Source organism: Halorhabdus sp. CBA1104, from assembly GCF_009690625.1.
Lineage (GTDB): Archaea > Halobacteriota > Halobacteria > Halobacteriales > Haloarculaceae > Halorhabdus.
Window position 1 is genome coordinate 1685186 of record NZ_CP033878.1, and the last position, 223415, is coordinate 1908600.

The window sequence follows — 223415 nt, forward strand, 5'->3', positions numbered from 1 at the left end:
TGTGGCGCTCGGCGAAACGTGGCGCAAGCGCCGCGTATGCTCACCTATTACTCATCCTTCTCCAGCATCGCGGTGTACAGCCCGTCGTCGCCCTCCCACGTCTCCGTTCGTGTCCAGCCGGTCGCTTCGAGAACGTGGTCCATCTCCGTCGGCGAGACGAGCAGATAGTCGAACCACGGCGTCGCATAGGTCTTGTAGCGCGTTCGCATCCGAAGCGCTCCGGGTAGGCGGCCCCGCTCCCGGTTGAAGGCATGATACTCGCGATGGTGTGGCTCGTCAGTGTCGTGTGGATCACGACTCTGGGCCAAAATGCGGCCACGGTCGGTCGTGACCGTCGCCAGGGCCCCAAGCACGTCCGGCGCGGTCTCGGCAGTGCCGACCAGTCCGAAATTGGTCCCGAGCATGAGCACAGTCTCGAACGTGTCGGCGGCGAACGCATCCTCAACCTCAGCGACGTCACACTGCTCGACACATTCGAGGCCACGGGCACGACTCACTTCGACTGCGCCCGGCGAGACGTCGATCCCCGTCACGTCGTGGCCCTGGCGCTGTGCGTACAGGGCGTGTCGCCCGGCCCCACAGCCAACGTCGAGAACCGACCCCTGGAGATGACCGAGTGCAGTCTGTTCGTCTGCTCCCCACTCGTCGTATTCCGAGAAGTAGGTGGCCGGGCCGGACGACGGCGCGACGAATCCATCGTCGCGTTCGATGATCTCGAAACCCTCCTCGCCCCCTCGTCGTAGTCACGAATCGCCTGTCCGTAGGCGTCTTCCGCAGCGTCCATTGTACCGGCCACAACGGGCCTGGACAAAAATCCGCCGGGTCCGGGCGACGCTACGCGTCCTCGATACCGGAAAGGCCCGCGTCCGTAATCTGAAAGCGTGCGGTGTCACCCGTCGCTTTGGCGTGGTGTTTCTCCAGGGTTGCCCGGCGCTTGCCGCCCCGAAACCGATCGAGTCGGAGGACCACCGACGACCAGTGGTTGAGTGTGTGGCCACCGAGGGCACGAATTTGATCGCTCTCGGGGTCGGAAAACACTTGATTGGTAAACGCGACCGCGAGATCGTGTTTGCGGGCCAGGCTGAGCAAGTGCGTGATCTGGCGGGCAACCGCCCGCAACGCTTCGCCGTCTTCCTGTTCGGTCCGTTCCAGGCGATAAAAGCCCGTCGCGCTATCGAGGACGATCAGGTCGACTTGCTCGCCGAACTCCTCGGCGTCACGGACGGCCTCCTGCTGTTCCTCGAAGGTGTGGGCGTCGGTGAGGATGATCCGGGAGGCAAGCTCCTCGACGTCGCCGCGGGCGTCGGCCAGTTGCTGCATGCGATCGATCGAGACACCCTCCGTGTCGAGATAGAGTGCTGACTCTCCGGCTACGGCCGTCTCGACGGCCGCCCCGAGTGCGAGGTTCGTCTTCCCCGCCGCAGGCGGGCCGTAGATCTGGGTGACGGCACCGCGTTCGAGGCCGCCGCCAAGCAGGTCGTCGACGGCCCTACAGCCAGTTGAGATCGGGTCGCTCACTGCCCGGACGTACTGGCGGCCCGTGCAAAAACCCCGCGGATCGCCCCCTGTCCGGTCGAGTGTCCCTGAACAAGAGCTGACTGCGTGCTACCGAAAGGGACGAATCAGCGGGCCCGGTCACTGCCGGAAACGTATCGTTCGAGATCCTCACGGACAGTTTCCGCGTCATCGAGATCGGACCAGGCACAGTATATTGGCGGCCGCCACCAACCACGTCGTCGGATGACGAGCGTCGTTTCGGTCTTCTCGACGCTTACGATCCGACCCCAACGCTCCAGCCGACGGATCACAGACCTCGTCCGCTCCAGTCCAGACGGTCTAACCCGGTAGGTCCAAGGCTGCCCGAAGTTCAGCAGGGCCGAACCGGACACATAACCGATGCCGCCGAGGACTGCAACGGCGGTGCCACCGGGGGCTGAATCAAGGAACGTGACGAGCCCGAGGGTCATCAACGCCAGGCCAGTCCCCCAAGCACCGATCTGCCACCGCCGCGGCCACCCAGCCGCCCACTCAGATTCAATCGGCTCGTCGACAACGACTGCGTCGACATATCGTGCCCGGGACATCGCCGCCAGCAAGAGCCCGAACAAGCCACCGACAACAGCGACGACGAACGCGGCCAGGAATGTCGTCTCGAATGGGAAGCCAACCACTCCGCCGACGGCGATGTAACCGCCCGCTGTGATGCCAGCCACCGCGACGAAGGCCCACTGGCGTAGCGATCGCCCAACCCATTCGGGTACTCCCGCCAGCCGACAGACGATGAAGGCAGACCCGATCGTGGTCACGGTGACGAGAGTAAGAAACGCGACGTACAGTGCCGCCGCGTCGTCGAGCCCTGCGTATCCCACCAGAGCGAGAGCCCCCGGAGTCACTAGCCCAGCCACGTACAGTCCACTCGCGAGGGCGTACGTCGTGTCGACGCGTTCCGCGACTGCAACACCGGACGCGGCCGTCGGGTCCGACCGACGTGAGTCTGATCGGCCGAACTGATCCATACGGGGCAGTAAACAGCCGAAAGACTAACATTTTTCGTACGGGGGTCGTGAGGAGTCGAATAGGTCGACGGAGAACTCACCAGGGGGCTGTCTGGGCCTGCCACAGCTGACCACCTGACGGTGTAACTAATGCTATCATGTCACACGGTACTCGTTGTCACATTTCAGATATACTTATTTTCAGCCACCCGATCGGCAGTACATGGCGGACCCGTTCGGGCAGGCACTCCTGGCTCATCACCGCGACGAGCGAGAACAGCCGCTGTTCTAGTGGACGGCGAGGCGGGCCAGGCACACCCGATCGGGGAACTGTACTTCGGTGACCCCGACCGGGAATGGCTCACGGCGACGTTCGAACCGCCGGTACTCGACGTGGGGGCAGGTGCCGGCCGGGACACGCTCGTCCTGCAGGAAACGGGCGAAACAGTCGCTATCGAGGTCAGCGAGTCGCTCGTGACGCTCCTGGGGGAACGCGGAGTCGAAGATGCCCGACAGGTGGACATGTTCGAACTCCGCGATACGTTCGAGCGCGATCGGTTCCGGTCGGTCCTCGTGGTCGGCACGCAAGTGGGACTGGCCAGCTCGATGGCCGGCGTCCGGGAGCTCCTCGCGGACCTCGCATACGTGACGGCTGACGAGGCGACGGCGGTGCTCGACAGTTACGATCCCACTGCCGAGACGACAGCCGAATTACTCGGGTCTCAAAGAGGTTGGTGTGCCTGAAGCGCCGCGTCGTGGAAGGGGATCACTCGAGTCCGAGACTCAGCGCCAGCGCATCGTCGATCTCGCTCATCGTGTCTCTGTCTAACTGCCCAAGCACCGAGTGAATCCGCTTTTCGATCGAAACGACGCGGATCTGGTCAAGTCGGATCGAGGAATCCTTCTCGAACGGCGAGTCCGTTGCCTCGACAAGCACTTCGAAGGGGTAGCCCCGATAGGTTCCCGTTGCCGGCGCGACGATTGTGGTACTCGAATTCGCGTTCCCGACATCGTTCTGGACGACGACGGCGGGCCGCGTTTTCGTCATCTCGTGACCCTCGGCGGGATCGAGTCGAACGACGACAACATCGCCTCGTCGAACCTCGGGCGCGTCGCTCATTCGTCGATTTCTCGCCAGGCCTCTGTCGACGCTTCGTCCCACTGCTCGGCAAGGTCGTCGGCGGCGTCCGACGCCTCGCGGTACGCGGCCGCCAGTTCGTCCTCGTCAGGGCCGTCGGATTCGACATCGACGACGGCGACGGTGACCCGCTTGTTCGCGTACTCGGTTCCGAGATAGATCCGGCCCCGGTCGTCCGTCTCGTTGGTCTGGAGTTCGTCGGCGTCAACGTTCATATTACCCACTATAACCCACGGTCGTATGAAGGTTGCTGTATCACGCCGGGATACGACAGGTATCGAGCCTCCCAAGTACACCCGTCCCGATGGGCAACCGTGATCGTCGTCGCCACCGCGGACTTCGAACTGTACCACGGCGTGGTCACGGAACTGCGCGACCGCGGCGTGACGTTCACGACGATCGAGCCCGACGAGCCACTGCCCGACCGAACGGAGGCAGTCGTCGTCGGCCCCGAGGAGGCCGTCGATCCGCCAGCCGACATCGCGGTAGTCGAGGCCGCCCCCGCCGAGCCGAGGCGGGCCGTCGAGGACCTACTTGCGATCATGCGGGGGGACGCCGGCCGGGTGATCGTCGGGATCGATCCCGGCGAGAAGCCCGGGATCGCCGTCCTCGCGGGTGATGTGGTGATCGGCGCGTTTCAGGTCCCGGCCGATCAGGTGGGTGCAGTAGTTCGACGGGAAATCGAGGGAGCGACCGACCCACTGGTTCGGATCGGCGACGGCGCGCGTCTGGTCGGCTCCCGCGTGGTCGACGACCTCGAAGACGTCCCAGTCGAAGTAGTCGACGAAACGGGGACAACGCCGTATCTCGGGACGGGAGCGCGAGGGATGGGTGACGTACTCGCGGCCGTCAACATCGCTCGCATCGAGGGCGAACGCGTCGATTCGATCGACATCGAACCGACCGCTGGGGAACTCCAGCGGATCACGGATCGGTCCCGAGAGGCCGGTGACGATAATCGAGCGATCGACGAGCAACTGGCCCGCCGGGTCGCAAGCGGGGAGTTGGATATCGAAGAGGCCCTGGCCGAACACCGCGAGCGGACCGAGTGACGCGCGGCGACCATCGTCGGACGGATCGTGCACGCCAGTCGATACCGAAACCCGTTTGCCGGCTCTGTCTGGACAGTCACCTATGAGCGAATCCCCCGCTATCGAGACCGACTCCCTCCGGAAAGAGTACGGCGAGGCAATCGCCGTCCGGAGTCTGGATCTGACCGTCCCACAGGGTGCCGTCTATGGCTTTCTGGGCCCCAACGGTGCCGGCAAGACCTCGACGATCCAGATACTGACGACGCTCCAGGAACCGACATCCGGCACGGCGACCGTCGCGGGCGAGTCGATCGGCCGCCGCGAGCGCGTCACGCCACACATCGGGTATCTGCCCGAGGAACCGCCGGTCTACCCGGAACTGACCGGGCGCGAAAATCTGGAGTACGTCGCCGGATTGCGCGGCATCGAGGCCGACGAGCGTATCGAGTCATTGCTCGACCGATTTGGACTCACTGATGGGGCCGACCGTGCCGTCTCGGGCTACTCGAAAGGGATGAAACAGAAGCTGGGGCTGATCGGCGCACTGCTCCACGAGCCAGATGTCCTGTTCCTGGACGAACCGACCGCCGGCCTGGATCCACGCGCAGCGCGGGCGGTCAAAGACACGATCGCCGACGTCTCCGATCGCGGCGTGACAGTGTTTCTCTCGACACACATCCTGCCCGTCGTCGAGGAACTTGGCGATCAAGTCGGCGTGCTACAGGACGGCCGTCTCGTCGCCGAGGGCCCACCGGACGAGTTGGGCGAGATGACCGGCGAAGGCGCTGATCTGGAGGACGTATTCCTGAACGTGACTCGCTCGCGATCGAGCGTCGCCGCGCCAGCCGACCAATGACCCGCGAGCCCAGACAGCAGGCGGCCGCGGCGATACTGGTCGCCCGGACGGAGGTGAGACGGACCTGGCGGCGACTGCGGACCAGCGAGTCCAACAAGCTGGTCGCCGGCGTGGCCGTGGGACTGTTCTACAGTCTCATCGGCGGTGTTATGGGGTTCTTCCTGGGTTCGCTCGTGGCCGAGGACGGGCTGGCGACGATGACCCAGCCGCGTCTCGGCGCGCTGGCAGTGCTGGTGTTCGGGACCTTTCTCGCCGCCCAACGAACCGTCAAGCGAAGCGGCTCGCTCGACGCCCCAGGGGCAGTGCTGACCGCGACCTCGCCGGCGGCGGTCGCGGTGGGTGTGATGGGCGCGGAAGCCGTCCGCGGGCTCCTGTTTCTCGGCCTGCCCGCCGCGGTGACCATCCTCGCGTTCGGTCTCGGCACGGGCGCCCCAGTAGCGGCGGTGGTCCTGGCCGCAGTCGCACTCTGTGTCCTCGCGCTGGTGGTAGCCGTCGGGTTCGCCGTCGGGATGGCGTTCAGATACGTCTCGATGCGATCGACGTTCGTCACGCGCAACCGCGGCAAGCTGGGCGTCGTCGGGACGTTCCTGGCGTTCGGGGGCTACATGTTCTTCCTGGAGGGCCACGCCCTCTCTCGGGCGATCGTCGACCCACTGCTCGCGCTGCCGCCCGCCTGGCTCGGCGATCTCGCCCTCGCCGGGACGCCGAACGTCGCCCCGCAGTCGATCCACCTGCTGGGTGCCCTCGGCGTCCTCGGGTTCGGTGTGCCGGTCGTCGCCGGTGGGGGAGCGAGGCTGGCGCGGCGAGTCTGGTTCGGCGAGCGTGTCCGGCCCGCGGAGCGAGCGGACACGACGGTGGCGGGAACGGACCTCCTGGGCTGGCTTCCCGAGACACGCCTATCGAGGGCTACGCGAGCCGTCGCCCGAAAATCCGTCCTGCGCGCCCGGCGGTCGCCGTTTATCGTCCAGTACGGACTGCTGCCGTACTTCGCGCTGGCGATGCTCGGCGTGCAGTTCGCCATTCAGGACGGGACGATCCCGCCGTGGCTCCCCCACGGGGCCGCGGCCGCCGGTGTCGTCACGACGGGGACGGCCTTCGCGCTGAATCCGATCGGCGGCGAAGAAGGACTGCTCCCGATTACGCTGACGGCCGGCGTCGACGCGCGGTCGTTTCTCGCCGGGCTCGTCGTCGCCGGCTGGCTGGTCGGGCTTCCGGCAACCATCGGCGGGACGGTCGTCCTCGGCGCACTGCTGGGGACGCCCCCGCTGACGATCCTTGCCCTGGCGATCGTCGGTAGCGGGATGGCCCTGGGCGCGCCGGGAATCGCCCTGGCCGCCGGCATCGTCTTCCCGTCGGTCGAAACGCAGTCGATCCCCGGCGCATCGGAGACGGTCGAGCCGAGTACGTTCGCTGTCGTCCTGTTCGTGATCGTGCTCGGCGTGGCATCGTTACCAGCCCTGATCGGAGTGGGAGGCGGCGCAGGGACGATGGCGCTCTCCGGGGCCGCCCTCCTCAGTGTCGTCTTGACCTGGCTGTTCGGGTGGCTCGGATTTCGATACGCGGGGAGGCAGTTCGATGGATACGTCCCAGCGGCCGAACTGCTCTGAGGCAGTCACTCCCGGAGGGAACGCTCGGCTCGATCGATAATCTCCCTGACCGGCCGGCCAGTCTCCTGGGCGACGGACAAGGCATCCTCGTATTCGGCACTCGCGTCGAGCCACGTTCCCTCGCGGTCGCTGGCGACTTTGACGTCGATGGCGTAGGTGTCGCCAGCGATTTCGATTTCGACCGTGCGTGTCTCGCGATCGGCGACCCAGCGGTGGCCGGCACCGTGCTCGCGCACGCCGAGTGTTCCGGTCTCTTCGGCGAGTTTTCGCGCCACCCGGTCGGCGTCCGCGGGCTTTGTGATCACTTTGATGAGGTGGCCCGGCCGGGCTTTCTTCATCGTCGCCGGCAAGATCGAGACATCCCGAGCACCGACCGCTGTGAGCGTCTCCTGGAGGCTGCCCAGTACTTCCGGCGTCGCGTCGTCGACGTTCGTCTCCAAGACGGTGATCGCCTCGCGACGGAGGTCTCCATCCGTCTCGCCAACGACAGCCCGGAGTGCATTAGCCCGATCGCCGGTATCGTGATCGCCCGCGCCGTATCCGGATGTCGTCACGTCCATCGTGGGCAACGACTCGGCGCCCTCGGCGATCTCGGCGAGAATGGCCGCCCCGGTCGGCGTCAGGAGTTCCCGCTCGAGTGGCCCGCCCTGGATCGCATAGTCGGCGTCGGCGGCGATCTGGACGACGGCTGGCGCGGGAACGCTCGCGGTACCGTGGGCCATCTCGACCTCGCCGCTACCGGTCGAGAGCGGCGTGGTGACGGTCCGATCGAGAGCGAGGTCATCGAGCAACAGCACCGCCCCAACCACATCGGCGATGGCGTCGTCGGCCCCGACTTCGTGGAAGTGCGTCGCGTCGAGATCGGTCCCGTGAACGGCTGCCTCTGCCTCGCCCAGGCGCTCGAAGATAGCGAGCGCCCGGTTCTGGACAGTATCGGGGAGCTCCATCGCCTCAACGATCGCCACGACTTCCGGATAGGTCCGCGTCGGGCCGTGCCCTTCCGCACTGTCGCCAGCGTGATCGTGGGCGTGAGCATCGTCGGACTCGTGTGGCTGGTCGTCCTGGCTGTGAGAGTGCTCGTCTCCAGACCCGGAAGGGTGGCTGTCGGCGTCGGCCACGTACCGGACATCGACCGTCGTCGCGTCGATCCCGCCGGTCGTCGTCCGGTCGATGGTGTATTCGACATCCAGGGCTTCCTCGACCGGTGTGAGGACGGCGGGATCGGCCCCGGCATCGAGCAACGCGGCCAGGAGCATGTCGCCGCTTGCCCCCATCGAGCCGTCGAACGCGAGTGTGTACATACCCCGAAGACGGCCGTCGGCGAAGAAAAGTCCGCGGGTGTCGGGACTCACGAACCCAACCCCCCGGTAGCAAAAAACATATCTCCCGGGATGCCCGAGTGTGACACACTCCACGCCTATGAACGAAGTTCAACTTGAGGTCGCGAAGGCCTACCCGAACGACTCGGGCCGGGGAATCGCGCGCCTCGACCCCGATACCCTGCTTCACCTCAAGCTCTCTCCCGGCGACATCATCGAGATCGAGGGTGCAGAGCAGACCGCCGCGAAGGTCTGGCGGGCCGACCGGCAGGACTGGAACACCGACACCGTCCGCATCGACGGGTTCACGCGCCAAAACGCCGACGTGGGGATCGGCGAGCGCGTCGAGATCCGCAAAGCTGAAGCCGAGAAGGCCGACTCGCTCGTGTTGGCCCCGCCCGAGGAGGCAAGCGTCCAGTTTGGCTCCGATGCAGCTGGCATGGTCAAACGCCAGATCCTGAAGCGGCCCGTCGTCGAGCGCGATATCGTTCCCGTGATGTCCTCGACGAACCACCCCTTCATGCGCTCGCCAGGGCAGGCGATCCCGCTGATCGCCGTCGAGACCGAACCCGAGGGCGTCGTCCTCATCACCGAGGACACCGACGTCGAGTTGCGCGAGGAACCCATCTCGGGCTACGAGAAGACCGGCGGGGGCATCACCTACGAGGACATCGGCGGCCTGGAAAACGAGATCCAGCGCGTCCGCGAGATGGTCGAGTTGCCGATGAAACACCCCCAGATCTTCAAGAAGCTGGGGATCGAACCGCCCTCGGGCGTTCTCCTGCATGGGCCGCCCGGGACGGGCAAGACGCTGCTGGCGAAAGCCGTCGCCAACGAGACCTCCGCGAACTTCTTCTCTATTGCCGGCCCGGAGATCATCTCGAAGTACTACGGCGAGTCCGAACAGCAGTTGCGTGAGATCTTCGAGGACGCCACCGAGGATGCCCCCTCGATCATCTTCATCGACGAACTCGACTCGATCGCACCCAAACGCGAAGACGTCACCGGCGAGGTCGAGCGCCGGGTTGTCGCCCAACTGCTGACGATGATGGACGGCCTGGAATCACGGGGCCAGGTCGTCGTCATCGCCGCGACCAACCGCGTCGATTCGGTCGACCCCGCGTTGCGTCGGCCAGGTCGATTCGACCGCGAAATCGAGATCGGCGTCCCCGACGAGACCGGCCGCGAGGAGATCCTTCAGATCCACACCCGCGGGATGCCCCTGAGCGACGACGTGAACCTGGGCCGGATGGCCGAGGACACCCACGGCTTCGTCGGTGCGGACATCGAGTCCCTGACGAAAGAAGCGGCGATGAAGGCCCTGCGGCGGTACCTCCCCGAGATCGACTTAGACGAAGAGGACATCCCGCCGAGTCTCATCGACCGGATGATCATCAAGCGCGACGACTTCAAAGGTGCGCTCAACGAGGTCTCACCCTCGGCGATGCGGGAAGTCCTCGTCGAGTTGCCGAAGGTCTCCTGGGACCACGTTGGCGGCCTGGAGACGGCCAAAAACGAGGTCCAAGAGTCCGTCGAGTGGCCCATGTCAAGTCCGGAGAAGTTCACGCGCATGGGCGTCTCCCCACCCAGCGGCGTCCTGCTGTACGGGCCACCCGGACGGGCAAGACCCTGATGGCCAAGGCCGTCGCCAACGAGACTGACGCCAACTTCATCAGCGTTCGGGGCCCCCAATTGCTCAGCAAGTGGGTCGGCGAGAGCGAGAAAGCCATCCGCCAGACGTTCCGGAAGGCAAAGCAGGTCGCCCCGACGGTCGTGTTCTTCGACGAACTCGACTCTCTGGCCCCTGGTCGTGGCGGGCAGGGCTCGGGTTCGAACGTCTCCGAACGCGTCGTCAACCAGTTGCTGACCGAGATGGACGGTCTCGAAGACATGGAAGAAGTCATGGTCATTGGCGCGACCAACCGTCCGGACATGATCGACCCCGCCCTCATTCGCTCGGGCCGGTTCGATCGGCTGGTGTACATCGGCGAGCCAGACGTCGAGGGTCGCGAGGAAATCCTCAAGATCCACACTGACGACTCGCCGCTCTCACCGGACGTCTCCCTGCGCGAACTCGCCGAGATCACCGAGGGATACGTCGGCAGCGACCTCGAATCGATCGGCCGCGAGGCCGCGATCCACGCCCTCCGAGAGAACGAAGACGCCGAGGAGATCGGCATGAGTCACTTCCGGGCTGCCCTCGAAGACGTCCGCCCGACCGTCGACGACGACATTCGAGAGTACTTCCAGCAGATGGAAGAAGAGTTCAAAGGCGGCGGTCCCGAGCCCGAGCGTCGCCGTGGCACCGACCGGATCGGCTTCCAGTAGACCCGACCGTTTTCGAGTGCAGATAGGATCGCTTCGTTCGTCTCCTACCCCAGAAGGCGCGACGAAGGCCGCCCTCGTCGAGTGACACTCCGCTCGAGTGGAAACGCGGCGCTCACCACGTGCACAAAAGCATGGCCCACGCGGGTAAAGCGAGTGGGGGCTCGGGAGAGGTCACTCTCCCAGTGATCAAAAGGCTCGACCCCACTCTGTGCGGTCGAGTCCGAGGCGAGAGCCTTACAGCTCGCCGAGCTTCCGGAGTAGCTGGCCGCGGTACTCTTCGTCGCTCTCGACGCCTTTGCGTTCGAGGACGTTGCGCTGGAGTTTATCGAGGGCGACGTTAAAGCCCGTCTTGGCGCCGTAGCCTTCGCCGGTGCCGGCAACCTGGCCTTTGTTCGTCCGGAGGCGAATCTGACAGCTGATCAGCGGGGTACCCCGGAGTTTCTCCTTGTGCTCTTGGAAGCGAACGTGGGCGTGCTGGACCTGCATCGCCTGGTATTTGTCGGCGACCTCTTCGATACCGACGCGGATGTCTTGCCGGGAGATCGTATCAAGCAGCTTGATGTTCGTGATCTGGACGTCCATGTGCTCTTGCTCGGTGAAGGTCAGCGCGCGGAGGACGTCGGTCTTGGTGACGATCCCAGCGACCAGGGAGTCGTCGCGCTCGGGCGTGACCACGAGGCCAGCGTAGTCGTTTTCGAGCATGCGCCGAACAGCCGATTCGACGCTCTCATCGACGGTCGTGGTCGCGACGGGACTGGACATGACATCGTAGATCGGGAGATCGAGAATGCGGTCGACGTCGCCGGCACGCTCGCCGGTCGTCGCCTTATCCATATCTCGGACGACCACGTCGACGATGTCGTGGCGAGTCACCATGCCCGTCAAGCTGCCGTCATCGTCGTCAAGAACCGGGAGCCTAGAGATACCGTGTTCCCGCAGATGGTTGATCGCCTGGCCGATCTGCGTGTCCTCGGTGGCCGTGACCACATCAGTCGTGTAGATGTCCTCGACGGTGAGTGCGTCGAGGTTGTCGAGGACGGCCCGGAGGATATCGTCATCAGTGATGACGCCCCAGAGCTTGTTCGCCTCGAAAACGGGCGCGATCTTGGTCCCGCTCTCGACGAGGACACGAGCCGTCTCTCTGACGTCGGCCGTTCGCTCGACTTTCGGTGCGTGTTGCATCAGCGCCGTCGCCTTCGCACGGTCCTCGACGTGAGATTGGACCAGTTGCTTCTGCGTGATGACGCCGGCGTAGCCCTCGTCATCGAGAACGATTACCCCCTTGGGGTTCTTGCGTTCGAAGATCGATCGGATCTTACCCAGTCGTTCGTCCGCGTCAACCTCGATGTAATCGCGGGTAGCGATATCAGCAATATCCATCGTCACGTTTGCACTTGGATGGCAAGGATTATCAAACTTGGTTCGACTGCGGAGGCTCACACCAGTCGAGCGACTGGCGTATCTCCGAAACAACGACCGGCAAGACGGCGTGGTTGCTAGAGGCCAGCTTACAGACGACGGAGAACTCGAAGGAGGGCAGCGGTCGCCGCCGGAAGGGCGCCGGAAACAGCGGGGCTGAATCGCTCGCCGAACTCGGTCGTCGCTGGCTGGATGCCGAAAAGACGGACCGACGCGGGCGCGTCCCCGATCCTGTCGGCGATATCGAGAAACGCTTCCGGGTCGGCGTCATGCGTCGCGCCGTTTTCACCGAGCGTCGTGGTCTCGTCAGGATCGAAGACGATATACTCGCCGGGATCACCACCGAAGCGGACGGCGTCGACGATCACGACAGCCTCGTAGTCCGTGAGGACGTGCACCAGTTCGAATCCGGCGTCACCGAGATCGAGCAGGTCCGTCGACGGGAGGTCCTGCGCGGCCAATCTGTCGATCAACGCGGGACCGACGCCGTCGTCACGACGGTAGGGGTTGCCCAGTCCGACGACCGCGCGCTCACTCGCCATCGCTCCCGACGAATTCGACATCCAGATAGTGGGTCGAACAGGAGATACAAGGGTCGTAGGCCCGGACCAGCATTTCTAGGGTGTGCTCGATCTGGGTGTCAGGCTGGTCGATGATCGCCGGGACCAGTTCCTCCATGTCCTGCTGGATGTTGGCGTGATTCTGGTTGGTGGGGATCACGCAGTTGCCCTCGACGGCTGTGCCCTCCTCGTCGAGGGTGTAGTCATGGAAGAGGATGCCACGCGGCGCTTCGATCGCACCGACACCTTGCCCCGCCGTCACGTCGACGTCGGGTTTGTGGTAATCGGATTGCTCGTCGAGCCCGGATTCGAGTAACGAGTCGATCAACTCGATCGAATGCTCGATGAGATGGGCTGTCTCGACGAGCTGGGCCACGTTGTTCAGATAAGGGTTGTGACAGACTGACTCGAGACCGAACGCCTCGGCGATGTCTTTGGCCTTCGGAGAGAGCTGGTCGTAGTTGTTGTTGAACCGAGCCAGCGCCCCGACCATGTACGACTCACGATTGTGCTTGGTGAACTTCGCCGTCGACTGTTCGACGACGTGTTCGTTGACGATATCCCTGTATTCGGCGAGGTCGAGTTCGCCCGTGTCCGAAGAATACGGCACGCCATCGTAAAGGGCGTACTCGTCGGAATCAGCCAGCGAGATGTATTCCGTCTCGCGAGTGAAATCGGGGAATTCGTCCGCGAGCGACAGGACGAGATCTACGACCGTCTCGACGTCGCTCCAGGACCCTTCCAACGAGGTCCGGCGGTCCTGGAGTTCAGCCTCGCTGGGAATCTGCGAGAAGCCGCCGGGGATCGTTCGCTGGGCGTGCGTCGACCGCCCGGCGACGGTCTCGATCAACTCGTTGCCGAGTTTGTGCAGCCGGACGACCGTCTTGACTTCCTCCTCGTGGGTCTGGGCCATCGGCACGACGGATTTCTGGCCGACGAGGTCAGGCAAGGCGAGATAGCCCAGGTGTAGGACGTGGCTCTGGAGCGTCTCCCCGGCCAGTGCGAGTTTCCGGAGCATGACGTCTTGCTCGGACAGTTCCACGTCCATAGCGTCCTCGACGGCTTTCAGTCCGGCCATCGTGTGCGTGACCGAACAGATGCCACAGATCCGGGAGACGATATGGTGAATCTCGTCCCAGCTCCGGCCAACGACCATCGACTCGAAAAACCGAGGCGATTCGACCACTTGCCATTCGCACTCTTCGAGCTGGCCGTCAACAGCGTTGACGACGAGTTCACCGTGCCCTTCGACGCGCGTGAGGAGGTCACCCTCGATGTTGATGTTTTCACTCATTGTTCTATCCCCTGCGCTTTGGCCTGGGGCCCGTGTTCACGCTGCCAGCTCCAGTAGAGCGTGAACTCGTTGACCAGTTCGTCGGTGGTCACTCCGTACTCCTGAAGCACCTCGCTGTAGGCGTTTTCGGCTGGATTGTCGACCATCCCTCGACAGCCCCAACAGCGGGTGCCCTGGGAGACGCAGGTCGCATCGCAGCCGCCGCCACGCGTGATCGGGCCGAGACAGATTTCACCCCGGTCGAACGCGCAAGTGTTCTCCGCGAGTTTGCAGTCGACGCAGACGGGGTGGTTCGCCAACGACGGATCGCCACCCTGCAGGATGGCGGTGAGCGTCTGGATGAACTCCTCGCTGTCGATTGGACAGCCAGGGATCTCGTATTCGACGTCGACGAACGCCTTGGCGGGCTGGGCTTGCTCGAAGGAGTCGAACAATTCGGCGTCCGGGTCGTCGAACATCGCCGCGTCCGCGCCGTAGGCCCGCTCTTTGACCGTCTGGAAGTCCTGTTCGTTCCGAATCGAGTTGATGCCGCCAAACGCCGAACAGGATCCGATCGAAATGACGATGTTGGCGTTCGAGCGCACTGCTTCGAGCCGTTCGACGTCGTGGGGTGTCGTGATCGAGCCCTCGACGAACGCGATGTCGTAGTCCTCGCTGTGTTCGGACATCGCCTCCCGGAAGCTGACCACCTCGACGACCTCGACGAGGTCGAGCAGGCGCTCCTCGAGGTTGACAATTTCGAGTTGATCGCCCTCGCACCCGGCGAAGTCGAAAAAGGCGGCCGTTGGTTTCTCACTCATACTTCAGCCTCCTCTTTGTCGCGAACCTCTGGATAGTGGAATACCGGGCCGTCCGTACAGACGTACAGTTCGTTGATCTGGCAGTGCCCACAGAGACCGCGACCACAGTGCATGTTGCGTTCCAGCGAGAGGTAGATGTGCTCGTCCGGGACGCCCATGTCATCCAGTTCCTGGAGCACGAACTGGTACATCACCGGCGGGCCACAAACCAGCACGTTCGTCGTCTCGACGTCGATGTCGACCTCCGGGATGATCGTCGTGATAACTCCCGTCTGACCGTCCCACTCTTGGTCCTCTGGACACTGATCGACTGTCTCCAGGTACTCCATCTCGTCACCGTCGGCCCATTCCTCGATTTCGTCCGGGTATAGCTGCTCTGCTGGCTCTTTGCAGCCATAAACTGTCGTCAGTTCCCCAAACCGCTCGCGTTCGTCAAGCGTGTAGTTGATGATCGACCGCAGTGGTGCCAGACCGATGCCGCCGGCAATGAACAGGATGTCCTCCCTTTCGAGCACCGCGGGATCGAAGCCAGTCCCGTAAGGGCCACGAACGCCAACCGTGTCGCCTGGTTCCAAGTTGTGTATCGCCTTCGTCACGTTGCCGACAGACCGGACAGTTAGCTCGAACGGCCCTGGTTTCGTCGGCGAGGACGTGATAGAGAACGGCGCTTCGCCGACACCCGGAACCAGTAGCTGGACGAACTGCCCTGGCTGATGGCCGAGTTCTTCGCCGTCCGGGAGCTGAATCTCGTAGAGTTTGTCGTCGCCGGTGAAGGACTTGGCCCTGGTGATGAGCCCATTGACCGGCTCATATTCGTTTTCGCCGATGTCGAATTTGCCCGTCGTACTACTGTGCATGGGCCTGTTCCTCCTGATGAAGTTTATTATAGACGTCACATGGATCGGCAACGTCGGCGACACACCCCGAGGTGCAGCGCCCACAGCCGATACAGGCGATGTCGCCGTATCGTTCGTAAATGTACCACCCTTTCCGCATGAACCGATGGCGGTGGCGCTGGGCGACCTCCTCCCGGAAATTCTCGTCTCCAGCGACCGACGCGAAGTCTTCAAGCAGGCAGCCGTCCCACCGTCGAGTCTCGCGACCGCTGTTTTCGCCGAGATCGCGGCTCATATCCACGCTGAAGCAGTAACACGTCGGACAGACCATGTTGCAGGTGCCACAGGACAAACAGTTCTCGGAGTAGTCCTCCCAAAAGTCCATGTTATCGTAGTTTTCTTCTAAAATCGTCGGTAACAATGCCGGCGAAAATTCGAGTTCCTTCTCGAAGAGGTCGGGGACCACTTCGTCTTCGATTCGTTCTACTTCTTGGATCTCCGCGGCGGAGGCCTTTCTGACGTCTGCCGAATTGAGGAACTCTTTGCCTTCTAGCGTCCCGATGTTGACGGCGAATCGATCCCCCAGGTCGGTCAGCATGAGATCGTACCCCGTGTCGGTCGTGGCCGTCCCCATGCTGGCGGCGAAAGCCGTCTCGCTTGCGTCCTGCATGTTCACCCCGATGAGCAGGGAATTCTCCCGTTTTTGCCGGTATGGCTCGTCACGGAGTGTGTCGATGAAGATTTTGTCGAGTTGTTCGATTGCGAAAAGATCGTACGGATGAATGCCGACGATGACTTTGCCCTCCGGCTCGGCCTTGGCACGCATCTCGAAATTTTCCTCGGTCTCGCGATATTCGAGAATCGTCTCACGCTGTGGCATGAGGTACTTTTTGGGGAGAGCATCGTCACGTCGTACTCGAAATCGAGATCCGCCGCCGATCGAAGCTCGTCGAAAATATATTTGTTCCCGTCGTCCTGTACGCCGACCACCTCTCGCTGCCCAGCCGAAATTGTTTCGTCTATTAACGTTTCAAAGTCCGATCGGTCGATGATTTTCATGGCCTCGTCTCCGTTCGACCGGTGTATTCGGTCTCTCGGTCAAACAGAGGTCGACTGGGGGCCTAAGAATGCCAGTGTATTCCCAGTTTATGAGAATCGTTAATTATAATTTTCGATAGGAGTCATTCGGGACAACGGCCTGGAGCCCGAACGAAGGACTTTAGCGTTCCCTCGGCGGATTTTCGGGAAATGGGAACGATTCGGATCGTCAGCGGCACGGGCACCGGCCCGACGCCGACGGCCGCCTACGACGCCGCCTTGGCCGAAGCCGGCGTCCACAATTACAATCTGATTACGCTCTCGTCAGTGATTCCGGCGAACGCGACCATCGAGGCCGGAGTCGACGTGCCGAATCTCGGCCCGCCCGGCCAAGGACTACCCGTCGTCGAGGCCGAGGCAACGACCGACAGCGACGAGGAGGTCGCAGCGGCGATCGGCTGGACGCGTGAACCCGAGGGTCCAGGCATCTTCTATGAAGTCTCGGGGGCCGACGAGGAGACCGTCCGAAACGACGTCCACGCGGGCCTCGAAGCCGGTCGCGGCCTCCGAGAGTGGTCGTTTGGCGAGGAGAATCTCGTCATCGAAACGACAGACGCGACCGAGGAAGAATACGCGACTGCGATTGTCCTCGCCGTGTACGGGCAGAGCCACGCGCTCGTCTGAGCGACTCACTGCCGGCAGTGCGTGACAGCCAACAGAGAGGATTGGCCGCAGCCGGCGGGTTTATACGTTCCAGTGGCCTACGATCACCAACAGTTCATGTATGGAAATACGTCGTTCTCGGGCACGTCCGGGACTGTAGTCGAGCTGTCGCCGGAAGACCGGCGCGCGATCCGAAGTGACCTCTCGCGCGTCGCCGCCAAGACCCGCGACCTCTTGCCCGGCGAGTACGCCGTCGGCGCGGAGCTGACGACCAGTTCCGAGGGGCCAGAAGCGATGGTCGCCGTCCAGCCGCCGGTCGGCTCGCCCGTCAGTGCTGGCTATCGGCCCGAATCCGAGACGGATCTACGGATCGACGACGAAGAGTGTTCGGAGCTCGCCCGCGGGCTCGCGGCCAGTGCCGCCCTGCAGGTCAAACAGGCGATGGGCGACGCGAGCGCAGCACCCGCACAATAAGAACTTCTGCGAACAACGGTTTCGTTACTTGCCCCAGAAGGGGACCTTGTTCCGCCGCTTGTCCAGATACATCGACAGCGCCTCGCGCTTGCCGCCCCTTAATCCAGCCGAGGAAGATCTCCTCGCCGCTCACGATGCATGATCTCCCCCACGAATCGCCGAAGCATGGCCACGAGTTCGTCCTCGCTCTCGTAGGTCGCAACTCGTAGATCCCACCGGACCGACGCCGACCGGATCATCGCACTCGTCACGTCGTCCTCGTGAACGAAGATCACTCGCTCGCCGTGCGTTTCGGCGACGTTCTCAAGGACGCTCCCAGCTTCTTCGCCGACACCGAAATTGTGGCCAAGGAACGGAACCACGAACACCGTCGCATTGCTACGCCGGGTATATTCGATACTCTGTGTCACCGCATCCACGTCCTCGGTATCGATGTCTGCGTCGATGGCGAGAAACGCATTCACGCCCGGATCCGCCCGGAGTTTCCCTTGCACGCGTCGGAGAAGTGCCTGGGCTTCGTCGATGTCGTCCTTGTTACGAAAGAGGCGGCGCAAAGGACCAGGAAGGTCGTCGATGTCAATGTCCCGCCGTTCTTCCTCGCTGAGGACGTAATTGAGGTTGAACTACTTGTACGGCCCCATCAGGTAGAAGAGAAAGCGATCGTACGTTACGTCCCCGAGTCGATCGGTGAGCAGTTCGCGCGTGATCTTTGCAGTCATGACTGCCTTTGTTCGCGGGCAAATATTTAAAGAACAGTATTTTTGAGAGATGCTGGCTCGACAACGACTAAGCGTCTCCCGGTCGTAGTACGAGTTACAATGGCAACGGATCAGACGCGGACGGCCGGCAGTGATGTCCCGGACGATCCGGGGGACCTGCTGCCCGAGGACAGCGTCCTCACGCTCGAGGAGTACCTCGACATGCACGCCACCGTCGGCCACCGCACGCGCTACGAGATCCTCTATCGGCTCGTTCACGGCGGCGAGATGAGCCCAAAAGAACTCGAATCGGCGCTCGATGTCGACGACAGTACGCTCCATTACCACCTCAACGAACTCCTCGACGTCGGCCTCGTCGAGAAACGACAGCGTACCGAACGAGGCCAGGACGGACTGTACACGTACTACCGGGCGACCGTCTTCGGCGAGGTAACGCTCACTGACGGCGTTGAGTCGTTAATCCGCGGCGAAGGGGAGTTCGACGCGATGTACGACAGTTCGAGCCGCTAATCGTTCCGGTCGTCCGGAAACGCCGGTCGAAACACCTACTTCCCCCAGAACGGATCCTTGTTCCGTCGCTTGTCCAGATACATCGACAGCGCTTCACGCTCGTCGGCGGTGATCTCCTCGGTCAGCTCCTGTTCTAAGATCTTGGCGTGTTTTTCGGGCAGTTCGATCCAGAGTTCGTCACCCTCCTCGATGTCCCGGCCGACCGTCGGGCCGTCGATCGAGACGGCGACGCGCTCGCCCGCTCGGGACTGATCGACGTCCTCGCCCTCGTCCTGGATGCCCTTCAACTGGCCGACGCGCTCCGGTTCAGCGCCGTCGAAGCGAACGACGTTGCTGTTGCGGACGACGGTCCCCGAAAGCACTTCGACGCCGACGACCGCGGGGTCAGATTGGCGGAACGTATGGTCATCGAGGATGTGAAACCGCGCCGGCCGGGTGATGTTGTCCAAGATCTGCTCCTGTTGGGACTCCTCGATGGCTGCGACGTGATCCTGGTAGTCCTCTACCAGCTGGTAGATGACGTCGTGCTGGAAAATCTGGACATCCTCTTGTTCGGCCAGCGTCCGGGCGTCCTCTAAGATGTCGGTCCCAAAGGCCAGTATCGCCCGGTTGATCGGCTCGCCGGCCGTCTCGGCGACGCGAACGTCACGGGGCGCGACATCGCCGACGTCCGCGCGCATGATCGGAATTTCCTCCTCTTCGAGCGTCCCGGAGATGGCTTCTAGACTGCCGAGCGTATCGGCCTTGACGACGACGCCTTCCTCCTCGGTCGACACTTCGATCTCCGCGAGTTCGGCCTCGACCTCGGCGATAACTTCCTCGACGGGCCGATCACGCACGACACGGATCGGGGCGCCAGCCATCGCGTCGTCCAGATCGGGCGCGGCGATTTTCACCCCGGCGGCTGCCGCGACCGAATCGACCTTCTCGAACTCTTTTTCGGTGCGAATTTCGGCCAGTGGGCGTGGCTGGAGGAGCGCCCGGACGTCGGTAACGATCGGTTCCTCCAGCCCGCCGACGACGATCTGATCGTCGGCGCTGACGGTGCCGTCGTAGATGACGGCATCGACAGTCGTCCCGAACCCGCGTTCGTCGGTCACTTCGAGCACGGTGCCGGCACCCGACCCCGCGACATCGATGGCCATCTCTTCTTTGAGATAGCGCTGGGAGAGGCCCATCAATACGGTCAGCAGGTCCGGGACGCCTTCGCCAGTCAGTGCCGACAGCGGAACGACGCCGATGTTGTTCTGGAAGTTCTGGACCCGCCAGTAGAAGTCCGCAGAGAAGCCCTCGTCGCTCAACTGGCCGATAAGTTCGTACAGGCGCTCGTCTAGGTCGGACTGGACGCGATCGGCCTGGTGCTCTTTGGTCACTTGAATCGGCTGCTCGTCGTTGGGATTCCAGCCCGGGATCGTGTCGACCTTGTTGGCGGCGACGACGAACGGCGTCTGGGTCCGTTTGAGAATATCCAGGGCCTCTTCGGTCTGTGGCTGGAAGCCGTCGGTCACGTCGACGACGACGATTGCGATATCGGCGAGTGCGCCACCACGAGACCGGAGCGTCGAAAAGGAGTGATGGCCCGGCGTATCGATGAAAAGAAGGCCGGGGAGGTCGAAATCGGCTGGATCGACGAGATCACCGGCCATCTTGCCGATTACGTCGAGTGGGACAGCGGTCGAACCGATGTGCTGGGTGATCGCGCCAGCTTCACCTTCGGTGACGGCCGAGCCACGAATCGTGTCCAGCAGCGTCGTCTTGCCGTGGTCGACGTGGCCCAACACGGCGACGATGGGGGTTCGAAGCGATTGGACGTCTTCAGCAGGGGTCGTCTCGGCGTCGGGATCTGAGTCGGACATGAGTACCACCAGAAACGGATCGTTAGTACCTGGGAGCCGTGCGCGGTAGTTAAGTGCATCGTCCTGTTGCGGGCGTCAGACGGCCCCGTGGCGTTTATGTAACAGGACCGGGTACACGGCGGTATGGCAGAAATACTCGCCGAGAACCTCTCCGGGAAGGCCGTCATGGGGTCCGACGGAGCGGAACTTGGCATGCTGTACAACATCACGATGGACATCGAGTCGGGACGGCTCGTCGATCTCGTCATCGAGCCCGACGAGAGTCTCGGCGACACGAGCTTCGATATGGACGACGCGGGCCGGTTACACGTCCCCGTCGGTCGCGTACAGGCCGTCAAAGACCGTATGATTATCCAGCGTTAAATGAACGTTCTCGACGCGTCTGCCTTTATCAACGAGTATCACACCGACGAGCGAGTCGCGACGATCCCGCTCGTCCGCGAGGAACTCGAAGACGAGAGCGCCTATCGCTTCGACGCCCTCGAAGGATCAGGGATGCACTTACACATCCCCGACGAGGAGACTGTCGAGCAGATCCAACGGGCTGCCGACGAGACCGGCGACCTCGAAGAGCTATCCAGGACGGACACCAGGCTCGTCGCAGCTGCGTTCGAACTCGACGGGCAACTGGTCACCGACGACTACGCGATGCAAAACGTCGCCGAGAAGTTGGAGATCGGTGTCGAGGTGATCGCCCGGGACGGCATCGAGGAACAACGCGAGTGGCACTTCCAGTGTCAGGGCTGTGGCCGGGAGTTCGACGAGCAACACGAGCGCTGTCCGATCTGTGGCAGCCCCCTCTCACGGAAGAACCCCTCAAGCGCCTAGACGCTCGTCTCGTCGCTCTCGGCCGGCCGCGAGCCGTCTGGCTCTTCTCCGACCGCGACCGCCTCGAGGCCGAGACCGAGTAACTGCCGGAGGACGGCCTCCTCAGTCAACTCGTTTTCTCGGGCCAACGCTTCGACTTCACGCGCCCGCGCGTCGTCCAACACAACTGAGAACCGAGTCGGCATACGTCGTGGTAGTCGTTAGCACAGTATAAATCCTCGTCAGACTTCCGTCGGACGACGGAGAGTCGGCACACGACCAGGCGAGTCAGTGACAGAGGCTGGGTGACGACCACGGTCCAGACGAGAGCTACCACTCGGCATCACGGGAGAGAGACGAGTCCAGTCGTCGAAATATCGCTCGTGTAGACGAGGTATTGGCCCAGAAACTGGAACGCGTTGAACGCCCCGTGAACGAGAATCGGGACCACGAGATTGTGGGTCCGCCGGTAACTTTCCCCCAACACGAGGGCTAAGACGAACAGAATCGGCAGTGTCGTCACCAGCGGCGCGAGCCCGCTGGTGAGATACGCCGGAACGTGGACCAACGCGAAAATGGCGCTGGCGATGAGCACAGCGTGCAGCCGGGTAAAACGGGGATACAGTGACTTCTGGACGATATTCCGGTAAAAGATCTCTTCGGCTGGCGCGATCACCAGAAACGAAAGTGGGACGAGCATCAAGAAAATCTCGGGACTGTTGTTCTCACTGACAGTCTGGATGACGCTGTGGTCGGCCGTCGAGATATCGAGCGATTGAATGACGAGATTAATGACCATCAGCCCGCCCAGGAGAACGAAGAATCCGAGCAGGCTGTACCCGAGATCGCGCGGGCTCGGGAGCGAAACGTCAAGGAACGACAGATCGAGGTCGTGACGCCACAGATAGATCCCGGCCAGCACGACAAATCCGATACCACTCCCGATCGTTATCGCGGCGTACTCGTGTGTAGGCGTCACTGGGTCGATCACGAGCAACAGCGGTGAGGCAAACAGGAGTGCCAGCAGCTGGCTGCCAAACAGCCCGATCAGGGCCCAGAATCCGGCTCGAAGGACAAGCGACAGACGCTGCCGATCGGTCTCGTCGATCGCGACCATGAACGCATTGAGGGCCGGCAGCGTCAAAGGGGCTGCGTTCCCTGCGGTAGCGGCCGGGACTCGAACGGGTGTCCGGAATCGGGGCGTTTATTCGATGACGCTCGGTACGAACACTCGTGACGGACGACGATGCCTACAGTGGCGTGGTGGGAGCAATTCCCTACGCCTTTCGCTCGACTGACTCACGGCTCTGTCGATGGTACATCGTCGTCGGCGGTCTCGTCGGGGGCCTCATTACGCTCGTCTTTACCCTCGCCGTCCTCTCGCTGGTCGGCGGAACCGTCAGGACAGCCGGGGGCATGCTCACGAGTTCGCGTGCCTTCTACGTCCTCGTCGGGCTGTGTCTCGTCGGTCCCTTGCTTGCCCCGATGCTCCTGGTCGCCCGCAGCCATCGACACGGCAACGACGACACCCACTACGATCGCGCACTGGCGGGGACGGGCTTTCTGTTCGTCTGCTCGATTTATTTTGGGCTGGTCGCGTCGATGCCGCCGACGTTCCAGTTGAACGGCGAGACAGTTTCGCGCCCGCCCGCCGAAGGGCTCTTCGGCCCGATCGTCGAGTTCTTCTACGCCATTCCCGAGCCAGCCTGGCCGGTCGTTCCGGCCACCGCGGCGGCGATCATGATTGTCGTCCACCGGTTGTATCGGTGAAGGTCCACGATCCAGACCGGCGACTGCCGCCAGAACCGACGACGAAAAGGGCGTTGGACCCCTTGTTGGAGATATGAGCGAGAAGACGGGGACATTCGTAGTCACGAACGTCGACGAGGCCTCGGCAGTGGTAACCGACGTCGAAGACGCCCAGGTGCACACCCTCGCCGAGCACCCGGACTTGGAGCGAGACGAGATTCTCGAGGCGACGATTCGTCCCGAACCGCCGATGGACGTGACCTGGGAGCTGGTAGCGATTCACGATCGCCGGACCATTCCCGTCGAACACAATCCAGAAACGCCCACCAAACAGGCCCGGGAGCTCGCCACAGAGCAGTCCGTCGGTGACGTGACGCGGCGCGAACGGGCGGGCACGGGAGAGTTGCACGTGTTGACAGTCCCGCCCGAGCAAACGGCACAAGCGGTTACCGACGTCCGCGAAGACGACGCGACCCGCCGACAAGCCGCCAGACTGGGCGTCGATCGCGTCGAGATCCGTGCCGACGACGGTGTCCTCAGCGTACGATATCTTCCTGACTAACACCCAACAAGCGCCAGCCGCGCCCACGGTGAGATTGTGTTGCCGGCGTCTTCAGTCACTGCCAGTGCCGACAACGCTCTCCCAGTCGTGATCGAAGTGGGCACCTTCACGCTCGCGGGCGCTGGCTTCGACGGCGATGAACTCGGCGTTCTCACGGGCTTGCGGGATCGTGTGGCCGCCACAGTAGCTGAGTCCCGACCGGATGCCGGCCGCAAAGCGGTCGGCAACGTCCTCTAGAGGGCCGCTGTAGGGCGTCAGGCCTTCGACACCCTCGTCGGCGTCGGGGCCGTCGGTCTCCTTGTCGGTGCGGTCCTCGGCGGCGGCGGTCGTCGCCATCCCGCGTGAGCGTTTGTACTGCTCGCCGTCGACGTCGATTACCTCGCCGGGCGACTGGTCGGTCCCGGCGAACAGACTTCCCATCATCACGGTATCGGCACCGGCCATCAGTGCCTTGACGGCGTCACCCGAAGATCGAATGCCACCATCGGCGATGACGGGCATATCGAGGGCGGCAGCGGCGTCGGCACAGCGGTCGACGGCCGTGAGTTGCGGGACGCCGGCACCGGCGACTTTTCTGGTCGTACAGTGACTACCCGGCCCGACGCCGACTTTGACGGTGTCGGCACCGATGGCGTGGAGGTCCTCGACTGCTTGGGGAGTGGCCACGTTGCCGACGATCAGATTGTCGGGATCGTACTCGGCGACGAGCGTCTCGACGGCGTCGAGACACCGTTCCAGGTGGGCGTGGGCCACGTCGAGGACAATGGCATCAGCGCCGGCTTCGAGTGCCCGTTCGGTGCGTTCGAGATACCCCTCGGCGATCCCGACGGCCGCGCCGACGCGTTCACCGGCCTCGACGACCGCGCGAATCTCGGCTGCCTGTTCGTCGATCGCCAGGAAGCGATGGATCGTCCCGAACCCGCCCGCTCGGGAGATCGCAATCGCCGTCTCGCGTTCGGTGACGGAGTCCATCGGTGCCGAAAGCAGTGGTCGCTCGAGTTCGATACGCGGAGTCAACGGCGTCGAGAGGTCCACGTCGTCCCGGCTATCGACAGGGGAACGCTGTGGAACGAGCAAGACGTCCCCGTAGGAACGTCCAGTCGTGAGATCGTTCATTCCGAGCTATCGTTGGGACGATGCCACATAACGTCGTCGTTACGGGAGTGGTGGCGTCGCCGGGACGCTTTAGGAAGGCTTATTCAGGGCCGTACCACACCCACGGCCATGGTCGAGTTCGAGGTCCCGGAAATCGATTACACCCGGTACTCAAACCGGCAGCTTATGGCCGTGCCGCTGGCCGTATTGGCCGTCGCATTGGCCGTGCTGGCCGGCGCGTGGGTACTTACGGGGTCGCCGGTCGCACTCGGTATCGACTTTACCGGTGGATCCCAGATGACAGTACAGTCGACGATGTCGACAGCGGAACTGCAAAGTACGTTTTCGCCCGAACCGGTCTCCGTCCAGACAGTCCAATCGCAGGCCGACAGATATGTGCTGACGTTCGATCAATCGAATATCAATGAGCTGCGCGAGCAGGCTCAAACAGCCGGCATCTCCGTTCGAGGCAGCGGGTCGACACCTGCCTCGTTCGGCGCAGATAGCATGCGTATCGGGCTGGTAGGGATCGGAGTTGCGTTCTTGGGAATGAGCATCCTGGCGTTCGCCCTCTTTCGAACGTTCGTGCCGAGCATCGCGATCGTCATTTCGGCGTTCTCGGACCTGATGATCCCGCTTGCCGTGCTCAGTCTCCTGGGCGTGAAGCTCTCTCTCGGGACGATCGCGGGGCTCCTCATGCTGATCGGGTATAGCGTCGACTCGGATATCCTGTTGAACAACCACATCCTCAGGAGACGGGGTGAATTCTACGAGAGCACCTACCAGGCGATGCAAACGGGTGTGACGATGACGTTGACGTCGCTGGTGGCCATGCTCGTCATGGCAATCATGGCGACGTACTTCAACATTCAGATCATGGCACAGATCGGGTTCGTGCTCGTCATCGGTCTGGCCGCTGACTTGATGAATACGTACATGCTCAATCTGAGTCTCCTTCGCTGGTACAAGTTCCGCGGGGTGAACAAATGAATATCCGCGACAACTGGCGGATCGTCCTCCTGGCCGTCTTCGTTATCGGAAGTGGCGTTGCCCTGTTCGGGCCGGTTGCCGGTGGCGCGAGCGACGGCGGGGGACTGACTAACCTCCAGTACGGGATCCAACTCGACGGCGGGACGAGCCTGCAGGCGCCAGCAGTCGGAACGACAGCAGAAGGGGTAAACGTGAGTGTGGAAGACGAAACCACGCTTGCACAGAACGTTTCGGCTGCGGTGTCGGCCGATGCGATCGACGTCCGTGTCTCAGCGAGGTCACAAACGGTCGAAGTGTTCACGCGGAACGTCACCCAGGATCAGCTTCGAGACGCCCTCCTCGCCGAGGGCTATCAGCCCGAGACCGTCCGGGATGGCGTCACAGAGCAGACCCGCAAAGATATGGTGCGGGTCATCCAGGACAAGGTGCGAGAGTCCGCACTCAGTGGCGGGAGCGTCTCGACGATCAACGGCATCGAGGGGACGTTCATCTCGATTACGGCACCGGACCGAGACCAAGAAGAACTGGAAAGCCTCCTCGATGAACGTGGTGTCGTGCGCATCTATGCTGTGCATCCGGACAGTAACGGAACGTTCGTCCAGGATCAAGTACTCGAACAAGACGACTTCAAGAGCATTGGATTTGCACGGAAAGACCAGAGCGAAGCAGTCGTGCCCGTGACGATCCGGAATTCGGTCGCCGAGCGGTTCCAACAGGAGATGGTCGAGCACGGATTCGGACAGGCCCGCCGGTGTGGCGTCAATCGGGATACAGTGTCGAACATCTCGGAGGTAGACGACTACTGTCTGGTGACGACGTTGAACGATGAGGTCGTGTTCTCTGGCGGCGTCGAGCGAAATCTCGCCACCTCCTTTGCCAACGGTGAGTTCGCCAACGATCCGAACTTCCGGATGACCACCGGCCAAAATATGACCCAGGCGGAGGACCTCGAGATTAGCCTCCGGGCCGGGCGGCTACCCGCACCGCTCGACTTCGAGAACGCCAGGAGTCAGAGCCTCGAACCATCGATGGGCGAGGAGTTCCGTACCGACTCGCTGATTATCGGAATCATGGCTGTGCTGTCTGTGAGTGGCATGATCTACTTCCGGTACCGTGACCTGCGGGTCGCTTTGCCGATGATCGTCACGGCACTCTCGGAGGTGTTCGTCCTGCTCGGGTTCGTCGCGCTCGTCCAGTATCCGCTGAACCTCTCACACATCGCCGGCTTCATCGCCGTCGTCGGGACGGGGGCCGACGACCTGATCATCATCGCCGACGAGATCCTCCAGCGAGAGGAGATCACGACCGATCGGGCCTTCCAGAACAGATTCCGGAAGGCATTCTGGGTGATCGGGGCCGCGGCAGCGACGACGATCATCGCCATGAGTCCGCTGACGGTCCTCTCGCTCGGTGATCTGAGTGGGTTCGCCATCATCACGATCGTCGGCGTGCTGATCGGTGTGTTCATCACGCGGCCGGCTTACGGTGACATCCTCCGGAGCCTCATCTTAGACGAATAGCTCACCACGCTTGGGGGCAGTCGCGTCCGTATGCTTTTCCCCGCGGCTTGTGAACGACTGGCCAATGGTCGAAGACAGCGACCACTTCTACTGTGAGACCTGTGATCGTGAGGTCGCCCAGTCCGACGTGATTCGAACCAAGACGATGGGTGGCCTGGACCCCGACAACTGGCAGACGTTTTGCTGTCCCGAGTGTGGCAACCGCTTACAGACAGTGTTTGTCGGCGGCGAATGAGTCAGCGCCCCCTCAAAAGTCGTCGAGGGCAGCCTGATCGTCACCCGCCGCGTCACCCGGCTGGTCGGATCCACGCTGGAAGTCGTCGAGAGCAGCCTGATCAGCCTGAACCAGGACATCCTGACAGGTCTGCCAGCACTCGCGGGCACAGTCGGGTAAGTGGCCGTTCGTGTCGACGTACGATTCCAGAAACGCCCGTGTCGTTTCGTCGCCCGGATAGCCACTCCCGACAGCGCCGTATTCGTCTGCCAGGTCCGCGACGTGGGCGTCGCGTTCGACTTTGGCGACGATACTAGCTGCGCCGACGATCGGATAGCGCTCGTCAGCCCCGTGTTCGGCCCGGAGATCGGGTTCGGTATCGAGCCGATCGGCCACGCGGCGCTCGAACCGGACGGCGTTCGTGTCACCAGCGTCGAGGTGGGTTTCGAGGTCGTCGCTGGCGACTGGCGAGAGTGCCTCGGCGTGAGCAGCGACGGTGAGTGTGTTCATATCCGTTGCGGGGTCGTCGATCCGCTCGACGGTGATCTCGCTGACGGCGACCGCCTCGGCCCGCTCACGGATCGTCGCCGCGAGCGTCTCGCGTCGCTCCGCCGAGAGTGCCTTCGAATCGTCGACGTCCTCGGGAAGGGCGGCCGGATCGGCGACGACGCAGGCCGCGAACATCGACCCGAGGACCGGGCCTTTCCCGGCTTCGTCGACACCTGCCCGGAGACCCGCCTCGGCGTCTTCGGGTGTGTCGGTCCCGGTCATTCCGTTTCGGCGTCTCGCAGGAACCGGTCTTCGATGAACGGTTCGTCCTCGCCTTCGACGGTGAGGACGTCAAGCGCCGTGACTTCGGCGTCGACGCCAAGGAGACCGGCGAGACTCGGCTCGGTTCGCCCTTCGTCACCGGAGACGAGTTCCTTGACGTAGAGGCCGCCTTCGCCGTGGATCTCGATCGTGGCGTGGGTATCGTCGTCGAGTTCCCCGTCGATATCGTAGACGTCACGCGTCCGCACGATGTCGCCGCGACGATGAGCGACGCGGTTGGGCGTGCGTTGCTCGATCGTCGCCCCGTCGAGGTCGGCGAGGGCATTCTGGAGGGCCACCGGATCGACCGACGCGGCGAACTCGACGTCCATCCGGTAGGTCTTGCTCGCGTCCAGTTCTTTGACGCGTTCGACCATCCCGTGGGTGACCGCTTCCAGCCCCTCGACCTCGACTTTGCCGTCGGCGAAGTCGTTGATCTCGGTCTGGAGTGACTCGACGTCGACCGCCCGGGTTCGTGGCTCTTTGACTTCGATCACGAACGGGCGACCCGCCCCGAGCATGAGGGCGTCGACGTCCTCGCGGCCGGCGCCGTGGAAGACCGCCTCACGCCCGTCCATCGCGTCGGCAACGACCGGCGCGGTCAGCTCCTCGACGCTCTCGTCGTAGCGATAGCCCGTTCCGTCACAGCCATCGCAGGGCTCACCGTCGACTGTGCCCGTGGCGTTGCAGTCGTTGCAGGGCCACTCAGTCTGGGGAATATCGCGTTCGAGCTTTCGGTAGCGACCGTAGACGAACGCGGAGTTGACTTGCACGTCGACGCTGTCGGCATCGAGATCGACGAGCAGTTGGACGTCGGGACGCTCGAAGCCCACCTCGGCGTCGACGCGAGCGCCGACGCGCTTGCCGACCTCGCGGTTGACTTCCCGCTTGAGCGGTTCGCCAGCGTCGTCCTCGAGGCCGGCGTCATCGCGAAGCAGCGAGGCGTTCTCCTCGAGGAGTGGCGGAACGCGGGTCCCGACCTGGTAGGTGTCGAACTCGTACGGTTCGAGGGCGTCGACGATTCGGTCGGCCCACTCGTCGAAGCCCGCACAGACTCCTTCACAGACCCAGCAGTCTTCGGGCGGCTCGAAGGGGTCGTCCGCGGCGAGGGCGAGTGCCGTCCGCAGGCCCCGGCCTCGCTCGGCGTTGGTGAGACCGAAGCTCCGGTCGGCGACCGGCCGCCCCAGACAGGCATCACACAGCGGCCCCGTCGCCAGCGCGTCGCGAGCGTAGGAAAGTACGTCCATACGCCACCTGTAGCGAGGGGGCCGTAATTTCCTTTCGAGTCCGGTGGCCAAACGTGGCGCCTGTGTCGAGAAGAGCGACCGGCCGGTCACTCCACAACGGAGCGAATCGCTTTTGACCCGGAACGGACTGGCGACCGTAGACACAGATCCGTGAGTGACAGCGACGACGTCCCCGAAGGGGAACGCCAAGCCTTTTTCAGATCGGCCACGGCGCAGTCGTGACCTCGAGCGGTGTCTCCGTCCAGCGCGCTCTGGCAACGGCGACGGAGTTCGACCGCGCTTGAGGTGGCGCGGCCCCGTCAGACGCGGACCCACGGACAAGCGTTTGGCGGGTCCGGTCGCGCATGGTGACGATCGCGTCCACGAAAGATGCTGTCGGTGAGAACATATATGCCAGTCACCCGCCAACGTTCGGCCACGTAGGCGGTCATGAGCGACGACGAACGGAAGCTGCTGGATACGGCCGGAGACTACCGGTACGCGGTCCGAGACGGAACGGAAGTCTCTGCGTCCGACTGGCAGTCCTGTCGGTTAGTGGTGACCAACAAGCGACTGGTACTGGCCGCCAATGGGTCGAATCAGACGCTCCCGCACGGGCGCGTGACGATTCCCGACGACCCCGAGGAGTTCGTCAGCGACGTGGGCGAGACCATCCCGCTGCGGATGGGGTCGAACGTGATTGTGGCTTCTGCGGCGGACGATCCGGCGTTCATCCAGACGTACTGTCGGGCGAACGTCGGTGGCGAAGTGGTACTCGTCAGGCACCCGGCAGTCGTGGGTGGCGTCGTTCAGGAGGAGAGCGACTGGTCGAAAGCCCGATTCGTGATCGACGACGAGCGCTTCAGCCTACAGTTTCCCGATGGCGAAACGGTCGCGTGTGGGCTCGACGATATCGGGACAGTCGAGACAGAATCCCGGACGGTCATGGGCGAACAACGCGACGTCGTAGAAGTCGAACACACCGATAGCGATGACCGGAGCGTCGAAACTCACCTCTCGGGGACCGCTCGACACACCTCCGTCCTCCGGACGTTGTTCGATCACCTCGTCGAAGATCGCGACGGCGAGTACGAACTCACCGACACCGAAAGTCAAGTCCTGATGGCGCTGTACTCGGGCGTTTCGCCGTTCGAGATGGCTGACTTCGTGGGGATCAGCGTCGATGAAGTCGAGGAGATCTACCAGAAACTCCTGGAGGTTGGGGCCGTCGACGAGGTCCGGACGCGGACGGAAGTGTCGTTGAACGCCCAGGGCCGGAACATGGCGAGTGAAGCCATGAACGAGCAGTGATGGACCGTTCTACGCAGCACGCGATTCTTGGCTTCATAGCCGAACCGTCTCGGCACTAGATCCGAGTCATTTCGGAGAATGCCAATAAGAATGGAATGCCACAGCTGAATATTGGTAAGTCAAGTATTCACCCATCAGTAACCGTGAGATCACCTGCTGTTATCAGAACTGATTCCAGAGCGGAACGGTTAGGCTTCACAGTCGCCTAATAGTCTATATGTATCGTCACCGGGGGTTTGGATACCTGATTGTAATCGTCTCAGTGATCGCGGTTACGCTGTTGCTCCTCGTGAACCCCATTGGATCCGCGGCAGGTCAGCAACCGGTGACGACAGTCGAAGATGCGGACAATGCAACCGGGAGTAACGTCGCTTCCGAGCGTGTTTCGGTAATCGTCGAGTTCAAAAATACATCGGCACGAGAACAGGCGACGATTCCGGGAGAAGTCTCCGTAACGGGTGGGCAAAACATCACGTTCATGCCAGTGTTGTTTATGCAAGGACCGAGATCCGCTTTTGAAGCCCTCGAAGACCGGGCTAGCGTCATCGCAGTCAAAAGGGATTCCAGGGTCGCTGTTGAGCCCCCTCAGGCCACGGATCCGAGTGTGTCGACAAGTGAACAGGTATCGGCGGCAAACCAGGTTGTTCCATGGGGGGCCGACCGGATTTCCGCGCAGGACGGAAGAGAGGCCGTTTCTGAGACAGCCATCGGAGACGTCGACGTCGCAGTACTCGATACTGGAATCGATTATACGCACAGTGACCTAGAAACAGTTCGGTGGGGTGCAAACTTCTCGAACGGTGTCACGAGGTTCGGTCGCTCGACAGCACTGGACAATCAGGGACATGGAACCGCCGTGGCTGGCGTCGTCGCTGCAGCCGACGACGAGGACGACGTCGTCGGTGTTGCACCCGGAGTGGATCTGTACGCGATTAAAGTGATGAACCGATCCGGCGAAGGACGCCTCAGTTGGGTTATCAACGGCATCGATGCGGCCCTGAAAGGTGCAGACGGCGAACTCGGCACCAACGACGACGCGGAGGTACTGTCGTTGAGTCTCGGTTCGGCCACGGGTGCGAGTTCTTTACAGGACGCAATCAATGCAGCGAGCGACCACGCCGTTGTCGTCGCCGCGGCAGGGAATGGCGGAGACGGAGACGTGTCGACTGATGAGGTCACATACCCGGCCAGATACGACGGTGCGATAGCTGTCGCGGCCACCGATCGATCGGACGAGACGCCGGCGTTCAGTGCCGAGGGGGCGGCTGTCGAACTGGCAGCGCCTGGCGTCGACGTCACGACAACGTGGCTGGGTGGCGGGACGATCACCGCCTCAGGAACCTCTCTCGCGACGCCACACGTCGCAGGGACAGCGGCGATCGTGATTGCACAGGACCTCGAAGACGGTGATCGGGATCGATCGCCCAACGACGTTCGGACGGGGTTACAGGAGACAGCGATAGATATCGAGGGGGACGGGATCGACAAACGGAGTGGATACGGCCTGGTGAACGTGACTGCGGCCCTGGGGATCAAGCCCGCCGAACCGGCCACGTTCTCGATTGAGTCTCTCTCGCCAGGACCCGTCTCTATCGTCCACGGCGAGTCGGTCACCGTTTCGGCTACGATCACGAATACAGGTGGACAAGCCGGCACGGAGACGGTTGCGCTCCGACTCAACGGTTCGGTGATCGCTGAGCGATCGGTGACCCTAGATACCAACGAGTCCGAGACGATCACCATTGGAAATGTCTTTGCGGATTTGAGTCCAAATGACTACGAGTACAGTCTCTCTACCGGGAGTGAAAGCGTAACTGCATTGCTGACCGTCCAGAATCCCGCCCAGTTTGTCGTCAGGGAACTCTCGCCGGGCAACGTTTCGATTTCGTCAGGGGACACGGTGACGATCAATGGAAGTGTCAAAAACACTGGCGACGTGGCAGGAGCGCAAGTAGTCTCGGTCTGGTTCGACGACGAGGTGTTGACAGAGCGTAACCTATCATTGTCTGCTGGTGAAACCCAGGCGATACCGATCACTGACACCGAAGTGAGTGATTTCGATCCAGGATCGTACTCCTACGGGGTGAAGACTGAAAACGACAGTCGTTGGGCGACGCTTCGAATACGCCCGCACGACATCGCTGTCGTGACTCCGATCCGAGTCGTCCCGGGACGCAATGCAACAGTGAGCTACACGATATCAAACGACGATGCCGAAGTCGCCCAGAACGTCTCGCTCGCGGTCGAAGCGCAGTCTGCCGGCGTAACCGTGCGTCCGACGAATCAGTCCCTGCCGGATGGACTGCCAGCCGGCGCTGTCTGGACAACGAACGTCACGCTGGCAGTGGATCGTGACGTCCATCGAGGGGAGGTACGCGTTACTGGTGTCGCAACGCTCGATGGCGAGAGCGTGCGTGTGAACAAAACAGTCCCAGTGTCACGGACCGACGTGACGCTACATGCTCCGGATCGACTCACGACGACGCCCGGATCATCGGTAAACATTAGCTATACACTGGCAAACACGGGCCTTACCCAGCCGTCTGCGGGTGCGATCTCTCTCCCGTCGGTGACCGATCCGCTTTCGGTAAACGGATCCGACGCCGCGTTCCTTGGCCTCGGATCGCCGGTGCCAGCGCCCGGAGAATCGGTCGAGCACACCTTCCGACTTGACGTTCCAGCGTCGACACCATCCGGGACGTATGCGATCACCGGACAGGGGAATCTTGGTTCCGATGTTGCCGAGCAGACGAACACGACCATCGTCGTTCGCGACGGGATCGACCGGTTCGATCAGTACGAACCATCCGGTGAGATCGGTCTCCAGGACGTCCTGGCCACGATCAACGCGTACAACAACGGTGACCAGATCGGTGACGACGAAGTGAGTATCAGGGATGTCCTGGACGTGATTAGTGCGTATAATGACAGGAGTGACTAGTTGGTCGTATAAGCCGAAATCAAGTCGAGGACCTCTCGAATACTAACCTGTTCCCCGCCAATCGGTTCACCTTCATTGTATGCACTTATCGCATCAAGAACCTCTCCGACCTCGATATTCCCGTCGTTATCCGTGTCAAACCGAGCGATATCGGCAGGTAGTTCGGGTTCAGGCCCAGCAGGTTTCTGAATATCATCGTCGTTGATGGTTGTAGAAACTTGCCCAGACCCTTCTGGATCGTCAGCAGTGAATTCAACTTCCGATGTCTCCTCAGGATACGCAATGTGTCCGATTATGACACCATCAACAACAGTGGTTTCTCCGTTCCGAGCCACTGCCTTCGCTTTAGTTGGTACTGTCTGCTCGGTGATCGTAGACCCATCAGCATCTTTGACTTGGACTGCCACTCCGCTATCAGCACCCGTTGTTCTCACCTTCGCGTTAGTCTCTTGAAGTATCGAGAATTCAAACCCATCACTTTTGATTTGACCGACGGCAGAGAACGTCGAAGCGTCCGGGTGTTTATTGACCGGGTTATGTGGCGGCGTAGGCTTAAAAGGACCGTCATCTTCCATCAACAAACGGGTTGTCACTGCATCGGCCCAAGGATCAGGTTCATATGACATATACGAAGGAGTATTCCGTTCAATAAAGCTGGAGGAAAAATCTAATTCTGTGTTGAACTTTGTCGATACGATATCCCCTTGCATGTGCATAGGACCCTGTCCATCTCCCTCATCCTTGGCTAGTTGTCCATCAAATGGCTCGCCCAGGAAGTGATGCCCAGCTTCATGAATGACAGTATCTTCACGGGCATCAATCGTTGCCATTGCCGCAATTCTCGGCTGAAGCATCCCCGTTCCCAGAGGGGAGTTTATGTGTAGACCCGTTGTATCTGGCTTGTCGCGTACCACGGCAAAGTAATCATCCGGGACTACCGCAATGGTGACGTCAAACCCGTTAATATCTGGATTGTCGTTTTCGTTCACAAACCCATCAGTCACACTTCCGATCTGATCCGTGTCAAGCCCAGTGACAAAGCTCTGATCAATCGAAAGTTGGGCTGCGGTCATATCCGCCGAAATTGCAGCGATCTCCGCACTTGCGCTTCCCGGAACGTATTCCGGGGGACCAGGGATCGCACCTGCTTGGAGGCCCTCTGCATGGGGCTTTCGATACCAATTAACTTGTGATGTCGGTGCGACACGTTGTGCATATCGCACCCATTCTTTGACTTTTTGCTGATACTGCTCTTCAGCAACTGTCCCATAATCCCGCTCGTTGTTCTTATCGTGAACTACTGTAAATCCGATATCTAACGTCGGCATGTCAGTAACACTGAAATCTGCCGACGAGAGTGACACAGATTTCCTCTCGATAGCCGAATCTTTCGGGTTGACACTCAATTCAACTGACGACAAAGAAGTCGTCGCATCAAAGGTAGGGTAGGGGCTTTCAAACCGATCCACGATCACATCATCAGGGCCATCAGCGAACGACAGTGGGCGACGAGCGAACTCATCAAGAAGTGACGAGCCTGAAACGACCTCATTGAGAACTTCCCCATGGAGTTCTGTAGTGTGTGTTTGAGGACTTCCAGTCGAATCCTCCGTGACTGTTACTTCAACATTGCTTTCGAAAGTCAGTTCCTGATTCGATTCGAGGTCAAAAACGACTGCAGTCTTACGACCCTCTACTAAATCAGGGTCTGTGGCTTCGATATCATTCGGTGCATCCCCTATCTCCGAATCGTCCGCTGTTTCCGAGTTGCCAATACGCGTGTTCTCTACGGTCTGCACTAATCTCGGGTTAGTGATCTGTACTTCCCCTCCAGCCTCACTCTCTTCAATAGTCACTGTTTCAGTGACAGAAACTTGCCCTACTTTCACGGTGATTTCATCTGTTCCGGAATCACTGGTCTGTGTGTTCCATGTGAGCGAAACGTCCGTCGATTCACCGGCACCGAGGTGAATAGATGCAGCAGGAGTGATCTGATTACCATCGAAATCGTAGAGTGAAACGACATCGGTCTTCGTCTCGTTCGAAATGTTGGTCACTGTTGCCTCAACTTCGAGTGTCTCACCGGCGTTGATCGGATCGTTCACTGACGTGATCGAGAGATCGTAGTTACCCTGCGTGACAGTGAACTCCTCAGTCACGGCGACGTCTCGTGCCCCACACATTTTCTCGACAGTCAATCGAGCTTCGTAGGTTCCGGCCGACGTATACGTGTGCGTCGCTTGCTCGCCGGTCGCATCAGTCACGCCGTTGTTATCGAAGTCCCACATGTAGGCGACTAAACTGCCACCGTTGGGGGTACTCGGTGACCCATCGAACGAGACGGGCTGTCCGACGACCGCGCTCGTCGGAGGGCTATCGAACCGTGCCGTCGGAAGCGGCGCACACGGGGCCTCGTACGTTCCAGTGTCAGAGCCGCTATCGCCGTTATAGTTCGCTGTGACCGTGACGTCCCGGATGGTTCCGTCAGTCGCGGTGTTCGTCGTCTCGTAAGTAATCTCGTACTCGTCGGCGATGCTCTGACTGATACGATCGTAAATCGTCGCAAGATCCGAGCTGTCCGGTGCGAAATGATAGGTGCCGCCAGTGTCGTTCGCAAGCGTCTGTAGATCAGATTCGTCAGCGTCTGAACCGAGTCCGATCGTATACACTGGGACGTTGCTCTCCTGGGCAGCGGTGATTGCCTCGTTCAACGTCGTTGATTTTGTGTTTTTGCCATCTGTGAGAACGACGACAGCCGATCGTCCGACACGTGGAGCAGCTTGTTCGACACCCCTCTTCGTGGCCCCCCAGAGATTCGTCCCTCCGCCGGCACTGATCGTGTCGATAGCACCAGTCAACTCCGATTCGTCCTTCGACCAACGTTCTTTGAACTCAATCGTGTCGTGAAAGGCAATGATCTGCCCTTCGTCCTCAACCTGGAATTGTTGGACGAAGTCTTTTGCAGCGGCACGGGCATCGCTGATTTTCGTCCCAGCCATACTGCCACTGCGATCGATGACGATCGAGACGCTAACGTCCGAAGTGTTGCTACTTTCAGGCGCAACAAGCGACTCAATCGACTGCGTAGTACCGTCCTCTGCGACCGAAAAGGCACTTGACGAGAGGCCCGTGACCGGATTGTTGTTCGAATCAGTAACGCTCGCGTATACCTTCACCGTGGGGAACTTTGGGTCCGTTCTGGCGACGATCTGTCGTACGTCGACGTTCAGATTGCCGTTGGCGGCGATAGCCTCCGAAACGAGCGTCGTGGATCCGAACGCCCCCGCCCCGGCGAGTTGCAACACGCGACGGCGATCGAGCGACATCGTCGACAAATCGAGTTCGTCGTTGCCAGACTCTTTGTCCGACATGGGCACACACGACACAACGAACCCCTTTAGTCGTTGCGGGTGACACAATATTACCAGCCAAGACGAGAACAACTGAGCCAGTCCGGGTGCACGCGCGAAGGATCCCCAGCCTCTGAACCCACTGTCTGACGCACGCGACGAGATGCACCGGATAGGAAAGAAGGGGGTGGTAGAGGGGGTAATAAATGCTTTGTGGCAGCCGTCAGATCGAAAAGGCTTCAAACGGGTGAATCTGGGGGGCAGGGAAACTGAGAATCCATTTGGAGGGGGTTGCCAAACCCGGGGTGAACCAGAAAGCATTTACCACATTCGGTAGATTGGTTCGAACGTGAACCGTCAGTACCCAGTCGCCTCACTCACACTCCTCACGAGCGAGTGGGATGGACTGAGGGACCTGACGGTCCAAAATATGGATCAGCGTACTACACTTCAATTAGGCAACGGGTCGTATCGGGCGACGAACGACGACCACGCAACAATCAATAACACATGACAGGAAATTCAACACCAACTGAGAAGGCAAGGGCACTATTCCTTGCCGCTCTCATGGTGCTGTCCGTCTTTGCCGCGACCGCAGCGTTTGCGGGCTCGGCAGCGGCGGCAGTAAACACTGGTCAAGCCGACACCATTGATCTTGACAGTGATACGGTCACTGAAGGGACCAATGCCAGTGGTACCGTGAACGTATCGGACAACTCAACAGACGTGCAAGTCTGGATTGACGTCGACGACAATGGTCAGTATGATTCTACGGAACCGAACGTTACTGTCGATAATAGTACGTTCGAAACTGAAACTGACCCAATTGACGTAGCCTTCGACGGCCTGAATACAACAGGGCTGGAGACAGGTACCTACAACGTCTCGGTCAACCAGACTGACACGATCTCAACCGGAACGCTGGCCACAGCGAACGAGAGCCTCGATGTCGAACAGGTTCTCGTCACTGACCTGAGCGCGCCGCGCGTGGCTCCGAACGCCTCTGACATCACTATCGAGGCGACCATTGAGAACGTCGGGGCGTCCGCTCAGGAAGTCAACGTCACGCTGGGTGCCGCTAACAACAGCGGCAACGTGGAAGCTGGCTCTCCTGAAGTCGAGATCGCCTACGACAACCAGACTGAACTCGCCAGTGGTGACAGTTTCACTGTCGAGTTCACGCCGAACAGCTACTACAACTACACTGCGAATAACATCAACCAGTCGGAAGACGTCTATCACGGCGTCTACGTCCTGAACAACGACACTGCGAATACCTTCCAGGATGGAGCAGAAGCTCCGTTCTTCATTGGCGGGAGTGACATTCGTGGTGCCGTTGAGGCCGAGGTCACTAACGACAATGGTAATCCGATTGAGGATGCCAACGTCAGCCTGTACATCAACAGTGTTGACCCGACTAATCTGGTCGACAGAGGAGTCGCATCCGGAGGTAACGATGGCAACTTCATCCGGTTCACTGATCTCGCGATCGGTAACGATCAGAACACCGGTGTCCAGTACATTGTCCGAGCGAATCAGGAAACGTTCCAGGCGGACAACCGTGGCGCACTGCTCCACGAGAACAACGTCGAGGAAACGGTTTCCCCGACCCTCATCTCCAACCTGGACGCCCAGGGTATAGAGATCGTCCGTGCTGATGACCTCACCGACAAGAGCAACGCGACGTTGCTCGCGGACGGGAACTCGGACAACACGGCCGAGTTCGCCGTGATCACGCAGAACCAAATCAACGAAAGTATCTCCGGTTCGTTGGACGTGAACCTCGCGTTCAACGATGCGGTGAACTCGTCTGGTGACTTCATCAACAACGATGCGATAGACCGCTCGACGACGGTCACCATCAGCGGTAGTAACACGGCATCGATCGACGAATCGGTCGGTGACGTGAACGCTGGTGAAGTGAGCTACACGACCTTCGAAGTCACCGCGGACAACGCGACCGCCGAACGGTTGCAGAGTCTCGGTGACGATCCGATCGGCACGTACCTCTTCGACGCGGAAGCGACGAACGAGAGTACCACCCTCACGGACACGGCATCCGTCGACTACGTCCTTGAAGGCAACGACGTCCTGACTGGGGATGTCCGGACGCCTGAGGACCTCGACATGGAAGACGTGACCCTGTGGGCAGCGTACGAAGGCCAATCCAACCAGAGCCTTGAGTTCATCCAGGACACCTTCGTCAACGCTGAAGGCGATGCCTTCCTGGTTAAAACGAGCGCAGAAGGTGGCTACATGATTGACGGGATCGCGCTGAACGAGACCGTCAATACCGATATCCGCCTCTACGCGGTTGCCTCCGAAGAGGCCTACAATAACCTCAACATGACCGATCAGAACGTCGGTCAGTTCGTTGCTTTCGAGGCAACCGTCAACACCTCAGAGTGGCAGGACGTCTCTGATGGCACGCTCAAACAGGCTGAACAGAACGTCAACATCTTCGAAGAGGATGTCGACTTCGAATACCGGATGGATATCGAAGTCGAAGACGCTGAGGGTGCTCTTGTCAAGAGCACCGATGTTGCACAGGACGAATCCCGCGAAGTCACTGTTACGGTCGAGAAGCGACCGATCGACCGTCAGGGCGAGTGGAGTAGCGATACGGTCGAAGACGGCAAAGAAGTGACCGTCAGTCTTACCGACGACACGCAGGGTAGTCTCGCGGAGACGACTCTGACGGTGGAAGACGGTCAGGCAACCACAACGTTCACCGCTGCGTCCGCGGCGGACGGAACGACGAATGTCTCGGCCGAAACCGAGAACGATCTCGGTGAGATCAACGCGACATCCGGATCGGACGAAGCCGAGATCAACGTCTTCGGTCCGGCTGCGATCACCGGTGACGTGGTGAACGAAGACAGCCAGAACCTGCCAGGCGCAACAGTCACACTGTTCGCAGGTGACGACACCGATCTATCGGATCCGTTGACCTCCGTAACGGCTGGGGACGAAGGTTCCTACACCATTTCCGAGGTCGATGGTCAGCGTCTCCAGAGTGGTGAAGACTACATCGTTGAGGCGGAGTTCAACGGTGAAACGGAGACGCGAACGTTCACCGACTTGTCGGCTGGTACGAACGACGGCGACATCGCGATCATCGGTGTCACGCCGCAGGTTGCCGAGTTCGACATCACGAACGTCGATCCCGCTGCCAACGTCAGTGTCGCACCTGGTGACACGGTCTCTGTCGACGTGACTGTCGAGAACGTCGGTGACGAGCTCGGCACGAAAGACGTCGAGTTCGTCTTCGACGGGAGTGTCGTTGCCAGTGAATCGGTCGAACTCAGCGGCGACCAGAACACGACGGTCACGTTCGATGTCACCGCCCCTGACACGGAAGGTGACTACTCGTGGAATGTCCAGACTGAAGACGCTACGTCCGACACCTGGACACTGACCGTCGAAGAGAGTGGAAACAACAACGGAACGTCCGATCTGGCCCGCTTCGATGCGGACGGCAGCGGTCAGATCGAGATCGGTGAAGCGCTTGACGCCCTCACGGCGTACAACGAAGGCGGCACGATCGACGGCGACGCAGTGTCCATTGAGGACGTGCTCGCGGTCATCACCGCCTACAACGAAGACAGCCAAGTCTAAGGAGGAAAAACAAAATGACACAGCTACCATCGAAGCTCACGGCAGTCGGCCTGACACTGCTGATGGTGCTTTCGGTCCTCGCAGTGCCCGTCGCGGCACAGCCGTCAGCCACCCTCACAGCGTCAGATGCGCCGGACTCCGTGAGTCCCGGACAGACGTTTGACGTAACGTATACATTGACTAACAACGGTGACGAAGCAGCCAGTAGTGGCGCTATCGAAGTCTCGCTTCCCGACGGAGTCTCCGTCGAGAACGTGGAAGGAGCCGGATCGGGATCGCCCACCCGGTTCTTCCTGAGTCCGCCTGCTGCAGGCGAATCGGTTGACGTAACCTACACGTTCGCCGTCGCGAGCGACGCGAGCGGCGACCTTAGCATCGACGCGGAAGCCACGCTCGGCGACAGCTCCAGCACCGCCACGACCGACGTCACTGTCCAAGCGGACGACGGTGGCGACGGTGACGACGGTGACGAATCCACGGGGGTCGACGCCGACGCTGAATTCACGAAAGAGCAGCTGAACAACAACCCCGTCGTCTTCCAGGGACAGGTCGTTGCAGTGTCCGGATTCAACGGGCTCGATGAGGTTCAGCTCCGCTCGGGCAGCCCCGACGATGGCTCTTTCGAGGAGTACCTCACTCCGAACGATAATGGCATTGTCACCGTCGATACGTCCGAATACGGTGACAGCCTCTTCATCCGCGCACAGGGAACGAACTACGGTCCCTTCGAGGTTGGCACGCAGAACGTCGACTTCGAGTTCGCAGAGGACACGGTGAACCAGGGCGCCTCGACGACGCTCGACTTCACTGACGACAACCGCGGCGCTGCCGTCGCAGTTGACGTGAGTGCAGACGGGCTCGACGAGGACGATCTCCTGTCGATCTTCCCCAGCGCGACCGAAGGCGCTGAGGCGGACGACGGAACGGTCCGAGTCGCTGACTTCACCGAAGAGGAGAGCCGCGATGCGAACTTCGACGGCATCGACACCGGTGACTACGAATTCGCGATCTCGGTCGTTGACACGACCGCAGAAGACACGGCTTCGATCACGGTCGAATCGTCGAGTGTCGGTCAGGCTCAGTTCACCCAGACCGTCTTCGAGGAAGAGCGTGGTGACGTCGCTGACATGGTCGTCGAGTTCACCGGTGACGGTGAAACGGCGAACATCACGCTCGGTAGCGAAGAAGCTGGCTACATGGCGAACCTCGAAGTAGCAGACGGTAACGACGACGATCAGGTCACGGTTGAGTGGAACACCTACACCGCTAACGGAGCCGGTGAATTCTCTGTTGCAGAAGGTGATGACTCCCTGACCGTCAACTCCATCGAGACAGATATCGGTGGTGGCCCTGACGACGTCATCGAAACGGGCAACTACGACCTTGAGGCAGACGGTCCTGACGCAGACACGGATGTCGAGACTGTCTCCACGGTGTCGGTCCAACCGCGCTCGACCGACGGAGCAAGCCTCTGGACTGCGCCCCGAGATACTGACTTCGAAGAGGTCGACGACATCACGAGTGCGATTGACGAGGGTACGCTGACGCAGGACTCCTCGATCGCCGCACAGGACAAACTCGTCGTCCAACTCGAGGCAAGCGGCCTCGAAGGCGGTCTCGCTGAGTACGACTCGTTCGTTGACTTCGTCAGCAGTTCGGATGCCGTCTCGATGGCAGTCGAACAGACGAACCCCGTCATGAACTCCCAGCCGAAGACGATCCCGCTCGACGACAACGGCGTGTCGACGATCACCAACGCCGATGACAACGAGTACTTCATCGTCTTCGATCTGTCGACCGCTGGGCCCAACGGAACGCCGAGTGACTTCGACACGCGTGACGAGTACGAAACGAAGTTCACAGTCAACGAGAACGAAGACGGACTGGCCGAAAGCGATCAGACCGTCAGCGCCGCGTGGGACTACGATGCCCGCACGGCCACCGTTGACACGGGCGAAAATGATATGGTGCAGGTATCAGCTGCCTCCGACCAGGTAGTCTCCGGGACCACCACGGTCGCAGCTGGTTCCGAGATCAGCCTTCGCGTGCGGAGTACGTCAGACGCTGAGTCCTTCCTCTTCCCAGCAACGACAACTGTCGAAGCTGGTGAGAACGGACAGAACGTCTGGTCACACAGCTTCGACTTCAGTGAGAAGAAAACGGACACGTCCTTTACGATCAATGTCCGCGACTCTCAGTCCACGCAGCTGACTGACGGAAAAGTCGATGGCAAAATCGTCGCAGCACCGACTGCGTCGGTCACCTTCGACGACCAAGAGACGACCAGCGGTGAAATCGTCGTCCTGTCGTCCGCTGAGCTCAGCCGCGGAGGCTTCGTCGCCATCCACAACGCTGACGGCGACATCGTCGGCACGACTGGATACCTCAACGCCGGCGAAGAGCACACCAACGTGCGCGTGCTCCTCAACGAGCCGATGTCGGAGGGTGCTGAACTCACCGCCATGCCGCACATGGATGAGGACAACAACGCGCAGTTCGATGCGAGCACCGACGGCCCGTACATGGCCGATGGCTCGCCCGTGACGGACTCCGCGCAGGTCGCGCTCCCGACAGAGACCGCGACGGAAACGGCAACCGAGACGGCAACCGAGACGGCAACCGAGACGGCAACCGAGACGGCAACCGAGACGGCAACCGAGACGGAGACCGCAACCATGACGGAAACCGAAACGGAAACCGAGACGACCACCACTAGCGGGCCTGGCTTCACGGCTGTGCTCGCTGTGCTGGCGCTGATCGGCGCTGCACTGCTCGCGGTCCGCCGCGACCAGTAACGCACCTGATCGGCACTAACGACGACTAACCGCCGAAAGCGGTTCCGATTTGCCGCGCGGTTTTTCATTTTTTGACCCACACGAGCGACGGCACCCGGCAGCGTGTCGGGACGGTCGCCCGCGAAGTGGCCGTAAGTCCTAATCCACTGGCCAGCATAGCGCCGCGTACGAACCCGGGCATGAGTGAAGGCGAACGGAAATTGATGGACGACCGGGGCCAGTTTCTGGAAGCAGTCCAGAATGGGCGTGACGTCCAGGACGCCGACTGGACGCAATGTCGGATCGTGATTACGACGGCCCGGATCGTCCTCGTCACCGACGAGAAGCGGACGATTCCACTGGACGCGATCAGCGATGTCGGTGGCCGATACGACGTCAACCAGAACGCAGCCGGCGTCGCCAGTTACGTGACCGTGCGAATCGAAAACGACGACGTCCTCCTCCTGCGCGCCCCGGAACAAGACGAGTTCGAGACCGATCTCTATCGCGCCTTCATCGACAACACGATCCTGTACGTCCAGCACCCGGCAGTCAAAGGCGGCGTCGTACAGGGGACCGAATGGCAGCGGGCGAAGGTGAAACTCACCGACGGAGCGATCCAACTGGCGATAGAAGATGGCCAGTACGTCACGATCGGCCGGGACGATATCGGCGACGTCGAGAGCGACGACCAGCAGGTCAATGGGACAGAACGGCGCGTGTTCGAGGTCGAGCATACCGACGAAGACGGCACGAGTGTCGAGACCCACCTCACGGGCGAGGCCAAGCAGGTCACGATTCTTCAAGAGGTACTCCAAGAGGGTGCAGAACGCAACCAGGCGAATCTCGACCTTTCTCCGGTCGAACAGCAAGTTATCATGGCGCTGCACTCGGGTGTCTCCCCGTTCGATCTGCCGGATTTCGTCGAGACGGATGTCGAAGAGGTCGAAGAGATCTTCGACCGGTTGATCGAACTCGACGTCATCGAGACGGTTCGGGAACGGACGGAAGTCGAGATGACCTCGCGAGGGCGCCAGGTTGCAAGCGAAGAGATGGGCAATCAGTAGGAGTGAGGTGTCCGTACCCAGAACGTTCAAACGGGAGCCACGCTTGCCACCGGCATGAGCAGGCAGACGGCAGTCGTCCTCGCGGCCGGCGAAGGGACCCGACTGCGCCCGCTGACGCGCAACCGGCCAAAACCAATGTTACCGGCGGGAAACCGCCCGATCCTCGAACACGTTCTGGATGGGCTCGTCGAGACGGGGGTCGAAGAGATCGTCCTCGTCGTCGGGTACAAACGCGACCGGGTCCAAAATCACTTCGGCCCCAGCTATCGCGGTCGGCCGATTACCTACGTTCGACAGGACAAACAACTCGGGAGCGGGCACGCGCTCTTAGAAGCGAAAGCGGCTGTCGGAGGGTCGTTCCTCGTCGTCAACGGCGATACGCTGATCGATCCGTCGATCGTCCAAGCTGTCAGTACTGCCTTCGAGACCAGTCAGGCACTCGGGACACTGGCCGTCTTGGACGGTCCGAATCCCCACGAGTACGGTGCCGTCGAAGTCGACGGAGAAATAGTCACTGATATTGTCGAAAAGCCCGACGCCGACGACTATCGACTGATCAACGCAGGCGTCTATGCGTTCGAACAGGATATTTTCGACATCATCGAATCGACGCCCCGGACCCACGGTGAACTGGGCCTGACCGAGCCCCTCAGTCACGTACTCGAGGACGAACGAATAGAGGCAGTCGAAACGGACGGGAGTTGGGTCGACGCCACGTATCCGTGGGATCTCCTCGAGTTGACAGGGGAAGTGTTGAGAAGAGGTATCTCCGCTCTCCCCGAGCAAAGACGGGGTGTCTGGATCGCAGACAGCGCCCGCGTCCACGAAACGGCGACTGTCCGGCCACCGGCGGTGATTGGCCCGGACAGCGAAGTCGGGCCAGGCGCAGTGCTCGGGCCGACAGTGGCACTCGGCCGGAACGTTACCGTGGAAGCGAACGCGACAGTCGGTCGGTCCGTCCTCGATGACGATACGCGCGTCGGCCCCGGTAGCACGCTACTCGACACCGTCACCGGCCAGAACGTGCAAGTGGGGGCTGGCAGCGTCGTCCCTGGCGGTCCCGGATCGGTCGAGGTCGGCGACGAAATCTTCCGTGATCGGCCGCTCGGTGCGCTGCTTGCCGACCGTGTACAGGCCGACGGCGGGGTGACAGTCGATCCCGGCACGCTGGTCGGGCCGAATGCCTATCTGGCAACCGGCGTCACCGTCAGCGGTCGCGTGCCCGCAAACGCGGAGGTGCGTCGGTAATGTGTGGGATCATCGGGTGCGTGGGCCACGGCGCCGACACGACCGACGTGTTGCTCGAAGGACTCTCGACCCTGGAGTACCGTGGATACGACTCGGCAGGCGTCGCCGTCGCCAACGGCAGTGTCGATGTCGTCAAACAGGCAGGGACGATCGACGAGCTCGTTGCGACCGTGCAAGGAAACACGCCGGACGGAGCGGTCGGGATCGGCCATACGCGCTGGAGTACCCACGGTCCGCCGACCGACGAGAACGCCCATCCCCACGTCGACTGTACTGGCGACGTCGCCGTTGTCCACAATGGAATCATCGAGAACTACCAGGCACTGCGGGAGCAACTCGAGGCCGAGGGCCACACCTTCGAGAGCGACACTGACACCGAAGTTGTGCCCCATCTGATCGAGACGGAACTCGCGGGCGGGGACGCACCCGAGGCGGCCGTCAGGCGGGCCGTCGATCACCTGGAGGGGAGCTTCGCTGTAGCGGCCGTGATCAGTGGGTGTGACGCGATCTTTGCCGCCAGACACGACTCGCCGCTCGTACTGGGACTCGACGAGACTGCGGGGGGCGACCACCATTATTACCTGGCCAGTGACGTCCCGGCGTTCCGAGAACACACTGATCGGGTGGTGTACCTGAACGACGGCGAGTTCACTCGTCTCGAACCCGACGGGTGGACCGTGACGACCCTGGCCGGCGAGCCCGTCGAGAAGGCCGTCGATACCGTCGAGTGGGATCCCGAGGAGACGGGCAAAGCCGGCTACGACCACTTCATGCAAAAGGAGATCAACGAGCAACCCAGGGCGTTGCGACAGTGTCTTTCGGAACGAGTCGACGAACTCGACGGTACGGTCGATATCGGTGATCTGGCGTATCTCAACCCACATGGCGTCCACCTCGTCGCCGCGGGAACGAGCTACCACGCGGCGCTGTACGGCGCGCAGTTGTTCCGGGCCGCAGGCGTTCCGGCCCAGGCGTACCTGGCTCACGAATATGCGACCGGGACGCCACCGATCGGTGACGAACTGGTGATCGGGGTGACCCAGAGTGGGGAGACAGCCGATACGCTGTCGGCACTGCGTGGGGCACGCGCCCGCGGTGCGCGGACACTCGCAGTGACGAACGTCGTCGGGTCGACCGCCGCCCGGGAGTGTGACGATGCCTTCTACATCAAAGCCGGCCCGGAGATCGGCGTCGCCGCGACCAAGACCTTCGCCTCCCAGCTCGTGGCGCTGAACACACTGTCGATCGGCATGGCCCCAAGCAAGGACGATCGAGAGGCGATCGCGGCGTTGCGGGACGTCCCCGCTGACGTCCAGCAAGTCCTCGATGAGTCCAACGTAGCGGCCGTCGCCGAACAGTATCTCGACAGCGAGGCCTATTTCTTCATCGGGCGTGGCCACCAGTATCCGGTCGCCCTGGAAGGGGCACTGAAGATGAAAGAGATCACGTACAAACACGCCGAAGGGTTTGCGGCCGGGGAGTTGAAACACGGCCCCCTGGCGCTCGTAACGAGTGAGACACCCGTCTTCGCCGTGGTGACCGGTGAGGACGAACGCGCCCAAAAGACGATCGGGAACGTCAAAGAGGTCGAAGCGCGGGGCGCGCCCGTCGTCGCAGTAACCGACGGGGTGAGCGACGTCTCCCGGTACGCCGATCACGTCCTCTCGATTCCCGAAAGCTCGCCCCAGACCGCGGCCGTGGTAGCGAACGTCCAGCTCCAGCTTGCGGCCTACCACACCGCCGCGAAACTGGGCCGGCCGATCGACAAACCGCGGAACCTGGCCAAGAGCGTAACTGTGGAGTAGCTGCCCACGACAGCGGCTTCAACGAGGTTCATTGTGTGGGGGCAGTGCTCCGCACGCCCATTCCGTGTCGCCCCGAAGCCCGGACGGAGCCCCCGAACGGGAAGACTTATGCAGATAGTTACTCACGCCATGAGTAACATATGACGATACTCGTCACCGGCGGCGACGGCTACCTCGGGTGGCCGACCGCCCTGCGGATCACGACTCGAAGCGACGACCGCGTACTCATCGTGGACAACTTCGCGCGCCGCGAATGGGTCGAAGAGGTCGGCGCTGTCAGTGGCGTCCCGATCGCGTCCATCGACGAGCGCATCGAGGCCGCCGAAGCTGTCCACGGCGTGCAGAATCTCTCCTTTGTCGAGGGCGATCTCACCGAGAAATCCTTCGTCGAGGAACTGCTCGCCGTCCACGAACCCGATGCGATCGTGCACACGGCGGCCCAGCCCTCCGCACCCTACTCCCAGATCAACGGCGAGCGGGCCAACTACACCCAACACAACAACATGCAGGCGACGCGAAACCTGCTGTGGGGCCTGGAGGAAGCCGATCTAACTGACACCCACTTCATCGAAACGACGACCACCGGCGTCTACGGCGCTCCCGAGTTCCCGATCCCCGAGGGCGGAGCGACGATGGAAAATCAGGGCGAGGAAGACGAGGTGCCCTTCCCGGCGATGGCGGGCAGCTGGTACCACCTCACGAAGTCACACGACGCAGCAAACATGCGCCTGGCCCACTCCCAGTTCGACATCCCCATCTCGGACGTCCGAACGGCGATTACCTACGGGACCGAGACTGAGGAGACCGCCGCCGACCCGCGGCTTGCCACGCGCTTTGACTTCGATTACTACTTCGGCGTCGTCGCCCACCGCTTTGCCGCCCAGGCGATCGCGGGCTATCCGATGACCGTCTACGGCAAAGGCGAGCAACGAAAGCCCTTCATCGCCCTGGAAGACGCCGTCGAGGGCCTGGCACGACTCGCGCTCGCCGATCCCGACGAGCGACCCGACGATCACGTCGTCTACAACCAGGTGACGCGGGCGATCTCGATCGTCGAAGTAGCCGAGACGATCGCCGAGGTAGCCGGCGAGTACGAGCTGGACGTCGCCGTCGAGCACTTCGAGAACCCGCGTGACGAGGACGAGACCCACAAGATGGAGATCGAGAACGACCGCTACGCCGACCTGATCGACGGTCAGGGCACGACCTTCGAAGAGGGCGTCCGGTCGATCCTCGGGACGCTCCTCGAGTACGACGACCGGATTGGGGCCCACGAAGATCGGTTCCTCCCGGGCGTGTTGACCGACGATGAGTGAGCCCCGGGACGTCCTCGTGACCGGCGGGCTGGGATACGTCGGGAGTGCGCTACTCCCGCTGCTCGCCGACGCCGAGGACGTCGGCCAGATTGTGGTGCTTGACTCCCTTGCAAGCGGGTCGCCACGCCACTTACTCGAAGCCCACGTCGACGGCGACCTGTCGTTCCGGCGTGGTGACGTCCGGGAGTACGGCGACGTCGAGAGCGCGATGCGTGGCGTCGATCGCGTGATTCACCTCGCGGCGATCACCGGCGCGGCGAGCACCCACGACCGCCGCGAGGAGACGATGGCAGTCAACTTCGAGGGGACGGAAAACGTCGTCACTGCGGCCCGGAAACTCGGCGTCGAGAACCTCGTCTTTGCCTCCTCGTGTAACAACTACGGCCGCGCCGCCAGCACCGACATCGACGAACGGACCGACCCGGACCCGCTGAATCCCTACGCCGAAGCGAAAGTCGCCGCCGAGAAACTCGTTGCCGAGTTCGCCAACGAAAACGGCGCGAGCGCGACAGCCCTGCGAATGAGTACCAACTACGGGTACGCCCCCGGGGTGCGCTTCAATCTCGTGGTCAACCACTTCGTCTTCCGGGCGCTGACCGGGCGGCCGCTGACAGTCTACGGCGACGGGAGCAACTGGCGACCGTTCATCCACGTCAGAGACGCCGCCCGCGCGTTCGGCCACGCCGCCCGCCACCCCGAGGCCTGGCCACAGACCGTCTACAACGTCGGCAGTGAAGACGGCAACTACCGCATCAGCGAGATCGCCGAGATCGTCAGCGAGGAGGTCGCACCCGTCGACGTAACCTACCTCGAAGACGAACACCCCGGTCCCTCCTATCACGTGAACTTCGACCGCCTGGCCGAGACTGGCTTCGAGCCCGAATGGACGCTCCGGGAGGGCGTCCGGGATCTCGCCGCCGTCCTTCGCGACCGACAGGAGATCAACCCATGACTGAAGCGAGCGATTTCGACCCTGAAGAACCGCTTTCGATCGCCGTGACGGGCGCGGCCGGCTTCATTGGCTCGCGCGTCGTCGATCGATTACAGGCCGCCCATCCCGACTGGGAACTCACGGCGATCGATAACTTCTATCTCGGCACCGTCCGGGAGATCGGGGACGTGACCGTCCAGCACGTCGACGTCCGCGATCGACGGCGACTGGAAGACACTCTCTCGGGGAGCGACATCGTGATGCACCTGGCAGCGATCAGTGGCGTCGACGACTGCGGGGAGCAGGCCGACCTGGCCTACGAGACCAACGTCTACGGGACCGAGAACGTCGCCTGGTTCTGCCGGAAACACGGGGCAGCGCTGATCTTCCCGTTCAGTATGGCCGTCCTCGGTACCCCCGAGTCGTTCCCGATCACCGCCGACCATCCCCGCGACCCGATGAACTGGTATGGCCGCTCGAAGCTCCTCAACGAGCGCGCGATCGAGACCTACGCCGAGGGGGCGTTCCCGGCCCATCTCTTCTTGAAATCGAACCTCTATGGCAGCCACGCGGTTGGCCAGCAGGTCGTCTCGAAGGGAACCGTGATCAACTTCTTCCTCGATCGGGCGCTCGCCGACGAGACGCTGACGGTCTACGAACCGGGAACCCAGGCGCGCAACTACATCCACGTCAAGGACATCGCGCGAGCCTACGTTCGGAGTGCCGAGCGACTGGCCGACCAGTTGGCGGCAGGCGAGACCGGCGTCGAAACCTACGAACTCGCCAGCGAGGAGGACCCGAGCGTCCGGACGGTCGCAGAACGGGTGCAGGCGATCGCCCGGGAGTACGGCTTCGATCCCGCTGTCGAACTCGTCGAGAATCCGCGAGCCGGCGAGGAAACCCTCGTAGAGGAGTTCGGCGTCGATACGTCGGCTGCCCGCAACATGCTAGGCTGGGAAGTTCGACACTCGATCGATGAGACAGTTCGAGACGCTGTGGAACGCGAAGCCGAGTGAGGGTTTTCGATAGGATACAGTCCGTCATCACTCCGAAATCCCCTGCTGGCCGTTTGTACACTCACGTGACGGGCGTACTGTCGTGGCCCCAGATCAACTCGAAGTATCGACCCAGACCGGCGACGAACGAACCGTTCTCGGTGACGGCCGCCTGGCGCATCGACAGCGGAACGTCTTTTTCCTCGACGAGGACGATCGCCGTCCCGGTCTCGTAGTCCATGCTCGGATCGACGAGCGTCCCGCGCCAGGGAAGGGCCTCGTTGCTGAATCGTACCTCGACGGCCGGGTACTCACTCTGGAGTCGGTCGATGACAGCAGCTTGAATGTCTCGGTTGGTCTCAGAGAGGGAGGCCGGATCGAGCAAGAGCACGCGTATCGAGACGTCACGCGCGTAGGCGTCGGCGAAGGCCGGTTCGATCGCCTCGAAGTACTCAAAGCCCTTGGTGAGGACACAGATTTCGTCCTCGGCATCGGCATAAAGTTGGCGCGTTTCGGTTTCGCTTGGCTGGCCGACGTCGACGACGTGAAAGAGGTCCTCCGTGGGCGTGACGTCCCCGCTGGCTCGTTCGTAGAGTGGGCCGAATTCCTCGAGGAAGGGGGCACGGAGGGACTGAACGTCCTCCCGGAACGTCTCGAAGGATTGCCGGCGATTCTCGATGGCCCGCTCGACGATCGTTTCGGGGTGTTTGGCCTCGAACTCCTTGGGACGGCCGGGGATCTCCGTGACGTACCCGGCGTCTGCGAGAGTGGACAGTACCTCGTAGATCCGGGCCCGCGGGATCCCCGTTGCCTCCGCGAGATTCGGGGCCGTCGTCCGCCCGACCGTGAGCAGCTGTCGCAAGGCCGTGGCCTCGTACTCCCGGAGGTCGAGGCGATCGAACAGCTGTTGGGCGCTGTCGTCGGTCATTGGCGGAGCGTTTGCCCGGACGGCAATTAAGGGTACGCTCGCGCGGTGGTGTGCAGGTCCAGGACGGCAGGTATGTCCGGATAGGGATTCGTGTCGAGGAAAGGTTATTCTGAAAGCCCCCGCTTGACCGTCGGGGCCTCGCTGTGCACGCTCCCAACGCTCGCGTGCTCAAGTCGTCCGGAGCAGACGACCGCCCCCAGCGTGATGGCGGCGTTGAATTGCGAGCACCACGAGACCGTAGGCTGTCAGACTGAGCCAGAGATAGTCGAACGCGTGGTGGTCGGCAAAGCCGAGCATGGTTCGGAACGCGTGTGCAGGCGTGATAGCGAGGAGGAGGACAGCCGCGATGCCGATCCGGCGATCCGCGGTGAGTCGAACACTCAGCAGATAGACGAGAAACGCAGACCCGACGCCAACGAGTGGCGGATACCAGGCGAGAATTCGACCGGCGACGTCGGGTGCCCCGCCGACCAGCGCACTCGCCCACCACAGCACGACGACTGTCAGTGTGTCCCGTGTGTATCCCCTCGTCGGCAGTTCCGAAAACGCCCCGAAATCGAACGCACTGCTCGTACGGAGCAGTTCCTCAACCCAGTACAGGTACCCGTAGGGGTCGTTGCCAGCGAGGACGACGTCGCCGTTGCGGAATACACTCCCGTATGCAAGACCAATTCGGGCGAAAGCCACCACGAGGAGTGCGCCACAGAGAACTGCCGCCGTTCGACGGTCTACGGATGGGACTTGAAAGGGAAACGACCAGCCTCCGAGCTGGCTTTCGTCAGTACTTTCGGGGGGTTCCGTCCCATCGAGTACCGCCAGTACCGCATCCCGATCGGCAAGCCGGTAGCCGTTATCGCCTTCCGTGACAATACCCCTGGAAACGATCTCACCGAAATCCCCAGAATCAAGGGACGTATCGTCAAACGACCACGGCTCCTTCTCGTCAAGTTCCACTAACTCGCGGAACGAATCCGCGAGATAGGGTTTCTCTTCGAGAAGGGAGTCGGTCGCCTCCCGGACGTCAGCCATATCCGACCCACCAGCGAGAAGTGTATTAAACGTTCGGAGCCAGTCGGGCGAGTCACAAGGGTTACCCGTCCCACTCGCGTTTCGACTCGTGATGTGGCCCTGGGGACACCTGGCTGCTGGATACCTGCTATACACGGCGTTCGAACGCGTGCTGACCGACCATCCGCCCGGTGACCTCGCGACGATCTGGCTGGTCGTCGGAACGCAACTGCCGGATCTGATTGATAAACCACTGGCCTGGACGCTCCAGGTGCTACCGAGTGGCCGATCGTTCGGTCACTCACTCCTCATCCTCGTCCCGTTGCTGCTCGTCGCGGCCTATCGCTCGAGCGGCCGCTATCGGACGGCGATCGTCGCACTCGGAACTGGACACGTCACCCATCTATTAGGAGATGTAGTCTATCCGCTGACAGTCGGTCAGATACACCACGTTGGCTTTCTCGGTTGGCCGCTGATACCGCCCATCGACTATCCTACAACCCAGAGCTTTCTCGCCCACTTGATGGGTATCGACCTGACGCCGTGGTTTACCGGCCAATTGGCGCTGGTCGTCGTCGCAATCGTCGTCTGGACCGTCGATGGCAATCCTGGATTGCGTGTCTTCGACGGCAGATAATAGCTCGTTGCCCGCAACCGCTACGCCAACAGCTACGCCAGATAGCCGATATCTTCCAAGCGTTCCTCGACGTCCTCGTCCAGGCCCTCACGCCCGTCACCGCCCGCCGAACCACGTTCGGGAAGCGGTTCACGCGTCCGTACTTCCCGAGTCGCCGTGTCACTGTCCGCCCCGAACGCCGAGAGAACGGGCTGGCCGTCCATATCAGCCGGCACGGCCTGGTCCAGCCAGTGCAACACGGTCGGCGCGATATCGGAAATCCGGATCGTCCCCAGATCATTCGTAGCAACGTCCTCGCCGTGGAACAGGACCATGCCGGCGGGGACGTTCTCGGCCCGCCAGTCGTCGGGTTCGGTCACCACGCTGTCCCCGCCGATGGCCCCGCTCGTGTGGACGCCCGGCCGCTGGTCGAACACCAGATCCGGCGCGAGATCGACGTACGGCCCGGTATAGATCTCTTCGGGCCGATAAATCTCTCTGGCGATCGGCTCGCCCGTCGTGCTCGTCGCGTCGGCGAGGTCAGCCTGGAGATCCTGCAGGATCGACTCGCGTTCGGCCTCGTCGTCGGCATTGACGTAGACCAATCCCTGCCCGCTGCCGATCGCCGTCGTCTCCTCCCAATCGACTGCAGATAACTTGGCCTCGCGCTGGACGCCCTCGTCGCTGGGGAAGCGCTCGATAATCCGCCGGGGCACCAGCGGCCGAATGTATTGTTCGAGGCCCAACGAGCGGACGATCCCGGCGATTCGCTCCTGGGTGAAGCCCAGGTCGTGCAGCCGGGAGGCCAGACTCGCGGTCGTCGAGAGGTAGCCCTGCTCTTCGAGCCACCGGTTGACGTAAAACACCGTGTCGATCTCCGTACAACCGTGATCGGACATCAACACGAGGTTGTACTCACCCTCGAGGAAGTGGCGCAGTTCCTCGTCGACGATCTCCCAGGCCTCGCGTGTTTCGGGTCCGTCCCAGAAGTAGTGCTGGAGGACGTTCAGGTGAAAGAGCGTGACGTGCAGAAAGTCCAGCTCGTCTTCCTCCAGTAACGTTCGGGCCGTTCGCAGGCGGGTCCGAAGCAGGTCGTGGACCATCTCGACCTCGCGGTCGGCGTCCTCGTTTGACGTCAGCACGTTCGCCGGGTGGACACGGTAGTCGAAGCGATCTTCCAGTTCGGCCTGCAACTCGGGCGGTTCGGTGTAGTCGTCTTCACCCGAACGCGGCCCGCCGGCGACCATCGGGCCGTCGATCGCCCGCGGGGGATAGGACATCGGGAGGTTGACGACGCCCGTCCGGTGGCCGGTATCGTTGAGATAGTCCCACAGTTCCGGACTCGTAAAGTCAGTCGAGTCGGGCAGGTGCATCGAGCGGGCCTCGGTGTCGATGCGTTCCCACCAGTAGACACCGAGTTTGCCCGGGTTCTTCCCCGAGGCGTAGCACTTCCAGTTCGGGCAGGTGACCGGCGGGAGGTGGCTGCGGGAGACCCCCGAGGCCCCCTCCTCGCGGAGACGTTCGATGGTCGGCAAGTGGCCCGCCTCGATCCAGGGCTCTAACAGCGGCCAGTTGGCCCCGTCGAGGCCGACGACGACGGTCGGTTTCATCTAGGTTGTACTGAGCCAATGGCCACTAAAGGTATTCTGTTCCCGGTTTGAGGTGGTCGCCCCCTGGAGAGGGCTGCCCGCTGTGACTCCGTTCCAATTACCCCGAACCCAACCCACAACCGGATCGATCCCCTAAGAAAGGTAGATGAACAGCGGGACACAGGTGAAAAGACGATGACTGACGACGATACAGGCCACCGGCTCGTGGCCGCCATCTACGATCCGCTGACCGCGCCCTTCGACGAGCGGCTGCTCGGTGACCACCGCGAGTACCTCGCGCGTGGGCTGGACGGCTCAGTCCTGGATCTCGGGGCCGGGACCGGCGCGATGTTCCCCTATTTCGCGGCCGCCGCAACCGACGAATCGAGTCTCGACTGCCACGCGATCGAACCAGATACACACATGCGACAGCGGGCCGAGTCGCGGGCCAAGGACCTCGATCTGGCGATCGATATCCGACCGGATCCCGCGGGATCGCTGCCCGACGACGACGATTCGATTAGCACCGTCGTCGCCTCGCTCGTGCTCTGTACGATCCCCGACGTGCAAGCGGCACTCGATGAGGTCGCCCGCGTCCTCAAGCCGGGTGGCGAGTTGCGGCTCCTCGAACACGTCGCCGCCGACGGCTGGACCGGACACCTCCAGACTGCCGTCAATCCGGTCTGGAAGCGCGCGGCGGCCGGCTGCCACCTAAACCGGGACACCGAGGCCACGTTGCGTGGCCACGACCGTTTCGACGTCCGGGAACTGACGACCCTGGAGATGGGAGTGCCGCCCGTACAGCCGTTCATTCGCGGGACGCTGGAAGTGCGTACGTAACTGTTCTGGGCGCGAACCGAGTCACTGTCGTCTCAGTGGAACCAAGTCGACGCGCTAAAACACACTCGCGTCCGAGAACCGTCTATGCGCCAGTTCGTCGTACTCGGCCACGAGGCCCCGACGACGCCCGAATTCTCGCTCGAGGACTTGCCGGGCTCGGCGGGCCGCCTCGACGTGCTCTGTCGGTGTCTGAACGCCGCCTTCTTTCGATCGCACGACATTCGCGAAGACGTTCGCGTTCGCCTGGTGTTGGGCGATGAATTCACGCTCCGGTTGGAGGGGCGCGAGCTACAGGGCCTCAACCCCGACGAGCGCAGCACGGCCGCCCGGATCCGGAATGCGTTAGAGCGCCGGGAGGCGGCGATCGGCCACCAGGCAGTCGAGACGTCGCCCGGGATCTATCTTTCGCGACGCGGTGTCGAGGCCGCCCTGCGTGACGCTGCCGCGGAGGGACAACTCCTGCAACTCCACGAGGACGGGACGCCGATAATCGACGGGGGCGTTCCGGCCGATCCGGTGTTCGTACTCTCGGATCACCAGGACTTCACCGACGCCGAACAGGGCCTACTCGAAGAGTTGAACGCGAGGCGAATTCGGCTGGGGCCGACCGCGGTCCACGCCGATCACGCGATCACTGTCGCCCAGAACTATCTCGACACGGACGGATTCGAAACCTTCTGACCGATCGACGGCCGTTACTCGATCCGGAGATCGCCACCGTCGTCGCTGGCGTTTTCGTCCCACTCCAGTTCGAATTCGACGCTGAGTTCACCGTGGCCATCAGCCGGCCCCTCGCGTTCGGCCTTGACTTCGAACGTCGGCCGTGCCGGCGGGTCCATGGTGACCGACTGGTCGCCGGCCGACAGCGAAATCGGGTCGCCACCGTCGAGATTGTCGGCGACAGTCCGGAGATACGAGGCAATTTCGTCACGGGACAGCGAACGTTCCGTCTCGAAGAGTACTTCTTCTGGCATAGGTGAACAGAGGCGCGAGAAGGGGATAAGTGTTTCAGCACTAACAATCCGCGCGCCGACAAATTCGCCCGACTGGACGTGTCTCGCAAGAGTTAAAGGCAAACGCCGGCAAGAGTTCGACTGCGGGCCGGTGGGGTAGCTTGGTATCCTTCGGCCTTCGGGTGGCCGTAACCGCGATTCGAATTCGCGCCGGCCCACTTTTCACCCCACGTCGCGACCGTGAGCGACAGCGAACGGGCCGTCGTGAGTGCGAAATGGAAGAGCAAGCGGATTCGCGCCGGGCAAGTGCTCTCGTAGCCCAAGACGACACCAAGAAACAATCAGGACCGACTCGACCGGCCAGACGAACAGGCCATAGCTGTTTCACCTGCTCTGGGACGAGCGAAGTCCCGGAGAGCGGCGCCTATGTCGCGGTTCGCGGCGACGACCAGACCCACGGGGGCATGGAATGGTCGTCAATCTCGACACAGAGTCACCCGAAGCGTCAATCAAGGAAGCGAGACGGGCTTGGACCGAATCTACATCCAGACTAACTGCGCGTGACGCGTGCCGTCGATATCCAGCACGTTGGCTTCGTCGACAAAGCCCTGCTCGAGGGCAATCGAGACGGCTGTCTCGCCGACGAGGTTGGCCGTGTCACACTTCGCGAGACTCGCGGCGACGCGCTCGGCGTCGGCGACGTCGCCGCCGTAGAAGTCCTCGGTGACCGAAAGAGAGAGATCGCCCTCGGTGAACGTCTCGCCGAGAATATCGGCGTCACAGACGGCGACGAGCAGTCCGTCTTCAGTCTCGCGTTCGGAGACCAACAGACCGTCACTCGCGTTCTCACTCATGCTACTCGCGCAGCTCCTGCTGGCGTTGATCGATCATCTCTTCTTCGGTTTCCTGGCGCAACTCGTCGGCCTCCTCGACGAGTTCTTCGGCGCGTTCGTCCTCACCGACCTGTTCGTGGGCACGGGCCTTCTGTTCCAGCAGGTCCGCGCTCCGGAAGCCGAGTCTGACGGCATTGTCGAAGGCATCGATGGCGTCCTCGGCGAGCCCGCGTTCAAGCAGGAAAAAGCCGCGATTGTACCAGGCTTGGGCGAAGCGGGGGTCGATCTCGACGGCCCGTTCGGCGTGTTCTAAGGCCTGCTCGGACTGGCCGGATTCCCAGAGTGCGTAGGCGAGGTTCGTCTCCGCGGTCGCGGCGTGTTCGGACTCGGCGTCGATGTTCAACGCTTCCCGGTAGGCACCGATCGACGCGTCGTACTCCTCGAGTTCGGCGTGGGCGACACCCTTGTTCACCCAGGCCTCCTGGGTGATCGCGTCGTCGTCGGCAAAGCGAGCGGCCCGTTCGAGTGCCTCGGTGGCCTCCTCGAAGCGCTGGATGCGCGTGTACTCTAGGCCCACGTCGAGTAAACTCTCGGCGTCGACTTCCTCGTCAGGGATCGCATGTTCGTCCAGTAGATCCCCGACTACCCGCGAGTCGACGGGATCGACCGCATCCGGATCGACGGCGAGTTCAGGCGGTTCCAGATCGAAGCCCTCGTAGGGCTCTGAGAAGCCCTGGCCCTCGGAGAAACGATGGTCTTCGGAGTCGTCAGTCATGAAACGGTCTACGCGAGTCGAATGGTTAAGGGCTACGTCCGCGCAGCGGCCGAATCATTTTGTACACCGGGCCGTAGTATAAACTATGACGAACGACCGTGTGGCGGACCTGGTCGACGATGCTGTGGATGTGGAGGGAATCCGCCGATATCTGCGGAATTCGGACGTTCTCTTTGCGGTCCTGTTCGGCTCGCTCGTAAGCGACACGGCTCACGAATCTTCCGATGTCGACGTAGCACTCCAGTTTCCGGACGAGATGACGTCAAAAGAACGCTTTCGGCATCGAAATCGACTCGACGCCGAACTACAGACGTATGCCGAGCGATTCGTCGACGTGAGTGATATCGAAGCGCTACCAGTACCCGTTGCACGTGCGGCACTCCGGGATGGAATTCGACTCGTCGGTGATGAACAGGAGATTAACGCGTACCGCAAGCGGGTCGAATCCGAGTACGAGACGTCTGCTGAGCGACGAGAGCAGGAACGTCGAGAATTCATCGATCGTCTGGCGAAAGGAGAGTTATAGATGGTCGACGAGGAAGTAGTCGTGACCAAGTTGGAACAGGTCAACGAATTTGCGCACGACCTCGAAGAGATGCGTGGGCTGTCGAAGGACCAGTACGTCTCGGATATCGTGATTCAGCGGGCGGTCGAGCGGACGTTCATGAATCTGATTCAGTCGTGCATCGACCTTGCCCAGCATATTCGTGCCGCCGAGGATCTGACGGCGGCGCGGACATCGAAAGAAGAGATCGAAGCTCTCGGCAAAGAAGGCATCATCTCCGCCGAGACGCAAGAACGACTCGAAGAAGCCGTCGGGTTCCGAAATGTACTCGCCCATCGGTATGGGGACGTAGATCACGAAACAGTGTACGAGGTACTTCATGAAGACCTGCACTGGTTCGAACAGTTTCAACAGGAAGTTGCCCAGTGGTTTCGCAAGCAGGAATCGTAACAGTTCGGGCATGATGATTGACACAAACAAATCTGGTGTAACGCTGAAAAAGACAGCACTAGAGAAGGACGTATGAGCAAGCGACTGTTCGTCAGCGTCGACCTCGACGGCCTCGGCGAGGCGGTCGCCCCAGTCCAAGAACACTTCGAGGCTGTGTCGGGCCTGAACGTCGTCGACCCACACCAGGCCCACGTCACACTGAAATTCCTCGGCGACACTGATCCCGACCAAGTGCCCGAACTCACCGACGAACTCGCGGCCGCGGTCGATGAAAGCGGCGTCGAGCCATTCGAGACCGAGCTCGGCGGCCTGGGCGCGTTCCCGAGCACGGATTACATCAGGGTCGTCTGGCTGGGTGTCCGCGAAGGGGGCGAGCAACTCACCCGACTGCACGAGGCAATCGAGGAACGTACAGTTGCGATGGGGTTCGATCCCGAAGAGCACGACTTCACCCCACACGTCACGCTGGCCCGCGTCAACCGCCTCGGGGTCAAGTGGTTCGAGACGCCGGAGGCGTCTCGTCATCACGAGAGAGCGAAGCTCTCTCGAACGACCCCGAGGCTTGTCAGTGGACTCCCACTCTATCCGCGTAATGCGGAAGGCGTGAAAGTGCCGTTCGCGTTCAGCGTCCCTGACTTGAGGGCCAGTTGACTGATGGCCCGTCCAGCCCCAGACTTGAGCCAGTGCTGGAGGAGACGCCACCCGATATTCCGAGCGGCGTTATAGTCGGCGTGGAGTTCCTTTCCACACTTCAGACACTCGAACTCGTCACCATCACGATTATCCTCGTGCGTGAACCCGCATTCGCCGTGACTGCACCGCTGACTCGTATAAGCAGGCGCAACATCGTCAACATCGATGCCGTATTCTTCGGCTTTGTATTCGACGTGGCGTTGAAGTTCACGGAATGCCCACTGCTGGAACTTCGAGGCGTTCGAGATACGCTCGCGGATATGCGTCAGGTTCTCGAACGCAATCGCTGTGCAGTCGTTCTCGACGGCTTCCTGCACAATGGCTTTCGAGACGCGGTGGAGGTAGTCTGCACTCCACCGAGCGAACCGTGAGCCGACGCTCTTGATTGTGAGATGCGCGGAACGAGTGCCCGTCTGTTGGAGATTACCACGCCGACGTTCATACTCGTCGCGCTTGTGGTTGAGATAGTCTACATTGCCAAAGAACGCTCCTGTACTGGTGACGGCGAGGTGACCGTCCACGTTCAAATCGACGCCGAGAACCACTCCGTTCTCGGTCGCTTCGTCGCCAGAATCAACGGTTTCGACTTCTTTCTCGACTGCGACGTGGAGGTAGTACGTGCCGTCACGCTTGTGGAGTGTTGCTTCCTTGCGCTCCCAGTCATCTGTCCAATATTCCGCGAACGGCGTGCCCTCGTCGTCTTCGGGCGTGACGAACTCGGCGGTCACGCGGTCGCGCACGGTGGCGAGGGTAACGTGGTCGTCGTTGTACGTGATGGTTCGCCCGTTGTACACGACGACACTCCCTCGAAACTCGGGCTTGCTTGCCTTTTTGCCGTCGTCGAGGATTCGGTCTTTGCAGTTGCCGAGTGCGTCGGCGGCGAGGTTGCGGGCGGATTGGACGAGACTGGCTTGCAGACTGGTCTGCTCCCGAACCTCCGTGTAGGTTTGGTTGTGGAGCGTGTTCTTTGTGTCCTCGATTTCTGTGGGGTCGTCGTTCCATCCAGCGTCAGCGACGTGTTGGGCCGCTTGACGGAATTGCTCGAACGTCTCATCGAGGACGCTGTGAGCGTCCTCGGGAACGTCGAGCTTTAGCTGGATGTTGCGGACGACCTCCATACTTCATTAGTATGCTTAGAGATACTTGAAAGTATTTTTTCAGTCGTTGGGGAGTCGGACTTGCCATCGCGTGTGGTTTGTGTCGTCGAGTGTCGGCTTCTGCTCGCGGGCCGCAGGCCCGCTCGCACGGCCCGCGGAACGGAGTTCCGCGCTGTCCTCCCCGACCTCAAGGGTCGGGGTATCCGCCTCGCAATCTCTATGAACCACGCCGGCGGGAAGGAACTCGTCCAGAACGTGCTCCAGGAGAAGGATCCGACGGTCGGTACCCTCCAAGTCCAAGACATCCGGGTGACCGAGAGTGTTCTGACCGACGACGGTCCAGCGTATGCGACCATCGAATCATTTGAACTCTGATATGAACTCGGGGCGCTAAGTGGTACGCACCGCCGATTTAGGCTGGGTAAAGTACTTAGCCTGGCCAAAATTGGTATGGAAAGTGATAATTATTAAGTGGTCCACGGCCCAACGAACAGCCGATGGCACTGCTGGCTAATCTCACGCTGGTTTTCGTCGCGGGATTGATCACCGCGTTAGCAACGGGGTTGGGTGCGATCCCGTTTTTCCTGGTTGATGACATCAGCGATCGGTGGTACGTCGGATTGTGGGGGCTGGCCTCGGGAATCATGCTCGCGGCGTCGCTGTTCGGGCTGATCATGGAAGGGCTATCCGCGGGAGGGACACTGATCGAAGTGGCCGTCGGCATGCTGGCGGGTGTCCTCCTCGTCATCGTCGCACATCGAGTGCTCGACGATACCGATTTCGACCCCAAAGAGTACGCAGAAGCCGATTTCAAGAAGCTCGTGCTCATCCTGGGCATTCTGACGGTCCACAGTTTCCCGGAGGGTGTCGCCGTCGGTGTCTCCTTCGCCGAACTCGGTCTCGACGGGGCCCAGGGACCGCTTCTGTTCGGCGCGACGGTCCCGATTCTGGCGATCTTCATGACGATCGCGATCTCGATCCACAACATCCCCGAAGGCGTGGCCATTTCGATCCCGTTGCGCTCGATGGGGATCTCCGAGTGGCGCATGGTCTGGTGGGCCGTCTTCTCCAGTTTACCACAGCCCATCGGGGCTGTCCTCGCGTTCGCGTTCGTCCGCCTCGCACAGGACTTCTTACCGTATGGCTTTGGCTTTGCGGCCGGCGCGATGATCTATCTGGTGGCGACGGAGTTCATCCCGGAAGCCTTAGAGACCGGCGCGTCGCTGCCCGGCGGTGGCTATCGCGAACTGGTCGAAGGGCTGGCCGCCGGCATCGCGTTGATGGTGCCGCTGGCGGTGGTGTGATCGTCACCGCAGCGACACGTCGAGATCTGCCGTGAGATAGTCGACACTGCGCCCGATAACGCGTTCCCTGAAATCCGTGGTCACCGTTCCCTGGGGGTTCGCCACCGCGTCGTGTTTGACCGTCGCGAGGACCCAGGGCGAGCAATAGGACGTGCGCTCAGGATGGTTCCCTGTACGCCAGTCGTCGTCGGTAATTTCGATGTTTTCGGGCAGGTCACTCAAGGTGAGGCCCGCACAGAGATATTCCTCGCCACCGTACGGGATCCCCTCGGCTGTGAGAACGAGCCACGGGCGAGGGTTCTCCCCAGCATTGTACGGATCCGGTGCCCAAAAGACGTCCCCTGCATCGAACGGATCGTTATTCATCCGACTCCTCGCGTGGATCGACCGCGTACGCCTGCCACTCGTCGTACGATGGCGTCTCTCCATCACGTTCCCGGTCGGCGAGACTCGCTCCCGCGTGATCGGTTGCCGCCTCGACACTCCGGTCGTGATCGCTGACCCGCCAGTACGTCCCACGGTGGTCGACCCGACCACGCTCGCGCAATCGAACGAGCGTCGGCCCGATCGACCCCGTCTTCACGTCGGTCGCCGCCGCGATATCGCTTTGCGTGAACGCTTTCTCGGGGTTCTCCCGGAGAAAGTCCAATATTGTGGCCGCGTTGGTTCCCGGCCGTGGCCCCCCTGTCTCGTCGTCGGAGAGGTCCTGAAATCGATCCTTACTGATCGGCATGCTCGATTCTTTGTATCGGATTGTATTGAATGTATTGTCCCACCTATCCATTCGAAGGAGAGACAATGATCGGTAACGCCCGATAACCAGCCCTGCAGAATTCACAGGGAGATAGCAGACGACCATTGCCACAACAGGAGAAGTCAACGACGGAGACGAACGGTCCCGTGACTCCGGCCAAAAGAACAATCATTTAAACTGCCACGGCGAAGACGCGGACACCATGGGCAAAAAATCCAAGGGCAAAAAGCAGCGTCTGGCGAAGCTCGAACGCCAGAACAGCCGTGTCCCGGCGTGGGTCATCATGAAGACCGACCAGGACGTACAGCGCAATCCGAAGCGACGCCACTGGCGACGTAGTGACACAGACGAATGAGTGCCGAAGACTTCGAGGAGCGGGTCGTCACAGTCCCGCTTCGCGACGTGCAAGCCGTTCCGGAGGGCGACCGTGCCGGAAAGGCGATGGCGCTCATCCGTGAGCACCTCGCCCAGCACTTCTCCGTCACAGAGGACGCAATCCGGCTCGATCCCTCGGTCAACGAGGCCGTCTGGGACCAGGGGCGGGCAAACCCCCCGAGCAAGATCCGGATTCGCGCCGCCCGCTTCGAGGAAGCGGGCGAGAACATCGTCGAAGCCGAACCCGCAGAGTAACTTTGCTCCGCGCGGCCTTCGCCGGTTCGACGTACGTCGGCGTCTACGCCTCGGCTACTGACGAGTATCTCTTGATCCGCCCCGATGCCGACGACGAACTGACAACTGCCTTCGGCGAGGAGCTTACCGTCCCAGTTGTCGAGACAACGATCGGCGGGGCAGGCACGGTCGGCGCACTCGCGACCGGCAACGAAAACGGCCTGCTGGTGACCAGTCGGATCACCGACCGCGAACGCGATCGACTCACGGAGACGATCGACGCCCCGGTCGTCGAGCTCCCGGGTCGGATCAACGCCGCCGGCAACGTCGTGTTAGCCAACGACAACGGGGCAGTCGTGCATCCAGATCTGCCACGAGACGCCATCCAGGCCGTCAAAGACGCCTTGGACGTGCCGGTCGAACGCGACGACCTCGGGGGCGTCCAGACGATCGGGACGGCCGCGGTTGCGACGAATCGCGGCGTGCTCGCCCACCCGCAGGCGACAGACGGAGAACTCGACCGACTGGAGGAGGTCCTCGACGTCCCGGCCGATGTCGGGACGATCAACTACGGCGGGCCGCTAGTCGGGTCCGGCCTGGTCGCTAACGCGAACGGGTACGTCGTCGGCCAGGATACCACCGGCCCGGAGTTGGGCCGGATCGAGAGCGCGCTGGACTATATCGACTGATCGGGCATCTTTTCGTGGCTGTGACCTTCATGCAATCGGAGGGGTGTATGCGTACGCCGAGCATAGCGAGGCGTTTCACGGATTCGCAGCGACGCTGCGAATCCGCCTTTTTCGCCCACGTTTTTGCGGAGTGGGTTCCCGCAGCGCGCTCGGAGAGCGCGCGAGGAAACCCACTTCGGAAAAAGGTGGATGGGAAGATACTTCCCCGTCGGCCACCGCAATTTGGCACATGAGTGAGTTTACAGTCAACGGGCAGTTCGAGGCCCGCGACGGCTGGCAGACGTTCGAAAAGGAGATCGAAGCGGAGAACGAAAACGTCGCCGAGGAACGGATTTACGCCGAGTTTGGCTCCCAGCACGGGCTAAAGCGTGCCCAGATCGAGATCGAGGGGGTCGACGCATGAGCCTCGGTGGTGGCGGCGGCGGCGGCGGCGGTCAGCAGCAACTGCAGGAACTGGCACAGGCGATCGAAGCCATCGAAGACGAGAAAGAAGCCCTACAGACCGAAATCGAGGACCTCCGAACGGAGCAGACCGAAATCGACGAGGCAATCGAAGCGATCGATACTCTCGAAAGCGGCTCGACCGTTCAGGTGCCGCTGGGTGGGGACGCCTACGTCCGCGCCGAGATTCAGGATATCGACGAGATCATCGTCGGTTTCGGCGCAGACTACGCAGCCGAGCAGGGCCAAGACGACGCCGTCGACGTCCTCGAGAACAAGAAAGACACTATCGACGAGCGCATCGAGGAAGTCAACGAAGAGATCGCGGAACTCGACGCCGAGAGTGACGAACTCGAAGAGCGCGCCCAGCAGATGCAACAGCAGCAGATGCAACAGCAGATGCAGGCGATGCAACAGCAGGAAGAAGGCGACGAGTAGGGCCCAATGTTCGACGGACTTCGCGAAAAACTCGGTCGATTCAGTGACGACGTCGAAGAGGATGTCGAAGAAGAAGACACCGAGGAAGAACCGAACACTGAGTCAGCGACCGGTCCTGCGGAATCGGCTACGGCCGCACCCGAAGCCGAGTCACAAGCTGAGACGGGAGCAGCGCCCGACACCGAAGGCGAGGCAGCGCCCGACCCAGCAAACGGGCAAGCAGACGGCGACACGCCAGCGGACGGGCAAGAGGACCGCGGGATCGCCGAGCGGGCGAAGCTGTTTGCCACCGGGAAGACCGTCATCGACGAGGACGACCTACAGAATCATCTCGACGAACTCGAAATCGCGCTTCTGAGCAGCGACGTCGAGATGAGTGTTGCCGGAGAGATCCTCAGCGGTGTCGAGACGAATCTAGTCGGGGAGACCCGAAAACGCCTCCAGAGCACGGGCAACCTGGCCCAGGACGCTCTTCGAGAGGCGTTGTACGACGTCATCAGCGTCGGCCAGTTCGATTTTACCCAGCGGCTCGCCGACGCCGAGAAGCCGGTCGTGATCGTCTTTACGGGCGTCAACGGCGTCGGCAAGACGACGACGATCGCGAAACTCGCCCGCTATCTGGAAGAACAGGGGTACACGTCGGTACTGGCTAACGGTGACACCTATCGGGCCGGCGCGAACGAACAACTCGGGGAACATGCCGAGAACCTGGACGTCCCCTACATCTCCCACGAACAGGGTGGCGATCCGGCTGCGGTCATCTACGACGCTGTCGAGTACGCCGAGGCCAACGACGTCGATGTCGTGCTGGGCGATACGGCGGGTCGACTCCACACGAGCGAGGGGCTAATGGACCAGCTCTCGAAGATCAATCGCGTCATCGACCCGGATATGACCCTGTTCGTCGACGAAGCTGTCGCCGGCCAAGACGCCGTTACCCGCGCGAGTGAGTTCGACGACGCCGCCGAGATCGACGGGACGATCCTCACCAAGGCCGATACTGACCCACAGGGCGGGGCGGCAATTTCGATCGCGCATGTGACGGGCAAGCCGATCCTCTTTCTGGGCACCGGCCAGGGCTACGAACATCTCGACCCGTTCGACCCCGAGGAAGTCGTCGACCAGTTGACGCTGGGCGAGTGACCGGTAGGGACCGATTTTCCAGCCAAGTGTAGGAATCGACCGGCTACTGCGTGTAGGTCCGGACCGATTCGATCCCTGCCTCGCCGAACCTGAAGAGATCCACGAAGGCCGCGATCTCTGCCCCGTCTTCGTCGAGCAGCCGTCCGCAAGCAGCGAGATCGTCCTCGCCATCACGATAGATCGCCTCGATGGGGTGGGTGGTCCGGTCGTCGGGCCGCTCCTCGCGCATGAACTGGACGAATCGCTCGCGTCCATCGAGCGTCAGATCGGGGCGTCGGTGGACGAACGCGGGCGCGAGCAAGGCTTGGAGGCGGTCGTAATCGTGCTCGTCGAGTGCCCGATAATAGGCCCGCACGTCCGCGACAGGGTCCTCAGTCATAGGCCCACTCACGGCGCCAGGACGGAAGGAAGCCACGGCTCGGGGTGCGTTGTCCCGAACACACTCGGAAGTGGCTCACGGTCCATCTTCTGGGCTGCTCGTCCCGTCGGCCGGTTGGTCTGTCCCGGAATCAGAAGTCTCGGTCTCGCCGTCGGCGGCCTGTAACTCCTCGGCGATTTCCTCGATCTCTGCCTCCGAGATGTCGGCCTCAGCCGTACCTGGCTGGGTCCCCGTCGAGTCGTGGCTCCGCTCGTTTGCCCGGTCTGCTGGACGCGATTCATCCGCGGACGAACCCGGCTGATCGTTCCGATCGACCGACTCGCCCACTGCTGGCTCGTCGACCGCTGGGACGTCTTCGAGTGTCTCCGTGTCGCGAGCGTCGGTGGCAGATTCGGTGTCATCGGTCCCACTCGTTTCATCGCCGGTCGGCGCGTCAGCGTCCGCGAGCGCGTCGGCGATCTGGTCGTCCTCGGCGCCGTCGGGTTCGTCGATGTCGACACCCACACCAGCGTACTCCCGGAGTCGACGGGCGGCGTCGGTATCCGGCCCGTCATCGGGTTGTTGGGCGTCTTCCTCACCGAGATCGGCAGGCGTCTCGGCCACGTCGAGATCGACACCGCCAGCCACACTGTCGTCGCCGCGAATGGCATCCATCACCGATTCATCAGCCTGTCCAATCGCGCTATCGGGGATCTCGACGCCGCCTTCAGTGACAGTGATCTCGTCTGGATCCAGCGGTTCCGCAAGGTCCCGGGCGGTTTCCAGGGGGGACTCGGCGTCCTGCCGATAGGCCTGGCCTTCTTCTCCGTCACCGCTGGAAAAAGCATCGGCAGCCTCCGCGAGCCAATCTGCAGCCTGCCAGAGGGCGGTCGCTTTCATTCGAGCACGCTCGAAGTGTTCGTCCAGTTGGGCCGCATCGACGAACCGCCCCGACGTGGCGAACTGCTCGGCGGCGGTCGTAAACTCCTCGCGAGTGCGCTCGAAGTCACTCCGGGCGACCATCCAGTCGTGATCCTCGAAGGCGCTCATCGCATTCGTGAACGCCCGGCGTCCCTCGACGTAGTGGGCGTGCCCGACGCGATACCGCGAGACGGCCGCCCCATCGCCACCGATGTCTGCGACGGTACGCTGGATGGCCTGGTCGTCCGGCCGTTCGAAGGGATCCCGCGTCGACCACGCGTATCTGATCACGCCGTCCAGATCGACGACGAAGACGGCCCGTTCGGGGCGTCGCTGGCCGTACTCGTCCTCGAAGACGACTTCGTAGGCCGCAGCGACCTCGCGACGCGTATCGGCACACAGTGGGATAGCCAGATCGTATTCGGCAGCGAACGCTCGGTGACTGTAGACCGTATCGGGGCCGACAGCGACGACGGCGACATCGGGCTGCATTGCAAAGAGATCCAGTGCTGCCAGATCGCTATCGTCCTGACAAGCCGGGTTGAAGTCGCCGGGATAGAACGCCAACACCACGATCTGCTCGCCGACGTACTCCCCAAGCGAGAGTTGCCGGACGTCGTCGTCCTCGACCGCCGGCAACTCGAAGGTCAGGGCATCAGCCCCCTCCCGAAGCATGCGAGAGTGGTTGTTCGTCAGCCCTCAAAAGCGTGCCTCTCCGGTCGACTTTTATCGCAGCGTGAAAAAGCCCACCGCGTGGAACTGCACGTCCGGTACGAAGGCGACGACGATCCCGAGAAGTGCACAGCCCGGAAACTCGCCAAGTTCGACCTGGCGACGTTACACGACTCCGTGCGGGCGACGCCACCGGGGATCGTGCTCAACCCTTTCGCCGAGCAGGCGCTATCGCCGGCCGATGCCGACCGCGAGCGACTCATCGCCCTCGATTGCTCCTGGGAGACCGCAGAGCGCGAAGCCTTCGATCTGGACGGAGTTCAACGATCGTTACCCTTTCTGGTGGCCGCAAACCCAGTCAACTACGGCACGCCGTTCCAGTTGACGACAGTCGAGGCACTTGCGGGGGGCCTCGCGATTGTCGGCGAGCGCGAACAGGCCAAAAAACTGCTCTCGAAGTTCCGCTGGGGACATACGTTCCTGGAACTCAACGAGGAGCCGCTGTCCCGCTACGCCGACTGTGCTGACTCGACCGCGGTCGTGGCCGTCCAAGAGGAGTATCTGGCCGATGAAAACTGACGGGGAGTGGTGCAATCTCAGACACCACGAGTGAACCCAACTCGATCGCCGCTGTCAGTCCCGTCCGAGTGGGTCCGTCGAAATCGTGTTCCCGACCGGTAACAAGCCCAGCACTATCGACAGGGTTCGTGTCGCCCCGCCAAAAGACTGCCGCGGGCTCGGCCTAGGCAAAGCACTGTAAAGGCCACCCGCGCCCCCGGAGACCGTCCGTCGGTTCGCCTGCGTCCCGATCAGGTCGGTGTGAATCCGCTCTCTGGTACGTCGACGTCGAGCGGGCTCTGTGGCGGTGATTCGGGAACGTCGGGGTCGTTGTAGACCGCCGGCGCGACGTCGTTGGGGCCAGTAGGGTAAAACAGCGCAGCCAGCGTTTGAATCTGTGTCCGGCCGACGCCAAGTTCGAACTGCCCGCCGCCGTACATCGAGATATCGTGGTCCGTACAGTAGGAGATGACACCACAGAGAGCTTCGATCGTTCCGATCCGTGACGGTTTGACGTTGATCCAAGCCGGGTCGACGGGCAGCGTCGAGAGTGAGCTGGCGTCCGTGATCGGGACGTCCCAGGAGAGGCGATCAGCGTGTGCCCGAAGCCGCGATGCAGTGCCCTCACTGAACGCGGGGTCTTCGATGATCGCCTCGGGAAACGCCGCGAGGAGCTGTTCGTACAGCCGTGGGTTGGCCGGCTGGTGGACGTCCGCGTGGGCGTACTGGCCTTTCAAGTCGAGAATCTCGACGGCCTCAGTTTCGGCAAGATCGTCGATCAGCGCCGCCGTCCAGTCGGCTGTCGGATCGAGTTTGAGTGCGACATCGGGAGAGACCTCACGAAGGCGATCGACGCGATCGATCGTCGGTGGTTCACCCAGTCGCGTACTCACGACGAACTGGACCGGATCGGGGTCGCGCTCGAAGACGTCCGCGAGCGAGCGATCGGCCTGGCGCAAAGCGAGATCCAAGGCAGCACTTTCGAAGGCCCAGCGTCGGTATCGGCGGGACGGGGGACGCTGGGGGCCACTGGGAAAGAGGTTCATCTCACTCAGTGTCTCGGAAAAGGAGTCGATCGTGTACTCGCCAGCGAGTGCCGGCAGGGCACTCGCCGCCAACGCGTGGTGGTCCTCGGCGTCGTAGGTGACGTCTTCGCCACGACCGACGAGCCCCTCACCGCGGAGTGTGACCGTCGTCGTCACCCGCTCGAATCCACTCGACGTGTGCCGCTCGTGTTGAGACAGCTCGTAGCCGTCGATAGTCACCGGGAGGTCCGCGACGCGCTCGTAGTCCATGCGACGGTGTGTGGGCGGGAGCGCAATCAATGGACCGGCCGGGACGCACCGACTCGGAAACGCTTAAACGCGCCCGCCGGTTAGCCCGGTGCACGATGGCACGATTCGAAAAAGCAGAGGGACGCACCCTCGAGAAACAGATCTGCATGCGCTGTAACGCCCGCAACCCAAAGCGCGCCGAGAAGTGTCGCAAGTGTGGCTACGCGAATCTCCGGCCCAAGGCCAAAGAACCCCGTAGCGCCTGAAGACGCGATCGGCGAGAACTCCGAGCACACTGGGTTTGGGAAGGCTTTTCTCTCACGCTCGCCGCCGTTCGGACATGGCTATCGGCGACGTGACCGACGTGACTACTGGCAGTTGCAGTGATCTCTACTACGTCGACACCGGTATGTACGAGGTGCCAAACTACGGCTCGGTGTACATCGTCGACGCCGAGCGCCCGGCGATCGTCGAGACGGGGATCGGGACCCACCACGGCCGGATTCTCGACGCGATCGATGCCGTTGGTCTCGCTCCGGAGGAAATCGAAGTACTCGCGGTCACCCACGTCCACCTGGATCACGCGGGGGGAGCCGGGTTTCTCGCCGAAGCGTGTCCGTCGGCGACGATTGTTGCCCACGAACTCGGCGCGCCACACCTGGTCGATCCCAGTCGGCTCTGGGAAGGCACCAAGCAGGCGGTCGGTGACCAGATCACGCATTACGTCGAACCCGACCCCGTACCCGAGGAACGCGTCCACGGGATCGGAGACGGCGACGAGATCGACCTCGGTGATCACGCCCTGATCGCACACCACGCGCCGGGCCACGCCCCCCATCAGGTCGTCTTCGAGGACCCCAGCAACGACGCGGTCTTCACCGGCGACGCGGCGGGACTGTACGTCCCCGAGCGCGATCGGGCAGAACCAACCTCGCCGCCGCCCGATTTCGACCTCGAGCAGGCCCTACAGGACGTCGAGATGCTACAGGAGTTAGCGCCGGAGACACTCCTGTACTCCCACTTTGGGCCGGCTCGACGGACCCACCAGCTCGATGGGTACGCGCGCCGGTTGGGCGAGTGGGTGCAAAGCGTCACAACGGCCCGGGAGAAACTCGGGGACGACGAGAGTGTGATCGAACACTTCGCGAGCGAGACCGAGGCGACGGAGATCTGGGGCGCCGAGAAGGGGCGTGGCGAGACGGCGATGAACGTCCGGGGCGTCCTCCAGTATCTCGACGAGACGGCGTGATCGGGCGTCGCATCCGTCCGTTTTATGGTTGCGGCCGGCGGATACAGAGGGGAATGGAGGAGTCGAAATGAGTGCCGGAGTCGACATCGTGGTGTTGCTGGTCGCGGCCATCTTCGCACTCGGCGTCGGTGCCCAGTTGTTGGCGGCCAGGCTTCGCCTCCCAAGTATTATCTTCTACATCGTGGCCGGGTTGCTCATCGGGCCAGTCTGGGAACTGATACCCGATCAGCTGTTCGGCTTGGCGTTGCCGGGGCGGCCGTTCTCGCTGTCGACCTTTGGCCCTGATCCGCTGGCGGCGATCGTCGAGCTCGCGGTCGCGATCATCGTCTTCGAAGGGGCCTACCACCTCCGGATCGAGCGGCTCCGGGAAGCCCCGGCAGCGACGTTACGACTGGTCACCGCCGGGGCAGCAATCGCCCTCGTCGGGACAGCCATCGCCGCGAAACTCGCCTTCCCGATCGCCTGGCCGTTGGCCTTTCTGATCGGCGCGCTACTGGTCGCAACCGGGCCGACGGTGATCAGCCCGATCCTCGAGGTCGTGCCCGTCCGGGATCGGGTCGCTGCGGTCCTCGAGACCGAAGGGATCGTCAACGACGTGACGGCCGCGATCACGGCAGTCGTCGTCTTCGAGGTGATCCTGCTGGGCGGGGCAAGCACCGAAGAGTTCATCACGGCGTTTGCGACCCGGCTCGGCGAGGGACTGCTGGTCGGGATCATCGTGGCCGCAGTCGTGTTCTACCTGCTACGGTACGTCGATCTCTCGCCGGGAGACGCCCCCCGGAACGCGCGCTTGCTCGTGCTCGCTGGGGCGATCTTCGCGTTCGCAGGTGCGAACTATCTCGCCAGCGAGGCGGGCGTCGCCGCCGCCGCGACGGCGGGCATTCTGCTGGGCAACACCGACCATCCCTACGAGGAAGAGATTACGGCATTCAAAGGCGACGTGACGCTACTCGTTCTCTCGTTCGTGTTCATCGTCCTCGCTGGGATTCTCGAGGTTGACACGCTCGTGGAAGTTGGAGTCCCCGGATTGCTCGTCGTCGTCGCGGTCGCCGGCGTCATCCGACCGGCACTGGTCTTTTTCTCGACGGTCGGCGGCCGGTTCACCCTGGAGGAACGGGCGTTCATGAGCTTCGTCGGTCCACGGGGGATCATTCCTGCCTCGGTTGCGACGCTGTTTGCCTTGCAGTTGCAGTCACCCAGCGTCGGGATGGCGACCGAAGCGGACATCCTCATCGGGACCGTCTTTCTAGTTATTCTCGTCACGGCTGCAGTCGAAGGCGGCCTGGCGCGTTTCGTCGCACAATACCTGGACGTGATACCGATGCGAGTGATCATCGTCGGGGGCGGCCGCGTCGGCCGGGCCCTCGCGGAACGACTGGAGGATCGGGGAGAAAACGTCGTCATCGTCGAAGGTGACGAGTCACAGATCGAGACCGTCCGCAACGCCGGTTACACCGTCGTTTCGGGTGACGGGACGGATATGGACGTCCTGCGGGACGCCGGCGCGGAGAACGCGAAGACGATCATCGCCGCCACCAGCGACGACGATGTCAACCTGCTGGTTTCCCAGCTTGCAGACGCCCACTTCGACGTCGAAGACGTGATTGCTCGGGTGAACGATCCCGAAAACGTTCGGCCCTTCGAAGATCTGGGCGTCCAGACGATCTCGTCGTCGATGGCGACGGCCTGGGCGATCGACAACCAGATCGAACGCCCGGCGATCGCCAACTGGATGACAGATACGAATCGGTTCGGCGACGTACAGGAGGTGACGGTCACGAACGAGGAGATACTCGGTCGCCCCCTCCGAGAGGTTGGGCCGGAACTCCCCGAGTCCTGTCTGGTCGCGCTCGTTAGTCGCGACGGCGAGACCATCGTTCCGGACGCCGACTATACGATCGAGTCCGGTGACAAGGTGACGCTCCTCGGGAAAGACGACGCCGTCCGCGAGGGGATGGACTTTTGTCGAGAGCAGTGAGTCGATTTCGGCCAACACTTATGAGCCCACACCTGGAGTGTGCTTCCCGATGAGTACTGGTGGAGTGCTCGCCGATATCGCGATCATCGCTCTCGCTTCCGGAGTGATCTGGCTCGGGAGCGGCTGGCTCGAACAAGCCAGCGACCGCTTGGCCGCCTACTACGGCCTCCCACAGGTTGTCCAGGGGGCTATCGTCGTCGCCGTCGGGTCGAGCATGCCCGAACTCGCAACCGTCGTGATCGCCGGGCTGAGCGGCTCGCTGGCCATCGGGGTCGGCGGGATCGTCGGCTCGGCGATCTTCAACGTTCTCGTCATCCCCGGGCTCGCGGGGTTGTTGACCGACGACCCGATCGAGTCCAACCGGACGCTCGTCTACAAGGAGGCCCAGTTCTACATGCTCGCCGTCTCGGCGCTGTTGATCACGTTTGCGTTGGGCGTCATCTACTACCCCGCCGGCGACGGCTTGGAAGGGACGATCACCCGGCCCCTCGCATTGCTTCCCTTGGCGCTGTACGGACTGTACGTCTTCATCCAGTATCAGGACACGGCCGATCACGTACCGGGTGAAGACGGTCCCGTGAACGTCGATCCGAAACGACAGTGGGGCTGGCTCGGGGCTGGCTTGCTCGCTATCGTCGGGGCGGTACACTTCCTCGTCGAGGCTGTCTCTTCGTTGGGCGTCACCTTCGGCGTGCCGGAGTTCCTGCTTGGCGTGACGATCGTCGCTGGCGCGACCAGCCTGCCGGACTCGCTGGTCAGCGTTCGGGCGGCCCGCGCCAATCGGCCGGTCGCGTCGCTGGCGAACGTCCTCGGCTCGAACACCTTCGATCTGCTGGTGGCGATTCCCGTCGGGGTGCTCCTCGTCGGCGAGGAGACGATCGACTTCGCGATGGCCGTTCCGATGTTCGGCGTGCTCACCGTGGCGACGATCGCGCTCTTTACGGTCCTCCGGACGGACCTCTCGCTGTCGGATCGGGAAGCGATCGGACTGCTGGGGATCTACGTGCTGTTCGTCGGCTGGGTGATCCTCGAAACTCTCGACGTCGGCATCGATCTACTGCCAAACACCTAAAATAGTCCGTCGTCGCTTCTCAAACGGCAGATTCGTCGGCTTCGACAGCCGGTTCGTCGATGTAGCGATCCTTCCAGGTGCCCCGGAGGAACCACGCGACGCCGATGACCGCGCCGAGGATATTGCCGAGGGCCATGCCGACCCAGACGCCGGTCGCACCCCACTCGAAGACGAACACGAGCGCGTAGACGCTTCCGACACGACCGATCCACAGTGTCAAAATGGAGATGACCATTGCCGTCCGAGTGTTACCCGCGCCACGGAACGCGCCGAGGATGACTTGACTGACGCCGATAAACGCGAACTCGACCGACCGAATCTGGACGTACTCGACGCCGTTTGCGATCGTCGCGGCCGCGTCCGGAACGTCACCCATGAACACGGCGATGATGGGTTCAGTGAACAGCACAGCGATCACGGCGACGACTGTCATCACCGCCGCGCCAGTCCCGGCGGCCAGCCAGGTCGCCCGCGAGGCCCGATCGGCCCGGTCGGCCCCGAGGTTCTGGCCGACCATCGTATCGATGGCTCGGCCCAGTCCCATCGCCGGCAGGAAAACCAACGAGATAAGTCGGTTGCCAAGCCCGTAGGCGGCGACGATCGGCGGCGAAAACGTGACGATCATCGCCGTCAGCGTGATCATCGCCAGGGCGCTGGTCGATTGTTCGACCATACTCGGGGTCCCCAGGCGAACAATGTCCTCGATGACGCCAAAGTCGGGCCGGAGATGCTCGAACGTGACCGCGGGGCCGATCCCCGTGCCAAACAGCAGCCAGAGGCCAATTGCGGTCCCAACGCCACGCGAGAGGATCGTCGCCAGTGCTGCCCCCTCGATACCGAGGCCCGTAAAGCCGGTTGCAGCCTGTAAGGTGGCTTCCAAGCCGCCGAGACCGAGCCACGTGAACAGCGGGTTGTTCGCGAATCCGAAGATGAAAAACGGATCCAAAAAGACGTTGAGGCCGACCGAGACGGCCATGACGAACATCGGGGTGCGCGTATCACCGTAGCCACGCATGAGCGCCGAGAAGACGAAAAAGCCGAACATCAGCGGGATGCCCATGAAGATGACTTCCATGTAGTCGGCCGCAAGCGGGATGACCGAGGCAGCCGTCTGGGCGTCGCTGGGGAGGATTTCGAGTGCCGGGCGGGTGTAGAAGAAGCCGACAACCCCGATGACGACCGATAGCAAGCTGACGAAGCTGACGGTCTGGCCGGTCACGAGGCCGGCCGACCGGTCGCCTTTCGCGCCGGTGTGCTGGGCGACGAGGATAGCGCCGGCGGTCGTGAACCCGCCCGCGACGGCGATCAGTAGGAAAATCAGCGGAAAGGCGAGGCTAATCGCACCGACGGCATCCGATGAGAGTCGCCCAAGCCAGAGTGTATCGGCGATGTTGTACGTTACCTGTAGGAGCTGGATAACGACGATCGGCCAGGCGAGAGAGACCAACGGGCGGACGAGTCCCCCCTCGGTGATCGAATCCGAAGAGCTCCCGTGGTCGTCCGGATCGTCGGCGTCGTCGGCAGGCGACTCTGCCGCCGGTGTCTCGGGTGGCGGACCGTCCGATTGCGAAGCGTCCGGCGGTGGGTCGCCATCGGCTGTCTCGGGCGCCGATGGGTCACCGTCGGCTGGAGGGTCAGTCACGCCCTAATCGAGGAGAGTTTGCGGGATTAACGTTGTGTTAGTGCCTCGATACTGGTGTCTTCGACACCGGCGTTTGACGACGCGACCCCCGATGTTAAAGTGTCTGACGACCCGTCGTTAACCGATGGCTGCTGAGCAGGTCGGCACGAACGTTCCACGCGGGGAGTTCGACTTCGATCGTCACTCCACGAGCGATCAGCACTTCGAGAACGCCCTCCGGAAGGCACGGGACCGCGACCGGTTGACCGTCGCGGACGCGATCGAATTACTCACGACTGGCTCTGAACACAACGGTATCGACCCCGAACGCAAAGAAGCCGTCCTAGAAGCGGCCGATCGCCGCAGAGCCGAGATAGTCGGCGAGGAGGTGACCGTCGTCGCGAACCTCAACAACAACGTCACGACCGCCTGTGATACGGGTTGTCTGTTCTGTAACTTCAAGGACAGCGCCGAGCAGTTCCGGGCCGACCGGCCGGACGATCATCCGGGATTTACGAAGACACCCGCCGAGTCCCGGGAGATCGTCGCCAAAGCCCTCGAACGCGGGATCTACGAGGTAACGTCCGTCTCTGGACTGCACCCTGCCTTCGGGCTAGACGACGAACACCGCACGATCCTCGAAGGGAGCGACGAGGAGGGGGTAAACTACCGATCGCCAGGTACCTACAGTACCGATCCGGGCACGTACGTCGAGCAGATCGAGGCCATGTCCGTCGGCGGCGTCCACGTCCACTCGATGACGCCCGAGGAGGCCGCACACGCAAAGCGGGGGACCGACTGGGACTACCAGCAGGTCTACCGTCGCCTGCAGGAAGCTGGCCTCGACAGCGTGCCCGGGACAGCCGCCGAGATCCTCGTCGACGAGGTTCGGGACGTGATCTGTCCGGCGAAAATCGACAGTAGCGAGTGGCTCGCAGCGATGGAGGCCGCCGCCGACGTGGGCCTAGACACCACTGCGACGATCATGTACGGCCACGTCGAGAACGAAGCCCACCGGGCGATTCACCTCGAGCGCGTCCGTGATCTCCAGGATCGGACCGGCGCGATCACGGAGTTCGTGCCGCTCTCGTTTGTCCATCCAAACACACCGCTTGCCGAGAATGGGATGGTCGAGAGCGGTGCCACCCGGGCCGAAGACGAGCTCATGATCGCCGTCTCGCGGCTGTTCCTGGACAATATCGAACACATCCAGTCGTCCTGGGTCAAGTACGGCGACGAGTTCGGCCTGAAGCTGCTCTCTTGTGGCGCCGACGACTTCATGGGGACGATCCTCTCCGAGGAGATCACCACTCGGGCGGGCGGGGAGTTTGGCCAGTTTCGATCGTTTGGGGATTACGCGGAGCTGGTCCGGTCGGTCGGCCGGATTCCGGTCGAACGATCGACGGACTACCGGCAGCGCGAACCGATCCGGGGCGAGCCTCCGGGACCGCGACTCGGCCCACAGGCCGACGGGACGCCGCTGATCGAGTGAGCGAGGGGGGACAAGACAGGCGTCAAGCGCGACGCTTACCCGGGAAGCTCGCTCGAACACTGCTTGCAGTAGGCGAACGATCGGTCGTTCCCCACGCCACACTCGGGACAGCGAACTTCGTCGTGGCCGATGGTTTCGTCACGAGCCGGCTCGCTGTCGGCCGGGTGTTCGGGCGGAATCTGATAGCCCAGTTCTTCGAGGTTCGACTGTTCGGGTCCTCGGGTGGGATCCATCTTGATCGGCCCCATGCCACCCCCGACAGGCCCGCCGCGTTTCCTGGTGAGCAAGCCACCGAGGCCGAGGAGGAACACACTCACCACGAGAGCGAGCAGATCACCAGTCCTCAGCGTCGCCAGTGACTGCCCGGGCGCACCAACGATGCGCATCACGACGACGAGAAACAGGATCATGCCGGCAAAATAGCTCACAAGCGCAGCCCCCTGCCAGATCAATTGCTTCCGGAGTGACTCGCGCATACGTGCGCTAGGGCCGCCGAACGTATCAAATCACGTCCCAGTCGATCCGTTTCGGCCGTCGTGCTCGCTTAGAACCGCCCGGAACCGCTCGCCAACGTCGTCCTCTGCGCGGATCGCTTCCAATACGGGTTCTCCAAGCCACGCCTCGTCGACGTAGCGTTCGTAGACCGGCAGTCGCTCACGCAGGGGGACGCCAGCCGAATCGGCAATGGCACGCAATTCCGCCAGTGCCGGCCACGCATATTCGGGGTTGACGTGATCGTCGGTAACCGGCGAGACGCCACCCAGGTCATCGACCCCACAGTCGAGTAACTCCCGCGTCCGGGCGAGATTGGGCGGGACCTGGACGCTGATTTCTTCGGGCAATGCCGCCCGGGCCATCGCGACCGTCCGACGCATGGTCGCCAGGTCGGGTCGGCCACCGTCCCAGCGCTCGTTCGGCGAGACGGGCTGGACGATCACCTCCTGAATGTGACCGTATCGCTCGTGGAGTTGTGCGATCGCGAGCAAGCTCTCGGCCCGATCCGTCCAGTCCTCGCCGATGCCGACGAGGATCCCCGTCGTGAAAGGGATCCCGAGTTCGCCGGCCGTCCGGATCGTCGTGAGTCGCTGACCCGGTTCTTTCCGGCGCGACCCAGCGTGGGCGCGGACATCGGCGGTCGTCTCCAGCATCACGCCCATGCTTGCGTTGACGTCGGCGACCTGGCTCATTTGCTCGCGGGTCTGATCGCCGGGATTGGCGTGAGGCAGGAGACCCTCTTCGAGCGCAATCTCGCAGGCCTCCCGGAGATAGGAGTGAATGGAGTCGTGGCCGTACGACTGGAGTTGCTCGTAAATCGCCTCGTAGCGATCGTCCGGGTCGTCACCGAAGGTAAACAGGGCTTCCGTACACCCGGCACCGGCACCCTCCCGGCAGATCTCTCGCACTTCCTCGGGAGAGAGCAGCGACGCCTCCCCTGGCGGATCGTAGTACGTGCAGTAGGTGCAGGTGTACCGGCACGCGGTCGTCAGCGGGACGAAGACGTTCCGGGCGAAGCTCAGCGCCGGCGCGGCCGAGACGTCCGCCGGACCGACCGAAAGCAGTCGCTCCCGCTCGTCGGGGTCGATTTCGACGTCGACATCGTCGGCCTCGGCGCTGGGGATCACGATTCTATACAGTGGCTCGGCACAGCCCGGACAAAAGCATTCTGCCAGCGGGGTATATTCACCGCTCGACGCCGACGCGACCGCTCTCGACGGCGAGTTCGAAGCCTGCCTCACGAAGCCACGCGACCGCCTCGCCCTGGCCGTGTAACAGGACCTCCGCGAGGTCGGCCGGCTCGTCCACGTCGGTCGCCAGCCTGTAGGAGTCGACCTCCGTCACGTCCGCGCCCACGTCGGCGGCGATCGCCCGATGATCACGGATCGAGGCGTCGTGGTAGTCGACGCGGAAGTCAGGATGCCGAGCGACGATGGCGTTGGTCCCCCCGCCGCGACCGGGCGCGAGGACGACACCACTGTCCGCAGCGAACAGCCGTTCGATCGCCGCAGGTGTTACGAGTGCCAAGTCAGCGACGATCACGGCGGCTGGTTCGTCTATTTCGCGAAGTCGGGCATTGACAGCGGCCGAGAGCGGGCGGTCGTCGACCGTGACGGGCGCGTCGCTGTCGATCGAATCGGTCGCGATCAGCTCCGGCTGGCCGCCAGCCGCCCGGACAGCACGCACGACGTCACGGCACATACTTCGAGCGAACGACGATCGCTCGGCCGGCGAAAGGATAGACGTGAGTCTGGTCTTGGGATCGCTCGCGTCGAACGGAACGAAAACGCGCATGCGGAATCCGCCAGGTTAGCGGAGTTTGTCGTAGCTCTCCTGCTGGGAGCGCCAGTAGTAGATGCCGCCACCGACCAGTACCAGAACGACCAAACCACCGGCACCGTAGAGGATCAACTGGGTCGTCTGGGCGGACTGTTCAGCCGATTCGGCGGCGTCGATCGCACTCTGTGAGAGGTTCTCCGCGTTCGGGAAGTTTTCGTTTTCGTAAGCAGAGATTGCGCTGTCCAGGTCGCTCCGGGCGTCGTCGCTGCTGGAATCGTTGACGGCCTGGTCGGCCTCGTCGATCAACTGGCGGGCCGATTGACTGTCCGGCGTGTAGTGATGGACAGAGATCGTCCGAATCTCGTTGACGTTGTTGCCCTGGACGCGATCGAACTGGGCAGCAGTGAACGACTGAGGCGGATCGTACGAATACGCCTCGACGGGCGGGACGTCACCAGTGATCGTCACGTTGACGTGCTTGAGGTTCTCCTCGCCGCTGATTGCCACCTCGAAGTCGGTGGCCCCGTCGAATTGGGTGGTGTTCTCCTCGCCGCTGGGTGTGACTTTCGTCACCGTCCAGCCGGTCACGTTTGTGAGTGCAGTTGTCCCGTTGAGCCGCCACTGATCGGACGTCTCATAGACGTTCGTGATCGTGGCCGAGACCGTAATTTCCTCGCCGACCTGTGCCTCATCTGGTGTGTCCGTCTGGACGGACGCGGCAGTCACTGCGCCGACCGCAGCGAACGTGAGCACCAGCACCGCCAACAGGGCAACGCCCTTAGAAGAGCGGATCCAACTCATCTTCCTCGTCTTCGACCAACGCCTCTAAGTTCTCTTCGCTTTCGTCTCGAATATCGTCGATGTTGTCCTGGGCTTCGATGGCGACTTGCTGGAGTTCCTTGACGCGAGGGACGTTGTGGACGCCCGACAGGAGGATGACCGACGCGACGTAACTGGAGTCGGTGACGGGGTAATCGCCACCGCGAACTTCCATGCTTCCGGTCTGTTCTTCGAGCCACTTGCGACCGCGTTCGATGCCTTTGCGGTTGAGTTCCCGGGGCGGACCGGAAAGAACAAGCAGCGCACGCTCGGCACCGTCGATCTCACACGGTAAGGTCAGCCGACCGAGTGCGGCTTTCCGAACCAACGAGGTGATCCGGTTGGTCGTATTTGCCGTGTCCATGCTGTCTCTGGACTCGTCGCCACGGAACCGCGAGAGTAAGCCACTCCCCGAATCGTCGAGATCGACTTCCTCGGCAGCGTACCCGACCGTCGAGACGCCACCACCGCCAAGCGTATTGATGATCTCACTGGAGTCGACGACGCTTTCTGCAACCTCGCCGGACTGTTCGACCTCGCCGGCGCCAAAGAGGATGCCAAAGCGCTTGACGATCTCGTCGTTGATCTCGGCATAGCCGGCTTCCATGGATTCGCCGGTCTTGCGCCAGGCGTCGTTGTCGAACACCAGCATGTTGTCGACTTCTCTGACGAACGTCTGGAACGAGCGAGCGGCGTTCAGCGTGTAGATACCACCCTCGTCGCTCCCGGGCAGAATCCCCAGTCCGTAGACCGGTTCGGTGTAGATACGCTTGAGGTGTTTCGCCAGAACGGGCGAGCCCCCCGAGCCGGTCCCACCGCCCAGACCGGCAATGATGAGGAACGCGTCGACCTCGTGGACCGGAATGTTATCGATGGCCCCCTGAACCTCGTCGATATCCTCCTCGGCGATCTCCGCGCCGAGTTCGTTGTCTGCCCCGACGCCATGGCCCTTGACGCGGGCCTGGCCGATCAGGACGCGATTCTCTTCCGGAACGCGGTCGAGTCCGAGCAAGTCGGCTTTCGCGGTGTTGACCGCGACCGCCGAGCGGACGATCCCGCTGCCGGTTCGTTCGTCGTACTCCAGGAATTTGTCGACGATTTTCCCGCCGGCCTGCCCGAAGCCGATCATGGCGAGTTTCATAAGTGATTCTCTTGTCGTGAAGACAGTCGGATTACGGGTATAAGCTTTTTGCCAGCGTGCGTGCGCGTCTCTCCCGCGATACAGCAAACGTGTGCGTGCCTGCTGGGAGAACTGCACAACCGACGAATCCTACCAACAGACGTAACTATCAGGATGGTAGCAGTCGGCCAAAGGCGAGAGATCCCGACCAGCCCGCCTAAGTTCACCAGTCCGTCAGACGGGCACGCGCTATCCGTCGCTGCCGAGGGCGGCTCGCAGATCGGGAACAGTTGCGTGTTCGGCGACCCGATATCCGACCAGTCCCACGAGGAGGAAAGTCCCCCACATGCCCGGTTGGAGGAACGCGCCGACATCGTAGAGCGTCGCCGCGCCCGGAAAGTTCCCTTCGGGCTTGGTGAGGAGTTCGAGGGCGTAGCGATGCAGGTGCAAGAGCAACACCGAGAGCACCGGGACCCAGGCATGTCCATCGGGGCGGTCGAGTTCGTGGGCGAGGAGGATCACGGCCGGCAGTACCATGACGATGAGATCGTGGCTGTCTGCCTTGGGTGCAAACAGCGGGATGACGGCGATCCCGAGCGCGAACGTCAGCCGGCGCGCGGCGACCGACTCCTCGGCCCGTGTCGCAAGCGTCAATCCGATCACGCCGAGAATGCCCAGGATCTTCAGGTACAGCCCGAACCCGCCGAAAACGTGCATCGGGCGATAGGCCGCAGCAGTGTCCCAGAGATACAGCGCTCTGCTCTCGCCCCAGCCTTTCCCCCAGGTGAGGACATCGATGTACGTCAGATTCGTCTCGAGGCCGAAGATGCCGAGAGAAGCAACGAGTAAGACGATCCCTGCCCCGATCGCGCCGGCCAAGCGCTTGCGATCACGGAGCAGGTGCGCTCCGGAGGTCGCATAGAACAGTTTGAAGCTACTCCCGATCGTCGTCGCCGCGCCGCTGGCATAGCGAAACAGCGACCGAGTGCGCTCGCTGACTTCGCTATCGCTGTACGGCGACGCCATGCTCTCGGCTCGTTCCTGAAAGTAAAAAGCAAAGCAGAGGAAGGCGGCCAGAAAGGTCGCCGTCTGGGCCCACCGGAAGTTCCGAATCGCAGGCTGGAAGCTGAAGATCGCTACCAACAGTCCCAGTCGCTCCCAGAGACGCAACTGGTACCCCAGGGTCCGAGCAACTGCGTCGAGACCGAGCCACAGCAGGACGATCGACGTGAACCCAAACAGCATCGCCCCGACGTCGAAGCCGGTCGTCTCGAAGGGGTAAAACACCAGCACCGACACCGGCGGATACAGATACTCCCCGAAGTAGCCCCCGTCGGGTTGTTCGACGTACATCTGCCCGTTCTCGAGCCAGCCGTTCAGTGCGCCCGTGTAGGCACTGAAGTCGTTGAAAGTGTAGGTCAGGCCGATCCCGCCCTGTCGCAAGTGGTGTTCGACGAGAAGCCAGCACAGCAGCGTGACAATCGTCGCGACCGAAACCAGGACGAAAACCGGCCGCTCGCGCCGATAGGACCACAGCTGACGAGGAATCGACGGCATAATCTCGGGTGCGTGCATCTGACAGATAGCTCTGACGGATTGGGCTCGGGTCTATCGTTGCGGTTCAGATTCGCCGAGAAAGAGCCGCTATCGAGCTATTGTCGGCTCAGGTACGCTCCAAGCGTCAGCATGTCGTCGGGATCGACACCGAAGTCAGTGACGGCGTTGTCGGCAGTCGTGTTGTCAAAGCGCAGTGACCGATACTGGTCTTTGCCCATCGGGAACCCGGGAATCGCCCCGCCGATCGAGAGCCCGACCCCGGCCAGGACCATCGGGACCGGGACGACGGCGACGCTGCCCCGGACCAGTTTGGCGATCTGCTTCAGCGTCAACTGTTCGGGGCCACCCAGTTCGTACGTCTCGCCCGCCCGCGCTTCCTCGGCCACACAATCGGCGAGGATCGGCGCGAGGTCGTTGACCCAGATCGGCTGGAAGCGGGTCTTCCCGCCGCCCGGCAGCGGCGCGAGAAGCGGCGGCGTGAGTTTCTTCGTAAACGAGACGAACTCACCGCCCTCGCCGAAGACCACGGACGGACGGACGATCACGGTCGCCATCTCGGAGTCCCGAACGACTGCCTCGGCGCGCCCTTTCGCCCGAATGTAGTGGGTCGATCCCTCGGGATCAGCCCCCAGGGCACTCATCTGGACGAGACGCTCGACGCCGGCAGCCTCGGCGGCCGCGACGACGTTCTCGGTGCCGCCGAGGTGGATCCGCTCGTGGGCCTCGTTGCCGCCACTCGGGATGAACAGCGGTGAGAGGGCCACCAGGTTGACCACCACGTCCACGCCCTCGAAGGCCCCCTCGAGGGTGTCGGGATCGGTCACGTCCCCGGAGACGGTGTTAGCGCGGGCGGGCAACACGTCGTCGTCCGGCGCCCGCGAGAGCACGGTGATCTCGTGACCACGTTCGTCCAGTTCGGTACAGAGATACCGTCCGATGAAGCCATCGCCGCCGGTGACGAGCACGTGCATGTATGTGTCATGGTATCGAACAACCCTAAAGGTACGGTGCCCGGCAATCGCTGGGAGAAATCACCAGTCGACGGGGGCGCGAGGGCGAGTTGGTGACGAGACAGGGTGTTTACGTGGCCCCACTGCGTGGATCCCGTATGCTCATTACGCTCGAAGGAATCGATGGGAGCGGGAAAACCTCCGCCCAGGAGTTCCTTCAGGAGCGTCGCGCCGACGTCGACGCGACGCTGACGTTCACCCGGGAGCCGACCGAAACGTGGTACGGCGAGGCCGTCCAGCGCTCGATCCGCGACGACGACGCCGATCCGATGGCGGAACTGTTTCTGTACACCGCCGACCACGCGGCCCACCTCGCGAAGACGGTCCGGCCAGCGCTCGATCGTGGCGAAGTCGTCATTTCCGATCGCTACTCGGACTCACGGTACGCCTATCAGGGTGCGACGCTTGCCGACCGGCTGGACGAGCCGCTGGCATTCGTCCGGGAGATCCACCAGCCCTGGACGCGGCCGCCGGACGCGACGATCTATCTCGATGTGGACGCCCAGACAGGGGCCAAACGTAGCGGAGCCACCAACAAATTCGAACGCACTGAGCAGTTGCGGGCCGTCCGAGAGAATTACGAGCGGTTGATCGCCGACGAGCCCGAGCGCTTCGTCCGGATCGACGCGACGCGCTCGCCCGAGGCAGTGTGTGAAAGCGTCAAGGAAACCGTCGAATCACTACTCGAAACGCAGTAGCCGGCGTTTGAGAGTATCGCAGTCACTCCCAGGGATGGCCCTCGTCCTCTGGCCAGAGTGGATACCAGTAGGCTTCGTCGTCTTCGAGGTCGAGTTCGCCATCGAGCACGCTCTGGAGTTTGAACTCCGCGGTCGCGTCGCGTTCGCGCTCGCCCGGTTCGGGCGCGAACGGGTAATACGCCCCACGCCGGAACGAATAGATCCAGTAGACGTACCGGCCACTCTCGTCCCAGGCGGTCGCCTCCTCGGGATCGGCAAAGGCAAAGACGGCCGCCAGCAGCCGCGACCCGTAGCCGTTCTCGACGAGCGTGTCCGCCGCAAAGTGGACACTCGTAAGGAGATCTTCGACGTCCGTGTCTTCGAGAACGACCCAGGTGTAGCCGTGGGCGTCTTCGACGAACTCGGCGCTCGTGCCGGTCTCGACCTCGCCGGCAGCCAAGATCTGTCGGACCTCCGCGATAGCGTCCCGGAAATCCGTGCTGTCGACCTCGGAGAAACACAGCGCCGCCTCGCCCGCTGACTCATAGCCCAGGTCGGCCGCCATCGTCACGGAGGCGGTACTCATCCCGAAGAGATCCTCGGGATCGGCCGCGCTGGTCGCGTCCGCCTCGGCTTTCAGCCCGAGGGCAGACTTGATACCGTCGAACAGTCCCATAGCGTTTGTTTCTACGGTACGTACTTAGGAGCCGCGGGATCACCGACTCAGATTGCCGGGCGATCGTCTGCGGATCTCAGTGTAGTGGGCCAGTCGCCTGTGCTGTGTCACGCCCGGCGAGGTAGGCGAGTGAAACGCTACAGTCCCGTGCCTTGGCCACGCAGGCAAAAGTGGCTCAGTCCGAGTTCTCGAAGGAAGACGACCCCGTTTCGGGGTGGGTCAATCCGAGGCCGTCGCGAACACGGTGCCACGAGGGTAACAGCGACCGGTGTTTCACCAGCAAGAATCCGACGAAGATCGCCAGGAACCCGACGACTGTCTGGGAGTCGATCACCTCGCCAAAGACCAGCCAGCTCAGCGCGGTCGCGACGACTGGCTCTAAGTAGACGATGAGATTGCTCTCGGTCGGGCCGATCCGATCGAGCAGGCTGAAATACAGCGAGAACGCGATGATGCCCGGCCCGACGACGAGGAACGCGAGCGAGGCGACCGAAAGCGGCGTCCAGACGATCGTCGTGGCCGATTCTCCGGTCGCGTAACTGGTCACCCCGAGCAGGCCCGCTCCCAGAAGCATTGCCCAGCCCTGCAAAGCGACTGCCGAAAGATCCGTTCGGAGGGGGCGCGTCGCGACCGAGCCAAAGGCGAAACTGACCGTCGCGAGCATGACCAGCCCCACGCCCAGAAGGTCCGCACTCGCGACTGTGCCCACGCCGATATCGGAGATGACGACGACGCCCGCGAGCCCGACGAGCAGTCCCACAACCTGCAGCGCGGTGAGATCACTGTCCGGGAGCAACGCGCTGGCAAACACAGCCGTCAACGCCGGCGAGAGGCTGACGACGATGGCTGCGACCGCACTCGACCCCGAGAGGTGATCCATCCCGAGGTAGAGAAACGCGTGGTGGCCGGCGATCATGAACGCCCCGGCGACCAGAATACTCCCGACGTCGGCCAACGACTGTGGATGCCACCGCTGTACCAACAGTGCCGCAAAGCCGACCACGACGACGCCAACCAGCGCGTATCGCAGCCCGGCAAACAGCAGCGGCGGGAAATACGACAGGCCGACGTCGATCGCGAGGAACGAACTCCCCCAGAGGACGCCGACCACCAGCGAGAGTACGAGAGACTTCGATCGCATTACGCAGTATTTCCGGATGTAGCTATAAGAATCTAACGTATCCTCGAAATAGATTCAACTAGCTGGGCGAGGATGAATGGCAATTTCATGTGGGTCGGATCCCGAACAGGGGCCGGCAGACAGTTCGAGCAAGCGGAGCGGAGCTTACTTACCGATCACCGCCGACCGTGCCAGGCATGGACGAACGCGACGTACGGATCCTCAAGGCGATCGCCGACCTCGGGACCGACAGTCCGGAGCGACTCCACGAGGAGACGGACATTCCAGTCTCGACGATCCACTACCGACTGAACAATCTCCGTGAGGACGGCGTGATCGAGAACGACCTCAACGATATCGACCTGGATGCGGTCGGACTGGGAGTGACAGTCATCGTCGAAGTGCTCGCCGAGTACAGTGGGACCTACGACGCCGTCGCCGAGAAGTTCCGCGCGATCGAGGGCGTCACACAGGTCTACCTGACGATGGGCGAGACGGACTTCATCGTGATCGCCCATCTGACGGACTCGGATATGGTCGAACGACTCATCAGCGACTTCGAAGCCTTAGAAGAGGTCGAACGAACGAACTCGACGTTCGTCATCTCGACGCTACAGGATAGCCAGCGGGCCTTGGAAGCCTACGATCTCGAGACGCTGCTTGCCGAACTCGTCGAGGACTAGATGAAGACAGCGCCGGCCCGTGCCCGCCGTTCAAAACGACGTTTCCATCTCGCGTTCGAGTTCCTGCAGGCGGTCGATTCGGTTTTCCGTGGTCGGGTGAGTCCGGAAGAGCCGGCCGATCATCCCTTTCGAGATGGGAATGATGAAAAACGCGTTCATTTCAGACTCGCTCCGGAGGTCTTCCTGTGGAACCCGGTCCATGCGGTTGTCGATTTTCGCCAGTGCCGAGGCCAGCGCCGACGGTTTGCCGGAGATGATCGCGCCGCCACGGTCTGCGGCGTACTCCCGGTAGCGGCTGAGAGCACGGATCAGGACGTACGAGACGATCCAGACCACGATCGAGACGAGGATGGCAACGAAGACCCCGCCACCGCCACCACGTCGGTTCCGCCCGCCGGCGAACAGCCAGCCCCAGCGGACGATCAAGAACGCGATCGTCGAGAGAAACGAGGCGATCGTCATGACGACCACATCCCGGTTTTTGATGTGGGCGAGTTCGTGAGCGAGCACGCCCTCTAGCTCCTCTTGATCGAGGGTCTGCATGATCCCCGTCGTCACACAGACGGTGGCATTGTTCTTCGAGCGGCCCGTCGCGAAGGCATTCGGGACCGACGAGTCGGCCACGGCGATATCGGGTTTGGGCAAGTCAGCCTGCTGAGAGAGGCGGGAGACGCTTCGGTGGAGATCGGGATACTCACTCTCGTCGACGGTGGTTGCGCCCATACTCCGGAGGGCGAGTTTGTCGCTGAAGAACAGTTGACCAAGCGAGAACAGTCCCATCACGACGACGATCCCGAGGAGGCCAACACCGGCACTCGCCAGGACGCCGACGAAGATGATGTACAGGACGAACAGCAGGAACATGGTGACGAACATGCGCCCGCGCAAGCCCCAGTCCGGTTGCCACTGCATACACATCCGATAGGTCAGCAGGGATCTAAACTCCTCCGGGTTGGGCAAAGCCGTCCACGACGGGACACTGGAAACGGCTAGCTCTCCGGTGGCGGCTGTCTCGATCGGGTTCTGAGGCTGTGGGACGGCCGAGGAGACAGTGACTCGGTACTCGCGGCAGGTCCGCTGTGACCGATCAGACGCGGCCACCGACAGCACAGCCAGTGTCGATCGAAGATAAAGAAGCCCCCAATATTGGGGTACGATGAAGGAACACTCATTAGGGCGAAGCTAGATGGCCATGTATGTCCGAGCGTTACGACGCGGTGATCGCCGGTGCCGGGCCGGCCGGTGCCCAATGTGCCCGCGACCTTGCGAGGCGGGGCTACGACGTGGTCGTTCTCGAGACGGAGGCCGAAGCCGACTTTCCCAGACAGAGCAACAAGTCCACGGGCGGAACCTTCCCGTCGATGCTGTCCTCGTTCGGGATTCCGGACGACGTCGTCATGCAGTTTACCGATAGCGTGGTGATCGAATCGCCCAGCGAATACCTCCGGCAAACACAGACCGGGGCTGTGCTTGATTTCGCTGCGTTCAAACAGTTCCTCGTCGCCGACAGCCGCGAGAACGGAGCGAACTATCGGTTCGACGCCCGCGTTTCCGGACCAGTCATGGAGAACGGAGAAGTCGCTGGCGTCCGATACAACGGGTCCAAAGAGGTCCATGCCGACGTCGTGATCGACGCGACGGGACCGGCCGCACCGATCGCGTCGGAACTCGGTGTGTCGGACCTCGAACGGGAACGACACGCAATCGGTATCGAATACGAGATGGCAGGCGTCGATCTCGATCCCGACGGCTATGCCGACCTGAACGACGCGATGATGCTCCGGCTCGATCACGAGTACGCGCCGGGTGGCTACGCCTGGATCTTCCACACCGGACAAGACACGGCGAAAGTTGGCCTGTGTTACATCAACAACGACAGCTATCAGCGCTACGCCCAAACCGATCGCACGATCGACGGCTACCTCCAACACTGGCTCGACACCGATCCACGATTCGCCGACGCGACGCAGATCGAAGGTCACCAACACCGTGGGTCAGCACACATCCAACACCCTGGCCAGATGAGTACGGACAACTTCATCGCGATCGGCGACACCGTTCCCTCGATCGATCCACTGTGGGGCGAAGGCATCCACAACGCGATGAAATCCGGACGGGCGGCAGCAGTCACTGTCGACCAATCACTCACACCGGCCCAACCGGACACGTCCGCCGAGGCAATGGCCTTCTACGAGACACTCTGGCACCGGGAAGTCGCCCCACGGATGGACGCGCGCCTGCGGTTGACTGAAATGCTCTATCTCGCCCCGAACGACCGGTACGACCGGCTCCTCTCGGATCTAAACGGGCTGGACGACGAGACGCTGGCTCGCGCAAACAACGGCAGCTGGCGAGCGATCGCGAAGTTGATCCACGTCCAGGACGTGCCGTTGCTCGCCCAGTTTGCCAAAGAACAACTCGCCTGAGGGCGATCGAGTCGGCGGGAGTTCACCAGACAGTCGATGGGGCGACTCAGCGTCGATCGTCGTGGCTGTTTGCCGACCACGCAGAACAGGGCTCGATATCGTCCATGTATCGGTCATCGTGGGCACAAAACGGCTGGATCTCCTCGTCGACGCGAACGTAATGAAAGTGCTCGCAGTTGCCACAGTAGCGATCGGGCTGGCCGCGGGTTGCCGCGCTCTCGACAACCGTGTCCTCGGTATCGGCCGGGCCAGCCGTCGCGGAGCCGCCATCGCTGGCCGCGCGGTTCGAGTCCTCGTGTTCCCGGTCAGCCGGTCCCACTGGCCCGGTCTGGGTCGGCACCTCGCCGTCGGGATCGGTCCCGAACAGCCCGACCCCACCCGTCGCCGTGGCGGCCCCGTCGGTCTCCCGGACGAGTTCGATCTGTCCTTCCTGGGTGATTCGCATTTCAGCTGTCCCGCCGGGTGATTTGCGGGTCTTGAACGTCGCCACGGCGACGAACAGACACCAGCCGGTCGTGACCGCGCCGACGAAATAGACAGAAAGCGTCGTCAGTGTGAGCAATGGATCGGCGGCCGGCGCACCGGGCCACTGAGTCGGATAAGCATGCGTGAACAGAGCAACCCCGAACACACAGAGACTGGCACCGATAGCGGCTGCGGCACGTGTCACGCGACTGGACGGGAGGACAGTGAAGATACCCACGAACGTCGCTGGCAGGCCGAACCCGGCGAGAATGCCAGCGAGTTCGCGGGCTCCGTACGTCCCCAGATCGAACCACGAGCCCACGCCCGCCGTTGCCAACACGACACCGGCCGCTGTCAAGGCCACACCGAGCCCGAAGAGGCCACCGCCCACGAGGATACGACGACGATCGGCAACCGCCCCCACCCGGTGCCGATAGACGGCCGTCAAACTGGTCATGCGGCCTCCTACCACGGGGATCCACTAAACTCTGCGTCAGACGTCCGGCATGCGATATGACACACGACGGGCCTGCAGCATCGCTGACCGTGCCAGGATCGGTTGGCTCCACTCACGCAGAGTGGGGAGAGGCCCGCCAGGGACGACCCTGGAGTGTCGCGGCCGAAAACACTAATCGCCGTGGCGGCCAACCGCGGCACATGGCCGAAGACAACGACGAAGACAGCGAGGGTCCCGCAGTGGCGCTGGGAGAGGGGAAATCAGTCTCCGGTGTTCCCCTGGCGCGTGTGTCCTCGCGTCTGTCCTACGGGATCGAGAAGAGCACGGTCCGACGACGCGCGGGCGAGACAGAGATCCGGACGCCAGACGGCCCGCAACCGCTCGGGACTGTACTGGACGAACTCGACGAGACGTACTTCGATCGCCGCCAGTCTTTCGAGACGGCCGTCCGGGAGGTCGTCGGCACCGGCCCAGTGCCGACCGAGTGAATCTGGCCTGCTGCCGGCTGTCTCGTCGTCAAGCGTCCGTCTGCGAGACGGGCGTCGCTTCGGGGACAGCGTGCATCGCCGCATCGAGTCCCGAAGCAACGTCGTCGACGATCACTTCGAGACCGTCACTGTCGGTGAGTGAGAACAGCGTCGCCGGATCGACAACGTTGATGCCGACGCCCGCCTCGTCTTCGTAGACGACGACGTTGCAGGGCAACAGTGCCCCGAGTTCGTACTCGGCGTCCAGAGCGTCGGACGCGAGAGCCGGATTACACGCACCGAGGATCCGATATCGGTCGAAGTCCTCGTCGAGTTTCGTCTCGAAGGCCGCCTGGATGTCGATGTCGGCTAGGACACCGAACCCTTCCTCGGCGAGTGCATCTGTCACCGTCTCGATCGTCTCCGCGAAGGCTGCGTCAACTCGGTACTGATTCACATATGTCGCCATACGATACACGAGGAGGCCAAGACACGTAAGTACTCGCGTGCCCCCAACATCGCTCGTAAGTGGTTTTCATAGACGAGACGACAGCAGTTGCCGGCGAAGCCGCCACGCTGGACCGAACTCACGGACAACGACCCAGAGGGCCACTATCGCGACGAGCGTAATCGGGAGACTTTCGAGCGCGGTATCGACGACACGTGTCGGCTCGAACGAGACAAGCATATCGGAGACAGAAACGGTACGCACCGCAGTGTTTCGACGAGCCAGTGCTCCACAGAGACACGGAAACTTTTCTCCCGGCCGGCCGTGTGGGACAGTATGGCACTTCCGATCGACCCGACCGAAATCGATCCCGCGGACATCGGTCAAGAACGCGCAACACTGGAAATGGCCCACGAGGAAGCGATCGAGCACGTCCGGACGGCGTTCACCGACGCCGGATTCGGCGTCGCGACGGAGTTCTCCCCCTCGGAATTGCTGAACGAGAAAATCGACGCCGACAGAGACCCCTATCACGTCCTCGGAGCCTGCAACCCGACCATCGCAGATCGAACGCTGGACGCCACCGAGGGTCGTATCGGGGGTCTCTTCCCGTGTAACGTCGTGATCCACGAGATCGAGCCGGGCGTCCAGGAAGTCTATCACGTCTCGATCATGCGAATCGCACGGTTGGTCGGGCTAGCCCCCGACGACGAACAGATGGCCGAGATCATCGACGAGACCGGCGAATTCGTCGAGGAAGCCTACGGGAACCTCGAACAGTGACGCCAACAGTCACCTGAGCACCCACAGCAATCCACAGAAGAGTTAGGAGACGCGAGGGGAGACCATCACGGCGAAGACATAGACGATGAGAAAGCCCAAACAATAGCCAAGCAGGTGACCGTAGAGATCGAAAATGGCGGCGTTACCGGCGGACGTTCGGTAAAACGCTAGAAACGGGAAGACGAACAAGACGCCCAATCCGATCACGGCAAGTTCGAAGTTGCCGTCGCCCCAACCATCGACGACGCTGCTCCAGGTCGGAACCCCCATCTCAGCCAGGAGTGAGCCGACGTAGAGCAATCCACTGCCAGCCGACACGAGTGCGATTTCCCTCATCCAAGCCCAGGTTGGGATCGAGAGCACCGTGATCAGCGCGATCGTAAAGAACAGCAACGCTGGTGCATCTCGCTCCTGGAGCGTGCACGAGAGATGCGTACTCGTGTGGCTGACGACCATGAAACACAGCAATCCGACGAGCGCAGAGTTGAGGCCCGAAAAGCCAAACAGGATGCGCTCACGTGGGAAGACGAACTGCAAACCGGCCAACGCGAGCGGAAAGGCGACCAAAAACGTCACGAAGGCCCAGCGATACAACTGTCGCCGTCCTCCCGAGACACTCAGCACGTAACCGGTCGGCACAGCGAGAGCGTACAAGAGTAGATTGCCGAGCAAATGCTCGTAACTCAGGTGAACAAACGGTGCCGTGTACGCCGTCAGCAGTGTCGGATCCGAGACGGCGAACAACAGTTGCTCGCGGTAGTTCAGTGGGAGCGTAAAGACGGCGACGAGTGCGACCGGGACCAGTCCCAGCAACGCGAAATCGATAGCGTGAGGGACGGACAGCGACCCCGCAGACGGCGGCCAACTACCGGGTAATCGCTGTCGGTTCTCCGCCATACGATGTGTTGGCTCGTCGGACGCTTGATGTTTACTCTCCGGTTTCAACAGCTGATAGACAACGCACTCGTCTCGAACAACCAACAGGGACCGGGACCAGCCGCTGTGTGAGAGTGTAAGTCGAGTCACGGCGGCGTGTGGTCACCCAGATCCACCACCCGCGGCTGGAGTTGGCCGTCCGATCTCCGTGGACTCACTGCTGAAGTCCGCCAAATGTTACCACAAGCGTTTGAGTCGAACCCACAACGGAACATCTCGATCAGTCCGGCGGTTGCGACGTTTTCGAACACCTAACAATCCGAAGACAACGGTCAACACACCAAAGATCAACGTAGCGTTGATCGCCCAAAGCGCCAAGAGGGGGTGTACATTGTGCAGAGCAACGAGCAGGGACGGCGGGAGGACGACGACGTACCGGCGTTCGGCAACAGACACGATCCGCTCTTCGCCCGGAGGCGGCGCGGCGACCGACAGCGTCGTCGAATCTCGCTCACCGCCCGGGATATCCAGCCATGGGTCCTGAAGTGCATCCTCTGCGGTAGCGTCGAAGACGACGAGCATCGTCACCATCGCGTCTTCGTTCGTGACAGTCATCTCGATGGTTGCCTGCTCGCCCGCGATAGCCTGGTTGCCGTTCACATCGTCGCCGATCGGAATATGATGTGTCGTATTCGGAAAGATCATCGCTGCGTTGGCCGGGATCAACACGATGGCGAGAAAGAACAGTGCGGCAAACCGCGGATCGAACGCATCGATGGCACCCGAATGGGACCGTTCACGAGTCGAACGCGTTCCCAGACCGCTGAGCAGGCTCACGACGAACAAAAGAAGGCCGGAAGCCAGGAGTACCGAGCCGGCCTGCTGGGATTCATCGACGTTTTCGATGCCGAGGACAGTGGTCACGGCAGCCAAGATATTGGTGATGACGACGCGACCACCGAGAATGAGAGTCCCCAGAACGGGAATCGTGACGACGTGCCCGCCCGGTTGCCACGCGACGGCGACGACCTGATCGTCCGTCACCGGCGGTTCACCGCCATCCTGATCGGTGAAGGGGTTGGCATCACCGCGTGTGATATAGCCATCGGCAGTTACGTCGACCACGCGGTGGGTCGTCAATCCGCCGCCCTGGATCTCCTGGGCCTCGAAGACGACGACGTCGCCTTCTTGGATCTCACCCGCGACGAGTTCCGGAATCGCAACGAACCCATCCCCTTCGTCGATCGTCGGCGACATACTGCCGGAAGTCACGAAGCTCAGCAATATCGGCTGCCCGATGAGTGCACCCACGAGAAAGAGCACCACCAAGACAAAGAGCAAAAAGCTCAGTGCCCTGACTACGTGGGTCCGGAGCATGCGTCGTCTCGAGTATACACGACGAGTACTAAAGCAGTGTTGTTCAGCCCGTCGTCACCAATTACCTCGTGATCAACCGAGGCGTGGGTTGTCAGCTGTCGGGCGCTCGATCGACGTATTCGCCTTCGATATCGGGCAGACGTCGATTGCCAAGCACGGCCCCGAGCCCGATCGAGCCGATCAGTATGGTCAGGAACAGCGCCCTCCCTTCGAGCCCTAGCGTCGAAAGCCCGACCATCGCCGCGAGTGTGACGACGGCGACGGTCAACCAGAGCAGTCCCAGGCGGAAGAAGACGTACCTGGCCCGTGACTGGCGGCTTTCCGGCGACGTTTCCAGCAGCGGGCGGACATCGCGAGCCCGCGTCTGGACGAGATAATCGACGGTAACGGTAAGGACGGCCGCGAGCAGCAGCCAGCCGTACCAGGGGAAGAAGAACGTCCCGAAGTCGATCGGGAAGCCACCCGGGAACAACGTCGCCGAGCCAGCCGGAGCAGGACCCACTTCGGTGTCCTCGATGCTACCGTCTGCATCACCATCAGCCGTCTCAGTCTCTCCACCACTGTCACCAGTTCCACCCTCTCCACCACTGTCACCAGTTCCACCCTCTCCATCACTGTCACCAGTTCCACTCTCTCCACCACTGTCACCAGTTCCACTCTCTCCACCACTGTCACCAGTTCCACTCTCTCCACCACTGTCACCAGTTCCACCCTCTCCACCACCGTCGCCATCGCCTCCACCACCGATTCCGCTCTCCTGTTCGTCTTCTTGGGCAGAGTCGGGGAGCGTCATTCGATAGGTCACGGTCTCCGTGAGCGAGTCGAATGCGCCAGAGTCAACGGTAGCAACGACACCGAGGGTCGCAGATTCGCCGGGTTCGAGAGTTAGTGCCGACGTGGGATCGTCGACCTGCTGGCGGGTCGTCGTATCCGTTCTGACGAGTTCCAGCCGGTCGCTATCGTGCTCGATCCACACCTCGGCAGCCTGATCGCTGTCAGGGGTACCCTCGTAGCCGATGACGAACACGTCGTCGTAAGTAGTCCTCGCTCCCGAAAACCCGGTCAGTGAGACAAAAAGGTCACCGTCAGCGTCGAAGCGAGTATACTGCTCACCGTTGGGGGTGTCAGCAGGGGCAAGGAGAACGCCAGTGTCCGCATCCGGTTCGAGTTCGTCAGCCTGGCCCGAAAACGGCACCGCACCCGTGGCTATGATCGTCCCGGTGGCGATCAAGACGAGCGCGAGGGTGAGTGAACGGTTCATCTCCGAAAGTGGGTCTGGACTGCACCAGTCGCATCGAATCAACTTCGAGTGGACGGCGAGGCGTCGTCAGGCGCCGGTGTAATCACTCTGACGGGCCGCAAACACGATCGAATTGATCGAGTCGATGGCGGCCCCAGTGTCGGCTTGCAGGTCGACGACTACCGTCAGATTGCGGCTACTTCCGGAAGCAAGATCGACAGCGTTGTCTCCCGTAGTGGAGCCGTCGACGATCGAGGCGCCGTCGTGTTGAATATCCAGAACACTCCCGATGAGGCCGTTCGAATCGTCACTCTCGTCGGGGTTGACAGACAGCCCCACGTCCTTCTCGCCGCTATTTGTTACCTTGAGAGCATCGGTAAACGTGGTTGTCGCCTTCTCGTTGAGGTCCGTTTGCTGAATTTTGATCAACGAGTTGCCGTTCGGACTTTCAGTCGTAATGATGTTGTTGCCAGTTCCCGGGTTGTTTGGCTCAAAACTCAACAATGCATCCGAATCCGCTGAGGTGTTCAGTTCGACCGTCCGCGTCGCTTCCACGGAGGAGAACGCGCCGGAACCGAACGCGCCGCCAACAGCAGCGGCAGCCGTGCCAAGTCCAAGGAGGACAGACCGTCTGTTTAGTTTCATGTTACGCTCCGTATCCGTACGTGCACGCCGCCGTACTTACTAATGACCCTCTTGAGAGCGATAATGCTGGTCGTTAGCTGCTCAAGCCCACCCTGAAGACGGCTAAGGCACCGGTATAGTAAGTACCCCGGACCCTATCAATCTGCCAAGGCACTGACGACGTGCTTGATAACTCATGGGTATGAATCGTCGGAACGTACTGACGGCAATGGGTGGATTGGCAATCGGCGGCGGCGCACTGTTCGGTTCGGGTGCGTTCACCTCCGTGGAAGCAACTCGAGCGGTGGAAGTGAACATCTTCGGCAGCGGTGACGATGGACCGACTGGGGTCGTCGAGAATCCGGACGCCAGTGAAGAGACCGATATTGCAGAGACGATCACGAACAACGGCGTCGACGTACTCGTCGATCCCTCGTCGGATTCGATTTCCCTCCGTGCGCCAGACGACACGGAGTACACAGACGGAACCTCATTGTTCCCGACCGAGGACGACACCTACACGTCCGTTGATAGTAGCTACGTGAGCCTCGTCGCTAACGACGTGACGATCGTCTTCGGCGCGAACGGGGGTCTCCCACCGAACTCCACGCTCGGATACAGCGAGTTCTTCGCGTTCGTGCCAAACAGTACGAGCACGAGTTTCGACGTCACGTTCAGTGGACCGGGAGAGCTCCTCACCAAAGTCGGGAATGGGGATGTCAGCAGCGGTTCGTCCGTTGCAGTCAACGCAGCCGGAACCAAAGATGCGACAGTCAAAACCGGGACGACGGATGCAGACACCGAAGACCTCAATATTTCGATTGAAGAAAGCTAAGGCAGGACGTCGGCACTACACGACGGACAGCCAGCTTTTTTGCGGGCGTGACTGACGCGAGACGGTCTGGCGAGGCCAGCGAAAATCACAGCGATAGCAACGCAACGTTGGGACCGCGTGTCGAGAGCCAGCCGCCCACGGAAGGGCCGTGGAGCGAAATAGTGTTGACCCGCTCATTCAGCAATGCCTAGAATGGCAGTTGGACCTAGAAGGACGGTCTCCGCTATGGGATAAAACAACACGTTTCAACAAAGGATACAAACTGTTTTAGTTTTACAAGCCGAAGTGAAACCCGATGGTTGCAAGTGCGACCGATGGAACCCAGCAAACAGACAGTGCCTTATCGCGTGACGAGGCATTCGATCTGTTGAGTAATCATCGCCGTCGGTACGCGCTGCACGCAGTCAAGCAAACCGAAGAGTCGGTCGAACTAGCCGAGATCGCAGAGAAGGTCGCGGCCTGGGAGAACGACAAAGACCGGAAAGACGTGACCTCGACAGAGCGCCATCGTGTCTACACGTCGTTACAACAGACCCACTTGCCGACGATGGACCGAGCGGGTGTCATCGACTTCGACAACGGGACCGTGACGCTCACGGCCCAGGCTGAAGCTCTCGACATCTACATGGACGTCGTCCCGGAAGATTCGATCCCCTGGGGGCAGTATTATCTGGGGCTTGCGGCGCTATCGAGTGGGCTAGTCGCTGGGGCCTGGGCGGGCGTCTTCCCGTCGAGCATCCCCGATCTCGCGTGGGCCATCCTCGTGATCGTCCTGCTTGCCGGTTCCGCGCTGTATCACGTCTGGCAGAGCCGACAGTTCCGCGTGGGTGTCGGTGAGCAACCACCGGAGATCGATCGATGAGCAAAAAGTGGACGCGCCGGGGAGCGCTCGCGTTAATCGGCAGCGGCGCAAGCATGCTAATCTGGGGGACTAGCGGATTCACGATGGTCGAAAGCGAGCGAGACAGTACCCTCGGTACTGCTGCTGATTCGGAGGCGCTGTTGGGTATTGCTGGCCCCGAAACAGTGACGGGAGTTCCAGGCCAAACCGTGACACTACGAACGCTGACCAACAACTTCGACCAACCGCTGACGGACATTCAGGTCAGTCCTCGTTCGGAATCACCGTTCGAAACGATGCAGACACCGAACACGCTGCAGTCGGGTGAGAACGGCGATGTGACAACGACGCTCTCCTGTGACTCAGGGGGAGATAGTACTGTCACACTCGATATCACTGCGACGGGCAACGACCAGGGAGTCGAGTTGAGCCGGTCGGTTTCAGTCCAGTGTCGCGACCCCAGGGTGTCGTGGTGGCACTTCGAGGACATAAGTGGCACTTCTGTCCCAGATTCGTGGGCTGGCAGCAACGATGGCGAGCGAGACGATGTTGGGAGATTGTATCCGGCTTACGAACCAGACCTAGTGACATCACAGCAGGGCCGCGGCGAAGTGCTCAATTTCGATGGTGACGACGTCGTCACCGTTCCCGACAACGATACGCTCGACCTGACTGACGACTTCTCGCTCTCTGCCTGGGTATATCCCCGAAGCCAAGATGGTCTCACGCGACTGTTCAGCAAGTGGAACTCGCGTGGGGACGATAGCTATCAATTGGGCTTCGGTGGCGGTTGGCAAAGCTCTGGCAACAGGGAGCTGCTCATCGAGACCACCGACGAGTACAAACTCACAGGTGTCTCGCTGACGGAGAACCAGTGGGCACACGTCGTGTGGACCCACGGATCAGAAGATAAGGTGTACGCCAACGGAACACAGAAAGGACCGACGTTTTCCCTTCCTGATGCGGAAGCATCCACGCAGCCGCTTCGAATCGGCAACGGTCTCAACTCTAGGCGGAACGCTGTCTACGGGTTCGACGGGGTAATGGACGAACCCAAGGTGTACGACGCCGCGCTCACTGTCGACCAGGTGAGCAATCTCTACGATTCGAGCACGGCGAGCGAAGGCGGTGGTGGCGGCGATATCACTGGCTGAGCCCACGATCACGCCCAAGCAAGCGGCGTACTGCCGCTCCAGTAGGGCCAACCGAGCCCGGCACTACGCACACCTAGTTTCGCCGATCGAAAGGGGAAGCGGAGCGAGAGGTACCAGAGCAAGTGGAGAAACTGAGCGAATCAGCGATCAGGAAACACTTTCAGTCCGGATACAAATGACCTGATATATGACGGGAGAGCGTGCAACGACATGAGAGGACCGGATATCCCGCTCTCCGTGCGTTCGTTTCTCGATAGCTGGCTGTCGGTGATATTGCTGGGACTGGTCGTGTTATCGCTCGTCGGTGGCTACATCACCTACGACGCATACGTCGATGGTGGACAGACAGTAATCGAAGAAAAACCAGTCGGAACCTGGACGGTCGACAGTAACTTCGAACACAGTGCGACGGTCCAGCGTGAGACGACCGTCTTCGAGGCGGGTGAACGACTCGACAACCGGCCACTGTACTTTACGACCGCGATGTCGGAACTCGATGTGACGTATGCGATCACACACGACAACACAGCGGGCAAGTCGGCTGAAGCAGCAGTCGAACTGCGGTTGGTTAGCAGATCGGTCGAAGAGGCCGACGATGAGACAGTCGTCCACTGGGAATCGAGCGAGAAATTGGCGACCGTGACCGGGGTCGAGATAGCCAACGGCAACACCAAGACTGAGACGGTAAGTATAGATATTCCGACTATTCGATCCCGCATCGAGACCATCGAAGAAGATCTCGAAGCCTCACCCGGCGAGACCGAGGTACTGGTCGTCGCCGATGCCGAGATCGAGTCTTCGGTAGGGGGCGAGCAGTTCACCGAGTCCCGGACAGACCGTCTCGAAGTGACGCCTGGCGAGAGTGTATATCGAGTAACGACGACAGCCCAGGACCAGCGAGTCTACGAGGCAACCGAACAGATCCAGCGAACGACCGATCCACCGGCCGTGGCGCGGTTTGGGGGCCCACTCGTGGTACTCGTCGGGCTCGTCGGGATGCTTGTACTCGTGGCCGTCCATCGGGCAGGCAAAGTCAGGCTTACCGAGCGCGAACGGACGCGACACACGTTCGAAACGGACCGAAGAGACTTCGACGAGTGGATATCGAACGTCAGCATTCCGGATCCCGGAGAGCGGACGGTCACCACCGCAGAGACGCTCGCCGATCTAGTCGACATTGCCATCGACAGCGACAGGCGAGTACTCGAAGACGGCGAGCAGTATGCAGTCCTCGTCGGCGATATGATGTACACCTATAGGGCACCGAAGCCAGCCGATCCACTGACAAGCGAAAGACAGCGGGGGACAGTCCCGGCAGCCGATCACAACCTAGAGGACACTGACCCGACAGCGACCGCCGAGACCAGTGACACAACGCAGCCGTCCGAGCAAAGCGGAACGTCTTCGGAGAGCGACCGAGAGACGTGACCCTGATCGGGCTGCCAGAACACCGAGCATCCACCTCACTCGGCCGTTTCGGCGGCCCCCGATCCGACGTCTCGACGGAACTTTACGCCGTCCGGTCGATCGTCTCGACAGTGTGAGCGTCCTCAAAAATCGCTCAATTGGGCCTGCAGGCCGGCGACCATCTCCGACTTCCGGCGGAGCGCACCCAGCGAGACGGGAAGTTGCTCGGCGACGCCCGTCACCGCCTCGCGGAACGTCTCGGCGACGCCGTACCGACCCGCAATGTCTTCTGGCAATCCCCCGGGATCGTCGAAGGCGTTGCGGACACCCTCCCGGACTTGCCAGACGCCAACGGGGGCCCAGTAGTCGTCGGTGACTTCACGGAGAACGAGACACTTTGCCTGTCGACCCAGGCCAGTCAAGTGTTCAAGGACGCCCAGCCGCGAAGCATAATACGCGCCGGCCGTCTCCGCGACGTAGCCCGTCCGGCCCTCGTAGCCCTCGTGGGCGCTGGCGAGGTAGTGGGCCTCGCCGACTGGATTCCAGACGCTTTCGGGGGCTTTCATCTCGACGAGTTCGAACTCCCACTGCCCGGGCGAGAGGACGATCCAGTAGTTGTTGCCCATGTACTCGTTGTACCAGACCTGCGTCTCGTCGATCGTCGGCGCATTTCGGATCTGGCCCCGAAGGTACTGCCCGACGGTATCGTCGACGGCGGTGATCGACCACCGCGTCGGGACCAGCCGGCGATTGGCCCCTGGCCCAGCGCTCCCGCCGAGAGGATCGTGTTCACGTCGTAGACATCGAACCCCTTGCGATAGAGGTAGGTCATCGCGCCCTCGGCCCGCCAGTCGTCGTCCGAGAGGGTCTTTTTCACCGGCCGCGGGACGTGGGGGTTCTCGGCGAGGTCGGCCGACTCGGCCCGAGCGCGGGGACCGGTGGGCGTAGAGATATCGTCGACACTCAGGTCGATCTCGGGCGTCGAGTCCAGTCCGAGTTCGACGTCGACGGGCCGGTCGGCGATGGCGACCTCACGCTGGGTGCCGACGAACCCGTCCCAAACGTCCTCGACGTCCACCTTGGCCGAGCGCTGTGAGTTGAGCAGCCCCGTCCGGCGCTGGAGGACGTCCTCGATGCCCAGCCCCTTGGCGTACCAGTTCCCGCTCGTGGCAAAGTCGGTCGGGTCGTGGTCGTCGGTAACGGGCGAGAGGACGCCGGAGTTGACCTGCGGATAGCCCGACCGGCCGACGAAGATTTCCGGGGCCGTCGAGCCAAACAAGGCGTCACCCGACAGCGTCTCCTCCAGCTGGCGCTCGACGTCTTCGAGGTGGTCGGTGATCGCGTAGGACTTCTCCTTGGCGAGGCGACGCTTCTGGGCCGCCTCGTCACGTTCGAATCCCTCGATGTAGTCGTCGAGGCGCATCTGTCTGTGGTAGGGCCACGAGCAGTAAGAATCTACGGGACTACGACGCCGAACCCACACCAACGTCTAACGGATTGGCAGTCGAAAGCCATGGTTGTCGATGCCCGTCTCCGTCCATCGCCCGGCGTTCACTGCACGGATGACGTCGCTACCGGCTCCTACAGCCGGTCGGTGATCGCGTCGGCCTCGTAGGCCAAGGAGAGTTCCCGCGAACGGCCGCGGCCGTCGACGGACGTGTAGGTAGCCTCGATCAGTCCGAGCTGGTCGAGTTTGTTGATGAGCTCCGAGTAGCGCGTATACCCCAGATCGGTCTCGGCCTGGAAGGTCTCGTAGATGTCCCCCGCGAGGTCACCATCGTGCTCGGCCAACACTGCCAGCAGCGCGCGTTCGCTCTCGGAGAGACCCTTGATGTATCGGGAGAGGTGGACGTGTTTGGACTGCTCGTAGGCGTCTTCGACGTCCTCGCGTTGGACTGCCGTGCTTGCGCGCATCTCGGCGTTCAGTCCAGCCCGGCGCAACAGGTCGATCCCGACCCGGAGATCCCCACCCTGCTGGGCGGTCAGTTCGGCGACGCGATCGAGCGTCGGCGCGTCGATCACCCCGTCGTGGAACCCGCGTGTGACGCGCTCGTCGAGGATATCGGCGATCTCGGGCTCGTCGTACTTCGGGAAATACACTTCCTCGGGGCGGAAGACACTCTGGACGCGCCCGTCCAGAGACTCGATGACGTCCAAATCGAGGTCCGAAGAAACGACGACGACGCCGATCTTGGCTCCCGAATGGGCCTCGTGGGCGCGCAGCAACGAGTAGAGTGTATCGGAGGCTTCGCCCTCGTAAAAGAGGTAGTTCACGTCGTCCAGGGCGACCGTCAGTACCTCCCCGTCCTCGACGAGTTTCTCGGTGATCTGGCCGAACAGTTTCTTGAAGGAGACGCCGCTGGTCGGCGGTTCGTACTCGAAGACTTCCTCGAACAGCCGCGAGAACACGGCGTATCGCGTCGAATCGACCTGGCAGTTGACGCGGGCGACCCGGACGTCCGTCTCGGCGCGCAACTCGCCGTAGAGTTTCTGGATCGCGGTCGTCTTGCCGGTCCCCGGCGGCCCGCGCGCGATCACGTTCAGCGGTCGCGAGCCCCGCACCGCCGGCCGGAGGGCGTACTTCAGGCTCTCCATCTGGCTCGAACGGTGGCGAAACGTCTCCGGAACGTGGTCGATCTCGAAGACGTGTTCGTCCCGGAAGACGGACTCGTCCCAGGAGAGCATCCCCTCCTCGGGGTCGTCTGTCATCACTTTCAGGACGCTCGGGACGCTACTTAACTCTTGGCTGGAAAAGCCGATCACGGTGCGAAAAGAGCGAACAGGCCGCCTCAGAGGTCGTACAGCGCGCCGTACTTCTCGGTCACGTAGTCGATGAAGTGATCGGCATTGTAGGATTCACCCGTCGCTTCCTCGACCAGCTCCCCGGTCCGGTAGCGTTTCCCGTGGCTGTGGATGTGCTCGGTCATCCACTCGTAGAGTGGGTCGAACTCGCCGTCGCGGACGTCCGTCTCGATCGAGCCGATCTCGTCGTCGGCAGCGTCGTACAGCTGGGCGGCCAGGACGCTGCCAAGCGTGTACGTCGGGAAGTAGCCGAAGGTGCCGTTCGTCCAGTGGATGTCCTGCAGACAACCGTCGGCGTCGGTCTCGGGACGGACGCCCAAGTAGGCCTCCATCTTGTCGTTCCAGACCTGTGGGACCTCGCTGACGTCCAGATCACCGGCGATGAGGTCGCGCTCGATCTCGAAGCGGACGAGGATGTGCATGTGGTAGGTGAGTTCGTCCGCTTCGACCCGGATGAGGTTGTCGTCGTAGACGCGGTTTGCCGCCCCGTAGGCGTCTTCGGGACTGGCTTCGACGCCGAGGTGCTCTTTGACGGTCGGCAAAATGTACTCCCAGAACGGCGCCGAGCGGGCAACGTGATTCTCCCAGAGGCGCGACTGGGATTCGTGGACCGTCAGGTCGCGGGCTTCACCCAGTGGCGTGCCGTACTCGTCGTCAGGCAGGCCGAGGGCGTAGCTCGCGTGGCCGAACTCGTGGATGGTCGAGGACAGCGAATCGAGCGGTTTCTCGGGGTCGAAGCGGGTCGTGATCCGGGCGTCGAACTGCGTGCCCGACGTGAATGGGTGGGCAGAGGTGTCCAGCCGGCCGCGATCCCAGTCGAACCCGACGACCTCCAGGACGTCCCGGACCAGCGCCTCTTGGGCCTCGACGTCGTAGGTACCGTCGAACGGCCGGGGCTGAGTCACGTCACTGTTCGCGATGTCGTCGATCAGGGGGACGAGTTCGTCCCGGAGCCGTTCGAGGACGCGTTCGGCGGTATCGAGCCCGAGGTACGGCTCGAACTCCTCGAAGAGCACTTCGTAGGGGTCCCGGTCGGGGTCGATCGCGTGGGCGTACTCTCGGCGGAGGTCGACGAGTTTCTCCAGCATGGGTGCGTAACTCTCGAAATCATCCTCTTCGCGGGCCTGCTCCCAGACGGGCAGGGCCTCACTGGTCGCTTCCGAGATGCGCTCGACCAGATCGCGGGGGACCTTCCGGGCACGCTCGTGTTCGCGGCGCACCTCCCGGACGACGGCCTGCTGGTCGGGATCGAGCGAGGCGGCTTCGAGATCCGCAAGGTAGCCCGCCAGTTCGTCGTCGGTCAGCAGGTCGTGCTGGAGCGTCGAGAGCGCCGACTGCTGTTTCGTGCGGGCCGGCGTGCCACCCGCAGGCATCATCACTTGCTGATCCCAGCGGAGGAGGCCACCGGCGTCCTGTACGTAGGAGAGCTGTCGGACGTACTCCAGAAAGTCCTCGTAGGTGTCGGCTGAACCAGACATACCCACAGGTCGGGCAGGCGTTCCCAAAGATCCGGCGGTTTTCAGGCCACTCGGTCGGCAAAAGCGGCCGGAAGGTCTCGATAGAGTCGGTAACAGCGATCGACCACCGACAACGAGACACTCTCGCCGGCCGTGTGGGCCTCACCCGGCTCGGCTGCGCCGGCGATTACACACTCAGTCCCGGCCCGATCGGCGAGCCAGCCGGCGTCGGTCGCGTGCGGTTTGACGACGTGTTCGGGCTCGCCGTCCTGTATATCCGCGGCCACTGTCAGCACAGCGTCGGCGAACGCTCGGTCCCCGCAGGCCATCGGCGGCAGATCCTGCTCGACGGTCCAGGAGACGCCATCGATCGTCTCGACGCGCTCGATCGGCGCGCGATCGGCAGGTACCGTGCGTTCGTCGACAGTGAGTTCACAGCGTTCGGGAATGACATTCCAGGCCGACCCACCGTCGATCTCCGTGACGGCGAGGCTTCCCTCGACAGCGTGGCCCTGGACGGCCGTCGACGGGAACGGAAGGTCCCGGAGTACGTCTACGGCATCGCTTGCCCGATAAATCGCGTTCTCGCCCGCCTCGACCTCACTGGCGTGGGCCGCCTCGCCCTCGGCGACGATCGTGCTCCCGCGACGCCCCTTGTGGGCAATCGCGACGTCGGTGACGCCCGCCCTGGAGTAGCCAGTCGAGCCCTCACCGACGACGGCGTACTCGGGAGTGAATCCAGTATCGATGGCCGCCCGGCAGCCCTCACCGCCCTGTTCTTCGCCAGCGAAGGAAGCGACGACGAGTTCGACGCCGTCAGGAACCGGAACGTCCCGGAAGGCACAGCACATCGCGGCCAGCGACCCTTTCATGTCGGCACTGCCCCGACCGCAGAGGCGACCGTCGCGTTCCGCGATGACGTACTCGCCGTCCGTGATCTGGTCCTCGTCCGGCGGGACGACGTCGTGGTGGCCGACGAAGGCGAGTGTCGTCCCCTCGCCACGGCGGGCGATCACGTTCCCGGCGTCGTCGTGCTGGACCGTGGCATCGGTCCGATCTTCGAGCCACTCGGCGAGCCACTTGCCAGCGGCGTCCTCGTCGGTGTCCGGACCGCGGTGGCTCGGGATCGCGATAAGTTCGCGCGTTAGCTCACGAGGATTCATACCACGAGGGAGGGGGCCGGCCGTAACAGCCCTTTGGGTCACCGCTCGTCGCGGTCGCGTAAGCGATCGGCAGCGTCCGCGACAGTCAGGGGCGGGTCGTCGAGGCCGGCCCGCTGGAAGGCCTCGACGAGTTGCGGGGGTGAGACACCTACTTCCCGGAGGAGGTCGCCATCGGTGAGCACGTCCCGGACGGGACCGTCCCGGACGATCGTGCCGGCACGATCCAGCAGGACGACCCGATCGGCGATCCGGGGCACCAGGTCGGCGTCTGGAGTCGAGACGACGATCGTGGTCCCCGCCTCGTTGCGGGCGTCGAGTGCGTCGAGGATCGTCTCCCGGTGGCCGGCGTCTACGTCCGCCACAGGCTCATCGAGCAAGAGCAGGTCGGGATCGACGGCCAGTGCGGCCGCCAGGGCAGCCCGGCGTTGCTCGCCACCACTCAGTCGAAAAGGTGGCTTGTCCAGCAACCCATCGAGGGCGAACGCAGCCGCGAGGTCGTCGACCCGCCCCTCAGCCTCCGACCGGTCGATACCGAGCTGGGCGGGACCGTATTCTAGATCCTCCCGAACGGTCGCGTTGAACAGGTAGTCCGCAGGTGCTTGCGGGCAATGAGCGATCCGGTCCCGGAGTTCGTCGGCCGCTTTGTCCGTCTCGAAGTAGGACACCTCGCCACCGGCTGGCTCACGCAAGCCGGCAAGCAGCGACAACAGGGTAGACTTGCCCGCGCCGTTGGGGCCGAGGATCGCCACCCGTTGGCCCGCCTCGATCGTCAGGTCGATCCCGTCGAGGGCGGCCGTCCCGTCGGGATAGGCGAACGCGAGGCCACGGGCCGCGAGGGCGTTCACGGCAGCAACACCCCCGCGGCGACCGTCGCGAAGACGACGAACGCGAAGGCGGCGTCGGCGAGGCCGATACCGTGGCGGGTAGCGTAGGTCCGCCCGGCCGTGCCACCACGTGAGCGAGCCGCGCGACCGACCCGCTCACCGCGATCGAGTGCCCGCAGAAGGAAAGTCCCCAGCAACGACCCGGCTTCCCGCCAGGACGCCCGGAGACTCGCGGGACGGATTCGCCGGCTCCGACGAGCGAGCACCAGCCGCGAGAGTTCCTCGAAAACGACCAGTAGATACCGGTAGGTGATCGCGAGCAACGCGACGGCCGGTCGCGGGACGCGAACCGTTCGGAGAGCACCCAGCACCGAGGCAAACCGCGTGGTCGACAGCAACAGTCCGAGCAGTGAGACACTTGCCCCGACCCGGAGGGAAAACGTCGCCGCGTATGTGACGCCCGGAACAGTGAGAGGGCCGGAGAGCGTTTCGCCCGGAAGCAAGACAGCCTGTGGCGCGACGATCACCAGCGAGACGGCCATCGGCACGGCCGTCCGGAGCCCGTGGGTGAGCAACGGCACGCGGGAGAGGGCAGCCAGCGCGATCGTCAGCCCGAGCATAGCCGCTGGTGGCCCCGGGGCGTCGAACGTGACAGTGACAGCGATCAGCCCACCGATCCCAAAAAGCGTGAGGACGGGATGGACGGCCTGAAGCCAGCCCGACCGGGTAGCGACGCGTTCCGCACGCAGGAGGCCCCGCGCTCGATCGGTTAGCGTGCCGGCCGATCGCCCGACTGGATCAACGGGGGTCACTGTCTGGGGTCAGTGGTCGCCCGGCGAGCCACCCGATGACCAAGACGAGGGCCGCCCCGAGGAATCCCGAGACGAGCGTGCCGACGTATGGATCGACACCAGCGAGGCCATAGTCCGGCAACAGACCCGGTAGCGTCGTCACGGCATGAGCGGTCGCGTCCGTCGTCTCCGCGGCGTGTTCTAATGGCTCGGTGTAGTTCACTTGCGTTGCGCCCCAGGCGAACGCCGGCGAGAGGACGACCAGTCCGCCGACGACGGCAGTCCCGCGACGGAGCAGCCGGCGCCGGTCGATCGTCGGTACCCGGTCGGCCAGCAGATCGGGACGGGTCTCGGCGACGAACTCGTAGGCAAGCAGCGTGATCGCCCCTTCGGCGACACCCAGGAGGACGTGCCAGCCCCCCACGATCGCCAGGACGGTCGTCAACTCGTAGGCGAAGGCTTCGGATGCGCCGACCATGACCGCGACGGCGAGCGCGGCAGCCGAGATACCCGCCCAGCCGGCGGCAAAGACCGCGCCGCGTTCGTGGTACGGAGCCAGGAGGTGATAGACACCGTAGCCGACGTACACTTCGACGACGGCCATCGCGAGGACGTTCCCGCCCAGCACGATCAGGCCACCGTCGCCAAAGACCAGCGCCTGGATCGCCACGACGGCCGTCATCGCCAGGACCGCCAAATGGGGACCAAGCAGAATTGCGGCGAAAGCCCCACCGACGAAGTGAACACTCGTCCCGCCGGGAATGGGGAGATTCAACATCTGTGCGGCGAATATTGCAGCTGCAGTGACGCCGAGCAACGGCGCACGTGGCCCGTCGAGTGCACGCCCAGACCGATGGACCGCCATCGCGAGGACAGCGATCGACGCCAGTCCGGCGAGGGCAGCGATCCACAGATCCAGGTAGCCATCGAGGATATGCATCGATAGCGGGACGTAAGCCATGCGAGGTAATAATACGTTTCGAAGATTGAATAATACTGAGAAGGGGAGGGATTTACAAGGCTGATATGGCCGGCGACCCAATCAAGGGTATGACCGAGGATTTAGACCGGGTGAGCCTGACGCTGCCCCCAGCGATGACCGACCAGCTCGACGGGATCGTCGAGGAGTGGGACTACGCGAGTCGATCGGAAGCCATCCGGGACGCCCTTCGGGACTTCTTTACGAGCTACGCGTGGGAGGGTGGCAACGAGACGCGCCACTACGGGACGATCGTCATCGCCCACGAACACGACCACGAAAGCGACGTGGCCGGTCGCCTCCAGACGATCCAACACGAATACGCCGACGTCGTCACTTCAGTCCAACACATCCACCTCTCGGAAGACCGGTGTATGGAGACCCTGGTCGTCGGTGGGACCGCCGGACAAATCGACGAACTCGCCAATCGACTGCGAGCACTGGAAGGCGTCAAACAGGTCAAAGTCGTCGTTGTCGGCGGGGTCGAGACCGACAGCCACGGCCACGAACACAGCCACGATCACGACCACGGACACACGCACGCCACCGAAAAGTAGCGACGCGGGCTAACACCGGCACAGTCACGAATTTGCGTCTCTGTTCCGGGAGCCACCGAGTTGAGACGACCGAGAGGGACGTGACGAGAATCGATTGCTGTCTGTTCGTTTCCACGGAGCCAAGAGCAACGAAGGCCTGGGAGGAGACACGGCGGGAGATCGTCACGACCAGTTGGTATATCGGAGCCGAGCTCGTTCGAACGAATAAAAAATATACTGAATGGATACAACCGATACGGTAATATATTCGGAATATTTTTCCGTATCTCCGGAGAAGACTGGACTAGACACCGAGACCGCCGGCCCAGTCCGGCGTGGACAGTCGGAACAGAGAGTCGATCTAGCCATGCTACCAACCGAAGCTACCCATCTGGTCGTGCCGATCGCGAGTCTCGACGACGCAGAACGAACGTGTCCCAAGCTTGCGTCCCCTCTGGACGCTGTCGAGGGAGTGATGGGCGTGGACCCGATCGAGCAGACGGACGGAGACGTCGATCCAGCATCGTCCCCAGCACTCGAGGCCGACGCAATCGAGGAACCCACCGCGGTGGCCGAGGGCCGCGAGGTCCCGGCCAGCGGATTCACACCGCGACCGGGGGGCCACCTCGACCACCCGGGCAGGGACGACGCCTCGTCGCGTCTGCTTACGGAAAGTCACCCCCCAGTCGTGAGACACTCTCAGGGAGGTGAGAACGCATGAAATGCGAACGGTGTGGGGAAGATACTCGAACAGAGCGATACGCCGTCGATGGCTTCACCGGCCACCTCTGTCCGGAGTGTGTCGAAGAGTGGGAACAGATCCAAGCGGACCAGAAGATGGCCTAACGGGGGTGACACCATGGAATTTACTACCCACCAGCAGGCGATCGTCGATCGTATTCACGCAGACGCCCGTGGGACGATCTACCGTATCGAGCCCGCCACCACCGGCGTCTTCGTGGAAAAACAGCCACAAGACTCCGGGCGTCGCGCGCTCTTTGAGGTCACACTCGAACCGACAGTCGACGGCTCGAAAGCACTCCACTGGGAGTTTATCGGACCTGTCGAAGACGCTCGGTCGGACGGATAACGCGGGGCTGGCTGGGCCAGGTGGCGATTCGATAGTGCCGTGAGCAGACACCTGCGAGACGTACTGGCTACTCAGGCGGACTCGCCATCGGAGTTGCGTTCGCGTCCGGATGCCATCCCGGACTGCATGAACGCCGCCAAAATGCGACCGATGCTCGACTCGGCCGTCCACAGCGCCTCCTCTGTGACGCTATCCCCACCGGTCGCGACGGCGAGTAAGATCGTCGCCTCGTCGACCATCAGTGCTCGCCCGGCGAAATCAGCCGGGTTGTCCTCACCCATGACGATCACCTCTAGCGGATCGGCCGCGAACCGATCCTGCAGGGCCGCTGTAGCAGTCACAAGCGTGACCGCGACGCCAGCACTAGCGCGTGCACGCAACGCATCGACAATCTCGGTCGACAGCGAGTCAGCCTCAGGAGCGACGAAGACGGCCACTTCAGTGGCCGAGGCGAGGAGGTCGGCGATGCGTTCGTCGATCGGCTGGCGACCGCGCAACGTGGAGACGCCCTGGCTCCCCTGCTGGTTGGCTGCTTCGTCCCGGATGGCATCCAAATTCTCGAAGGCTCGGTCGCGTTCACGTTCCAGTTCCGCCGTCAGTTGCTCGCGGGCGGCCCCGAGACTGACCGGCCGGTACTCCTTTGGTGTCGTCTCGGTCACCTCGACCAGCCCGCGTTCGACGAGGTCGTCCGCCGCACCGTAGACCTGCGACCGCGGGACCTCTGAGACGTCACTGATCGTCTCGGCAGTCCCAGTACCCAATTGCTGGAGCGCGACGAACACCCGCGCCCCGTAGTTCGAAAGCCCGAGTCGCTCCAAGGCGGCGATTGCATCCTGGGCACTCATAGAGAGAACGACTGTCTGCAGGTTTGGACGGGCCGGCACATCAATCGCGTGGTCCCGGACCGGAATGAATTTTGTAGATATCTACAATATTTATTTCGGCGGGGATGCTACGGGGGGGCAATGAACACAGTCGAACGGTACGCGGCGTTCGTAACGACCCATAGCAAGCTCGTGATTGCGCTCATGCTCGTGGCGACGCTGGTCGTCGGGGCGGGGGCGGGGAGCGTCGATTCGGGACTCACGATCGCGAGTTTCGAGAGCGATTCGCCCGAGGCACAGGCGCTCGATCGTATCGACGCGAACTTCACGACCGAGGGTGAGAACACGAGCGTCGTCCAGATCGTCGTTCGCGGCGAGAACGTCCTCTCGAAATCCTCGCTGCTGGAAACGCTACGCCTCCAGCAGGCCATCAGGGACGATCCAGCCATCGAGGGGACGCTCACGGAGCGCCAGCCGGTCGTGGGGCTCGCGAACGTCGTCGCGACGACGGCAATGGCCGAAACCGAGTCCGGCGAAGCGACTGGCCCACCAGACAGCGCGCAGGGAATGGCCCCGCTGGACGCCCAGATCGAGCACCTCGACTCGCTGTCACCAGCGCGCGTCGAGGCGATCGTCGCGGCTGTCCTCGATCCAGACCGAGAGGTTGCGGGGCCGACCGATCCCTACTCGTTGCTCTCGACGGACTACGAGGCCGGCGCGACGACGGCTACGGGCCGGGTCCTGTTCGTCTTCCAGGACACTGGCGGCGCGGGCGGCGACGACCTCCCGACCGAACTGGTCGAGGCCCAGTTCGCCATCGAGGACCTGGCCGAGGAGACGGTTCAGTCCGGCGAGCAGTTCGTCTTCGGAGCAGGGATCGTCAACGAGCGCTCGGCCCAGGCCACGGGCGAGAGTTTCGCGCTGATCTCGCCGATCGCCCTGCTGTTGCTCGTGACGATTCTGGGGCTGGCCTACCGTGACGTACTGGACGTCCTGCTGGGACTGGTCGGCGTTGTCCTCGTACTGGTCTGGATGGCTGGCTTCATGGGCTGGGTCGGGATCGGCGTCACGCAGATCCTGATCGCCGTTCCCTTCCTGCTGATTGGCCTCTCGATCGACTACGCGTTGCACGTCGTCATGCGCTATCGGGAGGCCCAACTCGACGAGACCGACTGGACGCCCCGCTCGGCCATGCGGCGTGGACTCGCGGGCGTCGTGGTCGCGATCGGTGCGGCGACAGTCACCACCGCCGTCGGATTCGCCTCGAACGTCGTCAGTCCCATCACGTCGATCCAGGAGTTCGGCCTGGTCAGTGCGGCCGGGATCGGCTCGGCGTTCCTGGTCTTTGGCGTCCTCCTGCCGCCGCTGAAAGTCGAACTCGACAGTCTCCTCCAGCGGATCGGCTTCTCGCGGGCGAAACGCCCGCTGGGCCGAAGTGGGATCGCCGGCCGCGTCCTGGGCGTCGGGGCCGAGTTGGCCCAGCGAGCGCCCGTGGCCGTCGTCGTCGTGGCCGTCCTGTTGAGCGCCGGCGGCGGCGTCGCGGCGACGGACATCGACACCTCGATCGACCAGGTGGACTTCCTGCCGACCGATTCCCCCGACTGGATGGACTCACTGCCAGAGGGGCTCCAGCCCGGCGACTACGACATCCGGGAAAACGCCATCTACCTCAACGAGAAATTCGTCCAGTCCAGGGACCAATCGCGGGCGTCGTTCCTGATCGAGGGGCCCGTCACTGAGCCAGACACGCTCGATGGGCTGTGGGCCGGCGAGCGCGCACTCGCGAATACGTCGACGGCCGTCACCCTGGCCGACGGGCAACTCCGCGTGACCGGGCCTGTCGAGACGATCGATCGCGTGGCCCAGCAAAACGAGACGGTCGCGGGCCTGGTCGCCGCGAACGATCCCGACGACGACGGCCTTCCGGAGGAGAATCTGACGGCGATCTACGATGCCGTCTCCGAGGCTGCCCCCGAGGAAGCGAGTGCGGTCTTCGCCCGGAGCGACGGCACGTACACGGCCCTGCGTGTCTCGGTCGGCCTCGTCGGCGGGGCCGACACCGGCACCGTGACGAGCGAGATGCGCGAGGTCGCGACGACGATGGAGGGAGACTCGAACCGCCGAGTGACGGCCACCGGCCGGCCGATCGTCCAGGAACTCGTCCAGCGGGGCCTGCTCACTACGCTCGTGTGGGGCTTCCTGCTGACGTTCGTAGTTATCGCCGCCTTCCTGACGGTGATCTTCTGGCGGCGCTACGAGACGGCCTCGCTGGGGGCCGTCGTCATCGCGCCGGTGGTACTCGCCCAGGCCTGGATCTTCGGGACGATGTACCTGGCCGGGATCTCCTTCAACACCGAGACGGCGATCGTCGCCTCGATCGGGATCGGGATCGGCGTCGACTACGCCATCCACATCGGCGATCGATTCCTCGACGAACGCCACCAGCAGGGTGACCCGATCGCCGCGCTCAGGCGGACAGTCCGGGGAACCGGCGGTGCACTACTGGGCAGTGCGATCTCGACAGCCGGCGGGTTCGCCGTGCTCATGCTCGCCTTAGTCCCCTCGTTGCAGCGCTTTGGGTTCGTCACCGCGACGGCGATCGTCTATGCGTTCCTCGCGAGCGTGATCGTCCTGCCGAGTCTGCTGGTGCTGTGGAGTCGCTACGTCGATAGGTCGGTCAGTGTGGATCCGTCAGCCGAGTAAGCAACCGGGACAGTCCCCTACCGCCGGTAGTGATCTACGGTCCGAAACGCGACGTACAGGACGGCGTTGAGTACCCCCGTCAGCCAGAAGATCGCGCCGACGTTCAGCCCGAAGACGCCGGGGTCGCTGGCCGCGACGACGTCGTCGAACAGCCAGCCGACCGCGACCGCGATGATACCCCAGACGAGCAAGATCGAGGCGATCCGTGCGCCCTCCTCGATGTAGTCAGTGATCGGTTTCGCGTCCGTCGATTCCGGAGTGAGCGACATACCCGCCCGTCTGCCGTCTGTAGGATAAGTCTTCCCCCGCCGGTCACAGTCGCTTGCCCAGTCGCCGCCCAGCGTCCAGGCCGGTCTCCAGGGCCGCGTGGGTTCGGCCCGTTCCCGCGAGCCAGTCGCCCGCGAGTCCGAGGTCGTGAGGAAGGGCGTACTCGACCAGTGCCGGATTGACGCGATCACCCGGCAACGCGCGGGTAAATCGGTCGTGGTCCCACCAGTCGGGGCCGGCCAACCGGTCCTCGGCCAGCAGTGTCGCCGCGTGATCGGCCGCCGCCTCGGCCGCCTGTTCGGGCGTCGCCTCCGGCCGGCCCGCGCTCCAGGCAGGACTCAACTGCACAATCAGGATTTCCTCGCCGTCCGGAACGTGGCCGGGCTTGCACGAGTCCCGGGAGAGCCAGCCGACCGCGTGGTCTTTGTCAGTGTTGACCAGCGCGTAGTAGGGCACGTCGAGCGCGAAGGGGTAGTGCAACGCGACCGAATCGATCGTCCGGTAGGACTGCCGTTCCCGGGCTGCGATCAGTTGCTCGCGCAGGTCGGCCTCCCAGTCGGCGTCCTCGAAAAGCGCCTCGCAAGTCGGTGGTGTCACCACGAGCGCGTCGAAAGGCCGTTGCTCGCCCCCGGCAGTCACCCGCCAGCCATCGTCAGTGCGCGAAAGATGGGCGACCGGTGTCTGCTCGTGGACGGTGGCGCCGCTCGCGTCGAGATACGCCGCGACGATTTCGTCGATGCCGTTACGGCCACTCAGTTTCCGGCCTTGATTCGGTCGCCCTTCTTCGATCGTGCCCTCGGCGTCGAAGATCCAGACGTCGTCGGTGGTCACGGCCAGGTCGTCACCGACGACCGACTGGAGTTGGGCCTCGACCTGCTCGTCCGGCGGATCGACGTAGTTAGCCCCGTAATCGTAGACACACCCATCCCGGGTGCCAGAGACCATTCGCCCGCCGATGGCGTCGGCTTCGAAGACCGTCACGGCAGCCCGCTCTCGGAGGGCGTAGGCTGCCCCGGCCCCAGCGATACCTGCGCCGACGACACAGACGTTCGGCGTCACGTCCCGGCCTACGACCGGCAGCGAGTAAAGGAACGGGGTGACAGCTCAGGCGTCGCCGGGTGCCGGATCGAGGGCGACGAACTCGTAACCCTGCTGGGCGAGCAATTGGTGGGCGCGATCGGTCGCCGACGGCGCGACGAGGATGCCGCGCAACTCCCGGTCTGCGTGCAGCTCACGGGCGAGAGCCTGGACGTACCGGTCGAGTTGTCCAACGGCGTCCGGGCCGACCCGGCGGCGTTTGAGTTCGACGACGACGGCCCGGCCCGCCTCGTCTTCACCGTAGATGTCGACCGCGCCGGCGGGCGTCGATCGCTCGGTCGAGCGCGGTTCGAAGCCCTGCTCGATCAGGGCCGAGTTCGCGAGGACTCGCTCACGGAGGTCTTGCTCGGTACCCGAAAGCGAGAGGTCCTCGGGATCGGTCACGTCGACGCGTGCGACGTGTTCGATAGCCCCGAAAGTGACGCGAAGCTCCTCGTCGGGGCCGGTGCGGTGGCTCTCGATGCGGACCTCGCCGTCGATCGTGGCGACCTCGTGGGTCGAGCCTGGCGGTTGCCAGTTGACTGGCTGGTGGCCCTCGTCGGTGTGGACCAGCGCCGTGCCATCGGGTTTGAGGACGACCAACCGGTCGCCTGGCCCCAGTGTACTACTCGCCCGGCCGTCGTATTCGACGCGACAGCGGCCGACGACCGTCACGAGGGCACCACGATCGATCCCGCGCTCGACGCACTCGCGAGCCTGCTCGGGCGATGGATCGACGAGAGGGCCATTCCGGGCCGTCACGGGGCGCGTCTGGTCACCGTCACCTGTGTCGGACACGCGACGCAGTTACCGGCCACCGCACAAAAGCGACGCGAGTTCACCGTCTTGAGCGCTGGACGCCTGCCGGGGCGGCGACGATCACCCGCCGATCCCCGGCACGTCGGCGAAGTGCCCCGAGCAGTCGTGATCGGGCCTCGCCCGGCGGCAGTGTTCCGGTGGCAATCTCATCCACGAGAGAGCCCTTCGCAGCCCGAACCCAGGATCGCAGTGCCTGAGCGTCCCGCGCGGTTCGGCGTTCGACGACGGCCCCGTCGCCACGCGGCTCGGGCGTCGGATCCCCCGTCCACGGTTCGACCGCGAGCCAGCAGGCGAGAAAAGCGGTCCAGTCGCCGTCTGGCCCCTGATAGTACAGGCCGTCGTACCGGGCGAAGTCCAGCCGTTCGACTGCTGCGGACAGCGACGGAGCACGGTCGTCACCGTCGAAAGCGCGCAGTCGGCCATCGGGACACACGCGGTCGTCGTGCCAGACAGTCGCTTCGAGTCGAACGCCAGCAGTCACCGTTCGCACGACCAGGGCGCGATCAGTCACTGCTGGTCCCTCCGGGCAGGGCCGTCCAAGCCTGGGTGTCGCGAGATCATAGCCACGCTGGCCGCGGTCGAACACTTCAACCGTCGGCCCCAGCGTCGAATCAATCCCTTGAAGTCAGTGGCAAGCCTCGACAGACCCGTATGAGTGACTGCCCGGAGTGTGGGGCGGAAGTATCCCTACACGACAACGTCGAAGTCGGAGAGATCGTCGACTGTGCAACCTGTGGCGCGGAACTGGAAGTCGTCGCCGTCGACCCGGCGACGCTCGAACCTGCCCCGGAACTGGAAGAAGACTGGGGCGAGTAACGCCGCTGATTTTCCGGCCAACGGCGATTAGTCGTCGCCGTTCCAGACGAGCGTGACGGTCACGTCCTCACTTTCGACGGTCTCGTAGGTCAGGCCACGATCGTCGAGTTTCGGGTAGAGGTGTTGGGGCGTGCGGTCGTTGTACTGAACCAGAACCTCCTCGTCGGCCAGGTCGGCACTGGCCTCCAGGGTTTTCCGGAGTGGCTTTGGCGGCCCGAGCGTCCGAACGTCGAGTTCGACCACCGCATGTGTCTCCGGCGCGTCACTCGCTTCGAGGAGGGCGTCCAGATCGATGTCGGCGGGAGCGTCGCTCATGCTGACCCCTCCTGCAGTGCGTCAGGACCAGGCACCTCGCCGGTCGCTTCGAGCTGGTCTTCGAGGCGCTGTAAGTCGGCGTTCAGCGACTCGCTCTCGTTGTGCATCTGGGCGACGCGGACGCGAACGAGGTCGTAGTCGTGTCGGTCGGTGAGGCCGTTCCAGGCCCGGAAGGCCCCGATCGCCAGGGAGTTGCCGGCCGGACAAAACTCCGTGGTGGGGGTAAACTCCGCCAACAGTACGCCCGACTCGTCGGTCGATTCGGCGTAGCGAAACCCGGCCTCGGGATGGCGCGTATCCAGGTTCAACTTCGCCAGGTTGTAGCCGAAGGTCACATCGTAGACGCCACGCTCCTCGAAGACCTCCCAGGTTTCCTCGTGGAAGGCAACGTGCTCCTCGTCCGTGAGAACGTCGTGCCCGTCCAGGAACGAGCCTGGCGCGGGCAGGTGGTCCGGAACGAACGCATCCTCGTCGTCGAACGTGTCGCCGGTAGAGCCGAGTCGCTTCATACCCAGTTATCGTAGGCTGGGTCCCCCGACCCTTGTGCCGAACATATTCGAAACAGTCGTGTGGGCCGGGAGATAGATCCGTCACTCGGCGACGTCAGCGTCCGAGCCAAGCGACAACGAGGGCCACAAGAGACTCACGAGCGAGTGCGTGCTGTGACGGTGGACCGTCAGCGTCAGATTCACCGCGAGGACAGCCACGCCGGCCCCAAACAGGAGCGTCGCCGCCTGCAGGGCGATCGTCGGCGCGTCGACGGCGGCCACAGCCACCTGGCCGATAGTCCCGGCGAGCAAGAGAACGAAGTCCGCCCGGGCGAGGCGCGGGTCGTACATCTCCTCGACCATCGGGACCGGTTCGTAGCCGATCTTGTCGCTGTAGGTCCGCACCCAGATCAGAAACGGGACGATGTGATACAGCGTGCCGAAGACGACGAACCCGAGGACGCCGAGCAACAGGAGTGGCTCACTGGCAGCCGAACCCAATACCGTTAGTCGGTCGGTCGGATCGGCCAACCAGGTCGGCAATGTCAGGGCCGCCCAGCCGAGCAACGCAACGGCGACGACGGCGTATCGCAGGAGGACCGGCGAGAGTTCCGTCTGTGCCCGGAGGAGTTTCCGGGCGAGGAACACGCCGACGAGGGCGAGCGACCCCACGACGAGGACGACACCCACCTGAGCGAGCACTGTCTCGCCCAGCAGACGACCCACCGACAGCAGCCCCACGCCGACCGGGTAGGCCAGGAGTTCGACCCGCTTGATCGCGCGATCAACCCTGTCGTCGTCGGCCTGGGTAAACATTTCAGCCAGTTGGTAGAGCGCCCCGACCACCGTCAGCAATACCGCTCCGAAGACGGCGATGGTCGCGTGCGCACTGGCGACGCCCACCCGAGTGATCGCGAGATCGCCGAACAACACCATCGTGTAATCGAGCGAGAGCAGGTACCCCAACAGCGTCAACACGAGGAAAGCGCCCAGCGCGATCACGAAGTGAATCTCGGTCACGTCGAAGGGGCGCGCTCGGGCGAGTGTCCGGGCGACGTTGTAGACGAACACCCAGAAGCCGGCCACCAGCAGCGTCCCGGCGACGTGCAACATCGCCAGTTCGACCGTCAGGAAGGCAGCGACGAACCCGAGCAGGCCGGCGACGACCAGCCAGACCTGGAGGACGCTCAATCGCCGGGAGTAAAGCGAGACGCCAGACCAGACGGGGACGAACTGGGTCATCGCCCCCATGATCGTCACGCCGACGAACCCGGCCAGAAACAGGTGGCGCAACGCCAACTCGGAGAGTCCAACCGGCTCGGTGACGGTCGCACTCGCCAGCAACTGCCCGACCAGCAACAGGGCAACGGCAAGGAGCACGTGTTGCAACGGTACTGCTACCGGTGGGCCTCGATCTGTGTCGACGTCGTCCGTGATCGCTCGCATACCCGTCGTTCGCTCTCCCGCTCCCTGCCACCGTTGCCGAATATGTTCGGTTTAGTTCCCGTCCGACGAGTGGACAGAGGGGGCGCCACCACCGCGATCGAGTCAGTTATGCGGCGTCCGATTCGGCCGGCGCGTCGATCTCGACACTGGGTTCGTCGGGCGCGGACTCGGCATCGCGCTCCAAGACGATCCCGGTCAGACCGGCGGCGATCATGCCGACGCCGGCGGCCCGGACGGCCCGAAGGTACCAGTCCCGGGGTTCGAGATCGCCGGGGTTTTCGAACCCACTCAGCCACGTTCGAATCGAGAGGTTCAGCAACTGTTTCGGTAGCAAGGCGCTGAGCAACCCGTGCAGTGCGATCCAGGCGTATCCAAGGCGGCGTAGTTTGGGGCGCATCACAACCATGTTCGATCCGGACAAACCTGAATCTATGGGTCAGGCGAGCGCGGATCAGCGATGGGAACGGTCCAGACCGGCAGCGACCGATCTAGCCACCCCGATCGTCACATCGAATCCAGCAAGTCGAGGACGGGGGGGCGGCCCCGACTGCCAGGTACCGATGTGGCACTGCTCGCCAGGCCAGGCGATGATCGATCGGTGACGAGGCACGACCCCCGAGAGAGCTTGAGTGGGCGACGCACGGCTGCTGAACGCTGTCAAAATGGTATGCAAGTAGCGTCCAGAAAAGCGGCAACATTTGTAACCTCCTTCGACGCGTCTGTGAGTTCGGCCCCGTAATCTTCGAAACCATCACGATCGATAGGCCTAATTTGGCAGGTCGAGTCCTGGCTGCAAGTCTATGTAATGGCCCCAAGCATCGGGGGTTGTTGTCTTAGGTACACTCCCGTCCATCGCAGGACAAACCTGGACGCCCGCTGCCACCCCCGATTCGTAAATATCCTATACGTATCTAATAGACCCATATTCCCCATCATACAACCATTTTATCATGTATTTTGTAAAAATTCGTGGTGTCAGAGAGGGCGGCAACACATGGACGTGCGGTGGAAGTTATGAGTGGCGTAGTGCAAGAAGAGGATATCCATGGGGACGATCGAATTTCGCTCGCCGGATCGGCTCGACGCCGACGCGGCCGTCGTCGACGTTCGCGAGGCGTCAGCCTACGAAACACTCGGGCACATTCCGGGTGCGGTCAACATCCCGACCGACCGCTTCCGGGATCCGACCGGTCTCGCGACGGGGATGTTACCCGAAGCCGACGCCCTGGCCGAGTGGCTCGGCGAGGCTGGCATCGCACCCGACGACGACGTGATCGCCTACGACGACGACCGCGGCGTCTACGCCGCGCGATTCCTGATCACACTTGCTGCCTACGGCCACGACGGCGATCTCTCCCTGCTTGACGGCGACTACAGCACCTGGGAACGCGATCGCCAGGTCACGACCGACGAACCGAATGTCGATTCGGTCACCTACGAGATCGACGCCCTGGGAGATGTCGTCGCCGAGCGGGCGGCCGTCGAAGCCGCCGTCGAGAGCGAGGCGGCCGTCGTCGACACCCGCACCGAACCGGAGTACGAACAGGCCCACGTTCCCGGCGCGATCCAACTCGACTGGGAACGGTTCGTCGACAGCGAGACTGGCCGGCGCCGATCCGACGCGGAGATCAACGCCATCCTCGAAGAACAGGATCTGACGCCCGATCGTTCGATCGTCCTCTACTGTAACACCGCCCGGCGCCTCAGCTACGTCTACGCCGTGCTGAGTGATCTGGGCTACGAGGACGTCCGCTTCTACGAGGGGAGCTTAGAAGACTGGCTCCGCACACGAACCGACGACTGGGATCCCGCCACAATCAAGCGCCGCGTCCGCGAACACGCCAGTGAGGGACCGGCTGCGGTCAAAGCCGCTCTGGGCGAAGACGCCGCGGCGAAGCTCAAACTCGTCGGCCTCTACGAGCAAAAGCAGGGCGGGTACTTCATGTTCCGGACGAAGATCCCAGGCGGGGCCCTCGACAGCGAGGCCGCACGCGCACTGGGGACCGTCGCCGAAGAGTACGCGACACTGCCCGCTGACCGTGACCCGGAGCGGTCGCCATTTGGCGATAGCTACCTCGACGTGACGACCCGCCAGGACATCCAGTTCCACTGGATTCGGATGGAAGACGTCCCCGAGATCTGGGATCTGCTGGACCCGGCCGGCGTCTCGACGTTCCAGACCGGGGGCAACTCCGTCCGGAACGTCGTCTCCTGTCCGGCCGCCGGGGTCGCCGCCGACGAAGTACTCGACACCCGGCCGGTCGCCGAGGCGATCACCGAGGCGTTCCTGGCCGATCACCGCTATGCGAACCTGCCCCGCAAGCTGAAGGTCAGCGTCAACGGCTGTCGCGGGGCCTGTGCCCAACCGGAGATCAACGATCTGGGTTTCACGCCAGCCCGGAAAGGCGATCGCCTGGGGTTCAACGTCGCGGCCGGCGGCGGCCTCTCGGACAGTCCACGGATCGGAAGTGACCTCGACGTCTTCGTCGAACCAGATCAGGTCGTCGAGGTGGTCCGGGCGACGGCAGACCTCTTTGTCGAACACGGCAGCTACCTCGATACGGCCGTCAACCGCCTGCGCTTTCTGGTCGAGGAGTGGGGGGCCGAGCAGTTCCGAGCCGAGCTCCAGCGCTTTGCCCCCGTCGAGTTCGAGTCAGCGGGTGAGAATCTGGTCGAGCACCACCACCCGGACCACGTTGGGGTGCACGACCAGGCCGACGGGGCCAACTACGTCGGCCTCTCGATCCCGGTCGGCCGGATCGACGGTGAAGACTTCCAGGCGATCGCGGACCTGACCGAAACCTACGGGAGCGGCGAAGTCCGGCTGACGACCCAGCAGAACCTGCTGGTCCCGGACGTGGCTGATGAGGAGTTGGCCGACCTGCACGCGGAGCCACTCCTTGCGGAATACTCGCCCGACCCCGGACCGTTCACGCGCGGTGTCGTCACCTGCACGGGCCGGGAGTTTTGCAATTACGCCCTCGTCGAGACGAAAGCGCGGGCAAAGCGCTGGGCCGCCGAACTCGACGAGCGCGTCGACACCGACCAAGATCGGATCGGGTTGCGCTTCAGTGGGTGTACGGCCTCGTGTGCCCAACCTCAGATCGACGACATCGGCCTGCGAGGGGACACCCGCCAGACCGAACAGGGCGTCCAGAGCGCGGCCGACGTCGCGCTGGGCGGGAAGCTCGATGTCGAGCCCGAATTCGCCACCTGGATCGCACCCCGAGTCCCGATCGAGGAGATCCCCGGCGCGATCGAGCGCATCGTCGAGACGTTCGAGCGCGAAGGGGCCGACGACGAGCGCTTTCAGGAGTTCTGCCGGCGCGTCCCCGACGAGAGACTCGCGGAGGTGCTGCGACCGGCCGAGATCGATCCAGCTCCGGCGGTCCAATCAGGAGGGTCAGACTGATGGCTAATCGACACCCCCACACGCCCGCGGTCGGCGACGATCCGCGGGAACCGACGACCGACGTACAGCCCCCCGGCAACAAAGTGCGGTTTCGCCACCTCGACGAGAGCGTCATCGAGGCCGACCGCTGTGTCCAGTGTGGCGCTTGTGTCGCCGCCTGTCCCTCGAACTCCATCGGGATCGCCGACTCGGATCGGCGGCCGACGCTGGTGAAAATGTGTACCGGCTGTTCGCGCTGCTGGGACACCTGTCCCCGAGCCGGGCTACGCTACGAACGCCTGCCAGTGCTGGATGGGGCTGCTCCTGAAGATGTCGCCGACGGACTCGGCACGGTCGCGTCAGCCTACGCCGCCAGCGCAGCCGAGGGGGTCGACGGTGCCCAGCACGGCGGCGCAGTAACGGCGCTGCTCGCGGCCCTACTCGATGGGCCCGACGGGATCGACGGTGCCGTAGTGGCGACGGAATCCGATGGCGATGGGCTGGCAAAGCCGGTGCTGGCGACCAGCCCGGCCGAAGTCCGAGAATACGCCGGGACGCTGTTCACCCAGCCGCTCCAACTCGATGGCCTGGCGGACTTGCTCGATGAGGCAGAACTGCCGGCCGACCCCGATCTGGCGCTGGTCGGGACGCCCTGCGTGATCGAAGGCGTCAGTGCCCTCGAACGGAGCCCGTACCGCGAGGCACGCTTCGACGAGGCCCGCCCACTCGAGGCGATCGATCTGACGATCGCCCTGACCTGTACGCAAGCGTTCGACGACGAGGGCCTCGAACACGTCCTGGCCACCGAGTACGACCTCGCTGTCGATGACGTGGCCCGGTTCGATCTCGTCGGCCAGGGCATCCACATCGAAACGACCGACGGAGGCCACGAACGCGCCTCGCTCGCTGACTTCGCCGGCGCAGTGCTGGAGGGCTGTCTAGAGTGTGCCGACGCCACGGGCCAGACGGCCGATCTCACGGTCGGCACCGTCGGCAGCCCACAGGGTGAGTCGACACTGCTGGTCCGGACGGAACGCGGAACGGACGCCTTCGAGCGCGCGAGAGACGCACTTGAGGCCCGAGCGCTCGACGATCGCGGCCCGATCGAACAGCTCGCCGACTGGAACGCCGGACGCGCTCGCGAAGCGATGGCCCGCTCGTTCGATCCGGAAGGCGACGTCTGGATTAGCCACGCAACCCACCGTGACGCTTACGACGAGACAGACCGGGCACCGGTCGCGTTCAATCCCGCCCGCGTCCACCAGTACGAGGAGTGGTGCTGAATGACCGACTCACAGATGGACACGACAACCGACGACGAGACAGAGGACGCCACACAGCCCGACGACCACCTCGACGACGTCGAGGACGGATGTGGCTGTGCCGAAGTGTGGGAACACCTCTCCGAACAGCGAGAAGACGATTGAATTTCGCCGATCGGTCACACTTCGGGTCAGTCTAACTCGTCTTCGATAACCGACCGCAGGTCCGCGATGGTATCGGCGTCGAAACGCAGTTTCTCGTCACCGACAGACACCGAAAGCGTCCCGGAAGAATCTGCCTCGCCGAGTGCGACGACCGGCGCGATACCCTCGAAGGCAGCACGAACCACGTCTGGGGCCGTCGTCTCGATCACGGCACGACCGGCCTGTTCGTAGAAGAGTGCGCCCACGGGATCGGCCGTCTCGATGGTGACGTCCGCGCCAGCGTCCGTCTGAACCATCTCCGCGAGTGTGACTGCCAGGCCACCGTGACTTACGTCGTGGACGGCGAGCGTCCCGTCGGCGTCGGCCACCTCGGCGAGGGCCTGGACGAACGCAGCGGGATCGTCGGGCAAGGCGGGGAACCGGTCCGTCCCGCCTTCGCTCGCGAGTAGTTGTGAGCCGCCGAGTCGCGGCTCGTCCTCACCGGCAAGCGCCAGATCACCGACCAGAAGGAGCTGTCCCTCGCCGGACAGGGCGAGTGGCGGCGCGTCGTAGCTATCTTTGGTCCCGACCATCGCCAGCGTCGGCGTCGGCGGAATCGGCCCCGTCGCCGAATCGTTGTACAGCGAGACGTTGCCCCCGATCACCGGGACCGACAGGTCGGCACAGACGTCCGCGAGGCCGTCGACGATGCCTGCAAACTCGCCGTAGACCTCGGGCTTCTCGGGGTTGCCGGCGTTGAGACAGTCGACCGCCGCCAGCGGGGTCGCCCCCTTCGCGGCGATGTTGGTCGCGTTCTCCAGGCCGGCGGCCCGCGCTCCCTCGTAGGGGGCCACTTCGGTCCAGTTCGGGTCGGCCCCGGCCGAGATCGCCAAGCCGACACCCGTCTCGTGGCGCTCACCGCTCGACCGTTCGGCGGCCCCCTGGTCGGCGCGCGCCTCGCGAATCGAGAGCAAGGCGGCGTCGTCGCCCGGCCGCATCGCGGTCCGGACCTGGACCTCGTGGTCGTACTGGCGGTAGATCCAGCGCTTGCTGGCAGTGTTGGGATGACCGACGACGGTCTCGAACGCCGAGTCGAGATCGACGGCGGGTCGATCCGTCTCGGGGTGGGTCGGCTCCGTGCGTTCGAGGTCAGCCAGCGGGGCCCCCTCGCCGACGAACTCGGCGGGGACGTCGACGACGACCTCGCCGTCCTTCAGACAGACGTACTGCCCATCGTCGGTCACGTCACCGATGACCGCCGACCCCAGATCGTAGCGGTCGGCGATCGCCTGGACGCGATCGACGTTCTCGGGACGGACCTCGTAGACGATGCGCTCCTGGGACTCAGAGAGGAGCAGTTCCATCGCGGTGAGGCCGGGTTCGCGCTGGTGGATGGCATCGAGGTCGATCTCGGCCCCGTAGCCACCTTTGGCGACGAGTTCGCTAGAGGCCCCACCCAGCCCGGCGGCCCCCAGATCTCGGGCGGACTCGACGAGATCTGCTTCGATCAACTGCTCGTTGGCCTCGATGAGCAACTTTTCGCGATACGGATTGCCGACCTGGACGGCCCCGCGGTCCTCGGTTTCGGCGTCCTCGGCGATGTCCTCGCTGGCGAAGGAGGCCCCGCCGAGGCCGTCCCGGCCGGTCGAGGACCCGACCAAGACGAGCTTGTTGCCCGCCGTTTGGGCCTTGGCAGTGGTGAGTCGATCGGCTTCCAGCAGCCCGATACAGGCGACGTTGACCAGCGGGTTCTCCTCGTAATCCTCGTGGAAGGTGGTCGACCCGGCGACCGTCGGCACGCCGATGGAGTTGCCGTAGTCCGAAATGCCCTCGACGACGCCCTCCAGGAGATAGCGCGGGTACTCCCGATCGAAGTCACCGAAGTACAGCGAGTCGGTCAGCGCGATCGGGTAAGCCCCCATCGAGAGGATGTCCCGAACGATCCCGCCGACGCCGGTCGCCGCCCCGTCGTAGGGATCGACGTAGGAGGGGTGGTTGTGGCTCTCGATCCCCATCGCCAGATACGTGTCTTGGGCCTCGGGCAGAGCAACGACGCCGGCATCGTCACCTGGGGGCACGACGACGTGGTCGCCATCGCTCTGGAAGGCCGAGAGGAGTGGACGCGAGGAGCGATACGAGCAGTGTTCACTCCAGAGGTTCTCGAACAGTGCGGCCTCCGGGTGGGTCGGCTCGCGTCCGAGTTCCTCGACGACGACTTCGCGGTCTGGATCCGATAGGGCCATTGGCGGTCTCTCGCCCCGCAGCCCGTTTATCGCTTACTATGCGTCTGCGTGCCGAGCACTGTCGGTCGAATCACTGTGGCACTCACCGAGAGCGAGGACAGACTACCCGACGGTCCGTCGCCGGAATACGGCGGGCTACTCGACGACGATGGCACCCTTCATCCCCTGGACCCGGTGTGGGATGCAGACGTAGAGATAGGTGCCGGGCTCCTCGAAGGTATACTCGTAGGTCTTGTCGCTGCTCGTGACAGCTGTCCCACTGTCCAGCGGTTCGCGGTCGTCCTTCGAGACCACGTTGTGAGAGCCACCCTTGCCGTTCCACTCCCAGACGACCGTCGTGCCCTGGCTGATCGCGACGACTGGCGGCCCGAACGCCCAGAAGCTGCCGTTGCCCTGTGCGCCGACGGTCACGGACACCTCGTCGGCGTCTCTCGCGTCGATGCCGGTCCCGTCGTAGTTGCTCGTATCCGAGAGATACTCCTCGGCCGCGTCGGGGACGTCGGTATAGTCGGGATACTGGGTCGAGGAATCGTCGCTGGACTCGTCACTCGAACAGCCGGCCAGTGATCCGATCGCGAGTCCGGTCGCCACCGTGCTCATGAACTGCCGTCTACGTGCCATACGTACGCTTGGGGACTACACCCCTAAAACGACAGCGAGATACGCGCCCGCTGACAACGGGGCCGATCATATTCGTGTCGCAACGAATGGGGGTAGCCCGTGTACGCCAAACGGAGAGTCGGCAACCGGGCCGGTCAAGGCGTGAACCCGTCGCGGGCGTTGCCGACGTACAGCGAGTAGATGACGACGACAAATCCGAAGGCGGTAAAGGCACTCTCGACACCGATACTGACGTCAAAGCCAAGCGACCCGAACTGATAGAGCACCCCGCCCAGGAGAGAGCCACACGCGACGAAGGTGAGTCCGACGACGAGCGTGCACAACGCGGAGGATCCGGTTCGACGGTACGCCCGGTAGGCGAGAGACGCGAGGATGCCCGTACATCCCAGCACGATCATTTTGGCGGCGGTGACGACGACGACGCTTCCTTGCATTTTCGTCCCGTATCACGAACATGTGACCGCACGGGAGATATAAGCCGTAGGGCGTTTCCACGCGGTGGGAATAACCGGCAATATAGGCCGGTAATCGCCCCCGCGAGATGCGATCCTCCCGCGAACGATTCTCGACAAACAGGGCCGACGGAAACGATCAACTGAGGTCCGATGACGGAAGGTGCGGGTGAACACCCCTGGTGGGCGCGGAGCGGACGTCAATCCGACGTGTACAGCGAGTAGACGATGATCGCGAAGCCGGCCGCAGTCAGGGCCGACTCCAGTAAGAGCGTCTGATCGATGGGCAAATCGAGGATGAGATCGCTGATCCCGGCGGCAATCGCCCCGACTGTGACCACCCCGAAGCCGAGGGCAAGCGCCCCGAGAGACTGGGCGTCGGTTCGACGGTACGCCCGGTAGGCGAGGAAGGTTATCAGGCCACCCAAAAGCAGGGTGAGCGTCTTCAGTGCCACGACGGTCAATGAGATATGTGGACTCATGTTTCTTTGCGCACCTCCGACCACAGGTTCTCTAGACGTTCGTCGGCCGTCCGGGCCCGGCGAGCGATCTGGACCTCGGTTTCGCGGTCTTCGGAGAGGCCGATGATGACTTCCTCGAAAGCGACTTCGTACGTACTGGCGTGCTGGCCGTCCGGCCGGATCTCGACTCCCTCGGTCAACAGCGACGCCTCAGTCAAGAGATCGAGCTTCCGGTAAGTCGTCGAGAGCGGGATATCACTGGCTTCGGAGATCTCGGAGGCAGTCATGGGCTCGTCCAGTTCCTCGATTATCCGCCGACACTCCGGGTCGTCGAGCGCATCGAGCACGTCCTGCAAATCTGGCGCGTCGTCGGCGGCGAACGGATCGCGGACCATTTCATTCCGACCCTCCCCGTCTACTCGGGAGATCGGGGACGCTGGTTCCGCGCGTTCGTCGAGACGGGAGCATACACAGGACTGGGCGCTTCGGGTGAATTTGTGTTTCGGTTTTCCGCGTCGGTCGCCGGTACCCGAACAGTCGAACGTGTTCGGCACGCGATTGAACGGACTGTAGTCGCGATGTTTAGGTATGCCTAATTCAGACGGCATCCTGGCGACGACGCGACGGCGATTGCTGGGCGCACTGGGAGCCGGCGGGACCGCCTCGCTTGCGGGTTGTGTCGCAGCACCCGACGCTGGTGACGTGGCCGAGGAAACGACCACGACCAAGCCGGCTCGCGAGACCGACGTCGACAGCGTGGCCGCTGATCCGACCGACATCCCCGACCCGATCGATCGTGACGAGCCGACCACCCACGAGATCACGCTCGAAGCCGAAGAAGTGACGGCCGAGATCGAGCCCGGTGTGACGTTCGACTACATGACCTTCGGCGGGCAGATCCCGGGGCCGATGGTTCGGGTCCGGCGGGGTGATACCGTCGAGTTCACGATGGAGAACCTGCCCGACAACGCCATGCCCCACAACGTCGACTTTCACGCCATCTACGGCACGGGCGGTGGCTCGGTCGCGACGACCGCCTCGCCGGGCGCGGAAAACAAGATGCGCTTTCGGGCGGAGTACCCGGGCGCGTACATCTACCACTGTGCCGTCCCGAACCTCGATTATCACATCAGCGCGGGCATGTTCGGCATGATCCTCGTCGAACCCGAGGACGGACTGCCCGAGGTAGATCACGAATTCTACGTCGGCCAACACGAAATGTACACCGACAAACCGACCGGCAAGGCGGGTCATCACGCCTTCGACATGGAATCGATGGCCGCCGAGAATCCGTCATACGTCCTGCTCAACGGCGAGAAGTACGCCTACGCCGCCGACCGCTACGGGCCCCTGGAAGTCGAGACCGGCGACACCGCGCGTGTGTACATGGTGACTGGCGGGCCGAACCTCACCTCGAACTTCCACCCGATCGGTAACGTCTGGAGTGAGGCCTGGCCCAACGGGGCGGTCGCCTCGACACCCGACGAGTTCGTCCAGACGATGGCGGTCCCGCCGGGCAGTTGCTTCGTCGGCACGATGGAGTTCCCCGTCCCCGAGCGTGTCAAACTCGTCGATCACGCCCTCTCGCGGGTCGCCCGCAAGGGACTGATGGCCGAAATCGACGTCCTCGGCGAAGAACGGCCCGAGGTCTTCGATCCCGGCTTCGACGGGACCGACCACGAGGACCCCCGCTACGAGTGAGGGGAGCAATATAGTCGAGAATCGGACACGTCAACTGAATCCGGGCAAGAAGCGGTAAGTATTGCAGGGACCGGCGGCCAAAATCCGGTCGTAGGAGGGCTCTATCAGCCAGCGGACCGGGGGTGTAGGTGTTCCCAGCAGTTGAGAATCCACAGGACTCGTTTGTAGGTTTACGGAGAAGTGGAGGTAATGACAGACGACGCGAACACCTTCGAGACGGGCACCGAGCCCCGGGGCCGACAATCACGGGAGTGGGAAGTCTTCGTTCGCGAGACCGAGGGCGAGCCACTCGAACACGTCGGCAGCGTCACCGCCGACGAGCAGGCACAGGCCCGCGAGCAGGCCACGACGCTGTTCGAAGATCCCGTCGCGATCTGGCTGTGTCCCGAGGAAGCCGTCTTCCGGTACACGGACACGGCGCTGACGCCGGGTGAGACAGCATGATCCCCGTGAGTGGGTTGCTCGGCGGCGACACGGACGCTGGGGCGACAGCGCACAGACAGCGGGGCACAACGATCGTCTGGCACGTGACCGGTGCCGCGAATCTCGATTGCTCCTACCGCCGGACCGACGCCGGGCCGGGACCCGCAGACGGCGAGTTGACCACTGCCGAGGGGCAGAACTTGATTGCCGATCTCGCCGACTACGGAGTCGAGGTCCTCCGACTTGCCGGTGGGGAACCACTCCTGCGCGACGATCTGGAAGCGCTGATCGAGTCCGCGAGCGATGCGGGCCTGGAGACGGTCCTCGAAACCAATGGAACGCTAGTGACGGAGGAGCGGGCGGCGGAACTCGAAACGGCCGGCCTCGATGCGGTTGCCGTCGCGATCGACGGCCTCCCCGAGCGCCACGACGAAATCTGGGGCCAGGAGGGAGCCTTCGACGACGCACTGGCCGGGATCGAAGCCGCCCAGGCCGCCCAGTTGCCGGTCGCCGTCAAATTCACCATCACTGACCAGAGCGCCGCCGACATGGAGGAAGTCCTCGATCTGCTGGCCCTGGAAGGAGTCGAACGCTTCGAGTTCGCCCACTTGGAGTACGACGAGGCGGACGTGATGGATTTCGAAGTCGATCACCAAGCCCAACGGCGGGCCGTCCGGCGTGTCTGTGACCTGACGCTCGATGCCCACGAGCGGGGCCACGACGTCGAGACGCTGTTGACTGGCAATTACGCCGACGCGGGCTACGTCTATCAGTACGCCCGTGAGGAACTCGGGGAGGATCAGGCGGCGGACGTCCGGGACAGACTAGAAGCGATCGGCGGCGACCAGGCCGGGGAAGCCATCGCCGACATCGACTATCAGGGCAACGTCCACCTCACGCCCGACTGGCAGCACTACTCGCTTGGCAACGTGCGCGACCGACCGTTCAGCGCCATCTGGGAGGACGAATCGAATCCGATCCTGCGGAAACTCCGCGACCGCGAGGATCACGTCCCCGATCGCTGTCCGAACTGTGATTACTACGCGATGTGCCGGGGCGGTTCGCGCCATCGTGCCCTCGCCGCAACCGGCGACCCCTGGGCACGAGACCCGCAGTGTTATCTGACCGACGAGGAAATCGGCCTCGAGGATCCGTCCGCATCCGCAGACTGAATCGAAGCCGGGATTGGGGGGCCGTTCTCTCGGGCCGAGGGCAACGAGCGAGAGTATCCCCCGTGTACTGCCGGAGACCGCGACGCTTTTGCCCCCACCGGCGCAAGTCGGTCGTGTGCTTTCGGTCGAGTTACACGCCCACTCGTCGCTGTCCTACGACGGGCGAGATGCCGTCGATGACCTACTCGAACGGGCAGCAGCGGCGGGACTCGATGCCCTGGCCGTGACCGATCACGACGAGATCGCGGCGAGTCTGCGGGCCGTCGACCGCGCCCCCGAGTACGGACTGCTCGGCATCCCCGGCATGGAAGTGACCAGCGCCGCTGGCCACGTCCTCGCACTGGGAGTCGAGCAACGAATTCCCCAAGGGCTGACGTTTGGCGAGACGCTGGACCGGATTCGACGGCTGGGCGGTATCGCCGTCGTTCCCCATCCCTTCCAGGAATCTCGGAGCGGCGTGATGGCCCACGTCTCGCGGGCTGATCTGGCTGGGGCTGACGCCATCGAAGTGTACAACTCTCGACTCCTGACCGGCCGGGCCAACCGCCAGGCTCGCACGTTCGCTCGCGAACACGGCGTCCCCGAAACGGCAGGAAGCGACGCTCACATCGCCGAAATGGTCGGCCGAGCAGTTACGCTCGTCGAGGCCGAAGAGCGATCGGTCGATGCTATTTGACGGCGATCCGCGAGGGGCGAACCCAAATCGATGGACGGCGGACACCCTGGCACATCAGCTTCCGACAGGCTGCCGGGGGGCCAAGCGCCGTATCCGCGCGCGCCTGGCATCGCTACTCGAGTAACAATGGGTTCGAACGCGGACGCCACATCGACGGGACCGCTCGTCGGTGCCGATCCCGAACCTATCAGGGCGGCGATCGAAGACGAGAATCCCCTTTCGGGCACCCGGGGGTTTGCCGGGCGGGTCGATGGCTCGCTGGTTCGTGACGTCCTCGGGCGGTATCCACTGTTTCTCGACGGGGACGGGCAAGATCGGTGGGCCTTCGATCCGACCGAGTTGGCCGATCCGACGCCACTACCGGCGGGCCAGGTCGTCGATCCGGCGGGCAATCGCCGAGAGGTGTGGTCGTTGCCGGACCCATCCCCTCGCGACGGGACGGCCGCCGTGAGAGCTGTCGGGAACGCTATCGACGACGCGCTCGCCGACGTCGACACCGACGGCCTGGCGATCGCCTTCTCGGGGGTGTCGACTCGGCGCTACTGGCGGCTCGCCTCGAGGCGCCGCTGTACGTCGCTGGCTTCCCCGATAGCCACGACGTACGAGCCGCCCGAGAGACGGCCAGACTCCTCGATCGGGAGGTGCGCGTCGTCGAACTCGACCACGACGCTCTCGTCGAGGCCGTCCCGCCGGTCGCAACCGCAACGGGCCGGACGAACGCGATGGCCGTCGAGATCGCGCTGCCGCTGTATCTGGTCGCCAAGCGGGCGGCTGCCGACGGCTTCGACCGGCTGGCAGTCGGCCAGGGGGCCGACGAACTGTTCGGCGGCTACGCTAAGGTCGCTCGCGCCCCCGAGGACCCACGTGTCGCTGCCGAGACAGTCCGTGGCGCGCGCCGCGAAGTGCTCGAATCGCTCCCCGACCAACTGACCCGGGACGTACTGGCGATCCGGGCCGGCGGTGTCGAACCGGTCGCACCGTTGCTTGCTGATGGCGTCGTCGAAGCGGGACTGGTCCTCCCGGGATCGCTGCTGGTCACCGACCGTGGCGAGCGGAAGTACGCACTCCGGCTGGCGGCCCGCAAGTGGCTCCCCGATCCGGTAGCCTTCCGGGGGAAAAAGGCCCTCCAATACGGTAGTCTCGTCGCCCGGGAACTCGATCGGGTGGCGCGACAGGCCGGGTTCAAGCGCCGAATGGACGATCACGTCACCCAGTACGTCGAGTCGCTGCTCGAATGAGTCCCATCGCAGTATTGGCCGAGCGCGATCGATCGTCGGAGTAAAGCGAGTCGTCGTGACGGTCGCCGAGCGAACGCGTGACTGGCCGATCGAAGCGAGGGAAAGAAACGAGTGAACTCGGCGGGACTGAGCGAATCCGGAGGATTCGCGAGGGTCGCCGAGGGAACGAGACGAGAAAAGTGAGTCGAGTGGACTCGGCGGGATTTGAACCCGCGGCCTTCCCCGTGCCAGGGGGATGATCTACCGCTGATCTACGAGCCCGCGTCGTCACCGAAGAGTATCCGACGGGATTTCTTAAACCCATCGAACCAGTGACCGCGACGGCGAGCCAGTGCTGGCCAGAGAAACGGCCACAATAGCTTTGCCCGTTCGCCGGGAATTATTCGGGCACAGGACCACAGCGAGCGGCCATCGACGGCTGTAGGCGGCGAAACCGACCCATGGAACGCCACCACACCCGAGCCCCGAGATCGGTGCGGCCTCGCGATCGCGGCCAGACGACACTGGATTTCGCGTTCGGGATCGGTCTCTTCGTGCTGGTACTGGCCTTCGCGTTCACCTTCGTCCCGGGAATGCTCCAGCCGTTCGAACAGGGCACCGACGCCGAGACGGTCGGGGCCAATCGCGCGGCGGACACTCTCGCGGAAGGCATGCTCGGCGACCCATCCACACCGTACGTCCTCGAGACGGCCTGTACCGTCGGCTTCTTCGATGCTGGCGTCCCGGCCGGGTGCAACTACGACGGGACGACGGCGACGGATCGGCTGGCGATCGGTCCCTTCCAAGACGTCAACGTCACGCTGGAGGGGTCGATATCGGGATCGACGTATCAGTTGCTGTGCTGGAACGGGACGGCACTGGCCGAAGTCGAGTCACCGGACTGCGGGGCCGGCGACCGGCGACTGGCGACGGGAGAACCCATTCCGGACGGCGCAGTGCCGACAGTGAGCGCCAGACGCGTCGTCTCTATCGAGGGAACGACCGCGGTTATCCGGGTGGTGGTCTGGTGATGGCCCCCCCGACAAGTCGAGAGAGCAGCCGACAGTCCACTGGCGGACGAGCCCAGGCACACACGCTCGAAGGGATTATCGCGGGCTTGCTCGTGCTATCGAGTATCGCCTTTGCCCTGCAGGTGACGGCCGTGACGCCACTGTCAGCGAGTACGTCGAGTCAGCACATCCAAAACCAGCAACGAGCGGCGGCGACCGGCGTGCTTGCCTCGGCGGCAGAGAGTGGCACGCTCGAAAGCGCCGTCCTCTACTGGAACGAGAGCGGGCCGTCGTTCCACGAGGCGGGGCCACGCGGCCGCTACGCCTCGGCCCCGCCAAACGAATTCGGTGCGTTGCTCGCAGAGACGTTCGACCGCCGCGGAATCGCGTACAACGTCCGGATTAGCTACGCTATCCCAGGGGGCGAACGGCGACGGATTCAGATGGTCTATCAGGGCGCCCCAAGCGACAGTGCCGTCCGGGCGAGTCGGCTGGTGACGCTGACCGACGCGGCCGTTCTCAGAGCGGCCGACGAGACACCGACAGGTACGAACGTCTCAGCGACGGACTCGTTTTACGCGCCGGACGCGAGTGCGAGCGGGCTGTACAACGTGGTCCGCGTGGAGGTGGTCGTGTGGCGCATCTGAGCGGAGACGGGCAGCGACGAGAGGGTCGCGGACAGATCATCCTGTTGATCGGGTTCACGCTGGCGGTAACGTTCGTTGCGCTGGCGTTGATTCTCAATTCGGCGATCTACGCAGAGAACCTCGCAACCCGGAGTGACACAGCAGCCGGTGGTGGGCCGATCGAGGTCCGCAACGAAGCAGAAAGCGGGGTAGCGTCGCTACTCGCATACGTCACTGCGCACAACAACACCGACCAAAGCGCCATCACAGACAACCTGACGACAGCTATCGACGAGTACAGTACACTCGCCGGCCGGCAAGGGGCCGTCGACGGCCGATTGTCGAACGTCGCCGTCGAGTCGGTCACACTTGGCAGCCGGCTCGTCCAACCCGACTCAGGGCGCAATCTGACGAATCGAAACGGGACGGCAAACTGGACACTGGCCAGGGGCATCAAAGCGCGCTCGCTCGTCTTCGAAGTCAGTGACAACCGGACGACGAGCGACTCGTGTTCCCCAGGTGGCGAGTGCTTCGAACTCACCGCCACGTCCGGGGGCGACGTCTGGCGGATGGCCGTCTACGAGAACGCGACCGACGTGGTTGTCGAGATCGAAGGAGCTGGCGGCGCGACGACCACGTACAGTCCGCCCGAGGACTCACCGCCGGTCCGGATCGATCTCGGTGCGGGAACGGTCAACGGACACGACGTCCCGGCCCTACAGGCGAACGTGCCCGCCCCGCCCTACGAGCTTGGGATCGTCCACGGCGACCTGGCCACTGGGTCGTTCGAAGTGATCGTCGACGACGAGACGATCGCGGCCAGTCCCGATCCGGACCGGTATTTCGAACCGGGCTCGTCGGGGTCTCCCCGGGTGACCCATGCCGCCTACGCAACGGCGATCCGGCTCACTCAACGGAGTGAGCGCATCGTCTACAACGGAACCGTCCGGGTCGCCCCGGGTGAGTGGCCGTGATCGACTGGGACGTCTCGACGCGTGGGAGTGAGCGGGCCGTATCGACGACCGTCTCGTACGTGCTCACACTCGGGATTGGCACGCTGCTGGCGACTGGGCTCATCTTCGCGGGCGGGCAATTCGTCTCCGAGCAGCGCGAGCAGGCAATTGAAACGGAGATGCAGATCGTCGGCGAGCACCTAGCCAGTGACATCGAACAACTCGATCGGGTCGTCAGTGCCGACCCGACGGGGATCGACACAGGAAAAATCAACCGCCGAATGCCGACAACAATCGCTGGGGAATCATATATCGTCGAACTCCGGAGCGGTACAAATGCGTCCCTGCAACTCCGGACGGAGAGCCCGGACGTCTCGGTGACGATCCCCGTCCAGAAGACGACGGCGGTCAGCCCGAGTGTCACAACCGGCGGCACAGTCGTGATTCGGTACGACGCCGTAGAAGGCAAGATCGAGGTAGACGATGCCTAAGGGTCGACTGGACGAACGCGGGCTGAGCGATGTGATCGGCTTCGTCCTCGTGTTCGCACTGATCATGGCGAGCGTCGTCTTCGTCTCGACGAGCGGGCTCACAGCACTCGCGGATATCCGGACGAACGAACAGCTCGACAACGCCGAGCGAGCGTTCGACGTGATCGCCGAGAATCTGATGGACGTCTACGCGGGCGGTGCCCCGAGCCGCGCGACCGAAGTCGATCTCGCATCAGGCAGTCTCTCGCTTGGGACACCGATCACGATGAACGTCACGAACGGGTCTGCGACGCTGGTCGAACAGCAGATCACGCCGATCATCTTCCGGGGGGAAGGCGACGCACAGATCGTCTATGCGGGCGGGGCCGTCTTTCGGACGCGAGATACCGGGGGTGTCGTCGTACGTGAACCACCGATGGTCGTCTCGTCCGACGGCGTCCACGTGACCGTCGTCGGCACCCGGGCTCGAAACGAGAACACCGTCAGCGGCGGCACCGTCCGACTACGGAGCGAACAGTCCTCGGAGTTTCTGGCAGTCTACGACACCGAGGATACCCTCTGGGTCAACGTCACGTCACCGCGCGCCGAGCAGTGGAAAGCCGCCCTCGAAGGCCCGGCCGTCACGTGTGTCTCCGGTGGCGCGACGCCGAGCGACGTTACCGCGTGTGAGTTGACTGGCGGGACAGCAACGTCGGTCGCGGTGTCAGTCGTTCGGATCGACGTCTCTATTTCGACATGAAACGGCGCCCTTCCCGGGGGAACGTCAATCGAGTTCGATGTCGATCTCGTTTTCAGTGATGTGCAGATACGTGAGATACTCCGCAGACGTCGTGGACCCAAACGAGAGCGTTCCCGTCGAAGTACTCTCGTCGACGCGACTGGACCCGCCGGGACCGTCTGTCACCGTGAGGTCGTACTGCGGACCCAGCAGTCCCATGTAATGGGTGACGAGGAAGCCAAGCTTGGCCGTCTCACCCACGTCACGCTGGCCGGGATCGACGCCGTGGACGTCGAGGGTCTTCGTCGGGCCGGTGATCGACTCACTGGTGATCTGTGACCCGAAGTACCACTTGTTCGAACTGCCACTGACGCCCGGCATGGCCTCGATATCGTCGTACGTCATGGTAACGTCGCCGAGCAGATCGACTGTCAGCTCGCCGCTGGGACACGACACGGAAACATCGGCATTGGTGTTTGGGTCGATCGTCTCGTTGCGCCACTCCTCGTGGATGTAGTCGCTGCCGGTGTCGTTGAAGTAATAGACGCTGAGTCGGAGCTCGCCGTCGAAGGAGCCACTCTTGCACTTGCCGGGATTCGAGGACTGAAAGTGCGCTTCGAACCCCTCGTCGCCTTCGTCTGCGTACAACGACCAGTGCATGTTACCGTAGTGGCCGTCCGGATTGAGTGTGAGTTCGAAGTCGGTCACCGGATGCGTCGACGCGATCCCCTGGACGGAGAGAGAATTGCCGTCCAGTGGCATCGCGAAGTCACCGACGCTGCCGCCGACGGTCTCTAGGGTGAGTTGCACCGACTGGTTGTTCTTGTAGATCTCGATATCGCCGTCAGTTCGCTGGTTGAAGTACCGAGCCCACCCCAGGTAGTAGCGACTTTCGACAGTGATACGGACGGTCCCGTTGCGGATCGGATTGTCGTAGGGCAACTCGTTGCCCGCGGCGTTGGGATCGTACGGGGCACCGATCTCACTGGACCCATCCGGCGTCCCAGAGCTGTTTGGGAAGACGTTCCGGGCACGCTCTCCTGGCCGGACGACCGCCCGTGGACCGCCGGACGCGGCATCGATATCCGTGTTTGCGAGGCGAACGATCGGCAGGGCCAACGTCGCCGACCGGTAGTGAAATTCCGGCGGCGAGAGTAACAAACTGCCGCCGTTTGCCCCGCGTCGCCAGACGCCACCACCCTGATAGGCGATTTCCGTCTCGCCCGACATGAAGACGAGCGCACCCAGGGATTCGTTGTACATCGTCTCCGTCCGCTTCTCTTTGCTGTAATTGTAGTGGGTGACTGTGATTCGGCCGGCGTCCGGTCGGACCTCGTAGGAGCCTGCCCCGGTGCCAAAAGTCACCGACTGGGTATCGGCGTCACCGAGTCCAACCAGTGCCGCCCGCGAGTCAAACAGGGTCATCGAGTTGATCGCCCGCTCGGTGCCGACCTGTTTCTGGGTGTCGTTCAATGCCGTCGTGCCGACGACGCCCAGAATCGCGACGCCACTGACGATCAGCCCGAGCAACAACACTGTCCCGAGTGCCTCCGACTGAGCGCGCTCACCGGACCCGGGATCGATCATCACCGAGAATTCGTGATCAGCGGGGATAAGTCGACTGGCCGTTGCCGGTACGGTCGATTCACAACGAGCACGTGACCGAACGATACAATCACGAAGTAGAAACCGTTTAGTGGCCAAGCGAAAACAGTTCGGTGGGAACACACGACCGCAAATCTGACTCGTCGCGCGGGCGTCGATGACGCCTCAGGCCTCTTTCGCCGTGCGCGACTCGGGATTGCGGACGTGTCCGGCAGTTCGGGGTCCGAATGGACCTGCGAGCGGCCACACGTAGCGGTCTGTGTCGTTCCAATCTCAGACCATGGCACGAATGCACACACGCCGTCGTGGCTCGTCCGATTCGGACAAGCCCGCGGCAGACGATCCGCCGGAGTGGAGTGACGTGGACAGCGAGGCAATCGAACAGCGCGTCGTCGAACTCGCAGAACAGGGCCACGAGCCCAGCGAGATCGGCATCAAACTTCGAGACGAAGGCGTCCAGGGGACCCCGATCCCGGACGTCTCGCTGGCCACTGGCAAGAAGGTGACCGAGATTCTCGACGACCACGACGCCGCGCCCGAGCTTCCGGAAGACCTCCGGAACCTGATGGCGCGGGCCATTCGCCTCCGTGAACACATGGAGGACAACCCCGTCGACCACCAGAACAAGCGCGCCTTACAGAACACCGAGTCGAAGATCCGTCGCCTGGTCGATTACTACCGTGGCGACGAACTCGACGCGGACTTTACCTACAGCTACGACGTCGCCGTCGAGCTCCTCGAATAGATGGCCACGACCGGTCGCCAGTCGCCAGACGCCGACGCCCTCGCTTCGAGCCTCCGGGACGCCGGTTTCGTCCGGCTGGCCCCGGCAGCGACGGGTGACGGCATCGGGGCTGCTGGCGTCCTCGCGAAGACCCTCGATGCGATCGACATCCCGTTTCAGATCAGCGTCGTGACCGACGCTGCACCGACGCGGGCCACCGAAGCCGACCTCGTGGTCGCACTCGATCGAGCCAGTCCCGACGCCGACGCGACCATCGGCGAGCACCGAGCGGCGAGTGCGGCGGCGTTCGACGTCGCCCGGACACTCGCTTGCGAGCACGCCGATCCGGCACTGGCCGCCGCCGGGACCGTCGCTGCTGGCGCAGAACCAACAGGGACCCTCACGGAGGCACTCATCGAGGCGGGTATCGAACGCCGACCTGGCGTCGCTGTCCCGACCGACGACCTCGCGGACGGACTCGCTCACTCGACGCTCGTCCACGCCCCGTTCTCGGGCGATCCCGACGCCGTTCGGGACGTCTTAGAGACGGCGACCCGACCCGACGACGAGGAGACACGCCGTCAGGTCGCCTCGCGAGTCGCCCTCGAAACGATCGGTGCCGAGGGGGCGACAGCGCGAGCGGCGACCGCCGTCGAAGGCGTCTTGCGCCCACACGCAGGCGGCCCGTTCGGGACCGTCGGAGGCTACGGAGACGTCCTCAGGGCGACAGCGCGGGAAGACCCAGGCACGGCCGTCGCACTCGCGCTCGGCCACGACGTGCAAGCGGCCGCTCTGGAGGCCTGGCGAAGACACGCCAGTGCTGCACACGAGACGCTCCATGCGGCAACGGTCCGGCGTCACGCCGGCCTCGTCGTAGTTGGGGCCGACGGGCCGATCAGGACCGTCGCTCGCTTGCTGGGGGCATTCCGCTCACCCGAGGCACTCACGCTCGTCCACGATGGCGACCGCATTGGGCTCGCGGCCGCCCGAAAGCGAGACGCCACAGCCGTCCTCGAATCAGCCACGGCATCGTTCGATCTCTCGGGACAGGTCACTGGTGACGCCGACCTGGCGACCCAGCCGTACCCAGGCGACATCGATGCACTGGTCACCGCGATCCGCGAGGTGATCCGCGATGAGTGAGCGCCGGGCGACCATTACGACGAGCCACGCGGACGCCGAAACGGCGACCCGTCTCGCGCGGGCACTGCGACCGGACAACACCGAGGAGATGGCGACGACGATCGACGAGGCGACCGTCGAGACGACGATCGAGCGAGCCACGACGGGTGGCCTCGCCGCGACCGTCGACGACTACGTGGTGAACCTCTCGGTCGCCGCCGATCTCACCACAGACAGACACACCGACACCCATGAGTGAACGCTCAGTCTCACGACAACGACAGGAAAAGCAGTGGTACACCGTCCTCGCCCCGGAGGAGTTCGACCGGGCCGAGATCGGTGAGACACTGGCAGACGAACAGGAGAAGGCGATCGACCGGACCATCGAGACGACCCTCGGTGACCTCCGGAACGACGCCGGCGAGAACAACACCAAGCTGACCTTCCGTATCCGCGAACTCGGCAGCGACACGGCCTACACGGAGTTCATCAGGCACGAACTCACGCGGGACTACCTGCGCAGTCTCGTCCGCCGTGGCTCCTCGAAGGTCGAGGCCTACGTGACGGTGCTGACGACCGACGACTACCGCGTCCAGATTCAGCCCGTCGCCCTGACGACCAAGAAGGCCGACGCCAGCCAGGAGCAGGCCATCCGCGAGCAGATGGTCGACATGATCGAAGACGCCGCCGAAGAACGCACCTTCGAGGACCTCGTCGACAGCGTCGTCGAGGGACGCCTCTCGAGTGCGATCTACAACGAAGCGACGACGATCTACCCGCTGCGCCGCGTCGAGATCCAGAAAGCGACCTTGGAGGCCCGCCCCGAAGAGGTCGCCGAAGAAGAGGAGACCAGCGTCGAAGTCGACGAGTAGACCACTGGTTTCGCTTTTGACTCCGTGTCATCGAAGCATTCATAGCTGATTAGCTGCGGTGTAATCCCCAGGGATAGGGACAAGGACGAGAGTGGGACTGATACTGTCTACTGCGTGAACAGGGAGTTCTCCGGCCCCTATGTTATCGGGTCCATAGGTTTATTCCTATGGACCTAATACCATAGGGTAACGGATGGCGTCCGACACGACCATCGAGGACTGGCAGGATGTCGAAAACGGCTACGTCGTCGACGTGACCATCCGTCAAACGGAGATCGAGACGTATCCGAGTGGATGAGACTACAGCCTTCACCTCGGGGAAGTCGGCGGCGACACCATCCTCCGGTATGACAACGCCCACGAACGGACGAAAGGTCACGAGCGGCATACCCGGGACGGCGTCGAAACTATCCAGTTCCCCGGGATGTTGACGCTCTACGACCGCTTCAAGCGGGTAGTTGAAGAGATGACCCCCGTCTCATGGGGTTGGTCGGAGTAGGACGCCGCCAGGAGGATACACCATGCCCACGCTCAAAGTCACCGTCGGCGAACGCGACCGCCTCGATCAGCACACGCGTAGCCGCATCAAGGCTGCCCAAGAGGGTGAAGACCTCGACGACGCCCAGCCGGTGCTCAATTTCGGCTCGTACGCTGAACTCGGTCGCCTCCTCAGTCCGAAAAACCTGGAACTGCTTGAAACGATCTCCGAACACGACCCCGAAAGTATCAGCGAAACCGCCGAACTGGTGGACCGAGACTACAAACAGGTCCATCGGAACCTCTCCGAACTCGAAGACATCGGTGTGATCGAGTTCGACGGCGGTGGAGCAGGGCAGGCGAAGCAGCCACTGCTGGCCTACGACGGGCTCGAAATCGACATTCCCTTTGCGGGATCGAGTGCCAACGTCGACGCAGCCGCGCCGTGATCTAACCCTACGCAGGGAGTCATAGAAGCGTTCACAGCTGGTTTGCTGCGGTGCAACTCAGAGAGGAATGTCGAATTATATGATTACAGAAGGTAGTGCAAGATAGAGAGGGTGAAGTCAGCACGCCTACGATGTTTGTTTCGCGCCAATAGTGATGAATCAGCCGCTCACTACATCTGCAAACTGATCAACGTTCAACCGGTACAGTAAACCGGGGGAGAATCACCCGTCTGTAAAAGACAAAATAAGTGATCGTGGCCAAAACATACAGCCCACTGGTTAGCAAGGGTGGCCAGTTCAGAACAAAAATCAAAAATGCAATCCAGAACCCGCCTAACACAACCGCACCCAACGAAATTACGTGCAACCCCTCCTTAGACTGAACCTGCAGGTCGCTACCAGTCGTCAGCCGAAATCCGGTCATCCCGACAGTGAGTGACGCCCAAGTCAGGAATGGGAGGCCAATTGCGGTCCAGACAGTTGCCGGCAACTGGTCAGATTCGCTTATGAGTAGTGCCCATCCGAACAGACCAAACGCCGCCCATGCAATACTCCGCCACAACTCCTCACGGATGATCAAGCGAACTCGTGGATGCTGAAGGAACTCTCGGAGCGGGTTGGCTGTCTCGGTCGATTCGTCCTTCAGTGCGTGTTTTCCTTCGGGTGAGAGTGGCCACGCTGACTCCGGGTGATTGATATAATACACGGTCGAGTCAGCCACTGTTTCCGTTGCCACAATCTCACGATCTTCCAGTTCCTCCAACCGGTTGCGGACAGTTACCTTCGAGACGTCGGGTTTGATCCGCTGTTGAATCTGCTGTAGTGAAAAGAACGGTCGATTGGCTTGGTGCATCGTCTCGATGACGTGCCGTTCTGTGAGCTTCGTATTCACCCTCCTGTCTTCCGGCAGTTTCTCAGAGATCCACGGAGGGAGTGACATTTATTTTTACAACTCGTTGGAAAAGTATCGGTGTTTCGGATTATGACTTTTTGCAGGTTTTCCAGCAGGATATACCTGTAATAAACCGGACGAACCAACCTGTCTGTGAGCAGGCACTACGACCATCTGCGACGACCTACATCGAACTCCACAATCCCGAAAAACCAGAGCAGCAGTACCAACACTGCAATCAGTAGCAGGGCCCATAGCACGTCACGATTCGGAAGCTGTGACCGCCAATCCATAGTGACCATGTTTCTTCCCACAGCATAATATACGAATGAGCGGTTCTCCGAGCGAGAAACAGGTCGCCGGGGCTGACCACAGCCGCCGCTCCCGGTATTCGGAGACGAGTTCATCAACGTCCATTGAGCCCACTTCCGGCAAATGTACGAAATACGCACGCATACTGAGCAGACCATTCAACCAGTTCTACGGTGAAAACAAGCCCTTGTGAATAGTCCTATGACACCCTCGGATTATACAAAGACTAGTTAGCGAGTGATTTGCCGCTCCAGCCTTTGCGGACGCAAAGTCCGTTTTGCAGCTGGAAAAATCTCGTATCCGGACACAAAATTCTCAACGGTGCCTTATCAGTAGAAATCCTTGTTTGACCTGTAGATATGAAACCACAGCTACGCCGTATCATACGAGAGGAATTGTGGCGAAGTATCGCATGGATCGGCCTCGGACTTGTTGGATGGGCACTCGTGATCTCAGAGGCAGCGTGGTTAGACGCGACGGCTCTGACGGTCTTCGGGTTGCCCGTTCTCACGTGGGCTGGCCTTACTATTGGGATGGTCGGGTTGCGAGTCATCACGGAAAGTGACTTGCAAGTAGGAACGAAGGCGGGCCTGAATATTGTCTTGCTGGAGGGAATCATCATTACTGGAGCCTTCGTCGTGTATCTGGTTGCCGTTGCAGGTTGGTCACCACTCCCTACAGTCGGCGGCTACCTCGCTATCACTGGACTGTACGCACTCTACTACTGGCAGTTCGTCCTTCCCTCTGTTGAGGCCCGCAAAGCGGGGTAACTGTCACCGCGGTTGATCGACCATCGACTGTCTGTCTCTCCGAGTTCAGCTGCTACGAATAGACAGATCTGTGCAAGATACGCGCCCTGTATCTTGCACGGGACTCTTGCCAAGACTTGGATAGACAAAGCCTGCAAAGCGTTCTATGACACGCGCTTTCGACGGAAACAACTGAACAAACAGCGAAGAGTTCACCGACCGGGGAAAACCATAAGTCATTATCGAGATAATCATTATCCAGATAATGACCTTCTACGACCGGGCTGAGGAACTCGAGGCGGTACGATCCGCGTTCGAGTCGCCGGGGCACGACTACTACGTCGTCTACGGTCGTCGTCGGGTCGGCAAGACGGCACTGCTCAAGGAGTTCTGTGCCGACCGACCGCACATCTACTATCTCGCCGCCGAGGAGGCACAGCAACGCCAGCGGGAGAAGTTCGTCGAACGGATCGCCGAGCGGTTCGACGAACGCGTACCGCGGACGGAGACCTGGCCGGAGGCACTCGAGTATCTCGGCGAGAAGATCCACGAGGAGTCGATCGTGGTCGTCATCGACGAGTTCCCGTACCTCGTCGCGGAAAACGACTCGCTGCCATCCTACGTGCAGGGGTTCGTCGACGAACAGCTCCAACACACCGAGTCCATGCTCGTCCTCTGTGGATCGAGCGTCGGGACGATGGAATCCGAAGTGCTGGGCCACGAAAGTCCGCTCTATGGGCGACGAACGGGGCAGATCGACTTGCAGCCGTTCTCGTTCGCCCAGGCCCGAGACGTGATCGACTACGAGTTTCGGGACGCAGTACGATCGTTTGCGGTCACCGGCGGGACGCCGATGTACCTCACGCTGTTCGACTACGCCCGGTCGCTCGCCGAGAACGTCCGCGAACACGTCCTCACCCCGACGGCGGTGCTCTATGACGAGCCGCGGTTCCTCCTCCAGAGCGAGTTACGGACGCCGGCCCGATATCTGAGTATCCTCGAGGCGATCGCAACGGGCCATACAACGCCGAACGAAATCTCGGGGGAGACAGGTATCGACTCCGGACCGCTCTCGAAGTACCTCCAGACGTTGCGACGCCTCCGCCTCGTCGAGCGGGAGGTTCCGGTCACGGCGTCGAGAAAACAGTCCAAACGATCCCGTTATCGCGTGGCGGACGAATTCCTACGGTTCTGGTTCCGGTTCGTCGAACCGCGCCGGTCCAGTATCGAAGAAGCGCCGGAGATCGTCTACGAGGGAACGATCGAGCCGAACCTGCCGGATCACGTCGCGAGCGTGTTCGAGGACATCTGTCGGGAAGCGCTCTGGCAAGCGATCCGGCAAGAGCGGCTGGGTCCCTATGCCGAAATCGGTCGGTGGTGGTACGGTGAGGACGAGATCGATCTGGTCGGCCTCGCCCCAGAGGACGACCGGATACTTCTGGGTGAATGCAAGTGGACGACCGAGCCGGTAGGTTCCGGACTCGCCGAGGCACTTCGGGAAAAAGCGGATCGTGTGCGCTGGGGGCCGGAAACACGGGACGAACAGTTCGCTCTCTTCTCGAAATCCGGATTCGAGCCTGGACTCGAAACGGAACTCGGTGACGACTGGTCCCTGTTCGACGCAAACGATTTTGACGAGCTGCTGTCGACAAGCTGATTTCCCCCGTCCTTACACAGAAAGATCCACAGGAATGAGTGTGGGCTGGAACAGGTAGCCCATCCGTTTGGCCGCGTCGAGATCCAGAAAGCGACCTTGGAGGCCCGCCCCGAAGAGGTCGCCGAAGAAGAGGAGACCAGCGTCGAAGTCGACGAGTAGACCACTGGTTTCGCTTTTCGGTGACGTGTCATAGACCCACGCACAGCCGAGTTGCTGTGGTCCAGGCCAGGATACCATCGAGACAGGGCTGCGTGCCGAAGAGAGTGCAAGGGACCGCGTACCGAATCCGCATGGACAAACCAAGACGGCAGGTGACGACGAACAGAGAGTCTCCGCCCCGCAGAAGGCGTCGGTAACGAACCCGGTGTCAGTCGAGACGAAGACAGCGCCGGATCGAGCAAGAGCCAGCACGGATCACCCGCGATACATCGGTATACCCGTCCAGATCAGTACTGCCCAGCAGCCTGCATCCGCGGTCCTCAACGGTGGCGGGAGGGACGGTGGCTGCATTTCCGAAACAGGCCATTCACACGTTTGAAAATGGCGGGCATATTCTTTTCTGCGTCTACTGCGTAGCCAAGGTCGATTCATGCCGTCACCGTGGGCCGATCCCGCTGGCTTGGTGTATCTCGGTCTGTTCGGGCTCAGCGGAGTCGGCTGTCTGCTCCTCGTTCCCCGTGCCAGAACGTTCGACGATCCGGAGGTACGGCGCGGGATGGTGTGGTTGCTGGCGACAACGGGGGCGTGGGGGTATTCAAAACGGTGTTTTTCCTGGCCCCGGATCCGTTCCGGGAACCGGCCTACACAGTCGGTCTCATCTGTGGGTTCGGGACCGTCTGGGCCTGGTTGTACTTCTGTTCGGCCTACACCGGGCGAACGCTCCATCGAAACCCCACACTGCGGCGCCTCGGCCTCGGTGTCTTTCTCACTGTAGCGGTACTCAAACTCACGAACCCGCTCCACGACATGTACTTCACGACTCGGGAGGTGACGACACCGTTTCGATATCTGGCGATCGATCACGGGCTGCTCCACTGGGGGGCAACCGGACTATCGTACGTACTCGCGGCTGTGGGGTTGTTCATGATGCTTGAGCTGTACGTCCAGTCGGGCTACGACACCCGCCCACTCGGGGTGCTGACGGGGATGCTCGCCGTGCCAATCGTCGTCGACGTTGCCGCGACGGTGACACCACAGCTGATAGACGTGATTTACGCTCCGATCGGCGTCGCAATCTTTGCGGTCGGAACGATGTTCGTCTTTGGGCCGCGCTTTTTGGCGGTTCGAAGTACCGTCCAGAGTGGCGTCCCGTCGATATTTCTGGACAGGGATGGCCGAATACGGGATTACGCTCCCGAAGCGACGAGCGCGTTCCCGGCACTTGCGGGTGGGGCCGGTGACCGCCTCGCGGACGTGCTCCCGGAAGTGGCAACAGCGATCGACACTGACGACCGGATCGTTAGCGACGAACGCGGTGAACAGACCCAGTACTATCTGGTCTCCACGAACGACATGGGAGTCGGGGAGTCAAAAGCGCAGGTGGTGACACTCACGAACGTGACCGGTATCGAGCGAAAGCGTCGAAAGCTGAACCAGCGCGAACAGGAGCTTGCCGAGCAAAACGAGCTCTACCGGGCCGTCATCGCCGCGAGTTTCGCCTTCGTCTTCCAGATCGACGTCGACGAGCAAGCGTTCACGTTCGTGTCTCCGTCTGTCGAGAAGTTTCTGGATTACAGTGCCGAGGAAATCGATGGCGAGCCGATCGATATCGTCATGCCCGACGACCAGACGAGGGACTTGGCCCGGGAGTATCTCGACCAGGTGGCGGGCGGCGAGAAAATCCAGGTGCGGGATTTCCCGTTGGCGAACTGCGAGGGGCAAACGGTGTACGCGGACATCCGCGTGGTACCGATATACGAGCCAAGCGCCGGAGACGAACCCAAAACGGCCGACGATATCGTCGGGGCACAGGCGATGGTTTGGGACGCGACCGAGCGGCGACGACGGGAGGGACTGATCAGCGTGATCAACCGCGTACTGCGCCACAACGTCAGAAACAAGCTCAGTGTGATCAACGGGTACGCGGAGTACCTGGCGGATGACCTCGATGGTGATGGGGCATCGAAAGCCACCCGGATCGTCGAGACCGCCGACAGGCTACTCGATCTCACCGAATCGGCCCGCGAGATCGAAGCCAACCGGGAGCAGTCACCGGAACTGGAACCCGTCGACGTCGTCCCGATCGTCGAGGAGGGCGTTCGGAAACTCCGGGAGCAGTATCCTGAGGCGTCGGTAACACTCGATAGCCCCGAGACGGCCGTCGCGGAGTCGCTACCACGCGTGCGGACGGCCCTGTGGGAACTCCTCGACAACGCCGCAAAGCACGGCGGCGACACCCCGTCTGTCGAGATCGGGGTGACAGAGACAGACGACCGGATTGTGCTCACCATCGCAGACGACGGACCGGGGATCCCGGAGAGTGAACGGGAGGTGCTGTCGAACGGGGTGGAGGAATCGCTCGTTCACGGCCAGGGCCTGGGGTTGTGGTTGGCCTACTGGCTCGTCAGGAACCTCGACGGCGAAATCGAGATTCCGGAGTACGAACGGGGGACGACGGTCGAGATTCGGCTTCCGGTGTCTGCGACAACGTGACTGTTCGAAACACGACGGCCGGATCACCACGCCAAAGCAGGTTTCGGCGTCGGAAAGTGAGACCGCAAACAGCAATACTCGGGCGGGGAGCAGACACCGTGAGTGAACGGACTGTCCGGTTCGTAGACACGCTGTCGGCTACGGGACCGGACGGACGGCGAATCGGCCGCCGAGCGGGAAAAGAGACGGGCCGCCCCAGCAGCTACTCGCCGGACAGTGACAGTCCGTGACAGTCTCGTAGGAGTGTGCGCGCTCAGCTATACCGGGTCGCGACCCAGTCGATAATCACGCCGTAGGCTAGTCCGGCGAAGAAACTCGGCCAGTCACGGAACTCGCTCGTGAACGTGATCGCCGCGGTCACGGCAAGTCCCAAAACGAGCCCCCGAACGAACACGTTGTACTTCGAATCGACGAATTCGAGCCCACCCGCCAGCCCGATCACGAGCCCCATGACGACGCGATTGTACCACATCGAGAAGAGGAACAACTCGTTGCCGTCGAATCCGATCCGAAGTCCGACCCCGAAGATACAGAAAACTCCCAGAAACGCCCCCATGAGGAGTCCGATGCTGAGCCGTCTGTTCATGGGCTGTCGTTGGGTGGATCGCGAATAAGCATTTGCCTCGGTGCCGGCTCTGGACTGGAAAATCGCCGTCGATGTCGACTCGATGGGTCGGCGTGACACGAAAACGTTCAGAGTCGCCGTCGCACCTCGTCAAGGACGGTCGGTGGCAGGTCGAGTGTCGCCAGGAGATCACGCTGCTGGCCCTCGCTACCGTAGCCGGCGGCAAAGCCGTTGAGGCGGGCGGCCACCGTCGAGGCAGTGAATGCATCACCGTACAGCTCTTCGAGTTCGTCGGCGACCACGGGAAGCGTCCGTAGTTCGTACTTTTGGTGATAGTCTTCGGCAGGGGAGAACTGTTGGAGTGACTCCACCGCGGTCTCGACGGACTGCCCGGTTCGATCCGCGAGCGCATCACGAGAGCGCTCGGCGACTGCTCGCTGTCTCTCGTCGTGAGCGAGGATCACACCACGGTACTGGCGCTTCTGGGAACGCGTCCAGTCGTGATTTGCCCAGACAACGTCCAGCAGTTCGGCGTAGGTCCAGCGGTCGGGATCGTATTCGATTTGGACGACTTCGGTGTGATCGCCAAGGGCGTAATAGGTCGGTTCGGACGTGGTTCCTCCGGCGTAGCCTACGCGCGTCCGGACAACGCCCGGCTTGGCGCCGAACAAGGCATCAGGCCCCCAGAAACAGCCCATACCGAACGTCGCCGTCTCGGTTTCGGCAGGCCCCAACGCTTCGACGTCGCGAGCCAGCGTCGTCGGCTGGGTGGTTGGCAGCGCGATCCGGGACATACCAGTTTCAGGAGACAGTATGATATGGGTTTGTCGCCGTTTCGGGCCGGTCGTCGTGGCATTTCGCCTCTAGATGTGGAGACGAAGCCACTCAGGCCGTTGTGAACGCGCGGATCGTATCGGGCTTGCCGGGTTTGCTGAGCAGTTGTTCGAGCCCCAGATCGGTGAAGACCCGACCCCAGTTGCGCCGATACATCGGGAACTCGCCCTTGACAGACGTGATCGTCTCGTCTGTCTTGCCCCCATCCGGGTCGGGACCTTCGTTTTCGACGGTCACGAGGAGGGATCCACTGATGCGGGCAAGCTCGTCGAACACCCACGCGTCGTCTGGGTGGACATGCTGGAGTGTTTCGACCGAGTAAACGACGTCGAAGGCGTCGTCCGGGAACTCGGGGACGAGATCCTCGATCGCACCCGTGTGGAACGTCCCCGTCTCGGCGACAGCTGGAAAGGCATCAGCCATCACGTCGAAGGCGTCGTCGTTGATGTCGATACCGGTGAGGTCGTCGAACCCGTTTTCCCGCAGGTGTGCCAGATGTCGCCCGGAGCTACAGCCGAGTTCGAGGATGGACGCGTCCGTGCTACTGTAGTGCTCAAGGAGCGTCACGAGGCTGTTGCTCACCTTGTTTGGCCCGAGATCCGCATAATACGCCGGCGAGAACTCACCCGTCCGCTCGGCCCACCCACGGCGATTCCTCGACGGGTCCATACACCCATCACGGGAGCCTGACGCTAAATTCCGTCGCCTACGTCGTGGTTGCGGTTGCAATACCGGCCCGAAAGATGCTTGCAAACAGCACGAACGCACCCGCTCCGATCGCCCCGCCGACGAGAAAGACCCCATCGACGCCAACCGTATAGACGACACCAAACAGTAGCGGCCCAACGGTCTGTCCCAACCGGAGGGCCATATTGTACAGACTCATCGTCGCGCCCCGGAACTGTGCCGGGGCGAGCTTCGTCATGAAGACCTGTACGGTCGGGACGACGAGACCGTGACCCACCCCGAACAGCGCCAGTGGGAGCAACAGCAACACCGGCGACCCGGCAAACGGAATCAGCGCGAGCCCACCGCCATAGCCCAGAAAACCGACGGTAAAGAGCGTTCGCTCGGAGTAGCGCTCGATTAGCCGTCCCGTTTGGGAACTGATCAGGGCGATACAGAGTGACATAGCCGAGAGCAGTCCCCCAATGATTGCCGACGACGAGCCGAATCGTCCTGCGACGAGCACTGGAATGTACGTGATAATTCCCCCATACAGGAGGACGAACGCCAGGAATGCCGCCAGCGAGCCGGCGATCGTTTCGCCTGCCGTCGCAATCGAGAGAAGCTGTTTCAGGTACTCGCGGATCCCGACTGCTCCCGCCGATGCGGGCTCGGACAGCCCGAAGAGTGCCCAGACGGCGATCGGAAATGCGATGGCGTACAGGCCAAAGGGCGCGTACCAGCCGATCGTTCCGAGGAGCCCGCCGATGATCGGGTAGGCGGCTGTCGCGATGCTCAACACACTCGCGTTGAGCCCCATCGCAGCCCCACGCTCGGCCCCGTCGTAATAATCGCCGATCAGCGTCGTCGAGAGGGTAACGAGGCCGGCACCGCCGATTCCCTGGAGGACGCGGAGTGCCAACAGCGTCTGAAACGTCGGCGCGGCCGCCTGAGCGACGCCTGCAACGCTGAACAACAGCAACAACGGCACCAAGACCCCTTTCCGGGTGTAGCGGTCAGCGAGCACGCCAATGAGGACCGAGACCACCACACCGGGGAACGTATAGGCCGTGACGATGAGGCCGATCTGCTGGTCTGTAATCTCGAAGTGTTCGATCATCGATGGGAAGACCGGCGAAATGAGGCTCACGCCCATCACGCCCATCAATGTGACACCGAAGATGATCTGCAGGCGACGTTGCGTATACAGACCGCTCATTACTTCGGGCAATGAACGCCGAAAGAATGTATGTGCGGATTCGCGTCCCCTGAAAATGGGCCGGACCGTGGGCTGTCACCGTCCGCGGTCGTTACTCGGGTTCTTCGACGACGATCGTCCCAGCCATCCCATCGGCCTCGTGTGGCAGACACACGTACGGATACGTCCCGAGCTGTTCGAACGTGTGGGTGTACGTCTCCCCGGCGTAGATCGCACCCCCGCCGGACTCGAACCAGCCCTCGCGGGCGGCCTGCTCGCTGTCGTAGTCCCCGGACGCAAAGTACGCCCCACCGTCGGGCAGGGTAGCGTCGTAGGCCGTAACGGTGTGAGCGCGGGCACTCGTGTTCTTCCAGACGACCATCGTCCCCAGGTCGACACGGTACTCTGTGGGAAGAAATCGCGAGTCGGACATGCCAATGTCGTACTCGCCGTCGTCTTCTCCGAGGGCGAGACAGCCCGAAAGGCCGGCGACGAGGGCACCCCCAGTCGCGAGGAACGCACGTCTGTCCATCGTCGGTTGTTTGGACTGGACCGACAAATGCACCCCGGTTGCCGTTGGATTCGTCGACGATGGTAGCGAGACCAATCCGTCGGCGGATCGAACGGACTAAGACCGCCCTCGCCAACGGCACGGATATGGATCTTCGGCCGCGCTTTCTGGGTCGGCTCGGGCCGGCCGACATCGTGACGGTCGTCAACGCCTTCGTCGGGTTCACGGCGGCCGTCCTCGCACCGTTCGAGCCCCAGCTGGCCGCCCGCCTCATCCTCCTGGCGGCGATCGCCGACGGCCTCGATGGCCTGGTCGCCCGGCGGTACGGCTCGACACCCGTCGGCGAGTTCGTCGACTCACTGGCCGATACCGTCTCCTTTGGCGTTGCACCCGCGGCGATGGTCGTCGGCCTCGCCCGCCTCCAGTGGGGCAACGGTGGGGAACTCCTCGGGATCGCGGACCCACTGCATCTCACCGCAGCCGTCGGGATCCCCGCGCTGGTCGTCGCCGCGGCAGTCGTCCGCCTGGCGATGTACACCGCCTACGACGTCGGCGCGCGAACGACCGAGGGCGTCCAGACGACCCTCGCAGCAACCGTCCTCGCGGCGGCGACACTCGCCGGCGAGATACAGCTCGTCTTGGTCTTGCTCGCCAGTGTCGTCCTCGCGTATCTGATGGTCACGCGGATTCCGTATCCCGATCTTCGGGAGCGTGACGCGCTGGCGATGGGGCTCGTCCAGACGGGCGCGGTCCTGGCCCCTGCCGTCTTCTATCGACTCTTCCCGCGGGCGCTGCTGGCGGCCGCACTCGCGTATCTCCTGTTTGCGCCGTGGCTGTACCCGCGTGTCGAGTCGTGACGGACACGGCAGGGCTTCCAGCCCCGCTCAGGGCGCCCATTGCGGTACTGGGTTGCAGGAAGGGAAACGCATTTGCCCGAGAGCGCCGCAGAAGAAGCTATGAGCGACGAGGACAGCGAGGCCGACGGGGACGGCGACATCGACGCCGAGCCGGGAACGGTTGCGTTCTTCGAGGAACGACTGGACGCAGCCGAGACAGCACTTGAAGCGGCCGAGACCGAAGCCGACCTCGACGATATTGCAGCGACACTCGCTGATATCGAGACTGATCTCGACGCGGCTGAACTGCCCACTCCCGACGAGGAAGACGAAGACGACCCGCAGGAAGTCTTAGAGTCACGACTGTCCAGTCTCCGTGACGGAATCGAGGAACAGCGTGGCCCGTACGTCGAGGACGTCGCCGAAGACGTCGAGGCTGCAGGGGCTACCGCCCAAGACACCCGCTGGACCGACGACGGCCAGACCCAGGTCCTCGATGCGGTCGCGGCCTTCGGTGAGGCCGTCGACGGGCACGTCGAAGTCGAAAAAGTGGAGTCCGCCCAGGAAGCCGGCGACGCTCTCTGGGCGACGAGCGAGGCCATCGCCGCTCTCGATCTCGGCCCCGACGAGGACAGTGACGCCATCGCGACGCTCCGTACAGCAGCGCAGACACTGAACGACGACCTGGAAGCTGCCCAAGCGTACGAGGACCTCTCGGTCCGGGAGAAGCTGACGTTCGAAGGGTTCTACGAAGTCATCGAGGGCGACCACCAGAAGGACTATCCGCCGGAGTTGAACGCCATTCTCGTGTGGGAAAAACGCTACAAGGACCATCGCGATCCCGAAGACGTCGAGCCGATCCTGCTGGCGTTCGAGCTTCTTGACTCCGAGTTCATGGAGGAAAATATCCTCGACGTCTTCGAGCGGATCGCCCCGCCCGAGGCTTACGAGCCAGTCCAACAGCGGGCGAGTCGGCGCGACAAACAGGCCGTCCGAGTGCTGGGGAAGATCGGCGACCAGCGAGCCGTCGAGACGCTCGTCGACTTCATCGATGGCGACGGCGACCCCGCCCTCCAGCGGGTGACGTTACAAGCACTGGGCGAGATCGGGAGCCACGAGGCCACGCAGGCGGTCGCGAACCGACTGGCGGCAGACACCGACAGTGTCCGGAGTGCAGCGGCACGGGCACTGGGCCTACTCGGGGATACCCGGGCGATCGAGCCCCTCACAGACGTGCTCGCCGAGGACGACGCCGACGAAGTGCGGGCCAGCGCAGCGTGGGCACTGAACCAGATCGGCACCGAGCGCGCACTGGAAATCGCCGCCGAGTACGCCGACGATCGCGCCTACGTCGTCCAAGTCGAAGCCGAAAAAGCCGCTGGCGTCTAACTGAGCAGTTTCGATGAAACAGCCCTATCGCCGCGTCGACCGCCGGCTGCGTGAGTGGCGACGGACGCGTCCGTTGGTGTGGGGGACGCTCTACGGCGGGGTTCCGGCGATCTGTTTTGCGGGAGTGCTCACAGCCTTCGGCCAGTCGCCGCTTCGGGCTGGCTGGCAGGGCCTACTGTTCGGAGTCGTCTTCGCTGGGTTGAGCGCCTGGACGACGCGTCAGGAATGAGTCCGTCCGTTCAAGTAGTAGACCGCACCAGAGCCCGCCGTGTCAAGGGGGCTGGCCATGCTTGTGGTGGTACTCTTGCTCGCGAGCGGTACGTACGTTGCTGGCGCACACTCCGAACCCGCGGGTGCTGAAATCGTCGAGATCTATCCAAACCCCGTCGCCGAGGACGATGCGGGCGAGTACGTCGTCCTCTCGGTCCCACCGGAGACGAACCTGACCGGCTGGACGCTATCGGACGACCACAGGACCGTCGCACTACCGAACGTGACGGTCTCAGGGCGGGTCGCGCTCTCGACGAATCCGGTTCCGGTCCGAAATCGTACCGACGCGACAGTCGTCGAGCTGGCGGGGCACGTCGCACTCGCCAACAGTGGTGAGAACGTGACCGTCAGCGACGGCGACCGCGTGCGTGCCCGGCTCAGCTATACAGCTGCGCCCGAAGGAGCGGTCGGTCACGTCGAGAACGGCACACTCACGTGGCGATCGCTTGGCAAGACTGACTTTCCCGTCCGGACGGCCGGCCCCGGGCAGGTTCGGACGTTCGTGTTCCCCGACGCGGGTGGACTCCCGAGTGACCTACTGCGGAGTGCCGACGATCGTATCCTGCTTGCGGGGTATACGTTCAGCTCTGGGCGGGCGACCGACGCGCTGATCGCCGCCAACGAGCGGGGCGTGAACGTCCGCGTGCTGTTGGAAGGTGGCCCAGTCGGCGGGATGACAGCCCGCCAGGCCCGACTCCTCGATCGGTTGGTCGCCGCGAACGTCTCCGTTCGAGTCGTCGACGGCCCGTATGCACGCGTCGATCACCACCACGCCAAATACGCCGTCGTCGACGACCGCGCGGTCGTCCTGACCGAAAACTGGAAGCCGGCCGGCACTGGTGGACAGTCCTCGCGAGGGTGGGGTGTCGTGCTCACCCAGCCTTCGGCGACAAGGGCACTCGTCTCGACGTTCGAGGCAGACGCCGGCTGGCGAGACGCCGTGGCTTGGGAACAGTTCAGGAGTGAAGCAGCGGTGACGGATGGCGAAAAGGCAACCCAGACATTCAGGCAGCGCTACCAGCCACGGACGTTCAGCGCAGCGAACGCGTCGGTACTGCTCGCCCCCGAGAACGCAGAAACGGGGGTCATCGAGCGGCTCGACGCCGCAACGGAGTCGATTCACGTCGTCCAGGTGGGTGTCGGCGGCCCCGATCAATCGTTCGTCCGGGCGTTGAAGCGAGCGGCCACACGGGGCGTCGAGGTCCGACTCTTGCTCTCGCGAGCCTGGTATGCCCGCGAGGACAATCGGGCCGTCGCCGACTCGCTGGAATCGTGGGCAAACGAACGAGACGCGTCGCTGTCTGTCAGACTGGCCCGGCCACGCGATCGCTTCGAAAAGATCCACGCGAAAGGGGCAATCGTCGACGGTGATGAAGTACTCCTCGGCAGCCTCAACTGGAACGACCACTCGGCTCGACAGAACCGGGAGGTCGTGATCGCCCTAGACGGGAGTGGACCGGCTCGCTATTACGATCGTGTCTTCCGCGACGATTGGCGGGCGACCATCTGGCAAGTGACGGCCGGCCTGCTGGTCGCCGTCTTGGCTGCCCTCTCGGTCGCGGGGTTCGTCGGGCGACACATCGCGTTTCAGGACAGTCCAAGCCCACAAGCGTGTGTGGACGACCACGAGCACAGCTCTGTTGGTCGATACTGAGACACAGTGAAACACGTGTCGTTGGCAATTGCGGGGAAATGGCCTCCGAGAAGTTGGCATCGACGGACCACGCGAGAAGGTAATTGCTGACGTTCGTCGAACACCGAGACGTCCAGGCGACAACCCGTGGGTTGGTCGAGGCCGACGGACAATCGAACGGCGGCGTCGCGGACGATAACCCCGTTTTAGACGTCCTCGGGAAGCGCCGCGGAGCTGTGCAGTTCCTCGTCGATCTCTGCGGCCGCCATCTTCTCGACCAGTGCATCGAGGACAGCCTCCCGTTGCCCCTCGACGAACTTGATCGACCCGACGACGAGGTGGCCGCCGCCGCTGACGCCACCGCCAGGTACTTCCTCGCGAAGCTGTTCGACCATCTCCGGAATGTCGAGTCGAACGCCATCGCTCCGCAGGACAGCGAAGTCCGGCCCGTACCCGATCGTGATGACCGGTTGGTCAGTCTCCTCGACTTTGCGATCGTGGATCGTGCCAGTGGTCTTGCCCGGGGCCGGGTAGGTGAACCGGCGGGCGGCGTTCTCGACGTCGAGCCGGTACAGCTGGGCACCGTTGTCGAGTGGCTCGCTTTCGACGTGTTCCATGGCCGCATCGAGCTGGTCCTCGACGTCCCGCTCGGCTCGTGTGGCGAGGAACTCGACGATCTCCTCGTGGCGCGCCCGGTCGTCACAGTCGACGTTCAAGACGTCGGTGATCAGCGGGTCGCCGGCGCTGTAGCGCAGCCAGTGGGTCGCATAATCGAGCGCTTCGCCCACGGACCGGAGGTCGTCGGGTTCGTAGCCCGCGTCGGCGGCGAGATCCAGATAGGACTCCATCGTGTCGGCTTCCGAGCGGTCGGCCAGGCCGGCAACGGCGGGGACGTGCTGGAGGTCGTCGGTCAGAGAGGGATCGATCATCCGGGCGAGTTCGACGCTGAGCATGCCCGTCGTGATCCGGTAGTCCTCACCGTGGAGGTACGGGTTGACGTGAGCGTCGACGAGCCCCTCGACGGCTTCGGGGTCCGGATGGTGATGGTCGATGACGACGATCGGGACATCGTAGTGAGCGAGGTTCCGGTAGGCCGGCGTGTCCTCTTCGGTCGAGCCGTTGTCAAGCATGACCAGCAAGGGCAGTTGCTGACCGTGGCGTTCACGACTCTCCAGGGCGTGATTCAGGTCACGCGTGACGTCTTCCATCTCGTAGTAGGGCGCTTTCGATGGCAGCCGTTTGAGGAGATGCCGGGCAGCGTCGCCGTCGGCGTAGATGTCCTCGACCATGTTCTCGATGGCGACCGCGAGCGGGACACTGGCACAGAGGCCGTCACCGTCGGCGTGATGGCGCATCCGGATCGGTCGACCTTCGAGGACGGCTTCTCGGAGTTGTCGAGCGACGTCTTCGAGCTCATCGAGCAGCGGGTCGAGTGCCGGCCAGTCGACGAGCGGATCGACATCGTGTGGCTCGGCGGCCTCGGCGAGTGTGGCGTCTAACTGTGCTTGCAGCTCCTCGGCAGCGTCGTCCTCGAGGACGTCCAGTGATTCGACCTCGATCTGGTGGCTGTCTTCACGTTCTTCGACCCGACCCCGAACGGAGACGAGATCGCCGATCTCGACGGCAGGATAGGCGCGAACGCCGGCCTGCTCGAAGGCCGCACAGGGGACGATACGGTCGCCATCTCGAACCTGGAAGATCGTCGGGCCGCCGGTCTGGCGGACCTGAACAACCGCCCCGTCGAGACGGACAGATTCGCCGACCTGCGTGGCGAGATCGTCACCGTTGATACCGTCGTCGTGGTCGACGGCGACCGTCCGGTAGTCGGTCGGCCGTCGCTCGGCGAAGGCCAGATCGCCGTTCTCCCGGACAGTTTCGAGTTCGACGATGAGCTTCTCACCCGTGCCGTAACTCCCCTGGAGGTTCGACTCGTGGACCAGGCCGGAGACTTCCTCGGAGAGATCGACGAAGACGCCGTACTCGACGACGCCGTTGACCGTCGCATGATACATCGCACCCTCCTCGACATCCTCGAAGGGACAGCGAGGATCGAGATCGTAGACGACCGGTCGGTCGTCGGCCGACTGCTCGGCCCCACCGTTGCCGTCGTCAGGAGATCCGTCGGACATGTTGAAAATAAATCGGCGTCGTTTCCGTTTCAACCTTTGGAAACCCGCCTGGGGCGGTTTGGGAGCCGAACGTCCCGGGAGGGGACTGCCAGCATCGGAACCCTTAGAAGGCGTCCGGCCGGACGCTGTGGCATGCGGCTGTTTCGCTCGGCGGGTGTCATCGGCATTGCCAAAGCGGCGCTATCTTTTGCCCTGGCGGCGAGTCGTGACAGCCACCCCCACGAGTATATGGGGATGCTCCGCGGAGAGGATGCCCGCTCGCTGGGCCTCGATCGGGAGGGAACGGTCGTGACCGACGTGTTGGTCATTCCTGGTACCGAATCCAACCCCGTCAGTGCGACCGTCAAGACGAGTATGATCCCCAACGACATTCAGAGCGTTGGCTCCATCCACTCCCACCCTAACGGCGTCCTCCAGCCCAGCGACGCCGACCGCGCGAGTTTCCAGCGCGGGGACGCCCACATCATCGTCGGCGCGCCCTACGAACGCGACGACTGGCAAGCCTTCGATAGCCAGGGCGACCCGATCGACCTGGACGTCCTCGACGTCGAGCCACCCGAGGAGGCCTTCTTCGATTTCACGCAGGAAGACATCGACGCGGAACTTCGCGAAGAGAGCGACAGTCGGGAGGGGTGGCAATGACGAAGGTCCTCGCACAGGGCACCTTCGACCTGTTGCACCCGGGCCATTTGCATTACCTCCGGGAAGCAAAGGCGATGGGCGAGCAGCTTCACGTCATCGTCGCCCGCGGTGAGAACGTCACGCACAAGCAGCCACCCGTCCTTCCGGATCAACAGCGCCTGGAGATGGTCGCCGCCCTGAACCCTGTCGATGCGGCCCACATCGGCCACCCTGAAGACATCTTCGTCCCGGTTGAGCGGATCGATCCTGACGTGCTCGTGCTTGGCTACGACCAGCACCACGACGAGGAAAAGATTGCCGACGCACTCACAGATCGTGGCATCGACTGTGCGGTTCGGCGGGCGAATGCCTGCGATACGGAGTACGACGGGGCCGTACTGTCGACAGGAGAGATCATCGATCGCATTCTACAGAATCGAGACGGCGAGTAAGTGCCACCCGTTCAAAGCAAGTCAGCGTCAGCCAGTCGCTCGACCGCTTCCCGGAGTCGCTCCTGGCTGGCCGCATACGAGAGCCGAACGTAACCCGGCGTCCCGAACGGACTGCCCGGGACCGTGGCGACTGCAGCCTCCTCGACGGCTTCCTCGGCCCAGGCTTGGTCGTCCTCCCGGACCGGCAGCATCATGTAGAACGCACCCTCCGGTTCCGGGACGTCCTTGCCGTGCTCGGCAAAGAGATCGACCAACATGTCCCGACGCTGCTCGAAGGCCGCCCGCATCTCCGCGATACTCTCGTCGGTGTTTCGCAGCGCTTCGACGCCGGCGTGCTGGACGAAGTTCACGGCACAGGTGACCGAGTGCGAATGGAGCTTCCCGGCCTGCTCGACCAGTTCCTCGGGGCCGGCGAAGTAGCCCAGCCGCCAACCGGTCATCGCGTAGGCCTTCGAGAAGCCGTTGAGTGTGATCGTCCGGTCTGCCATGCCGTCGAGGGTCCCCAGGCTGGTTGCCTCGCAACCGTCGTAGGTGATCTCCTTGTAGATCTCGTCGGAGATCACGGTGATGTCGTGCTCGACGGCCAGGTCACGGACGCCCTCCAGAGCGGCGTCGGAGTACACCGACCCGTGGGGGTTGCCCGGCGAATTGACCACGAGCAGTTCCGTCTCGTCGGAGACAGTCGCCGCCAGGTCATCGAGGGCGGGTTCGAGGTCGAAGTCGTGGGCGGCCGTGTCGACGCGGGCGAGACTCCCGCCGGCGAGTTTGACCATCGCCTCGTAGGAGACCCACGCGGGATCGAGGAGGGCCACTTCGTCGCCGTCGTCGATCAGGGTCTGAAAGACTTCATAGAGGGCCTGCTTGCCGCCCGGCGTCACGAGGACGTTCTCGGTCCCGTACTGCGTGAGACCGTCGGCGTGGAGTTTCTCGACGATGGCATCCTTGAGTTCGGGGATGCCATCGGAGGGGGTGTAGCCCGTCTCGCCGGCGTCCATCGCCGCCTTGGCGGCGTCTTTGACGTTCTCTGGCGTGTCGAAGTCCGGTTCGCCGACACTCAGGTCGACGACATCGACACCCTCACTCTCGAGTTCGGCGGCGAGGTTGCTGATGGCGATGGTCGCACTCGGTTCGACGCGCGTGACCCGTTCGGCGAAGTCCTGATTCATACTGTCTGGATGCAGACGAGGATAGCGTATATACTCTTCCGTCTCCACAACGGGGGTGACGGTACTTGTCGGGGCACAGTTCCCAGGCCCGAGACGCCGGGACCGGAACGCACATAACCGTCACTTGCCACACCATGACACAATGACTGCCGGGAAAACTGCACGCCTCAAACGTATCGGGACAGGAGGGCGGTACCTCGTCGTCCCCATGGATCACGGCCTCACGATGGGGCCAGTCACGGGCCTGACGGACCTCGAATCGACGGTCGACGCGATCACGGCCGGTGGGGCGGACGCCGTTCTCACCCAGAAAGGCGTCGCCGATCGCGTCCACGGCAACCGCAACGGCTCCGGGTTCATCGTCCACCTCAACGGCTCGACGACGATCGGGCCCGACGAGGAAGACAAACGCCCGACCGGGACCGTCGAGGACGCCGTCCGGGCCGGGGCCGACGCTGTCTCCTTTCACATCAATGTCGGCAGCGACTACGAACCCGACCAACTCTCACAGCTTACGGAAGTGACCAGCGACGCCGAGCGCCTGGGCATGCCGGTCCTGGCGATGGCTTATGCCCGCGGGCCTGGCATCGACGAGTCCGATCCCGACGCCCTGGCCCACGCCGTCCGGCTGGCCGAGGAAGTCGGGGCAGACGTCATCAAGACCGCCTACAGCGGCGATGCCGACTCCTTCGAGCGCGTCGCGACGGCCGCCAGCAAACCGGTTCTGATCGCCGGCGGCTCGAAAGGCACCGACCGCGAGACGCTGGCGATGGTCGCAGGGGCGATCGAGGGCGGCGCAGCAGGCGTCTCGATGGGCCGGTCGATTTTCCAGCACGAGCGCCCCGAGGCGATCACGCAGGCCATCTCGGCCGTCGTTCACGAGGACGCGGGGGCGGACGACGCCGCCGAGCGTGCCGGCCTCACGGTCGACATCTGAGAGCCTACGCGGAACGGATTCGACCGATCGCGAGCAACGCCGCCAACGCAACCAACCCGCCGGCGACGAAAATCATCGCGACGAGGAGTGGATCGGGCACGATCGGCTCGAACGCGACCGTGTAGTCGCTGCTGGCATTGGGACTGCCCGAAGAGAAGTGCGCTGGCTCGGACTCACGGAATCGACTGGCCGCGATAGCAACGACGAGTGCGCCCAGCGCAAGCAGCCCAAAGACGCCCACGAACCGTCCAAGCAGCGTTCGGAGTGACGACTCGGGATCCTCGCCGGCGAACAACACCAGTGCCTCGTCGGTTGGCGCGTAAACGTCCATCTCGGCCCCGTTTTCCCCGTACCAGGTGTCGACGACCGTCACGAGGTCGGCGGCTTGGAGTTTCGTGAGGTGATACTGGACGTTCTGGAGAGTCGTCCCCACCTCGTCGGTCAGTTCCGAGGCGGGCCGGGGGTCGCCATGAAGGGACTGCAGGATGGTCCGGGCTGTCTCCGAGCCGAGCGCATCGAAGACCTCGTCGGCGCGGTCATCGTCGAGGGCGAGCATCGTCGGCTCTCGATCCTCCGTGGTGGGATCGGGCCGACCAGGGAGTAAGCGACTCATCGATCGCCTCCGAACTGCTGCATACTGTCAGTGGGGTTCGTCCTCCCTTGAGTGTAACTGCCGGTCAAACGCGCGTTTGTATACTCGATAGCTACAGATGGGGCCGGCGGCATCGTCCAGTTATGTCGAACAGGCTGCTCGCGGTGATCGGTCTCCTGGCCGTCGTCACGACGGCCGGGTGCCTCGGCCTCGTCGACTCGGGCGGCTCGTCGCCGACCGACTCACCCGCCACCGAACGAATCGCCGACTGCGCCGGCGATCTCGAACGGCTCGATGTCGGTGTCACGGCCAGTTCCCTCCCCCAACAGGACGCCAACTTCACGATCGAGGCCAACGGGACGACACTACAGCGGGGCGACAGTCTCGAAATCGCCCTCCGGAACGTCGACGACGAATCTCACGGGACTGGGACCGAACGCATGTTCGTCCTCCAGCGGCACGTCGACGGCAAGTGGCAAACTGTCCTGGGTGCCCAGGAAGGGCGGACGGGCTGGAACGCGACGCTCGTCACCCACGACCCCGGAACGGGATACACCTGGAACGTCCGCCTCGCGGACGACGGGTTCTCCGAGTGGGGGTACGAACCCTGCACGTCGATGCCCCCCGGCGAGTATCGGTTCGTCTATCACGGACTCGTCGAACCTGGAACGTACGACGACGAGATACCCGACCCGTCGGTCGCCGTCGAGTTCACGATCGTACCGTAACTGAAAACTACGGCTCGAACGCTGTGTCAGTTCTCAGCGAGCAAGACGTCAAGCGTGCCGTCGTCGACGTTTTCGCCTTCCCGACCGGCGATATATGTCTTCGCCGCGGCGACCACGCGGCCCGTATGGGAGTCACCGATCTCGGCGATGTGATCGGACTCTAAGAGTTCGTCGGTCCAGCCACACTCGTCGTAGGCGATCTCGCCACGCAAAAGGCCCCGACACAGCGAGACGAAGACGCTGTTCATCGCGTCGGAGACGTTCTCGGGCGCGAACCCGATTGCGTCGGCGAGTTCGTCGACGTCGACGGGCTCACGGACCGTCGTTGCAGCGAAGAAGACGGCACCAGCGGCCAGTTCGGGTGCGGCGAACGAACCGTCGTCGGGACGGTACTGCTCGATCGTGCGCCGACTCTCCTCGTCGACGGTCTCGGAGAGGTCCAGTTTCGCGACGAGATCGGCGACAACATCGGTCGCCGACTGGCGGGGGATCTCGACGTCTGCACGCTCGTCGAGCCGGTCGATCCAGTGGTACAGCGCCCGGGGCTCGAAGGATCGCTCGGCGGCGACCGTTCCCGGGTCGAGATCGCCGTCGTTGAGCCGACTGCTGGCGATCAGCGCGGCACCGGCGAACTCGCTTGCCTCCTGGGCGGCAACGTCCACAGCAGCCTCGCTGACGAGCCCGCGAGCGAACAGTCGCAGCGACGCGTCGGCGTCGACGGCGGTCGCAAGTCCGTCGACTTCCTGTTGGATGTCTTCGACGGTCGCGTCCGGGTGGTCCTGGGTCTCGGGTTCAGCATCGCCATCGGTGTCAGTTTCGGGTTCGGGAACCTGTGATGGTTCCGCCGAGTGGTCGTCCGCTTGGGTCTCACTCGTCTCGGCCGAGTGATCCGTTACCGACGTCGGACGCGTCTCGACAGCCACATCCGGCTCGCCGGCCGGGGAGGGTTCTGCGTCCGCGATCGGTGTCTGGTCGTCGCCTGTCTCGGTCGCTTCTCGGTTGGCCGGTGGTTCCGTGCTGTCCGCGTCCGTGACAGTATCGGCGTCGATGGCATCGACGCGGTAGCGCTCACTCGAAAGGAGCGTGTCCTCGCCGAGTGCGTCCCTGAAGGCCTTGAAGCGATTCTTGATCGTCACGCCACCGGCCGCACCGACATCAGCGACGTCACTCGGCCCGTACCCGTCGACGCTGTTGCTCTCGGCGGCCAAAACGAGGGCCGCCGCGGCCGTTTCGCTCGGCGAAGATGCCTCGGCGACGGCCCGCGGAGATGCTTCGTAAGCGTCATCGAGGATCCGATGGGCAACGGCGACCAATTCCGCGGACGTGTCGAATGCTTCGGCATAACGGTCGAGGAGCCTGTCGGGTCGGGCCGGTGGGTGGTCGATGTCGAGGCGATCGGCGACGGCCTCGATCTGCTCGGGCAACCGGCCGGCGTCGACTGACCCGGCGTCTATCTCTTCGTCTACCACGTCGAGCCACGTCTCGACGATGTGTTGATCTGATAAGGGCAACCCGTCTTCACGACAGGAGAGGGCCAGTACTGCCGGAGCGATGCTGTCGAGTTGTCCTTCCTCGATATCGGCGTCGCCGCCGAGTCGGTCCAGTCGAACACGAGAGATTTGGAGCGTGCTATCGGGAACCTGGAGGTGTTCGGCTACCTCGAACAGTCGGTTCTCGTAGGTCTCGTCGCCATCTGATTCAGCCATATGGGAGGGATTCAACGGCCACGGTCTTAACTGTTGAACGACCGGGCGAGACCAGGCGTCCCCGATCGGCCCAGGCGAACAATGGGTGGATCCGCCACGTTCAAGCCGGCCCGCCGCGAGCGTGGACACATGACACGCTCCGTGTGGCTGAAAGCCGACGACGAAGTCGGCGACTGGGAGGCGCGCAAGCGTCGGATCACTGCGGGACTGGAAGCCGGCGTCGACTGGGTACTGGTCGACGAACACGACGTCGAACGCGTCCGGGACCTCGGCGAAGTCAACGTCGCCGCCTTCGCTGGAGACGACGTCCACGTCATGGAAGCCGAAGGCGTCGACGGTCCGGCTGCTGATGCAGTGATCGTCGGCAAAGACGGGGAAGGCGACGGCACAGTCGACCTTCCGTCGGACTTCTCTGGATCGGCTGATCTCTCCGGGTTGCGCGGTCGTGACGGCGCCAACGGCGGGTACGTTCGCATCCTGAACGAGGAGTACGAAGCCTTCGCACAAGCCGTCGCCGAAGACGCCGAACACACGATCGTCGTCAGCGAAGACTGGCAGATCATTCCTCTAGAGAACCTCATCGCCCGCGTCGGCGAGGAGACGACGCTGATCGCCGGCGTCCAGACCGCCGAAGACGCACGCACGGCCTACGAAACGCTCGAAATCGGCGCCGATGCCGTATTGCTGGACACCGACAGCCCCGACGAGATCCGCGAGACCTGTGAGGTCCGGGACGCAGTGGGCCGAGAGACACTGGACCTCCAGTACGCCGAGATCACCGCCATCGAGCAGACGGGCTCGGCCGATCGCGTCTGTGTCGATACGGGCTCGATCATGGACCACGACGAGGGCATGCTCGTCGGGTCGATGGCCCGCGGGCTCTTTTTCGTTCACGCCGAGACAGCCGAGTCACCCTACGTCGCCTCTCGGCCGTTCCGGGTCAACGCCGGGGCAGTCCACGCCTACGTTCGCACGCCCGGCGGGGAGACGAAGTACCTCTCGGAGCTGTCGAGTGGCGAGGAAGTCCAGGTCGTCAACCGGGATGGGACGACCCGCGAAGCGATCGTCGGCCGGGCGAAAATCGAGCAACGGCCCATGTTCCGCCTCCAGGCCGAGACCGACGAAGGCGATACCATCGAGACGCTGCTCCAGAACGCCGAGACGATCAAGGTCGCGACCCCGGACGACCGGACGGCCGTGACTGACCTCGAAGTCGGCGACGAAGTGTTGGTCTATCACGAAGATCAGGCTCGCCACTTCGGCGAGGCCGTCGAGGAGTCTATTATCGAGAAATAAGCGGCAAGGCCGGGGCCGTTACTGGCCTGATTCGTCCTCTTTCGTGGTGGCCCCGAATTCCGCCCCACACCACGGGCAAAACGAAAGGGAGTCGTCTTCGAGTTCTTTCCGACAGTCGGGACAGCGCTGCCCTGACTCGACGGTTTGTTCGTGCGTCTCCTGTCGGGCAATGACGAAGGCGTCGGTGGCGATGAGGCCAGTCACCAGCCACCGTGCGATGTCGACACTGGCCGGCAAGGAACGCTGGAATTCGAAGAATGCGTCGACTGAGAACTCCTGTGGGAACGTCTCGGCCGGGACGATTGGGAGGACGACGAGGACAGTCCCGAAAACGAACATGAATCCGAACCAAAGCGCCATGCGCGCCCAGCGCCGGAGATAGGCGTGTCCGAGCCCAGGCAAGAGTAAGGACAGCCCGGCCGCCAGCCACGCACGCCGCCGCGAGTTGCCGTTTGTCACTGTCTCTCCAAACGGCGGCCGCCGACGTTAACCTTTTCAAGCGCTGTCGTCGCTCAGTCAGCCTCGGACAGTTGCTCGACCAGCGTCGAAAGCGTCGCCAGGTCGTACTGGCCGGGTGCGGTCGCCTCCGCTGGATCGACGGGCGCGTAGCCGATTTTCGAGCCGTATATCGGGGCGACCGCCCGGGAGTGGCGACCGGCCTCGCCCATCGCCATCGTCGCGACGGTGTGGCCCTCGACCGTGGCCGCACGGGTAGCCACCAGCAGATCGAGCACATCGTCCGGCGACGTGGCTGTCACCGCGAGTTTCCCGACGTCGCCGTACTCACAAGCAGCCCGAAGGGTCTCCTGTAACTCGCCCATCGACGGCGTTGCCTCGAAGTCGTGGGCCGAGACGATCACGCTGACGTCGTGTTCGCTGGCGGTCTGGATAAGCCGGTCGGCCTCACCCTCGCGAGCGGTCGCCAGTTCGACATCGACTGCCCCGACGGCGTCGTCGGTGATGGCCGCCTCGAGTGCGGTCAGACGCCCGTCGGCCTCGGCCTCGCCGCCCTCCCACGTCGGCCGGTTGGTGACCAACACCGGCAACTCGCCGCCGTAGGCCGAGAGTTGCGAGAGTGGCTCGTCGGCCAGATCCATTCGTAACTCGATGAGGTCGGCGTGCTCACGAGCGTCGGGTTCGGAGTCTAACTCGGCGGTGGCAGCCGCGAGTCTGAACGACGTAAAGTCCATACCGGGTGTGGGTCGGGACGGGTCAAAAACGCCGCGGCACTAGTCCGCCATCACCGTGAAGAAGAGTTGATGGCCGTGACCCGTGGCGTTCATGAGACCTCCTGGATCGGGGCATGGGTCGCGGCGTACCCATCGTCGGTCTCCTGGATATCCTCGACGGCGTACAGCCGGAGCTTTCGCTCCTGTTTCGTCCGGACGGGCGTCTCGTAGTGGTCGTTCTCGTAGGCCAGATCCGCGCCGCCCTCGCCCTGCTCGGCCACCCACTCGCGGTGGCGGGCCAGTCGCTCGCGTGCTCGGTCCCGCGAACGCTCGGGAACGGCCGCCACCCGCTGGTCGAAAGCCGCCCGCAGCTCGGCATCGATCTCGTAGCCCACGGAGTTGCGGGCAGCGAGCAGCGCCGCCAGCGTCGTCGTGCCAGTCCCCCAGAACGGATCCAGAACGGTGTCGCCCCGGACGGAGAACATGCGAATGAGTCGGAGCGGGATCGCGAGCGGGAACGCCCCCGAACGGTCACGGAGTCCGGCATCGAGGTCCTGGGCCGTCCCTCGAACCTCCCAGAGATCCGAGAACCAGCGATTGCGTTCCTCCCAGAAGTACGCACTCTCATAGCGCGTCTCGTCGCCGGGTGGGAACGACCGACGAGACCCCTTCCGAAAGAGGAGGATCGACTCGTGTTCGAGGGTCGGGTAGGCGTTTGGCGGGACCATCCCCGAGCCCATAAACTTCGCGGCGCTGTTGGCCGGTTTGCGCCAGACAATATCCGGCAGCGGGTCGAATCCCAGGGCGGCCATCCGGCGCGTGATCTCGGCCGTATTGGGGTACTGCCGGAACCGATCCAGCGTCCGGGTAGCATCACCAACGTTGATCGCGGCGATACCACCGGGCACGAGGACGCGAGCCAATTCAGTCCAGACGGCTTCGAGGACGTCGTGCATCGCCTCGAAGGCCGCCTCACCATCTGCTGCCGCCAGTGCGGCCTCAATATCCGGGTCGAGACTGCTGAACACGTCGTCCCACATGTCGATCATCGGGTACGGGGGCGAGGTGACGACGAGTGCTACCGACTCTGTAGGCAGCGATAACTCGCGGGCGTCGCCGACGCGGACGGCGTGGTCGGTCTCCATACAGCGAAATCAAGACGAACGGTGACGTGGGTTGCGGTCCGAGCGCGCCGCGGCCGTGCTACCTTCAGGCGCGATCGAGCATCGACTGCAGCTCGTTTACCTTCGCAGCCTGTTGCTCGTTGGCGGCCGCGACCTGTTCGATCTCGTCGGCGACTTCCTCGGCAGTCTCGGCGGTCCGGTCGACCATCGAGGCGACCTGTTCGGTCGAGGCGGCCTGATCGTCAGTCGCCTCGGCGACCTCCTGGGCGCCTTCGGCGGCTTCCGTGACTGCCTGGTCGATCTTCTGGAGGATATCGACCGTTTCACCGACCTGCTCGATGCCGGCCTCGACTTGTTCGTTTGCCTCCTCGATGCTCCCGACAGTGCTCTCGGTCTCGGCTTTGATATCCGCGACCATCGTCTCGATCTCGGTCGCGTTCTGCTGGGACTCCTCGGCGAGGCTCTTGACCTCGTTTGCGACGACAGCGAAGCCTTCGCCGGCCTCTCCAGCGCGGGCCGCCTCGATCGAGGCGTTCAGCGCGAGCATATTCGTCTGGTCGGCGATCTCGTTGATTACCTCGACGATCTCGTCGATCTCGTCGATGCGCTCACGCAGCTGTTTGACGTCAGTCGAGACGTCCTTGTTTGCATCGTCGACGGCTTCCATCGCGCTGATCGCGTCGTCTGCAACGTCCCGACCCTGGTCGGCAAGTTGGCTAGCCTGCTGGCTGACGGCCTTGACTTCGTTTGCGCTGGAAGCGACTTCCTGAACCGTCGCCGAGAGGTTCGACACTTCTCCCGCGACTTCTTGCATGTTCTCCGATTGTTCCGTAGCCAGGTCACTGATCTGCTGGGAACTCTGGGAGACACTCTCAGAAGTCCGAAGGAGTTCGTCGATCGACCCACCGAGATCAGCGGCCGAACCGCTCAGGTCCACGTCCGCATCTGCGGTCCCCGAATCTGATGCCATATGTCTAACTCGCTGTCTTGGGGCGGATTAAACGTGACCCCTCGGTTATCAGGTCTGATAGTTCCTCGCGGACTCGGCACGGCGGTCGCCGATCAGGCCGCGGGGATCGACTGCTCGGCTTCGAGCAGTTCGTGATAGCGGTTGCGGATCGTGACCTCGGAGATATCCGCGACTTCCGAGACCGCAGCCTGGGTCGTCTTCTCGTTGGTCAACAGCGAGGCGGCGTAGATCGCGGCCGCGGCCAGTCCGACGGGACTTTTCCCGGAGTGGACGCCCTCTTCTTTGGCGTTCTGGAGGAGTTCACGGGCGCGGCGTTCGGCTTCCTCACTCAGTTCGAGGTCCGAGGTAAACCGGGGAACGTAGCTCTCGGGATCGGCCGGCTTGACCTCCAGGCCGAGTTCACGGACGACGTATCGATACGTCCGGGCGATCTCGTCTTTCTCGACGCGAGACACTTCCGTCAGTTCGTCGAGACTCCGCGGAACACCGGCCTGGCGGGCAGCAGCGTACACCGATGCCGTCGAAACACCTTCGATGGAGCGACCGGGCAGGAGGTCTTCGTCCAAGGCCCGGCGATAGATGACAGAAGCGGTTTCGCGGACGTTCTCGGGGAGGCCGAGTGCGCTCGCCATCCGGTCGATCTCACCGAGAGCCTGCTTGAGGTTGCGTTCTTTGGAGTCGCGGGTGCGAAAGCGCTCGTTCCACTTCCGGAGGCGCTGCATCTTCTCACGCTGGCGAGACCCAAGCGAATTGCCGTAGGCGTCTTTGTCACGCCAGTCGATGTTGGTCGAGAGGCCCTTATCGTGCATCATGTTCGTCGTCGGCGCACCGACGCGGGACTTCTCGTCTTTCTCCTTGGCGTCGAAGGCGCGCCACTCCGGGCCGGGGTCGATCTCGTCTTCCTCGACGACCAGTCCACAGTCCGTACAGACAGTCTCCCCGCGTTCCGTATCGGAGATGAGTTTCCCGCTACATTCGGGACAGTCTGCCTCGGTCGATTCGTCTTCCTGTTCGTCCACTGTCGAGGATCGGTCGAGTCGCGTGCGAGTGTTTGTGTCGCTCATGAGTGTCAAGGCGAACCCTACCGGGCAGCGGCGTCGAAAAACCCGGCGGTCAGTCGGTGAACAATGGGTTATTCCGAAAACTATTAAAAAGTTTTGGTGGCCCCTAGCGGTTCGGTGGTTTGGCAGGTCTGTGTGGAGTTTGGGTACTATTGACACCCCCATTGAAGTACGTGAGGGTTGCGTATCGGGCGAGTGGACCCAACCGGTAGTCGGCATCCCCGGACGGGCGAGTGACACGGACAACCGGTCGGTCAGTCCTGAGACGGTGCTGTTTCGACGCTTTCCTCGGCCTCGGCACTCTCTTCGACGGCAGTCGTCAACGAGACGTTGAGCCAGGCCATCGAGACGAGGCCGCCGGCGATCGTCACGACGTTTTTCACCGCGTGATCGACGATCGAAACGCCCAGCGCGACGGGCGCGGCCACGGGCGTGAGGCCGACGACGATGAGCGTGAACGCGCCCTCGTACAGCCCAACGCCGCCCGGCGAAAGGGGAAGCACTTTCGCGAGATTGCCGACGCTGACGGCGAAAAAGCAGACGATGCCGAGCGTAACCAGCGACAGTCCGACGTCGAAGGCCGCGAAGACGACGATCGCGGTCAACACGTCGATCGTCCAGATGAGGCCACTGGAGGCCGCGACCCGGAGAAACGCTCGGGAATCGCTGGCGATCCGCTGGACGTCCCCGACGAAGCTCCCGACGACCCCGGCGACGTAGCTGGCGTAGGCGTCGTCGCTGAACCGGGTGAGGAGAGCCTGTACGTAGTTGCGATCCGAGCGTGCCGTCAGGACGATCAGGACGGTCACACCGACGGCTGCCGCGCCGACCGCCCCGGCGACGAGCAGCCCGATACGGCCGCTCTCGCGGCCGTTCGTCAACTCGGCGCTCAGCCCCGCCAGCCGCGCCGGATCACCGATCGCGAGGCCGACGAGGACGACCCCAGCCAACCCGGCAATCGTCAACAGATCGAAGACTCGTTCGACCGCCAGCGAGGCGAATCCCGAAGGGTACGGGACCGACCGCCGGGCCTTCATCACGTACGCCCGGATGCCATCACCCAGCCTGGCCGGGAACACCAAATTCCCAGTCTGGCTGATGAAAATCGCCCCGGTCAGAAAGCCCGTCTCAGAGCCGAATCCCAGTTCGTCAAGAATATCCCGATAGCGATACCCCCGGAGCGGCCAGGAACTCAGATAGACGAGCCCCGAGAGGCCGACTAACAGGGGATCGGCCCCACGCATCTCTTCGAGGACCGTCGACGGATCGAGATACAGCGTCATCAACGCGATGGCGACGAGAACGAGGACCGTTCCGGCGGCCATACTCCGCGTGCGGGTGATCCGTGGACTCACCGACAGTTGCCAGAACGTGCGCAGGATCTGACTCCCCATCCCGAAGACGTCACGGACGAGATCGACCTTCGAATCGCCCTTCGGCGTCCAAGAGACGGGAAACTCGACGACGTCGAACCCGCGGCGCTGGGCTCGCACCAGCAGTTCCGTATCCCAGAACCAGTGTTCGTCTTCAACCTCGTCGGCCAGCGTTTCGAAGGCCTCGCGATCGATGGCCTTGAATCCGCACTGATGGTCCTGTAAGTCCGACCGGAGGACGAGTCGGACGAGCGTGTTGTATCCCAGGCTCGGGATGCCACGTTTTTTCGGCCGGTCGGCGTCGCTGTCGGGCAACCACCGCGAGCCCGTCGCGACGTCGTAGCCCTCAGTGCGGACGCTTTCGACGAGTTCCTCCAGATGGGCCATGTCAGTGGCCAGATCCGTATCGAAGTAGACGAGGGTCTCGCCGTCAGCCCGGTCGAAGGCGTATTCGAGTGCGCCGCCACGGCCGAGGCGTTCGTCGCTGTGGATGTGTCGGATCCGGTCGTCTTCGCTTGCCAACCGAGAGGCAATGTCCGGCGTTCGATCGTCACAGCCGTCCTCGGCGACGATTACCTCGAAACTCCCTGCCGGGAGAAATGTCCCGAGTTGGTCGAGCGTCTCGGAGACGGTCCGTTCGATGGTGGCCGCCTCGTTGTACGCCGGGAGGACGACGCTCACTGTGACGGCTGACGCCATTGGTATGCCGTCGGCCAGCGTCCATCAAGAACCTTCTGATACCACGCCTTTTCGGCGGTGATCTGTGAAAACGCCGTCTCGGTCACCCGCTCGGGAGACAGTAGAGACACCGGAGACGTCCGTCGGCGTCGATTCACAGAGCCGCCACGACGCGACAGACAGCCAGTCCGGTCGAGTACACGCTCGACAGCAAACCGACGGCTGGCGGGCTCGCACTCGGTGGCTCGGCTCTCTGGGCGTCAGTCTGCGTGGTCGGCCCCGGTGGCGACGGCAAACGTCGAAAGCGCGTCGACGTCACATCTTTCGACCGACTCGTGTGGCCGGCCGACGACGATATTGCCGGCAGTCTGGGAACCGATACCCGGAATCGCCGTCAGTTCGTCCATCGACGCCGCGTTGACGTCGAGTGGATACGGCACACCAGTGACGGACCGATAGCCGTGGTCGGTGATCGCGATGTCGATCGTTGTCCCGAGTGGTCGCTCGCCCGGAATCCCGACGAGGAGCGGGTACGTCCCCAACTGGCGGCCGAAGGTCTTGCCGTCCTGATGGTATTCGAGGTGGACATCTTCGAGAATCGTCCCCGGCGGGGCGACGCGGGCCAGCATCGGGTTGTCGATGGTCTCCCGGACCTCCCGCTTGTACTCTTTGAACTGTCGTTTGTGGTCGTTGGCGATCGCCGCGCCGGTCTCGTCCATCTCGGTCCCCGGGAAGGCCATGACCTGGCGGATGTTCACCCGCCGGATCATCAGTCCGTCATCGAGAATGCGCTGAAGGAAGCGCTTGTTGTGCTCGAAGGTCTCGCTCGTCTCGCCTTTCAGCCCGTGGACGAGATTGATCCCGGGCAGGAGTTTCGGCAGGCGACGGCCGGCGTCGCCACCCGTGCTGGGACCGGTTCCCGGCTCCTCGCCGGGGCGGAACCCGCCTTCTTCGTTGACGATCCGAACTGCCTCGATGGCCTCCTCGGCGGTGACGTTGAGGTTGTTGTCACTCTGGACGGCGGGATCGGCCGACTCGACGCCGAAGGCTGCAGTGTCACCGGGCGTGTTGTGTTCGGCGATGATCCGGATGCCCTCCCGAGCCTTTTCGGGCCAGTTCACCACCGTGATGGGGTTCATATTGTCGAGATGTAGCGTCTCCAGATCGGGAGCGACCGCACGGATACCACTGTAGAGCTCCCGGAGAGCGTCGGGGTTGGGGGCTTGGCCGTCGCCGCCGTAGGCCAGAATGTCAGCCTGCCGGCCCAGCCGGAAGTGAGCAACGCCATGCTCTGCCAGTGCACCGACCTCGCTCACGACGGCCTCGGGGTCCCGGAAGGTAGCGTCGCCGTACAGCGGTTCCGTGCAAAACGAGCACCGATAGGCACACCCCCGACCGGTTTCGATCTCACAGATGAGATACTCGGGGTGGTTGGGATGTTGTTCGACGATGAACGCCCCCGCCTGCGCCCAGCGCGAGGACTCTCCGACAGTCCGGTAGCGCGGCTCGAACCCCTCTAGCCCGTTTGCGACGAGATCGAAGACGGCGGCCTCGACGTCTGCCCCGGCCAGGTAATCGAAGTCCAGGTCGTCGCGCTCGGGTTCGCTCGCCCCCTCGTTTTCCTCGCCGACGCCAAAGCGGACCGGCCCGCCCATCAGGCTCGTTCCGTCGGCCATCCAGGCGATCCGCCGAACTTCGTCGGGTTCGGCCGGCGTCCCACCGACGTAGTTGCCGGGGACGGTCATCCCGCCGACGTAGACCGTCAAATCCGCGGCCTCGACGTCCTGCCAGCGGCGATTGTCTTCACGAAGGGCGTCGATGGTGTGATAGGTGATCTGCCCGTGAGGCACGCCTGCATCGACCAGTGCGCCGGCGACGTACCGGGGATACGTAGAGATGTATGGGGGGACCCCGAAGTGTGCCGGCTCGTCGACGTAGCCGTCGACGATCGTCACCGAGAGGTCCGCAGGGTCAGTCATGACGTGAGCGTAGCCGCCCGACGCCTAAAACCGTGTCTCCACGTCTCGAGTGTCGGTTCGCTGTGTCTCTGGCGGATCGGTTCGCGTCGATCACGGCAGACGGGGACGTGCTGTCGCCCTGCTCGGACGGTCTGCAGAGAGACGGTCGAACGGTGATCGCGGACCGAGTGGCCGTTTAAAACTCGTTACAGACCGGGAGCCCGATCGTGTTGAAGTCGCTCATGTCCTCGAGCTTGCCGGGGATCTCGTCGAGACTGATCGTCTCGGAGACGAGTTCGGTCGGATCGAGTTTCCCGGTGCGGATCATATCGAGCATCTCGGGGTAGTGGGACGGCTGAAGGCCGAACGAGCCATAGAAGTCGACCTCCATCGCGACGAATTGATCGACCGGGAGCGGAATTTCGCCACTCTCTGCTTCGGTCGTCAGCCCCAGTTGCACGTGGCGGCCGTTCTTTGCGAGGGAGTTGACCGCGTTTTGGGTCGTCTCTTTGATCCCCAACGCGTCGACGGAGACGTCCGCTCCACCGTTCGTAATCGAGGTGACCGCCTCGACGGGATCAACCTCGTTTGCGTTGACGGTTTCGACAGCACCCAGCTCTTCGGCTTTCTCGAGCTTTTGATCGTCGAGATCGACACCGACGACGTTCGCGCCCAGTGCGTCGGCGATCTGGACGCCGGACAGGCCAACCCCGCCCAGACCATAGATCACCACATCGTCGCCGCCCCCAACGTCGGCCCGGTGGGCGACACCGTGATACGACGTCATAAACCGGCACCCGATCCCGGCAGCCGTCTTCGGATCGATGGCGTCCGGGAGTGGGACGGCGTTGACGTCGGCACTCGGGATGTGGACCTTCTCGGCGAACGCGCCAGGTGCTTCGTCTGAGAATCCGAGGCCGGTGTGATTTTCACAGATGTTTTCGTGGCCGGTGCGGCACAGATGACAGTGACCGCACCCGAAGTTGAACGGAATCGCGACCTGCTGGCCGACTTCTACCTCTTGGACTTGGGACCCCGTCTCGATGATCGTCCCGACAGGTTCGTGGCCGAGAATGTGTGGCGGCTCGGGCCGATAGTCGATCCAGTCCCAGTGGCCTTGCCACGCGTGCCAGTCAGAGCGACAGACACCGACACTGTCGACCCGTGCGACGACGCCGTCGGGATCGGGCTCTGGATCATCGACTTCTTTGATCGTCAGCGGTTCCTGAAACGCCTCCATTACAGCTGCTCGCATATCTTCGACGCTTGAAAAGGGAGAGAAGTTAAAAGTATGGATTAGACCGTGGTCTGGGTTGGCCGCACGGATTGTGCTTCCACGCTCGGCTGTCCGTATGCCAGGTTTTCATAGAGAGAACAAACCGAACAGACCCACGAGGACGGCACTCCAGAAACGGAACCGAAGACAGGACAGTGCTCGGCCCGTGCGGAAGTCGAAAACACACAAACTAGCAGACGCGGTAGAGGGCTGGTTCGACATCTCCAGTGTGAGTGGAAAAGTCACCGTACGACGTGAATCGCTGTCCGTTGTCTGGCGGTTGTGACAGATGTCGAGGGACGAAGTGGGAACCAAGAAGTGTGCGTCCGGTGGCGGTCACCGGTCGTTCGACTGTGAGAGCGCCGCAACGTCCCTCTGGGCGTAACCGGTATCCGTCAGTCGTCCCAACGCTCGGCCATGCCTGCAACGTCAGAAATCCGCTGTACGGACCCAGAGTGCTTTCTGGACATGTTCGAGGTCCACTACACCTACGACCTGCCCGACGACCACGGCATCGAGGACCTCCAGTGTCCGGTCTGTGGCGGGACACAACTGGACGCCATCGAGCTGTAGACGGTTCCGGGAGGCGTTCGGCGAGGTATCGAAGAATTCTGTCGGCTCGGGGCGGGCACAAGGGCTTTGGTCGCGCCGACCGAACGAGTCGCTACATGCGAGACCTCCGTAAGTTCACCGAGTCCATCGGCGAGAACGTCCTGGAGAACGTCGGTCGCGCCGTCGGCCGCGCCCAAGAACACACCCCACTGCCGGTCGATTTGCTCGAGAGCGAGGACGCGTACCTGGCAGTGTTCGACGCGCCGGGTGCAGTCGGCAGCGACGTGCAGGTACGTCTCGAAGACCGGCGCGTCGAGGTCCGGATCGATCGCTTTCGGGACCCACGAGAGCACTTCGAGATGCGATTCCCCGGTCGCGGGTTGACACTCGACGGCCACGTAACGCTGCCTGTCGAGGCCAGTGTCGACGGCGACGCCGCCAGTGCGACTCTCCAAGAGAACGGGACGTTACACGTTCACGTCCCCAAGCGAGAGGGCGGAACGGCGGTCGATGTCGAGGCCGAGCACGAGGCTGGGGACGGCGACACGGACGAGACCGTCGGATCCGAGCAAGCAGCTCACGACGACGGACGGACCGACGGCGAGTGAAGTCACGCCGCTGTTCGTGAGTCCCTCGGGGAGACCAACCGCGATGAGTGTGATTCAAACAGGCGGATTCGTCCGGGTCTGACAGTCGGGGCCGGGTGGACACTCCCAGTCGGTCGCCAGTTCGAGCAACTGGACGAGCATGCGGGCGGTCGCCCCCCAGACGGTGTAGCCCTCGACGTGGAAGTAATGGAGGCGGACCGCCCCCTCGGTGGGATGGTCGCGACACTCCGTGTCGTAGTTGTCAACGTCGAGTAGCTTGGGGACGGGCAGGACGGCGATTTCGGCTACTTCAGCGTCGTGAGGATCGTATTCCCAGTCCGGGATCCGAGCGACGAACGGCCGGATCGCGTAGGCACTGACCGTCCGAATGTCGTCGAGTCGGCCGACGATGGACGCGTGGGTCGGTTCGAGTCCAACCTCTTCGTTCGATTCTCGCAGGGCTGTCGCTTCGAGATCCGTGTCGAACGGTTCGCGTCCGCCACCGGGAAAGCTCATCTGGCCAGGGTGGTCTTCGAGATGGTCGGCTCGTTTGGTAAACAACAGGTGGGGGCCGGTCGGCCGGTCGATCACACCAGCGAGCACCGCCGCTTCCCGTTCGTGGGTCACAGTGGTTGGATCGTGATCGGCGACCGGCCGAAGGTTCATACCCGAAATCAGTCGTCGATGGCCCTTAATTCGCTCGGGGCCTCACGCACCATCGGTCCCTTCGAGGGCAGCATCGAGACGGTCGCGAGTCGTCTCGAGGTCGACTGGTCCCCAGGCGTCTAGCTCGTAGCTCACGTCGAGGAGTTCGCGGACCCGGTGGTCGTTGCCCGCCTCGACGGCCCGGCTCGCGTCAGCCCGAAAGCGCTGCTCGGCTGCCGCCCCGAGTCGGTCGCGGTCGATCGACCGGTCGTCGATATCGAGGATGTGTGGCAGGTCACTCGCTCCGTCCGGAAGTTTCGGGAAGGCCGTCGGGCCGACGACGACCAGCGGCGTCTGGGTGCTCTCGTCGCTGAGTTCGAGCAAGTGATAGCTGTCGATCGCGTCTGCGATGGCCGCCTCGAATTCGTCTGGGTCGGACGCTATGCCCCGTTTGAACGCGAGTTCAGACAGGGCTGTCCGGAGTGTCGCCCGGGAGAGTGCACCGAACAGATCGACGACCCCGGCGATCTCGTCGGCTGAGAGGTTCATACTGGGCGTCCGGATGCGAGCCCCTTCAACGCGGCGGGGCGGGTCAGGGCACGTGCTCCGCACGGGCCTCCCGGGCGACGGTGGCGATCTGCTCGGGATCGAGGGGTGCGTCCCGCCAGGCCGGCAACTGCTCGGCGCTCGGTGGCTCGATCGCATCGGCGTAGGTCCTGACCTGCGTTCGCTCGCCCTCTCGATCGTACGTCAGGTCGTTGAACGCGGCATCGGCGGCGTAGCGCTCGATGAACGACCGGGCGGTCTCGCGGTACCGGTCGGGAAGCGTCTCGTAGTCGGGAGTGAGGCCGTGGGCTTGGACGGCCGTGAGCAACGCGTCTGCGACCTCGCTTGCCATCTCGCCCAGCCCCGACGGACCGCCAACGGCCCGGTGATCGTGTTCGTGCCTGCCGAGATCGACCTGGGCAGTGCCGTCGAAGCCAACCGCCGCGAACGCGTCACCGAGCGTACTGACTTCGAGGCCCCAACCGCGCGGCGGGGACAAGCGGGTCGCGAGATCGGCCGTCGCGGCGAACTCGCCGGCCAGGGCGTACCGGAACGCGCCCAGATACGCACAGATCGGTGCGTCGTGAGCGCCAGCGAGCGTCTCGACCAGGGGCGCGTACAGGAGCCGGAAGAGACGGCCGTAGAGGCGATCGTTCTCGACACGGGCGTAGTAGCCCTTCGAAAACGCGAACCCGTTTGCAAGCGGGAACAGGAGTCTCGGGACGTGCGTTCGGGCGTAGCTCTCGGCGTCGGCATCGTGGACAACGACGTACTCCGCACGCGCAGCCGCCAGCCCGAGTGCGAGCCAAACGTCACGACCTTTCCCGGTGGGGCCAGCGAGGCCCGCCTGATCGAGTGTCGTTTCGACTGCGGGGGCCGAACACCACAGGACTTCCAGGGGCAGGTCGAACGACGACAGCCACGCGCTGACGTCGGCGAGTTCCTCACTACTGGCTCGTAGCGGAACAATGACCTCACCGGGGGCAACGGTTTCAAGCGTCGAGAGAACGCGTTCGGCGGCCAGGCTGGCGTGGTCGCGACCGGTCATCGGGACGACGACCGCCGCCCGGTCGGTCGGGGCCGACGGGGCCGCCGAGTCGAAATCGTGGAGGGTCGCGATCCGCTGTTGAACGTACTCCATTGGATCGCTCTGCGACCGGGACGGACAGAAAGGTTACGCCCCCCGACGAGTGCCCATCGACGCGCACCTCACGCGCGAGCGACGGCGGGGAGTTTGCCGAGCCGATACAGGCCGAACAGCGCGACCGCACAGGCGACCAATCCGATCGCGAACGCCCGGTAGATGACGGGGAACGGGATCGCCGCGTCCCGCAACAGCCCGACGACCCAGCTGCCGGCCGCCTGGACCATCATCATCGTGGCGCTGTAGGCCGAGTAGGCGCTCGCCCGATGGCGGTCGGGCAGCGAGCCCAGGAGATAGGTGTCGGCGACGGGAAACAGCGAGTGGATCACGTAGCCCATCAGGACGCTGGTCCCGATCAACCAGGCCGGCCCGAGGGGCAGGGTCAGCGCGAACACCGAGACCCCGAACGCCGCGAAAATGGCGACCAGGAGTCGGAGCGGCGAGACGTGATCGGCCAGCCAGCCCGTGAACGCAAACGCGGGCAAGCCAGCGGCGAACACGACAGTCAACAGGAGTCGCGCGGTGGCCCCCGAGTACTCCAGTGTCTTCAAGAAGGTGACGTAGAAGTTGAACAGACCCTGCCAGACGAAGCCCGCGAAGCCGACCACGACGACGCCAACGAGAACGATCCGCCACTGGTGGACGACCGCGGCCGAAAGGTCACGATCCTCGCTGCCGGCGGCCGGGAGCTCGTTGCGTCGCGCGGCGAGATAGAAGGCGATCGTCGCCAGCACGGCCAGGATGGCCAGCAACTGGAACGTTCGCCGCCAGCGGCCAAGCGCGAGCGTCGCCGTCACCAAAAGCGGCGCGCCGACGGCAGCCACTTGGCTCGCAGTGCCGTGCAGGCCCAGCGCGAGGCCAACCCGGTCCGGGAAGAGTTCGCTGACCAGGGGATTGGCCGCGATAAAGTAGGTCCCACTGGACAGTCCCAACAGAAAGGCCCCCAGCATCAGCATCCACACGTCGAGGGCGGTGGCAGCGACGACGGCCGCGACAGTCAACAACAGCCCCGTCCCGAGGATTACCTGCTGGCGCGGATACCGTGTCAGCAGATAGCCCGTCGGGAGCCGCGAGAGGGCACTGCCGAGCCACGCCAGCGTCGCGAGTAAGCCGACCGCTGCCGCCGACGTACCGAACTGCTGGCGCAACGGGTCGAGCAACGGGGCAAAGACGACCCGCCCCAGATTGACAAGGAGGACCATGCCACAGAGACTGGTAAAGACCGAACGACGGGACACAATCGGGCTACCCAGGGACACATCTATATCCTTGCGATGCAGGCACGGGCTTTTTGACAGGTCGTCACATACCTCCACGTATGAAATCAGTCAGGAAAGGACTCCGATCGGGGGATTTGAAGAAAGACACCTACGAGCGATTGCGCTGTGCGGACTGCGACGAAGAGTTGAAAACCGAGAACGACCCCGAAGAGGTCGGGTCGGTCCGGGCCTGTCCGGAGTGTGGCCGCCGGTGGCAGCAGGTCGGCTAGCCCGGGGGGAACCGATCGGCTGCGCTTTCTGTCTGACTCGAAGACCGCACGAACGCTTGGCCCTCGCACTCATAGCACTGGGGTCCCACAGTGGCAGGTGTGCCTGACAATCGCCCGTTCGTCCCCAGCACGGTGGCGCTGGGCCTGGTCGCGCTCGGTCACGCCGCCCTCACCTGGCCACCGGCGGCTACAGTCGCCTTCTTTGGCGGTGGCGCAGTGGTCGCGTTCGTCGCCGAGGCCGTCGTGATCGCTCTCGGTTTGCTCGAACACCACGTCGGTCCGAAGATTTTCGGGGTCCCCATGTACGTCCTCTTTGGCTGGACAGGGGTGGTGTACGTCGCGTTTCGTCTCGCATTGCTGTGGACTGCGGGGTGGCCGGCAGTCGCCGTCGGTGCGATACTCGCGACGACAGCTGATCTACTGACCGACCACCAAGGAGTTGTAAACGGGTACTGGACCTACACCGACGATCTGCCGGGACCACGGTTTCGCGGGGTGCCGTGGTGGAACTATCTGGGCTGGCTCACGATCAGTGCAACGACAGCAACCCTTCCCGTGGCGGTTCTGTGAGCGAGGCCAAGAGGGACACGGAGTCACGTCCAACGGAGTCGGACTCGTGATCCCGTCGAGACGCTGAAGCGCTCTTTGCCCCGGCCCTGGTTGACGGCGAGCTCGACGTTCCCGTGGCTGCCGACGGTGACGAGCCGGTTGCCGGCCTCGACGGCGGCGTAAGTTCGGCGGACAGGCGCCCAGGCACCGTTGACCGTGATAGCGTCACCGAACCGGTCGGCCACGCTCTGGCCAGGGACGTTCGTGATCGCGTTCCCGAAGTCATCAACGACCAACACGTCCCCATCGATCCCGTCCTCGCGGATCGTCGGCGCGGGAAACGACAGCCGCTCGAACTCCTCACGGCGGTGAAAGCGGTCGCTGGACGCAAAATCCAGTCGCCCGCGCTCGTGGACCGTCGCCGCGGCGGGGGCAAAGACGTCCCGGCCGTGGAACGTGACGCTCTCTGGATCGTCGTACGTGTAGGCGAAAACTGTCAAATCCCCCTCGTCGCCGGCGAGTGCGCGTGCCGCTGGGAGCAAGACTCCGTTGTCCGGGCCGACGAGGACGTGCTCACCGGCCCGGATCGCCAGCGCTGCCCGCTCGGTGCCGACGCCGGGATCGACCACGACGAGGTGGACGGCCGGCGGGAAGTACGGCAGGACCTCACGGAGCCAGAAGGCGGCCGCGCAGACGTCCTGTCGGGGAAAGGTATGGGAGACGTCGATCAAGCGTGCGTCCGTCTGGCCGAGCAAGACGCCTTTCATCGCCGCCGGATACGGCGACCCGAAGTCGGAACTGAGCGTGATCATTGCGGTGGCTTAGCGGCGGGACCGACAAAGACGCTCGGGATTTCTCGGGGTCAGTGTTGGCTCGCTTCGTCCGGTCTGGCCTCCCAGCGCTCGACGACATCCGACCGGGAGATCGTCCGGAGTCGTTCGACACCGTTGCACTCGTCGATGACTTCGACGACGGCGTCGGGCACCCGGTCGCGCCACGTCTCGCCATCGATGATCCGCTCGCGGATTTCGCTTCCTTCTAAGCGATCACGGTCGAACATCGGTGACTGGCGGACCTCGATGCCGGCTTCTTCGAACAACTGGATTACGAGCGGGTTGTTCGAGTACGCCAGGTCGAACGTCGGGCACATGCTCTGGACGTGACTCACCCACACGGAGTTGCGATCGAGGTCTTCGATTGGGACGACGTAGGTGACCAGATCGAATTCCGCGACGGCCTTGGTGACCATCATGATCCGTTCGCCGGCAGTAAAGGGGTCATGAACCGTGTGGGAATCGCCGGCACTCCCGATTCCGAGGACGAGTTCGTCGACTTCCCCGTCGGCCGCGATGTGTTCGATCATCGTCTGGTGCCCGTTGTGATAGGGCTGAAAGCGGCCGATGTAGAACCCGCGAGTCATACCCACACTCAGGGCGGGGTTTTCATAAACCCGGCGAGTCGTCAGCCGGCGATTGCGTCACGATCCGGCCGCCCTATGCCGATTTTGGTTGCGCGGCAATCACGGGGGCTAGGAGAAAGTATATGAATCGACAGTCCTTGATTTCCAGTAACCGACCCGTTCAAAATGAGTGAGAACATCGATACGGACGATCCGCCACCCGAAGACGAGGTGGACGAAGAGACGACGGACGCCCAGTCGACGACTGAGCAATCCCCGTCGGACGCGACGGAAACGCCGGCGGAAACACCACCGGCTGAGGGCGACGGATCGGACGCGGAGATCGACGAGTTGGGCAGTGGCGTCACGCTCGATGACGAGGACGTGGCCGTCATCGACGACGAGGACGACACCCTCGGCGGGCTCGATATCGAGTCGACCGAAGACATCGAAGTCCCCGACCGGCTGGTCGATCAGGTGATCGGCCAGGATCACGCTCGCGATATCGTCAAGAAGGCGGCCAAACAGCGCCGTCACGTGATGATGATCGGTTCGCCCGGGACGGGCAAATCGATGCTCGCGAAAGCGATGAGCCAACTCCTTCCAAAGGAGGATCTCCAAGACGTGCTCGTCTACCACAACCCGGACGACGGCAACGAGCCGAAAGTCCGGACGGTGCCGGCCGGGAAAGGCGAGCAGATCGTCGATGCCCACAAAGAGGAGGCCAACAAGCGCAACCAGATGCGCTCGTTCCTGATGTGGATCATCATCGCCATCGTGATGGGCTACTCGCTGCTCATCGCGGGTCAGATCCTGCTTGGCATCCTCGCAGCCGGCGTCATCTATCTGGCCTTCCGCTATGGGGCCCGGGGCAACGATTCGATGATCCCGAACCTCCTGATCAACAACGCCGACAAGCAGACCGCGCCCTTCGAGGACGCGACGGGTGCCCACGCCGGCGCACTGCTGGGTGACGTTCGTCACGATCCCTTCCAGTCCGGCGGGATGGAGACCCCCAGCCACGACCGGGTCGAACCCGGCGAGATCCACAAGGCCAACAAGGGCGTGTTGTTCGTCGACGAGATCAACACGCTCGATATCCGCTCTCAGCAGAAGCTGATGACGGCCATCCAGGAGGGTGCGTTCTCGATCACCGGCCAGAGCGAGCGCTCTTCGGGCGCGATGGTCCAGACCGAACCCGTCCCGACGGACTTCATCATGGTCGCGGCGGGGAACCTCGATGCCATGGAGAACATGCACCCGGCCCTGCGCGACCGGATCAAAGGCTACGGGTACGAGGTCTACATGGACGATACCATCGACGACGAACCCGAGATGCGCCGGAAGTACGCCCGCTTTGTCGCCCAGGAGGTCGAGAAAGACGGGCGGCTCCCACACTTCACGAAGGAAGCTGTCGAGGAGGTCATCCTCGAAGCCAGGCGGCGGGCCGGCCGCAAGGAGCATCTCTCCCTGAAGCTCCGTGACCTGGGTGGACTGGTTCGCGTTGCGGGTGACATCGCCCGCGCCGAAGACAAGGAGTACACCGAGCGCGATGACGTCCTCCAGGCCAAGCGGCGTTCGCGCTCGATCGAGCAGCAACTGGCGGACAACTACATCGAACGCCGCAAGGACTACGAACTCACCGTCAACGCTGGGGACGCGGTCGGTCGCGTCAACGGCCTCGCGGTGATGGGCGAAGACAGCGGGATCGTCATGCCCGTCATGGCAGAAGTCGCCCCGTCTCAGGGGCCTGGCGAGGTGATCGCCACCGGGAAACTCCAAGAGATCGCGATGGAAGCCGTCCAGAACGTCAGCGCGATCATCAAGAAGTTCTCGGATGAAGACATCTCCGAGAAGGACATCCACATCCAGTTCGTCCAGTCCTACGAGGGCGTCGAGGGTGACTCGGCGTCTGTCACCGTCGCGACGGCCGTCATCTCGGCCCTGGAAAACATCCCGGTCGAGCAGAACATCGCCATGACCGGCTCGCTGTCGGTCCGAGGCGACGTCTTGCCGGTCGGTGGCGTGACCCACAAGATCGAGGCCGCCGCCAAGACCGGCCTGGACAAGGTCATCATCCCCAAAGCCAACGAACAGGACGTGATGATCGAAGACGAATACAAGGACCAAATCGAGATCATCCCCGTCACACACCTCTCGGAGGTGCTCGAAGTGGCTCTGGCCGGCGAACCCGAGAAGGATTCGCTGGTCGATCGACTCAAGTCGATCACCGGCCAGGCCCTAGAGACGAACGTCGGTCGGACGAACCCGAGCCCGCAGTAACCCGTGCTCCGGTGGGCCGGCTTCGTCGGCCTCAGTTGGCTCCTTATCGCACTCGTTTTCGTGTTGACTCGACACACACAGCGCGTCGTCGCGGCTGCAACTGATGAGCCGGATTCGACTGACGAGATGGCACGCTCACTGTCGACACCGGCAGTGCTCGCGAACGTCGCACTCACACAAGCCCTGCTGGCCGGTGTCGTGTTGGCTGGTGTCTGGTACGTTGCCGTCCCGGCTTCCGTCCTCGGGCTCGCGAAGATACCGCCGTCCGTCTCGACGGTTCTCATCGGGGTCGCGTTCGGGACCGTCCTCTGGCTGGCCAGCGAAACAGCCACGACGCTCAGTACGGCCCTGGGAGTCGAGCCGGACGAACGACTCCGAGGCCTCCTTGCGCCAGCAACCGCCGGCGGATGGCTTGCCGTCCTCGTGGTCGTGCTCCCGCTCGTGGCCATCAGCGAGGAACTGTTGTTCCGGGCCGGCGCGATCGGCGCCTCGGCGGCAGGGCTTGGCCTCTCGCCGTGGGTGCTTGCCGTCCCCGCCTCGATCGCGTTCGGGTGCTGTCACGCCATCCAAGGCCGGACTGGCGTCGTCGTCACCGGCGGTCTCGGGTTCGTCCTGGCTTCTGGGTACGTTATCACTGACAATCTGGTTGTCGTGATCGTCGCCCACTACGTCCTCGATGGGATCGAATTGCTCGTCCACGAGTGGCTCGACAGTACGGCGTCTGTGGATTGATCGGGCCTAGGTGAGCCCTTCGATGACGCGAAGTTGCTGCTCGACGGGTGGTGGCGCGGTACTCGGACCGTCCCTGACGCGATGATCCGGCACGAGCAACGGCACCGGGTTTTCGGCGAGAGCCGTTCTGACGACGCCGCGGGCGTCGTCGCTGTCCGGGTCCAGTCCGGGTGTCATCCGTGCCAGTGCTTCGACGGTGATCGTCTCGCCGTAGGGCACGTCACGAACGCGTTCGAGGACATCTCGCTGCTCAGTCGCCATCGTCAGTGCGACCTCGATATCCCGAAAGGAGACGGCCTCACCGTCCAGATAGGCGTCGATCTGGTCGAGTACGTCGTGGGCTTGGTCGGCATCCGGCGGCGGGTCCATCGGAAACGAGAGGGAAATGACGCGGCCACTCGCGATCCCTACCTGCACGGCTCGGTCCAGAGCGGGGACGTCCCGGGCATAGATGCCAGCAGTCTCGTCCATACCGGTGGGTTCGGCTGATCGGGACTTCAAGATTCGTGTGGGCTGGCCCGTCGTCGTCGGTTGTGGGTCACAATGGGGTTCAGTCGCCGGCCCCGTCGTCGATAGCATCCGGACGGACGCCCGTCTTTCGAGCGAGTTCGCTAAGTCTGTGGTTGTCAACGAGCGTCACACCGTGTGTCATGGCGGCGTCGAACGCAGCGGGATCGATCGGGTCAGTCGTCACCAGAATCGCCGAGTGATCCCCCTCGCGACGGTTTCGCTGGGCGATCAGTGCCTCGACTCTCTCAGCCGTCACCGGGACGCCCCGACGACGGACCCACAACAGGAGTGTGGGGTCGTCTCTGGATCGAGTTGCGATCGCGTCGGGTCCGGCTTCCTCGAGCAAGTCGACGGTCCAGCCCAGTTCCTGCCAGATGCGCCCCACTGCCGCTGTTGTACCGTCGTCGTCGAGTGTCTGGAGACGACGGACGGACTGGCGCTGGTTCGTGTCGATGTTGTCGGCTGTGCCCGCCTCGAATGCCTGTCGGGCTGGCGCCGAGTCGTGGCGTCCGACGTCCCCGACCGAGGTGTCGGTACACTCCAGTGTCGGGGCTGTGATGGGCTCGTCGGGCACCGCCGAGGCACTGTCCGTGTCGTCGTCCCCATGCTTTTGACGCGCTATCGCCTCGATTTGGGACCGGATATCGGTACGCCGCTCGTGAAGGGCGTCGCGATCTTCAGGTGTGAATTCCGCTGCCGTGGCGAGGGCTCGGTCGATCGATTCGCGTGCATCGTCGTAAGCCGACAGCGCTGCATCGAGTTGGCCGTCGTCCCGAAGTCGCTGGGCCTCCTGGGAGCGTCGCTCCGCGGCACGCTGCTGGGCGACGACCAGCCCCTCGACGACTGTCGCCAAGCGGTCACGGAGGAGCGATCGCTCGCCAGCGAATCGGTCGTCTGCTCGTCCCCAGTCCAGTTGGACCAGCGCGCGAAACCGCTCGAATGCGTCCCGCCAGTGGTCGACGGCTGCCAGTGGATCGGCAGCTCGCTCGGCCGCTCGCTGGGCGGCGATCGCACGGGACAACGGGGACACACTGAGCCGGTCGAGATCGTCGTCGATTGCCGTCACGTGCTGTCGAACGCTGGCAGCCATCACCGAGGAAAGATCCTCGCGACTGCGAAGGGACTGGAACGTCGCTCTGGCACGCTCGAAGTACTCGGCGGCTCGTTCGTAGCGTTCCTGCCGCCAGTGATTCTCGGCCCGAGTGCGAAACGACCGGGCGCGAGCAAGCGACAACCGCCGGCGTTCGTCACGGCGGCGTGACTCGAGGCGTGCCAGCCGGCCGTTCATCCCGCTTGCTGGGGCGTCGTAGGCGGCCGCCGTCTGGCCGGCTTCGGTTAGTGAGCTCTCGGCCCGGTCGAGTGCCCGCCGTGTGGCCTCGAACGCGCCGGTCGTCCGGTTGCGGGCAGCCTCCGCCAGGGCTGTCCGGGTCTCAGAGAGGAGTCGGTCGAACCGGATCCAGGCCTGGGCACCCTCACGAACCCGCCGTGCGACGAGTTCGGCGTCGATTCCTACAGGGAACCACGTCCAGTGTTCGGTCTCCCCACTCCAGCACTGGACGGCGACGTGTCCCCCACCCCGCTCGACGGTGACGTGTTCGATTGTATCGAGTGCCACATCGTGGATCTGATCGCTGTCATCCACTGTTGCACCGCCGACTGCCATCACGATGCGGCGGCCGGTGATCGCGACGAGCGCCCGATAGCCAGACCCAGGAGAGTAGGTCGTCTCTGTCCGCCCGCGTTCGTAGACGATCCCACGGTCGCCACTCGGGAACACCACCCGCGGCTGCTCGGCCAGCCCGAAGTGGGCTTCGAGCGGTCGGTCGGCGAGATACCCCTCCCCGAACAGCCCCCCGCGACCGGTCTCCGTCAGGAGTCGCTCGTCGACGACCTCACGGTCGTCGGATTGCATACCCCTTCGTTCGGACGAGACACCTATTGTTTTTCGGTTGACGCGTCGATACGAGCCCGGCAATCAGGCGTGTCGGCCTGCCGGCGGACGTCCGTCTGACAGGCATTTACGTATCCGTCGAGGAAAGACTGGATCGATGCCACGGCTCGTCCTTTCGCTGCCGACTGAACTCGGTGCCGGGACGGACACCCGCCCCGACCGTTCGAGGCGGTCCGATCCGGTGTCGAGTCACCACTCGATCGATCGGCCCAACGGAGACGACGCCACGGAACAGCCCCGTATCGAACAGTGGCTGGCTTGCTGGGCCGATTGAGCGAGTCTCGATCGATCAGTTCTCGGTCATCCGAGCGGCGATCCGCTGGGCACCGATCGTCGCCGCCAGATTCGGCTCGTCGGGTGCGATGGCTTCGACGTCACGATTGAGGGCGTCGCTGAGACGGTCTTCGAACTCCTCGACGATGCCGGGGATACAGGCCATCCCGCCAGTGAGGACGATCGGCTGGTCTAAGGCGAGCTGATAGACCTTCATGTGATCGTTGGCGAGTTCGGCCAGGAAGGTGTTGGCAAATTCCTCGACGGCCTCATCGAGGTAGGCGTCACAGGCGTCCATAACCGATCGCTCGATCGTGAACTCGTGGGCACCGCCGCCGGGCTGCTGGATGACGTCCGTAAACGGCTCGAAGTTGTTGAAATCGGCGTGCTGTTCTTTGTATTCCCGAGCCGTCTGGGCGTCGATGTTGACCCGCCCCTGGGTCTCGCTCTCGACGTTCGTGGCGATCCGTCGATCGACTTCGTTCCCGGTGACTGAGCCGGTCGTAAAGGGCGTGAGTTGTTCGCCACGGCGGTAGGCAGAGGCTTCCAAGTTCGTCGAGCCCATGTTGACCGCGAGGAAGATCTCGTTGATCGCTTCGAGCCCATCACCGAAGGCGGGAATCGCGCCACACAGCGATTCGGGGTAGCTCTGGATGAAGTGCTCGCCGATACCGCTGCCCTCGACGACCGACTGGAGATTGGACAGGCCGCGCTCGTTGTCGATCGTCGGGATGGCGTAGACGACACCGCTGTTTGCCGGGATGTCGTTGGCCTCGATGACCGAGGTGAAGAACCGCTCGGTCAGTTCGGCACCGCGTTCGTCTTCCGGGAGGCCAGAGCGAAGCATGAACTGAACGCGATCGGGGTACTGTTGGGCGGCTTCCGCTCCGTAGAGCACCTGTTCTTCGCCACTAATGGGGTCGTCGTAGGTCGCCAGACAGGTCAGCGTCTGGGTGGTGTCCAGGCCACCTTCGCGGTCGGGTTTCGCGAGGACCGTCCGCGTACTCCCGAGTTTGACGCCGACTGGAACCGGCTGCTCGTCCGGCGTCGATTCCGCTGCATCTGCCGTCGAATCCTCGACAGTATCCTCGTCTGTGTCCGGTTGTGGCTCTTCTTCGTCCTCCTGTTCGGCTGGTTCGTCTGTTTCGGCATCCTCGACACTCATACGATGGGCGATTGTCCCCGCGACAGTATATAACTACGTGTCGAAAAATCAGCGCTGATACCGACGGACGGAGGCGGCCCGTCGGGGGAGAGAGTCAGAAGCGAGTCAGTCACTCACTGCATCGAGGTGAGTTTGGCGATGTGGACCAGGCTCAGCAGGTGGTCGTCGATCGACAACTCCGAGTGGTCGCTGCCCGTCCCCTCGAGACCGAGCAAGTAGTCTTCGAGGTCGTCGCTGACGTCCTCGGTGATCCAGCCGACTTGGGCGTAGTAGTCGACGGCCTCGTTGGCCCCCCGAAAGCCAGCTTTCTCCAACAGGAACGAGAGCCATTCGAAGACGATCAATTCGCCGGCGTAACTCTCGGGCAGTCCGTGCAGATACGGCTTCTCCAGTTCGCCCCCGACCATACTCTCTAAGGGCAACAGTTGGCGGTACAGTTGAGACCGGTAATCCCCATCACCGAGGACATCGCCGCCGAGTCCGCCACCGCCGGTGTCGAAGCCGGGCGTCGGGGCCTCTTCCTCGACATCTTCGTCGCCGACCGGGATCGTGGCCCCGCCGCGCTCACGGGCCATCTTCCGGAGTTCGTCGAGGTCGTAATCCTTCGGGTTGATCGTCATGACTCTCTGTTACCGATACCTACAGGCTACTCTCTGTTAAAGGTTGCAGTCACGTCGTACGTACGTCTGACAGGCCGAAGTCCGGGATTTCGCCACTAGCGCGGTTGGTGATCGCCGCCCGTCGGTGATTTCAGGATTTGATACCCGCGAGCGTATTTTTATGTGGTGTCGAACCTGAACGTTGAACAACTGACAATGCCCAGCCAGACATCGGCCCGGACGCCAACCGTCTGCGTGACCAACGCAAAGGGCGGAACGGGCAAGACAACCATCGCGATCAACGTCGCCGGGGCACTCAACGAGCGCGGTCACGACGTCCTGTTCGTGGATATCGATCCACAGGGTAACGCTACCGAAGGGCTCGGACTGCTCGATGCCTACGACGCCGAACCGCCGACGCTGTTCGACGTCCTGACCGACCACGCGGTACGGACCTCGGTCGAGGAGTTGATCGTCGAACACGAAGAGATGGACGTGTTGCCGAGTTCGATCGATCTCCTTCAGGCCGAACACGAACTGACGATCGCCGACCTCCTCGCGTGGGCCAAGACCGACGACTCGGTGGCAGTCGACCCAGCCGCCCTCTCTCAGATGGCGATCAATATCACGCCCGAGGCGATCACCGGCGGGCACGCCCTCGATGCCCTCGATGAGACACTGGCGCAAGTCGAGACGGAATACGATTACGTCATCATCGATTCGCCGCCGTTCTACGGGAAGCTGACCGACACGGCGATTTACGCCGCCCAGAACGTGCTCGTACCGGCACTCACGGAGGCGACGTCCGAGCGAGCGATCGAGTTGCTCATCGACCAGATCGCCGCCCTGGAGGGACAGGTCGACATCACTGTCGATACCGTTGGCGTCGTCGCCAATCGGGTCGAACAGACCAACGAAGACGCGACGATGCTATCGTGGCTCAACGAAGTGTTCGAGGACTACCCGCTCTGGGAAGTGCGAAAGCGCGTCGCCCTCCAGCGCGCGTTCTCGGCCGGCACATCTATCTTCGCCTACGAACAACAGGTAGACATGGAAGACGTGTTTCTGGATATCGCCAAACAGTTCGAGACACACTTTGAACGGGAGCCCCAGGAGGTGACAGCATGAGCGACGAAGACGACGAGCGGATGGACCGCGCCCGCCGCATCCGAAACCTTCGGGAAGGTCGTCGTGGCGGCGACGAACCAACCGACGAGTCACCTGACACGGACGAGGATCGCGACGAGCCGTCGGAATCTGCTGGTTCGGACGGGCAAGACGACGCCCACGCGGATGGCGAAGATGCGACGAACGCTGGCGACGACGAGGGTGCAAGGTCAGAGCCAGGCGACGGCGAGGAGTCGGCGGGAAGCGGTACCGAAACGCCTGGCACTGACGAAAAGCCCGACACCGGCCGGTCGATGGCGGAAGATCGCGGCGAGGGTGTGACAGCCGGGACTGACCCGGCCAAAGAGAGTCGAGCCGGCCCGGAGTCGGACGAGGAAGCCGTATCGGCCGCCCAGGCGGCCGCCCAGGCGGCAAGTGAGTTCGAAGGCGACGGAGCGGTGTCGATGGACGTCGAGGAGGCGGTTGGCGAGGCCGCATCCGGTGAGGCGTCGACGGACGAAGCTGGGGCCCCGGCCGGGACGACAGTCACGGATGCAGACGTTGTAGAGCAACACGAAGAGGAGACCCGCGTCCTGGAGTTCCGTCTCGGCGAGGAGCTGTACTGTCTCGATATCACCTACGTCGAGGAGATCGTGCGCGAAGAAGCGATCACTCGCGTGCCAAACACGCCCGCGTACGTCAGCGGCGTCGTCGACCTCCGCGGCCAGATTACGACGATCCTCGACCCGAAAACGGCCGTAGATATCGCGGGCGAGAGCGACGACCGGCTCATTCTGGTGTTCGATGCCGACACGTTCGACGATCACGGATACATCGGCTGGCTGGTCGACGAAGTCAATCAGGTCACGCCGATCACAGAGTCAGAAGTCAAAGAGTCACCGATCGACGAACCGTACATCAACGGCGTCATCGAGCGCGACGACAAGTTCGTCATCTGGACGAGTCCCGAAATGGCTCTGGACGTCGGGGCCGACGACTAGCCGTGCTATGTTTTCGAGGCTGGACAGCACGACGGGCGGTTCCGTCGGCTAGAGCGCCTCCCTGACGTGTTCGATGGCCTCACTGACCGCCCCGATATCGGCGAGATAGCCCGCGCCGACGACCGTTTTGACGCCGACTGCCGCGGGGCCAGTGAGGATACTGGGGCCGACGGCCGCGACGGCATCGGCACCGATACTGACCGTCCAGCCGAGATCGTCGTCCCGATACCGATCCAGCCGCGGTTCGAAGGACGAAGCGTCCGATCGGCGGTGTTCGACCAGTCGCGCGATGTTTTCGGCAACGACCGGCGCTTGCCGGATCGCGGTGTGGGCCATCGCCGGCGCACTCCGACCGTTCTCGTCGATGACTTCCACAGCGTCGCCAGCACCGAATACTCGCTCGCTCAGGCGTAGCGTCGCCGGGACGCGCGGTCGATGTGCCCCGACAGCCGTTGGCCCGCGGATCCCGCCGGCCCAGACGAACTGATCGTAGGCGAGGTGCTTGCCCTCGGCAACGCCGACGCGGTCGGCGTCGACACTAGTAATCGTCGTGCCGGTCCTGACGTCGATGCCGGCCGAGGTGAGGGCCTCGTCGATCGCCTCCTGCATCCGCTCGTCGAGTCCCGGCGGCACAGCGTCTGCCTGTTCGAGAATGGTGATTTCGACGTGTTCGCTCGCGTCGTGCTCGGTCGCGAGTGTGGCGAGTTCGCCTGCGACTTGCACGCCGGTCAAGCCCCCGCCGCCGACAACGACCCGGCCGCCATCGTCGAGAACGGGCATGAACCCCTCGCGGATCCGTGCCGCGTCGCCAGCCCGGTGTAAGACCGCCCCATGGTCCTCGGCACCGTCGATCCCGTAAAACGCCGGTTCAGCACCGATACAGACCGCGCCGAGGTCGAACTGTAGTTCGGACCCGTCGGCCATGGTTGCGTGCCCGGCCTCGACGTCGAGATCCGTGACGCGCCGTTGGTCGACTATCGTCCGACCCAACAGCTCCCGCAGCGGAATCGAAAGGGACTGGGCGACCTCCGGCCGGCGGATCGCCCGGTGGAGTAGATGGCGAACGACGTGAATGCCGGACTCGTCGACGAGATGAATCTCGACATCGGCTGGCAACGACTGTTCGAGGTGACGGGCGACGCCGAGGCCGGCGTACCCGCCGCCAAAGACGGCAACGCGCATAGTTTCGATTACATCGCCAGCTGCCTAAATGCACGCTTTAGAACAGCGCGGCGTCGGCATCCCGGACGCGGGCAGGCCCGCCGACCCGCCAGACGCGCGTTTCGACGCCGAGATCGGCGATCGCCGACTCGACCCGATCGGCGTGTTCAGCCCTGGTGTTGACATAGATACTTGCACCGGTATCCCCGGAGAAGTACACCGGGACGCCTTCGTCCCGGAGATCACGGACCGTCTCGAAGACCTCCAAGGTCTCCGGTTGCCAGTAGACCCACCCGCTTGGCCCGGTCATCGTCGTCGCCGCAAGCGAGAGCGTGTCGTGTTCGGCGATCTCGAAGGTGCGCTGGAAGTCACCGCGGCCGAGCGCGTCCCGCATATCCGCCAGTTGAGTGTGGACGTGGGCGAGGCGGGCCTGGAACAGATGACTGTCTTCGGCCTCCGCGTGGGCCGCTTCGGTCTCCTTGTAGGCAGGAATCACCGCGCCGACGACGCGAACGTCGTCCTCGAAGGCGACATCGAGTCGCTCGGCCCGACAGTCCTGGTCGTTGCTGCCCGCCCGCAGATCCGAGAAGCCGCCGGTGACCGCCCGTGCCGCAGAGGTCGAGCCACGGCGGGCAACGGTCGAGATTTCGGGATGGCTGAGGTCGAGACCGGCCGCTTCGACGAGCGCCATCGCCAGCGCTGCAAAGCCCGACGACGACGAGCCAAAGCCGACGTTTGTCGGGAAGTTGTTCTCGCTTGCCATCCGGACGGCGTGATCGATGCCAGCCCGCTCGCGGACGTGATCGACCACGGTCCGAATCCGCTCGGCACCGCGCCCCTCGACCGACTCACCGTCGATGACGTACTCGTCCTCGTCACGATCGGGTTCGAAGGCGACGGTCGTCGTCGATTCAGTCGGTGCGGTACAGAGACTGATCGAATCGTGATACGGCGTCCGGAGGTCGGAATCGCGTATCCCGTGGTATTTCACCAGTCCCTGGATCGGATGGGCTGTCGCTGTCGCTTTCATACCTGTTTCTGTCCCTGCCGGCACTTAGATACCGCGTAATCGGAACCGGTTCGGGCCGCCGAAAGCAGGCGACAGTCGGGAGTGTCGCCTGCGGGGGCGAGGACCCAGGGCCTACAGCAGTGCCCCGGCGGCGGCGATGGCTTCCTCGCTGGCGAACCCGAAGGCGGGCAAGAGAAGTACCGTCACGACTGCCGCGACGATGATGGCCACATAGAGGCCAAGCGGATAAGAGTCGATCTCGAAGTCCTGGCTCGGTTCTTCGATCCACAGCGCCTTGACGACCCGGGCGTAGTAGAACAGGCTGAGGGCGCTGGCGATCGCCCCGACCGCCGCCAGCCACCACAAGCCCGCACCGACCGCTGCGCCAAAGAGGACGTACTTCGAGAGGAAGCCAGCCCCGACGGGCAGGCCCGCGAGGCTGAACAGGAAGATCGTCATCGCCACGGAGGCAACCGGAGCCTCCGTTGCCAGCCCGTTGTAGTCCTCGAAGGTCCGGCCGACGTCCCAGTACTCGGCGAGGCCGACGAACAGGAACGCACCCGTGTTCATGAACCCGTAGACCAGCAGGTGGAGCATGCCGGCCCCAAGCACGAGATCAGCGTTGGCTGTTGGCGTCAGGGCCGCAAGCGCGATCAGCACGTACCCGGCGTGGCCGATCGAGGAGTAAGCGAGCATTCGCTTGACCGACTCCTGGGTCGCGGCGGCGAAGTTGCCAAGGACCATCGTGACGACCGCAAGCGCCTGGAAGAGGACGAGCCAGTCGATGGTCGCCGCAACGGCTTCGATCGGGAACGCCGTCGTGAAGATCCGGAACGCCAGGATGAACCCGGCGGCCTTCGAGGCCGAGGAGATGAACGCCGAGATTGGCGTCGGCGCACCCTCGTAGGCTTCCGGCGCCCAGAAGTGGAACGGGACGCTCGCGGTCTTGAACGCGACGCCACCGGTAACCATCACGATCCCGACACCCAGGACGCCGGGTAATGCAGTCGGGTCGACCGCGGCCGCCACAGCGTCGAACTGGAGGGACCCGGTTGCGCCGTAGATCAGACTGATCCCGTAAGCGAAAATCGCCGAGGAGAGGGCACCGATCAAGAAGTACTTCAGCCCGGCCTCGACACTACCGCGGTTGTCCTTGAGGTAAGCAACCAGGGCGTAGGACGGGAGACTCGACAGTTCGAGGGCGAGGAAGGCCGTCGCGAAACTGTCGACGGCGCCCAGCAGCGTCATCCCCGTGGCTGCCAGGAAGAGCAACGAGAAGTACTCCGCCTGGTGGGGCTCGTCTCTGATGTAATCGTAACTCCCGAGCACGACCAGGGCGAGGACGCTGGCGACGATCGTCCCCAGCACCAGCGTCATCCCATCGACCATCAGCTGGCCGCCAAACAGCTCGATAGCCGGACTCTGGCCGGTTCCCGCGAGCAGGTACCAGACGTTGAACGCGAGGGCGGAAAGCGCACCGACCAGTCCCACGGCGGTCAACAGTACCGGACTCGTCGTGTCAGGTTCCGGTTCGATGCTGTCGATCAGGAACAACACGAGTGCGGTCACAGCGAGGACGAGCGCGGGTGCCAGTGCGGCCCACGTCGGCAGTTCGATCGCCGCCATCAGACACCACCCCCCAGCGTGAGGATCGGACGAACCGCATCTTGAATCATCCCGTAAAAGAGGTCAGGGGCAACCCCCAGGGCGATCACGCAGGCAAGCAACACCACCAGCGGCGCGACGTCTTCGAGCGGTGCCCGACCGAGGTCGTAGTCCGTCTCCAAGTCGAACGGACCAAAGAGCGTCCGCTGCATCGCGAGGAGCAGGTAGCCGGCGACGATGACGATGCCGAACATCGCCAGGGCGGTGAAGATCGGCGCGCCCGGCAACACGGTCGAGGGGAACGCCCCGAGGAAGATCAGCACCTCGGCGGCGAACCCGCTCATGAGGGGCAGCCCCATGTAGCCAAAGGCTGCGGCGACGAAGATGCCAACCGTCACGGGCATCCGATCGGCGAGCCCGGACATGTCACCGACCATCCGCGTGTGGGTCTGATTGTAGATGACACCGACAGTCATGAACATCAACCCGGAGATGAACCCGTGACTGACCATCTGGAAGGTCGCCCCGCCGACGCCGTGGACGGTGTAGGCGATCAGGCCCAGCAGGACGTACCCCATCGACGAGATCGACGAATAGGCGACGATCCGTTTGAGATCACGTTGTGCCAGCGCGAGCAAGGCACCGTAGATCACACTGACGACGGCGAAGATCGCGATGATCTCCGCGTTGGCTTTCGCAACATCGGGCAGCATGGTGAAGTTGAACCGCAACAGGGCATAGGTCCCCATCTTCAGGAGGACACCAGCCAGTAGCACCGACACCGGCGTCGGCGCTTCGACGTGGGCGTCGGGCAGCCAGGTGTGGAACGGCACCATCGGAACCTTGACCGCGAAGCCGGCGAACATAGCGATGAAGGCCGCACCCTTCAGTGCACCCGGGCCGAGTCCGGCCAGCCCCGAGAGAGCACCCGGTTCCTGCAGCGCCTGTGTGATCTCCGGGAGGCCAAGCGTCGTGACGCTATCGCCCAGCCCGAAGACCAGGGCGATGAAGCCGATGAACATCGCCAGGCTGGCGACGTTCGTGTAGACGAAGAACTTGATCGCGGCGTACTTCCGGCGCGGACCGCCCCAGATCGCGATCAGGAAGTACATCGGCACCAGTACGACTTCCCAGAAGACGAACCACAGGAAAAAATCCAGGGCCGCGAACACACCCAGTAGGCCCGCTTCCAGCAACAGGACGAGGGCGTAAAACTGGGATTGTCGCTCGTCGATCGGCGTCCAGGCCGAGACGATCGCTGCGGTCGTGAGGATCGTCGTCAGGATGACCAGGGGCAGGCTCACGCCGTCCAGCCCGACGTGCCACTGGAGCTGATAGCCCGCCAGGCCAAGCCATTCGATCGTGGTCTCGAAGGCAGGATTGTTTCCGAGCAGGGCGTTGCTCGCCCCCTCGAAGGCCGACCACAGGTAGAGGCTGCCTAACAGTGGGACGAGGCTAATCGCCGCGGCCAACTTCCCGGCATAGCGGTTGGGTGCGACCGCGACGACTCCGGCACCGACCAGTACGCTCACGAGGAGAGCCTCGAGCAGCATTCAGAACCACCCCCCGTAGACGCCGAGGACGACCAGAATAACGACCAGTCCCAGCGTGAGTAGGGTAGCGTAATGGGTGACGATCCCCGACTGGATGCGCCGGACGCGCTCGCTGGCAAACAGACTCACGCTGCTGGTTGCGTTGACGACCCCGTCGATGACGCTCTGATCGAACGTGTCCGCTTTCCGCGACAGCGGCAGCGTCACGTCTTCTGCGAGCCAGACCTGATATTCGTCCTGATAGTAGTTGTTCATGAGCAGCGTCTTCAGCGAGCCGAGTTTGTCGGTGTGTTCCTCGGGGCTCGGGACAGCGTACAGCCGATACGCAATCCCGGCACCCAGCAGCGCCAGTCCGAGCGAAACCGCCGCGCCCGCGAGGACGGTTCCAGTTTCACCCAGTGGGTTGGCGGCCGTGTAGCCCGCGAACTCGTGCATCAGGCCGTGGTCGCCGGTGTAGTGGTGGACGGCCGTTCCGAACGAATCGGGAGCCTTGTCCAGCCAGTCGTGTAAGAAGGTCAGATGGACGCCGGTGACCTTCTCGATCGGCGCGAGGTTGATGACGCCCGCGACGGCCGCCAGGATCCCCAGCACGGCCAGTGGAAGCTTGACGTTCCAGCGGACGCCGTGGGGATCCTCGGCCGTCTCGGTCCGGGGTTCACCGTGGAAGGTCAAAAAGACCATCCGGAAGGTGTAGAAGCCGGTGAAGGCGACGGCCAGCAGGCCCATCGCGTAGCCCGCGAGCAGGAGTGGGTTGCCGCCCAGCCCGTGGATCAGCGTCTCGTAGAGCACCTCGTCTTTCGACCAGAAGCCGGCGAAGGGGAAGATACCCGCAAGCGCCAGCGAGCCCGAGAGGAACGCGTAGTAGGTGACGGGCATCTTCTCTTTGAGCCCGCCCATGTCCCACATGTTCTCGTTGTGGTGCATGGCGATGATGACCGCGCCGGCTCCCAGGAACAGGAGTGCCTTGAAGATCGCGTGGGTGGTCAGATGGAAGACCGCAGCGACGTACCCGCCGCCACCCAGCGCGAGCATCATGTACCCGTACTGGCTGATGGTCGAATACGCCAGCACCTGCTTGAGTTCCTGTTTGACCAGGGCCATCGAGGCCGCAAACAGGGCGGTGAACCCACCGACGAGCGCGATCACGCCCAGTGCGGTCGGGGACAGCAGGTAGAACCCGTACATCCGCGCGACCAGATAGACCCCGGCGGCGACCATCGTCGCTGCGTGGATGAGCGCCGAGACGGGCGTCGGACCTTCCATCGCGTCAGGCAGCCACGTGTGCAGCGGGAACTGGGCGGACTTACCGATCACACCGCCCAACACGAGCAGGCCGAGCACCGTGAACCAGGCCTGTTCGCCCAGGCCGAAGTACGTCGTTACGCTGTGTTCGCCAGCGAGGGCCTGCTCGGCTAGGTGCGGGAAGCTCTCGGTACCGGCGAACATGCCGGTCCCGAAGGTGGCGAAGATCCCGACGGTTCCGACGAGGAAGAAGTAGTCCCCGAAGCGAGTCACGAGGAAGGCCTTTTTCGCCGCCGAGGGCGGTCCCTCCTCGCGGAACCAGAAACCGATCAGCAGGTACGAACAGAGCCCAACCAGCTCGAAGAACATGAACGCCATCAGAAGGTTGTCCGCGAGGACAAAGGCAAGCATGCTAAAGGAGAACAGGCCGAGTTCGGCGTAGTATCGCGGCAGACCGGTCTCGCCCTCGTCGTTCATGTATCCGAGTGAGAAGACGAACACCAGTAGGGCGATCAGCGAGACGATGACCAACATGAGCGCCGACAGCGGGTCGATCAAGACGCCCAGATGCAGCGTGAGCGCCTCCTGGCCCGCAAGGAACGTATAGAGGTCGGCGTTGTAGGTCTGGCCGCCCGCGACGGTCACGAGCGACCAGATCGAGAGGACGAGCGAGCCGGTCAGGGCCGTGATGCCGGCCAGGGCGCCACGTTTGGGGAGATACTTCCCACCGAACAGCGCAACCACGAACGCTGCAAGCGGTAACAGTGCGATCGCCGGCGCGAAGTCGAATGCTCCTGTCATGTTACCTCCGCATCGTCGTCGGTACCGTCACGTCGATATCTCCGAAGTTCCGGTCCAACACGAGGATGATACCCAGTCCGATCGCGACCTCGGCGGCCGCCAGGGCCATCACCAGCAGGGCAAACACCTGCCCCGTGAGATTCCCGTAGTGGAGTGAGAAAGCCACGAGATTGATGTTCGCGGCGTTGAGCATCAACTCGACGGACATCAAGAACATGAGGGCGTTCGAGCGAGCCATGACGCCGAAGACGCCAATCGCGAAGACGGCCGCCGAGAGCATCAGATAGTGGACGACACCGACCATCACTCCTCACCCCCTCGCGAAGCCGGTCCAGTACTGACCCTTCTTCGCGCCGTGCAAGTAGAATCGCCCCGTCGAGGGCGGCATCGAGCACGATCGCGATGAGGATAAACGAAACCAAGAACCCCTCGGTCACCAGCGGTGACTGCCCGGCCATATCGAACAGGGCGTAGCCGAGCCCGGCAGTGATACTCGCGCCGGCTTCGAAGCCCGCGGCCGCCGGGAACGTCGCGGTGAGAAACACTGCTGTGAGCACGGCAAACAGTGCGAGGGCGGCCACCGCGCCGACGGGATTGAGATCGCCAGCCAAGCGGGGACGGCTCACTGTCTCACCCCGCGTTGGGCTGGTTCGGCGTCGCCGTTGCTCTCCCGCATCAGCATGACGGCGAAGGTGATCAGGATGAGCACGCCGCCGACGTATACCAGGACCTGCATCGCCGCGACGAACGGTGCCTGGGTCATGACGTAGTGGACGGCGACGCTGAGTAGCGCCACGCCGAGCAACAGCGCCGAGTGCCAGACATCCCGGACGAGGACGACGCCCAGGCTGGCCCCGACGGTCGTCAGCGCAAAAAGCCCAAACGTGACTGTCTCGAGTACTCCCATGCTAGGTGCCTTTGCGCCCGCCCGCCCTTTGAAGATTTCTTTATCACGTAAAGATTCCGGCAATTTCGGCCGCCATCGGCCACGTTGGCCCGTAACGCGCCGAAATTGGGCCTTGTAGCCGGGTGGCGGCTGTCGATCAGTAATCCCCGAGAACCCCCAGACTGCGTGCCCGTCGGGTCGTCAAGACGAATCCCAGGTAGCCGAGTGCGACGTAGCCGACGGCCGTCCCCAGAAGCACCGCCAGGGCGATGGGCTCGAACTCCCAGAGCCGCACGTTGTCGGTCATCGCCTGCTGGAGCATCGTGCTTGACTGGGCCAGGGGCAGCAACGCCGCCCAGGGGATCTCGAACGCCGGCGCGGAGATCAACCCGATGAACGCAAACTGCAAGAGGGACGTGACGTTGCTGATCCGCTTGTACAACACGCCAAGACCACCCATCGCGAGGCCGATACCAAGCACCGATGCGACGCCGAGAATGGCGATCACGACGATCGTCAGAGCGTGTACGTTCAGGGCCGTCCCGGTCATCAGTAACATCACCGCGAGGACGACCGAGGACGTCAGAAACGTTCGCAACAGGACGGCAACCGCCTTGGCTGCCATCACCGGCCCGAACCCAAACGGCGTCATGTAGTGGCGTTCGAGAGTGCCCCAGCTGGCCTCCGACTGGACAGCACGCATTGCCCCCATGTAGGCCCCTTGAGAAAGCGTCCACAGGAAATAGCCCACGATCAGCCCTTCGATCGTGTCGGTCAGTGCCTGGCCCGCGATCATCTGTCCGCCATAGAACAGCAACGCGAAGAAGAACACGGTCACCACGACCCCCAGGACAGCGTTGACGGGGTAGCGAAGCCAGATCAGCAGATCCCGATAAATCACCGCCCGAATCAAGTGATAGTATCCACCGGACCGAGTGGGCGAAGGACCGTCTGTCCCCTCGCCGTCGCCGCGATTGGTAGCTGTCACGATTCCGGCCTCCCGCCCCCGACAGGCGACACCGCACCGTTCGTCCCGTGTCCGTTGCCAGTGACCTCCAGAAATACCTCGTCGAGATCGGGTTGGACCGTTTCGACACCGGCAAGCTGGACGTCTGCCGCCTCCAGTCGGTCCATTAGCCGGTAGAACGTCGCTGAATCCGCTGCGACTTCGAACGCGGTTCGGTCACCCAGCCGCTCGACGGCCGTGACATCGAAGTCCGCGCACAATGTGTCGATCGTCGTGTCTGCAATATCGCGGGCGGTAACTCGGTACCCCGTCGTTTCGAACTCCTCGAGTAGGTTCTGAACGGTATCGTCGACGATGATTCGCCCGTCGTTCATGATGATGACCCGATCACAGACGGCCTCGATGACGTCCATATCGTGGCTCGATACCAAGAGCGTCAGATCACGTTCCTCGGCGAGACGAACCAGTTCCCGCCGGATCGTCATCGAACTCTCGATGTCAAGCCCGAGGGTTGGCTCGTCGAGAAACGCGACCGAGACGTCACTCGCGAGCACGCTCGCCAGCGAGACTTTCTGTTTCATGCCCCGTGAGAGGTCCCGGACCTGTGTGTCGGCTTTCGCCTCGATCTCGAGGGCCGCAAGCAGTTCGGTGTGGCGCTCGTCTAAGGTATCGGGGTCGTGTCCCCTGATCGCGGCAAAATAGCGGAGGTTCTCTCGGACGGTCAGTCGCCAGTAGTCGTTGCGTGCACCTTCCAACATCGCGTCGACGTGCTCGTAGGCGCGCCGTGGGCGATCAGACACGTCGATGCCCTGGATCCGGACATCACCGGTGTCGGGGACGACCAGCCCCAGAATCGACTTGATCGTAGTCGTCTTTCCCGCGCCGTTCGGACCGAGTAGCCCGACCACTTCGCCGGGCTCGACCGCGAAGGACACGTCCTCGACGGCGGTGACTGCCTCCTCGCCACTGCCGAACGTTTTGGACAGTCCATCGACGGCTAAGGCAGCTCCCTCGTCGTTTTTGCCCACGTCGTCGCTCGCGCACCGACTGGACGGTGCCTCTGCTGTAGAAGCCTGCTTTGGGGGGTGTGGCGGGCGGCCCATCGATATCGTGCCGGGGTTGACAACCCGGTCACCTAAAGGTGTCTCTATGAGAGTGACCGAAGGGAGCTGTCCATCTTGGAGTTCTCGTCGCTCGCAGCACCCCGAACTCGTCGCCCCGCGTTCGGTCAGCTTGGGGTGTTATCGGACTTCCCGTTCGAAGACGAGACCGACTGTCGTGCCGCCTTGGGCAACTGTCTCGCTGAGTTGCCACCCTTCGGATGCGTACTCGTTGATGATCGCATCCAGGTCACCGATCGATTGTTTGGACGCCTCCGTTTCGTGGACGGTGTATACGTATTGTTGGTCCGACATACCCGAGACAACGGACGCCAGAGGCAAAAAGGGCGACCTGAGTCCCAACTCGATGGCGCCTTGCCGAGCACTCGACGGTTGGCTCGTTTTTCGAGCTACCGTAACCGTGACCGTCGACGCCAACGACGGTCCCGGGCCGATGGGAGTGCCAGTGCGCATTTCAGGCCCGGCCAGCAGTATGATGCATGGAGCTTTCGGTCTTCCTCGTCGTCGCCCTGGCGTTGCTGGTTGGCGGCGTCGTGGGCAGTTTCGTCCCGATGGTCCCGGCGGGCTTGCTCTCGATCGGCGGCATCGCCGTCTACTGGTGGAACACGGGCTACGTCACGCCGGGGCCGCTCGTCTTCGCCGGGTTCGTCGCCGTCGGCTTGCTGGTCGTCGTGGTCGACTATCTGGCCGGCGTGATCGCCGCGAAGGTCGGCGGCGCCTCGACGCTGAGTAGTCTGGCCGGGGGCCTCGTCGGTTTTGCGCTGTTCTTCGTGCTTGGCCCGGTCGGTATCGTGCTCGGGATCACGGCTACCGTCTTCGCGCTCGAACTCTACCGTGGGAACGCTCGCAACGAGAGTCTCCGAGCCGCCGTGTACGCACTCGTCGGAACCCTTGGCTCAAGCGTGATGCAGTTCGTGTTGACGCTATCGATGCTGGTGGCCTTTCTCGTTCTGCTCGTCGTCTGAGGGCGCGGAAAGACACCCACATGGGGCGCAACATGTATGGCGAGTAAGCCTGTAGAATCACGTATGGCAACTGACGAGGCTCCCATGGAAACGACGGTCAGCGACCGGGGGATGGTTACCATCCCGGCGGACCTCCGCCGGCGTCTCGACATCGAACCGGGCGACAAACTCCGGTGGGAGACCGATGCGGAGGGAGAGCTTTCGGTCGAAGTCGTCCAGCAGCGCTACGGCGCTTTCGACGATTTCGAGCCGGTGGCAATGGGTGGGGGCGGGTCCGAATCCCACGACATTGCCGGTCACGAAGACGATCCCGCGCTGTCGGAGACGAACTGATGGCAGTCGCAGTTATCGATACGGGTGTTCTCATCGGGATGGCAGACGCTGACGACGAACACCACGACGTTGCCATGGAGATTGTTCGTGGCATGGATCATGGCGACCTCCCAGCCGGCCGGGTGACAAACTACGTTGCACTTGAAACACTGAACTGGATACAGTCCCGGAAACGGCATGAAAAGGCCGTGGAGACGTACAAACGTTTGAATCAGTCAGCCGGATTCGAGGTGCGCCACGCTGCACAAAAGGACTTTACCAACGCTATCAAGCTCTTCGAAACTCACGCAGGACTGTCGTTCGGTGATGCGACGATCGCCGCGTACATGCAACGAGAGGGGATCGAATACCTGTACTCGTTCGACGACGACTTCGACGCGATCGAGCACATCACGCGGCTGGAAACTGCCGATGATCCGTTCGATTGATCGCCCACCACCTTTTTCTGCGTCGGGTGCGCCTCCGGCGCACCGCTCCTTGAAAATCTGGACCAAAAATAACTCGACTCCGCTTCGCTCCGTCGAGCGAAACGCGGCCTCCGGCCGCGTACGCTTTACTGATAATCGACTTCGCCTTCGCCTTCACCGACCCAGCTACCGCGATCCGGTTCCCGCGACTCCAGCGGATCGATGTCCTTGTACCAGGGAACGTTCTTGAGTTGCTCCTTGTTGTAGGCCAGATCGTCCTTGGTGTCGCCGGTGAACTCGAAGTTCTGGGTCAGGACGATGGCATCGGTCGGACAGACTTCCTCACAGAGCCGACAGTAGATACACTGGCCGACGTGGAGGTTGTACTGCTCGCCGTTGCGCTGGTCGTCCATGACGATCTGGATGGTATCGTTCGGACAGACGTTCTCACACTGGCGACACCAGATACACCGCTCTTGGCTGTACTTGTGGACGCCCCGGAAGCGCGGACTCACTTCGGGGGCCTCCTCGGGATACTTCACGGTGAAGGTCTTGCCGTCCAGTGCGTGTTTCATCGTCGTCGCCATGCCTTTGAGAATGCCAATCATTGGAATCTCCCTCCGAGTAGGGTCGGGACAGTCATCAGGCGATCACCCCGACGATGGCCGCCGTCAACAGCAGATTCGCCAGCGAGAGCACGAGCATCCCTTTCCAGCCGATCTCGATCAACTGGTCGATGCGCACCCGCGGGAGTGCCGAGCGTGCCCACTGGGTGAGCAGGAACACGCCCCAGATCTTGATCAAGAACCAGACGATCCCCGGGAGGACCGGCCCAGCCGGGCCGCCCAGGAACAGCGTGGCGATGATCGCCCCGCCGAGGAAAATGTGAATGAACTCCCCGAGATAGAACAGGACGAAGTAGACGCTCGAATATTCGGTCTGGTAGCCGGCGACGATCTCGGTCGGTGCCTCGGGGATGTCGAAAGGATTGCGACCGACTTCCGCGAGATTGGCCATCAGGAACAACGCGAACGCGAAGGGATTGACGAACGCGAACCACTGTGGGATCGAAATCCCCGCGATCGTGACGAGGGTCGCCTGCTGGGCTCCAACGATCGTCCCCGGAGCGTTGACGTTCCCCAACTGGAGCGTTCCAGCGAAGATGACGACCGACGCGCCCGTCAGCACGAGCGGGATCTCGTAGGCGATATTCTGTGCGACGGCCCGCAGGCCGCCCAGAAACGAGTACTTGTTGTTCGAAGCGTAGCCGGCCATCAGAAGGCCAAGCGTTGCGATCGAGGCGACGGCAAAGACGTACGCAAGCCCGATCTCGGGATCGGCCAGCTGGATGCCACTCCCCATGGGAATGACCGCGAACCCGAGCAGTGCCGAGCCGGCCAGAATGATCGGGGCGAAGTCGTAGGCCGGTCGGTCGACCTTCTCGGGAATGATCAATTCCTTCGAGAGCAGTCGCACCGCGTCGACGACGATCGTCCCGATCCCCGCCGGCCCGATCCGGTTGACCGAAACCCGATCGGTGAACGAAGCGGTGATCTTTCGCTTTGCCCACGGGCCGGCCAGTGCCGTGTTCAACAGGACGAACGTCCCGATGAGTCCGGCAGCCAGGAAGGCGACGACAAAGACGGCCAACGGCCCGGCCCCCTCCAGGCCAAGCACGCTCAACAGACGGTCGGTCAGCGTGATCGTCTGCAACGGGATCATCGATCGACCTCCCCCAACACGATGTCGAGACTGCCAAGCGAGGCGACCATGTCGGGGATGTACTCACCCTCGGACATGACCGGCAGCGTCTGGAGGTTCGAAAAGCAGGGGCTGCGGATCTTGAACCGGGCGGGCTTGTCTGTCCCGTCACTGCGGATGTAGATGCCCAGCTCACCTTTCGCCCCTTCGACGGCCCGGTAGATCTCCGTATCGGGGTCCGGGCGCAGGGTGCGGGGGACGTTCGACTGGATCTCGCGGTCGTCTTCGGGCCAGTCTTCGAGGAGGTCGGCACACTGCTTGATGATCTTCGCCGACTCCTCGACTTCTTGCATCCGAACGAGAACGCGAGAATAGTTGTCACAGCCGTCCTCGGTGACGACGTCCCAGTCGAGTTCGTCGTAGTAGCCGTAGGGATCGTCCCGCCGGAGATCGTAGTCGATCCCCGAGCCGCGGGCGACCGGCCCAGTCGCACCGTAGTTCTTTGCAGTCTCGGGCGAGAGAGAGCCCGTATCCACACAGCGCAACTGGAAAATCTCGTTGCCCGTGATGAGGTTGTGATACTCGTCGAGTCGATCCGGAATCTCATCGAGGAAGTCCCGGACCTTTTCGAGGTACTCGTCGCGCGGTTCGGGGAGGTCCCAGGCGACCCCGCCCAGCCGGAAGTAGTTGAACATGAGCCGCTGACCAGTCAGGTCCTCTAAGAGGTTCTGGACGACTTCCCGATCGCGGACGGCGTACATGAAGATAGCCGTAAAGTCCCCGTAGACGTCCAGGCCGAAGGTCCCAACCGCGAGCAAGTGGGCGGCGATCCGCGTCAACTCCGCGCTCATCGTCCGCAGGACTTGCGCATATTCGGGGACGTCGATGTCCGCTAAGTCTTCGGCGGCCCGCGCGTAGGCCCACTCGTTGAGCAACCCGCCCGGCGTGTAGTCCCACCGGTCGGGGTAGGGCATGATCTGGTGGCGATAGGTGCCCTGTTGGCACATCTGCTCTTCGCTGCGATGGAGATACCCGATGTCGGGGTCCAGATCGACGATCTGCTCGCCGTCCAGCACCGTCTTGACGTGGAGGACGCCGTGTGTCGCGGGGTGGTGTGGCCCGACGTTGACGAACATCGTGTCCGAATCGTCGCTTGCGCGGTGGTCCTCTTGCAGTGGATTGGCGTGTTCGCGTAGCGAGACGATCTGGGGTTGCGTCTGGTCGTACCGCTCGGAGAGCGGGTGGCCCTGCCAGGTCTCGGGCAGGAGAATCCGTCGCAGGTCGGGGTGGCCTTCGTAGTGGATGCCGACGAGATCGTAGGCCTCCCGCTCGTGCCAGTCGGCCGTCTCGTAGACGCCCGCCGCCGACTGGCTGACCGGTTCGTCCTTGCTCGTCGGGACGACGACACTCAGCTCTTGGGTCGGATCGTCGTACTTCTTGAGGTGATAGATCGACTCGAAGCGATCGTCGTACTCCTGGGCCGTGACCGCCGAACAGTGATCGAAGCCGGCCTCCTCTTTCAGCGTCGAGAGGACGTCGACGACTTCGTCGGGCCGAATGACGAAGCCCTCGGCGTTGACGTGCTCTTCGCGATCGAGGACGTGGCCCTCGAGCAGTGCTTCGAGTGCGTCGTAGTCCAACCCGTCTTCGGTCACGCCGACGTCTGGCTCCGTTGGTGATCGTTCCTGGAGGCTCATTGCGCATCAGCCCAGTTGAACCGCATCACGAGGTCTTCCTCGTCGATCTGGTCGGCGAGGTGATCGACGAGTTCGTCACGTTCCAGATCACCGAACTCTTCGAGTTCGTACGGTTTGACGACCACCGGGGACGATTCGCCGTTGGCGATGCGTTCTTGCAGTTTCGCGACGCCATAGACCAGCGCTTCGGGCCGTGGTGGACAGCCGGGAACGTGGATGTCGATCGGGATGACCTCCTCGGCACCCTTCACGACGTTGTAGCCCTCTTGGAAGGGGCCCCCGGAGATCGTACACGAGCCCATGCCGATGACGAACTTGGGCTCTGGCACCTGGTCGTAGACGCGTTTCATCCGCGGGGCGAACTTCGAGACGATGGTCCCGGGGACGATCATCACGTCGGCCTGGCGCGGGGAGGCCCGCGGGACCCCCGCGTGGAAGCGATCGAGGTCGTGTTTGACGGCGTAGGTATGCATCATCTCGATCGAACAGCAGGCGATCCCGAACTGGAGCATGAACATCGACGAGCCCCGCACCCAGTTCATGAACTGGTCGAACTTCGTGAGGATGAACGGCGAGGAGCCAAAGGCTTCCCGCAGTCGGGAGTTGAAGCGGTCGTCGACGCCCTCGCCCATCCGGGCCTCACGCGTCGTTTTTAGGTCGGTACTCTCGGCCGGCGGTGTGTTGTCGCTGCTCATAACTCACTCGGTCAGTTCCTGTTGTGCGCGCGGACTCTGCACCCACCGGACGGCGCCGTTGCGCCACGCCCAGGCGAGGCCGACACCCAAGATCCCGATGAACAAGACCATCGGCAGCAGGGCCGGCCCGAGGCCGACGGCGTCGACGGCGTCCCCGTAGATAACTGTCCAGGGAAGATGAGGACGGTCTCGATATCGAAGACGACGAACAGCAACGCGACCATGTAATACTGGATATTGAACCGGATCCGGGTATTGCCGGTCGGCACTTCGCCGCTCTCGTAGATGGCTCGCTTGCTGTCTTCGGGCACGCTCGGACGCAGCAGGGCCGAGACACTCATCATGCCGAGCGGGATCAACACCCCTACCAGCGCCAAGGCACCGATTGCGATCCAGGGATTGCTCATTCGGTCTCTCTGGATCGGCTTGGGAGCGGTCCCACATAAGGGTTCAGTGTTTTACCCGGAAACGTGCCCAATAGCGGCCGATGTTGCCGTTTTCCGGAGTTTCGGCTGAACAGCCTGTGGCAACCCGACGAGATACCGGTCTGGATGCATTCGACGCTATCGGTCGCTTGGCCGCGAACACATCCGATACGCCGGTGCGTGGCTGGGATCGGGCTCGTTGTTACTGGTCTCTGAACGCGGTCGTCCCGCGTTCGTGCAGGTCTCGCGAGACCTCGCCAACCGCCTGTTGGAGACCATCGTGATAGTCGAGGAGTCGCTCCCGCAGTTCTGGGTGCTTTCGGGCGAGCAGTTGGACGGCCGACAGCGCGGCGTTGAAGGACTTGCCCGCGTCGACGGCGACGAGTGGCGCACCTTGTGGCATCCCGATCACCGAGTCGACGGACTTCTCCTGGACTGGCACGCCGATCACCGGAAGGGGATAGGCGATCGAGGCGGTCATGTTCGGTAAGTCTGCGCTCTTGCCCCCTGCGCCGGCGATGATCACGTCGAGCCCGCGATCCTCGGCCGTCTCGGCGTAGGTATACATCAATTCGGGTGTCCGATGGGCGGAGACGACGAACGTCTCGAAGGTGAACTGCGACTCGGGTGGGGCCTCGTAGTCTGTCTGCTCCTCGAATCCGAGTTGTTCGGTCAGGACGTCGTAGGCACCCGGACGGCCGGTTTCCGAGCCAGCCATCACGTCCAGGTCCGAGTCCGATCCCATAATGATCCCGATGTCGGGGGTTTCGGCGGCTGGCCGGTCCATTTGAGCCTGTGCTTCGAGTCGGTCGATCAGCGACTGGACGCTCTGGGCGGTCGTCATGGCTGGCTGTGCTCGTGGGGGTGGCCTAACTTTGTCGGGTTGGAGTGTCCGCTGACCCGTCGAGGGTGTCCTCCGATTTCAGAGGTCGTGGCTCCGGAACCAGCGCTGACCGATAGCCAAGAGGACGGCTGTGCCGATCAGGAGGAGTGTCGCCCCGGCGATGTCGTACGTTCCGTGGATGAGGACTCCCTGGGGGTCGAAGTACCGCATCGGCGAGATCGCGCCGACCCACGCGAGGTCGGTCGTCGCAATCACTGACTCGCCGAGCCACCCGAGAAAGACGACGCCGAGTGCGAGGCGACCCGCCGTCCGACCACGACGGACGACGATACCCACGAGGAGCCCGAACGCACTCCAAAAGAGGAGGTACGGAACCGAGAGGGCGTGGACGACCGCGAGATCCACGATCGACAGCGACTGCCCCGCGGCGAGGGCCATCACGGACAGGACAGCCGGGACCACGACGTTGAGGACGACGATCGGCACCAGCAGCGCCAGGAACTTCCCACCCAGGACGCTCCGCCGGGCGACAGGAGCGGCAAGTAGCGTGTCCATGCGTCCCTCGCCGAGATCGCCGGCGACCGTCCCGGCAGCCGTGTATGCCAGATAGCCACCGAGCCCGACGATCCAGCCCAGGGTGTAAAACTCGCTGGCCAGCAGGCCCTCGATCGACGCGAGACTCTCGAAGCCGAACAACTCGTTCACGACTGCGGGCATCGCGTCCAGCATCTCCGAGAAGCCGGCGTCGATCATCTGCGGGCCGACCCATATATACAGCGCTCCGAAGAGCGAGAACAGCACCGCGAGGACGACTGTCACCGGCAAGCGGTTGCGCCCCTCGAAGCGAGCGACCTGGCTGAGCGGACTCGACTCGACTGGTGTGTTTGTATCCCTGGCGTCGGCCACCGTCTTCATTGGACGTCCACCTCCCCGAACAGCCAGCCACTCCCGCCCAGCAGGACGATTGCAGCGACGAGGAGAATTCCAGCGCCGACTGGATCGTAGACGCTCTCGGTGAGAATGGCCAGTGGATCGTAGTAGCGCATGGGAGCAATCGCCCCCAGCCAGGACACGTCCGTCCCCGAGACGAGCAGTTCGAGGAGGAAGGTTCCGATGATGGTCCCGGCCGCGACGCCTTCCGCGATGCGCCGTCGGGGGGCCACCACGGAGACGCCCATACCGAACGCGCCACAGGCGAGCAAGTACGGAACCGAGAGGGCGTGGACGGCCGCGAGATCGACGAGCGGGATCGTCTCCTCGATCACCAGCGTCGCGCCGTAGACCCCGACGAAGACGGCGACGTTCACGACCACGATCGGTGTGAGCAAGGCGAGGTACCGTTCGACGAGCAAACGCGCCCGCGAGACCGGAGCCGCAAGCAGGGTGTCCATCCGCCCGTTCTCGACGTCGCCAGCGATGGTGCCCCCGGCGAGGTACGAAAGATAGGCACCCAGGCCGAGCAGCCAGACGTACTCGTAGAGTTCGATCGCGATGAATCCCTCCAGGGTCCCCATGTGCTCGAGCCCCATCTGCTCGACCATGGCGGCGGGCAACTGCTCGAACAGCGTCTCCAGATCCACGTCGCCGAGGATTCCGGGCGCGATGAGCGTCATCATCCCGCCAAAGGCCGCGATGCTGGCCCCGATGACGACCGAACTGGGCGCCAGTCGTTCCGCCTCGAAGCGCGTCGTCTCAAACATCGGCCTCCTCCGATCGCTCGGCCATCCTCCCCCCGGTTTCGTCGTCTTCGTCCGCGACGTCTCGTCTCGTCCCGTTTTCGACGGCTTCGACACGCTCGCTGGGATCCTCGCCGTAGAACCGCATGAACACGTCTTCGAGCGGTGCCTCTTCGATACTCAAATCGCGGATGTCGTATTCGAGCAGGCGGTCTAGCAGCGGCTCGTAGGCCCCGGTGTAGGTGAACGAGATGCTCGTCGCGTGATCAGATCCGGCAGCCGCCTCGGCCTGCTCGTCCGGACTGTCGGCGGCCCCGTCGCCGCTGACCTCGACGTCGTGGACGCCCTCGATCCCGATCGCCGCGGGGTCGACGTCGCCGCCGAGGCGTGCCCGGACGGTCTTGCCGCTGCGGTCGATCAGTGACTCGACGTCTTCGAGTTCGATAAGCCGACCATCCCGAATGATCGCGATCCGATCACACACCTTCCGGACCTCACTCAGGATGTGCGAAGAGAACAAGAAGGTCTTGCCTCGCTGTTGCTCGCTGCGGATGAATTCGAGTAACTCCTCCTGTTTCAGCGGGTCCAGCCCCGATGTGGGTTCGTCCATGATCAGCAGGTCGGGATCGTGCATGAACGCCAGGACGATCGCGAGCATCTGCTTGTTCCCGCGGGAGTACTCTCTGACCTTCCGGTCGAGAGGTGGATCGAACAGATCGAGCATCTCGTCGCTGCGGACGTCACCCCGCAACGCGCCGTGGTAGGCCAGCAGTCGCCGGCCAGTGACGTTCTCGTTGAAACTGGGTTCGGCCGGGAGATAGCCGATATCGGCCCGGACCGCCCGGAGCGCTTGGGCATCCCGGATGTCCGCACCGAGGATCGTCGCCGTCCCATCAGTGGGGGACTGAAAACCCATCAGCGTCCGGATCGTCGTCGTCTTGCCGGCCCCGTTCGGGCCGAGGAAGCCGAACACTTCCCCCTCCGCGACGTCGAAGGAGAGGGCTTCGACACCTCGCACGTCCCCGTAGTACTTCGTGAGCCCATCGGTTCGGATCGCCGGCATACTGAATCCCGTAGGCAATCGGCCGATCGGCCTATGAAAATATCGGTTACCGAGATAGCACTGACAATCGGCTTGCAACCGCCGTCACTCGAACGTCAGGTCGTCGCGAATCGCTCGCGTCCGTTCGAGCAGTGCTGTCGGCTCGCTATCGCTGTCTCCCACCGCTGTGACGTGGCCCATCTTTCGGCGCTGACGGACCTCGTTTTTCCCGTAGTAGTGCAGTGTGGTACCGCTGGCTTCCAGCACGCGATCGACGTTTCGGAGCGTCGCCGGCTGTTGGTTCTCGACGTCACCCAGGATGTTCGCCGTCACCGTCGGCGAGCGTCGATCGGTCGCGCCCAGGGCCACCCCGCGACGGCCCGGAGGTGCTGTTCGAACTGCGAGGTCAGACCGCCCTCGATCGTCCAGTGGCCGGAGTTGTGCGGCCGCGGGGCGATCTCGTTGAGCAGAATGTCACCGTCTGACCCTTCGAATAGCTCGATGCCGAAGACGCCACGGCCATCCAGCACGTCCAGTACGTCGAATGCGATCTCGCGTGCGCGTTCGCGGACCGCTGGCTCGGCCCGGGCCGGCGAGACCGTCTCCCGGAGGATCTCCGCGCGGTGGATCGTCTCCGTGACGGGGAAGGCATCTTCTTCGCCGTCGCCCTGGACAGCCATGACGGCGAGTTCGCGTTCGAAGTCGACAAAGCCCTCGATCATCGCCGCGCCAGCGGGGTCCTCGGGGGTGGCCCCCGGCCCAGCCCGGACGATCGTCTCGAAGGCACTCTCGGCGTCCTCCGGGGTCTCGATCGGGACGTTCCCGCGACCGTCGTAGCCTCCTTTTCGGGCCTTCAGCATGGCAGGATAGCCCAGTTCGTCGAGCGCCTCGTGCAGTTCGGCCAGGGAATCGACGCCGCGAAACGGGGGAACCGGGACGCCCGCGTCTTCGAGGCGGCGCTTCTGGACGAGCTTGTCCTCGATCGTCCGAAGCGTGTCGGGATGGGGGTGAACGGGCGTGCCCGTCTGCTCGCTTACTGATTCCAGGAGGTCCGGGTCGGCGAGTTCGATCTCGTAGGTGAGATACGCAGCCCGCTCGGCGAGTTCCCGGAGGGCGTCGCGATCGTCGAAATCGGCGACGAGTTGGTCGCGAGTAACCGGCGCGGCCGGCGGGTCCGGTGTCGGATCGACAACGAGCAGCTCCATCCCCAGCGGCGCGGCGGCTTCCCCCAGCATCCGACCGAGTTGCCCGCCGCCGACGACGCCGACGGTCGGGCCGGGCGCTGTCACGTTCATGTGCGGGGAGATTCAGCGATGACGGTTAAGCGTTTCAGAACCGGCCGAGATGGGGCCACTCTCAGTCGGCCACCCAGTCCTCGTGTATCCAGAACGTCCGCATCCGGTCGCCACCCTGGCGTATCGCGGCCTCGGAAGCGACGTACTCTGCCTCAAGGATGTCCGTCGGCACCGTTCTGTCCTCACCGGCCGTCAGGACGATCGGTGGTGGGTCGTCGCCGATCTGATTTCGAAGTGTTTCGGCATCGCGGACACACTCGACGGCCGCGTCGCTCCGGGAGAGGTACCACGGCAGTGGCAACATCGGATTGTACCACTTGACACACAGGGGCCGGGTATCCAGTGACGGCGTCTGGCCGGCCGGTCGCGTCACTGACTCGCCGTAGACGATGACATCCGTTCCGTCGTGCTCGCCTGCGATCCGATCCAGGTCCTCGACCGGCCCGCGGAGGGCGTTTTCGGGCTGAGCGTACTGGACGAGTTTGTTCCCGTCTCCTTGGACGAGTCCGCTGTCGCCCCCTGCACTGTTCGTGTAGACGACGCCCGTACTGACAGCCAGCATCTGCACGACGAGGAGGCCGATTACCACGCCAGCGATGGCAGCGCCGATCGAGTCCTCGTGGGCGAGCGCGATCGAGCCACGGCGATAGATCGCTGCCAGTGCGACACCAGCCGGAATCGACAGCGGGACGAGGACGTGGATCAACAACCACGCCCCGAAGATGTCAGTACCGACAGGATAGCCGAGCAAGGAAGCAAAGCCCGCGTAGCCGGTGAAGATCACCAGTGTGCGAGAGGTGCCACGCCCGTACCGTTCGAGGAGCGTCCCGACCACCGCCAGGGCAGTGAGAGGGAGGGCAGCGACGAGCAGGACTTCGAGGAATTGACCCAGGACGCAGGGGTAGCCAGTAATCGAATCGACACCGGCCAGCCCGGCGAGATCGATCCCAGCCACGCCCGTCGTCGAGCAACTGGGCGCGCCACTGTGGCCAAACCAGTACGCCAGCCCATCCGCGATATGATCGACGGTTGTCCCAACGAGTGCGGGGAGTTTCGTCGGATCGAAAACCGCCGCCCAGAGGCCAACGCCACCCTCACCGCGGGGATATTCCAGGCCGGCCATTCCGGCCCCTCGCGGGGCGTAGATGAACAAGACGGTCAATCCACCGACCAGGGCTGCACCGACGAGATGGGCGAGGGACGTCCCTGCCTGGCGAAGGGTGTTCCGGCCCTGGCTGGCGAGTCGCTGGGCGTGGGTCGCCAGCAGGGCGACCCCGCTGTCGTAGTCGTCGGGCTTGTAGAGCATGTGTTCGACGAGCAGGGCAGCCGCGCCGAACCAGGTCAACAGATAGACGACGGCGTTCTCTTTCGAGCCGAAGCCGAGCGCGACGAACACTGCCGCGCCGTATAGATATCGGGGCCGTCGCGTGTCGACAAAGCGGACGAGCAGGCCCAGCGCCACGAACATGAACGTCGCGACCAGCAGATCGCTGCGCATGAACCGCGAGTAATAGAGGAGAACCGGATTGAGTGCCAAGAGTCCGGCTGTCGCGACGAGTTCGGACCGTCGGAGGTGCTTTCGAAACAGCCAGACCGATGCCGGCAGGAGAGCAGCACCGACCAGAGCAACCGGGAGGCGAATCGTCGCGTCGCTCGGCCCCAGGACCGGAATCAGCCACCGGGTGGCGTGCTGGAGGACCGGCCCGTGGATGATATACCGGTACGCGAAATCACCAGTCTCGGCGAAGTGCAGTGCCCAGTAGGCCACCCGTCCCTCGTCGTAATGGGCGACGCGGACACCGAGGGCGAACAGGCGCAGTATCAAAGCGACGGCGACGATGGCGACCAGCGCGACCACGAGCGGCTTGTACTCGCCCAGCGTGGATCGATAGGACTCGCGCAATCGCCCGATAGCCGCTGTCGTCGTCTCACGAGCGGAGTGGCCCTCACGTTCGTCGTCGGTCACGATGGAGTCTCCAGAGTGCGGGTACTTTGCGGTTTCCGTTCGCGACGGTGGTTACTGTCCCGCGTTCCACCACTCTTTGTGGACGTAGAAGGTCGCTTCCGAGCCGTGGGTGCGGAGTTCGTACGTCAGCGCGTAGTAGTCGGCTTCGAATGCCGATTCAGGGACCGTATTGTCGTTCTCACGGACGATGACGACCGGTACCGGGTCCTCGCCGTCGATGCTGTCCTGGAGCGTACTTTCGTTTGCTGCACACTCGGTCTCGGCGTCGTAAGCCGCCAGATACCAGTTGAGCGGGATCGTGTTGCCCCACACCGTACAGACAGGCCGGAAGTCCTTGTGGGCGGTAGAAGCGTTTTCCGTGACGAACGATCCGCCGTCGTCTATCGAGCCATCGTAGACCAGGACGTCAGTTCCGTCGTGTACTGGAGAGATGTGTTGGATCTGTTCGAGGGCCGGCCGGAGGTCGTCACCGGGCTGGCCGTATTGGACGAGCGGATTGTCCCCCGATCGGGCGTTAGCCCCGTACGCGCCAGCGACGGCCGTCGAGACGACCAGTACGGCAACGAAGCCGATGACGACCGTCGAGAGGCCGAATTCGATCTGGTCGTCGTGACGGATGGCGTCGATCGCCCACCGGCCGAATAGGCCAAGTCCCACCGCAGCGGGAATGGCGAGGGGAACGAGCGTGTGAGTCATACCCCACTTCCAGCCACTCCCGATCGAGAACGTCAGCGGGTAGCCCAGCCAGGAGGCTACGCCAGCGTAGGTCATGAACAACACCAGCGTCCGGCTCCGGGCGGCAGCGTACCGTTCCCGCACGAATCCGATCGCCGCGAGGACCAATAGCGGGAACGACTTCGCGAACAGCCCCTCCGTCATCGCCCCGAGCCGTTCGAGATAGGGGACCGTGTTGCTCGTGCCACTGACTTCTGGTGGCCCGGGGAGGTCGAGGACGACCCCGTCGAGGCCACCGAACTGGAAGTACTCGGCTTCCGGATAGACGACGTACGTGAACGTATCGACGACGAGTTCGGGGAGTTTCAAGGGCGCAGCCACCGCGTCCCACAGGCCGAGGGTCGCACTGGCGTCGCTGGGCGGGTAGAGCATTCCGGCCATCCCGCCGCCCCGAGGCGCGAACATGAACACGAACAGCGCGACGAACAGTACGGCCACGCCCAGGCTGTGGCCTCCATAATACAGCAGCCAGCCCAGCAGGCTTCGACTCCCGTCGAACAGTCGATCGCGGACCCCTGCGAGTTTCGACCTGACGAGCGCGCCCGCACTCCGATACGCCCGGGGGCGGTAGAAAGCCGCGTCGAGACAGAGTGCGCCGGCTCCCAGCCAAGTGATTACGTACAGGGGTGCGTTCTCCTTCGAGGCGATGCCGAAGACGAGCAACGCCGTCGCGCCGTAGACGTATCGAGGCTTGCGGGTGTCGTAGAAGCGAACGAGTAGACCAAAGGCAGTGAACATGAACGCCGCGACCAGCAGATCGCTGCGCATGAACCGAGAGTAGTACAGCAAAACGGGGTTGGCCGCAAGCAACGCTGCCAGGGCGACCGTCTCGATATCGTCGAGATGTTCACGATATAGCAGTGCGGTAACGGGCAGGAGACCGCCGATCACCGCGACCGGCAGGCGGGCAACGAAGTCGTTCGCACCGAGGAGCCCGAAGAGGTACCGGCCGACGTGCTGGATAAAGGGGCCGTGGGTGTGGGAGTTGTACGCGAAGTGGCTCGTCTCTACGGCGTGATCGACCCAGTAGGCGACCCGGGCTTCGTCCCAGTGAGCGACACGCCAGCCGAGTTGAAAGAACCTGGCCAGCAGGCCAAGTGCCGCCACCGCGAGGACGGCGACGACGACTGGATGGGTCCGGACGTAAGCCCGGACCCGCTGGCCAGGCCCCGTCCCAGCGGCGGGATCGGTGGCCGCGAAACCGTCGGACATACTGACTTGCTGTGGGCCGGGGGGTTAGAATCCTTCTGGTATCCGAAACGGACGCCCCCAGTCTGGAAGCAAGTGACGTCTCTTAGGTCTGTTCGGGAGGGCACAGACCCGGAGCGAATAGGGTCGACGCGCGTGGCCTAGCTGTGGATGCCCATCGCCTCGATCTGCTCCTGGTAGCGGTTGCGGATCGTGACTTCGGTCACCTGGGCGACGTCGGCGACTTCGCGCTGGGTCTTCTTCTCGTTGCAGAGCAACGAGGCGGCGTAGATCGCGGCGGCAGCATAGCCCGTCGGGGATTTCCCCGAGAGCAGCCCCTTCTCGGCGGTGGTCTCGATGATCTCGTTGGCTTTCGACTGGACTTCCTCTGAGAGATCGAGTTCCGAGCAGAAACGGGGGACGTACTTCTTGGGGTCGACGGGTTCCATCTCCAGGCCGAGTTCCTGAGAGATATACCGGTAGGTCCGGCCGATCTCCTTGCGTTCGACGCGGGAGACTTCGCTGATCTCCTCTAAACTCCGCGGGATGCCTTCCTTCCGGCAGGCGGCGTACAGTGCCGAGGTCGCGACACCCTCGATCGAGCGGCCGCGGATGAGGTCCTCGTCGAGTGCGCGACGGTAGATGACCGACGCGACCTCGCGTACCGAGCGCGGGACGCCCAGTGCCGAGGCCATGCGGTCGATCTCGCTCAGAGCGAACTGCAGGTTGCGTTCGCCCGCGTCCTTGGTCCGGATGCGTTCCTGCCACTTGCGCAGGCGATGCATCTGGGAGCGTTTCTTCGAAGAAATGGAGCGGCCGTAGGCGTCTTTGTCCTTCCAGTCGATGGTCGTCGTCAGCCCCTTATCGTGCATCGTCTGGGTCGTCGGCGCGCCCACCCGGGATTTCTCCTGGCGCTCCTCGTGGTTGAACGCCCGCCACTCCGGTCCTGGATCGATGTTCTCCTCCTCGACGACGAGGCCACAGTCGTCACAGATGATCTCGCCCCTGTCTGCGTCCTTGACGAGATTGTCAGAATCGCACTCCGGACATTCTCTCACCCCCTCTCGTTCGTCGGATTCGGTCTCGGATTCACGCTCGCGCTCCCGCTGGCGGGTGGACCGTGTCATCGCACTTTTATAGTAGCAGTGTCTCCCGACTTAAATCCTTGGAATTAGTTTATTCCTGTTGTCACATCAACCAGCGAGGGAGTCCACTCGAACGGCCTGGAGAACGAGTCTCCCGGCCAGTAGCGGGGCTTTGCCGGTTACCGTCGCCGGGTAGGAGTTGCCGTGCGTCTAGTGGCCGTTGGACGTCGATTCGGCTCAGTGCTGTGATTGGGCTGGCTCGAAACGCAGGCGGCAACTGGCATGTTCGTGTCGTGCAGCCAGAGCACTGGGCGGTCGGTGGATCGGAACGCCCTAACACGATGGCGGCCTATCGTCTTTCGATGCCGGTTATCGAGTGTGACGAGGCGGCTGCTCGACAGCGACTGGAAGCCGCTGGGGTCGACATCGAGGCAGGGAACACGGATCACGAGCGCTGGCGGGCGAGTCAGGCTGGTGCGACGGCGATCGCCTACGACGGGAAGGTCGTCGTGCAGGGCAGTGACGCCGAGCGGCTCACTGCCGTGTTACGAGAGGAGGGTGGACGTGCACACGTCTACGTCGACGGAGCCTCACGGGGTAATCCCGGCCCGGCGGCGATCGGCTGGGTGATCGTAACTGGTGAGGGGGCATCGTCACCGAAGGGGGCAAGCGAATCGGGCGCGCGACGAACAATTACGCCGAGTATGCAGCATTGGTCCACGTACTGGAGATCGCCGAGGAGTACGGCTTCGAGAGCGTCGAGATCCGGAGCGATTCGGAGCTGGCCGTGCGCCAGATTCGTGGCGAGTGGGACACGAACGATCCGGACCTGCGCGAACAGCGGGTCCGGGTCCGGGAGCTGTTGACGGGCTTCTCGGCGTGGTCGATCGAACACGTCCCCCGCGAGATCAACGAACGGGCCGACCGACTGGCAAACGAGGCCTTCGAGGATGACTGACGACGAGCCGGCGCCGGCCGGCGAAGACAGTGAGCTCCCGCCGGACGTACTCGAGGAAGCGGTCCGGCTGACGCGGCTGGCCCGACGGACGGACGGTGAGCGCGCCGAGACCCACCGCCAGCGCCGTGACGCCATGCTGGCCACTCACGGATACGAGGCCCGCCTCCGTGCGGACGACGACGGCGACGTCCTGGTCTGCTATCCGGCCGAGTGGCTCCGGGATGGTGAGGTCGTCTTCGACCGCATCGAGGACCGATCGCGCGGGGTCGAGCGGCCACTCGCCGGCGAGGACGACTGGGATGTCGTCGAAGCGGCAAACCGGGAGATTGTCGCCCGCGTTGGCGAACATCACGGTCCCGTACACGAAGCCAACGTCCGGGCGTTCGCGGATTTCCTCGGGAACCACCACGTCTGTCGGATCGCTGTGGCGACGTCGGCCCAGGTTCGGGAGTTTCGCGAGGAGTACTATCCGCGCAACGTCTGGCCCGACGACGAACAGCGAGCCGTCTTAGAGCAGTCGCTCCGGATCGCCTTCGACGTCGCTGGGGTCGAACACCCCCCAGTGTGAAAACTTATCGAACGTCTTCGAGGAGCGCTTCGAGGTCGTCGGCTCGATCTTCGGTCTGGACGATCTTCGAGAACTCCCAGGAGAGCTGTTCGAGCAGGACGTCGTAGCCCTTCTCGGTCAGCGAGTACTCGTTGGTTCGCTTGTCGAGTTCACTTTTCTCGACTAACTCCATCTCGACGAGGTCGTCGAGATTGGGGTACAGCCGCCCGTGATTGACGTCAGAACTGTAGTACGTTTCTAGTTCGCGTTTGACAGCGAGTCCGTAGCGTGCCTCCTCGGCGAGGATAGCCAGGATGTTCTGCTGGAATGCGGTCAGTTCTCGGGCAATACTCGGTGCTTCCGTCTCAGCCTGCGCCTCTGACATGGTAGGATATATGTCATCACGCCATTTAACCTTTGTTAACTGTAACGATCATCTGCGTAACTCCCGGAGCCGATTTTCGCAAGACGGAAAAGCGATTGATGGCCGATCGATCACCCTCCGTAGCAGACAGTGGACCGGATGCCGGGCAACTCGAAAGGCATTTTTGGTGGCCTGCCGCAGACGGAGATGATGGTGAACCTCTTCGAAGACCTCGAAACGGGACCGAATCCGCCCGAAGAGATCTACGCGGTCGTCGAGTGCCTCAAGGGCGAGCGCAACAAGTACGAGTACGACAAGGACATCCCCGGCGTCGTCCTCGATCGGGTCCTGCACAGCAACGTCCACTACCCCTCTGATTACGGGTTTATCCCACAGTCGTACTACGACGACGGCGATCCGTTCGACGTACTCGTTCTCGTCGAAGACCAGACGTTCCCGAGTTGTGTCATCGAGGCCCGTCCGGTCGCGCTGATGAAGATGGACGACGACGGCGAGGCCGACGACAAGGTCATCGCCGTCCCCACCGAGGACCCCCGCTACGATCACATCGAGGACCTCGACGACATCCCACAGCAGACCCTCGACGAGATCGACGAGTTCTTCGCGACGTACAAGAACTTAGAGGAAGGCAAAGAGGTCGAGACGCTGGGCTGGGAGGACAAACAAGCGGCGATGGACGCGATCGAACACGCCCAGGACCTCTACGAAGAAGAGTTCGCGTAAACGGACGGTCATCGCCGGAACAACTCTTTTGCGGGAAGTCCCCGACTGGCTGGTATGGACGACCAGCGGGACCTCACTGCCCGCGTTCGGGACGGGTACGATCGCATCGCTGCCGAGTACGACGAGCAACGCTCGACCGACGACACTGACGTGTCCCTCGTCGAACGGTTTCGGGACGCTCTCGGGGCGAACGCAGCTGTCCTCGACGCTGGGTGTGGTACGGGGACACCGGTCACTGCGTTGTTGGCCGAAGAGTGTACAGTGACCGGCCTCGATCTTTCTCGCGAACAACTGTCGTTGGCGACCGATCGTCTTCCGGCCCACTCGTTCGTCGAGGGAGAGATGACGCGATTACCCTTCGCTGAGGACAGCTTCGACGGACTCACCTCGTTCTACGCGGTCATCCACGTGCCCCGGGAACGCCACGAAGACGCCTTCTCGGAGTTCCATCGCGTCTGTCGGCCCGGAGCGCCCGTGCTCTGTACGGTCGGTGATACCGATTGGGCGGGCCACAACGAGGACTGGATGGGGATGGGCGGACCGATGTATTGGGACATCCCCGGACTGGACCGAACCCGGAAGCTGCTCGACGACGCCGGATTCAGCGTCGAGGGCGTCGATCGCGTCATGGATGACGTCGCCGACGAACCGGCGAAGAAACCGTTCGTCTGGGCGCGTGCCTGACACCGAGTACGAACGCCTTCGCGTCGCCAGTCGGGATCGGCCGGCTGATGTGTCCCGGTTATCACCGCCCGTTGCGGCCATGCAGTATAATTATGGGTAATTATTTGAGTGTGTCAGCCCTACGTTTGTTCGTGATGGCCACCGAACGCCCCGCTGTCGGGATCGACCACCCGACCGTCGTGCCAGAGAATTTCCGCCACGAAGACTCCGTAGAAGCGCCAACGAGCGCCTCGACAGACGGAGACTGATCGCTGCCCGTTTTGCCGGTGTCGGTGTGGCCCGTCAGGGACGGCCGCGAAAAGAACCTTCTTGTGTCAGTCACCAGTACCGCCGAGTATGGGACTGTTCGATCGGATTCGCGGCGACGACGAGCCCCGGGTCGCCTTCTTCGGCATCGATGGCGTCCCGTACAGCCTGATCGCCGACAACGAGGATCGCTTCGAGAACCTCACTGCTATCGCCCAGGAGGGGGCTGGCGGCGCCATCGACAGCATCGTGCCCCCCGAGTCCAGCGCCTGTTGGCCATCGTTGACGACGGGCGTCAACCCGGGTCAGACGGGTGTCTACGGCTTTCAGGACCGAGAGGTCGGGTCGGCGGAGACGTACGTCCCGATGGGGAACGACGTCCAGGCGACCCGCCTGTGGGACCGCGTGCAGTCGGCCGGCCGGGACGCGACGGTGATGAACGTCCCCGTCACGTTCCCGCCCCAGCGTGACGTCCAGCGAATGGTCTCCGGGTTCCTCTCGCCCGGCGTCGAAAAGGCGGCTTATCCCGACGAAATCCGCGAGACGCTCCAGGATAGCGACTATCGGATCGACGTCAACGCCAAGCTCGGCCACAACGACGACAAGACGGAGTTCATCGAGGATGCCCACGAGACACTCGAGAAGCGCTTCGAGGCCTTCGAGCAGTACGTCCACGGCGACGACTGGGACCTCTTTTTCGGGGTCTTCATGACCACCGACCGCGTCAACCACTTCCTGTTCGAAGACTACGAAGAAGACGGCCAGTACAAGGAAGAATTCCTGGAGTTCTACGAGAAAGTCGACGACTACCTGGGTCAGCTCCGCGAGTTGCTGGCCGACGACGTGACGATGGTCGTTGCCTCCGA

The 223415-nt window shown here is 63.1% G+C and carries 222 protein-coding genes, 2 tRNA genes and 11 pseudogenes (1 of these 235 cut by a window edge); 110 read left to right on the plus strand and 125 right to left on the minus strand.

What is annotated here, in order from left to right; all coding sequences use genetic code 11:
* Window positions 1-47 precede the first annotated feature (47 nt).
* The 3 genes from Hrd1104_RS08540 to Hrd1104_RS08550 form a co-directional block, all read right to left on the minus strand.
* Window positions 48-713, minus strand: coding sequence for a methyltransferase domain-containing protein (locus Hrd1104_RS08540; protein ID WP_154552363.1), 666 nt, complete (start codon window positions 711-713; stop codon window positions 48-50).
* Window positions 714-834: 121 nt separating this feature from the next.
* A complete protein-coding gene (gene radB, locus Hrd1104_RS08545) occupies window positions 835-1518 on the minus strand; it encodes a DNA repair and recombination protein RadB (protein WP_154552364.1) in 684 nt (227 codons plus the stop codon).
* Window positions 1519-1622: 104 nt separating this feature from the next.
* Window positions 1623-2516 (minus strand): hypothetical protein, encoded by an 894-nt coding sequence (locus Hrd1104_RS08550; protein ID WP_154552365.1) that lies wholly within the window; start codon window positions 2514-2516, stop codon window positions 1623-1625.
* Window positions 2517-2786: 270 nt separating this feature from the next.
* Between Hrd1104_RS08550 and Hrd1104_RS08555 the strand changes: the two genes are divergently transcribed.
* Complete coding sequence (locus Hrd1104_RS08555; RefSeq protein ID WP_154552366.1) at window positions 2787-3239, plus strand: hypothetical protein; 453 nt, start codon at window positions 2787-2789, stop codon at window positions 3237-3239.
* Window positions 3240-3261: 22 nt separating this feature from the next.
* On the opposite strand, the gene Hrd1104_RS08560 is transcribed toward Hrd1104_RS08555, so the two are convergent.
* Complete coding sequence (locus Hrd1104_RS08560) at window positions 3262-3615, minus strand: type II toxin-antitoxin system PemK/MazF family toxin (protein ID WP_154552367.1); 354 nt, start codon at window positions 3613-3615, stop codon at window positions 3262-3264.
* Complete coding sequence (locus tag Hrd1104_RS08565; RefSeq protein WP_154552368.1) at window positions 3612-3848, minus strand: hypothetical protein; 237 nt, start codon at window positions 3846-3848, stop codon at window positions 3612-3614. The genes Hrd1104_RS08560 and Hrd1104_RS08565 overlap by 4 nt, the downstream gene beginning before the upstream one ends.
* Window positions 3849-3947: 99 nt before the next feature.
* On the opposite strand from Hrd1104_RS08565, the gene Hrd1104_RS08570 reads away from it, so the two are divergent.
* The 3 genes from Hrd1104_RS08570 (at window position 3948) to Hrd1104_RS08580 (ending at window position 7127) form a co-directional block, all read left to right on the plus strand.
* Window positions 3948-4685: a hypothetical protein gene (locus Hrd1104_RS08570; RefSeq protein ID WP_154552369.1), complete on the plus strand. Its 738-nt coding sequence runs from the start codon at window positions 3948-3950 to the stop codon at window positions 4683-4685.
* A gap of 82 nt (window positions 4686-4767) precedes the next feature.
* Entirely contained in the window at window positions 4768-5520 is a 753-nt protein-coding gene (locus Hrd1104_RS08575; RefSeq protein ID WP_154552370.1) for an ABC transporter ATP-binding protein, read from the plus strand.
* Entirely contained in the window at window positions 5517-7127 is a 1611-nt protein-coding gene (locus Hrd1104_RS08580; RefSeq protein WP_154552371.1) for a hypothetical protein, read from the plus strand. The genes Hrd1104_RS08575 and Hrd1104_RS08580 overlap by 4 nt, the downstream gene beginning before the upstream one ends.
* A gap of 5 nt (window positions 7128-7132) precedes the next feature.
* Here the strand turns inward: Hrd1104_RS08580 and larC are convergent, their stop codons facing one another.
* Window positions 7133-8428: a nickel pincer cofactor biosynthesis protein LarC gene (gene larC, locus Hrd1104_RS08585; RefSeq protein ID WP_154552372.1), complete on the minus strand. Its 1296-nt coding sequence runs from the start codon at window positions 8426-8428 to the stop codon at window positions 7133-7135.
* 118 nt (window positions 8429-8546) lie between these two features.
* On the opposite strand from larC, the pseudogene Hrd1104_RS08590 reads away from it, so the two are divergent.
* A pseudogene (locus Hrd1104_RS08590) lies at window positions 8547-10774 on the plus strand (CDC48 family AAA ATPase).
* Window positions 10775-11008: 234 nt separating this feature from the next.
* On the opposite strand, the gene Hrd1104_RS08595 reads toward Hrd1104_RS08590, so the two are convergent.
* The 6 genes from Hrd1104_RS08595 to Hrd1104_RS08620 all read right to left on the minus strand — a co-directional run bounded on the left by Hrd1104_RS08595 (window position 11009) and on the right by Hrd1104_RS08620 (window position 16563).
* Window positions 11009-12154, minus strand: a complete 1146-nt coding sequence (locus Hrd1104_RS08595; protein WP_154552373.1) for a CBS domain-containing protein — start codon at window positions 12152-12154, stop codon at window positions 11009-11011.
* 128 nt (window positions 12155-12282) lie between these two features.
* Window positions 12283-12735, minus strand: coding sequence for a hydrogenase maturation protease (locus Hrd1104_RS08600; RefSeq protein ID WP_195837562.1), 453 nt, complete (start codon window positions 12733-12735; stop codon window positions 12283-12285).
* A complete protein-coding gene (locus Hrd1104_RS08605; RefSeq protein WP_154552375.1) occupies window positions 12725-14047 on the minus strand; it encodes a Ni/Fe hydrogenase subunit alpha in 1323 nt (440 codons plus the stop codon). The genes Hrd1104_RS08600 and Hrd1104_RS08605 overlap by 11 nt, the downstream gene beginning before the upstream one ends.
* Window positions 14044-14847: an NADH:ubiquinone oxidoreductase gene (locus Hrd1104_RS08610; protein ID WP_154552376.1), complete on the minus strand. Its 804-nt coding sequence runs from the start codon at window positions 14845-14847 to the stop codon at window positions 14044-14046. The genes Hrd1104_RS08605 and Hrd1104_RS08610 overlap by 4 nt, the downstream gene beginning before the upstream one ends.
* Entirely contained in the window at window positions 14844-15704 is an 861-nt protein-coding gene (locus tag Hrd1104_RS08615; RefSeq protein ID WP_154552377.1) for an FAD/NAD(P)-binding protein, read from the minus strand. The genes Hrd1104_RS08610 and Hrd1104_RS08615 overlap by 4 nt, the downstream gene beginning before the upstream one ends.
* Window positions 15694-16563 carry a 4Fe-4S dicluster domain-containing protein gene (locus tag Hrd1104_RS08620; protein WP_229770443.1) on the minus strand — a complete coding sequence of 290 codons (870 nt, stop codon included), beginning with the start codon at window positions 16561-16563 and terminating at the stop codon, window positions 15694-15696. Before Hrd1104_RS08620 ends, Hrd1104_RS08615 begins: the two co-directional genes overlap by 11 nt.
* 368 nt (window positions 16564-16931) lie before the next feature.
* Here Hrd1104_RS08620 and Hrd1104_RS08625 point away from each other — a divergent pair, with 368 nt between their 5' ends.
* Both Hrd1104_RS08625 and Hrd1104_RS08630 read left to right on the plus strand, forming a co-directional pair.
* Entirely contained in the window at window positions 16932-17405 is a 474-nt protein-coding gene (locus Hrd1104_RS08625; RefSeq protein WP_154552378.1) for a pyruvoyl-dependent arginine decarboxylase, read from the plus strand.
* A gap of 96 nt (window positions 17406-17501) precedes the next feature.
* Complete coding sequence (locus Hrd1104_RS08630) at window positions 17502-17858, plus strand: DUF5811 family protein (RefSeq protein WP_154553224.1); 357 nt, start codon at window positions 17502-17504, stop codon at window positions 17856-17858.
* 98 nt (window positions 17859-17956) lie between these two features.
* Here Hrd1104_RS08630 and Hrd1104_RS08635 read toward each other — a convergent pair.
* A pseudogene (locus Hrd1104_RS08635) lies at window positions 17957-18577 on the minus strand (hypothetical protein).
* Between the two features lie 99 nt (window positions 18578-18676).
* On the opposite strand from Hrd1104_RS08635, the gene Hrd1104_RS08640 reads away from it, so the two are divergent.
* Window positions 18677-19087, plus strand: a complete 411-nt coding sequence (locus Hrd1104_RS08640) for a winged helix-turn-helix domain-containing protein (protein ID WP_154552379.1) — start codon at window positions 18677-18679, stop codon at window positions 19085-19087.
* Between the two features lie 35 nt (window positions 19088-19122).
* On the opposite strand, the gene infB is transcribed toward Hrd1104_RS08640, so the two are convergent.
* On the minus strand, window positions 19123-20943 hold the full coding sequence (gene infB, locus Hrd1104_RS08645; protein ID WP_154552380.1) for a translation initiation factor IF-2: 1821 nt from the start codon (window positions 20941-20943) through the stop codon (window positions 19123-19125).
* Between the two features lie 123 nt (window positions 20944-21066).
* On the opposite strand from infB, the gene Hrd1104_RS08650 reads away from it, so the two are divergent.
* Both Hrd1104_RS08650 and Hrd1104_RS08655 read left to right on the plus strand, forming a co-directional pair.
* Window positions 21067-21306, plus strand: a complete 240-nt coding sequence (locus tag Hrd1104_RS08650; RefSeq protein WP_154552381.1) for a PRC-barrel domain-containing protein — start codon at window positions 21067-21069, stop codon at window positions 21304-21306.
* A complete protein-coding gene (locus tag Hrd1104_RS08655; protein WP_154552382.1) occupies window positions 21307-21771 on the plus strand; it encodes an NOB1 family endonuclease in 465 nt (154 codons plus the stop codon). It abuts the gene before it with no gap.
* On the opposite strand, the gene Hrd1104_RS08660 is transcribed toward Hrd1104_RS08655, so the two are convergent.
* Both Hrd1104_RS08660 and Hrd1104_RS08665 read right to left on the minus strand, forming a co-directional pair.
* The gene (locus Hrd1104_RS08660) at window positions 21768-21956 is read right to left on the minus strand and encodes a hypothetical protein (protein ID WP_154552383.1); all 189 of its coding nucleotides are present in this window, start codon (window positions 21954-21956) and stop codon (window positions 21768-21770) included. The genes Hrd1104_RS08655 and Hrd1104_RS08660 overlap by 4 nt on opposite strands.
* Before the next feature lie 137 nt (window positions 21957-22093).
* The gene (locus Hrd1104_RS08665) at window positions 22094-22867 is read right to left on the minus strand and encodes a CPBP family intramembrane glutamic endopeptidase (protein WP_154552384.1); all 774 of its coding nucleotides are present in this window, start codon (window positions 22865-22867) and stop codon (window positions 22094-22096) included.
* A gap of 116 nt (window positions 22868-22983) precedes the next feature.
* Here Hrd1104_RS08665 and Hrd1104_RS08670 point away from each other — a divergent pair, with 116 nt between their 5' ends.
* Window positions 22984-23520: a hypothetical protein gene (locus tag Hrd1104_RS08670; protein ID WP_154552385.1), complete on the plus strand. Its 537-nt coding sequence runs from the start codon at window positions 22984-22986 to the stop codon at window positions 23518-23520.
* Between the two features lie 73 nt (window positions 23521-23593).
* Window positions 23594-24061, plus strand: coding sequence for a DUF5812 family protein (locus Hrd1104_RS08675; protein ID WP_154552386.1), 468 nt, complete (start codon window positions 23594-23596; stop codon window positions 24059-24061).
* A gap of 51 nt (window positions 24062-24112) precedes the next feature.
* Here the strand turns inward: Hrd1104_RS08675 and Hrd1104_RS08680 are convergent, their stop codons facing one another.
* Window positions 24113-25177 carry a guanosine monophosphate reductase gene (locus Hrd1104_RS08680; protein WP_154552387.1) on the minus strand — a complete coding sequence of 355 codons (1065 nt, stop codon included), beginning with the start codon at window positions 25175-25177 and terminating at the stop codon, window positions 24113-24115.
* 108 nt (window positions 25178-25285) lie between these two features.
* Here Hrd1104_RS08680 and secF point away from each other — a divergent pair, with 108 nt between their 5' ends.
* From secF to Hrd1104_RS13105, 3 genes are all read left to right on the plus strand, one after another.
* Window positions 25286-26146, plus strand: a complete 861-nt coding sequence (secF, locus tag Hrd1104_RS08685) for a protein translocase subunit SecF (protein WP_154552388.1) — start codon at window positions 25286-25288, stop codon at window positions 26144-26146.
* Window positions 26143-27666, plus strand: coding sequence for a preprotein translocase subunit SecD (locus Hrd1104_RS08690; RefSeq protein WP_154552389.1), 1524 nt, complete (start codon window positions 26143-26145; stop codon window positions 27664-27666). Before secF ends, Hrd1104_RS08690 begins: the two co-directional genes overlap by 4 nt.
* Window positions 27667-27730: 64 nt before the next feature.
* Entirely contained in the window at window positions 27731-27901 is a 171-nt protein-coding gene (locus tag Hrd1104_RS13105) for a hypothetical protein (protein ID WP_195837563.1), read from the plus strand.
* 12 nt (window positions 27902-27913) lie between these two features.
* Here Hrd1104_RS13105 and rnhB read toward each other — a convergent pair whose 3' ends face one another.
* Both rnhB and Hrd1104_RS08700 read right to left on the minus strand, forming a co-directional pair.
* Complete coding sequence (gene rnhB, locus Hrd1104_RS08695; protein WP_154552390.1) at window positions 27914-28651, minus strand: ribonuclease HII; 738 nt, start codon at window positions 28649-28651, stop codon at window positions 27914-27916.
* On the minus strand, window positions 28648-29937 hold the full coding sequence (locus tag Hrd1104_RS08700) for a tRNA pseudouridine(54/55) synthase Pus10 (RefSeq protein ID WP_154552391.1): 1290 nt from the start codon (window positions 29935-29937) through the stop codon (window positions 28648-28650). The genes rnhB and Hrd1104_RS08700 overlap by 4 nt, the downstream gene beginning before the upstream one ends.
* A gap of 429 nt (window positions 29938-30366) precedes the next feature.
* On the opposite strand from Hrd1104_RS08700, the gene Hrd1104_RS08705 reads away from it, so the two are divergent.
* Together Hrd1104_RS08705 and Hrd1104_RS08710 are read left to right on the plus strand one after the other, a co-directional pair.
* Window positions 30367-31227, plus strand: coding sequence for a CheF family chemotaxis protein (locus Hrd1104_RS08705; RefSeq protein ID WP_154552392.1), 861 nt, complete (start codon window positions 30367-30369; stop codon window positions 31225-31227).
* Window positions 31228-31444: 217 nt separating this feature from the next.
* The gene (locus Hrd1104_RS08710) at window positions 31445-34168 is read left to right on the plus strand and encodes a S8 family serine peptidase (RefSeq protein ID WP_154552393.1); all 2724 of its coding nucleotides are present in this window, start codon (window positions 31445-31447) and stop codon (window positions 34166-34168) included.
* Here Hrd1104_RS08710 and Hrd1104_RS08715 read toward each other — a convergent pair.
* Window positions 34165-37539 carry a VWA domain-containing protein gene (locus Hrd1104_RS08715; protein WP_195837564.1) on the minus strand — a complete coding sequence of 1125 codons (3375 nt, stop codon included), beginning with the start codon at window positions 37537-37539 and terminating at the stop codon, window positions 34165-34167. The genes Hrd1104_RS08710 and Hrd1104_RS08715 overlap by 4 nt on opposite strands.
* Before the next feature lie 546 nt (window positions 37540-38085).
* On the opposite strand from Hrd1104_RS08715, the gene Hrd1104_RS08720 reads away from it, so the two are divergent.
* The 8 genes from Hrd1104_RS08720 (at window position 38086) to Hrd1104_RS08755 (ending at window position 51293) form a co-directional block, all read left to right on the plus strand.
* Window positions 38086-41136 (plus strand): hypothetical protein, encoded by a 3051-nt coding sequence (locus Hrd1104_RS08720; RefSeq protein ID WP_195837565.1) that lies wholly within the window; start codon window positions 38086-38088, stop codon window positions 41134-41136.
* Between the two features lie 14 nt (window positions 41137-41150).
* A complete protein-coding gene (locus tag Hrd1104_RS08725; RefSeq protein WP_154552396.1) occupies window positions 41151-43931 on the plus strand; it encodes a BGTF surface domain-containing protein in 2781 nt (926 codons plus the stop codon).
* A 179-nt stretch (window positions 43932-44110) separates the two neighbouring features.
* Window positions 44111-44977 carry a CheF family chemotaxis protein gene (locus Hrd1104_RS08730; protein ID WP_154552397.1) on the plus strand — a complete coding sequence of 289 codons (867 nt, stop codon included), beginning with the start codon at window positions 44111-44113 and terminating at the stop codon, window positions 44975-44977.
* Window positions 44978-45031: 54 nt separating this feature from the next.
* Window positions 45032-46225 carry a sugar phosphate nucleotidyltransferase gene (locus Hrd1104_RS08735; protein ID WP_154552398.1) on the plus strand — a complete coding sequence of 398 codons (1194 nt, stop codon included), beginning with the start codon at window positions 45032-45034 and terminating at the stop codon, window positions 46223-46225.
* Window positions 46225-48030, plus strand: a complete 1806-nt coding sequence (gene glmS / locus Hrd1104_RS08740; protein ID WP_154552399.1) for a glutamine--fructose-6-phosphate transaminase (isomerizing) — start codon at window positions 46225-46227, stop codon at window positions 48028-48030. Before Hrd1104_RS08735 ends, glmS begins: the two co-directional genes overlap by 1 nt.
* Before the next feature lie 140 nt (window positions 48031-48170).
* Complete coding sequence (locus tag Hrd1104_RS08745) at window positions 48171-49346, plus strand: NAD-dependent epimerase/dehydratase family protein (RefSeq protein WP_154552401.1); 1176 nt, start codon at window positions 48171-48173, stop codon at window positions 49344-49346.
* On the plus strand, window positions 49339-50298 hold the full coding sequence (locus Hrd1104_RS08750) for an NAD(P)-dependent oxidoreductase (protein WP_154552402.1): 960 nt from the start codon (window positions 49339-49341) through the stop codon (window positions 50296-50298). Before Hrd1104_RS08745 ends, Hrd1104_RS08750 begins: the two co-directional genes overlap by 8 nt.
* Window positions 50295-51293 carry an NAD(P)-dependent oxidoreductase gene (locus tag Hrd1104_RS08755; protein WP_154552403.1) on the plus strand — a complete coding sequence of 333 codons (999 nt, stop codon included), beginning with the start codon at window positions 50295-50297 and terminating at the stop codon, window positions 51291-51293. Before Hrd1104_RS08750 ends, Hrd1104_RS08755 begins: the two co-directional genes overlap by 4 nt.
* Window positions 51294-51354: 61 nt before the next feature.
* Here the strand turns inward: Hrd1104_RS08755 and Hrd1104_RS08760 are convergent, their stop codons facing one another.
* Together Hrd1104_RS08760 and Hrd1104_RS08765 are read right to left on the minus strand one after the other, a co-directional pair.
* Window positions 51355-52200 (minus strand): TrmB family transcriptional regulator, encoded by an 846-nt coding sequence (locus tag Hrd1104_RS08760; protein ID WP_154552404.1) that lies wholly within the window; start codon window positions 52198-52200, stop codon window positions 51355-51357.
* 168 nt (window positions 52201-52368) lie between these two features.
* Window positions 52369-53229: an STT3 domain-containing protein gene (locus tag Hrd1104_RS08765; protein ID WP_154552405.1), complete on the minus strand. Its 861-nt coding sequence runs from the start codon at window positions 53227-53229 to the stop codon at window positions 52369-52371.
* 91 nt (window positions 53230-53320) lie between these two features.
* Between Hrd1104_RS08765 and Hrd1104_RS08770 the strand changes: the two genes are divergently transcribed.
* A complete protein-coding gene (locus Hrd1104_RS08770) occupies window positions 53321-53845 on the plus strand; it encodes a metal-dependent hydrolase (RefSeq protein ID WP_154552406.1) in 525 nt (174 codons plus the stop codon).
* Window positions 53846-53877: 32 nt separating this feature from the next.
* Here Hrd1104_RS08770 and Hrd1104_RS08775 read toward each other — a convergent pair whose 3' ends face one another.
* A complete protein-coding gene (locus tag Hrd1104_RS08775) occupies window positions 53878-55434 on the minus strand; it encodes an alkaline phosphatase family protein (protein WP_154552407.1) in 1557 nt (518 codons plus the stop codon).
* A gap of 174 nt (window positions 55435-55608) precedes the next feature.
* Between Hrd1104_RS08775 and Hrd1104_RS08780 the strand changes: the two genes are divergently transcribed.
* Window positions 55609-56253 carry a class I SAM-dependent methyltransferase gene (locus tag Hrd1104_RS08780; RefSeq protein WP_154552408.1) on the plus strand — a complete coding sequence of 215 codons (645 nt, stop codon included), beginning with the start codon at window positions 55609-55611 and terminating at the stop codon, window positions 56251-56253.
* Window positions 56254-56337: 84 nt separating this feature from the next.
* Window positions 56338-56934 (plus strand): tRNA (pseudouridine(54)-N(1))-methyltransferase TrmY, encoded by a 597-nt coding sequence (trmY, locus tag Hrd1104_RS08785; protein ID WP_154552409.1) that lies wholly within the window; start codon window positions 56338-56340, stop codon window positions 56932-56934.
* A 14-nt stretch (window positions 56935-56948) separates the two neighbouring features.
* Here trmY and Hrd1104_RS08790 read toward each other — a convergent pair whose 3' ends face one another.
* Window positions 56949-57227: an amphi-Trp domain-containing protein gene (locus Hrd1104_RS08790; RefSeq protein ID WP_154552410.1), complete on the minus strand. Its 279-nt coding sequence runs from the start codon at window positions 57225-57227 to the stop codon at window positions 56949-56951.
* 124 nt (window positions 57228-57351) lie between these two features.
* Between Hrd1104_RS08790 and Hrd1104_RS08795 the strand changes: the two genes are divergently transcribed.
* Window positions 57352-57424 (plus strand) — tRNA-Pro (locus Hrd1104_RS08795).
* A 321-nt stretch (window positions 57425-57745) separates the two neighbouring features.
* On the opposite strand, the gene Hrd1104_RS08800 is transcribed toward Hrd1104_RS08795, so the two are convergent.
* Window positions 57746-58036, minus strand: coding sequence for a DUF424 domain-containing protein (locus Hrd1104_RS08800; RefSeq protein ID WP_195837652.1), 291 nt, complete (start codon window positions 58034-58036; stop codon window positions 57746-57748).
* A gap of 25 nt (window positions 58037-58061) precedes the next feature.
* Complete coding sequence (locus Hrd1104_RS08805; RefSeq protein WP_154552412.1) at window positions 58062-58814, minus strand: tetratricopeptide repeat protein; 753 nt, start codon at window positions 58812-58814, stop codon at window positions 58062-58064.
* An 85-nt stretch (window positions 58815-58899) separates the two neighbouring features.
* Here Hrd1104_RS08805 and Hrd1104_RS08810 point away from each other — a divergent pair, with 85 nt between their 5' ends.
* From Hrd1104_RS08810 to thpR, 3 genes are all read left to right on the plus strand, one after another.
* The gene (locus tag Hrd1104_RS08810) at window positions 58900-59340 is read left to right on the plus strand and encodes a nucleotidyltransferase family protein (RefSeq protein ID WP_154552413.1); all 441 of its coding nucleotides are present in this window, start codon (window positions 58900-58902) and stop codon (window positions 59338-59340) included.
* On the plus strand, window positions 59341-59769 hold the full coding sequence (locus tag Hrd1104_RS08815; protein ID WP_154552414.1) for a DUF86 domain-containing protein: 429 nt from the start codon (window positions 59341-59343) through the stop codon (window positions 59767-59769).
* 72 nt (window positions 59770-59841) lie between these two features.
* Window positions 59842-60420 (plus strand): RNA 2',3'-cyclic phosphodiesterase, encoded by a 579-nt coding sequence (thpR, locus tag Hrd1104_RS08820; protein WP_154552415.1) that lies wholly within the window; start codon window positions 59842-59844, stop codon window positions 60418-60420.
* Here thpR and Hrd1104_RS08825 read toward each other — a convergent pair.
* The gene (locus tag Hrd1104_RS08825) at window positions 60351-61580 is read right to left on the minus strand and encodes an RNA-guided endonuclease TnpB family protein (protein ID WP_154552416.1); all 1230 of its coding nucleotides are present in this window, start codon (window positions 61578-61580) and stop codon (window positions 60351-60353) included. The genes thpR and Hrd1104_RS08825 overlap by 70 nt on opposite strands.
* 72 nt (window positions 61581-61652) lie before the next feature.
* Here Hrd1104_RS08825 and Hrd1104_RS13110 point away from each other — a divergent pair, with 72 nt between their 5' ends.
* Entirely contained in the window at window positions 61653-61934 is a 282-nt protein-coding gene (locus Hrd1104_RS13110) for a hypothetical protein (protein WP_195837566.1), read from the plus strand.
* A gap of 122 nt (window positions 61935-62056) precedes the next feature.
* Complete coding sequence (locus Hrd1104_RS08835; RefSeq protein ID WP_154552417.1) at window positions 62057-62863, plus strand: ZIP family metal transporter; 807 nt, start codon at window positions 62057-62059, stop codon at window positions 62861-62863.
* Window positions 62864-62866: 3 nt separating this feature from the next.
* Here the strand turns inward: Hrd1104_RS08835 and Hrd1104_RS08840 are convergent, their stop codons facing one another.
* Entirely contained in the window at window positions 62867-63229 is a 363-nt protein-coding gene (locus Hrd1104_RS08840) for a hypothetical protein (protein WP_154552418.1), read from the minus strand.
* Window positions 63222-63596, minus strand: coding sequence for a MarR family transcriptional regulator (locus Hrd1104_RS08845; RefSeq protein ID WP_154552419.1), 375 nt, complete (start codon window positions 63594-63596; stop codon window positions 63222-63224). The genes Hrd1104_RS08840 and Hrd1104_RS08845 overlap by 8 nt, the downstream gene beginning before the upstream one ends.
* 223 nt (window positions 63597-63819) lie before the next feature.
* On the opposite strand from Hrd1104_RS08845, the gene Hrd1104_RS08850 reads away from it, so the two are divergent.
* From Hrd1104_RS08850 to ftsY, 6 genes are all read left to right on the plus strand, one after another.
* A complete protein-coding gene (locus tag Hrd1104_RS08850; RefSeq protein ID WP_154552420.1) occupies window positions 63820-63972 on the plus strand; it encodes a 50S ribosomal protein L39e in 153 nt (50 codons plus the stop codon).
* Complete coding sequence (locus tag Hrd1104_RS08855) at window positions 63969-64247, plus strand: 50S ribosomal protein L31e (RefSeq protein ID WP_154552421.1); 279 nt, start codon at window positions 63969-63971, stop codon at window positions 64245-64247. Before Hrd1104_RS08850 ends, Hrd1104_RS08855 begins: the two co-directional genes overlap by 4 nt.
* 2 nt (window positions 64248-64249) lie before the next feature.
* Complete coding sequence (locus Hrd1104_RS08860) at window positions 64250-64915, plus strand: translation initiation factor IF-6 (protein WP_154552422.1); 666 nt, start codon at window positions 64250-64252, stop codon at window positions 64913-64915.
* A gap of 229 nt (window positions 64916-65144) precedes the next feature.
* Window positions 65145-65318 carry a 50S ribosomal protein L18Ae gene (rpl18a, locus tag Hrd1104_RS08865; protein WP_154552423.1) on the plus strand — a complete coding sequence of 58 codons (174 nt, stop codon included), beginning with the start codon at window positions 65145-65147 and terminating at the stop codon, window positions 65316-65318.
* Complete coding sequence (pfdA, locus tag Hrd1104_RS08870) at window positions 65315-65794, plus strand: prefoldin subunit alpha (protein WP_154552424.1); 480 nt, start codon at window positions 65315-65317, stop codon at window positions 65792-65794. Before rpl18a ends, pfdA begins: the two co-directional genes overlap by 4 nt.
* Before the next feature lie 6 nt (window positions 65795-65800).
* Entirely contained in the window at window positions 65801-66937 is a 1137-nt protein-coding gene (gene ftsY / locus Hrd1104_RS08875; RefSeq protein ID WP_154552425.1) for a signal recognition particle-docking protein FtsY, read from the plus strand.
* 43 nt (window positions 66938-66980) lie between these two features.
* On the opposite strand, the gene Hrd1104_RS08880 is transcribed toward ftsY, so the two are convergent.
* Window positions 66981-67316: a nuclear transport factor 2 family protein gene (locus tag Hrd1104_RS08880; protein WP_154552426.1), complete on the minus strand. Its 336-nt coding sequence runs from the start codon at window positions 67314-67316 to the stop codon at window positions 66981-66983.
* Window positions 67317-67391: 75 nt separating this feature from the next.
* The gene (locus Hrd1104_RS08885; RefSeq protein ID WP_154552427.1) at window positions 67392-68891 is read right to left on the minus strand and encodes a redoxin domain-containing protein; all 1500 of its coding nucleotides are present in this window, start codon (window positions 68889-68891) and stop codon (window positions 67392-67394) included.
* 78 nt (window positions 68892-68969) lie between these two features.
* Here Hrd1104_RS08885 and Hrd1104_RS08890 point away from each other — a divergent pair, with 78 nt between their 5' ends.
* A complete protein-coding gene (locus Hrd1104_RS08890) occupies window positions 68970-69467 on the plus strand; it encodes a DUF367 family protein (RefSeq protein WP_154552428.1) in 498 nt (165 codons plus the stop codon).
* A 230-nt stretch (window positions 69468-69697) separates the two neighbouring features.
* Here the strand turns inward: Hrd1104_RS08890 and Hrd1104_RS08895 are convergent, their stop codons facing one another.
* Window positions 69698-70741 (minus strand): hypothetical protein, encoded by a 1044-nt coding sequence (locus Hrd1104_RS08895; protein WP_154552429.1) that lies wholly within the window; start codon window positions 70739-70741, stop codon window positions 69698-69700.
* A 95-nt stretch (window positions 70742-70836) separates the two neighbouring features.
* Here Hrd1104_RS08895 and Hrd1104_RS08900 point away from each other — a divergent pair, with 95 nt between their 5' ends.
* From Hrd1104_RS08900 to Hrd1104_RS08915, 4 genes are all read left to right on the plus strand, one after another.
* Entirely contained in the window at window positions 70837-70986 is a 150-nt protein-coding gene (locus tag Hrd1104_RS08900; protein WP_154552430.1) for a 50S ribosomal protein L40e, read from the plus strand.
* Between the two features lie 74 nt (window positions 70987-71060).
* Window positions 71061-71969: an MBL fold metallo-hydrolase gene (locus tag Hrd1104_RS08905; protein ID WP_154552431.1), complete on the plus strand. Its 909-nt coding sequence runs from the start codon at window positions 71061-71063 to the stop codon at window positions 71967-71969.
* Window positions 71970-72036: 67 nt separating this feature from the next.
* Entirely contained in the window at window positions 72037-73947 is a 1911-nt protein-coding gene (locus tag Hrd1104_RS08910) for a cation:proton antiporter (RefSeq protein ID WP_154552432.1), read from the plus strand.
* A gap of 49 nt (window positions 73948-73996) precedes the next feature.
* Window positions 73997-75019, plus strand: a complete 1023-nt coding sequence (locus Hrd1104_RS08915) for a sodium:calcium antiporter (protein WP_154552433.1) — start codon at window positions 73997-73999, stop codon at window positions 75017-75019.
* 19 nt (window positions 75020-75038) lie between these two features.
* On the opposite strand, the gene Hrd1104_RS08920 is transcribed toward Hrd1104_RS08915, so the two are convergent.
* Window positions 75039-76661, minus strand: coding sequence for an MATE family efflux transporter (locus tag Hrd1104_RS08920; protein ID WP_154552434.1), 1623 nt, complete (start codon window positions 76659-76661; stop codon window positions 75039-75041).
* A gap of 124 nt (window positions 76662-76785) precedes the next feature.
* Between Hrd1104_RS08920 and cofH the strand changes: the two genes are divergently transcribed.
* Window positions 76786-78132, plus strand: coding sequence for a 7,8-didemethyl-8-hydroxy-5-deazariboflavin synthase subunit CofH (cofH, locus tag Hrd1104_RS08925; protein WP_154552435.1), 1347 nt, complete (start codon window positions 76786-76788; stop codon window positions 78130-78132).
* A 35-nt stretch (window positions 78133-78167) separates the two neighbouring features.
* Here the strand turns inward: cofH and Hrd1104_RS08930 are convergent, their stop codons facing one another.
* From Hrd1104_RS08930 to Hrd1104_RS08960, 7 genes are all read right to left on the minus strand, one after another.
* The gene (locus Hrd1104_RS08930; protein WP_154552436.1) at window positions 78168-78608 is read right to left on the minus strand and encodes a hypothetical protein; all 441 of its coding nucleotides are present in this window, start codon (window positions 78606-78608) and stop codon (window positions 78168-78170) included.
* 30 nt (window positions 78609-78638) lie between these two features.
* Window positions 78639-79754 (minus strand): 7,8-didemethyl-8-hydroxy-5-deazariboflavin synthase subunit CofG, encoded by a 1116-nt coding sequence (gene cofG / locus Hrd1104_RS08935; protein WP_154552437.1) that lies wholly within the window; start codon window positions 79752-79754, stop codon window positions 78639-78641.
* 58 nt (window positions 79755-79812) lie between these two features.
* On the minus strand, window positions 79813-80421 hold the full coding sequence (cofC, locus tag Hrd1104_RS08940) for a 2-phospho-L-lactate guanylyltransferase (protein ID WP_154552438.1): 609 nt from the start codon (window positions 80419-80421) through the stop codon (window positions 79813-79815).
* Window positions 80422-80436: 15 nt separating this feature from the next.
* Entirely contained in the window at window positions 80437-81207 is a 771-nt protein-coding gene (locus Hrd1104_RS08945) for a hypothetical protein (RefSeq protein WP_195837567.1), read from the minus strand.
* Complete coding sequence (locus Hrd1104_RS08950; RefSeq protein WP_154552439.1) at window positions 81185-82366, minus strand: tubulin/FtsZ family protein; 1182 nt, start codon at window positions 82364-82366, stop codon at window positions 81185-81187. Before Hrd1104_RS08950 ends, Hrd1104_RS08945 begins: the two co-directional genes overlap by 23 nt.
* A 228-nt stretch (window positions 82367-82594) precedes the next feature.
* Window positions 82595-83902 (minus strand): glycosyltransferase family 87 protein, encoded by a 1308-nt coding sequence (locus Hrd1104_RS08955; RefSeq protein WP_195837568.1) that lies wholly within the window; start codon window positions 83900-83902, stop codon window positions 82595-82597.
* Window positions 83903-83997: 95 nt separating this feature from the next.
* Window positions 83998-84873: a complex I NDUFA9 subunit family protein gene (locus Hrd1104_RS08960; protein WP_154552441.1), complete on the minus strand. Its 876-nt coding sequence runs from the start codon at window positions 84871-84873 to the stop codon at window positions 83998-84000.
* Window positions 84874-85010: 137 nt separating this feature from the next.
* On the opposite strand from Hrd1104_RS08960, the gene tmk reads away from it, so the two are divergent.
* Entirely contained in the window at window positions 85011-85610 is a 600-nt protein-coding gene (gene tmk / locus Hrd1104_RS08965; RefSeq protein ID WP_154552442.1) for a dTMP kinase, read from the plus strand.
* Window positions 85611-85632: 22 nt separating this feature from the next.
* Here tmk and Hrd1104_RS08970 read toward each other — a convergent pair whose 3' ends face one another.
* Window positions 85633-86265, minus strand: a complete 633-nt coding sequence (locus Hrd1104_RS08970) for a hypothetical protein (RefSeq protein WP_154552443.1) — start codon at window positions 86263-86265, stop codon at window positions 85633-85635.
* Between the two features lie 175 nt (window positions 86266-86440).
* Complete coding sequence (locus Hrd1104_RS08975) at window positions 86441-87406, minus strand: DMT family transporter (protein ID WP_154552444.1); 966 nt, start codon at window positions 87404-87406, stop codon at window positions 86441-86443.
* Between the two features lie 176 nt (window positions 87407-87582).
* On the opposite strand from Hrd1104_RS08975, the gene Hrd1104_RS08980 reads away from it, so the two are divergent.
* Complete coding sequence (locus tag Hrd1104_RS08980; RefSeq protein WP_154552445.1) at window positions 87583-88068, plus strand: Lrp/AsnC family transcriptional regulator; 486 nt, start codon at window positions 87583-87585, stop codon at window positions 88066-88068.
* A gap of 30 nt (window positions 88069-88098) precedes the next feature.
* On the opposite strand, the gene htpX is transcribed toward Hrd1104_RS08980, so the two are convergent.
* The gene (gene htpX / locus Hrd1104_RS08985; RefSeq protein WP_154552446.1) at window positions 88099-88980 is read right to left on the minus strand and encodes a zinc metalloprotease HtpX; all 882 of its coding nucleotides are present in this window, start codon (window positions 88978-88980) and stop codon (window positions 88099-88101) included.
* Window positions 88981-89264: 284 nt separating this feature from the next.
* Here htpX and Hrd1104_RS08990 point away from each other — a divergent pair, with 284 nt between their 5' ends.
* Complete coding sequence (locus Hrd1104_RS08990) at window positions 89265-90494, plus strand: digeranylgeranylglycerophospholipid reductase (RefSeq protein WP_154552447.1); 1230 nt, start codon at window positions 89265-89267, stop codon at window positions 90492-90494.
* Window positions 90495-90540: 46 nt separating this feature from the next.
* Here the strand turns inward: Hrd1104_RS08990 and Hrd1104_RS08995 are convergent, their stop codons facing one another.
* Window positions 90541-91416, minus strand: coding sequence for a hypothetical protein (locus Hrd1104_RS08995; protein ID WP_154552448.1), 876 nt, complete (start codon window positions 91414-91416; stop codon window positions 90541-90543).
* A 200-nt stretch (window positions 91417-91616) separates the two neighbouring features.
* Between Hrd1104_RS08995 and Hrd1104_RS09000 the strand changes: the two genes are divergently transcribed.
* Window positions 91617-91904 carry a DUF5789 family protein gene (locus Hrd1104_RS09000; RefSeq protein ID WP_154552449.1) on the plus strand — a complete coding sequence of 96 codons (288 nt, stop codon included), beginning with the start codon at window positions 91617-91619 and terminating at the stop codon, window positions 91902-91904.
* Window positions 91905-91932: 28 nt separating this feature from the next.
* On the opposite strand, the gene Hrd1104_RS09005 is transcribed toward Hrd1104_RS09000, so the two are convergent.
* Window positions 91933-92352: a DUF302 domain-containing protein gene (locus Hrd1104_RS09005; protein ID WP_154552450.1), complete on the minus strand. Its 420-nt coding sequence runs from the start codon at window positions 92350-92352 to the stop codon at window positions 91933-91935.
* A 315-nt stretch (window positions 92353-92667) separates the two neighbouring features.
* On the opposite strand from Hrd1104_RS09005, the gene Hrd1104_RS09010 reads away from it, so the two are divergent.
* Window positions 92668-93114 carry a DUF302 domain-containing protein gene (locus Hrd1104_RS09010; RefSeq protein ID WP_154552451.1) on the plus strand — a complete coding sequence of 149 codons (447 nt, stop codon included), beginning with the start codon at window positions 92668-92670 and terminating at the stop codon, window positions 93112-93114.
* Window positions 93115-93156: 42 nt separating this feature from the next.
* Here the strand turns inward: Hrd1104_RS09010 and Hrd1104_RS09015 are convergent, their stop codons facing one another.
* From Hrd1104_RS09015 to Hrd1104_RS09030, 4 genes are all read right to left on the minus strand, one after another.
* A complete protein-coding gene (locus tag Hrd1104_RS09015) occupies window positions 93157-94011 on the minus strand; it encodes a rhomboid family intramembrane serine protease (RefSeq protein WP_154552452.1) in 855 nt (284 codons plus the stop codon).
* A gap of 216 nt (window positions 94012-94227) precedes the next feature.
* Window positions 94228-95367 (minus strand): signal peptidase I, encoded by a 1140-nt coding sequence (locus Hrd1104_RS09020; RefSeq protein ID WP_154552453.1) that lies wholly within the window; start codon window positions 95365-95367, stop codon window positions 94228-94230.
* A gap of 91 nt (window positions 95368-95458) precedes the next feature.
* Window positions 95459-96628, minus strand: coding sequence for a BatA domain-containing protein (locus Hrd1104_RS09025; RefSeq protein WP_154552454.1), 1170 nt, complete (start codon window positions 96626-96628; stop codon window positions 95459-95461).
* Window positions 96629-96694: 66 nt separating this feature from the next.
* Window positions 96695-97252 carry a hypothetical protein gene (locus tag Hrd1104_RS09030; protein ID WP_154552455.1) on the minus strand — a complete coding sequence of 186 codons (558 nt, stop codon included), beginning with the start codon at window positions 97250-97252 and terminating at the stop codon, window positions 96695-96697.
* A gap of 181 nt (window positions 97253-97433) precedes the next feature.
* Here Hrd1104_RS09030 and Hrd1104_RS09035 point away from each other — a divergent pair, with 181 nt between their 5' ends.
* From Hrd1104_RS09035 to Hrd1104_RS09050, 4 genes are all read left to right on the plus strand, one after another.
* Window positions 97434-98066: a hypothetical protein gene (locus tag Hrd1104_RS09035; RefSeq protein WP_154552456.1), complete on the plus strand. Its 633-nt coding sequence runs from the start codon at window positions 97434-97436 to the stop codon at window positions 98064-98066.
* A gap of 295 nt (window positions 98067-98361) precedes the next feature.
* Entirely contained in the window at window positions 98362-98928 is a 567-nt protein-coding gene (locus tag Hrd1104_RS09040) for a hypothetical protein (protein ID WP_154552457.1), read from the plus strand.
* The gene (locus Hrd1104_RS09045) at window positions 98925-100061 is read left to right on the plus strand and encodes a LamG domain-containing protein (protein WP_154552458.1); all 1137 of its coding nucleotides are present in this window, start codon (window positions 98925-98927) and stop codon (window positions 100059-100061) included. The genes Hrd1104_RS09040 and Hrd1104_RS09045 overlap by 4 nt, the downstream gene beginning before the upstream one ends.
* 210 nt (window positions 100062-100271) lie before the next feature.
* Window positions 100272-101489: a DUF5305 domain-containing protein gene (locus Hrd1104_RS09050; RefSeq protein ID WP_154552459.1), complete on the plus strand. Its 1218-nt coding sequence runs from the start codon at window positions 100272-100274 to the stop codon at window positions 101487-101489.
* Window positions 101490-101611: 122 nt separating this feature from the next.
* Here the strand turns inward: Hrd1104_RS09050 and nreA are convergent.
* From nreA to Hrd1104_RS13315, 8 genes and pseudogenes are all read right to left on the minus strand, one after another.
* Window positions 101612-102891: pseudogene (gene nreA / locus Hrd1104_RS09055) on the minus strand (DNA repair protein NreA).
* 158 nt (window positions 102892-103049) lie between these two features.
* Window positions 103050-104177, minus strand: coding sequence for an ORC1-type DNA replication protein (locus Hrd1104_RS09060; RefSeq protein WP_154552460.1), 1128 nt, complete (start codon window positions 104175-104177; stop codon window positions 103050-103052).
* Between the two features lie 80 nt (window positions 104178-104257).
* Window positions 104258-105748 (minus strand): carboxypeptidase M32, encoded by a 1491-nt coding sequence (locus Hrd1104_RS09065; RefSeq protein WP_154552461.1) that lies wholly within the window; start codon window positions 105746-105748, stop codon window positions 104258-104260.
* A 41-nt stretch (window positions 105749-105789) separates the two neighbouring features.
* Window positions 105790-106890, minus strand: coding sequence for a M20 family metallopeptidase (locus Hrd1104_RS09070; RefSeq protein WP_154552462.1), 1101 nt, complete (start codon window positions 106888-106890; stop codon window positions 105790-105792).
* Between the two features lie 38 nt (window positions 106891-106928).
* Entirely contained in the window at window positions 106929-107735 is an 807-nt protein-coding gene (locus Hrd1104_RS09075) for an energy-coupling factor ABC transporter ATP-binding protein (RefSeq protein ID WP_154552463.1), read from the minus strand.
* Window positions 107732-108526: an energy-coupling factor transporter transmembrane protein EcfT gene (locus Hrd1104_RS09080; protein WP_154552464.1), complete on the minus strand. Its 795-nt coding sequence runs from the start codon at window positions 108524-108526 to the stop codon at window positions 107732-107734. Before Hrd1104_RS09080 ends, Hrd1104_RS09075 begins: the two co-directional genes overlap by 4 nt.
* Complete coding sequence (locus tag Hrd1104_RS13310) at window positions 108513-108728, minus strand: PDGLE domain-containing protein (protein ID WP_370454836.1); 216 nt, start codon at window positions 108726-108728, stop codon at window positions 108513-108515. Before Hrd1104_RS13310 ends, Hrd1104_RS09080 begins: the two co-directional genes overlap by 14 nt.
* Window positions 108729-108827: 99 nt before the next feature.
* Window positions 108828-109445: pseudogene (locus Hrd1104_RS13315) on the minus strand (energy-coupling factor ABC transporter permease); the annotation flags it as partial.
* A gap of 110 nt (window positions 109446-109555) precedes the next feature.
* Here Hrd1104_RS13315 and nikR point away from each other — a divergent pair.
* The 4 genes from nikR (at window position 109556) to Hrd1104_RS09100 (ending at window position 111110) form a co-directional block, all read left to right on the plus strand.
* The gene (gene nikR / locus Hrd1104_RS09090; protein ID WP_154552466.1) at window positions 109556-110041 is read left to right on the plus strand and encodes a nickel-responsive transcriptional regulator NikR; all 486 of its coding nucleotides are present in this window, start codon (window positions 109556-109558) and stop codon (window positions 110039-110041) included.
* 346 nt (window positions 110042-110387) lie between these two features.
* Window positions 110388-110741: a hypothetical protein gene (locus Hrd1104_RS09095; protein ID WP_154552467.1), complete on the plus strand. Its 354-nt coding sequence runs from the start codon at window positions 110388-110390 to the stop codon at window positions 110739-110741.
* Window positions 110738-110866 carry a hypothetical protein gene (locus Hrd1104_RS13475; protein WP_255470259.1) on the plus strand — a complete coding sequence of 43 codons (129 nt, stop codon included), beginning with the start codon at window positions 110738-110740 and terminating at the stop codon, window positions 110864-110866. Before Hrd1104_RS09095 ends, Hrd1104_RS13475 begins: the two co-directional genes overlap by 4 nt.
* A 13-nt stretch (window positions 110867-110879) precedes the next feature.
* The gene (locus Hrd1104_RS09100; protein WP_154552468.1) at window positions 110880-111110 is read left to right on the plus strand and encodes a hypothetical protein; all 231 of its coding nucleotides are present in this window, start codon (window positions 110880-110882) and stop codon (window positions 111108-111110) included.
* A 71-nt stretch (window positions 111111-111181) separates the two neighbouring features.
* On the opposite strand, the gene Hrd1104_RS09105 is transcribed toward Hrd1104_RS09100, so the two are convergent.
* Window positions 111182-111994, minus strand: a complete 813-nt coding sequence (locus Hrd1104_RS09105) for a TrmB family transcriptional regulator (RefSeq protein ID WP_229770444.1) — start codon at window positions 111992-111994, stop codon at window positions 111182-111184.
* An 81-nt stretch (window positions 111995-112075) separates the two neighbouring features.
* Between Hrd1104_RS09105 and Hrd1104_RS09110 the strand changes: the two genes are divergently transcribed.
* Window positions 112076-114637, plus strand: a complete 2562-nt coding sequence (locus Hrd1104_RS09110) for an RND family transporter (protein WP_154552469.1) — start codon at window positions 112076-112078, stop codon at window positions 114635-114637.
* A 17-nt stretch (window positions 114638-114654) separates the two neighbouring features.
* Here Hrd1104_RS09110 and Hrd1104_RS09115 read toward each other — a convergent pair whose 3' ends face one another.
* The 4 genes from Hrd1104_RS09115 to Hrd1104_RS09130 are packed head-to-tail and all read right to left on the minus strand — an operon-like array spanning window position 114655 to window position 117311.
* A complete protein-coding gene (locus Hrd1104_RS09115; RefSeq protein ID WP_154552470.1) occupies window positions 114655-114906 on the minus strand; it encodes a hypothetical protein in 252 nt (83 codons plus the stop codon).
* A 43-nt stretch (window positions 114907-114949) separates the two neighbouring features.
* A complete protein-coding gene (locus Hrd1104_RS09120) occupies window positions 114950-115963 on the minus strand; it encodes an NAD(P)/FAD-dependent oxidoreductase (RefSeq protein WP_154552471.1) in 1014 nt (337 codons plus the stop codon).
* A gap of 45 nt (window positions 115964-116008) precedes the next feature.
* On the minus strand, window positions 116009-116779 hold the full coding sequence (gene nucS, locus Hrd1104_RS09125) for an endonuclease NucS (RefSeq protein WP_370454780.1): 771 nt from the start codon (window positions 116777-116779) through the stop codon (window positions 116009-116011).
* A gap of 40 nt (window positions 116780-116819) precedes the next feature.
* Window positions 116820-117311 (minus strand): DUF6735 family protein, encoded by a 492-nt coding sequence (locus Hrd1104_RS09130; RefSeq protein WP_154552472.1) that lies wholly within the window; start codon window positions 117309-117311, stop codon window positions 116820-116822.
* A 140-nt stretch (window positions 117312-117451) separates the two neighbouring features.
* On the opposite strand from Hrd1104_RS09130, the gene lysW reads away from it, so the two are divergent.
* Window positions 117452-117616, plus strand: coding sequence for a lysine biosynthesis protein LysW (gene lysW, locus Hrd1104_RS09135; RefSeq protein ID WP_135663665.1), 165 nt, complete (start codon window positions 117452-117454; stop codon window positions 117614-117616).
* 27 nt (window positions 117617-117643) lie between these two features.
* Here lysW and Hrd1104_RS09140 read toward each other — a convergent pair whose 3' ends face one another.
* From Hrd1104_RS09140 to Hrd1104_RS09155, 4 genes are all read right to left on the minus strand, one after another.
* A complete protein-coding gene (locus Hrd1104_RS09140; RefSeq protein ID WP_154552473.1) occupies window positions 117644-117931 on the minus strand; it encodes a DUF2249 domain-containing protein in 288 nt (95 codons plus the stop codon).
* Window positions 117928-118440 carry a hypothetical protein gene (locus tag Hrd1104_RS09145; protein WP_154552474.1) on the minus strand — a complete coding sequence of 171 codons (513 nt, stop codon included), beginning with the start codon at window positions 118438-118440 and terminating at the stop codon, window positions 117928-117930. The genes Hrd1104_RS09140 and Hrd1104_RS09145 overlap by 4 nt, the downstream gene beginning before the upstream one ends.
* Before the next feature lie 81 nt (window positions 118441-118521).
* The gene (locus Hrd1104_RS09150; RefSeq protein WP_154552475.1) at window positions 118522-119865 is read right to left on the minus strand and encodes a hypothetical protein; all 1344 of its coding nucleotides are present in this window, start codon (window positions 119863-119865) and stop codon (window positions 118522-118524) included.
* Window positions 119866-119971: 106 nt separating this feature from the next.
* Window positions 119972-120262 (minus strand): hypothetical protein, encoded by a 291-nt coding sequence (locus Hrd1104_RS09155; RefSeq protein WP_195837569.1) that lies wholly within the window; start codon window positions 120260-120262, stop codon window positions 119972-119974.
* A 648-nt stretch (window positions 120263-120910) separates the two neighbouring features.
* Between Hrd1104_RS09155 and Hrd1104_RS09160 the strand changes: the two genes are divergently transcribed.
* From Hrd1104_RS09160 to Hrd1104_RS13115, 3 genes are read left to right on the plus strand one after another with little or no spacing between them, the layout of a single operon-like run.
* The gene (locus tag Hrd1104_RS09160; RefSeq protein WP_154552476.1) at window positions 120911-123277 is read left to right on the plus strand and encodes a rhodanese-like domain-containing protein; all 2367 of its coding nucleotides are present in this window, start codon (window positions 120911-120913) and stop codon (window positions 123275-123277) included.
* Complete coding sequence (locus Hrd1104_RS09165) at window positions 123277-124539, plus strand: Coenzyme F420 hydrogenase/dehydrogenase, beta subunit C-terminal domain (RefSeq protein ID WP_154552477.1); 1263 nt, start codon at window positions 123277-123279, stop codon at window positions 124537-124539. The genes Hrd1104_RS09160 and Hrd1104_RS09165 overlap by 1 nt, the downstream gene beginning before the upstream one ends.
* Window positions 124540-124683, plus strand: a complete 144-nt coding sequence (locus tag Hrd1104_RS13115) for a hypothetical protein (protein ID WP_195837570.1) — start codon at window positions 124540-124542, stop codon at window positions 124681-124683.
* Between the two features lie 26 nt (window positions 124684-124709).
* Here the strand turns inward: Hrd1104_RS13115 and purL are convergent, their stop codons facing one another.
* The 5 genes from purL to Hrd1104_RS09190 form a co-directional block, all read right to left on the minus strand.
* Complete coding sequence (gene purL / locus Hrd1104_RS09170) at window positions 124710-126905, minus strand: phosphoribosylformylglycinamidine synthase subunit PurL (protein WP_154552478.1); 2196 nt, start codon at window positions 126903-126905, stop codon at window positions 124710-124712.
* Between the two features lie 135 nt (window positions 126906-127040).
* Window positions 127041-127526, minus strand: coding sequence for a halocyanin domain-containing protein (locus tag Hrd1104_RS09175; protein WP_154552479.1), 486 nt, complete (start codon window positions 127524-127526; stop codon window positions 127041-127043).
* 134 nt (window positions 127527-127660) lie between these two features.
* Window positions 127661-127960: a hypothetical protein gene (locus Hrd1104_RS09180; RefSeq protein WP_154552480.1), complete on the minus strand. Its 300-nt coding sequence runs from the start codon at window positions 127958-127960 to the stop codon at window positions 127661-127663.
* Window positions 127961-128178: 218 nt separating this feature from the next.
* The gene (locus tag Hrd1104_RS09185) at window positions 128179-128460 is read right to left on the minus strand and encodes a hypothetical protein (protein ID WP_154552481.1); all 282 of its coding nucleotides are present in this window, start codon (window positions 128458-128460) and stop codon (window positions 128179-128181) included.
* Complete coding sequence (locus tag Hrd1104_RS09190; protein ID WP_154552482.1) at window positions 128457-128834, minus strand: helix-turn-helix domain-containing protein; 378 nt, start codon at window positions 128832-128834, stop codon at window positions 128457-128459. The genes Hrd1104_RS09185 and Hrd1104_RS09190 overlap by 4 nt, the downstream gene beginning before the upstream one ends.
* Before the next feature lie 193 nt (window positions 128835-129027).
* Here Hrd1104_RS09190 and nirK point away from each other — a divergent pair, with 193 nt between their 5' ends.
* The 5 genes and pseudogenes from nirK (at window position 129028) to Hrd1104_RS09215 (ending at window position 133649) form a co-directional block, all read left to right on the plus strand.
* The gene (nirK, locus tag Hrd1104_RS09195; protein ID WP_195837571.1) at window positions 129028-130140 is read left to right on the plus strand and encodes a copper-containing nitrite reductase; all 1113 of its coding nucleotides are present in this window, start codon (window positions 129028-129030) and stop codon (window positions 130138-130140) included.
* A 189-nt stretch (window positions 130141-130329) separates the two neighbouring features.
* Window positions 130330-130584, plus strand: coding sequence for an Htur_1727 family rSAM-partnered candidate RiPP (locus Hrd1104_RS09200; RefSeq protein WP_154552483.1), 255 nt, complete (start codon window positions 130330-130332; stop codon window positions 130582-130584).
* Window positions 130581-131735 carry a TIGR04347 family pseudo-SAM/SPASM protein gene (locus Hrd1104_RS09205; protein ID WP_154552484.1) on the plus strand — a complete coding sequence of 385 codons (1155 nt, stop codon included), beginning with the start codon at window positions 130581-130583 and terminating at the stop codon, window positions 131733-131735. The genes Hrd1104_RS09200 and Hrd1104_RS09205 overlap by 4 nt, the downstream gene beginning before the upstream one ends.
* A gap of 115 nt (window positions 131736-131850) precedes the next feature.
* Window positions 131851-132535, plus strand: a pseudogene (locus Hrd1104_RS09210) (PHP domain-containing protein).
* Between the two features lie 2 nt (window positions 132536-132537).
* Window positions 132538-133649, plus strand: a pseudogene (locus Hrd1104_RS09215) (asparagine synthase C-terminal domain-containing protein).
* 189 nt (window positions 133650-133838) lie between these two features.
* On the opposite strand, the gene Hrd1104_RS09220 reads toward Hrd1104_RS09215, so the two are convergent.
* Window positions 133839-133910 (minus strand) — tRNA-Ala (locus tag Hrd1104_RS09220).
* Between the two features lie 212 nt (window positions 133911-134122).
* On the opposite strand from Hrd1104_RS09220, the gene Hrd1104_RS09225 reads away from it, so the two are divergent.
* The 5 genes from Hrd1104_RS09225 to Hrd1104_RS09245 are packed head-to-tail and all read left to right on the plus strand — an operon-like array spanning window position 134123 to window position 137447.
* Window positions 134123-134659, plus strand: a complete 537-nt coding sequence (locus Hrd1104_RS09225) for a hypothetical protein (protein WP_154552485.1) — start codon at window positions 134123-134125, stop codon at window positions 134657-134659.
* A complete protein-coding gene (locus Hrd1104_RS09230; RefSeq protein WP_154552486.1) occupies window positions 134659-135285 on the plus strand; it encodes a hypothetical protein in 627 nt (208 codons plus the stop codon). Before Hrd1104_RS09225 ends, Hrd1104_RS09230 begins: the two co-directional genes overlap by 1 nt.
* On the plus strand, window positions 135273-136238 hold the full coding sequence (locus tag Hrd1104_RS09235) for a hypothetical protein (RefSeq protein ID WP_154552487.1): 966 nt from the start codon (window positions 135273-135275) through the stop codon (window positions 136236-136238). Before Hrd1104_RS09230 ends, Hrd1104_RS09235 begins: the two co-directional genes overlap by 13 nt.
* Window positions 136229-136708, plus strand: a complete 480-nt coding sequence (locus tag Hrd1104_RS09240; protein ID WP_154552488.1) for a hypothetical protein — start codon at window positions 136229-136231, stop codon at window positions 136706-136708. The genes Hrd1104_RS09235 and Hrd1104_RS09240 overlap by 10 nt, the downstream gene beginning before the upstream one ends.
* Window positions 136701-137447 carry a hypothetical protein gene (locus Hrd1104_RS09245; protein ID WP_154552489.1) on the plus strand — a complete coding sequence of 249 codons (747 nt, stop codon included), beginning with the start codon at window positions 136701-136703 and terminating at the stop codon, window positions 137445-137447. Before Hrd1104_RS09240 ends, Hrd1104_RS09245 begins: the two co-directional genes overlap by 8 nt.
* Before the next feature lie 24 nt (window positions 137448-137471).
* Here the strand turns inward: Hrd1104_RS09245 and Hrd1104_RS09250 are convergent, their stop codons facing one another.
* Window positions 137472-139013 carry a hypothetical protein gene (locus Hrd1104_RS09250; RefSeq protein ID WP_154552490.1) on the minus strand — a complete coding sequence of 514 codons (1542 nt, stop codon included), beginning with the start codon at window positions 139011-139013 and terminating at the stop codon, window positions 137472-137474.
* 298 nt (window positions 139014-139311) lie between these two features.
* Between Hrd1104_RS09250 and Hrd1104_RS09255 the strand changes: the two genes are divergently transcribed.
* The 6 genes and pseudogenes from Hrd1104_RS09255 (at window position 139312) to Hrd1104_RS09280 (ending at window position 142675) form a co-directional block, all read left to right on the plus strand.
* Window positions 139312-139776 (plus strand): 30S ribosomal protein S15, encoded by a 465-nt coding sequence (locus tag Hrd1104_RS09255; protein WP_154552491.1) that lies wholly within the window; start codon window positions 139312-139314, stop codon window positions 139774-139776.
* The gene (locus Hrd1104_RS09260) at window positions 139777-140898 is read left to right on the plus strand and encodes a recombinase RecJ (protein ID WP_154552492.1); all 1122 of its coding nucleotides are present in this window, start codon (window positions 139777-139779) and stop codon (window positions 140896-140898) included.
* Entirely contained in the window at window positions 140891-141136 is a 246-nt protein-coding gene (locus tag Hrd1104_RS09265) for a KEOPS complex subunit Pcc1 (protein WP_154552493.1), read from the plus strand. The genes Hrd1104_RS09260 and Hrd1104_RS09265 overlap by 8 nt, the downstream gene beginning before the upstream one ends.
* The gene (locus Hrd1104_RS09270; protein WP_154552494.1) at window positions 141129-141749 is read left to right on the plus strand and encodes a 30S ribosomal protein S3ae; all 621 of its coding nucleotides are present in this window, start codon (window positions 141129-141131) and stop codon (window positions 141747-141749) included. Before Hrd1104_RS09265 ends, Hrd1104_RS09270 begins: the two co-directional genes overlap by 8 nt.
* 193 nt (window positions 141750-141942) lie before the next feature.
* Window positions 141943-142248 (plus strand): annotated as a pseudogene (locus Hrd1104_RS13580) (DUF6516 family protein).
* A gap of 22 nt (window positions 142249-142270) precedes the next feature.
* Window positions 142271-142675 (plus strand): transcriptional regulator, encoded by a 405-nt coding sequence (locus Hrd1104_RS09280; protein WP_154552495.1) that lies wholly within the window; start codon window positions 142271-142273, stop codon window positions 142673-142675.
* Between the two features lie 187 nt (window positions 142676-142862).
* On the opposite strand, the gene Hrd1104_RS09285 is transcribed toward Hrd1104_RS09280, so the two are convergent.
* A complete protein-coding gene (locus Hrd1104_RS09285; RefSeq protein WP_154552496.1) occupies window positions 142863-143615 on the minus strand; it encodes a hypothetical protein in 753 nt (250 codons plus the stop codon).
* A 797-nt stretch (window positions 143616-144412) separates the two neighbouring features.
* Here Hrd1104_RS09285 and Hrd1104_RS13325 point away from each other — a divergent pair.
* The 4 genes and pseudogenes from Hrd1104_RS13325 to Hrd1104_RS09305 all read left to right on the plus strand — a co-directional run bounded on the left by Hrd1104_RS13325 (window position 144413) and on the right by Hrd1104_RS09305 (window position 148937).
* Entirely contained in the window at window positions 144413-144649 is a 237-nt protein-coding gene (locus Hrd1104_RS13325; protein WP_229770445.1) for a hypothetical protein, read from the plus strand.
* 244 nt (window positions 144650-144893) lie between these two features.
* Window positions 144894-146285 (plus strand): ATP-binding protein, encoded by a 1392-nt coding sequence (locus Hrd1104_RS09295; RefSeq protein WP_154552498.1) that lies wholly within the window; start codon window positions 144894-144896, stop codon window positions 146283-146285.
* Window positions 146286-146348: 63 nt separating this feature from the next.
* Window positions 146349-146444: pseudogene (locus Hrd1104_RS13330) on the plus strand (30S ribosomal protein S3ae); the annotation flags it as partial.
* A gap of 561 nt (window positions 146445-147005) precedes the next feature.
* Window positions 147006-148937 (plus strand): ATP-binding protein, encoded by a 1932-nt coding sequence (locus Hrd1104_RS09305; RefSeq protein ID WP_229770446.1) that lies wholly within the window; start codon window positions 147006-147008, stop codon window positions 148935-148937.
* Between the two features lie 253 nt (window positions 148938-149190).
* Here Hrd1104_RS09305 and Hrd1104_RS09310 read toward each other — a convergent pair whose 3' ends face one another.
* From Hrd1104_RS09310 to Hrd1104_RS09330, 5 genes are all read right to left on the minus strand, one after another.
* A complete protein-coding gene (locus tag Hrd1104_RS09310) occupies window positions 149191-149523 on the minus strand; it encodes a hypothetical protein (protein ID WP_154552499.1) in 333 nt (110 codons plus the stop codon).
* Window positions 149524-149630: 107 nt separating this feature from the next.
* The gene (msrA, locus tag Hrd1104_RS09315; RefSeq protein WP_154552500.1) at window positions 149631-150296 is read right to left on the minus strand and encodes a peptide-methionine (S)-S-oxide reductase MsrA; all 666 of its coding nucleotides are present in this window, start codon (window positions 150294-150296) and stop codon (window positions 149631-149633) included.
* A gap of 91 nt (window positions 150297-150387) precedes the next feature.
* Window positions 150388-151005, minus strand: coding sequence for a bifunctional 2-polyprenyl-6-hydroxyphenol methylase/3-demethylubiquinol 3-O-methyltransferase UbiG (locus Hrd1104_RS09320; RefSeq protein ID WP_154552501.1), 618 nt, complete (start codon window positions 151003-151005; stop codon window positions 150388-150390).
* Window positions 151006-151042: 37 nt separating this feature from the next.
* Entirely contained in the window at window positions 151043-152221 is a 1179-nt protein-coding gene (locus Hrd1104_RS09325) for an MFS transporter (protein WP_154552502.1), read from the minus strand.
* 91 nt (window positions 152222-152312) lie between these two features.
* Window positions 152313-152732 carry a plastocyanin/azurin family copper-binding protein gene (locus Hrd1104_RS09330; protein ID WP_154552503.1) on the minus strand — a complete coding sequence of 140 codons (420 nt, stop codon included), beginning with the start codon at window positions 152730-152732 and terminating at the stop codon, window positions 152313-152315.
* A 125-nt stretch (window positions 152733-152857) separates the two neighbouring features.
* Between Hrd1104_RS09330 and Hrd1104_RS09335 the strand changes: the two genes are divergently transcribed.
* The 4 genes from Hrd1104_RS09335 to Hrd1104_RS09350 all read left to right on the plus strand — a co-directional run bounded on the left by Hrd1104_RS09335 (window position 152858) and on the right by Hrd1104_RS09350 (window position 156860).
* Window positions 152858-153568: a protein sorting system archaetidylserine synthase gene (locus tag Hrd1104_RS09335; protein ID WP_154552504.1), complete on the plus strand. Its 711-nt coding sequence runs from the start codon at window positions 152858-152860 to the stop codon at window positions 153566-153568.
* Between the two features lie 99 nt (window positions 153569-153667).
* Entirely contained in the window at window positions 153668-154936 is a 1269-nt protein-coding gene (locus tag Hrd1104_RS09340; RefSeq protein WP_154552505.1) for a HEAT repeat domain-containing protein, read from the plus strand.
* A gap of 13 nt (window positions 154937-154949) precedes the next feature.
* On the plus strand, window positions 154950-155165 hold the full coding sequence (locus tag Hrd1104_RS09345; protein ID WP_154552506.1) for a hypothetical protein: 216 nt from the start codon (window positions 154950-154952) through the stop codon (window positions 155163-155165).
* A 57-nt stretch (window positions 155166-155222) separates the two neighbouring features.
* Window positions 155223-156860: a phosphatidylserine/phosphatidylglycerophosphate/cardiolipin synthase family protein gene (locus tag Hrd1104_RS09350; RefSeq protein ID WP_154552507.1), complete on the plus strand. Its 1638-nt coding sequence runs from the start codon at window positions 155223-155225 to the stop codon at window positions 156858-156860.
* A 185-nt stretch (window positions 156861-157045) separates the two neighbouring features.
* Here the strand turns inward: Hrd1104_RS09350 and Hrd1104_RS09355 are convergent, their stop codons facing one another.
* Window positions 157046-158968: a DHH family phosphoesterase gene (locus Hrd1104_RS09355; RefSeq protein ID WP_154552508.1), complete on the minus strand. Its 1923-nt coding sequence runs from the start codon at window positions 158966-158968 to the stop codon at window positions 157046-157048.
* A gap of 132 nt (window positions 158969-159100) precedes the next feature.
* Here Hrd1104_RS09355 and Hrd1104_RS09360 point away from each other — a divergent pair, with 132 nt between their 5' ends.
* Together Hrd1104_RS09360 and Hrd1104_RS09365 are read left to right on the plus strand one after the other, a co-directional pair.
* A complete protein-coding gene (locus Hrd1104_RS09360; protein WP_154552509.1) occupies window positions 159101-159610 on the plus strand; it encodes a Mov34/MPN/PAD-1 family protein in 510 nt (169 codons plus the stop codon).
* Window positions 159607-160041, plus strand: coding sequence for an adenylyltransferase/cytidyltransferase family protein (locus Hrd1104_RS09365; RefSeq protein ID WP_154552510.1), 435 nt, complete (start codon window positions 159607-159609; stop codon window positions 160039-160041). The genes Hrd1104_RS09360 and Hrd1104_RS09365 overlap by 4 nt, the downstream gene beginning before the upstream one ends.
* Window positions 160042-160052: 11 nt before the next feature.
* Here Hrd1104_RS09365 and Hrd1104_RS09370 read toward each other — a convergent pair whose 3' ends face one another.
* On the minus strand, window positions 160053-161207 hold the full coding sequence (locus Hrd1104_RS09370) for a pyridoxal phosphate-dependent aminotransferase (RefSeq protein ID WP_154552511.1): 1155 nt from the start codon (window positions 161205-161207) through the stop codon (window positions 160053-160055).
* A gap of 142 nt (window positions 161208-161349) precedes the next feature.
* Between Hrd1104_RS09370 and Hrd1104_RS09375 the strand changes: the two genes are divergently transcribed.
* On the plus strand, window positions 161350-162144 hold the full coding sequence (locus tag Hrd1104_RS09375; RefSeq protein WP_154552512.1) for a 2-amino-3,7-dideoxy-D-threo-hept-6-ulosonate synthase: 795 nt from the start codon (window positions 161350-161352) through the stop codon (window positions 162142-162144).
* A gap of 4 nt (window positions 162145-162148) precedes the next feature.
* Here Hrd1104_RS09375 and Hrd1104_RS09380 read toward each other — a convergent pair whose 3' ends face one another.
* Window positions 162149-162757, minus strand: a complete 609-nt coding sequence (locus Hrd1104_RS09380) for a helix-turn-helix domain-containing protein (RefSeq protein ID WP_154552513.1) — start codon at window positions 162755-162757, stop codon at window positions 162149-162151.
* Window positions 162758-162879: 122 nt separating this feature from the next.
* Between Hrd1104_RS09380 and Hrd1104_RS09385 the strand changes: the two genes are divergently transcribed.
* Window positions 162880-163464: an immunoglobulin-like domain-containing protein gene (locus Hrd1104_RS09385; protein WP_154552514.1), complete on the plus strand. Its 585-nt coding sequence runs from the start codon at window positions 162880-162882 to the stop codon at window positions 163462-163464.
* 26 nt (window positions 163465-163490) lie between these two features.
* Here Hrd1104_RS09385 and Hrd1104_RS09390 read toward each other — a convergent pair whose 3' ends face one another.
* On the minus strand, window positions 163491-165170 hold the full coding sequence (locus Hrd1104_RS09390) for a hypothetical protein (protein ID WP_154552515.1): 1680 nt from the start codon (window positions 165168-165170) through the stop codon (window positions 163491-163493).
* A gap of 129 nt (window positions 165171-165299) precedes the next feature.
* Between Hrd1104_RS09390 and Hrd1104_RS09395 the strand changes: the two genes are divergently transcribed.
* Entirely contained in the window at window positions 165300-166466 is a 1167-nt protein-coding gene (locus tag Hrd1104_RS09395) for a 3-dehydroquinate synthase II (protein ID WP_154552516.1), read from the plus strand.
* 18 nt (window positions 166467-166484) lie between these two features.
* Here the strand turns inward: Hrd1104_RS09395 and Hrd1104_RS09400 are convergent, their stop codons facing one another.
* From Hrd1104_RS09400 to Hrd1104_RS09435, 8 genes are all read right to left on the minus strand, one after another.
* Window positions 166485-166925, minus strand: coding sequence for a zinc ribbon domain-containing protein (locus Hrd1104_RS09400; RefSeq protein WP_154552517.1), 441 nt, complete (start codon window positions 166923-166925; stop codon window positions 166485-166487).
* A gap of 53 nt (window positions 166926-166978) precedes the next feature.
* Window positions 166979-167656 (minus strand): type I 3-dehydroquinate dehydratase, encoded by a 678-nt coding sequence (locus Hrd1104_RS09405; RefSeq protein ID WP_154552518.1) that lies wholly within the window; start codon window positions 167654-167656, stop codon window positions 166979-166981.
* 89 nt (window positions 167657-167745) lie between these two features.
* Window positions 167746-168780 carry a DNA methyltransferase gene (locus Hrd1104_RS09410; RefSeq protein WP_154552519.1) on the minus strand — a complete coding sequence of 345 codons (1035 nt, stop codon included), beginning with the start codon at window positions 168778-168780 and terminating at the stop codon, window positions 167746-167748.
* 64 nt (window positions 168781-168844) lie between these two features.
* Window positions 168845-169729 (minus strand): methyl-accepting chemotaxis protein, encoded by an 885-nt coding sequence (locus tag Hrd1104_RS09415; RefSeq protein WP_154552520.1) that lies wholly within the window; start codon window positions 169727-169729, stop codon window positions 168845-168847.
* Window positions 169730-169821: 92 nt separating this feature from the next.
* Window positions 169822-170793: a transcription initiation factor IIB family protein gene (locus tag Hrd1104_RS09420; RefSeq protein WP_154552521.1), complete on the minus strand. Its 972-nt coding sequence runs from the start codon at window positions 170791-170793 to the stop codon at window positions 169822-169824.
* 251 nt (window positions 170794-171044) lie between these two features.
* Window positions 171045-172862, minus strand: a complete 1818-nt coding sequence (locus Hrd1104_RS09425; protein ID WP_154552522.1) for a flippase-like domain-containing protein — start codon at window positions 172860-172862, stop codon at window positions 171045-171047.
* Window positions 172863-173101: 239 nt separating this feature from the next.
* A complete protein-coding gene (locus Hrd1104_RS09430; protein WP_154552523.1) occupies window positions 173102-174820 on the minus strand; it encodes a radical SAM protein in 1719 nt (572 codons plus the stop codon).
* Window positions 174821-174995: 175 nt separating this feature from the next.
* Window positions 174996-176054 (minus strand): zinc-dependent alcohol dehydrogenase family protein, encoded by a 1059-nt coding sequence (locus tag Hrd1104_RS09435; RefSeq protein WP_154552524.1) that lies wholly within the window; start codon window positions 176052-176054, stop codon window positions 174996-174998.
* A 438-nt stretch (window positions 176055-176492) separates the two neighbouring features.
* On the opposite strand from Hrd1104_RS09435, the gene Hrd1104_RS13125 reads away from it, so the two are divergent.
* Window positions 176493-176648, plus strand: a complete 156-nt coding sequence (locus tag Hrd1104_RS13125) for a hypothetical protein (protein WP_195837573.1) — start codon at window positions 176493-176495, stop codon at window positions 176646-176648.
* Window positions 176649-176743: 95 nt separating this feature from the next.
* Entirely contained in the window at window positions 176744-177235 is a 492-nt protein-coding gene (locus Hrd1104_RS09440; protein ID WP_154552525.1) for an Hsp20/alpha crystallin family protein, read from the plus strand.
* A 54-nt stretch (window positions 177236-177289) separates the two neighbouring features.
* On the opposite strand, the gene Hrd1104_RS09445 is transcribed toward Hrd1104_RS09440, so the two are convergent.
* The 4 genes from Hrd1104_RS09445 to Hrd1104_RS09460 form a co-directional block, all read right to left on the minus strand.
* The gene (locus tag Hrd1104_RS09445; protein WP_154552526.1) at window positions 177290-177880 is read right to left on the minus strand and encodes a CoA pyrophosphatase; all 591 of its coding nucleotides are present in this window, start codon (window positions 177878-177880) and stop codon (window positions 177290-177292) included.
* A gap of 42 nt (window positions 177881-177922) precedes the next feature.
* Complete coding sequence (locus Hrd1104_RS09450) at window positions 177923-178408, minus strand: hypothetical protein (RefSeq protein WP_154552527.1); 486 nt, start codon at window positions 178406-178408, stop codon at window positions 177923-177925.
* A gap of 43 nt (window positions 178409-178451) precedes the next feature.
* On the minus strand, window positions 178452-179546 hold the full coding sequence (locus Hrd1104_RS09455) for a glycosyl transferase family 2 (RefSeq protein ID WP_154552528.1): 1095 nt from the start codon (window positions 179544-179546) through the stop codon (window positions 178452-178454).
* A gap of 68 nt (window positions 179547-179614) precedes the next feature.
* The gene (locus tag Hrd1104_RS09460; RefSeq protein ID WP_154553230.1) at window positions 179615-180751 is read right to left on the minus strand and encodes a CynX/NimT family MFS transporter; all 1137 of its coding nucleotides are present in this window, start codon (window positions 180749-180751) and stop codon (window positions 179615-179617) included.
* Window positions 180752-180867: 116 nt separating this feature from the next.
* Here Hrd1104_RS09460 and Hrd1104_RS13130 point away from each other — a divergent pair, with 116 nt between their 5' ends.
* Both Hrd1104_RS13130 and Hrd1104_RS09465 read left to right on the plus strand, forming a co-directional pair.
* Window positions 180868-181038: an HVO_0758 family zinc finger protein gene (locus Hrd1104_RS13130; RefSeq protein WP_195837574.1), complete on the plus strand. Its 171-nt coding sequence runs from the start codon at window positions 180868-180870 to the stop codon at window positions 181036-181038.
* A gap of 99 nt (window positions 181039-181137) precedes the next feature.
* A complete protein-coding gene (locus Hrd1104_RS09465; protein ID WP_154552529.1) occupies window positions 181138-181608 on the plus strand; it encodes a carotenoid biosynthesis protein in 471 nt (156 codons plus the stop codon).
* 23 nt (window positions 181609-181631) lie between these two features.
* Here the strand turns inward: Hrd1104_RS09465 and Hrd1104_RS09470 are convergent, their stop codons facing one another.
* Together Hrd1104_RS09470 and Hrd1104_RS09475 are read right to left on the minus strand one after the other, a co-directional pair.
* On the minus strand, window positions 181632-182399 hold the full coding sequence (locus Hrd1104_RS09470) for an S-adenosyl-l-methionine hydroxide adenosyltransferase family protein (protein WP_154552530.1): 768 nt from the start codon (window positions 182397-182399) through the stop codon (window positions 181632-181634).
* A 50-nt stretch (window positions 182400-182449) separates the two neighbouring features.
* Window positions 182450-183007 (minus strand): nicotinamide-nucleotide adenylyltransferase, encoded by a 558-nt coding sequence (locus Hrd1104_RS09475; RefSeq protein ID WP_154552531.1) that lies wholly within the window; start codon window positions 183005-183007, stop codon window positions 182450-182452.
* Window positions 183008-183172: 165 nt separating this feature from the next.
* Between Hrd1104_RS09475 and lonB the strand changes: the two genes are divergently transcribed.
* Together lonB and Hrd1104_RS09485 are read left to right on the plus strand one after the other, a co-directional pair.
* Window positions 183173-185269: an ATP-dependent protease LonB gene (gene lonB / locus Hrd1104_RS09480; protein WP_154552532.1), complete on the plus strand. Its 2097-nt coding sequence runs from the start codon at window positions 183173-183175 to the stop codon at window positions 185267-185269.
* 63 nt (window positions 185270-185332) lie between these two features.
* Window positions 185333-186001: a CPBP family intramembrane glutamic endopeptidase gene (locus Hrd1104_RS09485; RefSeq protein WP_154552533.1), complete on the plus strand. Its 669-nt coding sequence runs from the start codon at window positions 185333-185335 to the stop codon at window positions 185999-186001.
* 6 nt (window positions 186002-186007) lie between these two features.
* On the opposite strand, the gene Hrd1104_RS09490 is transcribed toward Hrd1104_RS09485, so the two are convergent.
* Both Hrd1104_RS09490 and Hrd1104_RS09495 read right to left on the minus strand, forming a co-directional pair.
* Window positions 186008-186472, minus strand: coding sequence for a methylated-DNA--[protein]-cysteine S-methyltransferase (locus Hrd1104_RS09490; protein WP_154552534.1), 465 nt, complete (start codon window positions 186470-186472; stop codon window positions 186008-186010).
* Between the two features lie 79 nt (window positions 186473-186551).
* Window positions 186552-188423 (minus strand): restriction endonuclease, encoded by a 1872-nt coding sequence (locus Hrd1104_RS09495; RefSeq protein ID WP_154552535.1) that lies wholly within the window; start codon window positions 188421-188423, stop codon window positions 186552-186554.
* 136 nt (window positions 188424-188559) lie between these two features.
* Between Hrd1104_RS09495 and Hrd1104_RS09500 the strand changes: the two genes are divergently transcribed.
* Window positions 188560-188736, plus strand: coding sequence for a hypothetical protein (locus Hrd1104_RS09500; RefSeq protein WP_154552536.1), 177 nt, complete (start codon window positions 188560-188562; stop codon window positions 188734-188736).
* Window positions 188737-188751: 15 nt separating this feature from the next.
* Here the strand turns inward: Hrd1104_RS09500 and Hrd1104_RS09505 are convergent, their stop codons facing one another.
* Window positions 188752-189900, minus strand: a complete 1149-nt coding sequence (locus tag Hrd1104_RS09505; RefSeq protein WP_154552537.1) for a hypothetical protein — start codon at window positions 189898-189900, stop codon at window positions 188752-188754.
* Window positions 189901-190013: 113 nt separating this feature from the next.
* Window positions 190014-190520 (minus strand): FlaD/FlaE family flagellar protein, encoded by a 507-nt coding sequence (locus Hrd1104_RS09510; protein WP_154552538.1) that lies wholly within the window; start codon window positions 190518-190520, stop codon window positions 190014-190016.
* Window positions 190521-190715: 195 nt separating this feature from the next.
* Here Hrd1104_RS09510 and Hrd1104_RS09515 point away from each other — a divergent pair, with 195 nt between their 5' ends.
* Together Hrd1104_RS09515 and Hrd1104_RS09520 are read left to right on the plus strand one after the other, a co-directional pair.
* Window positions 190716-191627: a ParA family protein gene (locus Hrd1104_RS09515; RefSeq protein WP_154552539.1), complete on the plus strand. Its 912-nt coding sequence runs from the start codon at window positions 190716-190718 to the stop codon at window positions 191625-191627.
* Window positions 191624-192607: a chemotaxis protein CheW gene (locus tag Hrd1104_RS09520; RefSeq protein ID WP_154552540.1), complete on the plus strand. Its 984-nt coding sequence runs from the start codon at window positions 191624-191626 to the stop codon at window positions 192605-192607. Before Hrd1104_RS09515 ends, Hrd1104_RS09520 begins: the two co-directional genes overlap by 4 nt.
* Window positions 192608-192655: 48 nt before the next feature.
* Here Hrd1104_RS09520 and Hrd1104_RS09525 read toward each other — a convergent pair whose 3' ends face one another.
* The 10 genes from Hrd1104_RS09525 to Hrd1104_RS09570 form a co-directional block, all read right to left on the minus strand.
* Window positions 192656-193789, minus strand: a complete 1134-nt coding sequence (locus Hrd1104_RS09525; protein ID WP_154552541.1) for an NAD(P)/FAD-dependent oxidoreductase — start codon at window positions 193787-193789, stop codon at window positions 192656-192658.
* 37 nt (window positions 193790-193826) lie between these two features.
* Window positions 193827-194798 (minus strand): phosphomevalonate decarboxylase MvaD, encoded by a 972-nt coding sequence (mvaD, locus tag Hrd1104_RS09530; RefSeq protein ID WP_154552542.1) that lies wholly within the window; start codon window positions 194796-194798, stop codon window positions 193827-193829.
* A gap of 111 nt (window positions 194799-194909) precedes the next feature.
* Entirely contained in the window at window positions 194910-196403 is a 1494-nt protein-coding gene (locus Hrd1104_RS09535) for an NADH-quinone oxidoreductase subunit N (RefSeq protein ID WP_154552543.1), read from the minus strand.
* Window positions 196403-197935, minus strand: a complete 1533-nt coding sequence (locus tag Hrd1104_RS09540) for a NuoM family protein (protein WP_154552544.1) — start codon at window positions 197933-197935, stop codon at window positions 196403-196405. The genes Hrd1104_RS09535 and Hrd1104_RS09540 overlap by 1 nt, the downstream gene beginning before the upstream one ends.
* Window positions 197936-199978 (minus strand): NADH-quinone oxidoreductase subunit L, encoded by a 2043-nt coding sequence (gene nuoL / locus Hrd1104_RS09545; protein ID WP_154552545.1) that lies wholly within the window; start codon window positions 199976-199978, stop codon window positions 197936-197938. It lies immediately after the preceding gene.
* A gap of 1 nt (window position 199979) precedes the next feature.
* Window positions 199980-200282 (minus strand): NADH-quinone oxidoreductase subunit NuoK, encoded by a 303-nt coding sequence (nuoK, locus tag Hrd1104_RS09550; protein WP_199268318.1) that lies wholly within the window; start codon window positions 200280-200282, stop codon window positions 199980-199982.
* Window positions 200283-200600: 318 nt separating this feature from the next.
* Window positions 200601-200885 carry an NADH-quinone oxidoreductase subunit J gene (locus Hrd1104_RS09555; protein WP_154552547.1) on the minus strand — a complete coding sequence of 95 codons (285 nt, stop codon included), beginning with the start codon at window positions 200883-200885 and terminating at the stop codon, window positions 200601-200603.
* Window positions 200886-201021: 136 nt separating this feature from the next.
* The gene (locus tag Hrd1104_RS09560) at window positions 201022-201852 is read right to left on the minus strand and encodes an ABC transporter permease (RefSeq protein WP_154552548.1); all 831 of its coding nucleotides are present in this window, start codon (window positions 201850-201852) and stop codon (window positions 201022-201024) included.
* Entirely contained in the window at window positions 201849-202934 is a 1086-nt protein-coding gene (locus Hrd1104_RS09565) for an ABC transporter ATP-binding protein (RefSeq protein ID WP_154552549.1), read from the minus strand. Before Hrd1104_RS09565 ends, Hrd1104_RS09560 begins: the two co-directional genes overlap by 4 nt.
* Before the next feature lie 138 nt (window positions 202935-203072).
* The gene (locus tag Hrd1104_RS09570) at window positions 203073-203246 is read right to left on the minus strand and encodes a DUF4177 domain-containing protein (protein WP_154552550.1); all 174 of its coding nucleotides are present in this window, start codon (window positions 203244-203246) and stop codon (window positions 203073-203075) included.
* Window positions 203247-203431: 185 nt separating this feature from the next.
* Between Hrd1104_RS09570 and Hrd1104_RS09575 the strand changes: the two genes are divergently transcribed.
* The 3 genes from Hrd1104_RS09575 to Hrd1104_RS09585 all read left to right on the plus strand — a co-directional run bounded on the left by Hrd1104_RS09575 (window position 203432) and on the right by Hrd1104_RS09585 (window position 204678).
* Window positions 203432-203917: a DUF456 domain-containing protein gene (locus Hrd1104_RS09575; protein WP_154552551.1), complete on the plus strand. Its 486-nt coding sequence runs from the start codon at window positions 203432-203434 to the stop codon at window positions 203915-203917.
* A 63-nt stretch (window positions 203918-203980) separates the two neighbouring features.
* Complete coding sequence (locus tag Hrd1104_RS09580) at window positions 203981-204250, plus strand: AbrB/MazE/SpoVT family DNA-binding domain-containing protein (RefSeq protein WP_154552552.1); 270 nt, start codon at window positions 203981-203983, stop codon at window positions 204248-204250.
* Window positions 204250-204678: a type II toxin-antitoxin system VapC family toxin gene (locus Hrd1104_RS09585; protein WP_154552553.1), complete on the plus strand. Its 429-nt coding sequence runs from the start codon at window positions 204250-204252 to the stop codon at window positions 204676-204678. Before Hrd1104_RS09580 ends, Hrd1104_RS09585 begins: the two co-directional genes overlap by 1 nt.
* A 125-nt stretch (window positions 204679-204803) precedes the next feature.
* Here the strand turns inward: Hrd1104_RS09585 and Hrd1104_RS09590 are convergent, their stop codons facing one another.
* From Hrd1104_RS09590 to Hrd1104_RS09650, 13 genes and pseudogenes are all read right to left on the minus strand, one after another.
* Window positions 204804-205265, minus strand: a complete 462-nt coding sequence (locus Hrd1104_RS09590) for an NADH-quinone oxidoreductase subunit I (RefSeq protein WP_154552554.1) — start codon at window positions 205263-205265, stop codon at window positions 204804-204806.
* A 34-nt stretch (window positions 205266-205299) separates the two neighbouring features.
* The gene (locus tag Hrd1104_RS09595; RefSeq protein ID WP_154552555.1) at window positions 205300-206379 is read right to left on the minus strand and encodes a complex I subunit 1 family protein; all 1080 of its coding nucleotides are present in this window, start codon (window positions 206377-206379) and stop codon (window positions 205300-205302) included.
* Window positions 206376-208055 carry an NADH-quinone oxidoreductase subunit D gene (locus tag Hrd1104_RS09600; protein ID WP_154552556.1) on the minus strand — a complete coding sequence of 560 codons (1680 nt, stop codon included), beginning with the start codon at window positions 208053-208055 and terminating at the stop codon, window positions 206376-206378. The genes Hrd1104_RS09595 and Hrd1104_RS09600 overlap by 4 nt, the downstream gene beginning before the upstream one ends.
* A complete protein-coding gene (locus Hrd1104_RS09605) occupies window positions 208052-208750 on the minus strand; it encodes an NADH-quinone oxidoreductase subunit B (protein ID WP_154552557.1) in 699 nt (232 codons plus the stop codon). Before Hrd1104_RS09605 ends, Hrd1104_RS09600 begins: the two co-directional genes overlap by 4 nt.
* A gap of 3 nt (window positions 208751-208753) precedes the next feature.
* Window positions 208754-209157: pseudogene (locus Hrd1104_RS09610) on the minus strand (NADH-quinone oxidoreductase subunit A).
* 220 nt (window positions 209158-209377) lie between these two features.
* A complete protein-coding gene (locus Hrd1104_RS09615) occupies window positions 209378-210019 on the minus strand; it encodes an AIR carboxylase family protein (RefSeq protein ID WP_154552558.1) in 642 nt (213 codons plus the stop codon).
* A 78-nt stretch (window positions 210020-210097) separates the two neighbouring features.
* Window positions 210098-210934 carry an ABC transporter permease subunit gene (locus Hrd1104_RS09620; RefSeq protein ID WP_154552559.1) on the minus strand — a complete coding sequence of 279 codons (837 nt, stop codon included), beginning with the start codon at window positions 210932-210934 and terminating at the stop codon, window positions 210098-210100.
* Entirely contained in the window at window positions 210931-211719 is a 789-nt protein-coding gene (locus Hrd1104_RS09625) for an ABC transporter permease subunit (RefSeq protein WP_154552560.1), read from the minus strand. Before Hrd1104_RS09625 ends, Hrd1104_RS09620 begins: the two co-directional genes overlap by 4 nt.
* Entirely contained in the window at window positions 211712-212758 is a 1047-nt protein-coding gene (locus tag Hrd1104_RS09630) for an ABC transporter ATP-binding protein (RefSeq protein ID WP_154552561.1), read from the minus strand. Before Hrd1104_RS09630 ends, Hrd1104_RS09625 begins: the two co-directional genes overlap by 8 nt.
* Window positions 212759-212842: 84 nt before the next feature.
* Window positions 212843-214032 (minus strand): annotated as a pseudogene (locus Hrd1104_RS09635) (5-(carboxyamino)imidazole ribonucleotide synthase).
* 61 nt (window positions 214033-214093) lie between these two features.
* The gene (locus Hrd1104_RS09640) at window positions 214094-215998 is read right to left on the minus strand and encodes a flippase activity-associated protein Agl23 (RefSeq protein ID WP_195837575.1); all 1905 of its coding nucleotides are present in this window, start codon (window positions 215996-215998) and stop codon (window positions 214094-214096) included.
* A gap of 51 nt (window positions 215999-216049) precedes the next feature.
* Entirely contained in the window at window positions 216050-217945 is a 1896-nt protein-coding gene (locus Hrd1104_RS09645; protein WP_154552563.1) for a flippase activity-associated protein Agl23, read from the minus strand.
* A gap of 137 nt (window positions 217946-218082) precedes the next feature.
* Window positions 218083-219048 carry a transcription initiation factor IIB family protein gene (locus Hrd1104_RS09650; RefSeq protein ID WP_154552564.1) on the minus strand — a complete coding sequence of 322 codons (966 nt, stop codon included), beginning with the start codon at window positions 219046-219048 and terminating at the stop codon, window positions 218083-218085.
* A 320-nt stretch (window positions 219049-219368) separates the two neighbouring features.
* Here Hrd1104_RS09650 and rnhA point away from each other — a divergent pair.
* Window positions 219369-219964: pseudogene (gene rnhA, locus Hrd1104_RS09655) on the plus strand (ribonuclease HI).
* Window positions 219957-220532, plus strand: a complete 576-nt coding sequence (locus Hrd1104_RS09660) for a rnhA operon protein (protein WP_154552565.1) — start codon at window positions 219957-219959, stop codon at window positions 220530-220532. The pseudogene rnhA and the gene Hrd1104_RS09660 overlap by 8 nt, the downstream one beginning before the upstream one ends.
* A 4-nt stretch (window positions 220533-220536) precedes the next feature.
* Here the strand turns inward: Hrd1104_RS09660 and Hrd1104_RS09665 are convergent, their stop codons facing one another.
* Window positions 220537-220896, minus strand: a complete 360-nt coding sequence (locus Hrd1104_RS09665) for a PadR family transcriptional regulator (RefSeq protein WP_154552566.1) — start codon at window positions 220894-220896, stop codon at window positions 220537-220539.
* Window positions 220897-221085: 189 nt separating this feature from the next.
* On the opposite strand from Hrd1104_RS09665, the gene Hrd1104_RS09670 reads away from it, so the two are divergent.
* The 3 genes from Hrd1104_RS09670 to Hrd1104_RS09680 all read left to right on the plus strand — a co-directional run.
* On the plus strand, window positions 221086-221619 hold the full coding sequence (locus Hrd1104_RS09670; protein ID WP_154552567.1) for an inorganic diphosphatase: 534 nt from the start codon (window positions 221086-221088) through the stop codon (window positions 221617-221619).
* A gap of 54 nt (window positions 221620-221673) precedes the next feature.
* A complete protein-coding gene (locus tag Hrd1104_RS09675) occupies window positions 221674-222303 on the plus strand; it encodes a class I SAM-dependent methyltransferase (protein WP_154552568.1) in 630 nt (209 codons plus the stop codon).
* 336 nt (window positions 222304-222639) lie between these two features.
* Window positions 222640-223415: the 5' portion of an alkaline phosphatase family protein gene (locus Hrd1104_RS09680; protein ID WP_154552569.1), read on the plus strand. Its footprint extends 568 nt past the window's final position; the window shows 776 of its 1344 coding nt (coding positions 1-776); the start codon lies at window positions 222640-222642; its stop codon lies beyond the right edge, outside the window.

Excerpts from the sequence above, each read along its gene's own strand:
- Hrd1104_RS08550 (WP_154552365.1), bottom strand. The coding sequence starts at position 2,516 with ATGGATCAGTTCGGCCGATCAGACTCACGTCGGTCGGACCCGACGGCC.
- Hrd1104_RS08560 (WP_154552367.1), bottom strand. The coding sequence starts at position 3,615 with ATGAGCGACGCGCCCGAGGTTCGACGAGGCGATGTTGTCGTCGTTCGA.
- Hrd1104_RS08565 (WP_154552368.1), bottom strand. The coding sequence starts at position 3,848 with ATGAACGTTGACGCCGACGAACTCCAGACCAACGAGACGGACGACCGG.
- Hrd1104_RS08575 (WP_154552370.1), top strand. The coding sequence starts at position 4,768 with ATGAGCGAATCCCCCGCTATCGAGACCGACTCCCTCCGGAAAGAGTAC.
- Hrd1104_RS08580 (WP_154552371.1), top strand. The coding sequence starts at position 5,517 with ATGACCCGCGAGCCCAGACAGCAGGCGGCCGCGGCGATACTGGTCGCC.
- larC (WP_154552372.1), bottom strand. The coding sequence starts at position 8,428 with ATGTACACACTCGCGTTCGACGGCTCGATGGGGGCAAGCGGCGACATG.
- Hrd1104_RS08595 (WP_154552373.1), bottom strand. The coding sequence starts at position 12,154 with ATGGATATTGCTGATATCGCTACCCGCGATTACATCGAGGTTGACGCG.
- Hrd1104_RS08600 (WP_195837562.1), bottom strand. The coding sequence starts at position 12,735 with ATGGCGAGTGAGCGCGCGGTCGTCGGACTGGGCAACCCCTACCGTCGT.
- Hrd1104_RS08605 (WP_154552375.1), bottom strand. The coding sequence starts at position 14,047 with ATGAGTGAAAACATCAACATCGAGGGTGACCTCCTCACGCGCGTCGAA.
- Hrd1104_RS08610 (WP_154552376.1), bottom strand. The coding sequence starts at position 14,847 with ATGAGTGAGAAACCAACGGCCGCCTTTTTCGACTTCGCCGGGTGCGAG.
- Hrd1104_RS08615 (WP_154552377.1), bottom strand. The coding sequence starts at position 15,704 with ATGCACAGTAGTACGACGGGCAAATTCGACATCGGCGAAAACGAATAT.
- Hrd1104_RS08620 (WP_229770443.1), bottom strand. The coding sequence starts at position 16,563 with ATGCCACAGCGTGAGACGATTCTCGAATATCGCGAGACCGAGGAAAAT.
- Hrd1104_RS08625 (WP_154552378.1), top strand. The coding sequence starts at position 16,932 with ATGGGAACGATTCGGATCGTCAGCGGCACGGGCACCGGCCCGACGCCG.
- Hrd1104_RS08630 (WP_154553224.1), top strand. The coding sequence starts at position 17,502 with ATGTATGGAAATACGTCGTTCTCGGGCACGTCCGGGACTGTAGTCGAG.
- Hrd1104_RS08640 (WP_154552379.1), top strand. The coding sequence starts at position 18,677 with ATGGCAACGGATCAGACGCGGACGGCCGGCAGTGATGTCCCGGACGAT.
- infB (WP_154552380.1), bottom strand. The coding sequence starts at position 20,943 with ATGTCCGACTCAGATCCCGACGCCGAGACGACCCCTGCTGAAGACGTC.
- Hrd1104_RS08650 (WP_154552381.1), top strand. The coding sequence starts at position 21,067 with ATGGCAGAAATACTCGCCGAGAACCTCTCCGGGAAGGCCGTCATGGGG.
- Hrd1104_RS08655 (WP_154552382.1), top strand. The coding sequence starts at position 21,307 with ATGAACGTTCTCGACGCGTCTGCCTTTATCAACGAGTATCACACCGAC.
- Hrd1104_RS08660 (WP_154552383.1), bottom strand. The coding sequence starts at position 21,956 with ATGCCGACTCGGTTCTCAGTTGTGTTGGACGACGCGCGGGCGCGTGAA.
- Hrd1104_RS08665 (WP_154552384.1), bottom strand. The coding sequence starts at position 22,867 with ATGGTCGCGATCGACGAGACCGATCGGCAGCGTCTGTCGCTTGTCCTT.
- Hrd1104_RS08675 (WP_154552386.1), top strand. The coding sequence starts at position 23,594 with ATGAGCGAGAAGACGGGGACATTCGTAGTCACGAACGTCGACGAGGCC.
- Hrd1104_RS08680 (WP_154552387.1), bottom strand. The coding sequence starts at position 25,177 with ATGAACGATCTCACGACTGGACGTTCCTACGGGGACGTCTTGCTCGTT.
- secF (WP_154552388.1), top strand. The coding sequence starts at position 25,286 with ATGGTCGAGTTCGAGGTCCCGGAAATCGATTACACCCGGTACTCAAAC.
- Hrd1104_RS08690 (WP_154552389.1), top strand. The coding sequence starts at position 26,143 with ATGAATATCCGCGACAACTGGCGGATCGTCCTCCTGGCCGTCTTCGTT.
- Hrd1104_RS13105 (WP_195837563.1), top strand. The coding sequence starts at position 27,731 with ATGGTCGAAGACAGCGACCACTTCTACTGTGAGACCTGTGATCGTGAG.
- rnhB (WP_154552390.1), bottom strand. The coding sequence starts at position 28,651 with ATGACCGGGACCGACACACCCGAAGACGCCGAGGCGGGTCTCCGGGCA.
- Hrd1104_RS08700 (WP_154552391.1), bottom strand. The coding sequence starts at position 29,937 with ATGGACGTACTTTCCTACGCTCGCGACGCGCTGGCGACGGGGCCGCTG.
- Hrd1104_RS08705 (WP_154552392.1), top strand. The coding sequence starts at position 30,367 with ATGAGCGACGACGAACGGAAGCTGCTGGATACGGCCGGAGACTACCGG.
- Hrd1104_RS08710 (WP_154552393.1), top strand. The coding sequence starts at position 31,445 with ATGTATCGTCACCGGGGGTTTGGATACCTGATTGTAATCGTCTCAGTG.
- Hrd1104_RS08715 (WP_195837564.1), bottom strand. The coding sequence starts at position 37,539 with ATGTCGGACAAAGAGTCTGGCAACGACGAACTCGATTTGTCGACGATG.
- Hrd1104_RS08720 (WP_195837565.1), top strand. The coding sequence starts at position 38,086 with ATGGTGCTGTCCGTCTTTGCCGCGACCGCAGCGTTTGCGGGCTCGGCA.
- Hrd1104_RS08725 (WP_154552396.1), top strand. The coding sequence starts at position 41,151 with ATGACACAGCTACCATCGAAGCTCACGGCAGTCGGCCTGACACTGCTG.
- Hrd1104_RS08730 (WP_154552397.1), top strand. The coding sequence starts at position 44,111 with ATGAGTGAAGGCGAACGGAAATTGATGGACGACCGGGGCCAGTTTCTG.
- Hrd1104_RS08735 (WP_154552398.1), top strand. The coding sequence starts at position 45,032 with ATGAGCAGGCAGACGGCAGTCGTCCTCGCGGCCGGCGAAGGGACCCGA.
- glmS (WP_154552399.1), top strand. The coding sequence starts at position 46,225 with ATGTGTGGGATCATCGGGTGCGTGGGCCACGGCGCCGACACGACCGAC.
- Hrd1104_RS08745 (WP_154552401.1), top strand. The coding sequence starts at position 48,171 with ATGACGATACTCGTCACCGGCGGCGACGGCTACCTCGGGTGGCCGACC.
- Hrd1104_RS08750 (WP_154552402.1), top strand. The coding sequence starts at position 49,339 with ATGAGTGAGCCCCGGGACGTCCTCGTGACCGGCGGGCTGGGATACGTC.
- Hrd1104_RS08755 (WP_154552403.1), top strand. The coding sequence starts at position 50,295 with ATGACTGAAGCGAGCGATTTCGACCCTGAAGAACCGCTTTCGATCGCC.
- Hrd1104_RS08760 (WP_154552404.1), bottom strand. The coding sequence starts at position 52,200 with ATGACCGACGACAGCGCCCAACAGCTGTTCGATCGCCTCGACCTCCGG.
- Hrd1104_RS08765 (WP_154552405.1), bottom strand. The coding sequence starts at position 53,229 with ATGGCTGACGTCCGGGAGGCGACCGACTCCCTTCTCGAAGAGAAACCC.
- Hrd1104_RS08770 (WP_154552406.1), top strand. The coding sequence starts at position 53,321 with ATGTGGCCCTGGGGACACCTGGCTGCTGGATACCTGCTATACACGGCG.
- Hrd1104_RS08775 (WP_154552407.1), bottom strand. The coding sequence starts at position 55,434 with ATGAAACCGACCGTCGTCGTCGGCCTCGACGGGGCCAACTGGCCGCTG.
- Hrd1104_RS08780 (WP_154552408.1), top strand. The coding sequence starts at position 55,609 with ATGACTGACGACGATACAGGCCACCGGCTCGTGGCCGCCATCTACGAT.
- trmY (WP_154552409.1), top strand. The coding sequence starts at position 56,338 with ATGCGCCAGTTCGTCGTACTCGGCCACGAGGCCCCGACGACGCCCGAA.
- Hrd1104_RS08790 (WP_154552410.1), bottom strand. The coding sequence starts at position 57,227 with ATGCCAGAAGAAGTACTCTTCGAGACGGAACGTTCGCTGTCCCGTGAC.
- Hrd1104_RS08805 (WP_154552412.1), bottom strand. The coding sequence starts at position 58,814 with ATGACTGACGACTCCGAAGACCATCGTTTCTCCGAGGGCCAGGGCTTC.
- Hrd1104_RS08810 (WP_154552413.1), top strand. The coding sequence starts at position 58,900 with ATGACGAACGACCGTGTGGCGGACCTGGTCGACGATGCTGTGGATGTG.
- Hrd1104_RS08815 (WP_154552414.1), top strand. The coding sequence starts at position 59,341 with ATGGTCGACGAGGAAGTAGTCGTGACCAAGTTGGAACAGGTCAACGAA.
- thpR (WP_154552415.1), top strand. The coding sequence starts at position 59,842 with ATGAGCAAGCGACTGTTCGTCAGCGTCGACCTCGACGGCCTCGGCGAG.
- Hrd1104_RS08825 (WP_154552416.1), bottom strand. The coding sequence starts at position 61,580 with ATGGAGGTCGTCCGCAACATCCAGCTAAAGCTCGACGTTCCCGAGGAC.
- Hrd1104_RS08835 (WP_154552417.1), top strand. The coding sequence starts at position 62,057 with ATGGCACTGCTGGCTAATCTCACGCTGGTTTTCGTCGCGGGATTGATC.
- Hrd1104_RS08840 (WP_154552418.1), bottom strand. The coding sequence starts at position 63,229 with ATGAATAACGATCCGTTCGATGCAGGGGACGTCTTTTGGGCACCGGAT.
- Hrd1104_RS08845 (WP_154552419.1), bottom strand. The coding sequence starts at position 63,596 with ATGCCGATCAGTAAGGATCGATTTCAGGACCTCTCCGACGACGAGACA.
- Hrd1104_RS08850 (WP_154552420.1), top strand. The coding sequence starts at position 63,820 with ATGGGCAAAAAATCCAAGGGCAAAAAGCAGCGTCTGGCGAAGCTCGAA.
- Hrd1104_RS08855 (WP_154552421.1), top strand. The coding sequence starts at position 63,969 with ATGAGTGCCGAAGACTTCGAGGAGCGGGTCGTCACAGTCCCGCTTCGC.
- rpl18a (WP_154552423.1), top strand. The coding sequence starts at position 65,145 with ATGAGTGAGTTTACAGTCAACGGGCAGTTCGAGGCCCGCGACGGCTGG.
- pfdA (WP_154552424.1), top strand. The coding sequence starts at position 65,315 with ATGAGCCTCGGTGGTGGCGGCGGCGGCGGCGGCGGTCAGCAGCAACTG.
- ftsY (WP_154552425.1), top strand. The coding sequence starts at position 65,801 with ATGTTCGACGGACTTCGCGAAAAACTCGGTCGATTCAGTGACGACGTC.
- Hrd1104_RS08880 (WP_154552426.1), bottom strand. The coding sequence starts at position 67,316 with ATGACTGAGGACCCTGTCGCGGACGTGCGGGCCTATTATCGGGCACTC.
- Hrd1104_RS08885 (WP_154552427.1), bottom strand. The coding sequence starts at position 68,891 with ATGCTTCGGGAGGGGGCTGATGCCCTGACCTTCGAGTTGCCGGCGGTC.
- Hrd1104_RS08895 (WP_154552429.1), bottom strand. The coding sequence starts at position 70,741 with ATGGACTACGAGCGCGTCGCGGACCTCCCGGTGACTATCGACGGCTAC.
- Hrd1104_RS08900 (WP_154552430.1), top strand. The coding sequence starts at position 70,837 with ATGGCACGATTCGAAAAAGCAGAGGGACGCACCCTCGAGAAACAGATC.
- Hrd1104_RS08905 (WP_154552431.1), top strand. The coding sequence starts at position 71,061 with ATGGCTATCGGCGACGTGACCGACGTGACTACTGGCAGTTGCAGTGAT.
- Hrd1104_RS08910 (WP_154552432.1), top strand. The coding sequence starts at position 72,037 with ATGAGTGCCGGAGTCGACATCGTGGTGTTGCTGGTCGCGGCCATCTTC.
- Hrd1104_RS08915 (WP_154552433.1), top strand. The coding sequence starts at position 73,997 with ATGAGTACTGGTGGAGTGCTCGCCGATATCGCGATCATCGCTCTCGCT.
- cofH (WP_154552435.1), top strand. The coding sequence starts at position 76,786 with ATGGCTGCTGAGCAGGTCGGCACGAACGTTCCACGCGGGGAGTTCGAC.
- Hrd1104_RS08930 (WP_154552436.1), bottom strand. The coding sequence starts at position 78,608 with ATGCGCGAGTCACTCCGGAAGCAATTGATCTGGCAGGGGGCTGCGCTT.
- cofC (WP_154552438.1), bottom strand. The coding sequence starts at position 80,421 with ATGCGCGTTTTCGTTCCGTTCGACGCGAGCGATCCCAAGACCAGACTC.
- Hrd1104_RS08945 (WP_195837567.1), bottom strand. The coding sequence starts at position 81,207 with ATGAGTTGGATCCGCTCTTCTAAGGGCGTTGCCCTGTTGGCGGTGCTG.
- Hrd1104_RS08950 (WP_154552439.1), bottom strand. The coding sequence starts at position 82,366 with ATGAAACTCGCCATGATCGGCTTCGGGCAGGCCGGCGGGAAAATCGTC.
- Hrd1104_RS08955 (WP_195837568.1), bottom strand. The coding sequence starts at position 83,902 with ATGCCGTCGATTCCTCGTCAGCTGTGGTCCTATCGGCGCGAGCGGCCG.
- Hrd1104_RS08960 (WP_154552441.1), bottom strand. The coding sequence starts at position 84,873 with ATGCACGTGCTCGTCACCGGCGGCGATGGCTTCATCGGACGGTATCTC.
- tmk (WP_154552442.1), top strand. The coding sequence starts at position 85,011 with ATGCTCATTACGCTCGAAGGAATCGATGGGAGCGGGAAAACCTCCGCC.
- Hrd1104_RS08970 (WP_154552443.1), bottom strand. The coding sequence starts at position 86,265 with ATGGGACTGTTCGACGGTATCAAGTCTGCCCTCGGGCTGAAAGCCGAG.
- Hrd1104_RS08975 (WP_154552444.1), bottom strand. The coding sequence starts at position 87,406 with ATGCGATCGAAGTCTCTCGTACTCTCGCTGGTGGTCGGCGTCCTCTGG.
- Hrd1104_RS08980 (WP_154552445.1), top strand. The coding sequence starts at position 87,583 with ATGGACGAACGCGACGTACGGATCCTCAAGGCGATCGCCGACCTCGGG.
- htpX (WP_154552446.1), bottom strand. The coding sequence starts at position 88,980 with ATGCAGTGGCAACCGGACTGGGGCTTGCGCGGGCGCATGTTCGTCACC.
- Hrd1104_RS08990 (WP_154552447.1), top strand. The coding sequence starts at position 89,265 with ATGTCCGAGCGTTACGACGCGGTGATCGCCGGTGCCGGGCCGGCCGGT.
- Hrd1104_RS08995 (WP_154552448.1), bottom strand. The coding sequence starts at position 91,416 with ATGACCAGTTTGACGGCCGTCTATCGGCACCGGGTGGGGGCGGTTGCC.
- Hrd1104_RS09000 (WP_154552449.1), top strand. The coding sequence starts at position 91,617 with ATGGCCGAAGACAACGACGAAGACAGCGAGGGTCCCGCAGTGGCGCTG.
- Hrd1104_RS09005 (WP_154552450.1), bottom strand. The coding sequence starts at position 92,352 with ATGGCGACATATGTGAATCAGTACCGAGTTGACGCAGCCTTCGCGGAG.
- Hrd1104_RS09010 (WP_154552451.1), top strand. The coding sequence starts at position 92,668 with ATGGCACTTCCGATCGACCCGACCGAAATCGATCCCGCGGACATCGGT.
- Hrd1104_RS09015 (WP_154552452.1), bottom strand. The coding sequence starts at position 94,011 with ATGGCGGAGAACCGACAGCGATTACCCGGTAGTTGGCCGCCGTCTGCG.
- Hrd1104_RS09020 (WP_154552453.1), bottom strand. The coding sequence starts at position 95,367 with ATGCTCCGGACCCACGTAGTCAGGGCACTGAGCTTTTTGCTCTTTGTC.
- Hrd1104_RS09025 (WP_154552454.1), bottom strand. The coding sequence starts at position 96,628 with ATGAACCGTTCACTCACCCTCGCGCTCGTCTTGATCGCCACCGGGACG.
- Hrd1104_RS09030 (WP_154552455.1), bottom strand. The coding sequence starts at position 97,252 with ATGAAACTAAACAGACGGTCTGTCCTCCTTGGACTTGGCACGGCTGCC.
- Hrd1104_RS09035 (WP_154552456.1), top strand. The coding sequence starts at position 97,434 with ATGAATCGTCGGAACGTACTGACGGCAATGGGTGGATTGGCAATCGGC.
- Hrd1104_RS09040 (WP_154552457.1), top strand. The coding sequence starts at position 98,362 with ATGGTTGCAAGTGCGACCGATGGAACCCAGCAAACAGACAGTGCCTTA.
- Hrd1104_RS09045 (WP_154552458.1), top strand. The coding sequence starts at position 98,925 with ATGAGCAAAAAGTGGACGCGCCGGGGAGCGCTCGCGTTAATCGGCAGC.
- Hrd1104_RS09050 (WP_154552459.1), top strand. The coding sequence starts at position 100,272 with ATGAGAGGACCGGATATCCCGCTCTCCGTGCGTTCGTTTCTCGATAGC.
- Hrd1104_RS09060 (WP_154552460.1), bottom strand. The coding sequence starts at position 104,177 with ATGACAGACGACCCCGAGGAGGGGATGCTCTCCTGGGACGAGTCCGTC.
- Hrd1104_RS09065 (WP_154552461.1), bottom strand. The coding sequence starts at position 105,748 with ATGTCTGGTTCAGCCGACACCTACGAGGACTTTCTGGAGTACGTCCGA.
- Hrd1104_RS09070 (WP_154552462.1), bottom strand. The coding sequence starts at position 106,890 with ATGAATCCTCGTGAGCTAACGCGCGAACTTATCGCGATCCCGAGCCAC.
- nikR (WP_154552466.1), top strand. The coding sequence starts at position 109,556 with ATGACCGAGGATTTAGACCGGGTGAGCCTGACGCTGCCCCCAGCGATG.
- Hrd1104_RS09095 (WP_154552467.1), top strand. The coding sequence starts at position 110,388 with ATGCTACCAACCGAAGCTACCCATCTGGTCGTGCCGATCGCGAGTCTC.
- Hrd1104_RS13475 (WP_255470259.1), top strand. The coding sequence starts at position 110,738 with ATGAAATGCGAACGGTGTGGGGAAGATACTCGAACAGAGCGATACGCC.
- Hrd1104_RS09100 (WP_154552468.1), top strand. The coding sequence starts at position 110,880 with ATGGAATTTACTACCCACCAGCAGGCGATCGTCGATCGTATTCACGCA.
- Hrd1104_RS09110 (WP_154552469.1), top strand. The coding sequence starts at position 112,076 with ATGAACACAGTCGAACGGTACGCGGCGTTCGTAACGACCCATAGCAAG.
- Hrd1104_RS09115 (WP_154552470.1), bottom strand. The coding sequence starts at position 114,906 with ATGTCGCTCACTCCGGAATCGACGGACGCGAAACCGATCACTGACTAC.
- lysW (WP_135663665.1), top strand. The coding sequence starts at position 117,452 with ATGAGTGACTGCCCGGAGTGTGGGGCGGAAGTATCCCTACACGACAAC.
- Hrd1104_RS09140 (WP_154552473.1), bottom strand. The coding sequence starts at position 117,931 with ATGAGCGACGCTCCCGCCGACATCGATCTGGACGCCCTCCTCGAAGCG.
- Hrd1104_RS09145 (WP_154552474.1), bottom strand. The coding sequence starts at position 118,440 with ATGAAGCGACTCGGCTCTACCGGCGACACGTTCGACGACGAGGATGCG.
- Hrd1104_RS09150 (WP_154552475.1), bottom strand. The coding sequence starts at position 119,865 with ATGCGAGCGATCACGGACGACGTCGACACAGATCGAGGCCCACCGGTA.
- Hrd1104_RS09155 (WP_195837569.1), bottom strand. The coding sequence starts at position 120,262 with ATGCGCCCCAAACTACGCCGCCTTGGATACGCCTGGATCGCACTGCAC.
- Hrd1104_RS09160 (WP_154552476.1), top strand. The coding sequence starts at position 120,911 with ATGGGGACGATCGAATTTCGCTCGCCGGATCGGCTCGACGCCGACGCG.
- Hrd1104_RS09165 (WP_154552477.1), top strand. The coding sequence starts at position 123,277 with ATGGCTAATCGACACCCCCACACGCCCGCGGTCGGCGACGATCCGCGG.
- Hrd1104_RS13115 (WP_195837570.1), top strand. The coding sequence starts at position 124,540 with ATGACCGACTCACAGATGGACACGACAACCGACGACGAGACAGAGGAC.
- purL (WP_154552478.1), bottom strand. The coding sequence starts at position 126,905 with ATGGCCCTATCGGATCCAGACCGCGAAGTCGTCGTCGAGGAACTCGGA.
- Hrd1104_RS09175 (WP_154552479.1), bottom strand. The coding sequence starts at position 127,526 with ATGGCACGTAGACGGCAGTTCATGAGCACGGTGGCGACCGGACTCGCG.
- Hrd1104_RS09180 (WP_154552480.1), bottom strand. The coding sequence starts at position 127,960 with ATGCAAGGAAGCGTCGTCGTCGTCACCGCCGCCAAAATGATCGTGCTG.
- Hrd1104_RS09185 (WP_154552481.1), bottom strand. The coding sequence starts at position 128,460 with ATGAGTCCACATATCTCATTGACCGTCGTGGCACTGAAGACGCTCACC.
- Hrd1104_RS09190 (WP_154552482.1), bottom strand. The coding sequence starts at position 128,834 with ATGGTCCGCGATCCGTTCGCCGCCGACGACGCGCCAGATTTGCAGGAC.
- nirK (WP_195837571.1), top strand. The coding sequence starts at position 129,028 with ATGCCTAATTCAGACGGCATCCTGGCGACGACGCGACGGCGATTGCTG.
- Hrd1104_RS09200 (WP_154552483.1), top strand. The coding sequence starts at position 130,330 with ATGACAGACGACGCGAACACCTTCGAGACGGGCACCGAGCCCCGGGGC.
- Hrd1104_RS09205 (WP_154552484.1), top strand. The coding sequence starts at position 130,581 with ATGATCCCCGTGAGTGGGTTGCTCGGCGGCGACACGGACGCTGGGGCG.
- Hrd1104_RS09230 (WP_154552486.1), top strand. The coding sequence starts at position 134,659 with ATGGCCCCCCCGACAAGTCGAGAGAGCAGCCGACAGTCCACTGGCGGA.
- Hrd1104_RS09245 (WP_154552489.1), top strand. The coding sequence starts at position 136,701 with ATGCCTAAGGGTCGACTGGACGAACGCGGGCTGAGCGATGTGATCGGC.
- Hrd1104_RS09250 (WP_154552490.1), bottom strand. The coding sequence starts at position 139,013 with ATGATCGATCCCGGGTCCGGTGAGCGCGCTCAGTCGGAGGCACTCGGG.
- Hrd1104_RS09255 (WP_154552491.1), top strand. The coding sequence starts at position 139,312 with ATGGCACGAATGCACACACGCCGTCGTGGCTCGTCCGATTCGGACAAG.
- Hrd1104_RS09260 (WP_154552492.1), top strand. The coding sequence starts at position 139,777 with ATGGCCACGACCGGTCGCCAGTCGCCAGACGCCGACGCCCTCGCTTCG.
- Hrd1104_RS09265 (WP_154552493.1), top strand. The coding sequence starts at position 140,891 with ATGAGTGAGCGCCGGGCGACCATTACGACGAGCCACGCGGACGCCGAA.
- Hrd1104_RS09270 (WP_154552494.1), top strand. The coding sequence starts at position 141,129 with ATGAGTGAACGCTCAGTCTCACGACAACGACAGGAAAAGCAGTGGTAC.
- Hrd1104_RS09280 (WP_154552495.1), top strand. The coding sequence starts at position 142,271 with ATGCCCACGCTCAAAGTCACCGTCGGCGAACGCGACCGCCTCGATCAG.
- Hrd1104_RS09285 (WP_154552496.1), bottom strand. The coding sequence starts at position 143,615 with ATGTCACTCCCTCCGTGGATCTCTGAGAAACTGCCGGAAGACAGGAGG.
- Hrd1104_RS13325 (WP_229770445.1), top strand. The coding sequence starts at position 144,413 with ATGGTCGGGTTGCGAGTCATCACGGAAAGTGACTTGCAAGTAGGAACG.
- Hrd1104_RS09295 (WP_154552498.1), top strand. The coding sequence starts at position 144,894 with ATGACCTTCTACGACCGGGCTGAGGAACTCGAGGCGGTACGATCCGCG.
- Hrd1104_RS09310 (WP_154552499.1), bottom strand. The coding sequence starts at position 149,523 with ATGAACAGACGGCTCAGCATCGGACTCCTCATGGGGGCGTTTCTGGGA.
- msrA (WP_154552500.1), bottom strand. The coding sequence starts at position 150,296 with ATGTCCCGGATCGCGCTGCCAACCACCCAGCCGACGACGCTGGCTCGC.
- Hrd1104_RS09320 (WP_154552501.1), bottom strand. The coding sequence starts at position 151,005 with ATGGACCCGTCGAGGAATCGCCGTGGGTGGGCCGAGCGGACGGGTGAG.
- Hrd1104_RS09325 (WP_154552502.1), bottom strand. The coding sequence starts at position 152,221 with ATGAGCGGTCTGTATACGCAACGTCGCCTGCAGATCATCTTCGGTGTC.
- Hrd1104_RS09330 (WP_154552503.1), bottom strand. The coding sequence starts at position 152,732 with ATGGACAGACGTGCGTTCCTCGCGACTGGGGGTGCCCTCGTCGCCGGC.
- Hrd1104_RS09335 (WP_154552504.1), top strand. The coding sequence starts at position 152,858 with ATGGATCTTCGGCCGCGCTTTCTGGGTCGGCTCGGGCCGGCCGACATC.
- Hrd1104_RS09340 (WP_154552505.1), top strand. The coding sequence starts at position 153,668 with ATGAGCGACGAGGACAGCGAGGCCGACGGGGACGGCGACATCGACGCC.
- Hrd1104_RS09345 (WP_154552506.1), top strand. The coding sequence starts at position 154,950 with ATGAAACAGCCCTATCGCCGCGTCGACCGCCGGCTGCGTGAGTGGCGA.
- Hrd1104_RS09350 (WP_154552507.1), top strand. The coding sequence starts at position 155,223 with ATGCTTGTGGTGGTACTCTTGCTCGCGAGCGGTACGTACGTTGCTGGC.
- Hrd1104_RS09355 (WP_154552508.1), bottom strand. The coding sequence starts at position 158,968 with ATGTCCGACGGATCTCCTGACGACGGCAACGGTGGGGCCGAGCAGTCG.
- Hrd1104_RS09360 (WP_154552509.1), top strand. The coding sequence starts at position 159,101 with ATGCGGCTGTTTCGCTCGGCGGGTGTCATCGGCATTGCCAAAGCGGCG.
- Hrd1104_RS09365 (WP_154552510.1), top strand. The coding sequence starts at position 159,607 with ATGACGAAGGTCCTCGCACAGGGCACCTTCGACCTGTTGCACCCGGGC.
- Hrd1104_RS09370 (WP_154552511.1), bottom strand. The coding sequence starts at position 161,207 with ATGAATCAGGACTTCGCCGAACGGGTCACGCGCGTCGAACCGAGTGCG.
- Hrd1104_RS09375 (WP_154552512.1), top strand. The coding sequence starts at position 161,350 with ATGACTGCCGGGAAAACTGCACGCCTCAAACGTATCGGGACAGGAGGG.
- Hrd1104_RS09380 (WP_154552513.1), bottom strand. The coding sequence starts at position 162,757 with ATGAGTCGCTTACTCCCTGGTCGGCCCGATCCCACCACGGAGGATCGA.
- Hrd1104_RS09385 (WP_154552514.1), top strand. The coding sequence starts at position 162,880 with ATGTCGAACAGGCTGCTCGCGGTGATCGGTCTCCTGGCCGTCGTCACG.
- Hrd1104_RS09390 (WP_154552515.1), bottom strand. The coding sequence starts at position 165,170 with ATGGCTGAATCAGATGGCGACGAGACCTACGAGAACCGACTGTTCGAG.
- Hrd1104_RS09395 (WP_154552516.1), top strand. The coding sequence starts at position 165,300 with ATGACACGCTCCGTGTGGCTGAAAGCCGACGACGAAGTCGGCGACTGG.
- Hrd1104_RS09405 (WP_154552518.1), bottom strand. The coding sequence starts at position 167,656 with ATGGACTTTACGTCGTTCAGACTCGCGGCTGCCACCGCCGAGTTAGAC.
- Hrd1104_RS09410 (WP_154552519.1), bottom strand. The coding sequence starts at position 168,780 with ATGGAGACCGACCACGCCGTCCGCGTCGGCGACGCCCGCGAGTTATCG.
- Hrd1104_RS09415 (WP_154552520.1), bottom strand. The coding sequence starts at position 169,729 with ATGGCATCAGATTCGGGGACCGCAGATGCGGACGTGGACCTGAGCGGT.
- Hrd1104_RS09420 (WP_154552521.1), bottom strand. The coding sequence starts at position 170,793 with ATGAGCGACACAAACACTCGCACGCGACTCGACCGATCCTCGACAGTG.
- Hrd1104_RS09425 (WP_154552522.1), bottom strand. The coding sequence starts at position 172,862 with ATGGCGTCAGCCGTCACAGTGAGCGTCGTCCTCCCGGCGTACAACGAG.
- Hrd1104_RS09430 (WP_154552523.1), bottom strand. The coding sequence starts at position 174,820 with ATGACTGACCCTGCGGACCTCTCGGTGACGATCGTCGACGGCTACGTC.
- Hrd1104_RS09435 (WP_154552524.1), bottom strand. The coding sequence starts at position 176,054 with ATGCGAGCAGCTGTAATGGAGGCGTTTCAGGAACCGCTGACGATCAAA.
- Hrd1104_RS13125 (WP_195837573.1), top strand. The coding sequence starts at position 176,493 with ATGCCTGCAACGTCAGAAATCCGCTGTACGGACCCAGAGTGCTTTCTG.
- Hrd1104_RS09440 (WP_154552525.1), top strand. The coding sequence starts at position 176,744 with ATGCGAGACCTCCGTAAGTTCACCGAGTCCATCGGCGAGAACGTCCTG.
- Hrd1104_RS09445 (WP_154552526.1), bottom strand. The coding sequence starts at position 177,880 with ATGAACCTTCGGCCGGTCGCCGATCACGATCCAACCACTGTGACCCAC.
- Hrd1104_RS09450 (WP_154552527.1), bottom strand. The coding sequence starts at position 178,408 with ATGAACCTCTCAGCCGACGAGATCGCCGGGGTCGTCGATCTGTTCGGT.
- Hrd1104_RS09455 (WP_154552528.1), bottom strand. The coding sequence starts at position 179,546 with ATGGAGTACGTTCAACAGCGGATCGCGACCCTCCACGATTTCGACTCG.
- Hrd1104_RS09460 (WP_154553230.1), bottom strand. The coding sequence starts at position 180,751 with ATGGTCCTCCTTGTCAATCTGGGGCGGGTCGTCTTTGCCCCGTTGCTC.
- Hrd1104_RS13130 (WP_195837574.1), top strand. The coding sequence starts at position 180,868 with ATGAAATCAGTCAGGAAAGGACTCCGATCGGGGGATTTGAAGAAAGAC.
- Hrd1104_RS09470 (WP_154552530.1), bottom strand. The coding sequence starts at position 182,399 with ATGATCACGCTCAGTTCCGACTTCGGGTCGCCGTATCCGGCGGCGATG.
- Hrd1104_RS09475 (WP_154552531.1), bottom strand. The coding sequence starts at position 183,007 with ATGACTCGCGGGTTCTACATCGGCCGCTTTCAGCCCTATCACAACGGG.
- lonB (WP_154552532.1), top strand. The coding sequence starts at position 183,173 with ATGAGTGAGAACATCGATACGGACGATCCGCCACCCGAAGACGAGGTG.
- Hrd1104_RS09490 (WP_154552534.1), bottom strand. The coding sequence starts at position 186,472 with ATGGACGAGACTGCTGGCATCTATGCCCGGGACGTCCCCGCTCTGGAC.
- Hrd1104_RS09495 (WP_154552535.1), bottom strand. The coding sequence starts at position 188,423 with ATGCAATCCGACGACCGTGAGGTCGTCGACGAGCGACTCCTGACGGAG.
- Hrd1104_RS09500 (WP_154552536.1), top strand. The coding sequence starts at position 188,560 with ATGCCACGGCTCGTCCTTTCGCTGCCGACTGAACTCGGTGCCGGGACG.
- Hrd1104_RS09505 (WP_154552537.1), bottom strand. The coding sequence starts at position 189,900 with ATGAGTGTCGAGGATGCCGAAACAGACGAACCAGCCGAACAGGAGGAC.
- Hrd1104_RS09510 (WP_154552538.1), bottom strand. The coding sequence starts at position 190,520 with ATGACGATCAACCCGAAGGATTACGACCTCGACGAACTCCGGAAGATG.
- Hrd1104_RS09515 (WP_154552539.1), top strand. The coding sequence starts at position 190,716 with ATGCCCAGCCAGACATCGGCCCGGACGCCAACCGTCTGCGTGACCAAC.
- Hrd1104_RS09520 (WP_154552540.1), top strand. The coding sequence starts at position 191,624 with ATGAGCGACGAAGACGACGAGCGGATGGACCGCGCCCGCCGCATCCGA.
- Hrd1104_RS09525 (WP_154552541.1), bottom strand. The coding sequence starts at position 193,789 with ATGCGCGTTGCCGTCTTTGGCGGCGGGTACGCCGGCCTCGGCGTCGCC.
- mvaD (WP_154552542.1), bottom strand. The coding sequence starts at position 194,798 with ATGAAAGCGACAGCGACAGCCCATCCGATCCAGGGACTGGTGAAATAC.
- Hrd1104_RS09535 (WP_154552543.1), bottom strand. The coding sequence starts at position 196,403 with ATGGCGGCGATCGAACTGCCGACGTGGGCCGCACTGGCACCCGCGCTC.
- Hrd1104_RS09540 (WP_154552544.1), bottom strand. The coding sequence starts at position 197,935 with ATGCTGCTCGAGGCTCTCCTCGTGAGCGTACTGGTCGGTGCCGGAGTC.
- nuoL (WP_154552545.1), bottom strand. The coding sequence starts at position 199,978 with ATGACAGGAGCATTCGACTTCGCGCCGGCGATCGCACTGTTACCGCTT.
- nuoK (WP_199268318.1), bottom strand. The coding sequence starts at position 200,282 with ATGGTCGGTGTCGTCCACTATCTGATGCTCTCGGCGGCCGTCTTCGCG.
- Hrd1104_RS09555 (WP_154552547.1), bottom strand. The coding sequence starts at position 200,885 with ATGGGAGTACTCGAGACAGTCACGTTTGGGCTTTTTGCGCTGACGACC.
- Hrd1104_RS09565 (WP_154552549.1), bottom strand. The coding sequence starts at position 202,934 with ATGGGCCGCCCGCCACACCCCCCAAAGCAGGCTTCTACAGCAGAGGCA.
- Hrd1104_RS09570 (WP_154552550.1), bottom strand. The coding sequence starts at position 203,246 with ATGTCGGACCAACAATACGTATACACCGTCCACGAAACGGAGGCGTCC.
- Hrd1104_RS09575 (WP_154552551.1), top strand. The coding sequence starts at position 203,432 with ATGGAGCTTTCGGTCTTCCTCGTCGTCGCCCTGGCGTTGCTGGTTGGC.
- Hrd1104_RS09580 (WP_154552552.1), top strand. The coding sequence starts at position 203,981 with ATGGCAACTGACGAGGCTCCCATGGAAACGACGGTCAGCGACCGGGGG.
- Hrd1104_RS09585 (WP_154552553.1), top strand. The coding sequence starts at position 204,250 with ATGGCAGTCGCAGTTATCGATACGGGTGTTCTCATCGGGATGGCAGAC.
- Hrd1104_RS09590 (WP_154552554.1), bottom strand. The coding sequence starts at position 205,265 with ATGATTGGCATTCTCAAAGGCATGGCGACGACGATGAAACACGCACTG.
- Hrd1104_RS09595 (WP_154552555.1), bottom strand. The coding sequence starts at position 206,379 with ATGATCCCGTTGCAGACGATCACGCTGACCGACCGTCTGTTGAGCGTG.
- Hrd1104_RS09600 (WP_154552556.1), bottom strand. The coding sequence starts at position 208,055 with ATGAGCCTCCAGGAACGATCACCAACGGAGCCAGACGTCGGCGTGACC.
- Hrd1104_RS09605 (WP_154552557.1), bottom strand. The coding sequence starts at position 208,750 with ATGAGCAGCGACAACACACCGCCGGCCGAGAGTACCGACCTAAAAACG.
- Hrd1104_RS09615 (WP_154552558.1), bottom strand. The coding sequence starts at position 210,019 with ATGACGACCGCCCAGAGCGTCCAGTCGCTGATCGACCGACTCGAAGCA.
- Hrd1104_RS09620 (WP_154552559.1), bottom strand. The coding sequence starts at position 210,934 with ATGAAGACGGTGGCCGACGCCAGGGATACAAACACACCAGTCGAGTCG.
- Hrd1104_RS09625 (WP_154552560.1), bottom strand. The coding sequence starts at position 211,719 with ATGTTTGAGACGACGCGCTTCGAGGCGGAACGACTGGCGCCCAGTTCG.
- Hrd1104_RS09630 (WP_154552561.1), bottom strand. The coding sequence starts at position 212,758 with ATGCCGGCGATCCGAACCGATGGGCTCACGAAGTACTACGGGGACGTG.
- Hrd1104_RS09645 (WP_154552563.1), bottom strand. The coding sequence starts at position 217,945 with ATGTCCGACGGTTTCGCGGCCACCGATCCCGCCGCTGGGACGGGGCCT.
- Hrd1104_RS09650 (WP_154552564.1), bottom strand. The coding sequence starts at position 219,048 with ATGACACGGTCCACCCGCCAGCGGGAGCGCGAGCGTGAATCCGAGACC.
- Hrd1104_RS09660 (WP_154552565.1), top strand. The coding sequence starts at position 219,957 with ATGACTGACGACGAGCCGGCGCCGGCCGGCGAAGACAGTGAGCTCCCG.
- Hrd1104_RS09665 (WP_154552566.1), bottom strand. The coding sequence starts at position 220,896 with ATGTCAGAGGCGCAGGCTGAGACGGAAGCACCGAGTATTGCCCGAGAA.
- Hrd1104_RS09670 (WP_154552567.1), top strand. The coding sequence starts at position 221,086 with ATGGTGAACCTCTTCGAAGACCTCGAAACGGGACCGAATCCGCCCGAA.
- Hrd1104_RS09675 (WP_154552568.1), top strand. The coding sequence starts at position 221,674 with ATGGACGACCAGCGGGACCTCACTGCCCGCGTTCGGGACGGGTACGAT.